This window comes from Virgibacillus sp. NKC19-16 (genome assembly GCF_021560035.1).
GTDB classification, from domain to species: domain Bacteria; phylum Bacillota; class Bacilli; order Bacillales; family Amphibacillaceae; genus Virgibacillus_L; species Virgibacillus_L salidurans.
The window spans coordinates 3228859-3459544 of the sequence record NZ_CP074373.1 but is presented as its reverse complement, the minus strand read 5'-3'; the positions used below and the strand labels follow the sequence as shown (position 1 = coordinate 3459544).

Here is a 230686-nt window from a genome sequence, read left to right as displayed (position 1 = left end):
GGACAAATAAGAAGTTTCGCTTATTGAACTAGGGCGTAAAACTCTAAAAGCATGAGAGCAATTCTCATGCTTCTTTTTAACACTCTAAGGAAGCAAAAGAATCGTCCCCATGCTTCCCTTGCCAATCCACCTATCAAGGTTTAATATAAGTCTAAAAAGGCTACTCATGCCCGTTATCAGGAAAAGGAGCATTTTGTTTGATGGGTATTTATAAATTTGAAGATATGAGAAGGTGTAATCAAATCCTTCTTGTTGTTGGTATTATTAGCATTTCTTTTAATCTCCGCCCGGCAATTACTTCGGTAGGTCCGCTCGTAGGAATGATCCAAAATGATCTCGGACTTGCAAGCTGGAGCATTGGTATTCTGACAAGTCTCCCCTTAATCAGGTTTGCTGTCATGTCTCCTGTTGCGCCGTGGCTTGGAAATAAATATACGAATGAAATCGTACTGATTGGCGGTATGATTATACTTGCGATAGGGATAGTCCTGCGTTTGGTTCCAATGTCTATGTTCCTTTTTGGCGGGACGCTTTTGATTGGTCTGGGAATTGCTGTTGCCAATGTGCTTTTGCCTGGTGTGCTTAAAGAACGCTTCCCGAACCGGGTTCCACTTATGACAGGTGTTTATTCAACTGCAATGGGTCTGGTTGCTGCGGCATCATACTTAAAAAGATCCACAACATCAAAGGATGCTGTGGACCTTTTCCAAATTGCCCTGAAATGAATTATGTTGCTTCTGTTAGTTTCTTGGCAGTGTTATATAATACATCTACACCATTAGCCAGGTCCCTTGCATCCGTCCATTCTTCCGGGCTATGACTGATCCCGTCTTTACTCGGGACAAAAATCAAGCCGACATCTGTTACATCTGAAAAGACCATCGCATCGTGTCCAGCTCCACTATTCATGTTTAGATATGAAATATCCAACTGACTGCAAGCTGTTTTCAGAAGTGAATGGATATCTTGATTCAATGCTTTCGGCTGCATATATAGCGGTTGTTCGATTGATGTATGGATTCCTTGTCCTTCAAAGGACGTGATAACATCTTTTGTTTTCTGGATGGCATTTCGAATATGTTCTTCTTTTCCTGAACGTATATCCACGGAAAATACAACTTTTTCAGGAATGACATTGGCTCCATTCGGAAAAACCTCATGTCTTCCTACTGTAATAACAGTTCCTTCTCCCTCTTCTATTGCAATTGCTGGGAGCTTGGCAATAATATTTGCAGCAGTATCTAATGCATCCAGGCGGCGGTCCATTGGTGTCGTACCGGCATGGCCAGCTTGACCTTCTATGGTCACTTCTAATTGGGTGAGCCCAACAATGGATTCGACAACACCGATTGACATGTCTTTTTCTTCAAGAATCGGCCCTTGTTCAATATGCATTTCCAAAAAAGCCTTTATCGTCTGTGGATCTCTTTGTTTCGGAAGTGTTGGGTCTAATTCGATATCTCGCATCGCTTCGGCTACTGAGACACCATCTTTGTCCTTCGTATGATTTAGTTCTGCTTCTTCAGTGACGCCGACAATTCCCCTAGACCCCATTAGCCCGCCGCCGAAGCGTGTACCCTCTTCTTCAATCATGGCTATAATTTCTAACGGGTATGTGGGTGTAAGGTTATTTTCCTGAAAAAGGGCAGCCACCTCAAGTCCTGCTACAACACCACCAGATCCATCATAAGCCCCACCATGTGGCACACTATCGAAATGGGAACCGACAAGGACGCTTGGCGCATCTTTCTTGGTTCCTTCCAATTTCCCAAAAATATTACCGAGCCCATCTTCCCGAACATCAAGGTTGTATTCTTTCATTTTTTCTTTTATAAAATTGCGGGCTTGTAAGTCTTCCTTGCTATAGGTCAGCCTAGTAACACCTTGGCCTGGTGTGGCGGTAAATTCACTCAAGTCATGAATATGTTTTTCAATACGTTCATTGTTTGCTTTCACGTTAATCCCTCCGTGTATTTTAATGACGATGTGTGGATCTTATATAACACCACTTTCTAAAATCGAAAAAGTCTTCTTCTCGCAATTTATCTCTGCCATTGCACCATAAGGCAACACAAATCTCGGTTCGGCATGGCCAAAATTCAAGTTATAAAGAATCGGCAGGTCTTCTAAGTTATTCTCTTTCATCACTTGCTTGATCACTTCTTTGTATTCCTCGTAATACGTCTCGTCATATGGTTTACCAAAGATCATGCCATTCGCCTTCTGCAAAATGCCTTGAGCAGCATAATTCCTGATCCATCTTTGTAAGGTGCCTGGTTCTGGTTTTCCTTGCGCTGGTTCAAAGAAAAGGATGCTGTCTTCCCAAGCGTTTTGGTCCGGCCAAATATCCGTGCCTTTCACGACTTCCAATACATCCAAGCAGCCACCGATCAGCCTTCCCTGTACAACTCCTGAACCTTGAAGCACTTCATACCCGGAGTTCTCATACATCGTAGCGCCCTTGGTTTTATCCGCTTCATCCAATTCTAATGGCTCGCTCGCCCATTGTTTAGCCGGTTCGATTTCACCGATTTCTTCGTTGGAAAAGAGGGTTCGTTTCACTGATTCGATAACATACGGATCCATTTCCACGTTTTGGGCGAAGTCTGTCAAAATAGCTGGGCCATAAAAAGAGGAAATTCCTGCTTTATAGCAGAGTAAATGGGAGATGGTGATGTCAGAATATCCCATGAAAATTTTCGGGTTCACGCGAATTACATCAAAATCAATATATGGAATCAAACGATAACTATCTGTGCCGCCAACATTGGCAATAATTCCTTTGATACTAGGATCTTTGAATGCGGTCATCAAATCCTCCGCACGTGCCTTCGGATTCTCATATAGATAATCAGATCCTTTTAGGCTATTCGGCATTGGAACCACTTCAAGATCAAAAACTTCTTCCAAGCGTTTTACACCCTGCAAATAACGCCATCTGATTTCAGGGTCTCCTGCATCTCCTCCAGATGGACTTACCGTTGCAATTTTATCTCCAGGTTCCAATTTATTTGGTTTTACTAACAAATCGACCCCACCTTTTTTCTCCTTTTCCCTATGATATAATAAAGGAAATAAAAAAGGAAGCAATGGGGGAAGGGGGATCAGCAATGAAACAGGTAACATTCGATGATATTTATATACTTGGGTGTATAGTAGCTGAAAATGATCTATACAGACACTATCATTATCCTGAAATGCTAATCAGGTACGATAGTAATTTTATAGAATTTAAAAAGCAGCCTTCATTAACGGAATTGAAAGAGGCAGAAAACTACTTAAGGGAATTTCATTTGCGGCAAGGTCAAAAACATGTGAAATTTTGTTTCCCTGAGAACGTGCAACTTGAAAGGGAGTTAGTGGATTACTTGAATGGTTCGGGATATGAAAATGGTTTCTTGGAATTATACGCAATTCAACCTGACCAATTTCCGGAAGTGGAGGACCAGCCGGATATCGATATTCAGATTGTGACAGACAAGAACTTCGAAACCTATCTTGATCTTCAATACAAGCAAGATTTAGAATTTGGAAGTAAATTTGCAAGAGCAAAAATTGATCTGGCCAAACGTCAATTCACAGAGTCGAGCATTATAAAAATCATTGCATTTTATAAAGGAAACCCTGCAGGATATGTAGATGTCATTACAACGGACAAAACCGCGGAAATTGATAACCTAACTGTTGAGGAGTCATTTCAGAAAAAAGGCATCGGCAGCAGGTTGCAAAAGTTTGTGATGGATAACTATCCTGATAAAGCGGTGATTTTAGTTGCCGATGGGGAAGACACCGTCAGAGAAATGTACATGAAGCAAAACTATCAGTATGTTGGGTTTCAATATGAGGTGCAAAAGATTGAAGGGGATTAGCTGGCGTAGATTTTTATAAAAGGAGATTAGAGGTCAAAAAAATAGTCGAGAGGGGGATCAAATGTTTTGCTTTTGAAATTTATCGTGTTTTCAAGCAGTCAACGAAAATTGCTGTTATGTCGGAAATATCGTAGATACGCATTACCCTTTTTCAATTCTGAAAGTCTACACGTTGCTGTTACCTTGCCAATCAATGATTTTTTTAAGAGGGAATTCAATTTAGAAGTGAATGTATTACGCTGCTATTATCAGGATGAAGGTATAAGAATATATGAAATAGAGGCCTTAGACAATCCTATAGAGAATGAGAGGGTTGTCTGGTTTGATCTTCATTCCATTGAATTATTGGAAGCAATTCATCCTAATGAACGAAAAGAGATACTTGATTGGTTGTCTAAAGGTGGTAGTCGAAACTTTGCATGGTTTCAACTTGGATGGCGTCGAGAAATGGAAGCGTGGGTGGAGAAGAAATTGCCATGTAGTCCAATCGCATTTGAACAAATCAGAAGTTGGGAACGTTCAGCTTTGTTTAAAATAAAGACAACGAAAGATAATTACTATTTTAAAGCTGTACCAGGTGTATTTTCACATGAACCCAGTATTCACAACTATTTAGCAGAACATTATCCATCTTATGTTCCAGAAGTAATAGCTCTGGATCTCGAAAAAAATTGGTATATAATAGACGAACTACAAGGAGATCTTCTCGGTGAATCAACTAATATTAGCCATTGGGAAAAAGCCTTGCATCGAATGGTTACTATTCAAAAAGGATCCCTTATCCATAAAGATAAGCTGCAAAAATTAGGATGTCCTGTCAGACCGTTCATTGAGATATTAAACAACCATTTGGAAGAATCTCTGGGTGAATTAGCTTCCAATAATAATATGTCACTAGAAAAGCATATTGCATTGAAAAAGAAGATCCCGTCTGTATTGTCTCTTGTAAGACGATTACATGAATCAAGACTTCCTATCTCGTTAGAACACGGTGATTTGTTTGGGGGTAATATTATGGTTCAACAAGGACAACCGGTTATTTACGACTGGTCGGATAGTTCACTGAGCCATCCTTTCTTGAGTGTGATTGTATTATTAGAAGAAGTGAATGAATACTTTTCGAAACAAGTAAGTCAAGAATTATTAGATTCTTATCTGAAAGAATGGAAGATGTTTGACACGCTTGCCCGTTTGTATGAAGAATTTCGTCTTGTACGAGTTCTCGCTCCTCTATATTATCTTACGGTGCATCAACGCTTTATTTTTCCTGCATTTGAAGATAATTTTGATAAACAGCAAATAATCGATCAATACGTAGAGAAATGGCTGTCAGAGATAAATAAAATGGATTTATCCAATTAAAATTACTATAGGCTATTTGTTTCTCAATCTTGTATTTGCTGAATAAGCTGGGGGAAACAGATTTTTGAATATGATGTCAAGACTGAGTAATAAAATCAATAGAAAGTGGTGATCCAATGTTAAAAAAACCAAAGAAATTGCAACCGGGAGATAAAGTAGCAACCGTAAGCCCTTCCTGGGGAGGGGCCGGTGAGCCGGAAATTAAATGGCGATATGAACAAGGCGTAAAGAGGTTGGAAGAGGTGTTTGGCCTTGAAGTTGTGCCGATGCCAAACAGTTTGAAAGGTGCTGCCTATCTTTATGAGCATCCGGAAGCACGTGCAGCCGATCTGATGACGGCATTCAGGGATAAGGAAATTAAAGGGGTCTTCTCAAATATTGGAGGAGATGACAGTATTCGGCTACTTCCGTATATAGATTTTGATGTGATCCATGCGAATCCGAAAATTTTCGTGGGGTATTCCGATATAACTATTTCTCATCTGTTTTGCCTTAAAGCAGGGGTTTCTTCCTTTTATGGTCCCGCGGTTTTAAGTGATTTTGCTGAGAATGTGGAAATGGATCCCTATACGGTAGAAGCGGTGAAGCGGACGCTATTCTCCGGTAATGCGATTGGTGAGATTCAACCTGCTAAAGAATGGACGAGTGAGTATTTGGAATGGGATGAAGCGAATAAACACAAGCAGCGAACGATGCAGCAAAATACCGGATACGAAGTGATTCAAGGCGCGTCGAATGTCGTAAAAGGGCGTTTGATTGGTGGTTGTATCGATGTGCTGGAGTTTGCGAAAGGTACAGAACTTTGGCCTGATAATAAGCATTGGGACGATAGCATTCTTTTCTTTGAAACGTCGGAGGAAGAGGCAGAACCTGCATTTATGAAATATTGGCTTCGGAATTATGCTGCGCAAGGCATCCTGCACAAAGCGAATGCAATCATTTTTGGTAAGCCGCATGATGAGAAATATTACGAAGCATACAAAGAAGAAATTTTAAACGTTATGAAGGAATATAATTTAGAAGATTTGCCGATTCTTTATAACTTGAATTTCGGGCATACGGAACCGAAGTTTATTTTGCCATATGGTGTACTGGCAGAGGTTGATTGTGCGAAAGGGACCTTTTCGATATTGGAAAGTGGTGTGGAGTAGGAAGCACGGGGGCCGTCCCCGTGCTTCCCCTTTCTTCCACTTATGCAATATAGTCTTCTCTTGCAACATCGTTGTTTTTCTTTTTGATGTAATATTTTCCTTTGGTAGAAATGGCTAAAGTCACGGTGAGTACAGCTGCAAGTAATGCTGCGAAAAACGCGGCAGTGCTTTGCAAGAATGTTCCCATGTACCCTAATGCCGCAACGGTGCCTAACCCGCTTGCTACTACTAAAGCAACGACGCCTACCGGATTCCATTTATGCAGGTTTTGCTGTTTGGCCTCATAATAACCGGGGCCAATCTTCAATATTTTTTTGACGATAACGGCATCAGTGACTAGAATTGCTGCCCAGGTCATTAAGAAGACTCCCTGGAACGTCATAGCTGTCTCCAGATGATTGACGATACCGGCCAACATTAAAATCATCGCAGCAACACCTGTGATGACAACCCAAAAGCGGCGGCCTGGTTTGAATTTGAAAATATTTTCAAAGAAGCTGGACAGGGACAACGAGCCGCTATATATATTCGTAATATTAATTCTTACTTGCGTTATCATCGTAAACAGGACTCCAAAAATACCTAGGAGTAGCACAATATACACACCTGGATTTGGTTCTCCCAGACGAACGCCAAACCAGATTCCAAGGCCACCCATGACTCCAAAACAGAAAATCTGGGGGATGAATCCAATGGCAAATATTCCTAGCTTCGTATCTTTTGGTTTAAGAAAGCGAGCATAATCTGAAGCGAGCAGCGGTGTCAGCCCCATAATACCATGCTGCATTCCGATACAAAGCAATAAAGCCGTTCCTCCGACTTGTACGCCCTCTGGCATATACGACCAAAAACTATCACCATAAACGGAAGGCGTGTTTGCAGCCATAATAATTGCTGCAATTAAAAAAATGCCGAACAGCGGCAACGACCATTTTTGCAATTTATCCAACTGCTTGATCCCAAACCAGTTTAAAGGGATAACGATCGAACCAAAGAAGATAATTAGTATCCATTGGGGGATAACAGGAAAAAATTCGTGGACAGCAGCTACGAGTATTAAACCTTCCAGCGCACAATACATGATAAAATTCGTAGCATAAATAAATGAGGTTAACGAGGCGCCAATATAGCCAAACCCGCCGCCACGTGATAGTAAATTAACGTTCATTCCAGACTTTGCAGATAAGTAAGCAATGAATGTTCCCAGAATACCGGCAACAACAATCGCATAAATAGCTGATATAATAGCGTTAATTGCTCCAAATTGAAGTGCCATGACACTTCCCATTTGAAAGTAAAATATTGCCGTGGCAATACCAAATGTAATATTTGTAATACTAATCCAACCCATGTTCCTTTTTTCGCGAGGGACTCTATCTAATGAATAATCTTGATCCATTTCCTCGTTAACTTTTTGATCTGTAGCTTGAACAGATCTCATATCTATCATCTCCTTTTCTTGTTTAACATTTCACAATGTGGATCCCTCCAGATTTTGTGTGTGTTTATTCACAAACCGCTGCTACCGGTATTCAATATATCAATAGCGTTTAAAGGAATCAAACGGGATTATCCTGCTAGTTTTGCAATAAGAGCGCTAAAAAGTCTATCTATCTATTGAATGCTGCTTCTATCTTAGGGATGGTTGTCTAAGCTTTAAATGTGCATATTCAAAGAACATTAACACCTAAAAGAGGTTAATTAAATAAATCGCTTAAATCTTCATGTCTGAGTGACTATTAGTTATAATAAAAGAAAGGAAGCACGGGGACGGTTCTTTTGCTTCCGTGGGGGAGGTATTTCAATTGTTATTTGAAAAAGAAAGTTTACAAGTCCGTCAGCTACTCACAAAAGATAATCATTTACTGGCAAAGTGGCTTTCAAACCCATTGGTGCTTGAATTCTATGAGGGAAGAGACAATCCTTTTGATATAGAAATAGTTAATAAGAAATTTTATAATCAGAAAAATAATCGGCTTAGCTGTATAGTTATGTACAAAGAAGTAGAGATCGGATACATACAATATTATCAGCTAGATGAAAAAACCAGAGCAACTTACGGTTATGATGAAAGCGAAAACATCTATGGAATTGACCAATTTATTGGCGAAACAGAGTACTGGAATAGAGGAATTGGAACATTACTTGTAAAGTCAATGGTGGATTTTTTAATGCAACACAAACAAGTGGATCGGGTAGTGATGGATCCGCAAATTACGAATAAGAGGGCACTTAAATGTTACGAAAAGTGTGGCTTTACCAAGGTTAAGATACTTTCTAAACACGAATTTCACGAGGGAGAATACCGGGATTGTTGGTTGATGGAATTTAGGAGATTTATTCGGACTTAGCCTAGGCGCGCTTACCACGAAATAACCTTCTTCAAAATTGGACTATTTTGTGGAATAAAATGGAGTATTGAGAAATATGCAGAATTAACTTTTATAACGAAAAATAAGGAGTGCTTGAATTGACATACTTTGAAGTAGCAATAGACCAACAAAAAGGCTCATCGTATGAAATTGGCTATAATCAGGGAGAAAACATTCCTGCTTCACTGGTGGAAAAATTTGAGCCTATTATGAATGAAAACATTGATGTACTTGACACCGAGAATATCTTTCATCATTTTGCTCCACACCTCCTTGATGAAGTGAAAGGGTTAACAGAATCATTAAATATTCCTTATAAAAAAGCGTTGTCCCTATTTAGTGGATATGATATTCCAAAACTAAAGGGAATGGGTTGCTCTGCAGTAGTCACGCCAAAATATTATGTTCGAAATTATGATTTTTCACCTGACAGTTACGACAATCGTTTAGCGATAATTAACCCGCAGGAGGCTTATGCGAGTGTTGGCTATAGTTTACATATGTTGGGCAGGCATGAAGGGGTGAATGAAAAAGGGCTGGCTATAGGATTTCATTTTGTTAATCATACGCATTCGAGGAAGGGGCTAAGTGCAGGGAGTGTTCTAAGGATTGTGTTGGACACATGCAAAACAACCGATGAAGCTATCCAATTAATAAAAGAGTTGCCACATTCGTGGAGTTACAATTACTCAATTGGTGATGCAAACGGTCATGCAGCTGTTGTAGAAGCATCTCCTGTTGAAGTGAAAGTCCGTCATGATCAAAATGTGCTATATGTACGAATCATTTTCAACATGCCGGAATGGGTGCATACAACCGTACAGCTGGAAACACTTCTGAACGTTTGTATCATTTAGATCAAGCTAAAACGAATCACCGAACTGGAAAAGAGATGTTTGATTGGTTTCGAGACCAAAATTCACCAATGTTTTTTGATGACTATGATAACTTTTTTGGTACACTTCATACATTTGCGTATCTGTTTGACGAGCAAAAAGTATTAACTGCTATAGCGAATGGCCGGGTTCTCGAGATTGATATGAAGGACTGGAATGGTAAACGTAAGGATCTTGATGAAGTGGTGGAAGGGTGTTTTTTAAGTCCATAGAACATTACTAGAAAAGCAATTATTTTAATCGTTAAATAAAGTAATAAAATTAGCAAGAAACAGCTTCGCAAAGAAAAAGAAGATGATTCAGAAGACAAAAAATACAATTGAAAGGTCTAGGAAGAACGAAACAAGAAGCTATGGAAAGGTTAATAGACAGGCTGGAAGAAGGTTATAGAAACAGTTTAATAAATAGAAAACAAATAGAGGTGGTAATTCAAGTAAAAAAAGTTGTTTTGTAATCTGTAATTAGGGTATACTATTCGTAGGAAGACATATAATTAAAAAGACCGCCCATGCTAGTACATGGAACGGTCACAATAGACCGAACCCCATCAAGAGGGGTCAGGCGGCATTAGGAAAATAATCCCTCGCTAACCTGCTAAGTTGCATGAGGGGTTATTTTTTATGGTTTTTATCAGCCATAATGAACGCTATTAACATCCCAAAGGATATCATTAACGTCAAAGTGCTTTCAAAATCCATTGGCGTCACCTCTTCCCTAGGAAGTCTCCAACTTAAGACTACCGACAGGACGACAGTGCCACCTTAACCCCTCATGTGAAGCCAATCTATTGATACAAGTATTATAACATAAAATATAACTACACCTATGTTTTATTTTGAAAATTATTCCTCATACTGCAAAGACAAAAAAGCGAATAACGTTCGTAGCATGCTCCAACAGTTCTTTCGAAACGTATGAATTGAAGGATACAGTCGAAGGTCCTTCTCTTTTTGATTGAAAGCAACGAGTACACGCAGGAACTTCAATCTACATCAACCCATTCTTAACCAAAACTGCCTTAATCATCGTATAACTATATCCCTCAGGCAAAGCTTCCCTCAATGGCTTCAGCCGCGGCTCATCAATCTCCTCTCGTGCTGCTAATACAGTAGCTTCTTCTCCATCGTTAAAAAAGATCTCCCAGGCAATTGGATAACCGGCTTTAAATGCCTTAAAGATGTGATTTTCTATCGTCTGCTGGGAAAACTCCCGGATACCTGCAATATCCTTAATCGACTTTCCGCACTGAAACATTTGATAGCTCACCATATGACTTGGTCTATCGTCATCCGTTTTCTGTCTCTTAGGTTTAGGCGCCGGCTCTGGTGTGTCGGCGATTCGGATTTTCTTCTTCACATCCGGATGTTCCTCGCGCCATTCCTGGATGACAGCAAGGAATTCCGCCCCGTATTGTTCATATTTCTTCTCACCGACACCCTTGATCTCCAGCATATCCTCTTTTGTAACTGGAAAATAACGGCTTAATTCCTTCAATGTTGCATCGGAAAACAGCACATATGGCGGGACATTTTTCTCGGCAGCCATTTGTTTTCGCAGTGCGCGTAAAGATGAGAATAGGTCTTCATGATAATCAGCTTGTTCGCTAACAGGTATTGGCGCAGTAAACATCCAGACAGGGCGTGTTCCCTTCAATACATCAACTGAATTTTGATTCAATTTTAATGTCGGGAATTTCCCTTCTTCCGTCGCCAATAGCTGTTCTGCAATCAGGAAATGGATCCATTCTGTCAGCCCTTTTTCTGTATAAGCAGACAGCAAGCCATAAGTAGAAATTCGATCCAGGTGAAAATCTTTTATCTTTTTATCCTTTGAGCCCTTTAGAACTTTAGCGGTCATGCCTACACCGAAGCGTTCTCCCATGCGCTTGACGCAAGACAGAATCATCTGTGCCTCTTCGGTAATATCCCTTTTCTCCTGACGCTCCACACAATTGCTGCACCGCCCGCAAGTTTCAGTTGTCTCCGTGTCGTTAAAATAATCCAGAATTTGTGCGGTTAAACAGCCATGGGTATGACAGTAATTAATCATCGCCTGTAATTTACGGTATTCCTGTTGTTTAGAAGCATCATCCATCAGTGACTGTTCGATCAAAAATTTCTGTAATTGAATGTCTTGTGGGGAGAATAATAAAATACAATCACTCGGTTCCCCGTCACGTCCAGCTCTGCCGGCCTCCTGATAATAGGACTCAATATTCATCGGCATGGCATAATGGATGACGAACCGCACATTCGATTTATCGATCCCCATCCCGAATGCATTTGTCGCGATCATGATAGATTTTTCATCATGAATGAAGGCAGCCTGTGCTTGTTTACGTTCATCCTCTGATAATCCGGCATGATATTTGGCTACATCAATACCACGACGCGTTAGTTGGTCATGCAATGCATCTGCTTGTTTTCTAGTTGCTGTGTAAATAATTCCTGATTCATCTTGATGCTCTTCTAAAAAAGAACGGACATAGGATGATTTGTCCTTTCCTTTTGCAATATGAAAGGACAAATTTTTTCGTTCGAATCCGGTGTTGACGACATGATTTGTCTCAATATGCAGTAAATCGCTAATATCTGAAATAACATCCTCTGTAGCCGTTGCAGTCAATGCAACAAAAACCGGGATATTCGCTAATTTTTTCAAGTTGGGAACAATAGAACGATAGCTGGGCCTAAAATCATGTCCCCACTGTGAAATACAGTGCGCTTCATCGAAAGCTACAAGTGCCAGCGGGATATTTTTAATGGTGTTTACAAAATTCATCGATTCAAAACGTTCAGGAGCTACATAAACGAATTTATAGCGCTTAGCAGCTATGTCCTCGAGCCGCGTGTGCTGTTCACTCGCAGAAAGTGAACTGTTAATATATGTAGCGGGAATTCCGTATGAATGGAGAGCGTCAACCTGATCCTTCATAAGGGATATTAATGGGGAAATGATGATTGCTGTGCCATCTAGGGATAAACCCGGAATCTGGTAGCATAAGGATTTACCGCCGCCAGTTGGCATCACAGCAAGCGTGTTATTTAAGTTTAATATATGGTTAATCGTCTCTTTTTGCCCAGGGCGAAACGTTTCATAGCCAAAATAGGTTTGCAGGATTTTTTCTTCTTTTACTAGCATCTAGGGCAGCCTCCTTTTCATAGATTAATGGTAACATATTTTTTCCCGCGTGAGATAAATTGGTTGAAAATAGCATTTTAGTGATGGTTAGAGTATCTAATCATTTAATTTTTAACTTAAAATAACCTGCATTCTTCTATTATTACAATCGTTTTAAATGGAGACAAGGTGGCATTAATCTGAGAAACTTTTTATCTATAACCCCGTTTTCAAATTAATTTCGATTGTAGTGGAAAGAGGCTTATAAAAGTGTATTGACTAAATTATTAGAAAAATATATACTTATCTAAAAATGGTTATATTTTCAGGAGAAAAGTCAAACCAAATCTAATACAAGAGGGAGAATCTAAAATGTCTAATATAGGTAATGAAGTTCAATACAAAATTTATCAAACGATGGCCAATCCCGATCCGAATAGACTTCCGGTTATATATGAGGAGTGGGAAAAACGGGCGCGTGAAGTCTTAGAAGATGGCCCGTTTTATTATATAGCAGGAGGTGCGGGTGGTGAGGATACGATAAAGGCGAATCTGGAGGCATTCAATCGCTGGAAGATCACCCCGAGGATGCTTCGGAATGTGGAAGATCGTGATATTACTGTCGAACTGTTTGGCCAAACATATCCCTTTCCATTTCTACATGCACCTATTGGCGTACAGTCTATCATCCATCCGGAAGGAGAACTGGCTTCTGCTAAAGCAAGTGCTGAGTTGGGTGTACCATATATCGCGTCTTCTGCATCGACGAAACCGATGGAGGAAATTGCAGAGATAATGGGTGATGCACCAAAATGGTTCCAATTGTATTGGAGTAAGGATCCGGATATAACTGCAAGCTTTCTGCAAAGGGCAGAAAACGCAGGCTACTCAGCTATTGTTGTCACATTGGACACACCAATGCTGGCATGGCGCGAATATGATTTAAAAAATGTGTATTTACCATTCTTAATCGGGGAAGGTGTTGGCAATTATTTGAGTGATCCCGCTTTTCGCTCCAAACTGGAGAAATCACCAGAAGAGGACCCGACTGCGGCAATTATGCATTGGACGAAAATCTTTGGCAATGCCAGTTTAACCTGGGACGATATTTCTTTTATAAAAGAATATACAAGCCTGCCAATTATATTAAAAGGAGTCTTGCATCCGGATGACGCCCAAAAAGCATTAGAATACGAGGTTGATGGGATTATTGTCTCCAATCATGGCGGCCGCCAAGTGGACGGAGCACTGGGAGCACTCGAGGCTCTTCCGCTTATCTGTGATGTTATTCAAGATCAAATCCCAGTACTAATGGACAGTGGAATCAGAAGAGGGGCAGATGTTGTTAAGGCTATTGCACTTGGGGCAAAAGCCGTGCTTGTTGGAAGGCCGTGTATGTATGGGTTAGCTGTGGCAGGCGAACAAGGCGTTACAGAAGTTTTGCAAAATATGATCGCTGATATGGATATAACGATGGCACTAGCAGGGGAGAACTCGGTCAGTCAGTTAAATAAAACCGTTCTTACGGAGTCAGGTTAATAGAAAACCTAGGGGAGATAGATATGGAGCCTTCGGTCGATCTGCCGGAAGCCCCGGTCGGCATCTCTCCGACTTCCGCTCTAAGCCCCAACATCTGTATTTCGCTTACTCCCTGAAACTGAAATCATCCACCCAATCACCCCTCCAACAACAGCAGGTACAAGCCATCCCAGTCCAAGGTCAAAAAACGGCAATTTTTCCATAACACTTGCTAATCTAGGCATCTCAAAGCCAAATGCCACCAAACCATCGTATAAACTAACGATTGCTGTGAACAAAATTCCGCCACGATATACCTCAGTTGTACCGCCGAATAGTTTATGGATAAATGTAAGTAGGATCAGAACAATGGCGATCGGATAAATGAATGTAAGCACTGGAACAGAGATACTTATAATTGTATTCAGCCCTTGATTGGATATGAGAAAGCTTGCGATTGTCACGATTGAAATTAGCCATTTATAAGGGATAGGCGTGATTTTATGAAAAAATTGCCCTGCTGCTACAACAAGCCCCACAGATGTAGTGAGACAGGCCAATACAACAATTATACCTAGTAGTAACGCGCCAAAATTGCCAAATATCACATTTGCCGCAGCGGATAAAATTTCCCCGCCGTTCGTAAATGACCCCTGTCCTGCCATTTGCGTTCCGAGCCAACCAAGAAATGTATAAACAGCGGTTAAACCTATACCTGCAACGATTCCAGATTTTAAGGTGGATTTTACAAGATCTGATCTTGACGTAATCCCTCGTTCTTTAAATGCATTTACGACGATAATACCGAAAGCAAGCGCCGCTATAGCATCCATCGTTAAGTAACCTTCCACAAACCCTGTGAACAATGGAGTAATGGTATAATCCTCTGAGGGTGTAGCCAGTGGCACGTTCAATACCACAATCCCACCAATGCTTAAAGCCACAATAGCAACTAATAAAATCGGCGTAAGGTATTGTCCAATCCGATCAACCATTTTTGAAGGGTTTAAACTAACGATAAGAACAAGGCCAAAGAAAATTACTGTAAAAATAAATAGTGAAATAGAAGAAGTTCCATCCATAAATGGCTCCACACTCATTTCATATCCGACCGTTGCTGCACGTGGTATTCCGAAAAACGGCGCAATAGCAAGATAGACGATAGAAGTAAAAACAAGTCCAAATAATGGATGTACCCGATTCGCCAGCTCCCTGGCATCATTCTTCACAAATGAAGTAGCTGTGACTGCCAGTATAGGCAGCCCAACTCCCGTTAGGATGAACCCGCTGATTGCCGCCCAATACGAAGTTCCGGAATCGATTCCGAGCGTAGGTGGATAAATCAAGTTACCTGCCCCAAAAAATAAGGCAAACAGCGTAAATCCGATGATAAATATGTCTCTATTCATGATGCGTGAGCCTCCAGTGGTGTGGCCTCTGAGATTTACATTGCCAATTTCTATATCGTAAAGAAGTCCATGTAATTATTTTCTATTATCAGATAAAAATAGAAGCATTTGTCTAGTCGCTATTTTTTTCAAAAAGCAAAATAAATAATAACAACAACCACGTTTGTTGTCAAAGCAAGATCTAAACAGCAACCTCATCACTCAATGTAATACCATGCTAATTTTTTTCAAAAAAACTGTTTACAATCCCCTCAATCACCTATAGAATGTCTCTATATTTGAACAAAATAAAGGGGGCTGAAAAAAATGCCATCTCTATTATTTGAAATAACACTGATTGGTCTTTTGGGAATTGGTTCACAATGGTTGGCTTGGCAGTATCGTTTGCCTGCAATTGTTATTATGTCGGTCACAGGTCTGCTGGTTGGTCCAATCCTTGATTTAATAGATCCTGAAGAAAACTTTGGTTCCCTCTACAGTCCGATTATTTCGGCAGCTGTAGCAATTATTCTTTTTGAGGGTAGTTTGAATTTAAGTTTTAAAGAGCTTCGTGGACTCGGGAAGCCGGTTTTTCGGATCTCCACAGTCGGTGCATTTATTGCTTGGATCCTTGGTTCATTAACTGCTCACTATATAGCTGGCCTGTCTTGGGCAGTAGCGTTTGTTATCGGTGGTTTGTTTATCGTAACCGGCCCAACGGTTATTATGCCACTCCTTCGTCAGTCAAAGCTAAAACCCAGACCTGCAAAGATACTAAAATGGGAAGGCATTATTGTCGATCCTATTGGGGCTTTACTGGCAGTCTTTGCATTTGAAATTATCGTATTTATTACTGCTTCAAGTCCAGATGTTTCCGCACTTCTCCTGTTCTTTGCAGCATCTATTTTTGCCGCGATTTTCGGTTGGGCTTGTGGCAGGGGGCTTGGTTGGATGTTCGAAACCGGCCATATCCCGGAATTCCTGAAATCTCCCGCCGTTGTTGTGGTTGTCCTTTTCTGTTTTACAGGTGCAGATTTAATCATGCATGAAACCGGGCTTTTGTCTGTAACGGCAATGGGTATTACACTTGCAAACATGGGAATTAGTTCCATTTCCGATATGCGTCATTTTAAGGAGAACATTTCCATTCTGTTAATATCAACCATATTCATTATGCTGACAGCTTCATTGGAACGGGAGACATTGCTTCAGATATTCAGTCCGAACATTATCGGATATGTACTATTAATGATGTTTATCGTCCGGCCGTTATCGATATTCTTATCAACGATCGGAACAGGATTATCATTTAATGAAAAAGCATTGGTTGGCTGGATTGCTCCAAGAGGGATTGTTGCTTTAACGGTGGCTGGTTATTTCGCCACGGTATTACTGGATGCAGGTTATGAAGATGCATCGATTTTAACGACATTAACCTTCGCACTTGTATTTTTTACCGTTGTGGCACATGGTTTTTCTATCGGTTGGCTGGCGAAAAAGCTTAATCTATCGATGGAAGGAAAACCTGGTGCATTGATTGTTGGCAGTAATCCATTTACAGTTGAACTCGCCAAGTCTCTGTCTAAATCGAATTTTCCTGTAATTATTGTCGATTATTCATGGGAAAATTTGCGTAAAGCACGCACAGCGGGTGTTCCAGTTTATCATGGAGACATGCTCTCTGAACAGGCTGAATATAATCTTGATACGATCCCATATGAGTATTTGCTTGCTGCAACAGATGATAATGCATATAATTCACTCGTATGTACAACATTCATGCCTGAATACGGCAGGACAAATGTATTCAAAGTGAGCCCGCACACGCAATTGAATAATGGCTATTCCAGTGGGGTTGTCTCTAAAGTTGGCGGAAGAATTCTGTTTGATAAGAAATTTAATATGGATGATTTAAATGATAAACTAAAAGACGGATATGTATTCCGGCAAACAACGCTTACCGCACAGTATAATTATCAAAATTATGTTGCGGATAAAGATGTATCTACCGTATTCCTGTATTTAATTAAGCCGTCTGGAGTGCTTAAATTCTATTCAGAAGAGATGCGGACAGTCCCTGCAATCGGGGATAAAATTGTTAGTCTAACACCACCAACAAAAGAAAAAGAAAAAAACAGGTCGAGAGTGGAAAACCAACGAAAAACAAATGGAAATAATAAAGAAAAAGCGTGATGCTCATGAGCTTCACGCTTTTCTTTCTTCCAGTTGCTTATTGACAGCAGCAATTTCCTCTTCTAACCGGACCAATTGCCTCTCAGCAGAAGAAACCCTACCTTTAACATATTCTAATTTATCCATATCACCTTGAATACGAGCATAATCGGATTTCAATTCCTGTAATTTAGCTTCCAACTCTTTAGTTGTCACATTATCTCCCCCACTTTATAATAAAGCATCTTTTTTATTTTTCTTCGATTCTACATAGGTGTCATAAAAATGCACGATAATTGTTCGTACTACAGCATAGAATGGTACAGCAAACAGGATGCCGATAAAACCAGCAATACTTCCGGCAGCCAGAATTACAGTTATAATCGTTAATGGATGTAAATCCAGCGCTTGCCCCATGACGTTTGGTGAAATTAAGTTACTCTCAATCTGCTGGGCGACGATCATGATTAGGGAAACCCAAATAAGGTTCATCGGGTCCTGGAATGCTCCGACAATGAGTGCCGGCGTAACGGCGATAAATGGTCCGAGATATGGAATCACATTTGTTATCAATCCGAACAGAGCCAGTGCCAGTGCATATTCGAGACCAATAATAAGATAACCTATAAATAATAGGACACCAACGAAAGAGCTAACGATCAACTGTCCCTGGATAAAAGAAGTCAATACATTATCAACTTTGCTTAATAGACTTCGAATATTCTCGGCTTTTTCCTTTTCAAAAATCTGTGTAATAAAAGGAACCAACTTTTCCCCATCTTTCAGCATAAAGAAAAGGAAGAAAGGGATTAGTACTAAGCCCGCAATGATGGTGACTACCTGACCGATAAAACTTCCAATAAACCCGAAAAGATAGTTTAAAATATTTTCAATATGGGACGGGATGTTATTGCTAAAGTCGTTAATGGCAGTAAGTACCTGATCAGGGATGCTAGTGTAATTTTGCTGCCAGTAATCAATGAAGTTCTCAACCATCGATACCATAGATGGAATACCCTCAACCAGATTGGTGATCTGCCGTTGTGCAATCGGCCAAATATACAACACAAATAAGTATCCAAGTAAAATGATTAATAAAAACACGAGAATAATAGAGACGACACGATGGATTTTAAACCGTTCGAATAAATGCATAACCGGTTTGGTTAAGTAAAAAAGAATGCCGGCTCCAATAATAGGAAAGGCAACGGCCCCCACTAATTGAACCACTGGAATGAAAATAAAATCAGTAACGGAAATTAATAAGATTAATAGAAAAAACATAATAAAGAAAACCATTACTTGAAACCATCGTTTATGAACCAACAACATCACAACTTTCTGTCCGAATTAGATATATATTCTATTCTACCCGTTTTTTGGCAGATAAGAAAGTTTAAAACTTTCTTATCTGCATAAGTGCGGGCTTTCGCTTGCACGCAACGTATAAGGGTTTCTCACAAAGCGAAGTACGCTTTTTAAGAATTCCTTTAACAAAAGCCAAATTTTCTAAGAATAATAGGAAAGTGCGCGTAACACTTTTTATCCATTTTAACCTAAAAATTATTGGATTAAACTCCCACATAGAATATTAAAGAAAAGTATGCTAAAATTTTACCATCTATACATACATAATGGAGGAAACATTTATATGAGTAGTTGGGAGCAAGTTTATCAAAAATGGGATTCATATGAAGATCTTAATGCATCACTTAAATTGGAGCTGGATACATTAAAGGAAAATAAAACAGCACTTGAGGATGCTTTCTATAAAGAATTGACCTTTGGAACCGGTGGTATGCGTGGTGTCTTGGGGCCGGGACGAACCGGATGAACATCTATACCGTACGAAAGGCCGTCAATGGTCTGGCAAACTATTTACTTGCTAACCATGTAAATGTAAGAGATAGGGGCGTTGTCGTGTCTTATGATTCGAGATATATGTCCAGGGAATTTGCAGTGGAAGCGGCAAAAGTACTTGGTGCATATGGAATAAAGATAAGTGTGTTTGATTCCCCTCGTCCGACACCGCTCCTGTCGTTTGCTGTACGTCACTTGGGCAGCGCGTCAGGTATTATGATTACCGCAAGTCACAATCCACCTGAATATAATGGGTTTAAGGTATACAATGAAGATGGCGGACAAATCACACCGGACGAAGCAGGGGACATTATTGATGCGATTCAAGCAACTGAAAATGAGCTGACGGTACCGGTGTTGGAAGAGGAGATACTGGAAGAAAAGGAAATGCTTAACTGGGTAAATAATGAAATTGATAACGCCTACTTAGAACAATTAAAGTCTATCACCAAAATGGACCTTGAAGAACAGCAGAAGGAAAAAGAACTTCCAATTGTGTTTACACCATTGCATGGAGCGGCACATCAGCTTGTCATGAAAGGGCTGGAGCAATTACATTTCTCCAATGTGGATGTTGTTAAAGAACAAGCAGAGCCAGACCCGGAATTTTCTACCGTGGAATCACCCAATCCGGAAGAACATCAAGCCTTTACATTTGCGATTGAGCAAGGGAAAAAACGCGATGCATCTATTTTGCTTGCAACGGATCCTGATGGAGATCGTTTGGGTGTAGCGGTCAGGAATAAGGCAGGAGAATATCAGGTTTTAACCGGAAATCAATTGGGGTCCTTGTTCCTCGATTACATTTTATCCCATAGTGATCCAGTCATCTTAAAAACAGCTCGTATGATAAAAACAGTTGTAACGACAGAGTTGAGCCGCTCGATTGCCGATTCCTATAATGTGCAAACGATTGATACATTGACAGGTTTTAAATTTATCGGGGAAAAAATTAACCAATTTGATGCGACAGGAGAGACGTTTGTATTCGGTTTCGAGGAAAGCTACGGGTACCTGATCAGTAGCTTCGCTCGGGATAAAGATGCCGTACAAGCAGCTGTCATGGCTAGTGAGATGGCTTATTACTGGGATCGTCGAGGAAAAACATTGCTCGATGCATTACATGATTTATACGCAAAGCATGGCTATTATTTGGAAGGTATGTCTTCTCTGACTTTGAAAGGAAAAGAAGGATCAGACCAGATAGCTGCCATTATGAGTGAAATTAGGGATACGCCTTTAACCGAAATTGCTGGTGTTAAAGTGGAAAAGGCTGAGGACTATTTAGCAGGGGAACGTACTTTTATCGATTCCGGTGAAAAAGAAGTGATTGAGCTGCCAAACGAAAATATGATGAAATTTATTTTGGAACAAGATAGCTGGGTTTGCCTGCGTCCATCAGGAACAGAGCCTAAGATAAAATGCTATTATGGTGTGCGCGGGGAAAATTTTACAGATAGTGAGGTAAGATTAGCATCATTGAAGGAAAACATGGATGAAATTATTGAAAAAATACGAGTACCTTTGGAGAAATAGGTTTTGTTTAATGGGGTCTGTCTCTTACTGCGTTAAAGCGTTAGCGTGGTGCGGGACAGACCCTTTTTAAACTCTTCTTCTAAGGTGTTTCCATCATTGTATTTTGTTCTCATGATTCACGTTTTTGATTGATCGTTCCCATCAGTTGTAGCTGAATTGATATAGATATGGGAAAATGATATACTTATAATTAGTATATGGAAATTACGTATACTTTATAAAATATATGTATTTTTCATTTTAGAGTACAACTTGGAGGTGAATTGCGACGTGAAAGAATATTATGCCTGCCTGGCACTGGACGTGGTGAACTCACGGAAGATGGATCTTCGAGGGGTTGAAGAGACGCTGCTCTTTCTCAGGGATAAATTAAATAGTATGCTGTCATACAGTATGCTGATGCCTTTTCGTATCAGGAACGGAGATGAATTAGTCGGTGTATTTTACCGTTTTTCAGACAGTTACAAAGCAATCGACAAGATTAGCAACATTGTGGAAAAAAAGAAAGGTCTATCCTTTTATATTGGCTGTGGTCTTGGAAAAATTGACACAAAAATAAAAAATAATGAACACATTTCCAATGGAAGTGCAATTATCAATGCTGTAGAGGCAAGAGATACATTCATCAAGCAAAATAACGAAGAAGCAACTGTCTGGAATAAAGAATGGGACAATAAAATCTTTTATTATTCGGAAGACGTTCCCTATCAGGCGATCAATCAGTTGGTTTACACGATAAGGATGTACCGGAACAAAAGAAGTGATAAGCAGCGTGAAATCATAAAAAAGGTAAAACAACAGTCGAACCAAACTTTTGAGGAGATTGGTAAGTCCTTGGGATATAAAAATCCAAAAGCAAGCATTCACAACCATTTATCAGCTGCAAATTATGAACTGGTCAATGAAATGGAAAAAAGTCTTCGGGAATTACTGGATGCATTCCAGGAACTATTAGAAAAGAAAGGTTAGAGGAATAATGGCTTATTTCTTATTGTTATGCCTGGGGCATTTCACCGCAGATTTTTTGTTAGAGCCAGATTGGATGAACACCGGGAAAAATTTGAAGGCAACACGAATAAGAGCATTGTTGTTACACGTCGGAATCCACCTGACAACGTATGTGATTCTTGTTGTCCCCTGGCTTTTATGGCAGAAAGAAATCAGCGTTCATACAATAATTGCTTTTAGTAGTATGATTTTTATCATTGGTGTCACCCATTTTGGCATCGATTTCCTGAAGCTGCTTCTTAAAAGCAGATTGATATCACAAAAAAGAAAAGCATTGATATATAGTTTCGATCAGGTTTTACACATAATGACAATTGCTATTGTTCTTACTGTGTTCGATATCCTACCAGATTCATTAATTTTTTGGGCGGAAGGTCTCTATTTGTTATTGTTTGAAGGTTTATCCCTATCAGACTTTGAAAAACTTTTAGCCATGGTGATACTGGTTCTCATCAACACATTTGGCATTTCCTATCTTTTATCCATTCTTCTCAAAAATCTCACGCCACCTTCATCTACAACGGATATGAAGGTAGAGGAAAAGGAAGTAGAAGAGAATAATAGTACATCAAGTATGAAGACAACCACACGTATCACGATTGAATATCAACAAGAGCATAAGAACCTGGGAAGATATATTGGTATTCTCGAACGAATATTAATCATGATTTTTGTAGTCAACGAATCTTTAACCGGTATTGCACTACTTGTTGCTATTAAATCAATTACAAGATTTAAGCAATTTGATGATAAGCGATTTGCCGAATATTATTTAGTAGGCACGTTGCTGAGTATCGTATCAGCAGTTTGTATTGGTTATATTGGGCTGAGGATTATTTGAAGTCATTTGATATAAGGGGTCTGTGCTTTACCAGTGCAATAAAGGCCAGACCCCACAGTGTAATTTTTTCATAAACCGGGTAATGTATAAGAAGGGAGGTATTAAAATGCCAGTAAAAATAAAAAGAATTTATGATAAAGAATCGACGGAGAATGATGGTGTTCGCGTATTAGTTGATCGTGTGTGGCCTAGAGGTATTTCAAAAGAGGATGCAAAACTGGATCATTGGATGAAAGAAGTCGGGCCGTCCAATGACCTGCGAAAATGGTTTGGTCATGATCCAGATAAATATGAGGAGTTTAAGAAAAAATACAAAGAAGAGCTTGAAAACGGCGAACAGCAGGAAGAATTGGAGAAACTTAAAGAAATTACAAAAGAACATGATAAAAACGTGACCTTGTTATTTGCCGCCAAGGATGAGGAGTATAATCAGGCGAGGGTGTTGAAAGAGATATTGGACAGGCAATAAGTGGATGGAGAATATGCTATAAAACGATCCTAATTCAGGATAGTCCTTATAATTAGAGGAATTTGGTTAAAGAATACCATTTCCTAATTATAAGGATTTTTGGTATTAAAAGCAATGCTTATAGTGCTGGTATAACAACGTTTGAATGAAAAAAACATAATTTATATTAGTACGATAAAAACAAAGTGAGATTAAATATTGTCACCTCTTTAAAAGTAAACGGATTATAATTTCTATGTTAAAACACCTTCCAATACAAGCAGTTAATTTGTCTTTGCGCAAAAAGAGAGCGCATTTTAATGATTTTAGCCGGGTATTCTGAATATTTATGTTAAAATTAAGCTAAAGATTGTAACAAAGTGAAATTGAATTAAACATTCTGGGTTTTAAATTTTATGCAACAATACCAGCTAATAGTTGTCAACATTTAAAGGTAAAAAAGTTCAATGAAACATGTTACACTAAAATTGGACATGCCAAATAACCTTACCGTTGTATCGATAAGGTTTCGGAATATTGTTAATTTAAATCATTTTTAAGGTTGATCTACAAAGACTTCTTGATGTTTTAACATGGCATGAATCCAGTGAATGAGTTTATTAGCACAGGCAATCATAGCAACCTTGTGAGGTTTGCCCTCGTTTCTTTTGCGATCATAAAAGACTATCAGTTTTTTATTGCGATTTTTGGCCAGGCCGCATTGCACAGCCGTATAAAGGGCCTGACGTAATCTTGATGATCCCCTTTTCGTGATGCGGTTGATGGCAGCCTTATATTTACCTGATTCGAAGACTGCTGGGTCTACCCCAGCATAGGCAGCCAGTTGCTTAGGCCGTTCAAACTGACCAATTCCCCCAATTTCGGAGATGATTGTTGCCGCAATCTTTTCCCCGATCCCGGGAATAGATCGAGTCAATTCATAGTCTTCAAAGGATTGAGCCAGTGTATCTATCTCCTTTTTTAACTTGGATAGGTGCTCTTGGTATTGAAAAAGCATCTGGATATACAGTCGCAAGCTGATAAGCTGACCTTGATTAACAGGATGTTGAAAGGGATTACGTTCTGCGGCATCTTTTAATTGAGCTGCTTTATGCAAAAACCATGCATAGGAACGCCTTGCCCCAAATTGACGCATCTCCATGGCCAAAGCCTGTTGAGAAACGTTTTGAGTATCCAAAGAAGTCGGATACTGCAGTAAGGTGTTCAACGAGAGGTTGCCATAAAGGTCACTAAAAACACCATGATATTCTGGGAAAATCTGATCCACAACAGCCTGAAACTGAAGCTTGATATCAACATAACTATTCGTTAAAGCGCTGTGCTGCCTGGTTAATTGACGCAGATTCAAGTATTGCTCGGTTTTCCTCTGAAAAACTTCCAAATCTTCTTTATAGTAAAGCTCACCCAGATGGAATGCATCGATTTTGTCCGTTTTTACTTTGCGCAAACTGGTTTTTTTGGCTTCAGAGGAAACCACTGGGTTAATCAAATAATATGTTATGCCATGCTCTTCAAGAAATTGGAGCACAGGCTCATGATAGTGCCCCGTGGATTCAAAGATGACAGCCGGAGGTTGGCCAGAAACCCGTTCCACTTCCTGATAAAACTGATAAAAATCATGAAGTCCTTGTAAATCGTGTTTAAATTTAAAGCTTTGTTTATAAGCCTCTTTCCTTTGTAAAAAGGCTTGGACCTGGCTTTCTCCTTTTGCGATATCCAGGCCGATAACAGGGTCCATATGTGATCACAACTCCTTTAATAGATTCGCCGGTACGCCCCTATACCACTTGTAGTTTCATAGCTTCGCTTGTTATGCGGGATCATGTCCCAACCAGCCTCAAACATGTTTCTACAAGGAAGGGGTGGACAGTATTACGGACGGGATCAAGTCCCACGGGCCATTTCGTCCTACCCCGGCTTCCTCAATAATAAAACCTATTAAAAATAGGTCAACCAGTACAATGACTGGCTACCATATAATACGATAGGGCCATTTGGTGGAATAAAAGTTGTGTAAGAAGACCGAGGGACAGGTATTGGAAATAATTATGTTAAACAAATTGCTATAAGAGAAAACTTAAAAAAGGGTGTCGATTTGTTTATTCAAGTTGGTATATTTGTTGTGGTACTTTTAGGGATTTGGTTATTGTCACGTGTATTTAGTAAGAATAGAAAAAACTTGCTCGTTGGTTTAGGTATGGCTGCCTTGCTGTTCGCTCTTGTGACTAATTTAAATAACCTTGGAGATCGTAGCTTTTTAACTATGTTTATGCTTTGTAGTGCAGGTCTTATTTTTGTATATAGAAACGAACGAAAAAAATCAGCAAATTAAAATGAATTAGATGGTTATCTTATTCTTGTTCCTAACCTTTATTCCTTTAACGGGTGCCATTCTGGAATAAGAAGGTTCTTTCTGAGTAGGGCCAGATTGTAGTATAAGCTTTTAAAGGTGGAGTGCATAATGTATTGGTTTATTTTATTAGCTGTTTTTTTAATAGCGGGCTACTATTTTATATTAAAAAGAAAATCAAAGGCAATAGAGAAATGTTTTTCATTATTGTCTCTGGTCTTCTTTTTGTTGCTTACCTCCTTGTTTTGGAGTGATAAGGTAATAGACATAAGTCTGCTTTTACCTTTTGTGTTGGGGGCATTGGGAGTCATACTTGGATGGTTCGGAATTAAAGGCGATTTAAGAATAAGTTTGATTTTGTTAAACCTACTCGCGTTGATTATGTACTCTGTTTTGTTTTTTGTTGCAAAGGTAGGTTTTCAAGAACCATAAGAGTTTTTCAACGGGCGCGATTGCAGAACAATGAAAATAAATAAATGAAACAGCTCAGTAAAATGTGAACTGAGCTGTTTCATTTTTATATCAAAACCCTCACCATAAAGCAATGTTTTTAATGCGCTAATTTCATTGTTAATTAGCCTACTAATAATAATCTGAAAATATTGCTTTTTAATAAGTTTCCGCCTGTCAGTAAGTGAACTACTTAATTCATCCCCCAAAGGTTCTTCCCTCATTAACTGTTAAAATAATCCCCACGAAACTAATTTTAAAGTTATATTAACTTTATTAATTTAAATTTAACTTATTGTATGAAAACTGTAAATTTTAAATCTGAATGAATCAGATATGTTTTAATGTATGTGAAAAGGAGGTTATCGCATGCAGCAAATCGAACTGATTGATATTTCAAAGTCCTATGATAAGCAGAGCAAGGTCCTGGATGAAATCAATTTAGCCATTGAAAAGGGAGAATTCTTTGTTCTTGTTGGGCCTTCCGGTTCCGGAAAAAGTACGTTGCTTCGAATGATTGCAGGACTTGAGGAGATTTCAGGAGGGGTATTAAAAATAAGTGAACGGGTTGTGAATCATATCCCGCCAAAGGATAGAAATCTATCCATGGTCTTTCAAAATTATGCGTTATATCCGCATTTAACGGTAGAGCAAAATATTCTGTTCGGCTTACGCGCAAAGAAGGTTGATAAGCAGGAACAACAGCGAAAATTGAAAGAAACAGCGGATATGATGGGATTGAGTGAATTCCTGGAGCGCAAGCCGAAAGAACTTTCCGGTGGACAGCGGCAGCGTGTGGCACTGGCAAGATCTGTTGTAAGTGAAGCACCGCTTTGTTTGATGGATGAACCGCTTTCTAACCTCGACGCTAAACTGCGGTCACATATGCGAATTGAAATTAAACGGCTGCAAAAAAGGCTGGGGATGACTATGGTTTATGTCACACATGATCAGGTTGAAGCGATGACCATGGGCGACCGAATAATGGTTCTCAATGAAGGGAAAATTCAACAGGTTGGTGAACCAATTACGTTATATAATGAACCAGCCAATTTATTTGTTGCTTCTTTTATCGGATCTCCGAAGATGAATTTGGGAAAAGCTGTTTTTTCAAAAGACCGAAAGCAAATTATACTGGAAGATTTCATGAACATAAATGCAAATACGGATACATTAAAGAGCATACCGAGAGATAAAAATTTAACCGTTGGAATCAGAGCGGAGCATCTCCAGCCAGGAAGCAGTGAAAGTACGAACCATCACTTAGAAGTAGTGAATGTGGAACATTTGGGCAATGAAACATCGATTGCATTTGATGTTGGGTCTGAATTATGGACAGCAAAATGGCCGGGGCAATGGTCTGTTCAAGTAGGCGATATTGTGGGCGTACATATATCCATTGAAAATGTATGCTTCTTTGATTCAGATACAGGTTTATTGATCAAATCTGCATCAGCAAGGCAAGAACAAGAGGTAGTTGCGATATGAGCATGAGTCAGACAGCCCTTGCGTCAGATGAAGCGTTGCAAGATGATTTTGAACTGGTGAAGAAGAAACAACGGATGAAGAATTTTGTTAAAGGGATCCTGTTTCTACTGCCATCCATTATTTTATTTACAGTTTTTTTATTCTACCCCATGATTCGCACAATCTATTTAAGTTTTTTTCTAACGGATTCGAGCGGTGCACCAACTGTGTTTGCCGGATGGGAAAACTATATCAATCTTTTTACATCACCTATATTCCTGCAAAGCTTGCAGTCGACCTTATTATTTGTGCTGTATACAGTTCCGGTTACCGTTATTATCAGCTTATTTTTAGCCGTTATCGCAAATGAGAAGCTAAGAGGGATTGGGATCTTTCGCACCATGTACTCGTCGACAATGGGGATTTCCGTTGCAGCGGCATCTGTGTTTTGGTTGTATTTGTTTCACCCTTCCATTGGGTTCCTGAATCAAATCATAGGTCTACTTGGCTTTGAATCGATAGGCTGGTTGACGGATCCCGCTTGGGCACTGATTGCTGTTTCGATAACAACCATCTGGATGAATGTTGGGTTTACTTTTCTAATTTTATTAGGCGGCTTGCAGTCAATTGACAGTCATTTATATGAAAGTGCTGATATCGATGGGGCTGGATACTTTTATAAGCTTCGTCGTATTACAATTCCTATGTTGTCACCAACGCTGTTTTTTGTGGTTACAGTAACGATGATTAATGCCTTTCAAACATTTGGTCAAATTGACATTTTGACTCAAGGTGGGCCGCAGAATGAAACAAATTTAATCGTTTATTCGATTTACCGGGATGCTTTTATGAATTATCAATTCGGTTCAGCAAGTGTACAGGCAGTAGTCTTATTCATCATTATTTTGTTGATGACAATCGCACAGTTTAAAATCAGCGAAAGGAAGGTTCATTATCAATGACCATGCCAATCAGCAGAAAAGTCATTTTCTATATATTGCTTATCCTAGCAGGCATTGTCGTGTTTGCCCCAACATTCATGGCTTTTATGATGAGCTTTATGACGAATGCGGATATCATGACGGCAAGTATGCCTTCTACGCTTACATTTGATAATTACATAAAAGCATTTAATCAATTTCCTTTATTAAAATATTTATTTAATAGCTTCGTTATATCCATTGTCATTATGATCGGGCAATTGATTTTATCCAGCTTGGCTGCTTATGCATTTGTATTTCTTGAATTTAAAGGGAGGGATTTCCTGTTTTTCTGTTTTATTGCAACCATGATGATTCCCTTTGAAGCATCAGTAATTGCCAACTTTCATACCGTCCGTGATTTGGGCTGGATAGATACATACCCGGGATTAACGGTGCCGTTCTTTGCAATGGCATTTGGTACATTTTTGCTGCGGCAGAATTTTAAACAAATACCAAAAGAACTAAAAGAAGCAAGTCAAATCGCCGGAATGGGTGAATTCAAATTCTATTTAACTGTTGTATTGCCGGTGTCGAGGACCAGTATGCTAACACTTGCGGTATACGGATTTTTAACCTCATGGAATCAGTATTTATGGCCGTTGCTTACAACAACAAATGATACAGTCCGGACAGTACAAATCGGGTTAAAACAATTACAAACACAGGAACAGTTAAATGATTGGGGGGTGATCATGGCAGGAGCGATTATCGTCGTTGTCCCTACATTAATCTTGTTGTTCTTTGGGCAAAGGAAGTTGCAAAAAGGATTAACAGAAGGTGCTCTAAAATAAGGCATTTTGTTGGACCTGAGTAGCTATTATAAAAAAGGAGTGAACGATGAATGAAGAAATTATTTGTCATACTCGCACTTGGGCTTTTGTTATTTGTTGCAGGATGCGGTGGTGAAGGAGAAGCCTCAGAAGATGCATCAGGATCAGGAACGAATGTGTCAACAGAAGAAAATGGCTCAGACGAGAGCGGAGGGACACAAACGGTAACATTCTGGCATGCGATGGGAGGCTCTGGTCAGGAAGCATTGGATTCAATTGTGGAAGGATTCAATAATTCACAGGATGACATTCAAGTAAATGCTGAATATCAAGGCTCTTATGATGAAGCATTAACAAAGTTTCATAGTGTTGCTGGTACAGATAATGCACCAACGATGATGCAGGTTTTCGAAATTGGTACAATGTCCATGATCGAAAGCGGTAATGTCGTACCAATTCAGGAATTTATTGACGCGGACGGATATGACATGAGCGGTTTGGAAGAAAACATCGTAAACTATTATAAGATTGATGATCAGTTCTATTCTATGCCATTTAATTCATCTACTCCTGTTATGTATTATAATAAAGATGCATTTGAAGAAGCTGGACTGGATCCGGAAGCACCACCGGAAACGTTTGAAGAGGTTGAAGAAGCAAGTAAAACTATTATGGAGTCAAACCCGGATATGAGCGGTTTTGCATTGCAAGCCTACGGATGGCTATATGAAGAATTATTGGCTAATCAAGGCGCATTATACATGAACAATGATAATGGCCGTACAGATACACCAACGGAAATTGCATTTTCAGAAGAAGAAGGGAAATCTATCTTTGAATGGGTGAATCGTATGGTTGAAGAAGAAACATTTGCGAACTATGGTACGAACGGAGACAACATGGCTGCAGGCTTTCTAGCAGGTGATGTTGCTATGTTCTTACAATCCTCAGCCAATACAAAAGGGATGATCGAAAGTGCTCCTTTCGAAGTTGGTGTTGGCTTCCTTCCACATCCAGAAGGCAAAGAGCGTGAAGGCGTCGTTATTGGCGGTGCAAGCCTTTGGATGATTGATGGTAAACCAGAGGAAGAGCAACAAGCTGCATGGGAATTTATGAAATATTTGCAAACCCCTGAATTACAGGCTGAATGGCATGTTGGAACTGGTTATTTTGCGGTCAACCCAGCAGCATATGAAGAGCAAGTCGTTCAGGATGTGTATGCAGAATCACCTCAATTCCAAGTAACTGTAGACCAATTACAAGCAACAACACCATCTTATGCAACACAGGGTGCTGTCATGGATATGATACCGGAAGGACGTACAATTATCGAAACAGCACTTGAGACGGTATATAATGGCGGAGACGTGGATGAATCTTATAATACGATGGTGGAACAACTGAACACTGCAATTGAACAGGCGAATGCAGCCAGAGGAGAATAATAACTTTATAATATTATATAAAAAGAAAGGGAATAAAATTGAACTTTATTCTCTTTCTTGATAAAAAGTAGAGGAGCGTATTTAAATGACAGAGACGAAGATTTATGGGCACCGCGGCTGCATGGGGAGTTTTCCGGAAAATACCTTGCTTGGCTTCCGGAAGGCGATTGATCAGGGTGTGGATGGCTTGGAGATAGATGTACATATGACAAGTGATGGTGAAATTGTCGTCATCCATGATGAAACACTGGACAGAACAACAGATGGAGAAGGATATGTGAAGAATCTTTCTTTAGCGGAGATAAAGCAGTACAGTGCGGGTTCTCGTTTTAATCATTTTCAGTATTACGAAGATGCATGGCAGTTAGAGCAGGTACCCACATTGCAGGAAGTACTGGAGGCAATTGCGCCTTATGACATTGAACTAAACATTGAATTAAAGACATATATAATTGATTATGCAGGCATGGAACAGAAAGTACTGAATCTCGTCAAGAAATATGGGAACGGCAAAAAGGTGATCTACTCTTCCTTCTATTTGCCTTCACTACTGTACATGAAAAAAATTGATCCATCTGTAGAAATGGCCTGGCTGCTGGATCAACAGCTTCCGCGTCCCCTAGATTACATGCAAGCCCTGGGATTGGAAGCACTACATGTATCAGGAGACATCGTACTAGCTGCACCTCATCTTATGAAGGACGTTTACAAAAATCTGCGTGTATGGACAGTGAATAGCAGTAATGAACTAAAACAGCACTTAGATTTGAACGTCAAAGCGATAATAACTGATTTTCCGGAAAAAGCGGTTTTTTTCAGAAGTGAGCGGAGAGCATTTGCTTAAAAAAACAGTGTGGTTTGCAAGTGCTATCGTTGGTGTTTTAATCGTGATGTATAATTACGTAGGTCGTGAACCGGAGCCTCCTATCGTGAATGAGCCAAAAATCATTGCCCATCGGGGTGCGAATGATCGGTTCAATGAAAGCACGATCACTGCCTATGAAATTGCGGCAAATGATGGTGCTGATTCACTTGAAATAGATTTACGGATGACAGAGGATCAAACGCTTGTAGCCATGCATGATGAAAACATTGATCGTACAACGAATGGATTGGGAGAAGTGTCGGATTATTCGCTGGAAGAGCTAAAGGAATTTCAAACAGTTGAGGTATTTGGTAATGAAAGAGCAACGGAGCGGGTTCCCACCTTAAGGGAAATCATAGAAACATTTACCGACTCGCAGCATTATTATATTGAAACAAGACTTGAGGATGGGGAGCTAGTAATGGAAGAAGCCTTAATCGGGTTGCTGAATGAATATGATCTAATAGCTAAGGAATTAGTGACCATTCAGTCCTTCTCACAACAAAGTCTGGAAAAAGTGCATGAACTTGCACCTGATATTCCATTAACGCTTCTTTATAGTAAAGGGAACTTTGACCTGAGTGAGGCTAAATCAGTTGACTATCCTATTATCGGCATCGAATCATCAGATGTAAACATGAAAAATGTGAACGCACTGCATCGCCAGGGAAAAGAAGTACATGTTTATTTCAATGATGAAGCAACACAAAAAGAAGAACAGGAAAGAGTCAAAGCGTTACATGTAGATGGATTTTTTACGGATGACATTGAGTATACAAAGGAATTGCTGGATAGAAAGTGATATGGGGCCTGTCCGTCAGTTTAAATGATAGCAGTTTAGGGGAAATCTGTACTACAAGGAGGTATAAACATGGCACTAAATGAAAAGCAAATACAAGCAAATCTTAACCAGGTACCCGGTTGGGAGTACACGGATGGTTACCTGACAAAAACGTATAAACTTGCTGATTTTAAAGCATCACTGGCTTTTGTAAACAACGTGGGTGAGTTGGCAGAGGAAGCTAACCACCACCCTGATATTGTTATCCAGTACAATAAGGTGAATTTGTCACTTCGATCGCACGATGAAGACGGCATTACCAACAAGGATTTCGGGCTTGCAGAGAAGGTTGAGAATCTATAGGAAGAGATCGACAGGTTCCTTGACCCAGTATCAGCTTTCCCATTCATGCTATTGAAAGGACGGTGATGCCATGAATGTTTTAATCCTTGGAGCAAATGGCCAAATAGCACGATACGCTATTGATTTATTTTTAAAAGATACGAATGCGAAGTTAACCTTATATCTTCGTAAAGCTGATAGATTAAAAAGGTACAAATCTGACAACGTTGACGTTATTGAAGGAGATGTACTGGATTATGAAACGTTAAAACAAGCGATGGCAGGACAAGATATTGTATACGCAAACTTAGACGGAAGAATGGACGAGCATGCTGAAAACATTGTCAAAGCAATGAAAGAAACGAATGTTAAGCGCCTAATATTTGTTGGAGCTTATGCTATTTATGATGAAGTTCCTGGTGAATTTGGCAGGTGGAATAAGCAAGTAATTGGGGCGTTTTTAGGACCTTATCGCATGGCGGCTGATATAATTGAAGACTCGGATGTAGATTACACATTCATAAGGCCGCCTTGGTTAATAAATGACAATGAAATTGAGTATGAAACGACAGATAAAAGCGAACTTTTTCAAGGGACTGTGGTTTCAAGAAAAAGTGTTGCATCTTTAGTGGTAGATATCGCAGAAAATCCTGAACTTTATTTGAGAAAAAACATTGGTATCAATAAACCTGGTTCTGTCCCTCGCGACGTTAAAGGGTTTACGTAGTGAGGGACAGAAGTCATAGACAAAAATGACTATCAAAATGATTTGGTAGTCATTTTTTATGTGAAAGTCGCATTAAATCTGTATAACAAAAATCCCTTCCCAAATACTTCATGATATACTACATTTGTAATTAAATGATTTCTTGAACAGGAGCTTTGCTAATGGCACATTTTAAAATAGACAATGAAATGATAGATAGTGAACATCTCCCATCATTTTCCCTTACCATTGAAGATTCCCATGCAACGTCCATTTACAGTGATACGGACATGCAGGCTGAACTGGTCAAGGTCCTCCGAAATAACGGCAGGATTCCCATTTTTGACCTGCAGGATGGTTTATATGAACGCCTGACAGTGGAAGAGAATATCATCTTTTATCAAAAATGGTTCGGCTGCAAAATACCTATTCCCGAAATTCTCGTATTGTTTGAATTGCAGACTTGTGCGAAGATCCCGCTTTATAAATGCTCTGAATCTGAAGTCCGCCGGGTCCACTTTGCCAGGTATTATATGAGCGGCGGCTATCCAATGGTCTTCCTTGAGCCCATTCAAGGCGTTGATATCAAAACAACCAATACGTTTATTAATATGATTGAAAAGATCAAAGATAGTTCCATCCCGGTGCTTGTTTTGGTATCCAATATGGAACATGCGCTGTTACTTGGAGAGGTGGCATACAAACTGCAGGAAAAAGGCATCCAACAAATTGAAGTCGATGAGGCGGAGGAAGTAGCGAATACGGACAGTCCTGCCCCACCGGCGACCTCAAATTTGTTCAAGATTCCGGCGAAAATAGATGATAAAATGATTTTATTCGATCCTCCGGAAATTGACTATATCGAGAGTCAAGACGGAAAGGCTATGATTGTCATCAATGATCAATCCTATGCGATGGAGTCCACACTCGGAGAAATGGAAAAGAAATTGGGGGTTTATGGATTTTATCGCTGCCACAGGTCCTATATTGTGAATTTGCAAAAGGTACGTGAAATTATTACATGGTCAAAAAATACATATTCACTCCGGATTGACAACAAATCACAATCGACCATCCCACTGTCACGGGCCAAAATTCAGGATATTCAGGAGAAATTCAGCCTGTAATAAGTACAGTTTAACTTAAGCAGTGTAACCGTATGGCATTTACAGGCGTTTTTTCAACCTCAATCCAGTACATTTGAACCTTCTTATGGTACATTCCACTCTGATATGACTGCATCCATCAGCATTTTTCATTAGGATGAATGTAGAACTCATAAGGAGGTTTTCAGGTTGGAAAATGCAGTGGAAGTAACAGGAATGCGAAAAACTTTTGGTCAAAATCCGGCCATAAAAGATGTCAGTTTCAACGTGAAAAGAGGTGAAATATTCGGGCTGCTTGGACCAAGTGGATCAGGCAAAACAACAACCATTAAAATCCTAACCGGAGAACTCGGACAAACAGCCGGTTTAGTGACAGTTCTCGGTGTTGATTCAAAGCAATTTGGAACGGCTGATTTCAAATCCAAAATTGGAATATTATCGGATAACAGTTCGTTGTATGAGCGTCTGACCGTCTATGATAACTTAAAATTATTTTGTAAATTATACAATGCACCACTTAATCAAATCGATGTGATACTGCGTGAGGTTAATTTGCATGACGCGCGTTCCCAAACGGTTTCGAAGCTGTCAAAAGGGATGAAACAGCGCGTGCTACTGGCAAAAGCATTGATGCATAAACCTGATCTTGTCTTTCTGGACGAACCAACATCTGCGTTGGATCCGGGGAATATGGCGGATATCCATCGCGGGCTACAAAAACTCAATGAAGCAGGGACCACGATTTTCCTGTCCACACATAATATGGAGGAAGCAACGGCGTTATGTGACCGCGTCGCTTTTTTACACAATGGTGAACTGCAGGAACTGGACAGTCCGAATTCACTCCGCTATAAATATTCCACCCATGCTTTTCATGTGGAAACATTTAACGGTGAACGAATGGTTATTGAAAATGAACCGGAGAATGCGAATCAAATCAAGGAATTAATTGCAAATGGGAAAGTGAAAGCAATGCACACGGACAATCCAACCCTTGGCCAAATCTTTTTAAAAGTGACCGGAAAGGAGCTTGTATAATGCACATTCGACGTATATCTGCCATATTCGAAAAAGATATAAAAGATTTTATGAAAAATATGATGCTTTTGATGATGCCAGTGATTCCAATCGTATTGGCACTCCTATATGATCGGATGGGAGGAGATGAAGAGGTTCCTATTGTCCTGCTGTATATTATTATTGGAGTAACATATTCAGCGGTAACATCAAGTACCATAATGACCATGATGGCTGAAGAAAATGAAAAGAAGACACTGCGCGGACTCATTCAGTCACCTGCATCCATGATGGATATCATTATTGGAAAAAGTTTGGTTACCGGACTTATAACTTTCGTATCCTTAATTGTGTCGCTCGTGATTCTTGATATTGGGCCGTTTTTAAACTTCAAAGCTATTCTCGGATTACTATTGCTGTTTTTGTTCTTTCTATTTCTAGGAATCGGCGTTGGCCTTTTTACAAAGTCAATTGCTTCAACCTCATTCTATATCATGCCGATCATGTTCCTATTCGGTTTCACACCGATGATCCAGATGCTCAGACTGGATGAAGACAGTATTGCCATTCAAATTTTCGATACTTTCCCAATTATGCAGGGGATTGAAATACATGATACCACCTCCTGGCTTCCACTTTTGATAATTGCAATTTGGGTGGCTGCTGCAGCAGTGTTTATGTATGTTTGTTTTAGAAAGACGATGACGGATGACTAGATCATTAGAGCATTATGGGAACTGTCTCTCACCACATTAAAGCATTAGCGTGGTGAGGGACAGGACTCTCAAAAACCATTTGATATAAACCAAATTGGAGGTTCTGACAAGTGGCAACAAAAAATAAAAGCGCTGGTTCATTGGTCAAGGATATCTTTTTATCTATTGTAGCCGTTGTAATTGTCGTCGTTGTATTCTATCTTTTTGATGAGCCAAGTAGTCAAGAAGATGATACTGAGTTGGCAAGCCTATTCGGTCTATTGCCTGATGAGTTCTTCGCGGGTACGTTTGCTCCGTTTGACATGGTTATTTTTAACCTCGTTACAGCAGTACTCATCATCTACACAATTATTAGAATGCTGCATACACCTTTTAACAGCACTCCGAAAGAAGTCTCCCACCTCAAGGAATATGAAGAGCGATAGCCCAATGAGTAGGTGGGAGATGAATTTCGGTTGGCATCAGCCAAATGCCTTCTGCTCAAACTGCCAATTGTTGTTATGGCTGATTCGTGTCAGATCCTTGAGGCCAACCTGTTTATAGCTTTTATTGGGCATGGTGATATAATCCCCTTCTATAGACTTGACGTAAGCCCCACTTGTCCCTGTAAATCCTGTAATGTAGCCGGTTGTTTCATAGACCCTCACTTTGTCGTTCAAGTAAAATCCCTTGAGGTATTTCTTGTTCTTTGCATTTCGTTTACTCAGTGTGTTTTTCGTTTTACGTCCTTTTCTGGCCGTCGCCTCATGTAAGGAACGTTTCTTTTTCCGAAATTGCTTGACTTTGAAAATGTTCTTGGTATCTTCTTTGATGAATGGAATGCCACTAATGGCAATCGCATCATTCATATGGCTTTTTTCCAATTCCAGTTCTTTACGTTTCGGTGTAGTAACTGAACCATACGTGATTTTTGCCTGTGGATACGTGATAAATACCCTTCGGCGAAAGCTATTCATGAACGGCCCTTCTTTGTATTGTGGTAATCTTTTTCCTTCGATCATCCACTTCCAAGAATCTTCCCGCTCTGATGGTTCTCATGTGTGTGACAGTCCGTACAGACGGTAACCAGGTTATCTGCCCGGTTGGAACCTCCATGTGAACGGTATAGGAGGTGATGGGTGTTCAAAATTTTTCCTTTCTGTTTGCACACTTGACACGTATAGTTATCTCTCGCAAATACAAAGTAACGCACATCATGATAGCCATACGTCTGACCCTGTTGGTAGGCCACCCCAGCAATATCCGGGTCGATCATCTTTTGCACATCGAATTTGCCAACCTCTATGGTTAACGCAGGATGTGGCACAAGATCGTAAAACTTGTCGATCCAAAAGAAGGTATTTTCCACCCGACTTTGGATGCTTGGTGGCAGCCATCCGTTCTCCCGGCTGCGATTTTGAAAACGCGGTTTACGATAACGTGTTTTCCGGTTTCTTCTAGAGTGTCTATAGGTTCTTCTGGTCTCAATGGCAACTTTGACATCCTGACGCAGTTCTACTTTTCCTTTAGCTAGTACCTTGTCTTCACTTGTAATGGCGATGCCAACATGTTTCGCTCCCAGATCCACCCCGATATTCACTTCCTGTGTATAACTATTGGTCTCATATAGCAATTGAATGCCAAACGGGTTGCGGGATACGATTTTTGCTTTCTTTTCTTGGAGCAGCAGTCTTGCTTTTTTTGGTTTGCACGGCATTAAAGGTTCTCCATGCATATTGATAAGGAACACTACCATAGTGTTCCTCCTCTCAGAGTGGTTACCCTTCGCCAATGTTGGTATGGCTTTGCTAAAAAGTCAAGATCAGGTTGACCGTTCCTACCCATTTAGAACTATTACAGCGCCTGCACAGAGCCACGGACTTAGGGCATCATCCGGGGGTGTGATAACCAAACCAACGTAGTCAATGAAGACTTAGGCTAGACAACTAAAGGCTTTTTTCAAGCCCCCCACTTCAATCTGACTGAAAGTTCGATAAGTGGTGGGTAGTTGACTCCTTTGTCTCTGCCAGATTTAATGCTCTTAATCTCGGCATTTTTTTATATTGATGTTCCTGCATTTTTTCTAATATCTCATCCAGTGTGCGTATGACATCCAGTACATATTCTCCCTTGTTTAACATAATACATTCTGCCTTGGATCCTTGTGCCGCATCGGTAATCTCTGCTCTTGACGGGACGCCTGTTTTCATCATGTTCTCCATTACTTGCGTAGCCCAGATTACCGGAATATCTGCGGCTTCACAAATCCAGAGAATTTCTTCCTGGATTTCTGCCAATCGTAAATAGCCGATTTCAACAGCTAAATCTCCTCTTGCAACCATGACACATAACGGGTTTTGACTTGCTGCTGTCACAATTATCTCAGGTAAATTCTGAACACCTTGGGCCGTCTCCAGTTTCAGCATTAGTGCTACATTCGAAGCTTTTTTCTTACTCAGTCGCTTTCGTATTTCATCTTGTATTGCATGTATATCGTCTGGATTTCTTACAAATGAGCAGCCGATGATATCGGCGTTCCGGCAGACAAAATCCAGATCCTGTTTATCTTTATCCGTAAAAATTTCAACATCATAATTGGAATTTGGAAAATTTAAGCCTTTTTCTGCTTTGATTTTGACGCCTTTTTTGGTTTGCAGTTTTTTGACCTTTACGATAACCCCGTCATCCTTCACAGATTTAACTTCACCTTCTATTTTTCCATCATCAATCAGAACGGTTTCACCTTCCTCCAGGGAAGAAACAATCTCTGGAATACTGCAGCCTAAAACAATTTCGTTTCCATAGAAGTTTTGCAATGACTCTTCTCCGGTCAAGAAGAAAGAATCTCCCTTGTAGAGCAGGGGTTTCTTCAAAGTAGTATATAATCGGTCAATTCGAATTTTTGGGCCTGCAATATCCATCATAATTTTGCAGGTCTTGCCAAGCTTCTCTTCTGCCTTGCGAATATTTTGGATCATTTTTTCCCACGTTTTGGGATCATCGTGCGCACAATTAATCCTTGCAACACTCATCCCTTCCTTTAGAAGATTCTCCACTAGTTTTTTACTTCTTGCCGCTTCGGTTGGAAAAGTTACCATAATTCGGGAAGATTTGTTCTCAGGACTTTTTCCTAAGATGTTATCAGCGTTCTCCTCTAGATTTCGACTGCCCTGAAAGTAAGAATCCGGGGAAGGAAATTTTTTCTCATCTTCTTTCTCTCCATTTATTTTCGATAAACTCTCCACCACAGCATCCAGATTATCCATCGTGTGGGATTCGGATCTCCCCAAGGATGATAATCCCCATGGCATGAGTGCAGTCTGAAGCTCTCTTATATCCCTTCTCCTTAGTGCAAGATAAAATGCCAGATTTCTGGCACTATCCACAAACTCGGTATTTTTAATTCCTGGTTCCCATCTGTCAAATGTTTCTTTACCTTCGCGATACACATTTTCACGTAGTTGAATCATTTCCTCCATTAATTCAGCGGAGTCTTTAGAGTCTGTATACTGAGCCATCGGATTCACTCCTTCTCTATATTTTAAATAAATGATACGGAATCATACACTTATTTTCTATTATAAACGATATGTAAGAAGTTATAAATGATTCGGTACGCTTGTACTGCAAGTATATCTCCTATTTCTGATATAATATAAAGAGAATCACAAGGGAATAAGGAGCTATAACCATGCAAAATGACATACTGTATAAGAAGAGTTATCGTATTGATTTACGTGATGTTGATTTTAAACAGAAATTAAAACTAAGTACATTATTCAGCTATTTTCAGGAAGTAGCTAGTCTTGCTTCTGCACAGCTTGGTGCGGGTATCGATGTCTTAGCAAATAACTACGGTGTTGCTTGGATTCTCATGCGGATACGGGTGGAAATTGACCGCATGCCGGAATGGAAAGAGGAATTTACGATTGAAACATGGCCACAGGAACCTGGTAAATTAGAGTTCGAGCGTGATTACATTGTACGTGATCAGGACGGCGCTCCCATTATTCGAGCAGTTTCTGTTTGGGTGATTATGGACTTAGAGGAAAGAAAAGTAAAAAGGGCTTCACACATCCAACTTGAGTATCCATCCGTGCTCAAAGAACGTGCCATTGATTACAAGCTAAAAAAACTGAAAAGTCCGGGATCTCTGGAAACAGCATACCACAAAGTAATTGGCTATAGTGATATTGATTTTAATGGCCATTTAAACAACTCGAAATATGTGGATTATATGCTCGATTGTTTCCCGTTGGAAGATCATCAAACCCATGAAACAAAAGCCATTGAAGTGAACTTTAATCATGAGGCATTACCAGGAGAGACCATTATTTTAAAAAATGGAATTTCTGAAACGGATCCAGGATTAGTTCATATTGAGGGCATGAATGAAAATAATCAGAAGGTCGTTTTTAAGGCGCAAGTGGAGGTTGGGGGGATCGACGGGGAAAGTAAGGACTGAGTCAACTTTTTGGTTGGTTTGCAAATTTCTTTTTCGTATTATAATGTACATAGCAATAAAACCGAAGAGAGTGCAATATCTTCTCTCAGCCCCAAGATCTAAATCGTGAAAAAACATAAAAGTAAAGGTCGATATAATTAGACATGACTAATAGATATCGACCTTTTAATTGTTGTTCTCAATATAACTTCTACTCGGTGGTATTGTGCAGGATTGCATTAATGACTTCCCCGGATTTATTTTAGTTACAAATTTTTCGTAAATACGCTCTAATTTCTTTTTCAATGACGGGATTGTTGTATAAATTATCATAAATAACAGATTCAAATATTAAACCATGAATGAATATTGTTAATGAATTTGCACTATTACCAATATTAATTGAACCATTAATAAACCCATTGCTATCAAGCATTGTTAAAATGTCCTTTGCAAAATTATAGTTTACTTCTCGGAATCTATCCTTTGTTGCGTGGTATTCCGGGTTCATCGTTGCCATGATTGAAAATTTCATCCATATGTCATTCTCCATTTTTTCTTCTTCTGTATTAGCATGAACAATCTGTTTTATCATACGAACTGCGTTTTCAAATCCACCTTGATCTACCTGTATGACCTTTTGCATTCTATCCTCAAATCTTTGATAGATAACATCCATTGCAAACACATATATGTCTTTTTGTTTTGGAAAAAAGTATTGAACAGAACCTAAAGATATACCTGCTTCTTTGGCAATTTCGCGTAATGTCACTTTTTCGAAGCCTGAATGATGAATGATGCTAAACATTGCTTCTACAATTTGATTTTTTCTTTCAGCGTGATCTATTTTTTTAGGCATATGATAACTCCTTTGAACTTTTAAGTCACTTGTATTATAATATATTAAGTCGAATGACTTAGCAAAAGAAAGGCAGACATTTACATGGAAAATGCCTTACTCTATATATTATTATATTTTTTATAAATCGCAATCTTAAATGTAGCTCCTTGGAAAAGTAAGAGAAATGAAGGACTTCAGGCAATTATTAAAATGACAAAAGGGGAGGGATCACGATGAATGCTTATGTATTATTAGCAATATCCATTGTATGCGAAGTCTTTGGAAGTTCCATGCTCAAGGCCACCAACGGATTTAAAAAAGTGCTGCCTTCTCTTGGCGTAATAGTTGGATATGTTTTGGCATTCTATATTTTATCATTATCATTAAAAACATTGCCCCTTGGAATGGCATATGCGATTTGGGCAGGAGTAGGAACAGCACTAACAGCATTAGTTGGAGTTACCATATACAAAGAAAAGTTTAATTTCACAAAGGGCATCGGGTTAATTTTAATTATTGGTGGAGTTGTTTTATTAAATATTAGTTAAATACAATAATGTTGCAGAAAGAGGGAGTTATATGAGGGCTTATATTTATCTAACAATTGCTGTTATTTTTGAGGTTTTTGCTACTTCAATGCTTAAACTGTCAGAAGGATTTACCATTCTACTTCCGTCTATTGGAGTAGTTTTCGGTTATGTACTTTCGTTTTTTTGTTTAGGGTTGTGCCTTCGTGTAATTCCATTGAGTTTGGCTTATGCAATCTGGGCAGGAGCTGGAACAGCGATAACCGCTATAATAGGTGGAGTTGTATGGGGCGAAGTTTTTAGTAATTTAAAGATTCTGGGGATTATATTAATTATAGGCGGAGTTGTTTTATTGAACTCCAGTAAGAATACAGAGAAAGTAAAAGAACCTTCAAGCTAAGGCTCTTTTACTGGCAAACTTAAATCAAACGGTCCTTTTCTGACGTTAAGGGTCTCCTTGCAAATCAGTAAAACAGAGAAATTAGGTCAATAATTTCACAAAAATTAGGATATCCACAAGATAGGCTCCGATCGTATGAATATCGATAATCTCTGGCAGGTCTATTTTTTTCAGGCTATTTTCTTTTTGATTTTCTATTGCTACACTACAATAAACAAGAGGTGATCAAATTGGCAGAAGAGCATTTTCATTTAAAAGCATCATGGCCTGGTGGGAGAAACAGTGAGGGCTATATTGATGCGGGCAATTTGCAGACAAAAATATCTATTCCAACTGAAATGGACGGTCCCGGTGTCGGCACCAACCCGGATGAAATGTTGTTAGGTGCAGCAGCCACTTGTTATATTATTACATTGGCAGCCATGATTGAACGGGCTGATTTACCATTGAATGAGATGTCACTTGAGTCTGAGGGGATTGTCGATGTGACGAATGGTGTATTCACATATAAAAAAATTATTCATAAACCGACAGTGACTCTCAAGGATGGCTCCCAGGAAACAGATTATAAAAAACTTGAAAAACTCGTTGAGAAAGCAGAGAAAAGCTGTATGATTTCCCGTGCGATCCAAGGAAACGTGGAAATCGAACTGCAAGCGAATATTGGATAAAAGTTAGGGCTCTACACATGTATTGTGGTAGGGCCTATTTATTGTAAATTATTTCCTTGACACTTCCCTTAAACCATTATAATATCTTATATTAGTCATACTAATTTTATCGGAATTATATATTATAGAGGAACGATAAAATAGGCTTTGCATATAATAGGTCAATGTTATATGCAAAATATAGGGCTATCCAATTAATACGAGGGGGAAGGGAAATGGATGTCGTTTATATTTTATTGAATATCGCGGTTTTACTAGCAATCATCGGACTACTGATTTGGATGCAGAAACAGCATTTTACATTTACAAAACGCGTATTCACAGGTTTAGGATTGGGGATTGTGCTTGGGGCTGTATTACAGGCAATCTATGGCGCCGGCTCCGATGTACTGGCAGAAACAACAGAATGGTATAGTATTGTCGGCAGTGGCTATATTAGTCTGCTTATGATGATTGTCATTCCACTGGTCATGGTATCAATCATTCAATCTATCATTAATTTGGAAAAAACGGCGGAACTCGGGAAAATGTCTGCATGGATCATTGGTATACTTATAACAACAACCATGGTCGCAGCATTAATCGGTATTGGAACAGCAACAGTATTTGACCTGAGTGCAGAGGAAATTGAAGCAGGGCAACCGGAGGAAGAGCGAGCAACAATGCTTGAGACGACGCTTGGAGATGTGGAAGAGCAATCAACACCACAGCGCATTCTCAACTTCATTCCATCTAACATATTTTTAGATATGACAGGGGAACGCTCTACATCGGTCATTGCCGTTGTGATATTTTCCATGATCGTAGGGATTGCGGTTCTTGGGTTACGTAGAAAAAATCCAGAACAGGCAGAAACGTTCACGAAAATAGTCAATGCTTTTTATGGTGTTGTCATGCGGATTGTAACACTCGTGTTGCGCTTGGCACCATTCGGCATCTTAGCTTTAATGGCAAATACAGTTGCGACGACAGATGTAGCAGGAATCATGGAACTGGGTAAATTTGTAATTGCTTCTTATGTAGCCTTATTTATCATGTTTGTCATTCATTTAGTGCTCGTCGGTGTATTCGGTTTAAATCCAATGACCTATTTGAGAAAAGTAATGCCAATATTAGGATTTGCCTTTACGTCACGCTCAAGCGCTGGAACGATTCCTTTGAATATTCAAGCACAGAAAAGATCGCTTGGTGTTGATGAAGGTACTGCAAACATGTCAGCTTCCTTTGGCGCCACAATGGGTCAAAACGGTTGTGCAGGAATTTACCCGGCGATGCTGGCAGTAATGATTGCACCAACAGTAGGGATAGATCCGCTTTCACTAGAATTTATCATTCCATTGGTGTTAATCATTGGTATTAGTTCATTTGGTATTGCAGGTGTCGGTGGTGGCGCAACATTTGCTGCCTTGATCGTGCTCTCATCCATGAACTTGCCAGTAGCATTAGCGGGTCTGTTAATCTCCATTGAAGCACTCATCGACATGGGACGTACAGCGCTCAATGTTAATGGATCTATGCTTTCTGGAACATTAACATCGCGAATCTTAAAGAGAATTAACAGGAAAACATTTAATGATAAAAATAAAATAGAAGAAAGTGCTTCGTTGTAAGATGGATAGTCGCTCCTGATTGGTTGGGGCGGCTATTTTTAATACCCTCGCACAAGCGAAAGCACCCTTTCCAACCGCTGCTCCATGCCAACATCAAAGTACGTACCAAAAGGACAACCCAACCTCTTTACACGGTCGATCGCATTTTCAATTGTAAATTGCCCTGGATCTAGCCCTTCCTTGACCTCTTCCCAAAACAGCGGAGCAGCAATGGTTGCATCATCTGTCTTCCTGGGGGAATAGGGTGCTATTAGTGTTTTATCTTTTCCATGTTGAAGGTAGTCGATATACAGACGGCCATTTCTATTTTTCTTCATTCGTTCTGTTGTAAACAAGTTCGGATAAGCATTTTCAACCGTCCGGGCAATAGCCTCCGTAAATACACCTGTTTCTTCATATGTCATACTTCCTGTCGGGATTGGAATATGAATTTGCAGGCCTTTATTTCCGGAAGTTTTAACAAATGAAATGAGATCCAAATCATCAAGCAAGGCTTTAATAATCTTGGCTGCCTGTATAGCCAAATCAAATCTATCCCGGTCAGGAGGGTCTAAATCAAAGACAATTTCGCTAGGATCATCATGTTGTACCGTCTGAAACGGAATATGATATTCCACCGCACCGTGATTCGCGAACCACACCAGTGAATCCAGGCCATTACATATAATACGCCTTTCATCATCTATATTAAAACTATCTATAAAAGAAGGTGCATAATCCGGTAAATGTTTTTGAAAAAAATGCTCTTTCTTCACTCCATCAGGGGAACGAATGATAGTGAGAGCACGATCTTTTAAAAAGGGAATCATATATGGCGCGATTTCCCGTATGTAAATAAGCAAATCTCCCTTTGTTAGAGCATCATCCGGCCAAAAAATTTTATCCGTGTTTGTGAGGTCGACTGTAGGTGGAAGCATCGCCATATTGAGCTGCAGTCTTTCAAGTGTACAAGCCGCTGCTTCCATATTCGGCAATAGCTTATCAAATTCCGGCTCACGCAGTTCTTCCTTATATAAATCAAGTGTATGAATCGAGGCACAAATAGCTGGCGGAAGCGAGTAGCCTTCACGTTCTTTTTCTCCTTTTGTGGTAAAAATCTGTTGTAACGTTTGAAACGCTTCTGAATCGAGTCCATGTTTACATTTTCCTATTTCCTTTATAGCATCATTGTCGTAAATACTGACAGTGAAATAATCATTCTCCGGGTTAAAATGGGTAAGAAACCCATGAATCGTTCGCCAATTTTTTATCTTGAACCAATCGCGGTGATCTTTTTCGGATTGATAGGTGCTCGTTTGCCGCTTCGCAATCATCCCTTCCGCTTTGTAGTCAAAAATAATTTTGCCTAATTCATCGGCATCATCATGGGTTTGGATGAAATTGATTCGCCCCTTCACCTCTGTATTGGCCGAAAAATCAGAAATTAACGATTTACGCTTTACCAAGGGATCCTTCCTGCAATCTGATCCTTTATATTGCAATAGATCAAAGACGAGCAAGCTTGCAGGCCTGAATTCAGCTGCCTCCTGAATGGAAGCTTTGTTTTTGAGTCGTCCTCGTTTTTGAATCGAAGCAAAGTCTGCTTGAAAGGCGTTGTTTAAAACGACTAGTTCCCCGTCAAATTGAAGCGGAAGAAAAGGTTTGACCAGCGCTTCATTTTCCCGGCAAAATGCCACAATCTCTGGGAAATTCGCTGTTAAATCTTTATTATTTTTACTCGTAAGACGAATACTTCCATCTTCCCATTGCAAGACACAGCGAAAGCCGTCATATTTTACTTCATATAACCAGTCCTCGCCCCTTGGTTTTTCCGTGCTTGCTATCGGCTTCATCATATCCATGAAAACATCTCCCTTACTCTTTAACATGGCTCAATTTTTATCAAAATAATCGCTGCAGGATAAAAATAATCCATCTCGACAAACTATAGAAAAAAGGAGGTTTTATCACATGCATACGATGTGGAAGGGTACGATCAGCTTTGGGCTTGTCAATATTCCTGTAAAAATGCACGCTGCCACGGAAAATAAAGATGTCAAACTACGACAATTGCATAAAGAATGCGAAACGCCAATTAAATATGAAAAAACCTGTCCGAATTGTGATAAGGAAGTAGGAAATGACGATATCGTTAAAGCATATGAATATGCCAAAAATAAATTTGTGATTTTAGATGAAGAGGAATTGAAAGAATTACAAAAAGAGCAAAAGGATAAAGCAGTAGAGATTGTCGACTTTGTAAAATTAGAGGAAATTGACCCGATCTATTTTGAAAAAAGCTATTATCTGTCACCAAACGAAGGTGGCGGAAATGCCTATGGATTACTGCGGAATTCCCTGAAAGACACCGGGAAAATTGGTGTCGCAAAAATGATGATCCGGTCAAAGGAGCAGCTGGCTGTCATACGCGTTTATGAAAATACATTGGTTGCTGAAACGATTCATTATCCGGATGAAGTCCGTGACGCGGGCGATGTTCCGAATGTACCGGATGAAGTAACGACAGCACAGAAAGAACTCGATACAGCCAAAATGCTGATCGACCAATTGACAGCTGAATTCGACCCGGAAAAATATAAAGATGATTACCGCGCGTCCTTGCTGGAATTAATTGAGGAAAAGAAAAACAACGAAGAGACAACTACCGCAGACGACAAAAGTAAAGAAACGCCGGATAATGTAACCGACCTAATGGGAGCACTTGAAGCCTCATTGGATAAAGCGAAAAAAGACAAGCCAAAACCAAAACAGCCAAAGAAAAAGACAACTACAGCTAAAAAGAAGAAGAAGGCGTGACGAAGCCTGGGGGCGGTTCTTTTGCTTCCTGAAGGGGATGGAAAAGTGTTTCGTCCCGCGGTCGCAGCGGGTTGTTCCGCGTTCAGGGCGCCTCGTTCCGCGCAAGGATCCGTTCGTTCCGCGTTTAGGGCGTCTCATTCCGCGATCAGCACAATTCGTTCCGCGCACGAAACAGTTCGTCCCGCGTTCAGGGCGCCCCGTTCGGCAATAAGAGTTACTCTAGCGCCACCCCGACCTGGAGACAGCACCTAAACCCAATACCTGCAATTCCTTTTACAACACTGCCATAATCTTTTCATTCCATTTACAATCCCCTAACAACTGCCTTAAATCAAGGCGAATTATACGTATTTCCCATTAAAAACGGGTAGAATGGGAAGTACAGCAATGAACGTAAAGGGATGAGAAATAAATGAAAAGGAATCCATTTTTTGATAACGCACGGATATTATTGATTTTCCTCGTTGTATTCGGCCATATGATTCAGCCTTTTGTCGATGGCTCAAGGGGGATGAATACACTTTATATGTGGATTTACACATTCCACATGCCCGCATTTATTTTATTGGCAGGTTTTTTTGCGAAGGGTTTAGGGAACAAAGATTATATCATTAATTTAGCGAAGAAATTAATCATGCCATACATCATTTTTCAATTGTTGTATACGGGATATTATTTCTTAATTGGAAAAGCAGATTGGCAAGCGAGTCTGTTTTATCCGCAATGGGCCCTATGGTTCTTGATTAGCTTGTTCAGTTGGCATATGCTTCTGTATTGGTTTAAAAAAATTCCGGCTGGGCTAAGCGTGATGATTGCAGTGCAAATCGGATTAATAGTAGGTTATTTTGGAGAAATTGGACACACATTTAGCTTATCACGCACGTTTGTATTCTTTCCATTTTTCTTGGTTGGTTATTTTATTACCGAAAGGCAGATCATGCAGGTAAAACAAAAAGGGATAAAAATAGCCTCCGTTCTTGTGATGGTGACACTTGCTGTTGCTATCTATTACCTTCCTGCTATTGATACAGGATGGTTACTGGGTTCCTCGTCATATGCCGAGTTAGGGTTGCCCGCATATGGAGGGATAGCTCGTCTCGGGGTTTATGTGGTTGCAACACTCATGGTTATTAGTATCATGTCTTGGGTTCCTAAATCAAAAACTCGGCTTACCCATATTGGATCGCGAACACTGTATGTCTATTTGCTGCATGGATTTTTCATTCAGTATTTCCGGGAAGCAGATGTATTTGAGATTAATAATGCATTGGATGTAGTGGGTCTTGGTATCATCTCAGCTGTCCTTGTGCTTGTTTTATCAAGCAAACCTCTTCTTGGGATAACACAACCACTTATGGAAGGGAAAGCCACTATAATGAAAAATGCATATAGTGGGAAGACAAGTAAGGAATCAGCGCAAACAAAAGCTTAGGGAAAGGGTAGGTGTTAATGATGAAAGTAGTCGTATTTGGAGCTAGTGGTTATGTAGGAACATCCGTCTATAAATTGCTTGAAAATCAGTCTGATATCGAAGTCGTCGGAACCTATTTGGAAACGAAACCAGTGTTTGATGAGCTGCATAAACTGGATATCAACGAACCGGAATCTTTCTCTGATTTTTTTAAAAAGGAAAATCCGGATGTTGTGATTTGGTCTGTTATGAATGGGCCAAATGAATATGAATTGACCGACCAAGGGCTGCTGCATTTAATAACACATCTCACTCCGGCAACCAAGCTGATTTATATTTCATCTGACTTCGTCTATAGTGACGGAAAAGGGCCATACACGGAGGAGGATTCCTTATCCACATTGCCTGATGATCATATTTACAGTAATTATACGAATGCCAAAGTTAAGGCTGAGCGATTCATTAAAAATGAACTGTCAAACTATATGATTCTAAGAGCCGGACCTGTTTACGGGGAAAATCAAATTGGCAAACTGGACGCGCGAACAGATGAACTTTCTTATCATTTACGTTCCGGCCAACCGATTGCCTTTCGTGGTGATTTAATTAGAACCTTTGTCCACGTAGAAGATTTGGCAAATACCATCGCAGAGCTTGTGCCAAAAGACATTACAGGTATTTACAATACGGGACCTTCTACAAACAAGAGCTTTTACGAATTTATGAGTGGTATGGCAGAACAATTAGGTTATGATGCCAGTCTCGTTGAAAAAGCATCGGAATATGAAGAAGCAGATGAAGAGGTACCGAAAGACACATCGCTTGTTACGGAAAAAATAACGGATATTGTGAACCAGCGATTCAGATAAAACAATTTAACCCCCTTTTTAAAATCGCTGTCTCTTTGAGGCGGCGATTTTGCCTTGCAGATATAAATAGGAAATTTAATCCTCATGATGGGATTTTTCAATAAAAGTAGAAAAACCTTAAATAATGAAATTTTCAGTGGTACAATATGGATATGCAATAATCGTATTTTCTCAAGGAGGATCGGCGCATCCTCGTCGGTTGTAGTGCACGCAATATGCTATAACGGAGGGGTGTTGCCTATGTCTGTTTGAGGCATTGTTTTTTACTGTTTTGCCCCTTTGGATATGATGACTCCAAAGGGTACTTTTACATTAATGGAAAAGGAGTCGGATTTTGATAAAGGAAAATGTTATCGAATTCCTATTTAACGAAAATAAGTATAAAGTCGAGAAATTTGTTATTATGATTTGGTTTTGGCTGGCAGTCTTATATTTAGCTACCGCTTTTCGTGTTTCTCTAACGGTTTTATTTGCATCTGTGTTAATGCTTTTTTTGGCTACGTCTCTAATAAAAATAATGTGGTATAACAAGAAAAAGAATATTCAAACACTAGTTATAGATTGGATAGGGATTTTATTTATGGCTTTCGTATTAATTGCTTGTTTCTATGTTGATTTATAATTTTAAAGTAACGGGCGTAATTAATTTTGGGGCTAATGTTATTTTAAAATTCAAATGTTTTGTGAATTAAGGAGGGATCAAATATGTCCACAGATGTTATAACCATAGCAGCTATATTTTCTATTGTTATATGGATCGGGGTGTCCCGAGAGGCTGTTAAACCTTCAAAAAAGATAAACAGGCGAAGAATGATAACTTTATTGTCTGCAGGATCCTTATCAACGCTAATTATAACTATTTCACTTTTTCAAAACATCTCGTTTTTCCGTTAACACATAAAGAGTAATAATAAATATTGTAATTTGATCGTTAAAAACAAAAAATTGGTATCGGAGGAATTCAAATGTCTTGTACTATTATTTTAATCGGCCCAATTTGTTCTGGTAAAAGTACAGTGGCTGAAGTGCTTTCAAGTAAAACTGGAATTCCCCAACGACCAATGGATGATTTACGATTTGATTATTACAAAGAAATAGGCTTTAGTGAAATAAGGCAAAATGAAATACGCGAAACTTATGGTTATATGGCTATGTATACGTATTGGAAAACGTTTGAAGCACACGCGGTTACGCTGGAGGATTACCCAAATTGTACCCATGATTTCGGTGCCGGCCACTCTGTTTATGAAGACCAACGTTTATTCAAAGAAGTCAAGAGTGCTCTCATTGACTATGAAAATATATTTTTATTGCTGCCAAGTCAAAATGAACAGGAATCCATTAATGTCCTAAACGAAAGACTAAAAGGTGTGACCACTAACAATGATATGTACCAGTTAAATGAGCACTTTGTTAAACATAAGTCTAATAAGTTGCTAGCTAAATATATTGTTTACACAAATGGCAGTTCTCCAGAAGAAATTGCTGATAAAATAATTGAAAAATCTAATATAAACGCTTAGCTTTTGGTTCCAATTAGGCCAACCAGAAAAGACTGGCTGACCTCATAATACGAAGGGCGCAAATCTGGAATAAGACTTGCGCTCTTTTTTTTCGCTACCTTTATATCAAAAACAGATTGATTTTATCTGAATTATATATTGATTGGATTGATCTGAAAAACTATAATAATAATACACAGTAAATATGTGAAGTTTAAAGATTTATATTGACAAAAGTATAATTGCAGGAGTTCTCCGATACTGAGGGAACGAATATTATTAGAGGACTAAAAAAGTAAAATTAAAAATCTTTACCTGATAATACGAATTTATCATAAGACTAGACTAAGACGTTGCAATGACATTTAAATACTTACGGAATCTATCCATAAATAAAGGAGATGAATCTAATGATGGAATATGAAGTGTACCCAAGACGCTGGGGTTACGGACATATTATAACAAGCCCAGTTAAAGGAAGTGTGGAAAGTATTAAAGTCGAATTAGGTGAAAAAGTTCGCGGTCAGCAATTGTTAGCAATTATTCAAGATGAACAGAGAAATATAAAGCGAATTTTGTTTGGGACAACTGGAGTAATTGAGACAGTGGCTGTAAAAGCTGGTGACAAAGTAGTTCGTGGCGATGTTCTACTTTATATAAAGGAAGATGAATTAGTTTGGGAAGAACATTGATGGCTGATAATTTGTCCAAGTGAGAAAACTTTATATGCTTCCAATCAAGAATGCCGGTCTTTCTTTGGTTTGCATTAGCAACACTTCTTGTGATAATCATTAACCAATAAAAATAGACCTCACCTTCGTTTAACAGCTTGGTGAGGTCTATTCCTTATTTTCATCATGTATCTCTGTACTACCAATACCCGCCAATTAAAATATAATATGTGCAATCAATGTAATAATCGGCAATGTAATGATCGTCCGAAGCAAGAATACTACAACGAGATCCTTAAACGAGACAGGGACTTTCGATCCGAGCAACAGTCCACCGACTTCGGACATATAGATTAATTGTGTAACAGATAGGGTAGCGATGATGAATCGTGTGATTTCCGCTTCAATCGATGCGGCGAAAATGGCTGGTAAGAACATATCAGCGAACCCGATTAAAATCGTCTCTGATGCTGCGGCAGCTTCCGGAACCTGCATCAATTCAAGCAGTGGTACGAAAGGCATTCCAAGCCACTGGAACACCGGTGTAAATTCCGCGATAATTAATGCAACTAAACCAAAAGCCATAACAATCGGGGCTACACCCATCCACATATCGAGAATATTTTGTCCGCCTTCTTTAAAGAACTTATAAACACTCGTTTCTTTTCTACCGCGTTCCAGTGCTTTTTCGTAGCCAAATGAAAGTCTCGTATGCTCCTCAGGAATTTCTTCTGAGATCCCATCGGCAGCTTCATTGATATACGTATCAGCCTTCCTAGACAGTGGCGGGATACGAGGCATGATTAATGCAGCCACAAAACCTGCAATCAGAACAGTTAAATAAAACGGAACGAACATATGCGCAAGTCCCACTTCAGAAATAATGACCAGTGAAAATGTGATCGACACGACAGAAAACGTTGTACCAATAACAGCGGCTTCCCGTTTCGTATAATAACCTGTCTCATATTGCTTACTTGACAGTAGCACCCCAATTGTCCCATCACCGATCCATGAAGCTAAGGAATCAATCGATGCACGGCCTGGAAGTTTAAATAAAGGACGCATAATCTTCGTCATCAATGTTCCGAATAATTCCAGCAAACCGAAATTCATTAATAAGGGTAAAAACAGGCCCGCAAATAAAAAGACAGCGAATAATACATGCAGCAAGTCATCCAGTAGCATTTGCCCGGTGTCCGGACCATGAACTGCTTCCGGCCCTAATCGGAAGAAGACCATAATGGCAAATATCCCTGCAAGGACTCTTGTAATGGTCCAAAACCAGCCTGTATAAAAAAGACTTTGGAAAAATGGTGTTTTAGCAAACGCGTTAGGTCCTATAAATTTGGCAATCATTGTCATCACTGCTGTAAAAACGATAATAATCATCATAATGGCAGATAGCTGACCGGCTAAAAGCTCTTGCACCCAAGTTGCTAAAACGGCGATTGGTATCGTAAATCCATCATCTGTTGGTACAGGTGTCATAAACAAGAAGATACCAAGTAATGATGGGATGATAAATTTTAAATGATCGATTAATTTGTATTTATTTTCCCCCATAAAAATAGCCACCTTATAAAATAATTCTTTTTCTCATTATAAGTGAATATATGCAAATGTCCAGGGGTAAATGAATAATTATACATAGCAGAGTCGAGTTCGCATAGAATAACAGAGTGTAGTAAACTGTGATTAACCTAATACATATTTGGGTATAGTTTAGATGAGGTGTTAATCTTGAAAGGCTCCCTTAAATATAATTTTATCTATCGCTATACCGTCATCGTTTGGATGGTTATTAAATTTATCTTTAAAATTTACTTCTTCCTTTTTCGCCATAGTGTATGGGATAGTAAAACGCAAAAAAAATGGAATGATCTATTAGTAAATATGGCAAAGGAATATCGGATTAAAGCAGTAAGTCTTGGTGGTGTATTGGTAAAGGTTGGTCAGTTTCTAACTACAAGAACGGACATTATGCCAGATGTTTTTATCAAAGAGCTTTCTGGTTTAGTTGACCAGGTAAAACCAATGTCATTCGATTATGCCAAATCACTCATGGAAGAAGAGTGGGGGGCGGCCATTGATGAACATCTACTGGAAATTAATGAATCTTCCATCGCTTCTGCCTCGATTGGAGAAGTTTATCAGGGAAAATTAAAAGATGGAACTCCAGTTGCTGTAAAAGTGCAACGGTACCGTATACAGGAAATTTTTCGAAAAGATTTCATTGCATTACGAATGGTATTTTGGATTATAGCTAAGTTTACTTCATTTGGTAAAAATGCAGATATGAAAGCACTTTTTCACGAAATTGTCCGTGTCATGGATCGTGAGTTGGATTTTGAGCAGGAGCTGGAATTCGGAAAGTATTTCAGGGAACGCTATCAAGATGATGACTATGTACATATCCCTGCTTTTCATGAAGATTTAACCACAACGAAAGTACTCGTAATGGAATGGATGGATGGAGCAAAAATAACAGATCTGGAATATATTAAGGAACATGATATTAATGTAGAGGAAACAACGAAGACGCTGTTTGATTTTTATATCGATCAATTTCTGAACCCGGGTAATTTTCATGCGGATCCACATAGCGGGAATATTTTAGTACAGCAGGATGGAACAATTGCAATTATTGATTTTGGTATGGTGGGTGAATTAAGTAAACAAGATACACATAATTTTAAAATGTTTGTTCAGGGTTTTATCATAGATGATTATGATATCATCATCGATGCACTGGAAGAGATGAATTTCCTGCTGCCGGATGCAGATAGGAAGCAACTTAAAAAAAACCTGAAACAAGCGGTTGAAATGTATGAGAGCGGATCTTTTAAGGACTTAGACGCTGATGCAATGGCAAAAATTAAAAATGAGGTTCGTCATTTCGTCAAAGAAGAGCCCATTCAATTGCCTGCAGATTATGCCTATTACGGCAGGGCAGTTTCCATTGTGGTTGGGATATTATTCACGGTTTATCCGGACATGGATATTGAAGAATGGGCAAAACCAAAGATTAAGCAATGGTTTGGTACGCGAAACATCCTTGAATCGATCTATAAACAGAAAGCAAAAGACTTGGCAAAGCCTATTTTATCCATGCCAAATGCATTGCTTTCTTTCCTGGAAAGCGGGGAAAAGGATAGGCAGTGGGATAAAGAGAAGCATCATACTCAACTGAAGCATCACTTTTATTTACTTTTAGAGGTCATTAGTTTTATCATGATAGTAGTAGGAATTGGATTAGCGGTTTATGCTAGCATCTTCAATTCAATGACCATTAGCATAATCGCAATTGTGCTCATAGCTTTATTTACAACTACAACAAGTATACTCTTGTTTAAACATTTTCGAATGATCCGATCCAGAAAGTGAGGGAGGTGTTAGGATGGCTGATACATTAAAAAAAGGATTTCTACTCGGAATTGGTGCTGCAGTTAGCGGGAAAGAAAAACTGGATAGTAAGCTCAGTGAACTAGTTGAAAAAAATGAATTAACATCAGAGCAGGCAAGAACAGTGATGAATAATTTTATTGAAAAAGGCGAAATGAAGAAAGACGAATGGAGCACCAAGCAATTTGAGCAAACACAAGGAATGGCGAAAGATTTCGGGCTAGCGACAAAAGAAGATATCAATGAACTAAGAGCCAGAATTACCGAGCTTGAAGCAAAACTTGAGGATCAATAAATAGATGAAAAGCGGAGGACCCCGTTGATGGGTTTTTCGCTTTTTTTGCTTTTCTATGTAAGAGAAATGATGGAAGTTTGTCACATCAGGCAAAGTTTGTTTGTCAAATAAAGTATTTTTCTGTAAATTCTTATTAATTTCACATTTAATATTGATTCTTCTAATGAATCACGGTATAATAATGCTAGAAATATCCAATTACGTCAGTTTAAGGGGGTTCTCAGGCGCTATGAAGAGCTTTTTGGAGGTATGTGAGGATACAAGAGAGAAACTCAATCGGCAATTGCAAGAAAACGAGGTAGAATTTTTGCGATGGATGTATGACCGTTATACGAAGGAACAAGAGAAAAAGCTTGAGTTTACAAGACAATAGCGTAAGAGACGTAATGAAAAATAAATGATACATAGGGGGGTCTTGGAAATTTCCAAGGCTTTTTGCATGTGTAGAATGATGGTATAATAATGTGAGAGTATGTGAAATAGGGAGCGATCGTACATGGAGGTAGGAAATAATACTGTAATTCAGAAGATGATCACTGAATTAAATCACGCAAAGGAGCAGCATAATCAGGATAAAATGATCAAGCATATTGAAAATGTTCGTTTATTATGCGATCTTTTTTTAGAGGAAGACTCTCCTTCTACAGGTAATAAAGAGGCTATATCAGCTGAAGAAATGAAGGCAATGCTTGGCAAACAATCAAGCGAAAATAAACAAAGGACATCAACGAAAATGGACCATGACGTGGCAAATGGAGACTCAATTTTTGATTTTTAGGAGTGTATGTAAATGACAAAGGTTTTTCTGATACTTGGTGTAATAAATGGATTTTTAGCTGTGGCACTCGGTGCATTCGGCGCACATGGTTTAGAGGGAAGGGTGTCTGCGAATGCATTAAAAACATGGGATAAAGCTGTGAATTATCAAATGTTTCACACCATGGCACTTCTCATAACAGGCCTCCTTTTAGCGAAATTCACCAGTGGAGGAGCTGTTTGGGCAGGTTGGATGTTCTTTGCGGGGATTATTTTATTCTCAGGAAGTCTCTATATCTATTCCACGACTGCGATCAAGACATTTGCTATGATTACCCCAATTGGTGGTTTAGCATTTTTAATCGGGTGGGTTTTACTTGGAATAGCTTTGTTAAGACATCTATAGCTGGAAAAATAGGACAGTGGTAAACATGATGACCATTACCCCGCGAATAAGCTGTTTTGCGGCTTGCGCTGTTCGGTGTGAATACCACGCTATGAGCGCATCACAAAATAGGCTGAGTGAAAGCACAAAGAAGCACATCAATATAACCAGCGCAGCGCCTTGAAAGAGAGCAAATACACCGACTAAGATGACAAATGTAAGGCAGATGATTTCGATGCGGATGAATTTTTCATAAGGATGTCGCATGTAATCGCCCTTTCTAAGATGGTGAAAAAGGATGACACAGTAATTTTTGTGTCATCCTTATTTGCTATTATCTTGGTGGGAAATTCGCCAACTGGCCGTTTCCGCCATATGGGTAGGCATAATTAATTTCGCCATCAAATACGACATAGTCAAGGTAGACCATTAGAAGCAGGTAACGCCTGCCTGATTGTGGATCACTTAATATGAGGTGATCTCTTCCTGCCGCTTCAATAACCCCTTCAAAAATTTGCGCATTCCACTGGTCATTATTTTCAAACGTCATGTAAACCGTAACATGCTCACCTTGGTTTAGTCGCAAAATGTTTTCAATGTAAGATTGCTGAATTGGAAGCATGCCGCCTTCCCCAGCTTGTTGTTGTGCTTGTTGTGCCTGCTGCGCTTGTTGCATTTGTTGTTGCTGTTGCTGTTGTGGTGGTGCGGTTTCCTGTCTATAGTACGCCGGGTACGGATAGTACGCGGGTGATGCTTGAGGGTAATAATAGTAAGGGTAAGGCTGGTAGGGATTTTGAAACTGTTGATTTGAATTGTTTTCATCTTGACTCATGAAAAAACCTCCTTCATATAATTCATTAATATACGGAAAGGGCATTCCGGTAAATTCGGTGAGAAAAAGCATTATGATTTATATCTGCCGGTGTTCACCTGACCAAATCACTGCGCTCATTTCTGCTTGAATCTCAAGTGCTAATGCTCACTAATTATACGTATGCGAATGCCCAGTAAATAATGACAAATAAAAAAAGGACTTTCTGCATTAATTTATACAGAAAGCCCTTAGGAAGCACACGGGCGGTTCTCTTGCTCCCTTGATAAAATTGAGGGGGCGCGATAAGTTCAACGAATCGCTGATAAATGGCCTGTGACCGCAGGACAAAACGTCGCGAACGCGGAATGAAGCACTTCGACAGCGGGACAAAGCGTCCTGAGCGCTGGACGAGGCTACTCCACCGCGGAACAAATCCACCCGACCGCGGGACAAAACCTCCGGTCAAACCCCTGCTCAGGCACTACACGCTCAAATAATCTGCTACATCTTCCCTCGGCAACCTATTCCCAACGAAGAATTCTCCAAATTCACCATAGCGAGAGCTCACTTCATCAAAACGCATTTCATAAACGATTTTCTTAAATTGCAATGGGTCATGGGCAAATAATGTAACGCCCCATTCCCAGTCATCCAGGCCAATGGATCCGGTAATAATTTGTTTTACCTTCCCAGCATATTTACGGCCGGTTTTGCTATGTTCATAAAGCAGTTTCCCGCGATCTCCTTTTTCCAATGTATACCAATTTTCATCACCAGTGCGGCGCCTGTCCATTGGGTAGAAGCAAATATGCTCCCATTTTGGAAGAATTGGTTTCAACCGTTCTTGTGTTTCCGGCAATGTCTCCGGATCAACCCCGTCTTTTTGCGGACGGTACTTGGCAAGCTCCACCACAGATACATAGGAATGCGTGGGGATTAGAAACTCCGCAAGTTTTGATTTATTGAATTCTGTTTCAATGTCTGTTAACTCGTCCATCGTCGGGCGCAGGAACATGAAGATTAAGTCAGCTTTCTGCCCCACGATCTTATAAAGCACATGGCTTCCTTTCTTCTCTTCTTCAACTGCGTCCCACTTCGCAAGCAGTTTGTCAAAGCCATCAATTGCTTCCTTGCGTTCTTCTTCTGATGCTAATTTCCATGAATTCCAATCTATACTACGCAGATCATGCAGGCTATACCAGCCGTCCATGGTTTCTACTGCTTCAACCATTATAAATCGCTCCTTTTTAATTAAAAATACTTCTCCCATCGTTAGTCTATCATAAATGGGGCAACCTAATCTTATACAATGTTTCCAATAAACTTATGAAAACGCTATTTGTCATTAGACTGTCAAAAATGCCAGTCTGACAAAGGGCATTGCTTTAAATCGCGTATGAAATCAGCTATTATTTAAGTATAGACAAGCAGGAGGTTTTTTAAAAATGAGTACATTATTTGATCAATTAAAAGACAAAGTAGCAACAGAAAATAAATCGATTGTTTTTCCAGAAGGATTGGATGAGCGTATTTTAACTGCAGCAAGCCAATTAAGCGCAGCAGGGATTTTAACACCTATTTTAATTGGGGAGAAAGCGAGCATAAAACAAAAAGCCGGGGAGATTGCTGTGGACGTGTCTTCCTGTAAGATATTGGATCCTAAGGAATTTGCAGAATTTGACTTGATGGTTGAGACGTTTGTGGAAAGACGCAAAGGGAAAGCGACAGAAGAAGATGCTAGAAAAATGTTGCTTGACGGGAATTATTTCGGTACTATGCTCGTTTATATGAATCAGGCAGACGGCTTGGTGAGCGGTGCAACACATTCTACAGCTGACACGGTCCGCCCGGCACTCCAAATCATTAAAACGAAAGAAGGCATCAAGAAAACATCCGGTGTATTCGTGATGGTTCGTGACGATGAAAAATATGTCTTTGCTGATTGTGCCATCAATATGGCGCCGGAAGCTCAAGATCTTGCTGAAATAGCGGTAGAGAGCGCCGTAACCGCTGATTTATTTGATGTCGATCCACGCATCGCCATGCTAAGCTTTTCAACAAAAGGCTCTGCAAAATCAGAGGAAACGGAAAAAGTTACGGAAGCATTACAAATTGCCAAGGAAAAAAATCCATCCCTTGTGATTGATGGAGAATTCCAATTTGATGCCGCAATTGTCCCAAGCGTCGCAGAAAAGAAAGCCCCGGATTCTGTACTGAATGGGGATGCAAATACGTTTATTTTTCCTAGTCTAGAAGCTGGAAATATTGGCTATAAAATTGCACAACGTTTAGGTGGATTTGAAGCGGTTGGCCCGGTCCTGCAGGGATTGAACAAACCGGTGAATGATCTCTCACGTGGCTGCAGTGCAGATGATGTGTTTAAATTGGCGCTGATAACAGCGGCTCAAGCTTAAGTAATGCATATATGAAAAGTCTGCAAAGGAGTTGGAACGGCTCTTTGCAGGCTTTTTTATGTGGCAGAAATATCTTTATCCGGTTTTCGATCTGCTTCTGTTAACCTCTAGCCCGACTTCTATTCTTTTCGTCCTGCTCCTGGGTGTAATCATTTTCCTCTTCACTTTCATTCGTCTCTTCATGATCTGATTCAGGCCTTGTATGATCCCTGCGTTCCTGTTGATCTTTATCCCGACTCTTAATTGTTTCTTCTTGTTCCTCCGTATAGCCTTTTTTTACACTTCCAAGAGGCTCTTCCTCCATTTCTTCTTTAATAAAGTCCGTTCGTTCTCCATACCTAATCAGGTCAAATATCGCTCTTCCGTTTGTCGGTTGTCCATCCGGCAAGTAAACAGGGATCAAATCAAAAAAGATGTAGTAAAATATATAATACATGAATGTGTCCCAGAACATATTGCTTGGAAGGATGTCTTGTGCCAATAGTGTATTAATAAATGCACCGAGAAGTAACGGACCTAAAATAGGGGAGATATAAATAATACCATGCCAAAATCGATTGCTTGGGTGCAATTCATCATATTTCATCCAGCTATACATAAAGAAATAGCGGCGAACTTCTATCGTGGGCAACGTAAAAAGTACAGGGCCACTCCCTACAGTAAGCTTTTTATTCTTTGCCCCAAGCAGGGTGGCTGCAAAGTAGTATCCGCCTTCACGAATCACAGCTGTAATCGGCAAAATAATTAGGGCTGCCATCACTAACCGCACTACGTCAAATAATCCAAACAATATGATCCCTTCTTTCTTTTGGGCTCGTATTTTCGTTTCGCTACTTAGCGTTAAGAAACTTGTCCGAAAAGAAAAGCATGACTCTATTGATACGCATAATTAAACTCCTTACTACTGGAATATATATCCTTTATCATGCTGGCTTAAACGTCCTTAATTCATTTTTTTAGTGTGCATGATTGAGGTTACGCTTTTGACGGCTTAGCAAGATCCCTTATGTATCATCCAGATTTTTTTAGCTCGGATAGCTGTTGTTCTTCAACCTTTCCACCCTCCATGTGACATGAAAGACCTCCGCTTTCTTAAGATATAACGTCACCCGATCCGCACCAATGGTACTATTGCATCCCCGCAATACGCTCATTCCGCTTCTTCATTTGCTCCAGCCGCTTTTCAAATACGATAAGCTCCTCCACCGAAAAATCTGTCGTAACAAGCTCATCACTAAAATCCTCCAAAGCATGATATACACGATTTTTCATATCTTTCACCGTCATTGGTTCTCCCAATAATTCCGATAGGGAAGCCATGACTTCCGGCTTCACGGTTGGATAATCAAATTTTGTCTCTTCATCTCGCTTACTTACAGCATAAAATTCTCGAATTAAGGCAGCGCGCTCGAAGCTGTTGCCTTCCACATCCAAATAGATTTGGATCGCGGCACCGTCTTTGACACGACGCTGAGAGATGCCGGCAAATTTTCTTCCGTGAATACTTAAATCATAATCCCCCGGGCAATAGGAGCCGACGATTTCATAGGCTTCAATCTCATTCGTTACGTCACGCAGCATGTATTTTACGAAGCTGACCATCGCTTCATAACAGTCATAAATGGAAATATGTTTAACGCCTGGTAAAATAAGTGAAATATTTAATACACCACCGTCCAGCGCAACTGCAAGACCGCCGGAATTCCGTACCACCACATGATATCCCCGCTCGCTTAGCAATTTGACACCATCTTCAATATAGGGAAGGCGCGCGTCAGGTATCCCAAGGACAATGGTGTCAGGGTGGACCCACAGGCGGATGGCAGGTGGAGTCTTTTCATCACTAACCGACAGTGACAAAGCGTCATCTATCGCAAAAGATGTTAACGCCGTGTAGGGCTCGTGATGAAATGTATGTTTATCTGCGTGATCAAGGTATCGAAATGTTGTATGGCTAATGATTTCTTTCCAGTTTTTCATAATTTACTCCTTGCATTTCCTTTTTTCATTCGCCCATCTATTATATACTAAACATAAAGGTATAGTAAGGGGTCTGTCCCTCGCTACACTAAAGTAATAAAGCGTTGAGGGACAGGCCCCCGAGGCGGGAGAGAGATTATGGCATATAAAGATGAACAATTACATGAGGAAAAGGTGTTTAAGGATCCTGTACATAGATATGTGCACGTCAATGATAGGGTCATTTGGGATCTGATTGCTACACCTGAATTTCAGCGGCTGCGCCGGATTAAGCAGCTTGGGACAACGAATTATACCTTTCACGGTGCGGAGCATAGCCGTTTCAATCACTCCCTTGGCGTTTATGAAATTGTAAGGCGGATTATTTACAATTTTAAAGGGAGGAAGCATTGGAATGAGGATGAGCGCTTGCTTAGCTTATGTGCGGCGCTGCTTCATGATTTAGGGCATGGGCCGTTTTCCCATTCTTTTGAGAAGGTTTTTAAACTGGATCATGAACATTTTACACAAAAAATAATTCTCGGCAATACCCATATTAATCAAATTTTAGAGCGTGTTAGTACAGGTTTTGCGCAAAAGACCGCTGATGTGATTGCAAAAACATATGAAGATAAATTAGTTGTCAGCCTCATTTCAAGTCAGATTGATGCGGATCGAATGGATTACCTGCAGCGTGACGCTTATTTTACCGGGGTGAGCTACGGACACTTTGATATGGAGCGAATCCTCAGGGTAATGCGCCCGATTGATGACCAGGTTGTCATTAAGTCAACGGGGATGCATGCGGTTGAGGACTATATTATGAGTCGCTACCAAATGTACTGGCAGGTATATTTTCATCCTGTGACGAGAAGTGCGGAAGTCATTTTGTCGAAAATCCTGCAACGCGTGAAATATTTATTTGAATCGCATGCCTTCACATTTAAGCTCGAACCAACACATTTCCTGTCTTTTTTTGAGGGGGATGTTGCGCTGGATGAGTATTTGAAGCTGGATGAGGCTGTTGTGCAATATTATTTTCAAATGTGGCAGGAAGAAGATGATGCGATTTTAAGCGATTTATGCGAACGGTTCATGAATCGCCGCCTGTTTAAATATATCGAATTCAATCCGAATGTACAGCGCGAGGCATGGCTGGAGCTACAAGCGTTGTTTCAGGACTCAGGACTTGACCCGGATTATTATTTGGTTGTAGATTCGTCCTCGGATTTGCCGTACGATTTCTATCGCCCAGGGGAGGATGAGGGGCGTCTGCCTATCCATTTACGCATGCCGAATGAGGAATTAAAAGAGCTTTCCAGCCAATCCGATATTGTCGAAGCGATTTCCGGAAAAAAACGCACAGATCACAAGCTTTATTTTCCAAAGGATTTATTGGATGAGCTGACTGATGAAGATAAGAAACAACGTATCAATGAAATCTTATACGGCCAGGGAGAGATCAAGGATGTTGACTAATCACGCGCGATTGATGCAGTTTTTTTCAGTAGCAAAAGAAATTACAGGCAGGAAAAAAATGCAAAAAATGATCTATATTCTTCAAAAAAGCAATGTGCCTTTTGAGGAAAAATTCCATTTTCATTTTTACGGTCCATACTCGGAGGAGCTGACGTTAAGGGTAGAGGAGCTTTACAACCTGGGATTTCTGAATGAAACAAAAGAAGATAAGGGAAATTACTCCAGGTACCATTATACAATCACGTCTGAAGGGGAGACGTTTTTGGAACAATTCTCTGTCGAAATGCCTGCTATCTCAGGTCGGGTGGAAATGTTGCAACACTTTAGTTCCCGGTTTCTTGAGCTTGTTGCGACAATGCTTTATTTTGACGATTTGTCCTTCGATCAAATGGTAGAAAAAATTCATCGCGTTAAGGGGAAGCAAAATTATACAGATGAAGAAATGCAGACCGCACTAAGTGTTATCGATGGGATGAAACACTAGATACAAATAGTGAAATCACCGTATCACCTGTGCTACAATTAAAAAACAATAGAAATATGAAGGAGGTTCCTGCGATGAGTTCAGAGCAAGATCAGCCGAAGAAGAAAAATGCGTTTACCATTATTAAGGATGATTCAACAGACGGCCATGGGGGTTATGGTGCAGGTACAGTTAGTTTGGAAAATATGTCACCGGTTATCGTTGACCCGGCGGAAGCGCAAGCGTATGTGGATATGGACGTCATGCATGCCCGCAGTAAAGTAGAACGACGTGTAAAAATAATACCGAACCGTGATGAAGTGCCAAATGGCAAATTATACTGGTTTGTTTGGGTGAATGTTGAACGTAACGAAAACGGCCCATTTTATGCTGGTGTAGCCGGAAGCGAATTCATCGTTGATCGTTCGATAAAACGCGCCTATAAATCCATGCCTCAGCATGTTACACATATGGAAAAGTCTTTAAAAGGAAAAATTGTTGTAGAACACATGGATGAGCCTTCGAAAAAAGTACTTAAGGATTTTCTGGTCGACTTTGACGAGGACATGTGGAAGAATTCAACCGATGAATTAAAACAGGCGTTACCAGAATAAAATTATTGAACATTTTGTGTCCGAATCATGAACATTTACTTAAAATCTTGTACTTTGCAACAAAACTTTGTAAAATATGAATACATGGGCTAACTCATGTTTACTAGGACACAAAAGAAGCCGACACGTCAGGTGAAACGGACATACACTGATGTGTTGGCTTTTTTTATTTAATGGGCAAACATGAGAAGTGCCCCCGCGCTTCTTTAAGAAAAACGCTTTTTGTAAGTAATGTTGCTTTTAAATCACCGCAGTTGATATAAAATGCGACGTAAGTGCTGTTTGCTATAATCGCCGTTCGGGTCAGCGAAGGGCGGATGCGCCTCCTTAGGGCACGGCTTCAGCCTCCTTGCCCCGGCAAGGGGTATGCCGACGTTGTCCGCAAAGGACGGTTTTAGTCGGCCTTCCTTAGAATAATCCCGCGGGGTCTTCAGACACGTGCTTTTCCCGCAGGAGTCACCGCCCTTCGCTCACCCGAACTAGTGAGATGGTTCGATGTCTAGACATTGATTACTAATACAATTTAGCGGTAGTAACCGGAACACTAAGCGGAGGAAATACACGGAGACTCCTGCGGGAGCAGAGGCCTAGGTGAGACCCCGCAGTGCGTCAGCACGAGGAGGCTCATCAGCCGCCCGCGGAAAGCGAAGTGTATTTCCGGAGCGGTGGATTAACAATCATATCAAGATACGTCGCAGTTTATATCTTTTGCGTCAAAAGCAACAAATGTTTTCGGTGGGACGAACCTTTGGTGCAGTCCCAATCTTTTAGAAAATAGCCTTAAGAAAACAAATCAAACCATCTTTCAAAAATTCCCCGGTCGTCACTTTCGCTGTCGTCCCCGTGATAATGCTCCGAACAATGACCTTGAGGCTCTGTGCCTTCTTCAAAGAACATGACACGGCTTGCATCACAATAGGGTGTGGCTCGCTCGCCGGTTTCAGGGTCAATGGGAACACCCACGACACCTTCAGGGATATCAAAATTTTCCTGTTCCATTCCTTGATGAGCAGCCTCCATGAAGCCAGACCATATATCTTTTGCATAGGCGGATTCTGCAACGAATTCCATGGAACGGTTATCGTCATATCCCGTCCAGATCCCTGATACAAGGGAAGGTGAATAGCCAATCATCCAGCTGTCAGAATTTGTCGTCCCGGATTTCCCGGCATATATCCGGGTAAGTTTACTTGCAATAGATGAGCCGGTCACAGCCATATACCCATCGAGTTCACTGTCGAACATGCCTGTAAGCAGATGGGTTAAAACAAACGCATTTTGCGGATCAAGTACCTGCTCCCCCGCTTCGTCATCTCGCTTAAAGACTGTTTCACCATGACGATCAATAATTTCTTCAATCGTATAACCGGAAACACGTCTACCGCCATTTGCGATCATGCTATAGCCACTGACCATCTCCTCCATGGAAACAGCAGCAGTCCCGAGAGCGAGCGACGGCACTGCCGGGAGTTCGCTTGTAAATCCAAATTCCTCCTCTGCTGTATCTGCCAGCGTCTGGGTACCTAAAAACATATTCGTTTTCACAGCATAGACATTGTCAGATAGCGACAACGCTTGTGCCAGGGTTATTGGTTCATTGGCATAGTAATCATTAAAATTACTTGGCTGATATACCTCCCCGTTCTCCAGTTCAAAAGCGGTCGGTTTGCTCATCAGCATCGTGCTAGGCGTGTACCCATGTTCAAGTGCGGCATAATATAAAAATGGCTTGAACGTAGACCCAGGCATCCGTTTAGCCTCTATCGTGCGGTTAAAAGTACTCTTTTCATAATCCCGTCCCCCGACCAAAGCTTGAATTCCGCCCGTTTGTGGATCCATTGCCATAGCGCCAACTTCAATATCGCTGGTCGGATTGATGGTCTCCTCGATTTGATTCTCTAGCTTTTCCTGCTGTTCCGTGTTCAATGTTGTATGGATTTGAAACCCACCGGATCTCACGTCTTCTTGATCAAGTTGCAAAATGTCAGCAGCCTCATTTAGTGCCGCATCTTGAAAATATGGCCCGATTTTATCCTCTTGTCTTTCCTCCTGCTCTGCATACACTAATTCTTCCTGCATCGCCCCATTATAATCCTGACTTGTAATTCTACTTTCTTCCTGCATAAGGTTTAAAATCTGTGTCTGCCGATTGCTTGCATTGGTTTCATTATTAAATGGAGAATAATAGGTCGGCCCATTTGGAACAGCAGCTAACATGGCCGATTCAGCTAATGTTAAATCTTCAGCAGATTTATCGAAAAAGTAATTACTTGCAGCCTCGATCCCGTACGCCCCATGCCCATAATAAATCGTATTGAGATAACCTTCCAAAATCTCTTCCTTGGAATAAAACATTTCCAGTCGAATGGTGTAAAACGCTTCCTTGATTTTTCTAGTCCATGTTTTCTCATGGGACAAGTATAAATTACGCGCATACTGCTGGGTTAGTGTACTTGCACCTTCTTTTAGTGACATGCTCCTGATATTTTTTAAAATAGCCCCAGCAATCCGTTTGAAGTCAAATCCATTATGTTCGTGAAAATGTTGATCTTCGATGACCAACGTGGCATCGATAATTTCCGGAGCCATTTCATCCAAATCTATCCAGTGGCGGTTTTCAGTGCCTTGCTCTTCACCAATGACATTACCACTTGCACTATAATAAATCGTATTTTGTTCATTCATTAGGGGTGGTGGACCTAAAAGAAAACTGATAAGATATATACCAAACACAAAACTAAAGGCTAAGGCGAGTGTACCTAGTCCTAATTTTAATATGATTCGATTCTTTCGTTTATGTAATTTTTTTCTCATAATGATTAGCTCCAATGTATGTCTGCATTAGTCACATTATGGGGAAAGATGAAGATAAATAAACTTATTTATAAAAAATGTAGCGCGCCTATCCCGGTAAACGCTATAATAAGACAATATAAGCTATAATTCACTTCGGGAGCTGAGAGAGATTGATGGATGCATTACAAAAACAGGTTCAGATCGAACTCCGCACAACCATTGATGACAATGGGCAGATGGAGTATAATACGCTGAGTCGCCCTGGAACGTTTTTTCGGAAAGATAAACTTGATGTGATTACATATGAGGAAGAGACGGAAGAAGACGTGACCACAAAAAATCTGATCACCATTCAAGACGGAAAAGTCAGCATTAAACGGACAGGCGGGCTTGCGATGAACCAGCAGTTCCGCAGCCGACAAACAACGGAAAATGTATTAAAGCATCCGTATGGAACCATCCATATGGAAACATACACCAATAATATTACATACCAGCCCTTTGATGATAGGGAAATGGGTAAATTAACTATTTCCTATACGGTTAAATTAAATGGGCAGGAAGAACGAAAGCATGAACTTGCGCTAACATTTAAGGAGGAGGGTTTAGTGTGAACATCCTAACGCAAACAGAGGATACATTAAAACAGCAAATTGCCGATGCGGTTATTCAGGCAGAACTTGCTTTGAGGGAAGAATTACCTGAAATTATATTGGAAAAACCGAAAGAAAAAGCGCATGGTGATTTTGCGACAAACATTGCCATGCAGCTTGCGCGTATTGTAAAGAAAGCGCCACGTGAAATTGCAGGTGACATTACAGCAAACCTGGACCAATCCAAGGCACAGGTTGAAAAGGTGGAAATCGCTGGCCCTGGGTTCATTAACTTTTTTATGAAAAATGATTTTCTCAGGAACGCCATTCCCGGAATTTTACAGGCTGGTGATACCTATGGACAAACAAATACAGGTAACGGCGCGCGAGTGCAGGTTGAGTTTGTTTCTGTAAATCCGACTGGTAACTTACACCTGGGGCATGCTCGCGGAGCCGCTTATGGTGATGTGCTGTGCAATGTGCTTGCAGCTGCAGGCTACGACGTCGAACGTGAATATTATATTAATGACGCCGGCAATCAAATTGATAATCTTGCTCTATCTGTTGAGGCACGCTACTTGCAGGCACTGGGAAAAGATGCAGAAATGCCGGAGAGCGGCTACCAAGGGGCAGATATTGTTGAAATTGGCAAAACCTTAGCGAGTGAATATGGGACGGAATGGGTAGATGCTAAATCATCAGACCGATTGGCATTTTTTAAAGAGTACGGATTAAAACATGCGCTTGGAAATATTGAACATGACTTGAGCGACTTCGGCGTTCATTTTGATAATTGGTTCTCGGAAATGTCACTATATGAGAATGACAAAATTACAGAGGCATTGCAGACATTGGATGCGGGTAATTACGTCTACGAACAAGACGGAGCAACCTGGTTTAGCTCAAGTGAGTTTGGTGATGATAAAGATCGCGTATTGATTAAACAGGACGGTAATTATACGTATTTGACACCGGACATCGCTTACCATAAGAACAAGCTAGACCGGGGGTTTAATAAAATTATCAACGTATGGGGCGCGGATCATCATGGCTATGTTCCAAGAATGCGTGCAGCGATTCAGGCCCTTGGGTACGAGGCGGAAAAATTTGATGTTAAAATTATTCAAATGGTAAACCTGTTTGAAAAAGGCGAAAAACAGAAAATGAGTAAACGCGCAGGGACTGCAGTGTCCTTACGGGAATTGATGAATGAAGTCGGAGTGGATGCTACCCGCTACTTTTTCATGGCACGTTCCAATGATTCCCAGCTTGACTTTGATATGGATTTAGCTCGTTCGGAGTCAAATGATAACCCGGTCTATTATGTGCAATACGCACATGCCCGTATTTGCACGATGCTCAAGCAAGCGGAGAACAAGGGATTTCAAGTAGATGCGGAATTTGACGGGGGACTTTTAACATCCGAGAAAGAAGTTGACCTACTTAAAAAACTTGGTGAATTCCCGCAAACGGTGGCAGAAGCAGCCGAGAAACATATGCCACATAAAGTGACGCAATATGTATTTGACTTGAGCTCATTGCTGCACAGCTTCTATAATGCGGAGAAAGTACTCGATGATTCTAATAAAGAACTTACCCATGCACGGATTGCCCTGATGAAAGCAGTGCGGATCACAATTGCAAATGGACTTGGCTTAATCGGTGTGACGGCTCCGGAAAGAATGTAATGCTACTAGGGTGCTGTCTTCCTAAAGGAGAGGGCAGTGCTCATAATAATTATAAAATTTTCAGGAAAATAGGTTGACTGAATGATCATTCACCGTTAAAGTAGAGATAAGTATTAAAGGCTGTTTTTTAAAAGATTGTTGCTTATAGCATAAAAGATATAAAAGAAGACGTAACTTAAAATTAAGGGTGATGCTTTTTTTTTACCCGCTGCGTAAATACACTTCGCTTTCCGCGGGCGGCTGGTGAGCCCCCTCGTGCTATTGCACTACGGGGTCTCACCTATGCCTTTCCTCCCGCCGGAGTCTCAGTGTATTTCCTCCGCTAGTGTTGTGCATTTTAAAATCAAACAACAAATATCCACATTTGATAGTTGATTGGAGCGGAGGACCGTTGACTCCTGCGGGAAAAGCACGAGTCTGAAGACCCCGCAGGATTATTCTAAGGAAGGCCGACTAAAACCGTCCTTTGCGGACAACGTCGGCATACCCCTTGCCGGGGCAAGGAGGCTGAAGCCGTGCCCGCGGAAAGCAACGGTCCGCAGCGGAAATCAACAGGCACTTACGTCGCATTTCTATATCAACTGCAAAGATTTAAAAGCAACAATATTTACGAAAAGAGGCCTTGGAAAGGAAGCCAATATTTCCGAAAAATGCAATCGTTATCATTTTTCGGTATGATAGAATAAAAGGGGGAGCGAGATGGATACATTTTTGTTGATTAACTTATTGGCGTTCATAGCAATAACACTATACGGATTATACTTATTTGTTAAAGTTGTAGCAACAAGAGTCTCCTATATTAAACTTGGTCAAAAAACAGAGTTTGATTGGGCAATCAAAGAGCGATTGCGCCGAATTGGTAAGATTGTTTTTGGACAATCCAAGCTCCTGAAGGATAAAAAATCCGGCACCATCCATGTTATGATGTTCTATGGCTTTATTCTTGTCCAATTTGGTGCTATTGATTTTTTCGTAAAAGGATTATCACCGGGTAATCATCTACCATTCGGTGCATTCTACCCAGGTTTTGTATTTTTTCAGGAATTGGTAACATTAATGATTCTAGTAGCAGTAGGTTGGGCATTTTATCGCCGCTATATGGAAAAAATTGTTCGCCTGAAGCGAGGATTCAAAGCAGGTTTAGTATTAATATTTATTGGAACCTTGATGGTATCCGTACTCGTTGGAAATGGCATGGCGCAAATTTGGCACGGGGAACCGATGACATGGACGGAACCTGTTGCTAGTTTAATAGCTGGAGCATTTGGTTGGATGTCACCAACAGCCGCAATGGTTGCCTTCTTTATCGCTTGGTGGATACATACGATTACGATTCTGACATTCTTGGTCTATGTACCACAATCCAAGCACGCACACTTGATTGCAGCACCTATTAATGTGTTTATCAGCAAGCGTGTACCGGGTAAATTAAAGAAAATCGATTTCGATATGGATGAAGTTGACGAAGAAAGTGAAGAAGAGATTTCATTTGGTGTTGGGAAAGTAGAAGATTTTGACCAGCGTCAAATGCTCGATTTCTACGCATGTGTGGAATGCGGGCGTTGTACGGATGTCTGTCCGGCTTCCGGTACTGGTAAGATGTTGTCACCAATGGATATTATGGTTAAGGTTCGCGATCATTTAACCGAAAAAGGTGCAGCAATCACCGGAAACACGCCTTGGGTTCCTGCCTATGCATTCGCCGGCTCTCAGGGAAATCAGGCAAGCGGCTCACAAGAGGCAGCAGCGACCGTTCAAAGTGCAAGCTTAATTGGTGACGTGATTACAGAAGAAGAACTCAGCGGATGTACTACTTGCCGTGCTTGTGAAGATGCTTGTCCGGTAAGCAATGAACATGTTGGTCAAATTATTGACATGCGTCGTTACCTCGTCATGACAGAAGGGAAAATGGATCCAGATGCACAACGCGCTGTCATGAACATTGAGCGCCAAGGAAATCCTTGGGGACTTTCTAAAAAAGATCGCATCAAATGGCGTGACATTGACGATTCTGTCTATATTCCAACAGTAAAAGAACTGCAAAAAGAAGGAAAAGATTTCGAATATCTTTTCTGGGTAAGTTCCATGGGAGCATATGATAGCCGCAGTCAAAAGATTGCTATTGCTTTTGCAAAACTAATGAATAAAGCTGGCGTTAGCTTTGCTATTCTAGGAAATAAAGAAGCGAATTCAGGTGATACAGCTCGCCGAATTGGGAATGAATTTTTATTCCAGGAAATCGCTGAGAAAAATATAAAAGAATTTGAGAAAAATAATGTGAAGAAGATCGTAACCATTGATCCGCACGCATATAATATTTTCAAAAATGAATACCCTGATTTCGGGTATGAAGCTCAAATTTTTCATCATACACAGCTCATGTTTGACCTTGTTACGGGCGGGAAGCTAAAGCCTCAACGTAAAATCAACCAGCGATTGACCTATCATGACTCTTGCTACTTAGGCAGGTATAATGGGGTATATGATCCACCAAGGGAAATCTTAAAATCTATTCCCGGACTGGAATTGGTAGAAATGAAACGCAACAAGGAAAACGGTATGTGCTGTGGTGCTGGCGGGGGCTTAATGTGGTCCGAGGATACGACTGGTAACCGCATTAATGTTGCCCGAACAGAGCAAGCAATGAATGTTGAACCAACGATGATATCCAGTGCCTGCCCATTCTGTTTAACAATGTTAAGTGATGGAACAAAGGCGAAAGATGTGGATGAAGATATTAGCACCATGGACGTTGCAGAAATTCTAGCATTATCCGTGTTTGTGGAAGAAGAGGCAAAAACAGCATAAGAGGGGGGAAGTCCCCTCTTATTTTCAAAGGTTAATCTGAGCGAGCGTTCAATCGCCATCATATTACAAAGAGAGGATGATTTTTAATGAGAAAAACAGTGATTGTTTCCGGAGCAAGAACGCCATTCGGAAAATTTGGGGGAGGTCTAAAGCCATTTACTGCCTCACAACTTGGCGGTAAAGCAATGGAAGAGGCCTTACGTCGTGCCGGAATGGAAGGTGGAGAAAACGTTGATGAAGTGATTATGGGTACTGTCTTACAAGGCGGACAGGGGCAAATACCTTCACGCCAAGCAGCTCGAGAAGCCGGTATACCTTGGGATGTTAAGACAGAAACTATTAATAAAGTTTGCGCATCCGGCCTGCGCAGTGTGACCCTTGCTGATCAGTTGATTCGCCTTGGTGATGAAGACGTCATCGTTGCCGGTGGAATGGAAAGCATGAGCAACGCACCTTATTTCTTGCCTGATGCAAGGTGGGGGAATCGCATGGGTGATAAAACGGTGAAAGATATGATGGTACATGACGGCCTAACCTGTTCGTTCCATGGTGTCCATATGGGCAACTACGGAAACTCCACAGCAGAAGAATACGGGTTAACGAGAGAAGCACAGGATGAATGGTCATACCGTAGTCATCAACGTGCAGTGAAAGCAATCGAAGACGGCAAATTTGCAGAAGAGATCGTATCCCTGGAAGTTCCCCAGCGTAAAGGCGATCCGATTGTCGTTGATACAGATGAAGCACCACGAAAAGACACGACGGCGGAAAAACTTGCGAAATTACGTCCTGCCTTTGATAAGGATGGAACAATCACTGCGGGTAATGCACCTGGTGTGAACGACGGTGCAGCTGCATTTGTGGTTATGGCTGATGAAAAAGCTCGGGGCTTAGGCAAAACACCAATGGCTACTGTACTGGGCGATGCGGAAGTAGCAGTAGAAGCCAAAGATTTCCCGCAAACACCGGGACTTGTCATCAATAAATTATTGGATAAAACAGGGCACTCTAAAGAAGAAATTGACTTATATGAAATTAACGAAGCATTTGCTGCCGTTTCACTGGCCAGTGGCAAAATTGCCGACATCGATCAAGAAAAAATAAATGTCAACGGAGGAGCAGTCGCATTAGGACATCCTATCGGCGCAAGTGGTGCCCGCATTATTTTAACATTGATCCATGAACTAAAACGCCGAGGCGGAGGACTTGGAATCGCAGCAATCTGCAGTGGCGGCGGCCAGGGAGATGCGATGTTGATTGAAGTGCCAAAGGGGTAAGGATCGATTGTGGGGCGATTATTTCGAGTACCTTATCGCCCCACATTTAAAAAAGGAGGAACTTTAGCAATGACAATTCAAAACGTTATGGTAATTGGTGCAGGACAAATGGGAGCAGGGATTGCTCAAGTTTGTGCCCAAGCAGGATTTGATGTGCTATTAAATGACATGAATGAAGAAGCCCTCGATAAAGGACTGAAAAATATTGAAAAACTGCTCTCCCGTTCCGTTGACAAAGAGAGAATAACAGAAGAAGATAAATCAGCAGCATTAAACCGCCTACAGCCCTCTTCAACATTAAAGGATGCAGTTTCACGAGATTTCGTGATTGAAGCAGTTGTGGAAAATATGGATGTGAAAAAGCAGGTATTTGGTGAGCTTGACGTTGTTGCGCCAAAACATACTATTTTGGCATCGAATACATCTTCACTTCCAATTACGGAAATCGCTGCTGCAACGAATCGCCCTGACCAGGTTATTGGCATGCATTTTATGAATCCGGTTCCAGTCATGAAACTTGTAGAAATCATCCGCGGATTGCAAACAAGTGATGAAACCTATCAAGCTATCGAAACAATGGCAAAACAATTAAGCAAAACACCTGTAGAGGTAAAAGATTTCCCGGGATTTGTTTCTAATCGTGTGCTTATGCCGATGATCAATGAGGCCATTTTCACAGTCTATGAAGGAGTCGCCTCCCCGGAAGATATCGATACTGTCATGAAAATGGGTACAAATCATCCGATGGGTCCACTAACATTGGCTGACTTTATTGGTCTGGATACATGCCTCTATATTATGGAAGTACTGCATGACGGGTTCGGGGACAGCAAATATCGTCCTTGTCCATTACTCAGAAAATATGTGAAAGCAGGGTGGCTAGGGAAAAAATCCGGGCGTGGCTTTTATCAGTACGACTAACAAGCACGACATACAAAGAAGGGGGCAGCCCAGATGAACATGCAATTTTCAGAGGAACAGGAAATGATGCGCAAAATGGTTCGCGATTTTGCTCAAAATGAAGTTACAAAGGAAATCGAGCGAATGGAGCAGGAGGATCGCTTTCCACAAGAAATCATTCAAAAGATGGGCGAACTTGGATTAATGGGGATCCCGATTCCGCAAAAATATGGTGGAAGCGGGATGGATTACAGTTCGTATATTATCGGGATCAATGAGCTATCCAAGGTGAGCGCTACACTAGGTGTGATTTTATCTGTACACACATCTGTTGGTACCAATCCAATCCTTAAATTTGGAAACGAGGATCAAAAGAAACATTACTTACCAAAACTTGCTTCAGGCGTATATTTAGGTGCTTTTGCAGTGACCGAGCCTGGTGCCGGATCTGACGTTTCCAGCATGAAGACAACCGCTAAAAAGCAAGGCGATCATTATATTTTAAATGGCTCCAAAGTCTTTATCACCAATGGTGGAGCGGCGGATACATACATTACATTTGCCCGGACTGGTGAAGGACCCAATGGTATTAGCGGGTTTATTGTGGAAAAAGATACGCCTGGACTACATATCGGGAAAAAAGAAAAGAAGATGGGCTTGCATGGCTCAAGCACTGTTCAATTAAATTTTGACCAATGTGCTCTTCATGAGGAACAGCTTCTCGGCAGGGAGGGAGATGGATTCCAGATTGCGATGGCAAATTTGAATGTTGGGCGGATTGGTATTGCGGCACAAGCACTCGGAATAGGAGAAGCAGCATTGGACCATGCAGTAAGCTATGCAAAAGAAAGGGAACAATTTGGAAAATCAATTGCTGCCAATCAAGGGATTTCTTTTAAACTGGCCGATATGGCGACAGAAGTGGAAGCAGCTAAACTATTAGTCTATAACGTGGCGTCTATGGTCGAGCGTAATCTCCCGTGTAGCAAAGAGGCGTCGATGGCTAAAATGTATGCATCAAAAACAGCGATGAATGCAGCCATTGAAGCCGTGCAGGTTCATGGTGGCTATGGGTACACAGAAGATTACGCGGTAGAGCGATTATTTCGTGACGCAAAAGTTACCGAGATTTATGAAGGTACAAATGAAATTCAACATATGGTAATCGCAAAAAATCTACTAAAGGATTAAGGAGGAAAATACAAATGAATTTTCAAGCATCAGAAGAACAGGAAATGTTGCGTAAAATGGTTCGTGATTTTGCCAAAAAAGATGTTGAACCAACGGCGGCAGAACGTGATGAAGAGGAGCGCTTTGACCGCGGAATTTTTGATAAAATGGCCGAACTCGGTTTGACTGGAATCCCGTGGCCGGAGGAATATGGCGGTATAGGATCCGATTTTGTCAGCTATTGTATTGCGGTGGAAGAATTATCAAGGGTGTGCGCATCGACTGGTGTAACGCTTTCCGCCCATATTTCCTTAGCAAGCTGGCCTATCTACACATATGGAAATGAGGAACAAAAGAAAACCTTCCTAAATCGCTTAGCAATAGGTGAGGCGCTGGGAGCGTATGCGTTGTCGGAGCCAGGTGCAGGCAGTGATGTTGTTTCGATGAAAACAGCCGCAAAAGAAGACGGGAATCACTATGTATTAAATGGCAGCAAAGTTTGGATTACCAATGGCGGCGTTGCCGATATTTATATCGTATTCGCAAAAACGGATGCAGATGCGAAACATAAAGGAATATCAGCATTCATCGTGGAAAAAGGTACAGAAGGATTCACATTTGGAAAAAAAGAAAGGAAACTCGGAATTCGCTCATCTCCTACGACAGAGCTGATCTTTGAAAATTGCCGCATACCTAAGGAAAATATGCTGGGAGCAGAAGGTGATGGCTTTAAAATAGCAATGACTACACTTGATGGCGGCCGTAATGGTATCGCTGCACAGGCGTTAGGAATTGCTCAAGGTGCACTTGATGCATCCGTTGATTATGCAAAGGAAAGGGAACAATTCGGGAAGCCGATTGCTGTTAATCAGGGAATTTCATTCAAACTCGCAGACATGGCAACAGAAGTCGAGGCTGCACGCCTATTAACATATCAAGCGGCATGGCTGGAATCAGAAGGAAAGCCATATGGAAAAGCATCCGCCATGTCGAAACTATATGCCGGTGACGCAGCTATGAGGGCAACAGTGGAAGCCGTTCAAGTATTCGGCGGCTACGGCTACACGAAGGACTACCCGGTGGAGCGCTACATGCGTGATGCAAAAATTACACAAATTTATGAGGGAACGAATGAGATACAGCGTGTTGTTATTGGGAAGATGTTGACGAAGTAAGGTTGGGGAGTGTGCGTCTGAATCAGATAGCGTGTTGTCAAAAAACGGTAGAGCGCTGCGAAATCGGGAGAGAAAATGACTAAAACGGGAGAGCGTACACCTGAAACGGGAGACAGCACGCACAAACCGGGAGACGGCGTCCCTGAAACGGGAGAGAGTCTCTCCGAAATGGGAGAGAACGCGTCCAAACCGGGAGACAACGCGCCGAAACGGGAGAGCGCCACACAAATCCAGGAGAGCATCACCCCACCTCAACGCACAGCGCCAGAAAGGATGTACGTCATGCACGAAATCGTTGAACGGATGCAGAACAAAGAGATACGCGCGTTAGCCAGAGCCATTACGATGGTTGAAAATGACCATCCGGAGAAGCTCACATTACTCAGTGATGTTTTTTCCCTGAAAAAAACTGCTCACTATGTCGGAATTACGGGATCTCCGGGAGCTGGGAAAAGCTCACTGGTAAATCGCTTGGTCAGCCATATTCGCGAAGAAGGAAAAACAGTTGCGATCATTGCGGTGGATCCGACGAGTCCGTTCAGTGGTGGGGCGCTGCTCGGTGACCGGGTCCGTATGAATCAGCATTTTACCGATGATGGTGTATACATTCGCAGTATGGCGACACGGGGAAGTTTGGGTGGTCTTGCAAGGGCCACAAAGGATGCGATTCGGATATGTGATGCCTATGGTTTTGATGTTGTGATTGTGGAGACGGTTGGTGTCGGACAGTCAGAGCTTGATATTATGAAAATCGTTGATACGACAGCCGTTATGATGACACCGAATAGTGGAGATGTTTTGCAGATATTCAAAGCTGGCATTATGGAAATTGCTGATTTATTTATTATTAATAAAGCAGATCTTCCAGGCTTCGGTAAATTAAAATCACTTTTAAAAGAGCTGGTTATGATGACATCAACAGATGCTCATGAAACAGCCATCGTCAAAACGATCACAACAGAGAATAAGGGAATTGATAAGTTATGGGAAAAAATCAACGAACATCACGCCTTTTTATACAGCACTACTGAAGGCGAAAACCGCCGTATCAAGCAGCAGGAGCTCGAAGTATATGAGCTGATTCGGGAAGAAATCTGGCGTGATGTGAAAGATTTTATTGAAAAGAATGAAGCGTTACCAGCCATTGAAGCAAATAGCGATCCATATCAGTTAGCGATTAAATGGTTTGAAAAATGGAAAAGGGAAGGGGTGCGTTAAATGAACCAGGACAAAATCCTCTCCTCTGTAAAAGATCAGGAATTAGTTGAAAAGCGGCGAAATCAAATGATTCAAGGAGCGGTTACCCTTTTTAAGGAAAAAGGCTTTCACCGCACAACAACAAGGGAAATCGCTAAAGAGTCGGGATTTAGCATCGGAACATTATATGAATACATTCGTACGAAAGAAGATATTTTATTTCTTGTTGTTGATTCCATTCATCGTCGGGTTCGTGACAGTCTAGAGGCAAAAATAGATTTAAAACATCCGTCTACAGAAAATTTGGTTGCTTTACTTGAATCCTACTTTCGGCTAATGGACGACATGCAGGAGGAAGTGCTTATTCTCTATCAGGAAGTGAAGTCACTGAAAAAAGAAGCCAGAGCATATGTGCTCCGAAAAGAACGTGACATGGTCGGTATGCTGGAACACGCCATTGTAACTTGCTTGCCGAATGAAATTTCCAAGCAGGACGCAGAACTCCTGGCCAATAATATTTTTGTACATGGGCAGATGTGGGGATTCAGACGGTGGATACTGCAAAAGCAATTCACTCTTGATGAATATATTGATAGACAAATACATTATATTTTTAGTGGATTGGCTATGACGACTTAAAAAATGGGGAGGAGTTTGATGATGGAACAAGTAGAGATTTATAAACCGAAAAATCCTGTTCGTTTTATAACCGCTTCCAGTTTATTTGACGGGCATGATGCATCAATTAATATTATGCGCAGAATCATGCAGGCAAGTGGGGCAGAAGTCATTCATTTGGGGCATAATCGCTCCGTGGAAGAAGTGGTTCATGCGGCAATCCAGGAAGATGCGCAAGGCATTGCGATCTCTTCCTATCAAGGAGGTCATGTTGAATATTTCAAATACATGGTCGATTTACTCAACGAATTGGGTGCAGATCATATTAAGGTTGTAGGTGGCGGTGGTGGTACGATTATTACCCGCGAGATTAAGGAGCTTCATGACTACGGGGTGACATGGATATTTTCCCCAGAAGATGGAAGGAAATACGGATTGCAGGGCATGATTAACAAGATACTGCAAGCATGTGATTTCATCCCACCGATTGATGTAAAAAAAGATCAGGAGCAGCTTGTAAAAGGCGAACGGAAGGCGATGGCGAGATTTATCACCTATATGGAAAACAATGAGATCGATCCGGATGAAAAGCACGAGGTCCTTGAAGCCCTACGCGAAAAAACGGATAACCACACACCGGTACTCGGTATTACGGGAACGGGCGGCTCCGGAAAAAGCTCACTAACCGATGAGTTGATTCGCCGGTTTATGAATGAAATTCCGGACAAAAAAGTTGCGATCATTTCGATTGACCCAACGAAGAAGAAGACAGGTGGCGCGCTGCTTGGTGACCGTATTCGCATGAACGCGATTTTTACAGATCGTGTGTATATGCGTTCCTTGGCAACACGTGATTCGAGGGATGAGCTCTCAAAGGCCATTCAGGATGTGCTTGATGTTGTTCGTGCTTCAGGCTATGACTTTATAATTATCGAAACAAGCGGCATTGGCCAGGGTGATGCGGCAATTGCGGATATAACCGATCTTTCCATGTATGTGATGACAGCTGAATTCGGAGCCCCATCCCAGCTTGAGAAAATCGATATGATTGATTATGCCGATTTTATCGTCATTAATAAATTTGAACAAAAAGGTTCCGAGGATTCCTTAACACAGGTGCGTAAACAGTATGAACGCAGCCATATGCTGTTCAAACAGGATAAAGAAAAATTTCCGGTGTTTGGAACGATTGCCAGTCAATTTAACGACGCGGGGACAAATGCGTTGTTTGCATCACTGGTAGATACATTGAATGAAAAATTCAGTTGGGGCGACGCTATTGATTTCGACCGTCATACGATTGCACAAAAGCAAAACATGATTATCACGAATGAGCGGCGTCACTATCTGCGCGAGATCGCAACACATGTGCGAAATTATCATGACTATACGGAAAAACAGAGTAATATAGCACGCAAACTTTATCAGCTTGAAGGTACGAAGGAAATCGTTGACGTGGAAAATGCGAAAACAGCAATTGATCAAACGATTGATCAATATCAAGAAGACCTTGATCCAAAGGCAAAAAAGCTGCTTGATTCATGGGATGAGACACAAGAACGTTACGGTCAGGAAAAAATGACTTTCTCCATCCGAGGCAAGGACATTGAGATGAATACTGTCACAGAGTCCATATCTGGAACGAAAATACCGAAAGTAGCTTTTCCAAAATTCCATGACTGGGGCGAGCGCTTGACCTGGTTACTGAAAGAAAATGTTCCGGGAGCTTTTCCGTTTACGGCAGGCGTTTTTCCATTTAAGCGGGAAGGAGAAGACCCGACACGACAGTTTGCCGGGGAGGGGACGCCGGAGAGAACGAATCGCCGCTTCCATTATTTATCAAAGGAAGACGATGCTAAGCGGTTGTCTACTGCGTTTGATTCTGTGACATTATACGGGGAGGACCCGGCCCCACGCCCGGATATTTACGGAAAAGTCGGGGAGAGTGGCGTGAATATATGCACACTGGATGATATGAAAAAGCTGTATGACGGCTTTGATTTAACAAGTCCACAAACTTCTGTATCCATGACGATTAATGGACCGGCACCAATTATTTTAGCGATGTTTTTCAATACAGCAATCGATAAGGAACTGGTGAAATTCAAAGAGGAAAATGGCCGCGAACCAAGTCAGGAAGAATACGAAAAGGTTAGAGATAATACGGTAGCAGTTGTCCGTGGAACAGTGCAGGCAGATATTTTAAAAGAAGATCAGGGGCAAAATACATGCATCTTCTCAACCGAATTTGCACTGCGTATGATGGGCGATATTCAGCAGTATTTCATCGATAAAAATGTGCGCAATTACTACTCTGTATCCATTTCCGGCTATCATATTGCGGAAGCGGGAGCGAATCCGATTACCCAGCTTGCCTTCACGCTGGCAAATGGATTCACCTATGTGGAATATTATTTAAGCAGAGGAATGGATGTGAATAAATTTGCACAGAATTTGTCGTTCTTCTTCTCCAATGGGCTGGACCCGGAGTATACGGTCATTGGTCGCGTAGCCCGCCGTATATGGGCAACGACAATGCGTGATAAATACGGGGCAAATGAACGCAGCCAGAAGCTAAAATATCATGTGCAAACATCCGGACGTTCCCTGCATGCGCAGGAAATTCAGTTTAATGATATTCGTACAACACTGCAGGCGCTCCTGGCCATTCAGGACAACACAAATTCTCTGCATACGAACTCCTATGATGAAGCTATTACAACACCGACAGAGGAGTCAGTCCGTCGTGCGATGGCGATTCAAATGATTATTAACAAGGAATTTGGATTGATGAAGAACGAAAACGCCTTGCAAGGATCCTTCATTGTAGAGGAATTAACCGATTTAGTGGAAGAGGCCGTGCTTCAGGAATTTGAAAAAATGAATGATCGCGGCGGTGTGCTTGGGGCGATGGAACGACAATACCAACGTGGGAAAATCCAGGAAGAATCCCTTTACTATGAAGGGAAAAAACATTCCGGAGAATTGCCAATTGTCGGTGTGAATACGTACTTAAATCCAACACCTCCATCTGAAGATCAAACAGATACCATGGAGCTGGCGAGAGCGTCAACAGAGGAAAAAGAACATCAGATCAAGGAACTGCACAAGTTCCAGGATGTGCACAAAGAGCACACGGAAGAAGCATTACACCGTCTGAAGAAAGTAGCAGCATCTGGCGGAAATATTTTCGAAGAGCTAATGGAAACAGTCAAAACAGCCAGCCTCGGTCAAATCACCAACGCACTATATGAAGTAGGGGGACAGTATAGGAGAAACATGTAGGGAACGTTCCTATGCCACCGAAATGCGTGTTGATTTTATTGGTGGTCGCTAGGTTCGGCATTCGGCGTTCGCGGCATCCAGTTCGGCTTTCAGCGCACTTGGTTCGGCATTCGCGGCGCCCGGTTCGGCTTTTAGTGCACTTGGTTCGGCATTCGTGTCGCCCGCTTTGGCTTTCAGCGCACTTGGTTCGGCATTCGGCGTTCTTACTTCGGTTTTCGTCCAAGTTCTGCATTGAACGCACGCGCTTTATTCACATCCACGGATAAAATTTCAGCACTCCGCGTGTTTTATCGAGGAAGCATGAGAACCTTCCCTGTGCTTCCCCCTAAAAAAAGTTGAGAAAACATTTTGGTTTTCTCAACTTTTTTGCTAGCATATTCAGGTAAGATTTGTTTATAATGAAAGATATGGTTTTATTTTCAGTTTTGTAGCATAAAGTTAAAAAATTACGAGTATCAACGAGGCCGATGAGCCTTATTATATATGTAAAGGGAGTGCGTTACCGTGAGCTTAAAGGAATATAGCCACGAAGATGTGAAACAAATAGCAATGATCGAATTGGCTAATTCTGTGTTAGTCGATGAAAAAAAGTCGATTCATTTTAAAGATATTTTTGATCAAGTTGCTAAGATGAAGGATTTGTCTGAAGAAGAAAAAACAGCGAATATTGCACAGTTCTATACGGAGTTAAATGTGGATGGGCGCTTTATTACGCTCGGTGAAAATACGTGGGGACTAAAACGCTGGTATCCAGTGGAGAAGATGGACGAAGAAGGCGGAGCTCCAAAGAAAAAGAAGAAAGCAAAAGTAACAAAAGAAAAGCCAAAAGCAAAACCGAAGAAAGAAAAGAAAGAGGAAGACGAGGAACTTCATCTGGATGAAGAAGAACTTGATATCGTTGATGAGGATATCGATGAAATGGTCGATGAATTAGGTGATGAAGGCAAGATGTTTGATGAAGATGAAGAAATTTCCGGAATTGAAGAAGAGGCTGTGAATGAGGAAGAGTCGATTGATGAGGATGAAGAAGAAAAAACATAAAATCCGGCTTGACTTATCTATGCTTTATGATTACAATTCTTATTGGGCTCTTTAAATTTAGATACGTTATAAGCGTTTCCCCAGATTTGTGGGGAGGCGCTTTTATTATTTTCAGATGTTTTTGCACACAATAACGAAAAAGCATATAGAGAAGAAAGAGGGATTATAGTGACGAAGTATATTTTTGTTACAGGAGGCGTTGTTTCCTCCTTGGGAAAAGGGATAACAGCTGCTTCGCTTGGCCGTTTATTGAAAAATCGAGGATTGAAGGTAACGATTCAAAAGTTCGATCCATACCTCAATGTGGATCCCGGGACAATGAGCCCGTATCAACATGGAGAAGTTTTTGTGACAGAGGATGGTGCAGAAACGGATCTGGATTTAGGGCATTATGAGCGGTTTATCGATAATAATTTAAATAAATACAGCAATATAACTACAGGGAAAGTCTATTCCAGTGTTATCCGCAAAGAACGCCGTGGAGACTATTTGGGTGGAACGGTTCAAGTTATCCCTCATATTACGAATGAAATTAAAGAACAGGTCTTTCGTGCCGGTGCTGCTACGAAAGCGGATGTCGTTATTACCGAAATCGGCGGGACAGTCGGCGATATTGAGTCACTTCCTTTCCTTGAAGCCATCCGTCAGATTAAAAGTGGTGTTGGCAGGGACAGTGTCATGTATATTCATTGTACACTTGTTCCATATATTAGTGCGGCAGGTGAAATGAAGACAAAACCTACCCAGCACAGTGTGAAGGAGTTACGTTCACTTGGCATCCAGCCAGATACGATTGTTTTGCGCACAGAGCAGGAGATTAGTAAGGGCATGAAGGAAAAAATTGCGTTATTTTGTGATATTAACGAACAAGCAGTTATTGAGATGCGTGACGCAAACACCCTTTACCAAGTTCCGATTTCTTTGCAGGAACAGCAATTGGATCAGTTGACCTGTGATCATTTTGGACTGGATTGCGGTGAAGCTGATATGGATGAATGGAGAGAACTTGTAGATAAAGTACAAAACCTTTCCAAAAAAGTCGACATCGGTCTTGTTGGGAAATATGTGGAATTGCCGGATGCTTATCTCTCTGTAACGGAGGCATTGAAACATGCAGGATATCCATATGATGCAGATATTTCGATTCACTGGATTAATTCAGAGCAACTGGATAAAGCGTCCATCCAAAAAGAATTAGCGCACGTGGATGGAATTCTTGTGCCAGGTGGATTTGGTGATCGTGGGATCGAAGGAAAAATCGAAGCCATTCGTTACGCGCGTGAAAATAAAGTTCCATACCTTGGTATATGTCTTGGTATGCAGCTTGCGACCGTTGAATTCGCTCGAAATGTACTCGGCCTGACAGATGCGCACTCAGCAGAAATTAATCCAACGACACCGCATCCTGTGATTGATTTATTGCCGGAGCAAAAGCATATCTCTGACATGGGAGGTACACTGCGACTTGGCTTATATCCAGCCAGTTTAAAAGATGGTACAAAAATAAAAGAAGTATACGATAATGCAGACATGATTGAGGAACGTCATCGTCATCGCTATGAATTTAATAATGACTACCGGGATCAAATGACAGAGAATGGTTTTATATTCTCAGGTACAAGCCCTGATGGAAGATTAGTGGAAACGATTGAGATCCAGGATCATCCCTGGTTTGTAGCAAGTCAATTTCATCCGGAATTCACGTCAAGACCAACAAAAGCACAACCGCTGTTTAAAGGCTTTATCGGTGCTGCTATTGATCACCAGACGAATAAATAAAACGGAGAAAGCCCCCGAATGAAGTGTGAACACATCATTCGGGGATTTTTATATTAGGGTTTTCTAAAAGATTATTGCTTTTGACGCAAAAGATATAAAATACGACGTTATGTGCAATACACGCCGCCGTCCGGGGTCGTTCCGGGCAGTAGCGGACCTTAGGGCCTCAGCCTCCTCGCGGAAGACCGGTCTTCGGGCACGTGCTAGGACTGCGCGTAAATGCTCGTCCCACCGAAGACATTTGTTCCCGCAGGAGTCGACTACCGTCCTCTCACCCGGACTAGTGATAGCAAAGAAACTGTTTCGTTTTATCACACAAATAATATATAGTAGCCAACACCAGCGGAGAAAATACACGGAGACTCCTGTGGGAGCTAAAGGCTACGGTGAGACCCCGCAGAGCGGAGCTCGAGGAGGCTCAGGCAGCCGCCCACGGAAAGCGTAGTGTATTTCCGCAGCGGTTAAATACACACCAACCATCATTTCCTGCTACGTCGCATTTTATATCAACTGCGAAGATTTAAAAACAACAATACTTACGAAAAGAACATTTATATAAAAATAGCTCCCCTAAATCCCAACAAACGCTTTTTCACGCCATTTTTATTAATTACGCTCATCTCAAAAAACAGACTAAATTGAGATAATTCTGTTACATAGCAGGTTTTTCCATCTCGAATATAGAAATTAGTACATGGGCTATTAGATTAAAAAGGGGGAGGGGGAAGTATTGATTTGCAGAAGAAAATCTTGGTAGTTGATGATCAAGCAGGCATCCGTTTATTATTAACAGATCTTTTTACAAGTAAAGGATATCATGTAACTACTGCTACAACAGGAAAAGAAGCTTTAGATATTATAAATACAAATCCTTTTCATCTAATTATAGTGGATTACAGACTTCCAATTTTCAACGGGACTGAAATATTAGATCAATTACATCAAAATGAACGAGAGATTCCAGCATTTTTAATGAGCGGTTTTGAAGAGTCTATAAGGGAGGAAGCTGCCCAGTATAGTCAAGTAAAAGCTGTCTTAACAAAGCCATTTGATGTTGAGGAAATGGTAGAACTTGTAAAATCAGTGATAGGCTAAATCAATCAAATGTTGCGACATGAGACGCAAATTGGTATTCTTGTACTGTAGATGAAATAATTTTTAAAAGAAACAAACACAGAGTGGGGGAGATACAGATATGAAATTTTTTATTGATTCGGCAAATATTGATGACATACGTTCAGCAAACGCATTGGGTATTTTAGCGGGTGTAACAACAAACCCAAGCCTAGTAGCGAAAGAAGGCGTGTCTTTTCATGAGCGTTTAGGTGAAATTACAGAAGAAGTATCAGGCTCTGTTAGTGCAGAAGTTATCTCAGAAGATGCGGAGGGGATGATCGAAGAAGGAAAGGAACTTGCTGCAATCGCGGAGAATATCACTGTGAAAGTTCCAATGACGCTCGAGGGTCTGAAGGCAGTGAAGGCATTGGCTGACTTGAATATCAAAACAAACGTCACACTCATTTTCAATGCCAATCAGGCACTACTGGCAGCTCGTTCCGGTGCTTCCTATGTATCTCCATTTTTAGGACGCTTGGATGATATAGGTCAAGATGGTATGGATTTAGTTGCAACCATTTCAGCTATTTTCGACGTGCATAATATCGATACAGAAATCATCGCTGCATCGATCAGGCATCCACTGCATGTAACAGATGCTGCACTGAACGGCGCTGATATTGCAACAATTCCAATGAAAGTCATTGATCAGCTTGTCAAACACCCATTAACAGACCAAGGAATAGAAAAATTCCTTTCAGACTGGAAAAAGCAAAATTAATTGCATGAAATTGGAAATAATGCACAAACTAAGAGCAAAAAGAAAGACTTATACTCGCACGTGAATATACCGAGTCGCTTTCTTTTATTCTGTACGAAAGAAAGGTGAGGGTTTCCAGATGCAAAAAATGGTAATTGAAGGTGGCCATCTTTTAAATGGTCAGGTTCGGGTCAGCGGTGCAAAAAACAGTGCTGTTGCTTTATTGCCCGCCTCCATATTAGCAGATTCCGATGTAACGATAGAAGGGCTGCCAGAGATTTCTGATGTGTATACACTTGGTGATTTACTTGAAGAAATTGGCGGATCCGTCTCATGGGAGGATAATCAGACCATAAATATAAGCCCGCAAAATATGGTATCCATGCCATTACCGAATGGAAAAGTAAAAAAGCTTCGTGCTTCCTACTATTTCATGGGTGCGATGCTGGGTAAATTTAATAAAGCAGTAATCGGTCTTCCTGGAGGATGCTATTTGGGGCCACGCCCGATTGATCAGCATATTAAAGGTTTTGAAGCGCTTGGTGCTGAGGTTACAAATGAACAAGGAGCCATTTACCTGCGTGCAGAAGAGCTTAGAGGCGCTCGGATTTACCTTGATGTCGTCAGTGTTGGTGCAACGATTAATATCATGCTCGCTGCAGTAAAGGCAAAAGGAAAAACTACGATTGAAAACGCCGCCAAGGAGCCGGAAATTATTGATGTAGCCACATTGTTAACAAACATGGGGGCAAAAATAAAAGGTGTCGGCACAGATGTTATTCGGATTGAAGGTGTACCTGAACTGCATGGCTGCACACATACGATTATTCCGGACCGCATCGAAGCCGGAACGTATGCCATTGCAGCTGCTGCACAGGGGGAAAAAGTTCTCATTGATAACGTCATTTCCCAACATATCGAATCCGTATTAGCAAAATTGCGCGAGATGGGTGTAACGATAGAGGAAAAGGATGAACAACTTTTAATCACACCGAAAGCACCGTTAAAAAGTGTGGATATAAAAACATTGGTTTATCCGGGATTCCCGACAGATCTCCAGCAGCCTTTTACATCTTTATTAACCAAGGCAGTAAACACAGGCGTAATTACAGATACCATATACTCGGCACGTTTAAAGCATATTGACGAATTAAGACGTATGAATGCTACAATAAAGGTTGAAGGCGGTTCGGCAATCGTATCAGGCCCTGTCCAGCTAGAAGGCGCAAAAGTAAAAGCCACCGATCTTCGTGCGGGTGCTGCTCTGATTGTCGCTGGGTTAATGGCTGAAGGATTAACGGAAATAACAGGTCTTGAGCATATTGACAGAGGTTATGAAAAAATTACAGAGAAATTACTTAACCTCGGTGCAAATGTGTGGCGCGAAGAAATGACGGAGGAGGAAGTTGTCCACTTTCAAAATTCATAAAGTAGGTTGCTTTTTTGACGAACGCGCCGGATTCTAGTTAGTCGTAATACCTTTCATACATAAATGGTCCTTTGAGATGAGGATAGTTTAATGAAAAGGGAGAGGGAATACATGGAAAGAAGTTTAACAATGGAATTAGTACGTGTAACAGAGGCTGCTGCACAAAAATCAGCTCGCTGGATGGGAAGAGGTAAAAAGGAAGAAGCAGATGATGCTGCAACGACAGCAATGCGCGATGTTTTTGATACCATTCCAATGCAGGGGACAGTAGTCATCGGGGAAGGTGAGAGAGACGAAGCGCCAATGCTTTATATCGGCGAAGAACTTGGCACCGGAACTGGGCCGGGAGTAGATGTAGCTGTTGATCCACTGGAAGGTACCGACATTGTTGCGCAAGGTTCTTGGAATGCACTCGCTGTTATTGCGATTGCAGATAAAGGAGCACTCCTCCATGCACCGGATATGTACATGCAAAAGATTGCAGTCGGTCCGGAGTCGGTAGGTAAGATTGATATAAATGCTCCTGTCTATGACAATTTAAAAGCAGTGGCGGGGGCAAAGAATAAAAATATAGAAGACGTGGTTGCAACGGTTCTGGATCGTCCGCGCCACGCAAAATTGATTGAGGAAATCCGTGAAACGGGTGCCCGGATTAAACTAATTCCAGCTGGTGATGTAGCAGCGGCAATCAATACAGCTTTTGATGATACAGGTGTGGATATTTTGCTCGGAATCGGCGGCGCCCCTGAAGGTGTACTTGCTGCGGCGGCACTAAAATGTTTAGGCGGCGAAATTCAGGGGAAACTAGCACCGTCAAATGATGAGGAAAAGGCTCGCTGCAGTAAAATGGGAATTACAGATTTAAATAAAGTATTCTACATGGATGATTTTTGCAGTGGTGATGACGCCATTTTCGCTGCAACAGGCGTAACAGATGGTGAATTATTACAAGGTGTTCAGTTTAAAGGATCGAAGGCGACAACGGAAACGGTTGTAATGCGTGCAAAAAGTGGCACAGTCCGCTTCATTGATGGCAAACACAGTCTGCAGAAAAAACCTGATCTTGTCATGAAGTCTTGATATAATAATGAATGTCCCTTCCAATCATACTTTATGAGTTGATTGAAGAAGGGGCATGCTTTTTCTATAAAAATCTAGTAAATTTAAAAATAGAGTTGAATATTGTTCTGCAAACGTGTAACATAGTCATATGTTTAAGTGTGACATGAGTTGGCTACGATATGTAGACAAGTAATTTATCCAGGGTAAGAACTTCTATCAGCTTCTGATCATTCTTCATCTCTTTCAGGGACTACCTTCCGTAAAAGATCAAATACATCTTTTATCAATATAGTAGTATGCGTTCAAAAAGTTGCCGAATTAGAAGCAAGAAGGTCGAGGCGGCGTAGTTTTGAGCAACGGAACGTATGTTTTTAAATACGTGAGTAGCGGAAAAACAAGCCAACGAAGAGATTCGCCGCTTATCATTCGGTGACTTTTGAACAACCTCTAGTAGTACAAAATTAAAAATGAGTAGGCGTGGTGATTTTATGGCTACATTAACAATCTCTCAATTAGAGACATTAACATTAAAAGAAATTTATGCGTTAGCGAAGGAATATAAAATATCCTATTACGCTAAATTAACGAAAAAAGAACTTATATTTGCTATTTTAAAAGGACAAGCAGAACAAGATGGCTACTTATTCATGGATGGAGTATTGGAAATTATTCCCTCAGAAGGATTTGGCTTTTTAAGACCGATTAATTATTCACCGAGCGCAGAAGATATTTATATTTCCGCCTCGCAAATTCGCAGGTTTGACCTCAGGAATGGGGACAAAGTATCCGGAAAAGTTCGTCCACCAAAAGAAAATGAGCGCTATTATGGTCTGTTGCATGTTGATGCTGTAAACGGCATGGATCCGGACACATCCAAAGAGCGTGTTCATTTTCCGGCATTGACACCCCTGTATCCGGATCGGCTAATGAGTTTGGAAACGGAATCAAGAAGGCTTTCCTCACGAATTATTGATTTAATGACACCCGTTGGATTTGGACAGCGTGGTCTAATTGTTGCACCACCAAAAGCTGGTAAAACAATGCTGTTAAAAGAGATTGCAAACAGCATCTCAAAAAATCACCCGGACTCAAAATTAATTATTTTATTAGTGGATGAGCGCCCGGAGGAAGTAACAGATATCGAGCGATCTGTAGCTCCAGATGTAGATGTCGTAAGTTCAACCTTTGATGAGGTTCCGGAAAGTCATATTAAAGTATCGGAGCTTGTATTAGAGAGAGCCATGCGCTTAGTTGAGCATAAACGTGACGTTATCGTGTTGATGGATAGTATTACAAGACTAGCACGTGCATACAATCTGGTGATCCCACCAAGTGGTCGTACACTATCCGGTGGTATCGACCCAGCAGCATTTCACCGTCCGAAGCGATTTTTCGGTGCAGCAAGAAACATCGAGGAAGGCGGAAGCTTCACCGTCCTTGCTACAGCGTTAGTCGACACAGGTTCTCGTATGGATGATGTTATATACGAAGAATTCAAGGGTACGGGAAATATGGAACTTCATCTGGACCGCAATCTGGCAGAACGCAGAATTTTTCCTGCCATCGATATTTTACGTTCCAGTACGCGAAAAGAAGAATTGCTTGTTGATAAAGGACAGCTTGATAAGATGTGGGCCATCCGTAAAACCATGCAGGATTCCCATAGCTTCCTCGAACGCTTCTTAAAACGATTAAAAGCGTCTAAGACGAATGAGGAATTTTTCCAGATGATGGATGAAGAAATGAAACGTAAAGGAACGGCTAAATAGTAGCTGGAAATATTTTTGCATGGATATGCTATTGCAATCAAAGCATGAGACTGTTATAATTTTTTTATGTGAGTTTAGATAAGGTATTTACCTGTGACGTCTCTTACAATAACTCTGTTTCCAATCGATTCAGGGCAAAAAGGAGTGGAAAGACATGAAAAAGGATATTCATCCGGAGTACAGAAAAGTAGTTTTTCTAGATACTAGCTCAGACTATAAATTCTTAACCGGTTCAACACAAAATTCAGACGAAACAATTGAATGGGAAGATGGCAACACGTACCCATTAATCCGTGTTGAAATCAGCTCAGATTCACACCCATTCTACACAGGCAAACAAAAAGCTGACAAAGTCGGCGGACGTGTAGACCGATTCAAGAAGAAATATAATATGAAATAAAAAGTGGAGCGCCCGGTTATGGGTGACCATCGCTTCATCAAACTGATAAGAAAAACAGGCAAAACGTCTATATTTTGTCTGTTTTTTACTTTTAAAAATAAATAGGTTATAAATACGATTGTAGCGGAAACTAAATAAGTACATAAGAACAATGTTGAAGAGAGGGGGTCCCTTATCATGTACCAATGGAAGCAAAGTGGTTGGGTGGAAGTAATTTGTGGCAGTATGTTTTCAGGAAAATCAGAGGAGTTAATCCGTCGCGTTCGTCGTGCAACATACGGAAATTTATCTGTACGTGTTTTTAAACCGATGATCGATACAAGATATAAGAATAAATCTGTTGTATCACATGATGGATCCTCCACAGTAGCGCGGCCTGTAAACAGCGCAGATGAAATTTTGGAGAATGTAAATGGGAATCTGGATATCGTCGGAATTGATGAGGCACAATTTTTTGATGAAAATCTTATCGAAGTGGCAGACCAACTGGCTTGTCTTGGTATCCGTGTCATCATTGCAGGTTTGGATACCAATTTTCGCGGAGAGCCGTTTGGCGTAATGCCCAAATTAATGGCACTAAGCGAATCGGTAACAAAATTGAATGCCATTTGCCCAATATGTGGATCACCTGCCAGCCGCACCCAGCGCCTAATTGATGGCAGGCCAGCATCATATGATGACCCAACTATCTTAGTGGGTGCTTCTGAATCCTATGAACCAAGATGCCGCCACCACCACGAAGTCCCAAACAAACCAAGTGAAAAAACGCCAAGTGATCTATCCAAGGTTACCGAGTAAAGAGCGCCAGTGGTGCTCTTTTTTTAGTGGGATAGTTGTGGCTGAGGAGGTGCATTTTGGGGAATGCCGAACAGGATGATGCGAAAGCCGAAGTCAGTGCGCTGAAAGCCGAACCGGGTGACGCGAAAGCCGAACGGAGTGCAGTGAAACCCGAAGCGGAGGCCGAATGCCGAACTCAATGCCGTGAAAGCCGAAGCAGTTGAATTGAATGCCGAAGTAAATGCTCCGAAAGCTGAACTAAGTTGCGTGAAAGCCGAAGAAAATACATCGAATGCCGAACTGAAAGAGCGAATCCTCAGAGCAATTGCTAACCCGAACTGACTAACATAATCCTGAATCAATCCCCTCCGATTACTATTTATGTTCTATTACGTCTTCAAAATTTAATTTTCAAGTAAAATTTTTATCAAAAATGCTATTTTAAAAATAAAAAAGGAATATGAATAGATACTGTCGAATCTAGTAGCGAAACAAAATCAATGTAAAAGGGAGTGAAGCTATGATTGTAAAGAAATATGAAAAATCACTGGAATTGTGGCAGCTGGAAGCACTGGATCGAAGGTTGATCCCAATGCATCCGGAGAAAGGTAGTGTACAAAAAAGTTTAAAAAATAAGCGAACGGGGGTAAAAGGTGAAAAAGAAATCGCATACCCTTTACGATTTTTAGATGAACAGAAATACTTCATATTGCATAACCTCCGGATAGCGGATGAGCAAGGGTATTTTCAAATTGATACACTTATTTTGTCTACAACGTACATTCTTATTTTGGAGGTAAAAAATTGGTATGGCACTGTTATATTCGGTGAAAATGGACAGGTAACGCGTATCGGTGATGAAAACAATGAAGAAGGCTTTGATAACCCTATCCCGCAAGCAAAGCTTCAAAGACATCGTTTGCAAAGATGGCTCCGCCTGCAATATGATATTGAAATCCCCATCAATTTTTTCGTCGTAATCAGTTTTCCCAGCACGATCATCAAATCTACAACTTCTCAAAACCTTATCCCAAAAGAAGTTATTCATAAAAATGACCTATACTTTAAAATAGAGGCTTTAAGCAAAAAATCCGCTGTGACTTATATGGAAAAAGAGCCGCTTATGAATCTGGCCAAACGTTTGGTGGCGGCACATAAACCAAAAGATAAAAGTATATTGGATCGATTTCGCATAACCAAAAATGAATTGATGAAGGGAGTTTTCTGTCCGAAATGTGGTGCGGTGCCAATGGTCAGAGATAAAAGAAAATGGCTTTGCTGTACATGTAAATATGGATCAATAAAAGCACACATGCCGACATTGATTGATTATAAACTATTAATTGGTGATAGAATATCCAACGGAGACGCAAGGGAATTTTTGCAGGTGGAATCACCATATGTTGTCAAAGGGCTTTTAAAAAAGGAAGATTTTATTAGAATAGGAGAAAAAAGTACCCGGTTGTATGAGTTGAAATTTAACAGCAACTGGAATAATTAAAATGTGAAAGCTGAACCGGACTGGGTTGGATGCCAAAGCAAGAGCGCTGAAAGCCGAACGGAGTGCCGTGAAAGCTGAAGTAAGTGCAACGAAAGCCGAACCGTGTGGCGTGAAGGCTGAAGCAAGCGCAACGAAAGCCGAACCGGGTGACGCGAAAGCCGAAGCCAGTACATCGAAAGCGGAACCGAATGCCGTGAAAGCCGAACTAAGCGCACCCAGTGTCGAACCACCCCGCCATCCCAGCAACCCAATTAACTTTGACCTCCACCCTCGAGTATATTATAATTATACTGTTAATCGAAAAAGAGGTGTTCGTTATGTTAGAACGTTTACAAACATTGGAAGATCGTTATGATAAATTAAATGAAATGCTTAGTGATCCTGACATTATAAGTGATACAACAAAACTACGTGAATATTCGAAGGAACAGTCGGGCCTTGAGGATGTTGTGCAGGCCTATCGTGAATATAAAGATGTAAATTCTCAGTTAAAAGATGCGAAAGAGATGCAGGAAGACAGCTTGGATGATGAGATGGAAGAGATGGTGAAGGCTGAGATCACTGAACTCACACAATCCAAGGAAGATCTTGAAGAGAAGATGAAAGTATTAATGCTTCCGAAAGATCCGAATGATGATAAAAACGTGTTTATGGAAATCCGCGGTGCAGCGGGCGGCGATGAGGCTGCGTTATTTGCCGGGGATCTGTTTCGCATGTATTCCCGCTTTGCGGAGCATCATGGTTGGAAGACGGAAGTAATGGAAGCTAGCTCGACAGGCGTCGGCGGCTATAAAGAGATTGTTTTTATGATCAGCGGAACTGGTGCTTATTCCAAATTAAAATACGAAAATGGAGCGCATCGTGTTCAACGCGTTCCTGAGACAGAATCCGGTGGTAGAATCCATACATCAACAGCGACAGTCGCTATTTTGCCTGAAGCGGAAGATGTAGAGGTCGATATCCATGAAAAAGATATTCGTGTTGACACATTTGCCTCAAGTGGCCCTGGTGGACAAAGTGTAAATACGACGATGTCAGCAGTGCGCCTAACCCATGAGCCGACCGGAGTTGTTGTGTCCATCCAGGATGAAAAATCACAAATTAAAAACAAAGAAAAAGCGATGAAGGTGCTTCGGGCCCGTATTTATGACATGTATCAACAGGAAGCACAGGCGGAATATGATGAAAACAGAAAATCAGCCGTTGGCACAGGCGACCGCTCTGAGCGGATTCGCACCTATAATTTTCCGCAAAATCGTGTGACAGACCACCGTATTGGGTTAACCATTCAAAGGCTTGATCAAATCCTGCAGGGGAAACTGGAAGAATTTATTGATGCCTTGTTGCTGGAAGAACAAACAAAGAAATTGGAACAAATAGGTGAATAAAATGAGTCTCAAACAATATGAAGTCCTCAACCGGGCTTCTCTTTTTTTAGAAAAACATAACCGTGAAACAAAAGTGGCTGAGATATTGCTACAGCATCACTTACATGTTTCCCGTTCCAAATTTTTCACGATGATGCAGGAATTGATCCCGCAAGCTGTGATTGAAACGTTCCAAGCTGATATCCACAAGCATGCTTTGACTGGTGTCCCGGTTCAGCATCTCACGGGGCAGGAATCGTTTTACGGGCGGCCATTTTCTATTAATGAAAATGTACTCATCCCTAGGCCGGAAACGGAAGAGCTGGTCCAGCACGTGATAAATCTAGCGGGGCAAAAAGACAAGCAATCGGTCATCGTTGATATCGGCACAGGGAGCGGCATTATAGCAATCACACTTGCGCTTGAGGTCCCAGACGCAACCGTGTACGCAACAGATATTTCAAAAGAAGCGCTGGAAATTGCTTCCCAAAACGCCAATCAGCTTGATGCAGAAGTAACTTTTTTGCATGGTGATTTCCTGCAACCATTAATCGATCAACATATACAAGCTGACATCATCGTATCGAATCCACCGTACATTGCAAAAAGGGACGCGGCAAATCTCTCGGACACGGTAAAAAACTTCGATCCGGGACTTGCCTTATTCGCAGATGAGAATGGGTTAGCTGCCTATAAAAAGATTATCGAACAATCACAGCAGGTAATCAAAAAACATGGTTACCTTGCATTTGAGATAGGTTATCAGCAGAGCGCTTCTGTTTCAGCGCTTATGAAAAAGGCTTTTCCAGCGGCAGAAGTCCAGACCATTCAGGATATAAATAAGAAAGATCGTATTATAACAGTACGAAACCGTTGAAAACACACCTTGGCTTGTTTCGTAAAGATTGCTGCTTTTAAATCTTCGCAGTTGATATAAAAGACGACATAGTTACTGTTTACCGTAAGTATTGCTATAATCGCCGTTCTGGTGAGGAGGTTCGATTTTTTCAATATTGATTATTAATAGGTTAGCGGCAGTAAGCACAACATCAGCGGAATGTATTTCCGTAGCGAATCCCTGCTCTCAACCTTTTATATCTTTTGTGTCAAAAGCAACAATCTTTTAGTAAGCAGCCAAAAATTAATTACTAGAATACTAGTTTAAAATCATCGCCTCCTGCCCATACTGATTATTAAATCAGATCGAGGAAGATTGAGGAGGAACCAACATGATGAAAAAACTAGTATTTTTTGCATTTATATTTTTAATATTCTTTTTTACATTTCCGAATACTGGGGTCAGTGAGCAGTCTGATTCCGATTCCAATTCCAATTCCGAATACGATGTTCAAGTCATTCCAGATGATGCGATCCGGCTCCGTATTCTGGCAAATAGTGATAGTGAGGAAGATCAAGCGATAAAACGAACTGTTCGTGATCATGTAAATGCGGAAATTACGGAGTGGGTTGCGCATATTACCGATATTGAGGAAGCGAGAACATTAATAGAATCGCGTATCCCGGAGATAGAGGATATCATTGAAGACGTGTTACAGGAAGAAAATGCAGATTATAATTTTGACGTGGAATATGGTTCGAATGTATCTTTTCCCATGAAATTATATGGATCTTATTTATATCCGGCAGGTGAATATGAAGCAGTATTAATTACGATCGGCGAGGGACAAGGTGATAATTGGTGGTGCGTACTATTCCCACCTCTATGCTTCCTGGATTTCGAAGGTGGGACGAGTGTTGCTGCAGAAGAGACGGATGAAGTAGAGGAAGAGGAAGCGGAAGCCGAAGAAGCAGAGGTAAAATTTTTTCTATTTGAATGGTTTGACTGGTCATAGAGTAGTGCGTCCGTGCATAGGATGATAGAAAGATAAGGAAACTATCAAAAATAATAGAGGTGAAAAGCATGAATTTAATCTCAGCACATCGTGCACCAGCGGAAAAATTGGGCCATTTTTTGGAAAATAATCAGAATGTAAATAAAGAAGGGTTGATCGAGTCGGGCTATGTCGTAGAAATAGAGGAGCAAATACAAGGATGTTTTTCTTTAGAGCGGGTAGATGAAGGTGTCTACTGGCTAAAACAACTTTATATTACGAAGGCGGAAGCTGCCAAATTACCGGTTCTGCTTGAATCTATCTTGAATTTGGCAAAAGAACAGCATGCAAAAAAGGTATATGTGCAGAGTCACCAACCTGTTGTGGATATGTTGCTGGAAGCTTTACAATTTCATCCACAGAAAGAGAAAGTATCTGTTGGCAAGCCTAATCAGAAGGAAGGAAATTGGTGGACATACAATGTTTCATAATAGATATGCACATTATTAACAGGAGCTTGTTGGTAACTTGTTAGTAAACTAGATGATTTGTGTATAAGTATATGAATGATCGGATGAAATCCAGTACTTATGAAGGGTTAGCCTGTGGATAAAATGTCACAGGCTATTTTTTTTAATAAGTTTTTGCGAAAAAACCCCTGATCGACTAAAATATAGAGTAGAAAAGAGGGAACATGGAATGGAAACGATACGTTGGAATTTAAAAAATAACTATTTATATAATCAAAAAGCAATTAAAGGGGCTGCTGAACTACTAAAAAGCGGTTCTACCGTGGCCTTTCCCACAGAAACGGTATACGGATTAGGGGCAGATGCAACAAACGCGGCTGCAGTCTCTAAAATTTTCGAGGCAAAAGGCCGACCGCAAGATAATCCACTAATTGCCCATGTTGCAACCAAAAATCAATTAACAAGGGTTGTGGATACTTATCCACCATTTGTGGATAAGTTGATTGGTGTGTTTGCGCCAGGGCCTTTAACGTTTGTACTGCCTAGCAATGGAACTTGCGTGGAAAATGTAACAGCAGGTTTATCCACAATTGGAGTGAGAATTCCTGATCATCCCGTTGCATGTCAGTTACTAACAGAAAGTGATATACCAATTGCTGCCCCAAGCGCAAATATTTCCGGAAAACCCAGCCCGACGACAGGTAATCATGTCTGGGCAGATTTGCAAGGGAAAATTGCTGGTATACTCGACGCGGGTCCTACAGGGGTTGGGGTAGAATCAACCGTCATAGATTGTACAAATGAAATACCCATTATTCTCAGGCCAGGTGGTATAACGAAGGAACAACTGGAAACTGTTGTCGGTAGTATCATGATAGATCCGACAATCGCAGGTGATCAGCCGGCCTCACCCGGAATGAAGTACAAGCATTATTCACCGGAAGTCCCGTTATGGTTGGTGGAAGGTGGCTACGCAAAAATGCAGCAAATTATTGATGAGGAGCAGAAGAACGACCGCCGGATTGGTGTGATTGCCAGTACGAGGACCACGCAGCTCCTAAAAGTGGATAACATAATTGCACTAGGTTGGGGTTTGCCCGAAATTGCTTCCCATTTATACGAAGCATTGCGGACGTTTAAGGAAGGCGATGTGGATATTATTTTATGTGAGGCTTTCCCGGAAGAGGGGATTGGCCAAGCCATTATGAACCGGTTGAAAAAAGCCGCAAGCGTCTATATATGATAACGTGTACGCATTCATATTCCGCGCTGGACATGCATATAGTTTAGAAGCATGTCACAAGGAGGATGTTGGATGCCGGATTATTACATCGCTGAATTAATTTCCCTATTATTTATGGCGTTTGCACTAGGGATGGATGCATTTTCCGTAAGTCTCGGGCTCGGCATGCAACGGCTGCGCCTGAAACGAATTGCATTTATCGGCCTCATCATCGGATTATTCCACATTATCATGCCGTTTGCAGGGATCATTCTTGGACAAGTAATCTCTACTCAAATCGGCAACTTTACCACCGTAGCAGGGGGCCTTTTACTGTTCGGTATTGGTGCCCAAATGCTCTTTTCCGCGTTTAATCATAATGCAAAAAAAATTATTCAGCCTATTGGCATTGGACTTTTTTTCTTAGCATTCAGTGTCAGTATAGACAGCTTTTCTGTTGGATTAAGCCTTGGTATATCAGGTGTCAAAACTGCGCTTGCATTATTTCTGTTTGGCGCTTTGAGCACCGCCCTCTCATGGGCAGGAATGCTGCTGGGCAGAAAAGTGCATGGATTACTAGGTGCATATAGTGAAATATTGGGTGGCAGTATTTTATGCGGATTCGGCTTGCTGTTGTTGTTTGGGTGAATTGAAATAGTGGGTTGATTTCTTGTTTAGACATGGGATCAGCTTTTTTGTTGGTGGTTGAGTTTAACGCGCTTGCCTAAACGGTGCGCAATTCGCTATTTAAAATTGCCACATGAAACCACCTCCATTTTTTCTGACAATGTACACGTATCTATGGTATATTTAAGCTAGAGTTATTTAACGGAGGTTCACATATGAAGATTTTGTTTGTCTGTACAGGGAATACGTGCCGGAGTCCGATGGCTGAGGCTCTTGTAAGGGATAAAATGCCTGAAGCAGAGGTGCAGTCTGCGGGTATTTTTGCCGGGGAAAATCAGCGTGCCAATCAAAATGCAATACAAGCATTGCAGGAAAAAGATATCAAAATGAATCACTTTTCCCAACCTGTAACCAACAAGCTGTTGCATTGGGCAGATATTATTTTAACAATGACCACTCAGCATAAGCAATCACTTATCATGGAATATCCGAATTTTCAGGATAAGTATTTTACCTTAAAGGAATACGTTTCCGAAGCTGATAAAAAGATATGGAATGAATTAAAGCAAGCCTATTCTGATTATGAGGAAAAGCGATCCATATTTATCCAAAAGAATCAGCACAAGCTTGATAATACACTGCTGGATCAGAAATTAGAAGAACATCTAAGTGATGATTTAGCCCGTATTAAGCGATTGGAAGCGAGCCTTATTAATTATGATATTTCCGATCCGTTCGGTGGCGATTTAAGAATTTATCAGGAAACCCTGAGAGAGATGGACAAATATACGGACTTATTAAAGAAAAAATTGGAGCAGTGAAGGAAGACAAATACCCCTATAAAATTTGGACGATTTAATGCATAATAGGATTAAGCGCTTTTACGAAATTTGGGGGTGAGGACTTATGGTAGATGCTAACCGGAATGCACGTCAGGATATAGAGAGGGTCGTGGACGAATGGGTCAGCGGTGACTATTTAAAGGTGGGCGACCTTTTTGTTATTGGTTGTTCTACAAGCGAGGTTATCGGCAAAAACATTGGAACGTCAGGTAGTGAAGAAGTTGCTTCTATACTATTTGACGCTATGAAAAAGTTGCAGCAACAAACAGGTGTGAACCTCGTCTTCCAAGCTTGCGAACACATAAACCGGGCTTTAGTGATGGAAAAAGAAATCAGCCAGAAATACCAGCTTGAAGAAGTTTCCGTCATTCCAGTACCAAAGGCAGGAGGATCAATGGCTTCTTATGCCTACAAGAATATGGAAAACCCGGTTGTTGTGGAAACTGTAAAAGCAGATGCAGGTATTGATATTGGGGAAACTATGATTGGGATGCAACTCAAACATGTTGCCGTTCCATTGCGTTTCAACCAGCGATTTATTGGCAATGCCCGCGTCGCGTCAGCCCGTACACGTCCAAAACTAATCGGGGGCGTTCGTGCAAACTATGAAAATAGTAATTCATGATAGCTTAGGAGGAGGCTCCGGTCTCCTTTCGGCTGATAAAATTTTAAATACATAGGAGGTTACAAAATGGAACATGTAAAGCAAACAGATCCGGAAATTTTCAAGGCAATCGAAGCAGAAAGAACACGCCAGCAAGAGAAAATTGAGCTAATCGCATCCGAAAATTTTGTATCAGAAGCGGTAATGGAAGCAATGGGTTCTGTCTTAACAAATAAATATGCAGAAGGATATCCTGGAAAAAGATATTACGGCGGGTGTGAACATGTGGATGTTGTTGAGAATATAGCACGTGATCGCGCGAGGGAACTTTTCGGTGCGGACCATGCTAACGTACAACCCCATTCCGGTGCTCAGGCGAATATGGCAGTCTATGCTGCCGCATTGGAATATGGTGATACAGTTCTAGGGATGAACCTGAATCATGGTGGACACTTGACACATGGAAGCCCTGTGAATTTTAGTGGAAAACTTTATAATTTTGAGGATTATGGTGTTGATAAAGAAACCGAGCAGCTGGACTATGATGCCGTTTTGGAAAAAGCAAAAGAAGTGAAGCCAAAATTAATTGTCGCAGGGGCAACCGCATACCCTCGTGAAATTGATTTCGCGAAATTCCGTAAAATCGCCGATGAAGTTGGAGCCTATCTGATGGTTGATATGGCACATATTGCCGGGCTCGTAGCAACAGGCTTGCATCAAAATCCGGTACCACAAGCTGATTTCGTTACGACAACCACACATAAAACATTGCGCGGTCCCCGTGGTGGTGTGATTTTATGTAAAGAAGAACACGCAAAGAAAGTTGATAAATCCGTATTTCCGGGGATCCAAGGCGGCCCATTGATGCATGTTATCGCTGCCAAAGCAACAGCCTTCAAGGAAGCTTTATCAGATGACTTCAAAGCATATGCGAAGCAAATCATCGAAAATGCACATGTACTTAGTGAGGCATTGGACAATGAAGGTGTACGAGTCGTCTCAGGTGGAACGGACAATCATTTAATCCTAGTTGATGTAACGCCACTGGAACTCACAGGCAAAGTGGCTGAGAACGTATTGGATGATATTGGTATTACTGCCAATAAAAATACAATCCCGTTTGATACAGAAAGTCCATTTGTAACAAGCGGTGTCCGGATAGGAACAGCAGCTGTCACGTCACGAGGGTTTGGCGAAGCGGAAATGAAGGAAATCGCGGGCATTATTTCGTTAACACTGAAAAATCATGAAGATGAAGGGAAATTAAAAGAAGCAGCAGAGCGTGTGAAGGCATTGACAGATAGATTTCCGTTGTATGCATAAGGAAGAAGGACACCTGTCGCTCCGATTAAGGGGTAGGTGTCCTTCTTGTGGGTTACAGGGGTTGGTCGGTGTTGCATATCTGTGAATTATCAGCTCTCGGGGGCAATTTATCGGCGGATGCGGGTCGTTTATCATCGCAAAAGGGCTTGTTATCGGCGTTTGGGCACGATCTATCTGCGTTATTCGCATTTTATCATCGAACGCGCGAAATCAATTAGCCCCATTCACAACCGCCCACAGCAATTTTTCCACTGGCTCATGCGAACAATGAAAAAAATTTATCCAACTTTAGCTTGAAAGCCGCTTATATTATTAGTACAATTTTAGGGATATAACAATTTAAAGGAGTGATCAGCAAAATGGGAAAAGTTTTCGTTCTGGATCATCCGTTGATTCAACATAAATTAACGTACATAAGAGATAAAAACACGGGAACAAAAGAATTCCGTGAGCTTGTTGATGAAGTTGCCATGTTAATGGCATTTGAAATTACCAGAAACCTCCCGCTGCAGGAAACAACAACAGAGACACCAGTGATGGAAGCAACAACAAAAGTGTTGGCGGGTAAAAAAATCGGGCTTATCCCAATTTTACGTGCAGGGCTTGGTATGGTTGATGGTATGTTAAACCTTCTTCCAGCAGCAAAAGTAGGGCATGTGGGACTCTATCGTGATCCGGAAACGTTAACGCCTCATGAATACTATATAAAATTACCATCCGATATCGCTGAGCGGGAATTGATTGTTATTGACCCAATGCTTGCTACAGGAGGATCCGCAAATGACGCGATCCATTCCCTGAAAAAGCGCGGTGCAGAAAATATTCGCCTCATGTGCTTAGTTGCAGCACCTGAAGGAGTTGAAGTGATTAAAGAAGATCATCCGGATGTTGATATTTACTTAGGCGCTATGGACGAAAAAATAGATGAAAAAGGTTATATTGTCCCGGGACTTGGCGACGCTGGTGACCGCTTGTTTGGTACAAAATAGGAAGTAAAAGAAGCAGGGAGCAAAAACTGTACCCTGCTCCTTCTTTCTTTAAGCTGAAACAAGTCTGAGTCCTACAACAGCCACTATCACCATACCCATGAACATCAGACGCAGGCGATCGGTTGATTCATTATAGAAAATCATACCTACAATCGCGCTACCAACGGTTCCCATTCCTGTCCAGACACCATATGCAATACCAAGTGGAATAGTTTCCATAGCAATGGACAGTAATGTAAAACTAATAAGGAACCCTACAATAAGAATAGGAAAACCACTACCCTTTTCACCTTTTGCAATCTTTTGCATGCCAGTAACACCAACAACTTCAAAGAGACCTGCAATAATCAGTATGAACCAATTCATGAGTGCTCTCTCCTTTCTGTTGTTTCACCCGTTACAGTCTTCAATCCGATAACTCCTACAAGTAGAAGTACAATAAATATGATCATCCACATGTTAATAGCAGCATTGAAAAAGAAGATATCCACAATCACTGTGCCAACGGTCCCGAGTCCTGCAAAAACAGCATAAGCCGTACTTGTAGGTAGTGAGGTCGCAGCTTTAAGAAGCAGCCAAAAACTGATAATAACAGCGATTCCTGTTAAGGTCCATGTTAGTGTATTATTCGCATATTTAAGTCCTGTTGCCCAACCTACTTCAAAAGCGGCGGCAATAACAACTAGTAGCCACTTCATATTCATTTGCAAACACCTCTTCTTTTGGTAAAATATAAAATAAGACGATACTAACTAACGGTAGTTAGTACACAATGATTATATCATATGGTAATTTTATAGGCAATCTGTTTTTAAGTATCTATTTCTCTAAAGCTTTCCTGAAGGAGGATATTGCCAATGTCAAAAACTCGTGACAAAATCATCCAAGCAGCACTTTTGTCATTTGCAGCGCGTGGCTATGATGGAACAACACTTGCATATATAGCAGCAACTGTTGGTATTCAGAAGCCATCACTCTATAATCACTTTTCCGGTAAAGACGAATTATATTGGACAGTAGCTAACAAGGTTATGGAAGAGTCAACAGAAGTAATGATGAACAGTGCGAACGTGCATCAGGACAAGGCAGTCGAAGATCGAATATATTTTATTTTAACTGATAGCACGAATTTTATTCGTCAAAAACATAAGGGAGTGATGTATAAACGATTTATGTTATTTCCACCCGAATCACTTAGGGAAGATTTACGGAATCTTGGACAATCAGGTGATGGGAAAATTGACCAAATATTGATGGATTTATATGAACAGGGAAGAAGTGAAGGGGTATTTCATGAAGATTCATTTTCTGTATTTCGAGCAGGTTTCTATATTTTGATGGATGGTTTATTTACGGAAAGCTTTTATTATCATGAGGAAGATTTTCAGGAGCGTTTTGAAGGGGCATGGATCGTGTTTTGGCGTGGAGTGTCTAAGTAGCTTGAGATAAAAGAGTCTGCACGCAATCTAAGATGATATTTTTCACGTTGACACATTGTAGCTGCATATTCTCCCACATCTTCCAAAAGCTAAGAAGAAAAAAGGAGCACCCCTCGCCATGCGCTATTTTCTTTTCACTCTGACATTTTTCATAGTACTATTTCTCCCGATACCAACACAGGCTTCTGGGGAGGAAGATATGCAATCGATCATCGTCGAAGTGGAAGGAGACGCTCACGACCATAAGGCATACCTTGAGGATTATCACCCATTTGTTGACGTGGTGGCTACGTTTGATAAATTATTCAATGGCCTTGCATTACAGGGAGAGCCTGAGAAGTTAGAGGAAATGGAATCACTGAAATTCATCAAGGGTATTCATGCTGTCCAAACGTATGAAACGAATACAAATACAGTTAAAAGCTTAAGCGACGAGCAATCGGATGCAGTGATCCCATCTGATCTAAATAATACTGACTATACAGGCAAAGGTGTTAAGGTTGGTGTGATTGATACTGGAATTGATTATACCCACGCAGATTTAGCGGGAAACTTTCAAGGTGGATATGATCTGGTAGACCTGGATGATGATCCGATGGAAACGATGCCAGAACAGGGTATACCAACACTCCATGGTACACATGTGGCTGGGATAATTGCTGCTAATGGGGAGTTGCAGGGAGTCGCACCGGATGCGCAAGTTTATGCATATCGTGCACTCGGTCCTGGTGGTGCTGGCACCTCCATTCAGGTTATTGCGGCGATGGAGCAGGCAGTTGAGGACGGCATGGATGTGATGAATCTGTCACTAGGCAATGCGGTTAACGGGCCGGATTACCCGACAAGCGTGGCAGTCAATCGTGCTGCAGAACTTGGTGTGTCTGTCGTACTTGCCAATGGGAATGCCGGGCCGGATAATTGGACGGTCGGTTCACCGGCAACTGCATCAAAGGCGCTTTCCGTAGGTGCATCCAGTCCACCGCAGCGAATACCTTATTTATATGAACCATCAGCTGAAAAACAGGTTCCGCTGGTAACCATGGTAGGATCTCCCACTTGGGATTTAGAGAAGGACTACCCGGTTGTAAGCGAGTCCGAGCAAGCAGGAGGAAAAATAGCGCTATTAAAGCGTGATGACATCCCGCTTTATGAGAAAGCAAAGGAAGCGGAAGATAATGGAGCGATTGCTGTCTTGATCGCCAACAATACTGATGGCATGTTTCAAGGAATGGTTGAAAACGATCAGGAGCCTCTCACAATTCCGGTAGCGGCTATTTCAAAAAAAGATGGCGAGTGGTTATCTCAGCAAGCTCAAGCGGATTCGTTGTATCTGGAAACAGCCTATCAAGAAGCAAAAAGCTCGATTGCTGATTTTAGCTCACGTGGCCCTGTGACGGTGAATTGGGATATTAAGCCAGACCTCCTTGCTCCAGGGACAAACATTTTAAGTACTGTTCCTGACGGCTACCAGCTATTGCAGGGCACCAGTATGGCGGCACCACATGTCGCAGGTGCTGTTGCACTCGTAAAAGAGGCAAAACCGAACTGGAGCAATGAGCAGATTTTCGGTGCATTAAAGACAACCGCGAACCGGATGGAGACTGACGGGGATGGGGCACCTATTGAACCAATCATGCAGGGAATGGGGGAAATCAGGCCAAAACAAGCGATCGAAACAGATACGATCATCAGTGATCCATTGCTGGCGTTTGGAAAGGTGAATTCCTATAAAGAAACAGAAACCATCGAGATAGAAGTTGAGAACACAACGAATCAGGAGCAAACCTATTCCTTTGATATTCCGAAAAAGGAAAAGGGCTTAACCTGGAATCTGCCGCAAACCTTTACATTGGATGCAAAGGAAAACAAAACAATACCAATTGAAGTAAGTATTAACACAACACAACTCAATGAAGGTGTCCATCAAGGATGGCTTACATTAAGCGAGAACGGTGAGTACTATTATTTACCTTATTTATTCGTCAATCAAACAGCTGATAATCCGAAAGCAATGGGCTTTGAATTCGCTCTAAAACCCTTTTCCGAAGATACATTTCTATACCGTTTGTATGTAACCGAGCCAACGAAATGTGTAACCGTGGATTTATACGATCCGGATACATTAGTACGTGAAAGGACATTAGTAGAAATGGAAGATGTCGAAATTGGGATGAATGAAGGGGAACTGGATAAATCGGACATCGGGAATCCCGGCAATTATCTCGCGCTGATAACCGTTCAGTTGGAAGACGGGAAGTATGAGAGTTATCAAACACCTGTATATATAGAGGGCTAGCCCTAAAATTATGGCATTTTTGTAAACGTCAGGCAATGTTCACAAAAATGTCATTTAATTGCCTTGTTTTTCACGTTATAATGAATGATACGCGGTTGTTTACTATGGGTGTGATGGATGTCACAAGAGAGCTAATAAAGGGTGTGAAAACGATCATTTTCAAATGGGTATTTTCCACTAGGAAAACTCATTCATACATCCGCATCTCAATTGACAATAAAGGTTCAACTATTGTAAACTAACTTTGTGTGGAATGGTAAGGTTTTCAGCTGTATACACTGTATTATTTGTGCTTATTTCCCGAAAGTTGTCATACATACGTATACGGTTTCCTTACTACGGTACTCATTTGCTTTTTAATTACAGATGGGTAAGCAGTTTTATAAGCAATACATGAAGTCGTTTGTTATTCTGGGTCAACTGCGAGTGTAACTTTGAGCTACAACCGGATAAGACTTTTTGGCAGATTATTTATTATACGAATCTATGTTAAACGTATAATAGAAATGTTTTGTCATGGCACTAGGTTGATATAAGTTGCCTGCGTTTTAAGGAGATAGTGAAACATGGAGAATTATGATGCAATGGTAACACGTCAACGAAAGTGGATGCTCTATCTTCTCGCAATATTGGTACTTGGAGTTGGTTTCGCACCATATCCGCAAATCTTTCAAGGCCTTTTATTAGGGGCTGCGGCAAGCTTATATAATCTTTGGTTGATGCAGCGCAAGATAAAGCAGGTTTCAGAGGCTGTGGTAGATGGCAAAACAAAGTATGGCATCGGAACACTTTCCAGACTCACCATGGCGATATTGGTCACCGTGGTCGCGCTCCGCTTTGATGAACACTTTCATATTATTGCTGCAGTTGTTGGATTGGTATCTTCTTATATCGTGCTGATGGCAGATTTCTTCATTCAAACGTTTATACGCGATAAGAAGGCTTAATTCAGCTAGATTATAGTAAAAATGATGTACAAGTGAGGTGATTATTTGGAACATGGATCCCCGATAGTTGAAGATGTATTTGGCATTTCCTGGCTTGATTTCAATTTGTCTAATGTCATGATGATTACTGTAGTGTCAACGATTGTGTTTTTGTTGTCTGTATGGGGATGCAGAAAGCTGCAAATGAAACCAACCGGTGTTCAGAATTTTATGGAATGGCTTCTCGATTTCGTCAAAGGTATTATTAACGACTCCATGGATTGGAAAAAAGGGAAGGAATTCCTGCCACTGGGGCTTACTTTAATCACCTATATAACTTTCAGTAACCTTATGGGTGTGGCAGCACTCGGATTCGTTGACCATGATCTATGGTGGAAATCACCAACTGCTGATGCAACCTTAACATTAACATTAGCTGCAACGGTGATCGTATTGACACATTATTATGGTGTAAAAACAAGAGGAACGAAGGCATATTTAAAAGATTATATCAGTCCTGTGCCAATTATGTTGCCATTCAAAATTGTTGAGGAATTCACAAACACGTTAACGTTAGGCTTACGTCTATTCGGGAATATCTATGCAGGCGAAGTCTTACTGATGCTTCTCGTAGGACTAGGAACCTCAGGTGCACTTGGTTTCTTTGTCGCACCACTCCCATTGATGGCATGGCAAGGATTTAGTTTATTTATTGGTGGTATCCAGGCATTTATTTTTACGATGTTAACAATGGTATATATGTCTCATAAAGTGAGCGATGACCATTAATTAAAAACATGGAATGGAAATTTAAGGTTTACTTATAAAAGGAGGAAATTTGAATGGAAGCTTTAGCAGCAGCAATCGCAATTGGACTAGCAGCATTAGGTGCGAGTTTTGGTAACGGAATGATCGTTAGTAAAGCATTAGAGGGTATGGCACGTCAACCGGAATTACGCGGTGCGCTCCAACAAACAATGCTTATCGGGGTAGCACTTGTTGAGGCGATTCCAATTATCGCAGCGGTTATCGCATTTATGGTTATGTAAATAACGTCTTTATGTAAGATCATATGGCGGAGTTCATTTACTGGAATCTTCGCCATTGCTTTATGTAGTTTTAAAAGAAATTACGAATAACACATGAGCGAGATTACCGTGAAAGGAGTGAAAACTGTGCATTCAGCTATGGACTTTATGGTCATTGGCGCAATAGGCGGCTTGCGGATAGGAGATATTCTTTATCAGTTATTCTTCTTCCTGTTATTGCTTTTCCTGGTTAAAAAATTCGCCTGGGGTCCGTTAATGAACGTCATGCAAAAGCGTGAGGAATACGTCGCTGGTGAAATTGAATCTGCTGAAAAAAGCCGTGAGGAAGCTGAGGTAGCGGCAAAAGAAGCACAAGCACAATTAAATCAAACAAAACAAGAAGCACAAACAATGATAGAAAACGCAAAAAATGCAGGTGAGAAACAAGAGAAGGATATTATTGAATCAGCTCGCCAAGAGGCAGATCGTATTAAACAAGCAGCTCAAGATGATATCCAAAATGAAAAAGAACAAGCATTGCAAGCACTGCAGGATAAGGTTGCATCATTATCCGTACTTATAGCAACAAAGGTTATTGAAAAAGAAATCAGTGCACAGGATCAAGAGGAATTGATTAATGAATACATTAAAGAGATAGGAGAAGAGCGATGAGTGAAGTAGTAGCCAGCCGTTACGCAGATGCTCTTTTTCAACTCGGCGAAGATAAAGCTAATTTAGAAAAACTAGTTGAAGATTTTCAGATTGTTCATGAAGTTTTTCTGGGACATGAACAACTTAATACATTCCTAAAGCATCCTCGTATTAATAATGAGAAAAAGAAACAGCTGTTAGTCGAAGCGTTTCAAGGTTTGTCTACAGACGCCTTAAATACAATAAAGTTACTTGTAGACCGGAGGCGTACGGAGATCATCCCATCCATTATTGATCATTTTATCCAATTGGTGAACGATGCAAAGGAAATTGCAGAAGCAACCGTATATTCTGTTCGCGAATTATCAGATGAAGAACGATCTCAGCTTGAGGCTACCTTCGCTAAACGCTTGAACAAAAAAGGGATTAAGCTGAATAATGTTGTAGATCCTTCGATTATCGGTGGAATTAAGATCCGTATCGGGAACACGATTTTCGATGGCTCCGTTAATGGAAAACTTAAACGCATCGAACGGAATATAGGAATTGCAAACTAATGATGATAGGGGTGAAATGGTATGAGCATCAAAGCTGAAGAAATCAGCACACTGATAAAACAGCAAATCGAAAATTTTGATACAGATATTGAAGTAACGGATGTTGGAACAGTTATTGAAGTCGGTGACGGTATCGCACGTGCGCATGGTTTAGATAATGTTATGGCCCAGGAACTGGTTGAATTTTCAAATGGTGTCATGGGTTTGGCGCAGAACCTGGAAGAAAGTAATGTTGGTATCGTTATTTTAGGCCCATATACAGATATTAAAGAAGGCGATGAAGTTCGTCGTACAGGCCGTATCATGCAAGTACCAGTCGGAGAGGATTTACTTGGACGCGTGGTTAACCCGCTTGGACAAGCAATTGACGGGAAAGGTCCGGTTGCAACAACGGGTACACGTCCAATAGAAGGTGCAGCACCAAGCGTTATGGACCGTCAAGAGGTTAGTGAACCCTTACAAACTGGTATAAAAGCAATTGACGCCCTTGTACCAATTGGCCGTGGTCAGCGTGAGCTTATCATTGGAGACCGTCAGACAGGAAAAACAACTTTAGCCGTTGACACCATCATAAACCAGAAAGATGAGGATATGTATTGTGTCTATGTAGCCATTGGTCAAAAGGAATCAACGGTTAGAAGCACGGTGGAAACCTTCCGTCGCTACGGCGTATTGGATAAGACAATTATTGTCTCAGCAGGGGCCTCAGATCCGGCACCATTATTATACCTGTCACCATATGCAGGTACAGCAATGGCTGAAGAGTTCATGTATAACGGCAAACATGCTGTCGTCGTATTTGATGATTTATCGAAGCAGGCAGCGGCGTACCGTGAACTTTCCTTGCTCTTGCGTCGTCCTCCAGGCCGTGAAGCATTCCCTGGGGATGTGTTCTATATTCACTCCCGTTTGCTGGAACGTGCTGCGAAATTAAATGATACATTAGGTGGCGGTTCATTAACTGCACTGCCATTCGTTGAGACACAAGCAGGTGATATTTCTGCCTATATCCCAACAAACGTTATCTCGATAACCGATGGACAGATCTTCCTGCAGTCAGACTTATTCTTCTCAGGGGTTCGTCCAGCGATTAATCCAGGACTTTCTGTATCGCGTGTTGGTGGCTCTGCACAAATTAAGGCAATGAAAAAAGTTGCCGGTACACTAAGGCTTGACCTGGCATCCTTCCGCGAGCTTGAATCCTTCTCGCAATTCGGTTCAGACTTGGATAAATCAACCCTTGCAAAACTGGGTCGTGGTCAACGTACAGTTGAAATCCTAAAACAAGGGCTGCATAAACCGTTAGTTGTTGAAAAACAGGTCATGATTATCTATGCACTAACAAAAGGACATATTGATGATATACCAGTTGAAGACATTACTCGTTTTGAATCTGAATTCCATACATGGTTGGACAGCAATCGTCAAGAGTTACTAGCATCCATCCGTGAGACCGGGCAATTACCGGAAGCAAGCGATATGGACGGAGCAGTAGAAACATTTAAGAAAACTTTTCTACCAAGTAATAATGAATCATAGATAACAAATCGTCATGAGTAGAAATATAAGAGCCAGGGTAATCCGACTTCTGACTTCTAACCTCTGGCATCTGTTCCAGGAAGGACGGTGAAAAGCTTGGCGTCAATTAGAGATATTAAAACTAGAATGGATTCGACGAAGAAGACAAAACAAATCACAGCCGCAATGGAAATGGTTTCTGCCTCTAAAATGTCTAAGGCAGAACAAAATGCCAAAGGGTTTGTACCATATAGTGCTAAAATACAGGAAGTTGTTGCGAGTATTGCAGCAGGGGATTCGGAGGCGACTCATCCTATGTTGGAGCATCGCGATGTTAAAAAGACAGGATATATTGTTATCACGTCTGATCGTGGACTAGCGGGTGCGTATAACAGCAGTGTGTTAAGGCATCTATATGAAACGGTTCAACAGCGGCATAATTCAAAAGATGAATACACGGTAATTGCAATAGGGCGCATGGCATATGAATTTTGCCAAAAGCAAAATATGCCGATGGCCAGAAGTTTAGTTGGTGTCTCAGATCAGCCGAATTTTACAGATATTAAAGAACTTACTTCGGACACGGTACGTATGTACGGTGATGAAGAAATTGATGAATTGAATATCTTCTATAATCACTATGTAAGTGCTATTTCCCAGCAGGTGACTAGTACAAAGATACTGCCAATTACAGATATAGAAGGAAATGACTCAAATAATGAGTATGAATATGAGCCAGATCAGCAACAAATTCTGGAAGTGCTTCTGCCGCAATACGCTGAAAGTTTAATCTTCGGTGCGTTGTTAGACGGTAAGGCCAGTGAACATGCTGCACGTAGGACGGCGATGAACAGTGCAACAGATAATGCCAATGAAATTATCGATGACTTGGAATTATCCTATAATCGTGCCCGCCAAGGTGCTATTACACAGGAAATCACTGAAATTACTGGTGGAGTTGCAGCACTGGAATAGGATTCATGGATCATTTTCGAAAGTTAGTTAGGAGGGAAATCATTGAGCAAAGGACATGTAACACAAGTGACGGGGCCTGTCGTTGATATAAGATTCGATGACGGACAGCTCCCGGCTATTAATAACGCCTTAACTGTTCAGGCGCAAGCAAGTGAAGGACAGGAAGAAATTGATCTTACACTGGAAGTTGCCCTGCATCTGGGTGATAATAGTGTACGTACAATTGCGATGTCTTCCACAGACGGTGTCACACGTGGAATGGCAGTAGTAAATACAGGTAATCCGATTTCCGTACCAGTTGGAGACGCGACGTTAGGCCGGGTTTTCAATCTGCTTGGTGACAATATCGACCTTGATGAGCCACTTCCAGCTGACGTGCGCCGGGATCCAATTCACCGGGAAGCACCTGAATTTGAGGATCTGTCCACAGAGACAGAAATTCTCGAAACTGGCATTAAGGTTGTCGACTTACTGGCACCCTACATTAAGGGTGGTAAAATTGGATTATTTGGTGGAGCCGGTGTTGGAAAAACCGTTTTAATCCAGGAACTAATCAATAATATTGCATTGGAGCATGGAGGGCTTTCCGTGTTCGCAGGTGTTGGTGAGCGTACACGTGAGGGAATGACCTTTACTATGAAATGAAAGATTCCGGTGTTATTAACAAAACAGCTATGGTATTCGGGCAGATGAATGAACCACCAGGTGCACGTTTTCGTGTCGCACTAACAGGACTGACAATGGCTGAGTATTTCCGTGATGAAAAGGGAGCGGACGTGCTTCTCTTTATCGATAATATTTATCGTTTCACACAAGCAGGTACTGAAGTTTCCGCACTTCTTGGTCGTATGCCTTCTGCCGTTGGTTATCAGCCAACCCTTGCAACAGAGATGGGACAATTACAAGAGCGAATTACATCAACAGATAAAGGTTCTGTAACATCGATTCAGGCGATTTATGTGCCTGCCGATGACTACACAGACCCGGCACCAGCAACAACATTCGCTCACCTTGACGCTACAACAAACTTGGATCGTAGCTTATCAGAGGAAGGTATCTATCCTGCGGTGGATCCACTAGCATCCACATCACGTGCACTGGATCCTGAATCTGTAGGTGACGAACATTATCAAGTAGCAGAAGAAGTTCAGCAAACGTTGCAAAAGTATAAAGAACTGCAAGATATTATTGCAATACTAGGTATGGATGAGTTAGGTGACGAGGATAAACTTACTGTATCCCGTGCACGTCGTCTGAGATTCTTCTTATCGCAAAACTTCCATGTTGCAGAACAGTTTACTGGACAAAAGGGATCTTATGTACCAGTAGCCGAAACGATAAAAGGATTTAGAGAAATTTTGGATGGTAAATATGATGACTTACCAGAAGATGCATTTCGCTTGGTAGGCCCAATTGAGGATGTAATCGAAAAAGCAAAAGGTATGGAATAATAACGGGTGGTAGAAGCAATATTCGCTAAAGTTGCAGGTAGTGACTTAAGGCTGGATATATTCACGTACATGGAACCTTCATACCAGTCCGAGGAGGGGTTACATTGAAAACACTAACGGTGATTGTTGTTACTCCTGATGGCCCAATATTGGAAGAAGATTTTGATATGGTTAGCTGTAAATCAGAAACCGGCGAACTCGGTATTTTACCAGGACATATTCCGTTGGTCGCTCCATTATCAATTAGCGCGGTCCGCTTAAAAGGCGATAGCGATACGAAACGTCTGTCTGTAAACGGCGGGTTCATGGAGGTAAGGCCAGATAAAGTAACAATTCTTGCCCAAACTGCAGAAAAACCTTCAGAAATTAATGTCGAGCGTGCAGAAGAAGCAAAAGCTCGTGCCGAACGCCGTCTTCAATCTAACCAGGACGATATCGACTTCCAAAGGGCAGAATTAGCACTCAAACGAGCATTGAACCGTTTAGATGTCGGTCGGTAAAAAACAAAAATATCTCTCGTGACTAAGGTTGCGAGAGACTTTTTATGTAATAATCTTGTCGATATTTCCCGGGAAATGAAAGGCGCTTAGTCGAATTTTTAGTTCAGGCTGCAATCCGTTGACATTTTCATGCGCAAATGGCAAAGTAACTAGTAGTATTAAAAAGTTAGGTGGTTCCCATGTTTGATATAGGACAATTAGCAGTTATTAGTATAATCTCACATATTATTTTTATTTCTATCACTTGGCGGTTGGTAGTAGCAATAAATTTTGACCCGCTTATACGAAAAAGTCGTGTAACAGAGGCAAGAATTTTATTGCTTTTTATTACGATTGTCATCGGTTCTGGTGTCAGCAGATTTTTTCTTGAGGTCTTGCAATGGTCCAGAGACTTATTATATCTCTTCTAAACTGGCAATCTAGTAATTTGTCACAATTTGAGAAGTTTATTTAATGCGATCCCTGCTCATACTATAGGTATCTATAGTAATATGAGGGGGATTTTTTCATGAGGAAACTGGTATTTATAAGTTTATTATTTTTATTTATCACATCTGAAGCAACGGCAGGTCATATGCAGAATGATGAGATGATGGAATTGGCTTCAGTTGTTACCGATAGTTATGGAAGCATCGGTGATTGGGAAGTTATATTAAAAGAAAAAATGGATAAAAATGACTTCCAGGATAGAATAATAGAATTGAAAAATAGGCATTTGGTCACTGTCAATGAGGATGAAAACAGTATACAATATTCTTTTGAGCACGTTCATGAATCCAGCTCTATTTCCGTAATCTATAATGGTATACTTCCTAAGAACGGGACACATGATGCAGAGTTAATTGCAGTAATTAAAGGTACCCATTGGAATACTTCTATTGAAGAAAATTACCAATCCATACTAGATACAATACGTGCGGAATATTTCACAAAGTTTGTAGAAGTATTTGCTTGTCTGACAACAGACAATGGTGATATAATGAATAATGAGGTTTTTTTAAATGAATTAATGGATCGCCTTAAACTTCAACATATGGAGACACAATTCGACACGGTCGAAAAATCGAGGCATGAAAAAATTATTTACGGGTATACACCACTATGGGAACAAAAAATAACTATAGGGGATATACCTATGAACGTGCAAATAGCTGCAGAAGAAAGTGGAAATGGAGATCCTACATACACGATAGGAACACCTATCCTAATAAATGAATATTAATATAGTGAAATTGTATCTGGAGGAGAATTATGATATGGAAAAAATCATCGTAAGAGGTGGACAGCAGCTGAATGGTACCGTAAAAGTGGAGGGCGCGAAGAATGCAGTACTCCCTGTCATTGCAGCAAGCCTTATGGCAAGTGAAGGAAAAAGTGTAATCACAGATGTTCCTGTCCTGGCAGATGTATATACAATCAATGAAGTTTTGCGAAATATGAATGCTGATGTACATTTCGAAAATAATGAAGTCGTTATTGACGCTTCTAAAAAAATTAAAACAGAAGCTCCTGTTGAATACGTCCGTAAAATGCGTGCTTCCGTGTTAGTATTAGGACCATTACTGGCGCGCTATGGTCATGCGAAAGTTGCAATGCCGGGCGGATGTGCAATCGGATCAAGACCAATTGATTTGCATCTGAAAGGATTTGAAGCAATGGGTGCCCACGTCCATGTTGGCAATGGTTTTGTAGAAGCCAATGTAGATGGACGTCTTAAGGGTGCGAAAATTTATTTAGATATGCCTAGTGTCGGCGCAACGGAAAATATTATGATGGCAGCATCTTTAGCAGAAGGTACAACGACCATCGAAAATGTTGCAAAGGAACCTGAGATTGTTGACTTGGCAAACTTTTTGAATAAAATGGGTGCGAAGATCGTAGGTGCCGGTACAGAAACAATTCGCATTGAAGGTGTGGAGGAACTGAGCGGTACAGAACATCCAATTATTCCCGACCGTGTTGAGGCTGGAACCTTTATGGTGGCGGCAGCAATTACGGGTGGAAATGTATTAATCGAAAATGTGGAAAGCGAACATTTACGCTCTGTAATCTCCAAGCTTGAGGAAATGAATGTGACGATTACCGAAGAGGGAGAGGGGATTCGTGTCATCGGGCCGAAAGAACTGAAGGCGACGGATGTTAAAACACTCCCGCATCCAGGTTTTCCTACCGATATGCAATCACAAATGATGTCATTAATGTTAAATGCAGAGGGTACTAGTGTCATTACAGAAACTGTTTTTGAAAACCGTTTTATGCATGTCGAAGAGTTCCGCCGAATGAACGCGAAAATGAAAATCGAAGGACGCAGTGTCATCGTTGAAGGGCCAAGTGAATTACAAGGAGCTGAAGTAGCAGCAACCGACCTTCGAGCAGCGGCAGCCCTGATTTTAGCTGGTTTGAGTGCAGAAGGTTATACACGTGTTACAGAACTCAAACATCTTGACCGTGGCTATGTTGATTTAGCAGGAAAATTAGCTTCATTAGGTGCAGATATCGAACGCGTTGATGAAAATGGCGATGTTGTTAACCCATTTGTACAAGTCGAAGAAAAGCCACCCGAATTTGTAGCTAAGTTATCGTAATAATTATTAATAGGTATGATCGAAAACAGATGGTGCTCATCAATGGAGCCCATCTGTTTTTTGTTTGGGCGAGGTCAACTTGGAGGGTGCTGAAGCATCGACTAATCGACTGGGACATCATTTGTATTCCCGACAATGCCACCCCGAATCCCCGAAGACCATCGTCTAAATCCACAACAAGATTACAAGACAATTAATTCACATTAAAAATTGTCTTTTTATTTTAAATAATATATGTTAGAATTAAAACAAAATTACTAACACTTACAAATTAAAGGAAGTGTGCATCATGAAATTATATGTTTCTGTCGACATGGAAGGGATTACGGGATTGCCGGATTATACATATGTTATTGCTGGTGAACATAATTATGAACAAGGACGTAAAATCATGACAACGGAAACGAATTACGTGGTTGACGCAGCATTTAAATTTGGCTGTGAATCTATTTTAATCAATGACAGCCATTCGAAAATGAATAATATTTTAATAGATGAGCTGCATCCGGAAGCGGAATTAATAACAGGAAATGTGAAACCGCTATCAATGATGCAGGGAATTGACGAGACTTGTGACGCAGCAATGTTTGTAGGTTATCATGCGCGTGCGGGGGAATTTGGTGTCATGTCACATGCGATGATTCATGCGGTTCGGAATTTTTACATCGATGATAAACCGATTGGTGAAATGGGCTTTAATGCATATGTTGCCGGACATTTTGGTGTACCGATTTTGCTCGTTGCGGGTGACGACCAAGCCGCTAAAGAAGCAGAAAAGCTCATCCCGAATGTAACCACAGTAGCCGTAAAAGAGGCGATTTCAAGGTCTGCGGTTAAAAGTTTAACACCGAAAAAGGCTGGCGTGCTTTTAACGGAAAAAGTTGCACAAGCATTGGAGAATCGTGATGAAATCCAGCCACTCAAACCACCTGAAAATCCGACATTAAAGATCGAATTTAATAATTACGGGCAGGCGGAATGGGCCAATCTAATGCCAAATACAGAGATAGTACCTGGTACAACGATGGTTACATATCAGGCAAAAGACATCCTGGAAGCATATCAAGCCATGTTAGTCATGACAGAGCTTGCGATGAATACAACATTTTCAACGAATTAAGGAATTATGCGTCTACTATAGCATTTTTCAAAATCATCTATAGAAAAAGCTATTATCGCAAGTATTGCTGCTTTTAAATCTTCGCAGTTGATATAAAACGCGACGTAAGTGCTGTTTGCTATAATCGCCGTTCGGGTCAGCGAAGGGCGAATGCGCATCCTTAGGGCACGGCTTCAGCCTCCTTGCCTCGGCAAGGGGTATGCCGACGTTGTCCGCAAAGGACGGTTTTAGTCGGCCTTCCTTAGAATAATCCTGCGGGGTCTTCAGACACGTGCTTTTCCCGCAGGAGTCACTGCCCTTCGCTCACCCGAACTAGTGAGATGGTTCGATGTCTAGACATTGATTACTAATACAATTTAGCGGTAGTAACCGGAACACTAAGCGGAATGTATTTCCGTAGCGGAGGGATTCACCATCCTTCAAGTTACGTCGTATTTTATATCTTTTGTGTCAAGAGCAACAATACTCGCGAAAACAGCCATAGAAAACATATAATGCTTTAACGGGGGTGGGAAATCATGCTGCGCTATATTTTAAAAAGATTGCTGATTATGATTGTGACATTATGGATCATTGTAACATTAACCTTTGTCCTGATGGTGACAATTCCGGGTTCACCTTTTAATAGTGAACGAGCAACGAATGAAACGGTGCAGGCTAACTTAGAGGCACATTATAACCTTGATGAGCCATATCATGTGCAGTATTTGCTTTATATAAAATCCATTGTAACCTTTGATTTCGGGCCGTCGATTAAGCAGCCGAATCAGTCGGTGAATGATTTATTGGAACGTGGGTTTCCTATTTCCTTTGAATTAGGCGTTCTTACCATTGGGGTGGCAGTCATTTCTGGGATTATTTTAGGAATCATTGCTGCACTCAGGCACAATGGATTTGTCGATTATTTAGCTATGAGCTTTGCCGTGTTAGGGATATCCATTCCAAACTTTGTGTTAGCAACATTACTGATTCAGCAATTGGCCGTTAATTTGGAAATTCTTCCGCCGGCAACATGGTCAAGTCCCGCTCATATGATCTTGCCGATTATTGCGCTTGCTACAAGTCCAATGGCGATCATAGCAAGGCTTACGAGATCAACCATGCTGGAGGTTTTAACACAGGATTACATAAAGATGGCTCGGGCCAAAGGGCTTTCCCCATGGAAAATTGTCATCAAGCATGCACTCCGAAACGCCTTGATGCCTGTGGTTACCATTATGGGTACGCTACTTGCAGGTATTTTAACAGGAACGTTTGTTATTGAAGAGATATTCGCTATTCCGGGGATGGGAAAATACTTTGTGGAAAGTATCAACCAACGGGATTTTCCGGTAATCATGGGGACGACTGTATTTTATAGTGCATTCCTGATTATCACACTGTTCTTGGTAGATCTGGCATATGGGATTCTCGATCCCCGCATAAAAATGAATAAAAAGGGAGGAGAATAGGATGAAATCAACACATGAACGTGATGCAACCCATTCTCCGACCGAAGTCCCAGATGATTGGTTCACGTGGAAGGAAAAAGAAAAGCGAGCCTCTGAGTCGGTTTCCAGGCCTTCATTATCCTATTGGGAGGATGCATGGAAGCGGCTTGTGAAAAATAAATTGGCAATGGCTGGATTAGTGTTTCTTGTTTTGCTAATATTCATGGCTATTTTTGGACCTGTGTTGTCACCACATCAAGTGAATGAGCAGGATTTGCCCAACCAGTATCAGCCACCATCTGCTGAGCATTGGTTTGGTACAGATAACGCAGGGCGTGATGTATTTACAAGGACCTGGTTTGGTGCACGTATATCCTTATTTGTAGGTTTCATGGCAGCCTTGATTGATGTCACCATCGGGATTATCTATGGGGGGATTGCCGGTTATAAAGGCGGTCGTACAGACGGTATCATGATGCGTATTATTGAAATTTTATATGGTCTGCCATATTTATTGGTTGTCATCTTACTATTAGTCGTTCTGGGCCCGAGTTTAACTACGATCATTATTGCGCTAACCGTAACAGGTTGGGTAGGTATGGCACGAATTGTGCGGGGACAGGTACTGCAGATTAAAAACTATGAATTTGTCCTCGCTTCCAAATCATTTGGCACGAAAACACCACGGATTATCCGGAAAAATTTACTGCCCAATACAATGGGCCCAATTATTGTACAAATGACACTAACGGTGCCTACTGCAATTTTTGCTGAAGCGTTCTTAAGTTTTTTGGGACTTGGAATACAATCACCACACGCCAGTTGGGGTGTCATGGCAAATGATTCACTAGGAGCAATCCTATCTGGAAATTGGTGGACATTATTCTTTCCGGCATTTTTTATTTCTTTTACCATGTTTGCGTTTAATGTACTGGGTGACGGTCTTCAAGATGCCCTTGATCCTAAATTAAGGAAGTAGGTGACACCATGGAAAAAATTCTCGAAGTAAATGATCTTCACGTCACGTTTACGACATATGGAGGAACTGTAAAAGCAGTACGAGGCGTCAACTTTCATTTAAACAAAGGGGAGACGCTCGCCATTGTCGGCGAGTCCGGCTGTGGGAAAAGCGTTACAGCTAATGCGATTATGCGCCTGATCCCTGAGCCACCGGGCAAAATTTCAAATGGAACTATTTTGTTTCATGGAAAAGATGTAACAACAAACACTGAAAAAGAGATGCGCTCTATTCGTGGTGTGGACATTTCGATGATTTTTCAGGATCCGATGACAGCATTGAATCCGACCCTGACAATAGGTACCCAGCTCATGGAAGGTCTGAGACAACATCAAGCTATTTCTGCAAGTGGCGCGAAGCAACGGGCGATTGAGATTCTGGAGCTTGTTGGTATACCGAATCCAAAAGAGCGCTTGAAGCATTATCCGCATCAATTCAGTGGAGGAATGCGTCAGCGTGTGGTCATTGCCATAGCCTTAATCTGTGAGCCGGAACTTTTGATTGCTGATGAACCGACAACAGCCCTTGATGTAACGATTCAAGCGCAAATACTGGAACTTTTTGAAAAGATTCAAGCGGCTACAGGTGTATCTATCATTCTTATTACACATGATTTAGGCGTTGTAGCTAAAATTGCTGATCGAATTGCCGTTATGTACGCTGGAAAAATCATCGAGGAAGGAACAAAACGTGAAATTTTTTATGAATCTGAGCACCCTTATACGCAAGGGTTATTGAATTCAGTACCAAGACTTGATGTGAAGGGGGAAAAATTAACGCCGATTGAAGGAACGCCACCAGATTTATTTGCCCCTCCTAGGGGGTGCCCATTTACAGCTAGATGTCCATTTGCGATGAAGGTGTGCGCAAATGTTTATCCTGAAAATACGCATTTGAGTGATACACATAACGTGGATTGCTGGCTGCAGGATAAGCGGGCTAAACAACTTTTAGCAGCAACAACTGTTAGATAAACTGGGCATTTCGCAGGTGTGAAGCGAAAAGTCTATGTTTCTCATATACTTTCAAATTGAAAGTACAAACTTAATCAAAGGGGGAAAATGGATGAAGAAGTTTCTGTTGCTTTTACTAGCTTTGTTGACGGTGATTGTTCTAGCGGCATGTACCGCCAATGAAAGTGCAGGGGAAGACCCGGAAGAGGAAAGTGATACAGAAGAAACAGAAGATGGTACCTCAGATACAGATGAAGAAGCGGAAGAAGGGGAAGGGGAAAATGTGCTCCGCCTTAACAACTGGGAGGAGCCGACATCGTTTAATCCGTCTATTGGATTTGACGAGAATTCCTGGAAACCATTAAACAACCTAATGGAAGGGCTGACCCGTTTAGGTGAGGATAGCACGCCGGAACCAGCAATGGCAGAAGATTGGGACGTCTCTGATGATGGAACAGTCTACACCTTTCATCTGCGGGAAGATGCAAACTGGTCAAATGGTGACCCTGTCACTGCGGAAGATTTTGTCTTTGCATGGCAACAGCTACTCGATCCAGAAACTGGTTCTCCAGCAGCATTCCTGGCCTATTTCGTAAAAGGCGGCGAAGCATTTAATAGTGGAGAGGGATCGGTGGAGGATGTTGGTGTAACAGCTGTTGACGAGAAAACGTTTGAGGTTGAATTGGAGGATCCAACTGGTTTCTTCCTGCATGTTGTAACAAATCCTGCGTTCTTTCCGATTAACCAGGAGGTAGCAGAGGAAAATCCGGATTGGCATGCGGAAGCAGAATCCTTTGTTTCCAATGGTCCTTTTATGCTCGAGTCCTGGGAGCATGATAGTGAAATGATTTTCGCTAAAAATGAGGAGTATTGGGACGTGGATACCGTTAGTCTAGACAAGGTTCATTGGGCCATGGTTAATGATCAAAATACACAATACCAAATGTTCGAAACCGGCGGTCTTGATGTTGCAGAAATCCCTGCTGAGATGTCAGATGAATTAATTGACGGTGATAATGTAGCTATCGATGAAATGGGGGGATTGGAATTCTTTCGTTTTAACGTAGAAGAAGAGCCTTTCCAGAATCAGAAAATCCGACAAGCATTTGCATTAGCAGTAGATCGCCAGGAGATTACAGATTTTGTGGTGAAAAATGAAGTGGAACCTGCCTATGGCTTTGTTTCTCCAGGATTCACCAACCCTTCAGGAGAGGATTTCCGTGATATGAATGGGGATCTTGTCACATTTGATCCGGAAGAGGCCGTGCAGCTTCTTGAAGAAGGTATGGAGGAAGAAGGTTATGATGAGCTTCCGCCGGTAACATTGTCCTATAACACAGCAGATCTTAATAAATCGATTGCTGAAACAATGCAAAGTATGCTCAGTGAGAATTTAGGTATTGATGTTACATTGGAAAATACAGAATGGAATGTATTCTTGGAAGATCAGCAAAATTTAGAGCATCAATTTTCACGCAGTTCATTCCTGTTTGACTATGGTGATCCGGTAAACTTCCTGGAAAGCTTTATCACAGATTCATCGATGAACCGTACCGGCTGGTCAAATGAAGAGTATGACCAATTAATCGCCGATGCAAAATCTGAAGAAGATGAAGAACTTCGTTGGGAGCATATGTATAACGCAGAGCAGATATTAGCCGAGGAGATGCCGATACTTCCACTTCGCTATTATAATCAAGTGTTTATTGAAGCAGACGGTGTATCAGGTATCGTGCGCCACCCCGTAGGCTATTTTGATCTAAAATATGCGGAGAAAGAATAGCTTTTAATGGATCGGCCCATTACATGGTGTATGTGGGCCGGTTCTTTTTACATAGATTCATAAGTCCACACAACTTAGAAGGAGGACGACAAATGATACGCCCAGCTAGATTACACCTGGGGGATACGATCGGTGTTATAGCACCAGCCGGTCCACCCAATCTGGAAAAATTAAAACAAGCAATTCCTTTTTTTGAAAGAATGGGTTTACATGTGAAGTTGGGCAAGCATATCGATAAAGTCCATGGCTATTTAGCCGGCACAGACGAGGAGCGGCTTGAAGATATGCATGAGATGATTGCAGACACACTCGTTAAAGCAATTATTTTTGCCCGTGGTGGTTATGGTACAGCTCGGATCGCGGCTGACCTTGATTATGCGTTACTCGAAAATAATCCGAAAATCATCTGGGGTTATAGTGATATCACGTATCTACATACAGCCATTCGGCAAAAATGCGGACTTGTAACCTTCCATGGTCCGATGCTTGCTTCTGATATTGCCAAGGAGGATTTTGACGCGCTTTCTGCTGTGATGTTTAAACAGCTTTTTGAACCGACGAGACTCATTTATTCAGAAAAAATCTCTTCTTTACAAGTACTTGTTGGCGGTAGGGCTGAGGGGGAACTGGTCGGTGGAAATCTATCATTACTCGTCAGTTCTATTGGAACACCAAACGCGATTGAGACAAAGGGGAAAATCCTAATGCTTGAGGATATCGGGGAGGAGCCGTATCGTGTTGACGGGATGCTGAATCAATTGAGACGTGCAGGAAAACTATCGGACGCTGCTGGTATTGTCATTGGTGATTTTGCCGAAGCTCAAGCCACGTTAGAGGAATCACTTACGCTTGAGCAAGTGTTTAGGGATTATTTTTGTCCATTGGAGATCCCGGTCATGAGCGGATTTAAAATCGGTCATTGTTTCCCGCATTTTGCCGTTCCGTTAGGCGCCAGAGCAACATTAACGACTGCTGATAAAACATTAATGATAGAACCCGGTGTTGATTAGCAATTGGGTATAGAACAGAAAGGGGCTACCAAAATGACTAAACAAACGTTTGATCAATTTCCTGGAAGTATGTGGGTGATCTCTGTTCCAGTCGCAACTGTATGGACATCTCCGGAGTCACCGAGGGAAGTTGACGAACCTGGAGTGAGCACGCAGGCGGATATCGACCAATGGATCCATGATTTAACCCATGAAGAAAGCCTTGCCCTTTGCGATGAGAATCTGATCCAATCGCAGGTCTTATATGGAGAGCCAGTACTTGTTACAGAAAAACAACAAACTTTTGCACATGTTGTCATTCCTTCCCAACCCTCGAAAAAGGATAAGCGCGGCTATCCTGGCTGGATACCACTCGAACAGCTAAAACAAGTAAACAAAACAGAGTGGATAAGTAAACAATTTGCAGTCATTACACGTGATAAAGCAGTTTTGGAAAATAATATAAGTGAACATAAAATGAAACTTAGCTATATGACCATGCTTCCAGTTGAATCTATCCACCACTATGTAGAAGTAAAGACCCCACACGGAAAGGGTTATTTACCAAAAAAAGCGGTACATATTTTCCCCGGAGAACGAGGCATTGAGCTGGGAAGTGGGCAGGACATCGTCCGAGCTGGTGAGCAGTTTGTACATCTTTCTTATTTCTGGGGTGGTATGAGTGCCTTTGGCTATGATTGTTCGGGTTTAGCATACACGGCGCATAAAGCAAACGGCTACCAGATAGCGCGTGATGCCAGTGATCAGGCAGTAGGAGGGGAGAAAATAGCCTTTGATGAACTTTTACCGGGAGATTTAATTTTTTTCGCCTATGAAGAAGGAAAGGGCAAGCTTCACCATGTGGGGATTTATTATGGTGATGGGAAAATGGTTCACGCTCCGCAGACAGGAAAAGGGGTTGAAATTGTGACACTGGAAGGAACGATATACGAGAAAGAGTTGTGCGTGGCCAGACGATACTGGAATAACGGGGAGGGGAAATAATGTTAGATGAGAAAATTTTACAAGTAAGCAATTTGAAAAAGTACTTTCACATGGGAAGAGGGAAAGAATTGCAAGCTGTAAATGATGTGACATTTCACGTTTTTAGGGGCGAGACATTTGGGCTTGTTGGTGAATCCGGTTGCGGGAAATCAACAATCGGAAGGACAATTATGGGGCTTTATGAAAAAACAGATGGGGATGTTTTCTATGACGGGGGAAATGTCCATGAATTCGATGACAAGGAAAAATTTATATTCTACCGTAACATGCAAATGATTTTTCAGGATCCATACGCATCCTTGAACCCACGGTCGACGGTAAAGGAAGTTATCGCAGAGCCGATGGAAGTGCATAATATCTACAAAACGAAAAAAGAGCTGCATGACCGCATTTTTCAGCTACTGGAAGAGGTTGGTCTAAGTCGCGATCATGTGAATCGTTATCCCCATGAGTTCAGTGGTGGCCAGCGCCAGCGAATTGGTATCGCTAGGGCATTGGCATTGAATCCTGACTTTATCATTGCTGATGAACCTATCTCTGCACTGGATGTATCGGTTCAAGCCCAAGTTGTAAATCTGCTAAAAGAGTTGCAAATGGAAAAAGAATTAACCTTTTTATTCATTGCCCATGACCTATCCATGGTGCGGCAAATCTCTGATCGTATTGGGGTGATGTATTTAGGGAATATGGTTGAACTTGCGGGCAGTGACCGCCTCTATGAAAATCCACTACATCCATATACAAAAGCCCTGCTATCTGCAATCCCCATTCCTGATCCCGACGTTGAAGATAAGCGGGAGCGGATCATACTGGAAGGAGAGCTCCCAAGCCCGGTTAACCCGCCGAGTGGCTGTGTGTTCCGGACGCGTTGCCCAGTGGCCATGGAGGTTTGTTCGGTGAAAACCCCTGTATGGCAGGAAGTGGAACAGGATCATTACGTTGCTTGTCATTTGTATGATAGTACATTAGAAAATAAAGAAGGCTTACACAGATAATGAAGCGCCTATGCAGTTGCTAATCGATAGCAACTGCATATTTTTTAGAAGACTGTTCTCTAAAAAATTGGTTGCTTATGATACAAAAAATAGAAAAGATCCTTTCCGAAATTATTTGTTCTATTGTTTTCGATTTTTGTATACGTTTAATAGTAGGGAAGCTAGGTAAACAATCACGAATTGTAAAGGGGGAAGCCATGAATAATCGTAAATACGCAACTAAATCGGTTCCTAAAGCGTGGAAAAAGAAGAAGTCATCACTTTCCAAACGAATGAAACTAAAGCAGCAGCAACAATCAAAAAACTCAGGGCTGCAGAAGAGTAAAATAAAAAATCTCGCATCCTTGAAATCGAAGAAACCGAAGTACTTGAATAAGCCATCTGCAACGTGGAAGCTTCCTACTTTTGTTGTACTATCGTGTTTAATCACTATTATTTTAGTAATACCAACAATGATTGTGATTCCATTTGGAGGAGATAATCAAGCTGCGGAGGAGTCCAATGTCGAAGAAGAAATGCCGGAACAGGAAGCAGAAACGGTGTTTGCTGCCTCGCCATTTTCAGTAGAAGTGATGCGGGATACATCGGACAGCATAGAAGATGTACCACTGGAAGAATATGTGTCACGCGTGGTAGCTTCCGAGATGCCTGGAGAATTTGAAGTGGAGGCGTTAAAAGCACAGGCGCTGGCAGCTAGAACCTATATCGTGAACCATATACTTTTTCAGGATGGAAGCGAAAATAATTTTGATGTAACAGATACGACGGCACATCAGGTTTATAAAAGTGAACATGAGTTGAGAAGGGATCTAGGCAGTGATTACGATTGGAAAATGGATAAAATAAATAAGGCAGTGGCTGCGACAGAAGGGGAAATTCTAACCTATGAGGACGCGCCGATCACGCCAGCATATTTTTCAACAAGTAATGGGTATACCGAAAACTCGGAAGATTACTGGGACAATGAGCTTCCTTACCTACGAAGTGTTGAAAGCCCATGGGATGAAAACTCGCCGGAATATCTGCATCAGGAAGTATTTTCAATGAGCGAGGTAGAAGATACGCTGGAAGTTAGTCTGAACGGGGCAGATACTGTTCCTATAGAAGTAACACGAACCGAAAGTCAGCGTGTGAATGAATTAGCAATTGCCGGAAGCACATTCTCTGGTAGGGAAATACGAGAACAATTTGAGTTACAGTCAAGTGATTTCACCATCGAGCAAAAAAATGACCATTTTATTTTCACAACGAAAGGCTTCGGCCATGGCATCGGAATGAGCCAATATGGCGCAAACGGGATGGCTAAGGAAGGAGAAACCTACCAGGACATTGTAAAGCATTATTATCAAGATGTGGAGATCAGCACCGTCAACGATACAGCACCAACCCTCGTGGCAAGATAGCGAGGGTTTTTTGATGTGTGTGATGAACTCGTAGGAGCTTGTGCATCTCCATGGGGCCCGAAAACTTGAAAAAACAGCTCACCCGGTAATCAACAGCGCTCCTAGGCTCTAGAAGCTTAGAAAAAGCACTCCTTACATATCCATAACCTCTTACTCTCCCCCACTTTTTTCAAAAAATCCATAAAATCGGGAAATTTTTTTCTTGCTATGTATATATTTTCTTTTTTCTGATCAGAATGGTTGTTGAGGTGATGTTCTTATGAAAGAAGAAAACAACGGTGCTTCAAAAAATAAGTGGAGCCGTATTTTCCGGAAGAAATGGTTTTTTCCAGCAGTTTATTTGACTGTTGCTGCCCTCCTTTTATCGGTTGTGGTGTGGTATCAAAATGTGGATAACCAAGTTCCGGATGTTGCAGATGAGCAGGAAGAACAGGAAAGTGACGAGTATATCCCAACTCAGAATGATGAGGACGCCGAGACAGTTTTGGACCAGCAAGAAGTTATCCAAATGCCGGTAGTGGATCAAGATCAAGCAGAAATCGTAACTAAATTTTATGATTACAACGCAGAACAAGAGGATCAGGAGAATGGCTTGGTTCTTTATAACAACCGCTATTACCAAAGTACTGGTATTGATATTGCATCCGCTAGTGACGAGACGTTCGATGTCGTAGCATCATTAACCGGGACCGTTACAGAGGTAAAAGAAGATCCGCTCCTTGGGAATGTTGTCGTTATGGAACATGGTGATAACGTAACAACCTATTATGCAAGCTTGGATGAGGTCAGTGTGTCAGCTGATACCGATGTAGAACAAGGCGATCCGATAGGCACAGCAGGGAGTAATATATTTGGAAAAGATAATGGAACTCATGTCCACTTTGAACTTAGAAAAGATGGCAATGAAGTCAATCCGGAATCCTTTTTCAACCAATCTGTAGCTAGTTTAGATAGTGTTACAGAAGAAGCGGAAGAATCCGAAGCAAGCGAGGAAACTGCGGAAGACGCGGAAGAGCCAAGTGGCACGGAAGAAGACGCTGATGCACCAGCAGAAGAAGAAGAAGAAACTGGTGAAGATACAGAAACAGACGCACCAGAAGAAGATTCAGGTGCAGAAGATGAAGAGTCGAATGATGATACAACCGATTCAGAAGACTCAGATGATGCATAAAAAAATACCTCCAGCAATTTAAGCTGGAGGTATTTTTATGTGTAATCCTAAAACTTCATACGAAATTTGTCGAAAAAATAGTCCTTTTTAACCACAGAAAATATGTTAGAATAAGGGTAATTGTTGAAATATGATGAAAAAATCAATGTGGAAATCGCCATATATATTTTACCGAAAGGAGGCCTCAGCCAATATATGTTTAACTCTTCTATCATCACATTAAATGAGCACGAACCCTCTTTGAAAGAGGTTATGGAATCATTCGCACAAGATTATGACGCAAAAGCCGCATTGCAATTAACACGGAAATTCCTTATGAACACATCTTCAGATAATATCAGAAAAAAAGGCATGGAATTTTTGTATGTGAATGGATTCTATGAGGACTTGGAGCTATTAATCCAAAAGAATCGGGAATCCGAAAATAGCTCTAACAGAGAGTGGGCACAAGTTTATCAATTAACGATCGACCGAAAACTTAACCGGTGTCACCCAAGCGAAATAGTAATAAAAGCAGAAAACATGAAAACAGGTGAACCTGAGCTAAATTGTTTGCTTGAATTTGTTAAAGTCACGGCTTACTACAGCATGAATCAATATAGTAAAATAGGAAATTTCCTTGAAAACTATCAGTATTTATTTCAGAAAATAGAAGATAGGATGATGATATCTTTTTTTACCATTAGACTTTATCAAATCTTTTTGACCTATTATCTATTGCGAAATGAATTAATTATGGCAAGAAAGTATGCCTATCGCATACTAAATCAAACATCGAATGATCTGGCAAAAATAGATGTACACATAAAATTAGGATTATCCTACACGTTTGATACGTATTTTCAAGGAATGCATCATTTGACAGAAGCTTTGAAACTAGCTAAGAAACATCATCTAACAAATCAAATTCGTGTCATCGAACACCAAAATATTCCCTTTTTGTCTGCACATTTTAAAAAAGTGGATAATATAAAAACAGATGATAAGAGTGAACAAGCACATATTGAAATTGCAAAAGGAAATTATGCTAAAGCGATCAGGATTCTTAATGAACTGCCAACGGACAGTGCATTTAAACTTTATTATATGGGTAAAGCGAAGCAAGACAAAAAGATGTTACTCCAGTCCTACAATTACTTCATTGAAAAAAGGAGCGACTTCTTTTTCTGCAGATTACCACTTAGAGCGCTCATGCACATGAATGTGTGAATCATGCGCCTTGTTCATACATATCGAACTCAAAAGATAAGGAGGTGTAAGAATGAAAAAATGGAAAGTAATTCTTGTGGTAGCAATTACAGCCATCCTTTTTCTCGTAAGTCCGGAGCTAGGGGATCAGATAGCGTATAGTGATCCGAATCTAGGGGATATCGATTAATATCAATGTAAGTTCGTTTGTCGTTTCGCTTTCGAATCATGCTTTATTTGGAAAAGCTGAACCTTTTTTAGATGGAACGGGTGACTATATCCCCGTTCCACCCGAGTTTTACAGCTAAATTTAAAAATACTTCCTGTCCACATTTTCTAAAGATCCAATTTTAATCATAAACCTCCCACTTCATTAATAAAATATTACAAACCAAGCAATCAGAAATGTCTGAGGTGAGAGCTTGTGTGGCTTTTCAAAATATACGCCAAATGACCCCCTCACATGGAACGTTTACATATAAATTACAGAACTTTCCGTTAACTTTGGAATATAGGTAGATTATCATAGAAGGTATGTTCAAAAAATTTTAAGGATCATTTGAACAGCCTTAATTAAACCTATTTGAAAAAATACATATCCGACATCATCGCGCAGCAGAGCTATTACAGGAAAAATCAGCCACAACAAAATTAACACCTTGTCTCAAACCACACCTCGGAAATATTCAACTTAGGGAGGCGAATGGTGTGCATGATTACATCAAAGAAAGAACTATCAGGATAGGAAAATACGTCGTTGAAGAACGAAAAACTGTCCGAATGATAGCAAAAGAATTTGGTGTTTCCAAGAGCACAGTCCACAAAGATTTGACAGAACGCTTACCAGAAATAAATGCTGAGCTGGCAAATCAGGTAAAAGAAATTCTCGAACATCACAAATCAATCCGTCATCTCCGCGGAGGAGAAGCCACAAGAAAGAAATATAGCTTGCATCCGAAAAGTGAGGAGGAAGCAAAACCGGTGGGGTGAAATTTACTCCTTTAGGGAATGCCGCGATATTGGTAAGCGAGCTACGCTATAGGGGGGTGGTATCTGGAGATCTTTTGGAACTACAGTAGCACATAGCAAAGTAAGGCCAAAACGCAGCGGATTGGAGGATGCTGCGTTTTTGGTTTGGATTCTGAGGCGTGCTCGGAAGGAGATGTTTCATAGAGCATGGCCGCAAATATGTCGAATGTACCCGAAAAAATATAATAATTTTTATACAATAGTACTAGCAAATAATAAGTGTTATTACTTGAATGCGCTCATATCACCCAACTCGCACGGCAGTCTACCCTTCCTCCCTTTATCACTTTAGCGTAGCGGGGGACAGACCCCGATACCAAATTTTTTTGCGAAATATGCAGTTAATTGTTGAATTTTGTGGTAAAATATTATATTAGTAGCATTGTGTTCTCGTTTAACATATGCCAGCTACATATTTACGCTAGGAGGATCAGATTCATGTTTTCTAGGGATATTGGAATCGACCTTGGAACTGCTAATGTTTTAATTCATGTAAAAGGTAAAGGAATAGTTTTAAATGAACCATCTGTTGTGGCAATGGATCGCACAACAGGTAAAGTGCTTGAAGTTGGTGAATCTGCACATCGAATGGTTGGTCGAACACCGGGAAATATTGAAGCGATTCGACCATTGAAGGATGGAGTAATTGCTGATTTTGATGTAACAGAAGCGATGTTAAGACATTTTATAAATAAAATCAATGTTCGTGGTTTTCTCTCCAAACCGAGAATGCTTATTTGCTGTCCAACGAATGTGACGAAGGTAGAGCAGAAAGCGATTAAGGAGGCCGCGGAAAAATCCGGTGGTAAAAAAGTCTACCTGGAAGAAGAGCCGAAAGTAGCGGCGATTGGTGCCGGGATGGAAATTTTCCAGCCAAGCGGGAATATGGTCATCGATATCGGCGGGGGTACAACAGATGTAGCGGTCCTTTCCATGGGCGATATTGTCACATCAGAGTCTATTAAAATGGCCGGGGATAAATTTGATGTGGAAATCCTTAACTATATCAAGAAAAATTACAAACTGCTTATTGGTGAGCGTACTGCTGAGCAAATTAAGGTAAATGTAGCTACCGTTTTTAAAGATTCACGGAAGGAAGAAATGGAAATCCGCGGGCGTGATATGGTGAACGGACTTCCACGTACGATTACGGTTTATTCCGATGAAATAGGGGAAGCCTTACAGGAGTCAGCGACCTTAATTATTCAAGCTGCAAAAACCGTGCTGGAACGTACGCCGCCGGAATTATCTGCAGATATTATTGATCGGGGCGTTATCCTGACAGGTGGCGGAGCTTTAATTCACGGTATTGACCAGTTACTGGCAGAGGAATTGAAAGTCCCTGTATTTACGTCTGAAGAACCGATGAACTGTGTTGCTAAAGGAACAGGAATGATGCTTGAAAATATTGATAAAATTGAAAGTAAAAAGATCATTTAACCTTGTGAGAGGTGAAAAATCATGTTAAGAGGTTTTTATACGGCTGCTAGTGGAATGATTTCACAGCAGCGGCAGCAGGAGGCTTTTTCAAATAATATTGCCAATGTGAATACGCCGGGATATAAAGCGGATCAAACTGCTTTACGCGCATTCCCTGAAATGTTGTTGCAACAAATAGGATCTGAAAATATTCCTACAACACACGGGCTAAATAGAACTGTGCAACAGCCGGTGGGCTCACTGAATACGGGTGTATATGTACAGGAAACTATCCCAAATCATGAGCAGGGTGACATTCGGGAGACGGGTATAACCACAGATTTGGCAATTGTAAATGGGAATCTGCCAAATGATACAGGTAATTTATTTTTTACAGTGCAAAATGAGGACGGAGAAGCAAGACTAACAAGAAACGGAAATTTCACCGTTGATGGAGAAGGGTTTCTAGTCACGAATCAGGGTTATTATGTGCTGGATGCGTCCGGGGATCCTATCCAAACAGATGGAATGGAATTTACCGTTACGGAAGATGGAGATCTCCTTCAAGCTGAAGGGGTAGACATTCCACTAGGGATTACATATACAGAAAACGCGAATGAATTAACAAAAGAAGGAAATGGACTATTTGCTGGAGAAGCTGGTGCCGTGCCAGCGGACGTTACTTTCACGGTCGAGCAAGGTTCGCTTGAGGCATCCAATGTTGATTCCTTACAATCGATGACACAAATGATGGAATCCGTACGCAAGTTTGAAACGAATCAAAAAGTACTTCGCGCATATGATGAAAGTATGGGAAAAGCAGTTAGCGAAATCGGCCGATTAGGTTAGGAGGGCTTTTATGTCAACGCCAATGATACAAGCGGCGGTAACCATGAATCAACTGCAAAACAAGATGGATTTAATTGGAAATAATATGGCAAATAGCCAAACAACCGGATATAAAGGTCGTCAAGCTGAATTTTCCTCACTGTTAATTCAAAACGTTAATAATATGACTGATCCTGCCAATATGCAAGGCCGCCTGACCCCAGACGGGATACGGGTTGGATCGGGAGCTATGCTTGGTTCAACAAACATTGATTTAACACCAGGCTCTATCAAGGAAACAGATCGCGCATTGGACATGGCTTTACTTGCGGATAATCATTTTTTCCAAATACAAGTGACAGAAAATGATATCGAGGAAACGCGCTATACACGGGACGGGACCTTTTACTTAAGCCCTGTAAATGATAATCAAGATGTGATGCTGACAACAGGCGATGGAAATCCTGTGATGGGGCAGAATGGGCCGATTGTGATTGCGGAAGGCTTTGATTCGATTGAGGTTCAGCCGAATGGACAAATTGCTGTTAGCCTTGGTGCCCAAACGGAAATTGCCGGTGAACTAGCCGTGGTTGAAATGATGCGCCCGCGCTTGCTTGAGGTCTCAGGGGAAAATGCGCTCCGGATGCCGGATGTAGCGGAACTTGGATTTAATCCAGAAGAAATCATTCAAGACGTAGTACCAAATACAGACCTTATGAGAAGCGGTGTACTGGAGAATTCGAATGTGGATATTTCCAAGCAAATGACAGACTTGATTACAGCCCAACGCGCGTACCAACTTAATGCACAAACGATTTCAACGGGCGATCAGATGATGGGTTTAATTAACCAGCTAAGGTAGATCACCGGAATGCTCTGTGGTAAAATTGGGCTTAGGATTAGAAATGAGCTTCATGTATATTGCCAGGGAATAAGGAGAAGCGAGACATGCCTACTAACCAATCGGAAGAACAGTCAAGAAAAGCTTTTAAACAAGCTAAAAAAAGAAAAAAACAGCAGCCTGCCGAAACAGAAAAAACAACATCAGAAAAGCATACACGAAAACAACATAAGCAGCATCAAAAGGCTGAAAAAAAGAAACAAATAAAGCCGAGACGTCGTGTATTTCCAATTTGGCTTCGTCTCATTGTTATAATTCTTCTTGCTGCAGCTGCACTAATGGCTGGACTCATGATTGGTTATGGTTTACTTGGTGATGGCAATCCCATGGACGCATTACGAATAGAAACATGGCAGCATATTATTGATATTGTGATGCAAGAGTAAATATAAAATGGGGAGCGTTTCCTTTCAAAAGAGGCGCTTTTTTGTTATTCCTATTGAAAGACGGAAGCGGAAGTTCGGTGTGCTCAGTTGAATAGGACAAACTAAAGGACACACTATAACGATGTTGGTGTGTCCTTTGTGGTTATTTTATATCAGAGGTTTGAAATGTGATGTCTAGGGTATTCTTCTTCCAGTTACCAAACGATATATTAAAAGAACTAACGCAATTACAATTAAGAGGTGTATGAAATCGCCACCAATTTCAAAATTAATGCCAAGTGCCCATAAGAGTACGATCACAATTAAAACGGTTAAAAGCATCGTTTCCCTCCTCCCTGAGCAATTCTCCTTTATCAGAGAAAATCATATTATTATATATACGTATGCCCAGCTTTACCTTTTCATGAAGAAATATTTTGCTATAATGAAATAAAGACAAGCATGGGAGAGATTATATGTTGGATAGTGAACAAATCAAAGAAATTATTCCACATCGTTACCCTTTTTTACTGGTTGATAAAGTAACGGAGATGGAAGAAGGTAAACGCGTTACCGGGATTAAAAATGTCACGGTTAATGAGCCATTTTTTCAAGGGCATTTTCCAAAGTATGCGGTGATGCCAGGTGTATTAATTGTTGAGGCAATGGCTCAAGTTGGAGCAATTGCCGTACTTGGCATCGAAGAGAACAAAGGTAAGCTGGGCTTTCTGGCAGGTGTGGATAAATGTCGTTTCAAACGCCAAGTAAAACCAGGTGATCAGCTTAAATTGGAAGTTGAAATCACGCGTCTAAAAGGACCGATTGGCAAAGGAAAAGGCGTTGCTACAGTAGACGGGGAATTAGCCTGTGAGGCAGAAATAACCTTTGCGATAAAATAACAATGATTTTGTAAACACTCTCAAAAAGTAGAAAAAATAAGTATTACTTCTTTGAATATGGTTAAGCTAATGGCGATAGCAACTAACAAAGGAGGAAACTTGTTATGGAAAAAAAGATATTAATGAAATTTGGTGCACCGATTTTAGCTATATCATTACTAGCTGCATGTGGAACAAATGATGGGCAGGATCCTGCAGAGAATGAGGAAGAGGCTCCATTAAACCAAGAAGATGATAACGGTAACCAGAATCCTACTGAGGAAGAAAACGGCGGGATGAATGGTAATGATAATGGCAACAATGGAACAAATAATGGCAATGACAACAATGGTAATGGCACAGGTGTTAACGACACAGGCGAAGAAGATAACATGCAGCAAGAAGAACCAAATGATAACCTTGAAGACGATGAAGATAACCAAGGCGGACAAGGTGATCAATAAGGGTATAATTGAACATAAAGCAGAACGGCTTCTAATATAGTTAGTGAGCCGTTCTTTTTTGTTATGTTAAATTTTCGATGTTTTTTACAATATGATGAACTAATCGTTAAAAAACCTCCTAATTCGACAGTTAATATTTGGAATTATTCGTTACACAGGATAAAATAAGCTTAAAACGGCAGGGGGAAAAGGGATGGGAAAGGGAGGAGCACCGGTATACATCATTGGGAAACAGACAAAAGCGATTATGAGAAAGGACGCAACCTATTATCGTACACAAATTTTAGAAGAAGGTAGAAAGAGGCATTCCAGCTATACACTGGAATACATCCTTGATCAGAGCTGTAAAGCGTTTGCTTCAAGTCTAAAAGGAAGAAAGGATGCTGTAAAGGAGATCTTGAATTCTGCAAGTAAGTTACCAATTCCTATTGATACGGATAGCAACATATATATGATGCCAACAACTTCGCTTAAAAATAAGGACTGTGTATTTTTGGCATTTCATCAGATCAAATTCTATGTGGAACGTGATGACAAAACATTTATCGGTTTTCATGATGGTTCAGGAATTTATGTAAATGCTTCATACAATACCGTTGATATGCAACATAAGCGGGCAAGCCAACTTATTTTATATTTCAACCGTAGCAACATCTTTGGAGAAGGTATTTGGACATGATTATCCAAATACACAAACAATTAGTTGCTTGTAGTTAATCAGCTATGTATAATGGAAAGGTAGTTAATTTACAAAAAAATGACTGACCGGTAAGTCATTTCATGTCATACTATTTTTTACAGAAATTCGGATAACGAAATTGGGTGTACAGAACTATGAATGAAAAGAAAATGAAGTTAATTGAGGCTGGCGTAAGGTTAGTTGCCACGCAAGGCTACCACAATACATCTATCCAGGAAATTGCTAGTGAAGCTGGGGTATCGAAGGGCGCATTTTATTTATATTTTCAATCGAAAGAGGAATTTATCGAAACAGCTTACCGTTTTTTCCATACAGAAATTACCCAGAGGTTCAATCGAGTAAAGCAGGAGAACCATTCTCCCCGGGAAATTCTGGAGAAACAGCTCACCATCCTAATCGACTATATCTATCATTATAAAGAATTTATTATTATGCACCTGCGTGAAAATATCTCCGTTGGGCAGCATACGGATAAACTGATGAGACAGATGAAAATGGAAAATTTCCATTGGTTAAGCGAGTCGATACAAAACATCTATGCTGATAAAGTTGAGGAATTAATCGTTGATGCAGTTATTCAGTTTGAAGGGTTAATAAATGGTTATTTTAAATGGATTGTCATTGATAATATACATATCGAACGCGATAAATTGAGCGCGTTCCTTATTCGCAGGCTGGATGATATTGTCCACGGCATGCTCACCGCGAAGGAAGAAGCGCTGACCACCATTGGTCGTATTCCGCGTGAATATCTCACAGAAAATAAAACATCGGAACAGATGATCTCGAATAGTTTGATAAAATTAAGTGAGAAAATCAAGAAATTGGACGAAAATCCGGCAAAAATCAAACAGCTCCAGGAAGTGGTTGACGCGATTGAAAAAGAAGCAGATAAAAATAAAACGCGTCCTGTAGTGATACAAGGGTTGCTCGCACATTTCAGGGGGTTCAAAGAGATGCAGGATGAATGCGAACAACTGGCTAGCGTTCTGCAGGTGGAGCTTTTACATTAAATTATTAAGGTGAGGAGAACGAATGATGAAGCGAATACTTTTTGGCATGATTGCAATTGTACTCATTATGCTGTTAGCCGCATGTACCGAAGAAGATGATACAAATGAAAATGAAGAAGAAGAGGAAGAGATTCCAACACAGGTGGAAACGGTTGAGGCGACAGAAGGTGATTTAGTTATTGACAGATTGGTGTATGGACGCACGTCCCCATCAAGCACAGCACCAGTTGGGCTTCAAAACCCAGGTGAAGTTGATACATTAGAGGTGGAAAATGGTGATCAGGTAGAAGAAGATGATCTGATTGCGACCATAGCTACGCCTGCTGGAAATCAGGATATAACAGCATCAGCTGCAGGGGAAATCACAAATTTAGAAGCCTCAGAAGGGGACAGGGTAAGCACAGAAGAGCCATTAGCCGTTGTTGCTGATCTGGATAGCATGATTTTGACATTTAGCGTAACAGCCGATGTTCAAAAGCTTTTTTCAACGGAAGATACATTGGATGTTGTGATTGATGATAATGAATATGAAGCAGAAATTACTGAAATTGGTAAGATGCCTGACGATACAGGGTTATATCCGGTAGAAGCAACAGTTGAGAATGAAGATGGAGATATCCTGCCTGGAATGATTGGAGAGATGAGCGTTCCTGAGAACAGGGTAGAAGAATCCATTATCGTTCCGACAGAGGCGATTACTCGTGTTGATGATGAGGCTTTTGTCTATGTTATCGATGGTGATCAGATTGCAAACCAAATAGCTGTAACCGTTCAGGAAACACAATCCGATGAAACGGCCATCGAAGGCGAAGTTCAAGCAGGAGATGAGATCGTTGTCGATGGGCAATTGACTCTAAATGATGGCAGCGCAGTAAACGTTGTGGAAGGGGAATAAACTTTGAAGCTAGTAAATACATCCGTTAAACGTCCTGTTGGCGTCATAATGATTGTACTTGCAATCATTGCGCTCGGCATTGTAAGTGTACGTAATTTGTCGGTAGATCTTTTTCCGGATATTGAATTGCCGGTAGCAGTTGTAGCAACAACTTATGAAGATGCGGCACCACAGGATGTAGAAAATGTCATTAGTCAGCCACTCGAAGCTGCTGTTAGTTCCGTTGAAGGGATTGATACCGTACAATCCCAATCTCAATCCGGTTCATCCCTCGTTATGATGATGTTCACCAGTGGAACAGACTTGGATCAGGCCTTACTCGATGTACGTGAAAGTGTTGACCAAGTTAGTGGTTCCCTTCCGGAGGGAGCAGGAGAACCAAATATCATGCGCTTTAGTCCGGATCAAATGCCAATTGTAACCATGGGGTTAACCGGTGGGGATCCGGAAGAATTAACACAGATTGCCAATAATGATATCGTGCCATTCTTTGAACGTCAGGAGGGGGTTGCTTCTGTAACGGTGGAAGGTGGCGAGGAGCGCGAAATTCAACTAGTGCTTGATCAGGAGAAATTGCAGCAATATGGTATGAGCCCGCAAACTATTGCTACTGCGCTGAACAGCTCGAATCAATCAGCATCTGTCGGCAATGTTGAACAAGGGAATAAAGATCTTCAGCTGCGTGTAACCGGTGAATTTGAGTCATTAGAGGATATTGAACAAACGATTGTTCAATCCGAGTCCGGGGCCACTGTTCACGTAGAAGACATTGCTGAAGTAAATGATACGACGAAGGAATCTTCAACAACACTTGTAAATGGAGAGCCTTCCATTGTCCTAAACATGATGAAGAAAACGGACGCCAACACAGTTGATGTTGCAACAACCATTCAGGAGAGAATGGATGAATTAAGTGGGGACCTGCCTGAGGATGTAAATATGGAGACAATCATTGATACATCCGAATTTACGCAGATGTCCATTGATTCTGTTGTACAAAATATCTTAATCGCTGGGGCTATAGCCGTTTTTATTTTACTCCTATTTTTAAAAAGTGTACGCGCAACGCTTGTAATTGGTTTTTCGATTCCGATTGCGCTTATCTCGACATTTGCTCTATTATATTTCACGGGTCAAACACTTAATGTATTAACGCTAGGTGGATTAGCATTAGGAATAGGGATGATGGTCGATAGTTCGATTGTTATTTTAGAACATATCTACTCCTACAGGCAGAGAGGTTACAGTTTAGTTGAATCTGCAACGAAAGGAGCATCAGAGCTTGCGCCGGCAGTGATTGCATCCACCACTACAACATTGGTCGTCTTTTTGCCAATGATCTTTGTGGAAGGTATTGCAGCCGATCTGTTTACACCACTCGGGTTAGCCGTAGCATTTGCGTTAGTCACATCCCTTATCGTAGCCATCACGCTCGTACCGATGCTTTCATCGAAAATGTTATCCAAAGCAATGGCAGAAAGTGGCCGCCGTTATTGGTTTGACCGTTTTCTACATTGGCTTGGGGGCAAGTATCGCAGTGCACTGGAATGGGTGCTCCACCACCGTAAAACAACGATTGCAGGGACGCTTATTGCAATTGTAGCCAGCCTTGCATTAATACCATTTGTTGGTGCAGCGTTTATCCCGGCATCCGATCAGGGTCAAATGCAAATCCAGGTGGAAACAGAAACCGGAAGTTCAGCGGATTATACCGAGGAAAAAGTTATTCAAGTAAATGAGGAATTAGCAAATCACCAGGATCTCATTGACTCTAGTTATGTTTCTGTTGGTGGGGGCGGCATGATGGGGGCAAGTGCAAATACAGCCACCTATACCGTGCAGTTAATACCAGCTGGAGAGAGAGAGACGTCTACAGATTCCTTAGTCCAGGAACTCGACGGAGAACTGCAATCGGTCACTGGAGCAGAAATCACTGTTAGTTCAATTAGTGACATGAGTACAGGAGACCCGATTCAGATCCAGTTAAATGGTCCGGAACATGAAGTCCTGCGTGAATTATCGGATGATGTTGTGAATACTATTTCATCCATCGATGGTGTCTTTAATCCCTCATCCGCTGCAGATGAGGCCGTCCCCCAGATGAACATCGACATTAATGATGATCAAGCAGCGATGTATGGGTTAAACCAAGAACAAATCCTAGGCCAAGTTCAAATGCAGTTTAATGGTCAGGTTGTCACTAGGTACAGTGAAGCCGGGGAAGAGATGGATGTTTCCATGATCTATCCGGAAGACACGCGCAGTACAATTAATGATTTAGAGGATATGAAAATTCAGTCCCAAACCGGATCTCAGGTCCCACTCCAGGAAGTTGCTTCGTTTGAGCAAATACAAGGACCTGTAGCATTACTACGGGAGAACCAACAGCCGCAAATGAACGTAACAAGCGCTATTAGCGGTCGTGATCTGGGAAGTGTTGTTGGAGATATAGAATCAGCACTTGAAGACATGAACTTGCCTGAAGGGTATAGCTATAATATGGGTGGCCAGGCCGAGGATATGGCGGATGCATTTTCACAACTGGCCTTAGCGCTCGTTTTCTCGATATTCCTGGTATATGCCGTCATGGCAATCCAATTTGAGAATTTCCTGTATCCGTTAATTATTATGTTCGCACTGCCAACAACCGTAGTCGGCGTAATGCTCGGATTCCTTGTAACGGGGCTGCCACTGAGCACTGTCGCATTCATTGGGCTCATCATGCTTGCCGGTATCGTTGTCAATAATTCGATCGTACTTGTCGATTACATGAATATACTAAGGCGAAAAGGCATGGAAAAACATGAAGCCATTATTGAAGCGGGTCGCAGCAGATTGCGCCCGATCCTGATGACAACATTAACAACTGTGTTAGCCATGGTGCCAATTGCACTGGCAATAGGCGAAGGTGCAGAATTACAGCAGCCATTAGCCGTAACCATTATATTCGGACTCAGCGTCTCGAGTATGTTCACATTGCTGCTTGTACCAGTGGTTTATTCTATGTTCGATGATTTAACCAAGAAAATTACAGAACGGAAGAAGAAAAAGGAAGTATAAGTTAATGAGAAAGCTCCTCGCGTAGCCGGCCGGGGGGCTTTTTGTGTGGAATCGGGTGTGTGTTTGTTGTGGATGTTCGGAGGCGGCTTTGAATTGGTAGAAGGTCCAAAAGTATCTCCAGAAAATCAGCATACATATTGAGTGCCCTATTTCAACATTTTCCTTTATACAAACAGGGAATAATGATGTGTGATTTCTAGTTTAATTGGGAACATTAATATATAACTTTTTTCATTGGAGGAAAAACGATGTCTTTATCACGAATTATGCGATGGATAACTGGAATATTGGAGGCTCTGCTAGGGATACCGATTTTAGGTGGCATTTATATACTTAGCCAGGCCTGGACGCCGCTTATTGTCATGCTATTCCTGCATATAATTACATGGGTGCTAACCCATAGAGATAGAGGAATGACCGCTGGTAGTATATTAGGTGTCATAACATCACTTATAGCTTGGATTCCATTTGTTGGTATGATAATGCATATTATAACTGCCATCGTCTTGATGTTTACCGCCGCACGACCTGATCCTGAACGGGGAGATTGATGTTGAATTGGGGGAGGCGAGATTAAGTCCATATAATTGTGTAAAAAGAAAATAAAAAAGGGTCACATTAATTCCTATGATACAATGTTTAACAACCACGAAAAACAAGGAGGAATTAATGATGACCCAGATACAGTTTAACCTAGATATGGACTTTTTAAAAGAGTCATTAATGAATTCGAACATTGATAACGTTGTTAAATCAACTATTGTTCTAGTTTTGAACGAGTACATGGAAAAAGAACGTGATGCGTATTTAAAAGCCGGTGCTTATGAACGTTCAGATGAACGTCAAGATTATCGAAATGGCTACTATGATCGAGATTATATGTTGAGTATTGGAAAGGTTAAGTTATGTGTGCCTCGTACTCGCAGTGGGGAATTTTCAACCACTGCATTTGAAAAATATAGACGTTGTGATCAGGCATTTGCTTTATCTATGCTTGAAATGGTCGTCAACGGTGTGTCCACTCGAAAGGTAAAAAATGTTGTAGAACAATTGTGTGGTGAATATGTCTCTAAGTCCTTTGTATCCTCACTCACTGAGAAACTGGACCCAATTGTGAATGAATGGGCAAATCGTTCTTTAGGCACCGAATATTATCGGTATATATACGTAGACGCTATGTATATCAAAGTTCGTGAGCATCATAAAGTGGTATCTAAAGCAGTTTATATTGCCACTGGACTTAACGAGGGAAATAAAAGAGAAGTACTAGGCTTAAAAGTAAGTCATGAAGAAAGCTACGAAGCCTGGAATGAATTTTTAAGGGAACTCATCGCACGTGGTTTACAATCACCAAAACTGGTTATTTCAGATGCTCATTCCGGACTAAAAAAAGCTATTCCAAAGGTGTTTATCGGAACTTCATGGCAGCGTTGTACCGTTCATTTTAAGAAGAATCTGATTGATGAGCTACCAAAGAAAAGCATGAATGATGTAAAGGAAGAATTAAAACAAATTTTTGATGTATCTACACCTGAGATGGCAAGAAAACGAAAAGATGAATTCGTAAGTCGTTATCAAGATAATTCTAAGCTGAATAAAGTTATTGATAACCTGGAGAATGGGTTTGATGATGCCATTCAGTATCTAAATGAACCAGAAGAATATCAAAAGTTTATTCGTAGTACAAATTCCCTCGAACGCCTTAATCAAGAGGTAAGACGCAGGGAAAGAGTGATACGTATCTTTCCTAATACGCAATCAGCATTCCGCCTGATTGGAGCTGTATTAATGGATTATGAGGAAGAAGAGCAAAAGAAAAGACCCATATTCAAAAGGGACTAGCATGGCCTGATCGCGCGCGAAAATTTGTTTTGGAAAGGAGTGGTACCCCTCCTTTCCAAAACAGATTCAACTAAATACTATAAAGTGGCTATAAACTTGTAAATAGGATTTTACACAATAAAATGTACTTGACTGGAGGCGAGGTGGAACGGGAGAGAAGGCCACCTAAACGGGAGGGTGGCGCTTTGAATCGGGAGAGAAAACATCTAAAACGGGAGAGAGCGTATCCAAATCGGGAGAGCACTGCTTCAAAACGGGAGACAGACCCTTCGAATCAGGATAGACCCGCCCCACTCGCGAATCCACCTCCCAATAAAAATAAAGAAGGGCGCCGCAATCCAGCGGCACCCTTCTTTATTTTTATAAACAGGCATTCCTTCAAAAAGATCCTCTTATTGTACTACATCTCTTATCGGCCACCAATGAAAGCCATCTTTGGCAAGCAGATCATCCGCTTCTTTTGGCCCCATGGATCCTGAAGTGTAATTTGGAAAGTCAGGCGTTCGTCTGGACCATGCATTTAAAATAGCGTCAATGTACGCCCAAGAGAATGCTACCTCATCCCAATGTGTAAAGTTTGTTGCATCCCCAAGCATACAGTCATAGAGCAGTTTTTCGTACGCTTCGGGTGTATTGATCCCATGCACACCATTATTATTATAGGAAAGCTGAATAGGCTGTGCGGCAGAGCCGTGGCCTGCTTTCTTCGCATTTAAAAACAGCGTAATCCCCTCATTTGGCTGGATATTAATGACAAGTAAATTCGGGTTTTTGTTCCCGTCATCCTCCGAATACAGATTCATCGGAATGTCCTTAAATTCAACAACGATATTGGTTGATTTTTCGGCCATACGCTTGCCTGTCCGAATATAAAAAGGGACCCCGGCCCAGCGATAATTATCAATCATAACTTTACCTGCCACATATGTTTCCGTATGCGAATCTTTTAATTCATCCGTTTCCCCGCGATAACTCTGCACATCCTTTCCATGCAAATGACCACTGCCATACTGTCCGCGGACGAAATTCTCATCCACTTCACTATCGTCAATGGGGCGGAGTGCCCTTAGTACCTTGATTTTTTCCGAACGAATTTCATCGGTTGTTAGTTTAATGGGCGGCTCCATAGCGAGTAATGCCACCATCTGTAACATATGATTTTGAACCATGTCCCGGGTAGCTCCGGAATGATCATAATAACGTGCGCGTTCCTCGACACCCAGTGATTCACTGGAGGTGATTTGAATGTTTGAAATGAACCGATTGTTCCATAGATGCTCGAATATTCCATTGGCAAAACGGATCACTTCAATGTTTTGAACCATTTCCTTGCCTAAATAATGGTCAATTCGATAAATCTGATCCTCATCAAACGCCTCACGAATTTGGCTGTTCAACGCTCTCGCAGATGGCAGGTCATGGCCAAATGGCTTCTCGATTACAAGGCGTGACCAGCCGGAGCTCATCTCTAAGCAGTAATCCTTCAAGTTAACTGCAATTGTTCCGAAAAATTCCGGTGCCATCGCCAAGTAGAATATTCGGTTGCCATTTGTATTATACATCCCTTCCAGTTCCTGCATTAAATCATTTAACCCCTGATAAGAAGAGGCTTCCGTAACATCAAAGGACTGGTAATAAAAATGTGATGTAAATTTATCTACATCCGATTTGGAAGCATTTGTTTCCTTAATCGATTGTTCTACATTGTCACGCAATATTTCATTGGTCCACGGCCTCCGTGCAAGACCAATCACTGCAAAGTCATCATCAATTTTCCCATTTTGATAAAGCCTATAAATAGATGGAAATAATTTTCGTTTCGCTAAATCGCCTGTTGCCCCAAAAATAACAATAATTGCCTTTGGGTTTTGTTGATTATTCAATAGAAATTCCCTCATTTCTACGTGAGTCCATAATTATTCATTTTAAAGGGGAAAAAGTTTTAAATCAACTAAAGCAGGTTGGAGGGGATTTCAGTGCCTGTCACCACCCGGTTTTTGTTGATTATTGTCGAATTCAATAATATAGATGAAAACAGCCCTCAATGAGTCGATCGAGGACTGCTTGATCAGTCAAATAAAATAATAATTAAGGCGCCATCATAAACAGAGCAACTAGCGCTACGATCGGTATAGCATTGACAAGCGCGGCGCTAATTGCGGCAAAGGAGTTTATCGTATCCTTTGTTTCCGGATTTACATCCACTTTCCTCTGCAGAAAAATAAAGAAAGCTGCAAATCCCATCAATAAAAGTATAATTAATCCAGGTATGTATAATTCGCTCATGCTATCTACTTGATTCGTCCCCATAAATCCAAAAACCAGCAGTATAAGCGGAATGACCTCACTCACAGCGACCCCGATCATAAAATGACTTTGAACCTTATTTCGCTGTCCAGGATCTTCCTTCAACTTTTCCATATTCACTTTAAAAAGAACTAAGATCGGAATAACAGCCAACACCGCCGCAGCAACAAAAATATACGCCATCATCACACCTCCTCAGGTCTTATCTGATTATTATTAAAAAACCATAATCATTTTACCACATGTAACAGTGACAGGCACGCCCCGGATTTTGTCGAATCATGTCATCAAGCTTGTACTGTCTCCATTACGTATTTTTTCCATTCTAGAAATTCGGAGGTGAGTAAAATGTCTTCATTTCTCGGTCTGGAAAAGGGGATGATGATCTCTTTTTTTACATGCGCCGGATTAGTAGAAAGGATAATGATTTTATCTGACAAAAACAATGCTTCTTCAATGTTATGTGTCACAAATAGAACAGATTGCTGGTCTTCCTCCCAAATATAGAGCAGCCATTTTTGCATATCCAGACGTGTAAACTCGTCCAGCGCAGAGAAAGGCTCATCCAAGCACATGAAAGATTGTGGACTTAAGAGAGCCCGAATAAAGGCGACGCGCTGCTTCATGCCACCGGATAGTTCGTGTGGGTAGGCAAGAGCAACGTCGCCAAGTCCTGCTTTTTCTAGCATCTTCATTGCGCGGTCTTTTTCTTTTATGCCCTGCAGCTCCTGGCCAAGCAATACGTTTTGCATGACCGAGCGCCATGGGAAGAGGGAGGCTTGCTGTGGCATATAGCCAATATGGCCGCTCCTCCTTGTAATCTCTTTTTCATTCATAAATATTTCACCACTGTCAGGTGCAAATAACCCACCAATTAAGTTGAATAATGTACTTTTGCCACTCCCGGAAGGCCCAATCAATGAGACGAATTCACCATCTTGAACATCGAATGAAATGCTATCCAGTATTTGTTTATCTCCAAAGGATTTGCTGATATTCCGTAATGCGAGCTTCATCATTGTTCTCCTTTCTTTTACCACCGTATCAATCTTCGCTCCAGCAAGGTAATCAGACCAATAACTGTTAGGCTAAGCAGCATAACAACAATAATTGCAACGAATACACGTGGTGTCTGATAAGATGAAGAAGCGAGTGTCATAAACACACCAATTCCTTCTTGAGCTCCCAGCCATTCAGCGATAACTGCAGCCATCACGCTGTAAGTTCCCGCTATTTTCAAACCGGAAAAAATCGCAGGCAACGCATGAGGCAACTCCAGTTTCCAAAACAATTGTAATTTGCTGGCACCCATCATTTTCATGTAGTAGGTCAACTCCCGGTTGGTTTGCTGAAATCCACCTAAGGCAGATACTGCAATCGGGAAAAAACATCCGATTGTAATGACAATCAATTTTGGCAAGGAACCAAATCCAAACCAAATGACAAGCAATGGTGCAAGTACAATAACGGGCAGGTTTTGCGAGAGAATTAAAAACGGATAAAATGTCTCCCGCATGCGTGGCGACAGATGCAAGAGCGTGGCACTCAACAAGCCGACCGACGTCCCGATGATAAATCCTGTAATGGATAACTGTGTTGTTGCCAGAAGATGTGTCAGGAAGCCAGGAAACACATCTATCCCTTCACGAACAATATCTGTTGGGGCAGGGAGTAACCATGTTTCAATCGAAAAAACCTGTGTTGCCAGCTGCCATAAACCAATCAGGATAAAGATGGCAGCAACCGGCCGCCATCCTATCTGCAATAATTTTTTCATTGGTATTTCTCCGTTAACGCATCCATAGCAATCCCTGCCGGCTGATGGAGTATCTTCACCTGTGAGATGACATTGCCCGCCCCCATTGCAATCATTTTGTCATTCATTTTCTTAATCACTTGCAGCAATTCGGATAGTTCACCTTCCATCGTTGTTTCAAGCGGATGAACGTGATACGTTACATTTGCATCATCGATCACAGCAATTGCCGCGTCTACATAAGAATAGGCGTTTTCACCCGCCTCTACTTTCGGGATAATTTGAATACTTATGATTGAATTCGCCACCTGAAAATCACTCCTCACTTGGTAAAAATTCATTTGTAAATGCTTGGTCCACCTCAAGTTCGTTCTCAATTATTCCATTTTCGAACATCCAATTAGTAAAACTCTCCCATCTTTCATGTTCTTGAATACCCCAACGCTTTGCATCATCCTGGTATCTTGGTGATATCCACTCCTGACTTGCCCTCACCAAATCCGGATCCAGCTCCTGCTCACTATCTATTAAAATAGAAGCGGCGTCTTCCGGGTTTTCGATTGCAAATTCATAGCCTTTTGCTGCTGCATGTACAAATGCTTCAACTGTTTCTGAATCGGTTTCAATCATTTCTTCACTTGTTGCTAGAATCGGCGTATAGTAATCGAGCTCCTCGGAAAAATCAGTAAGATATACCATATTTAATGGTTCGTCTCTTAATTCGGCTTCAACACCTGTCCAGCCGTAATAAACAAGCGAGAAGTCGACATCACGCTCAACCGCTGTGAAAAAGTCGGCGTCACCAATAGGCAGGAATTCGACCTCATCAATATTCGCATTATTTTCTTCCATGATGGTTTGCATCATAGCTTGTTCCAGCGTGCTGCCGGTTCCACCATATATTTTTCCTTCAAAATCCGTTGGTTCTGTAATGTTTTTGTCTACAGGTGACGCATAGCCAGCCGTATTATGCTGCAGGACCGCTGCAATCGAAACGAGCGGAAGCCCCTCCACGCGAGCCTGCGTTAGTCCTTCCTGATAACTAACACCAAAATCTGCCTGTCCTGAAGCGAGTAATTGATTTGCGCCAGCTTCCCCTGGTAACATAATTTCGACATCAAGCCCTTCCTCTTCAAAATAACCATTTTCCTTTGCGACATATATTCCGGTATGATTTGTATTCGGCGTCCAGTCCAGGACAAAGGAAACCGGTGTTAGGTCATTTTCACCCCCTTCTGTAGCTGCTTCATCCTGCCCACACCCTACTGTAAAAAATAGAACGATAGATAAAAATAACAAAAAGTATGTTCTACTCATTTTTCTCCTCCTTTAAAATAAAAAATGCGCTAAAGGTTAGCCCTTTAGCGCATAGGATAAACATTCATCATGTTTTAAAATATGACTATGTTCCCTCCGCTGGTACCAACCAGATCAGGTTCCAAGGGTCAGTATCATACGGATACAATCTCAGCCAGCTTAAACCAGCCCCCCCACATTAAAATATAAAATTTTCAGGAATCGAATACAAAAACAGTATGCCACAGAATAACCCAAGATGTAAAGCCCGAACAGTGACAGGCACGCCCCGAAATTTGTCGAATCATGTTACGTTTGCATATGTAGTAATGTATTCGATATAATCAAAGGCAGACGATACGCTACCTCAGATGAATAGAAATCATGAATTTTAGGAGATTCCTATGTATAATTATGTCGATTTATTTATCGCATTTATGATTGCACTTGTTGCGACTTTTTTAGTAACCTATCCCGTGAAAAAATTGGCGATTAAGATAGGGACGGTTGATCTGCCAAATAGAAGGAAAATACATACGCAAATAACACCGAGACTTGGTGGAATAGCCATCTTTATTGGTGCTTTTTTTGGTGCGCTTTACCTGCAGCCGACTCACGAGCACCTGCCGGAAATTTTACTTGGAGCGATTGTCATCGTCCTAACTGGTGCACTCGATGACCGCTTCAGCATCAGACCTGTTATCAAGCTTACGGGACAACTTATTGCAGCGTCATTTCTTATTTCGTCGGGACTTATCATTGAACGCGTAACCCTGCCAATCATCGGCATGGTAGATCTTGGCTTTTTCAGTGTGTTTATCACAGTGCTCTGGGTTGTTGGCATCACCAACGCGATCAATCTAATCGATGGGCTGGATGGCCTTGCTACAGGGGTGGCGACAATTGCCCTGACAAGTATATTCATCATGGCACTAATTGACGTGCAAATCATCGTCGCATATTTATGTATTGTATTGATCGGTGCCAATCTCGGATTTCTGTATCACAATTTTTATCCTGCAAAAATATATATGGGTGATACAGGTTCCAATTTTCTCGGCTACATGATCGCAGTAGTTTCCATGCTCGGGTTGTTTAAAAATATCGCGTTATTCGGTTTCATCATCCCTGTTGTGGTGTTAGCGGTGCCGATATTTGATACATTGTTAGCCATTGTCCGAAGAGCCTACAATAAGGAAAACATCATGATGCCGGATAACAAGCATCTCCATTATCAGCTGATTGCCGGAGGATACAGTCACCGGAAAACAGTCATGATTATGTACGCGTTCAGTGCCTTATTCGGTGCACTGGCCATCCTGTTTTCTTTTGCATCCATCTCAACGGCATTTATTGTCACGTTTTTTGTACTCGCGCTCCTACATATTTTTGCAGAATTGTCAGGAGTCGTCATGGGAGGAAGGCGACCTGTTGTGGACAGGCTAAGAAGATTACTTAGAAAAATGGAGAGGAATAGATGAGGATTCTCTGCTTAGGTAGGGGATCCTTTTTTTGGTTTGGGATGGGAATATTGTTATGAGTTTAGGTTATGCTAAACTGAAGTTTTCACGTGATGCTAAATTCTCTTTCTATGTTGTCTCTTATAAGCATTCTTTGTGAAAGTACCCTCCATAGCCATTCATATGGCAGAAAAAGGGCGGGTCCCCGCTCCCGCCCGATTAAACTAACTTACGAGAGTACCTCCCGATAAACCCGCAGCATATTCTCACCATAAATTTTCAAAATATCATCCTTTTCAAAACCGCGCTCCAGCAGTGACTCTGTTAAATCCTCAAGCGCTCCGTGATTGCGGACAACATCAAATGCGGTGCGATTTTTTACATATTTATTTAGCATGTCACATAAATCCAGGCCAATCCCAATATGATCGATGCCAACAATAGAAACCATATGTTCGATATGATCCACCAAAGTTTCGATCGTGGCATCTTTGGGTGGCTTGGATGCAATTTTGCTAACTGCATTAATTCCGGCAACCCCGCCTGAGGTCGCAATTTCTCGTAGCTGTTCATCTGTTAAGTTCCTTGGCGTGTTGGCGATCACCCGCGTATTAGAATGAGAAGCGATTACTGGTTGATGTGAATCCCTGATAATATCTGAAAATCCCTGATCATTAATGTGTGTGACATCCATTATCATGCCTAATTTTTCTGCTTCCTCAATCACAGCAAGTCCAAAATCGGACAAACCGCCAGTCATTTGGTGCTCAGCGAAGTCAAATGCACATCCATCACCGGCAGCATTTCTTCTGCTCCATGTAAGCCCGATCATCCGGACTCCAAGTTCATAAAACACACGTAAAAGTGTTATATCTGTCCCCAGGGGTTCAACGCCTTCAAAGGAGAGCATAATCCCCACTTTTCCGCTGTCTTTCGCCTGCATGATATCCTGGATGTTTTTGCAAAGCATTATCTTATCCGGAGACTCCTCGATCTCCGTATACAGACAGCTTACTTGGTTCAATGCCTTACGAAGCGCCATTTCCGGCAAATCACCATCACCTAGGTAAATGGAAGACACAATAATATTCCAGCCCCCTTTATGGAAAAAGGGGAGATGATCTGACTCAATCACCCGCTTCCGCCCTAATTCACGCTGTGCCGCCACATCAAAAAGAAGGTCAAAATGCGCATCAATCGTAATAGATTCATCGTGGATTTCATTTATTAATTGCTTAAATTTTTCCATGACCACTGATTAGCCTCCTAAAAGTGTCAATTTCACTTTATTGAATCATATTCAGGGTAAAAAAAGAAGTGAAAAGGATCAATTGCGAGTTCGACAAGTGCCTGTCACGCCCCGAAATATGTCGAATGGATTTGGGTTACTATACATCAAAATTATACGACTGGGATGCTTGTCTATGTTTTTTACAAATAAATGTCTTTATTTCAAAAAATAGGTCATTTTTCATGGGAGTATTACAATTTTCGTTAAAATTGAGGTTTATTATCTATATATGAAGGGTGAAAACGAGGAAATTAGACACTATTTTCCAATAATCAGAAAGTTATTTTGTAATATTGATTTTGTTGGTAGGTCTATATAACTAGTAATGTATCGTTGGAAATAAAGTAAGATGACAGAAATTCTATTTAACCAAGCTTTAAAAAGGGTCTATTTAAAAACAAGGACTTTAACCTATGTAATAAATGAGGAAAATGCATTACTATTTCATCAATTTTCAAAATATTATATCTTTCTACTAAAAAATCTATTATACTTATATTTACAACGAAGAAATACGGCAACTGACCACTGGATTTCACACAAATTAGTGAATCTAGCTGCCAAAAATCTTAATAGGAGGTGAAACGATTTCTGCTCAAATTTTACTGCGTATTTCACTAGATTCATCAAAGTTAAATCGATTTCGTAAACCATCTAAATTTTAAGGAGGATATTATGAAAAGAAAAAGTTGGCCAAGAATTTTATCTCAAGTCCTTATTTTAGTGTTGTTTATGACCATGGTTCCAATGACAGGGCTAGCGACTCAGCAAAATGATAGCGCTTCACAACCGCCGACAACGGGATTTGAGGAGCGTGAGGGAGATGGGTGGACAACCCATGAAGAGGAATTGGAATTCTTAGAAGAGGTATCGGAGTCGTCGGATCGGGTTACTTATTCACAAGTTGGTACGACGGAAGAAGGTAGGCCACTGCACTTGGTGCGCGTGGGTTTTCCGGAACCCCCTTCCGATGAGGACATTGCCGAGGGACGGAATATGCTAGTCATTGGAACACAGCATGGTAATGAAAACGCACCAAGGGAGATGGCCTTGCAGTTATTGAGGGATCTTGCGTTTACGGATGATCCGCAAGTTTTAGAACAACTTAGTGATGCGACGATACTGTTCATTCCGACAGCGAACCCAGATGGCAGGGAAGCAAATACACGCAGTAATGCGGCAGGGATAGATATTAATCGCCAGCATCTAAGTTTGAGTACGCTTGAGGTGCAGACGATAGCAGAAGTCCTGGATCAGTTCAATCCTGATATTACGGTGGATGGGCATGAGCGCCCTCGCGCTACTGGAAATCCGGATATAGAATTGCTCTGGCCACGTAACCTTAATGTAGATGATGAACTGCAGGCATTAAATCAAGAGATGGTTGAGGATTACTTGTTTCCAGCTGTAGAGGATGCTGGCTTTTCCACAGGATTGTATGGATCCCCAGGTGGAGCAGGTGGTGGTGACGAACGTATTATGCGTAACATGCTGGGATTACGCAATGGTATGGGCGTACTAACCGAAACTGCTGGCGAGCAAGAGCCAACATACCGGGTTGAAGCTCAAAAACGCGCTGTCGAATCGGTGCTAACATTTTACCGTGATCGATTTGAAGACGTCACAGCAGTCATGACCGGTGCACCGGAGCGTCAAGCAGAGGCGGGAGCAGATCAATCCCAGCCGTTCTATTTAGACGGGGCAGATAATTGGGACCCGACGACAGTACTGGAAAAGAAACCGAGTGGATATTTGCTTAGCGAAACACAGGCTGAGGAAATGAGCCAACATATGGCTTTATTCTCACTGCAAACCGAAGAGGTAGATGGTAATGGTGTATTTGCTTCGATGAGCCAACCGATGATGACGGTCTTGCCATTTTTGCTTGACGAGCGCGCTACCTACAATGAGGTTGAAGGTTTAGCTTTATATGATAGTACGGATGTGGGAACTGCAACGAATATGAAATCATTGGTTGAGCATTTTGAAGACGAGGAAGCATTCTCAGATGCTAGTGATGCTCGTGCCTTGAAAATGCATTTGACTGCAGTAGATCGTTTCGAAAAGCAGGAAGAAAGCGAGAAAGTTTTAAAACACATGAATAGTTTTAACACATTGCTCGACCATCAGAAAGATAATGACGTAATTTCTGAAAAGGCCTATGAAGATCTTGGCACCTATGCTGATTATTTGCTTGATAAGTGGGAGGTTGGCTTAGATTCTAGCAGGGTGATGGATGATGCTAGCTAATTACGTGGAGATTAGACATTTAAATAGGATTTTTCATTCATGAAACAGTTATTCAGATAAAAAATGAGGAGGAATTTAAATGGGTTTAAAAAAACAAGTAGGTATGGGGATTGCCTCGGCTGCACTTGGTCTAACGTTAATAGGTGGAGGAACGTTTGCATATTTCAGCGATAGTGAGACAACGAACAACACGTTTGCGGCTGGAACGCTTGATTTAGGTGTTGAACCGACGGAGGTGATTAATGTTGAAAACATTCAACCCGGTGATTCCATGACTCGCGATTTTGAACTGCAAAATAACGGTACCGTGGATATGAACAAGGTTCTCCTGGAAACGGATTATTCCGTAACGGATGCAGAAAGTGACAATGTGGATGATTTCGGAAACCATATTCAAGTAGAGTTTTTATACAATGCGGATCAGCTGAATGAAGTAATTTACGAAACAACATTGGCTGATCTGAGAGACATGTCACCTGAAGCTGTTAATGAAGAAGTATTTATTCCTACGCTTGGTGAAGATGGACTTGAAGCCGGTACCAGCGATGACCTTGTTGTCGAATTTACCTTCGTTGATAACGGAGAAGATCAGAATGAATTCCAGGGAGATTCTTTAAATCTGGAATGGACATTTACTGCACAACAAGTTACTGATGATGAAAGCTAAAGGAGTGACCTAGAAGAAAGATTGAGAGATTGATAGAAGTGTTGCAACTTCAACGTGGGATATTCTCTTTTTCTGATCTCATGAGTTTATAAGCAATGTGCACCCCCTGTGGCAGTATAATGACTGCCATGGGGCAATGGCAATAAGACTTATGTCATTCAGATGATAAAGAATAACGCAAAGGTAAAACGAGCGTTAAGCTTTGGTCAGAATAACAACGAAACGAGATGCATAAAAGTAACCCTTATTAATCATAAGTAGGTAATTCCAAAGGAGTGGAAAAATGTTAAAAAAACGACTATTCTTACTTGCAGCATCGATCTTTTTTGCTTTTTCCTTTGCTGGGATGGTCAACGCGGCACCCACTGACACTTCAGATGTCATTGGGTATGATGAAATGATTGGTACACTTGAGAACCTGGAAGAACAAGGTGACGGTAAGCTTGATGTATTTACACTAAGAGAGATCGGTATTGAAGAAGGAAGAAGTGAGGCAGGGCGCGATCTTTATGTTGCAAAGATAGGCAACGGTGACAAGAAGATCTGGGTTCAAGGACGTATTCATGGTGATGAGCCTTATGGAACGAATGCAACGTTGCGCATTATCGAAAATTTAATAGAGGAAAAAGACAACTCTTATAAAGAGATGATGGAAGAGTTAACAATATATTTTATTCCAATGTATAATCCGGATGGCGCTGAAAGGTATGAAAGAGGAACGAGAATCATTGACCCGGAAACAGGGGAGCCCGGGGAGTCTGTCGATTTAAACAGAGACTGGGTTGAAGGTAATTTTGAAGCAATTGAGACACTTGGTTATTACACATTTTGGGCTGAACTTAAGCCTGATTTTGCACTTGATATCCACCATCAAGGGGATAAAGAGTTTTATGATACAGATATTCCCGTAACGATGTCACTTGGTATCACGTTAGCACCAGAGGGCCCTACCCTTTCCGATATTGAAGGAGGGGAGTACGCAGATCTGGGCCGCCAAGCGATGGTTAATGTATACGATGCTGTAGACCCCTATCACCAATTTACAGTTAACCAGTATAGAGTGGGTCCAAATGATACGCATGAAGTTGATTACCGAGGCGCGGTAATGTCTGGTATGATGCTTGGGCTAAATTATCAAGGTATTAATCCTGAGGGGCATAGCAATCCTGCTGCTTTCTTGGAAACCTCGGGTGAATTTTTGAATGGTGAGCGGGAACCTTTGATTCAGCAGAATGTCATTGCTACTCATGCCTTTTTGTCGGGGCTTGCTTCAGAAGAAATGTACAACATTGATCCTGATCGCTGGGATGAAATACCAAGTCCCCCGCTAACAGGTTATAGCACAGATTATGATGGCACAATCTCAATTCCCGAGCAGCCAGCAGTACTATTTGAAACATCTGCAGAAGATATCAATGGGCTTGTCAATTTTTATGAGGATGAGGGAAAAGTAGACAATAATGCCGCTCAGGACTTGGGTGTACATTCAACTGCTGTAAGTCACTTCGAGGAAAATGGATTAATGGAAAAGGCTGCTAAACATATGAACAGCTTTATACCATTACTGGACTATCAGAATGAAAATGAGCTGATAGCTGATGAGCCGTACCAAACCCTTAACGCATATGCTGATTATTTGGTTGAAAGGTGGCAATAGTTTCATAACCTTGATGTACTAGAATCCATTGAGAGGTGAATATCATGAAAGATAATATTTGGAGAAAAATTCTGCCCTTTGCGATCTTATTATTGGCACTGACTATAAACCCACTTACTGGTTTAGCAAGTCAAGACGGAGATAATAAGAAAAGCTCGGATGACCATTTTATGACCTATGAGGAACTAGGCCAAAAACTGAATGAAATTGAGGAGGCCAGTGCCGGAAAGGTTGAAGTCGAGGTTATCGGTCATTCACGCGAAGGACGTGAAATCTACACTGCTCGTGTGGGGACGGGCGACCAAGTGTTGCTGATCAACTCTAATATACACGGTAATGAGAAGAGTGGCCCTGAAGCACTTATGCAAATGTTCGAGACTCTTGGAACTAGCGATAGCTCCTTTGCCCAAGCAGTTCGTGATGGGGTTACAATAGTTGCTATTCCTCGGCTTAATGTTGATGGTGCCGAGATAACTCAACGGCAAAACATTTTCTCTTGGGATGATGTCATAGCGACTTACCCACAACTCGAAGGTGCTGATCCCGCCTGGTACTATAGTGAAAGGAACGGCGGTTTTGACATCAACCGGGATTTTAACCCGGATTTGAACTACGAACCTGTGCTGGAGGATTTACCTGGTACGGGTGCTGACCCTGGTTTTTTTCTAACAAATGAATCCCAAATCCTTAGAGATCTTTATCTGGATTTGAAGGATGAGTTCGGGGAAGTGGAAGCTTTTGTCGACCTTCATCACATGGGAACTCCTGAGCTCAATGAAACTGGTGAGGATGTCACAATTGCAATAGACTATCCCCCACTGGGACCAGATGATAGCTCCAAATACGATGATTGGCCAAAATTGGATCAAGACAAATCCAAACGCTACTCGTTGGCTGCTGCCCTTGGTGTAAAGGAATTTTCAGACAGTGAGGAGACCGGTGTGGCTCGTTATTTACACCCAGAGGAGCGCGATTTGCCTGGTCAGGCTAGGTCTTCATTTGCTCTCAATGGAACCGCAACGGTTCTTTTTGAAATGCCTGGACAACAACCTGAATATGGATATGATCAGCAATTGATAGATCGCGTGGAGAACGGGTTATGGGGTATTGTCACCCGTATGGCGGATAACTCGATTGATGACCTTAACGGTGATGATTTCTTGAACCTGCCTAAGTATTGGACTTCAAATCTATCTGATACGGAAACACTCATTGATCGTTTCTTCAAAGAAGGAGAGTTCGAAACTGAGGATGCCGTTCGTTCCTTAAAGGTACATTTAGCCGCAATAAGCCATTACGCAGAAAATGAAAAAGCTGACAAAGTAGTTAAACATATTAGGAGCTTTAAGTCTTTACTTGATCACCAGGAAAATGAAGAATTAATTTCGGAAAAGGCGTATGACAGGCTAACGGATGACGCTGATTATTTAATTGGAAGGTGGCAGTAAAGGCCACCTATAAATTGGGGAGATCGAATAGATGGATCAAGAAGTCACTTGTCCTATCTGACTCGGAGAATACCGAGAATCTATTAATCTATGATGAGGGGGAATTTATATGGGTATTAAAAAGCAATTAGGCATGGGCGTTATGACGGCTGCACTTGGTCTAACGTTAATAGGTGGAGGAACATTTGCATATTTCAGTGATAGTGAGACAACGAACAACACGTTTGCGGCTGGAACGCTTGATTTAGGTGTTGAACCGACGGAGGTGATTAATGTTGAAAACATTCAACCCGGTGATTCCATGACTCGCGATTTTGAACTGCAAAATAACGGTACCGTGGATATGAACAAGGTTCTCCTGGAAACGGATTATTCCGTAACGGATGCAGAAAGTGACAATGTGGATGATTTCGGAAACCATATTCAAGTAGAGTTTTTATACAATGCGGATCAGCTGAATGAAGTAATTTACGAAACAACATTGGCTGATCTGAGAGACATGTCACCTGAAGCTGTTAATGAAGAAGTATTTATTCCTACGCTTGGTGAAGATGGACTTGAAGCCGGTACCAGCGATGACCTTGTTGTCGAATTTACCTTCGTTGATAACGGAGAAGATCAGAATGAATTCCAGGGAGATTCTTTAAATCTGGAATGGACATTTACTGCACAACAAGTTACTGATGATGAAGAATAATAAATTTTAATCTAGGAGAGCTGTGCCATCAATGATGAAAGTCAGTTATGGGCAGCTCTTTGTTTCTCTAAAAATTCATAACGAGGGGAGAGGTTTGAAATGAAGAAACGGGTTCAGCTACTAAGTTACATGTTCGTGTTCGTTCTTCTCCTTACAACGCCAATTACAGCTCTTACACCATCAGCATTTGCCGGGCAAAACATGAAACCAGATGAAGAGCGGGAGAATAACGCGAATCAAGAGATGATCCAGCAAATGATCACACAAATGGACACGGAAGAAAAAATTGGGCAGCTCGTGATGCCATCCACCCATGATAACGAACAAAACATGCCAAATGAAGACACCAAAGAACTTATTCAAGAATACAAAGCCGGATCGGTCATTATTTACGGAAATCGCGATGCTAGCACGACAGCCGCATACAATAATCAACTTCAGGAATGGGCAGCCGAAACAAATATGGGTATTCCATTATTTTCAACGGCTGACCTTGAATATGGTGTCAACCAGCATGTGACCGATGCAACTGCATTTCCTCGTCAGATGGGAATCGCTGCGACGAGAGACTTAGAGGCAGCAGAGGATATGGCAAGTGTCACTGCAAGGGAAATGAAAGCAACAGGTTTTAACTGGAATTATTCCCCCCTTGCTGATGTGAACACCAACCCGAATAACCCGGTGATCGGTGTACGATCATTTGGCGAAGATACAGAGCTTGTCTCAGACATGACGGTTGCACAAGTAGAAGGGTATCAAGAAAATGGCGTATTATCGACACCAAAACATTTTCCGGGGCATGGTGATACGAGTGACGATTCACACTACGATCTCCCTTCTGTCGGTTATGACCGAGAGACATTGGAAGAGGTTCATCTTCCACCGTTTCAAGCTGCCATCGATGCTGGAGCCGACTCGATTATGACGTCTCATGTCATCATTGAAGCTATTGATCCGGAACTTCCAGCAACATTGTCAGAAGACGTTTTAACTGGACTGCTTCGTGAAGAGATGGGTTTTAACGGACTTATTGTAACAGACGCCATGTCGATGCAAGCGATAAAAGATAATTGGGGAGCAGGGGAAGCAGCCGTGATGACCATTCAGGCTGGTGCCGATATTGTCATGGCTACCGGCTCACTTGATGAACAGAAAGAATCATTTGAAGCGCTTCTATCAGCCTATGAGTCTGGTGAACTCACGCAAGAACGCGTTGACGAATCTCTTGAGCGGATTTTAGCCAAAAAAGTCATGTATGGACTTTTTGATAATCGTTATGTTGATCCGGAAGAAGCTACAGACGTTGTGAATACGGAATCCCATAAAGAATTGGCTAAAAATATGGCACAGGACTCGATGACACTGGTGAAAAATGATGATGTATTGCCTTTTGATCCAGAATCCAATGAATCTACTTTTGTCGTTGGTCCGGAGATATACAACCAAAGTTATTATATTGAAGATATAGCTGAGGATGTTCAAAGGAAAACAAACGGGAACGTGGATTACGATGTAACATCTGAAAATCCTTCTGCTGAAGAAATTAATGAAGTTGTCCAGCAAGCTGAACAGGCAGATCGCGTCATTGTTTCAACTTTCTCGGCCGATGAACTCGATCAAGGGCAAAGTCAATTAGTAAACGCACTTGAGGAAACAGAGAAACCGGTGGTATCGATATCTTTAGGCCTTCCATATGACATCAAGGAATACCCGGATGTGGATGCACACATCGCAACATATGCGATAGAAAGATGGGGATCGGCAGTACCGGTTTCATGGGAAGCTGCTGTCGATGTCATTTATGGAGCAAACCCGGGTGGCAAACTACCGGTAACCATTGAAGGCCATTATGAATTTGGCCATGGGGAAAATTATGAAGCTGAAATACCTGAAAATGCAGAAGACATTAAAACACTTGTCGATCAGCTTAAGGACGAAGGAGAGTTCGAAAGTGATACTGCTCCACGTGCGCTGAATCGTCATTTGACCGCTGTAAACCATTATGAAGTACAAGAAGCAGTGGAAAAAGTCATCAAGCATATGCAAGGATTTAATGATTTATTAGATCATCAGCAAAATAATGAGCTGATCTCAGTTGAAGCTTATAATCTGCTGCAATCCCAAGCTGATATGTTAATTGAGAAATGGGAAGCATTTGCTTTTGATTCAGACAGGGCAATGGCCCATATTCGGCATTTGAGTGAAGACATCGGACCACGTGCTCCCGGAAGTGAGGGAGAAGAGGAAGCTTCCGAGTATATAAAAGCTGAATTTGAAAAGCTTGGGTACAACGCGTCTACACAAACATTTGATATTCCTAATGGTGCTCAATCGCAAAACGTGATAGCAGTCAAAGAAGCTGAGGGCATTGAGGACCCTGAAATTGTGTATGTCACTGCCCACTATGATAGTGTGCCGGGATCACCGGGAGCAAATGACAATGGATCGGGAACCGCCGCTCTTCTGGAACTGGCCAAGGTAACGCGGGACGAGCCGGCGAACAAAGAGATCCGTTTTGTGGCCTTTGGTGCGGAAGAGGCAGGTCTCTTAGGTTCCGAGCACTATGTCAGTCAATTATCAGATGAAGAGATTAATAGAAGTGCTGCTAATTTTAATCTGGATATGGTTGGAACAGATTGGGAGCCGGCATCCCAGCTCCATGTCAGTACGGTTGACGGGGAATCGAATACAGTTTGGGAGTCCGTCGATTTAGCCGCCGAAAGATTAGGACTCGATGACAACAGATTGACACGTCATCAATTAGGCAGATCTGATCACGTTCACTTCCATAACGCAGGAATCGATGCTGCACTCTTCATCTGGATGGAACGAGGGACAGAACCGGGCCAAGCTGGTATAGAACCTTGGTATCACTCCCCCGAAGATACCATTGACCGGGTAAGTCCTGAAAAAGTTCAAATGGTTGGTGACTTGATAGATTCTGCCATCTCTGACATTGCCTTTGAACAAGAGCAGGAGACAGAAGCTACCGCCAGTTAATGTCACAATGGGCAGCCGTTCTTTCCGTATAAAAATCCGTAAGAACGGCTGCTTCTTAACTACCGATGGATGTTAGGTATCTTCATTTGATAGATTCATTGTTTTCGTGGTTATAAGACTATCTTGAGGCAATTAGCTATTCTGATTCTGTTTCGTTTCCGTTCGTTTGAAGTGAAGGGATTGCAGGTCAGACACTCAAGTCTAGGGTGTAATTTATGATTGAACAGTGGGCATAGTTCTGCAATTGAACAACCAAAGTGCTTTTTGCGGCGGGATAATGAATTCCTTAGAGAGGAGAAACAAGGATGAAATACAGGCTCATTTCAGTAACGTTGACTTGTCTACTATTCGCTTCGTTGTTCCAGGCAGGCGCTGGAAAAGCTGGGGCTGCCACGCCCTTAGTACAGCCCGGACCGGCAAGCAGCGTGCAAATGTTGCAGCAGCCATTAGATGAAATCGATGGAGTTATTGAGCAGGGGATCACTGATAGATACATGCCGGGGGCTGTCACTTTGGTAGCCCGCTCCGGAACAATTGTTAAAGAAGATGCCTACGGATATGCGGCGCGCTATTTGGACGATGATTTTACAGAAATGGAAAACCCGGTGGAAATGCAAACCGATACGATATTTGATTTAGCTTCTATTACCAAAGTGTTTACAGCAACAGCTGCGATGCATTTATACGAACAGGGTGCATTTAATCTAGATGATCCAGTAGCGGAATACATTCCTGAATTTGCCCAAAATGGGAAATCTGATGTCACAATCAGACAATTGCTGACACACACATCCGGCTTTCCGGCGTGGATTCCGCTTTATCAAACAACGGATTCACGTGAGGAAGCTTATGCAGAAGTATTCTCGACTGCATTAGAGCACGAGCCCGGCACACATTACGGGTACAGCGACTTGAACATGATCACAATTGGGGCATTAATCGAGCAAATCTCCGGCAAACGGCTTGACCAATATATTCAAACGTATATTACCGAACCGCTTGGAATGGCCAATACGATGTTCAATCCGCCCGAATCATTAAAGAACCGTATTGCTGCAACCGAGTATCAGCCACAGACGGAGCGAGAGATTGTTTGGGGTGAGGTGCATGATGAAAACGCCTGGGCGATGGACGGAATTGCTGGTCACGCCGGTCTGTTTTCAACAGCCCAAGATTTAGCGGTATTTGTACAAATGATTCTCAATGATGGTCAATATGATGGCACACGCATTTTGAAGACGGAGACCGTGGAAAAAATGGAAACGAATCAGCTGCCTGATTTTCCTGGTAATGCGCATAGTTTAGCTTGGGAACTGAACCAGGATTGGTATATGGGGGCTTTATCTGAACCATCAACACTAGGCCATACCGGTTTTACTGGCACATCGATCGTAATTAGTCCAAGCAAAGATGCAGTAGCGATTTTACTGACAAACAAAGTCCACCCTACAAGGGAAGCACCGTCCACCAATCCGTTACGTCAGGCAGTGGCCCAGAAGACGGCTGATGCCATTAACGCATGGAGTGCTCATGCGATGAATGAACTTGTAGATGATTTTGCAGCCGAGGACGAATTTTTAAGCGATGAAGATGTCCGAACATTGCAGGTGCATCTAACCGCTATCAGTCATTATGAGGGTACGGGCTCTGCAGAAAAGATCGTGAAACATATGGAAGGCTTTCAAAGATTGCTGGATTATCAGCGGGAAAATGAATTCATTTCTGAAGAGGCCTATGAAACACTCCAAAAAAATGCGGATTATTTGATCGGAAAATGGGATAGTTAATAGGTTTAAACACGCTTTCAAAAAAAGGAAGGAAGTGACGGTAAAATGCGGGCAAAACGACTAATTCCCTTTCTGCTGATCGCTGTGATGCTTTTGATCCTGCCACTGATGCAGCAGGGAAACAACGTGTTGGTAAAAGCCTCCCAGGAGGAAACTGGCAATCTAGAGGAGAAGATTGATGAGGTGTTGGATGACGCGCGGCTGGACGGTGCGGTTACTGGTGTCAGTGTGCGGAGTGCGGAAACGGGCGAGGTGATTTATGAAGAAAATGGCGACATTCGGCTGCACCCGGCCTCCAATATGAAACTGTTGAGTGGAGCGGCTGCAATGGAAACCCTTGGTCCGGATTATCGGTTTTCCACAGAGGTATGGACTGATGGCAATGTGCAGGGATCGGCACTACACGGCGACCTTTATCTGAAAGGGAAAGGCGACCCGACGCTGATGAAAGAAGACCTTGATCAGTTTGCCCAAGATCTGAAGGAGCAGGGAATTGATCAGATTAGAGGGGATCTCGTGGGAGACGACACCTGGTATGACGATGTCCGTCTTTCGCAGGATCTCAACTGGTCGGATGAGCCGTTCTACACTGGCGCACAAATCTCCGCCCTCACCCTTGCCCCAGACACCGATTATGATGCCGGCACTGTCGTAGTAGAGGTCATGGCATCAGAAGAAGCGGGCGGACAAGCAGAGGTGAAAGTCACACCGGAGACGGATTATGTCAATATCATAAACAACACGGAAATGGTGGTATCCTCAGAGGATAAAGATATTTCCATCCAACGGCAGCATGGAAACAACGAAATTGTAATTGAAGGAGAGATGCCAGTTGATGGATCGAACTCCAAATCATGGGTATCCATATGGGAGCCAACCGGGTATGCGATGGATGTGTTTAAAAAATCCCTGGAGGAACAGGGTATCCAAATGATTGGTGATTCATCCGTCACATTTGGCCCGACACCGGAGGATGCAGACCTGTTAGTAGAAAAACAGTCCCAGCCAATCGAGGACATCTACACCCGGTTTATGAAACTGAGCAATAACGGGCATGGTGAAGTGCTAGTAAAAGAAATGGGCAAAGTGCTGGAAGGGGAAGGAAGCTGGGATGCTGGGCTGGACGTGCTTGAGGAAACGGTGGCAGACTTTGGTATGAACACCGATACGATGCTCCTCCGCGATGGTTCTGGCATGTCGCATAAAAACATGATCCCGGCCAACGAGTTTACCGAAATGCTGTACGGGATTCAAGACGAGAGCTGGTACCCGGCATTTGAAGAATCCCTGCCAGTCGCCGGCCATCCAGAACGTTTCGTCGGCGGTACACTAAGATACCGGATGACCGAAGCCCCTGCTAAAGATAACGTATTGGCGAAAACAGGCTCGCTGACCGGCGTATCCGCTTTGTCCGGCTATGTCACTACAGCGGATGAAGAAAAGCTGACCTTCTCAATTATGTTTAATAATTACCTGGCATCATCGGTGAAGGGTATTGAGGATGAGATTGCGACAGTACTGGCAAAGCATGGAGAGGAAGATTCACAGCCGGAGGAGCCAGAAGAGCCAACAGTTGCGGATTTGCAAAATCTTGTTGGTGAATTGGCTGAAGGGGAAGAATTCGTCGACGAGCGAGCAGTACGCCAGGCAGAAATGCATTTAAATGCACTTGTTCAATATGAAAACACCATGGACAAAGCGATTAAACATCTAAACGGATTTAGGACACTGATTGAACATCAGAAGGATAACGACATGATTTCTGAGATGGCTCACGAAGCATTAATGGCTGCATCTGATAATTTATTGGAGCAATGGCAGTAGTGTGTTAGTCTAATAGATTTGATCATGGAAACGCACTGGGAGCAACTATATTTTACCAGGGGGAAATATCCCTCTGCAGTAAGCCATTAAGAAGACAAGACTTAGGGGGAAAAGACGTCCAAACATAGCAAGCTTTAAAAAAGTGCTGGATGTTCAGCAGAAAAAAGCATTAATTCAGAAGAAGCCTATGAAACACTCATAACAGATGCAGATTATTTGATAAGGAAATAGTGATAGGTTAAAAAATTTCAATCCTATAAACACAGAAAGGGGTTTTATTGTGAAGAATAAATCTATAATATTATCAATCTTTATGTCACTGTTACTAATCATCAATATTTTGACACCAGCAGGATTAACTGCTAGTGCACAGGGCATAAAAGATGAACAAACGGCAGAGGGCGACTACGGTATGGTCGTGACCTCACATCCATTAGCCTCTGAGGTTGGAGCAGATGTGTTAAAGGAAGGCGGCAATGCCGTTGATGCGGCTGTTGCGATTCAATTTGCCTTAAATGTTAATGAACCAATGATGTCTGGAATCGGCGGTGGTGGCTTTCTGATGTACTATGATGCCGAGACGGAAGAAGTGTCGGCCATTAACAGCAGGGAGCGGGCCCCAGCAGGCGCAACGCCCGATATGTTTCTTGATGAAGACGGTAATGTGATTCCTTTTCAGGAACGGGTCCGCAGTGGTAAATCAGTTGGTGTACCAGGAACACTAAAAGGCCTTGAAACCGCTCTTGATCAATGGGGCACACGTTCCATGGACGAGCTACTGGAACCTTCCATTGAAATGGCGGAAGAAGGAGTTGAAGTGAACTGGGTGCTTGCTGACGACATTGCTAGTAATGAGGAAAAACTGTCAAATACGGCAGCAAGTGAAGTTTTCCTGCCTGATGGCGACCCATTAGAAGAGGGTGAACTGCTTGTTCAAGAGGATTTGGCTGATACGTTCAGGCTGATTAGCGAGCAGGGGACCGATGCGTTTTACGATGGAGAAATTGGTGAAGCGCTTGCCGAAGAGGTCGAAAAACGTGATGGCAGTATGACAGCGGATGATCTCAGCAACTATGATGTGACCCATGAAGCTCCGGTATGGGGTGATTACAGGGGATATGATATCGCATCCATGGCCCCGCCAAGTTCCGGCGGTCTGACCTTGCTGCAAATGCTGGAAATGTTTGAACAAATGGACCTGACACAATATGGCGTTCAATCAGCTGAAAAATATCATCATATGGCCGAAGTGATGCACCTCGCCTATGCGGATAGAGGTGCCTATATGGGCGATCCTGAATTTGTCGATGTACCAGCTGAAGGGCTGCTTCATCCTGATTATATTGATAGCAGGGTTGAATTGATTGATCCAAATCAGGCAAATGATAATGTTCAGCCAGGAAACCCTTGGGATTACCAGGAAGGAGAGCCATCTGAGGTAAGTGAAAAAGTTAATGACAAAACAGATGGCGAAACAACACATTTTACTGTTGCTGATAGTGAAGGGAATCTTGTTTCCTATACAACAACGATTGAACAAGTATTCGGATCAGGGATAATGGTACCAGATTACGGCATTATGCTGAATAATGAATTAACGGATTTTGACGCGGTTCCAGGCGGGGCAAATGAAGTTCAGCCAAACAAGCGTCCGTTAAGCAGCATGACACCGACGATTGTTTTAGAAGATGGTGAACCTTTCATGACAGTTGGCTCACCGGGTGGAACTACCATTATCACATCCGTCTTGCAAACGATTGTCAATGTGATTGGGTATGATATGGAGCTTAAGGATGCCATTGAAGAACCAAGAATCTATAGCAATGAATATCCGAGTATCCGCTGGGAGTCAGGCATACCGACAGATGTTAGGGAGCAACTCGAGCAAATGGGGCATGAATGGGAATCAAACCCAGGTGAAATCGGAAACGTCAACAGTTTATTACTCGACCTTGAAAGTGGGCATTACATGGGTGCCGCAGATTCGAGTAGAGAAGGAAAAGCTATAGGTATTTCATCCGGTGATTTGCCACCGAACGAGTCAACCGTTGCCTATTTGCAATATCTAGTGGATGAATTAAAAGATGACGGCGAATTTAATGATGAAGGCGCCATCCGTCATGTGGAAACTCACTTAGCGGCGCTAGAACACTATGAAAATACAGATAACATGGATAAAGCAATAGAACATCTGGATGGATTTAAGTTGCTGGTTGAGTATCAGAACGATAATGGATTGATTTCGGATGATGCTTATGAGGAGTTGATGGCGGCTGCTGATGTTTTATTGGAGGAATGGGAGTAGAATGGACTGTAGGAATAGGGCGTGAGTAGAAGCAATCTATTGAAAGGTACCTATAAATGGGCAGGGCAGGTGAAAGGCTGCTCTGCTATATAGCAGACAACGAATCAGTCCTGATAATGAGAAGGAGGAATGATCATGTTTAGGCTACGTCAAACGTTGATAATGGCGGTAATGGTTGTATTACTATTAGGTACGTTTTTACAGGCTTCCGTTGGAAATGCTGCGCAGTCTCAGGGTGATATGGGTTTTGACAAAATTATCAGAAATGGGACGGTCATTGATGGTTCTGGTCTCCCGAAATATGATGCAGACATCGGAATACGAGATGGAATTATCGCTCGTATCGGCAATTTGGAGAATTATGCTGCTGAAAAAGAAGTGGATGCAAATGGGCTGTTTGTAGCACCCGGATTTATTGATCTGCACAGTCACGCATCAACGTCAGCTCTTCAAGAAGCGCAAAGTTCCCTTACGCAAGGTGTTACGACGGAGCTGTTAAATGTTGATGGAGGAGGGCCTACAGATCTTCAGGAGCGTTTTGCGCTTGAAGAAGATGGCCTGGGAATAAACATTGGGGCTTATATTGGATTTAATTCCGTCTGGGAAGAAGTAGTTGGTGAAGAGGATCGACGGGCAACGGAAGCAGAAATCAGTGAAATGCAAGGGTTAGTTACAGAGGCAATGGAAGATGGAGCTTATGGTGTTTCTGCCGGGCTATTCTACAGACCAGCTTATTATTCAACAACGGAGGAAGTAATTGATGTCGTAAGTGCTGCAAGCGAATGGCGCACAAATTTCCCGCATCACATTCGTAATGAAAACAATGAAGTTGTAGAAGCAACAGCTGAAACAATTGAAATTGGAGAAGAAGCAGGGCTCGCTCCTCATATTACACATATGAAGGTAATGGGGCCGGATAACTGGGGTAAATCCGCTGAAACAGTTGGGCTGATCGAAGAAGCAAATGCACGTGGAACCTATGCTACAGCTGACGTTTACCCATACCTTCGCAGTCAGACAGGCCTAACGGCAATTGTTCCCCCATGGGTAGAAGATGGAGGATGGGATGCGATGCTGGAACGATTTGCTGATCCAGAGCTTCGTCCGCAAATTGCAGAGGAAATTGAGGAAATTATGCATAGCCGGGTAGAAGGACCGGAAGATGTATATTTTCCTACCAGGCAAATGACACTTGCTGATTATATGGAAGAAGGTTTCAATTATGACAGAAATGGACAAGCACTGTTAGGTTTTCTCAACTTTGACTATGACAGTGACATAACTTTTGATATTGATGAATTAAACATTCAGGATTTAGATGGAAATACGGCGTTTGACTATGATTTTACCAGTAGTGAGGAATGGGAATCCGAATCATTCGAACAATTATTTTCCTATCCATCCAATGCGGTAAGCTATCTTGTAGAAGAAGATGTCGGAAAAATTGAAATCGATGAAAGAATGCAAGGTAACGCGAGTGCTTATGGAAAAGTCACACCTGTAATGGATGAATTGGAGAACAATAGTGAAGCGTACATGCGCTTTAAAGTCAGTGAAACAGGAAACAACCAGCGAATCAGATTCTGGCTACAAGCTGATGATTTTAGTTCAGGAAGTTCTTTCCCTGTAAATGGTTATGGTATTGAATTACATCTTGGAAATGACAATCTTGTTTTATATGGAAGAGAGGATGGGAGTTCAACGAATTATGGCAGTGTGGACGCCAATATGACAAACGATTGGCAATCATTGAGAATTCGTGTTGAAGATGATCAGCTGATGGTACGCCTATGGAATGATGAGAACGAAGAACCAGAGGAGTGGGACATGGTACAGGAAATACCTGCGCCACAAGACGATGGAGAGGAAGAAGAATTGACGCCAGGTGAAACAACCATGAGGATTTTAGAGACAGAAGGAAGTTTGAGATCCATTTATAATTTCGGTCACGAGGATGATTTTAAACGGATTCTTGATAACCCGACGACGGCAATTGCATCAGATGGAGGTGCTACGACATCAAACAGTACCCATCCAAGAAGATACGGAACACAGCCGCGAGCACTTGGTCAGTATGTAAGAGAAGAGGGACTTACAGATTGGGAAACGATGGTTCAAAAAATGACCGGATTACCGGCAACCATTATTGGAATGACGGATCGAGGATTTATTGCTGAAGGGATGGCAGCTGATATAACGATTTTTGATCCGGAAACCGTCATTGACAATGCAACATTCGATGAACCGAAACAATATGCAGATGGAATCGAATATGTTTTGGTCAATGGCGAATTTGCCCTGGAAGATGGAGAATTAACCGGTTTGCATCCTGGTAAGGCGTTGAAGCGAGCTGCAAACATGCCAAGTCGTCCTATGACCACGGAATCTGTTGACATAGAGGAAGAAGGTGAACTCTATGATATGGATGAACCGGATTCTTTGGCAGAAGCGGAAATGGCATTTGCACTTCAACAGGATGAAGCGGATATAAAAGCTGATGGATCATTCACTGTTCAAGATGAAAGTTCAGACTTAAATTTTGCTGCAACCGGATTTGGAAAAATTCAAGTTGCAGATGGTTGGACGAGCTTTACCGGCCGTGGCCTGCTAAATGAAAGTGAAGAGCGGACATTCATGGTGATAATCGATGAAAATGAGACGATGATAACAGATCAGCGTCCAACCGTCACAATTCAAATCGAAGGGGAGGATGAAATAAGAGGATTTTTGGGTGAGTCAGCAGAGCCTAGAAGTATTGAAGACATGAAGACGCTCGTAGATGAATTCAGGAGTGATGGCGATATAGAAAGTGATGAAACAGTCAGAAACTTGCAAACGCACTTAACTTCTGTTGGTCACTATGAATCTACCGGTTCCATGAATAAAGCTATTCGACACTTAAATAGCTTTAAGCAATTACTCGATTTCCTGGGGACAAATGGAGAGATTTCTGAAGAAGTGGCCACTGTGCTTACGGACCATGCTGAGGCACTTCTTGAGATCTGGGAGTAAGTGTCAATACTTTCCTAAAATTAATAGTAGAAAACAACTTTGATGTAAGGGTAACTCCCTGTAACAGATAAAAATGATTTGTTACAGGGGGATTTTTTTAAAGTAAAGGAGAATCATTATGCCAAAAAGATCGATGAGACAGTTAACTTCTGTATTTCTAATCATTCTTTTGATCACAACTGTTCCCGTAACCGGTTTTGCCGGGGATACTGGAGATCCAAGACAAACCCCAAATTACGGAACAGGCTTCTAGCAATTTGAACATGCATGCTGATCGTTTGCTTGAGGAATGGCGATAGAATATTAGATTTTATAACGATTATATCAATAGATTACCACTGAGCTGATCTTCAATAGATATTAGAAAAATTTTAAGGGAGGGGAACGGTAATGCAAAAGCTCAATTGGAAAAAAAGCATTTCTTTGATGTTGATTTTATTCCTTTTTGTGATGATGGAGACCTTAACGGGAATGACAGTGTCCGGGGAGGGAGGTGATAGTGACAGAGAGGGATATGTATCTGAAATTGCAAGCGGTCCATTAGCTGGTACATCTTTTGACTATTTCTGGTCAGAGCATACGCCGCGAATTGAGGAAGTCGGCCCTATTGATGGACGGGTTGTTTACGTTGGTGCAGCTTGTAATAACAGCGATCCAGTACCCGAAGCTACGGATGAGGGTAATGTGGCTTTAGTAGAACGTGGTGACTGTCTTTTCGTTGAGAAGATGGACAATATAGAGGGCAAGAATTACTCGGCGGTACTGATATTTAACGATCAGCGTACGGACAACGACGGTTGTGATGCTTTTCCGTCTTCCATGTCTACATCTGCTTCAATCCCGATGTTAGCCATTTCGCGTACAGCCGGATTACAATTACTGGGTGAAGCTGGAGAAGAATCAGTGTCATGTCCGGATGGACCTCAGACACAAGCAGAAGTGGGAGATACCGGTGAGAAGGTATTTATTCAAAATGAGTTTGACCCGAATTCAAGGGAGACGGGTTTTGAGCAGAGAAACGGAAATGGGTGGACAGTACCTTCTGAAGAAGCGGCTTTCCTAGAAACAGTTGCGGCAGAATCAGATAGGGTCACATACACTGAGGAGGGAACTTCAGTAGAGGGACGGCCAATATATTTGGTACGTGTTGGTTATCCGGAACCCCCATCAGATGAAGAAATTGCAAGCGGGCGAAATATATTAATACAAGGAACACCACATGGTAATGAGCCTGCTGGACAAGAAATGGCATTGCAAATGCTGCGGGACCTCGCCTTTACTGATGATCCGGAATTGTTGGAGCAGATGAGTGAAACAACAATCCTTTTCATGCCTACACCAAACCCGGATGGGCGTGAAGCTAATCAAAGAGGAAACGGCTGGGGCGTCGATAACAATCGTGACCATCTCAACCTGGCTACACCTGAAATACAGGTAGTAGCAGAAGTCATGAACCAATTCCAACCGGATATTACAATTGATGCGCATGAACGTCCAAGTGGAGCTAATCCGGAAATGGAGATGGTATGGCCTCGTAACTTAAATATTGACCAACCATTACGGGAATTAAGTAAAGAAATGGTACAGGATTATTTGATGCCGGATGTTGAGGAAGCAGGTTTTACCACGGGTATATATGGTTCCCCTAATTCAAGCACAAATGGGAACGAGCGCGTGCTGTCAAATATGCTCGGCTTACGGCACGGGATAGGTTTGATTACGGAATCGGCAGGCAGAGCAAAACCGGAAGCCCGGGTAGAGATGCAGATGGAAACAGCATTATCAGTAATGCGGTTTTATCGGGAACGGTTTGATGATGTGGTACAGGCTGTGACTGAAGCTCCAGATCGCAGGGCAGCTGATGGTGCAAATCAGGAGCCATTCTATCTCGATGGAGCAGACAACCGTGAGCCGCCTGAATGGGCAGTATTAGACCCTGCTGCATGCGGCTATCTCATAAATACTTCACAAGCAGAAGGAATAAGCCGGCATATTGATTTATTTTCACTGCAAACCGAACAGGTCAGTGAGAACGGCATATTTGTTACGATGAATCAGCCGATGATGACGGTGATCCCGTTCCTGCTTGATGAACAGGCAAGATATAACGAGTTGGCCGGCCTGCCGCTGGATAACTGTACAGACTCAGGTGAAGTGGAACCTCCACTTGGAGCACCAAGTTTGGCTAATTTGAAAATACTCGTTGATCGTTTTGAGGAAGAAGGAGAATTTACAAATGATGAAACCGCTCGTTCCGTAAAACTTCACTTGACTGCAATAAGTCAATTTGAAGAACAGGACGAGACAGAGAAGGTTATCAAACATCTGGATGGTTTATTGGATTTGCTTCACCATCAATCAGAAAGCGGTCTGATCTCAGAGGAAGCCTATAACCTTATTGAACCACAAGCTGACAGCTATATGAAAGAGCTAGATTATGCCTTTTATCAAGGATTCATTGGTGAAGACGGAAGTAGCTGGGATTCATCTGATTTTGTGAATCTTCATTCCTGGCCGACGGACCCTGATGGTGTAGTATATACGATACAGGACAACGCCGGACAAATTGAACTGGATAACCGTCAACAGGGTAATGGCAGTGCTTACGGGCGTATCACTCCAGATATGGAAGAGACGGAAAATAGTGAATTGCTGATTCGTTTCCGAGCTAATGAGACAGGCAATAATCAAAGGTTGAGACTATGGCTTCAGTCTGATGCCTTCTCATCAGGCAGTTCGATGCCTGTCAACGGTTTTGGTATTGAGTTGAATCTCAACACGGATGAATTGATTCTTAGAGGTAGATATGACAGCAGTTCCAATAACTTTAATCGAATTGATACGAATATGACCGATGAGTGGCATTGGATACGATTGCGTAAACAGGATAATGAGTTAATGGTTCGTCTTTGGAAAGATGATGTGGAGGAACCTAAAACATGGGATATAGTTCATAGACTCTCCGCAGATGAACAATTGGAAAATCAAACAGGCAGAGCGCTAATGAGTGTTATCAACTTTGATTACGACAGCAGTAATGTATTCACCTTTGATGAGATAATAGTTAGTGATTTGGATCAATGACGTGGATCCTTTTAGCCCCCTCCATTTTATAATAGGGGGCTTGGTTTTTTACTATCTCTGGTCATTATTTTATGAAATTCATTTTACTCAGAAATATAGTAGTGTAATTTTACCCTTTCAGTGACAACTCCTTTTTACACGAGTGGATCTTTGAATAGGGGATAAAAGAGAAAAGATAATAAGGCAGGTCTATTTAAAAATAAACCTGCCTGCCTTATCAATGCATCAATACTCTTATTATGAAGTAAGTACAACCGGTTGCCAGAAATAGACAAATCCAACAATGACAAGTATTGCTATCACATTCATCCAAAAACCAGCTTTGACCATGTCGTCGATTGTTAAATACTCAGAACTGAAAACTGCGGCGTTTGGTGGTGTAGAAATTGGCAGCATGAACGCACAAGAAGCGGAAAGTGCAACAACTGCCATAATGCTATAAGGTTCTATACCAATGCCGAGTGCGAGTCCGATACTGATTGGGATCAACATGTTAGCGACTGCCGTGTTTGACATGATCTCAGTCATAAATAGAACGATAGCTGCAAGTACAATTAACAGCAGTACGTATGGAAGTGCTTCGAGTGCACCAAGTATTTCCCCAAACCATTCCGTTAATCCAGATTCCTCAAAAGCGGCCGCAAGTGACAAGCCCCCGCCAAAAAGCAACAGTAACCCCCACGGGAGTTCTTTCATATCTTTCCATTGCATTAAATTGCCTTCTTGTTGTCGGCTTGGCAGCAAAAACATAGCAGAGGCTCCGATAATAGAAATACTAGTATCACTTAACCGCAGTCCCTCTGGTAAAAATCCAGAAGATATCCATAGTGTTCCAGTTATACTAAATATAGTCAGTACGGATTTTTCTTCAAAGGACATTGCCCCAAGTTTGTTCAGTTGGTTGCGCGCAAAGTCGTCTGAGATTTTTCCTTTTTGTGTTACCTTGAATTGAATTCTAGTAATATAAAAATACAAAACTACTAATAAGAGAATTGTAATAGGAAACCCAAATAGGAACCAATCCGTGAAGGTAACCGTCTGATCAAGGACACTGGAGGCGACCCCAGCAAATACAGCATTCGGCACAGAGCCAATCAATGTTGCTAGCCCACCAATGGAAGCTGAATATGCAACCGTTAGCAAAAGTCCTTTAGCAAAATTGTTCAGCGACGCTTCATCCATAAATTTATTATTTTTCACTTCCGTAATCAAAGCCAAAGCAATTGGAAGCATCATAAGTGCTGTAGCAGCGTTGGAAATCCACATCGATAATAAAGCTGTGGCGATGATAACGCCTAATATAATCTGTTGACTGCTTGTACCCACCATGGAAATAATTGTCATGGCAATACGCTTATGAAGATCCCACTTTTCAATCGCCAGCGCAATGGTGAAACCACCCATATACATGAATACAATTGGATCACCATATGCCATTGTAGCTGTACTCTCCTCCGCTCCGCCGGTGATAGGCAGCAAAAAGATAGGTAATAGCGAAGTGGCAGGGATAGGGATTGCTTCTGTTACCCACCAGGATGCTACCCAAGCGGTAACTGCCAGAACTGCCCGTGGTGAATCATCAAGGCCTGTTAACATAGGGAAAAAATAAATGATTAAAAATAAAAGCGGTCCTAGTATGAGACCGATTTTTTGTCGTAATTTCATGTCTACTGCTCCCTCTCTGTAATTCTAACGATGATTTTCAGTTGGTAAGATTGTTATTCGTTTACAAATTTAACCGGTTTCAACGATGAAAGGGTTATCCCTTTTGAATCAAATAAGAACTTTTCATGTACGACTTTATTTACAAATAATATAATTTTTAAACATTTAATAGCTTATCAATTGATGAAAAAACTGTCAACTGGAAAAATGAAAAAGTGCCTGTCACGCCCCGGAATTTATCGAATTTTGCAATAGATTTTAAAGGAATCATTGATTTCAGATACTTTATTGGGATATAATAGTTAGCATTACTTTAATAGGTTAGTATGTAAAAGCGTACTAACCTATTAAAAAATAGAGAGATAGGGGATATACATCATGAGAATAAGTCCAAAATTATTTCTGTTCGTTGTACTATTACTTACTATTGGACTTGCAGCATGTGCAAGTGAACCAGGAGAAGATGAAGATTCTGCTGGTGGGGAAAGTCAGGAAAAAGGCGGGGATCTTGTTATTGCAACGCAGTCAGATGTTGTGTCATTAGACCCAGCTGCTTCCAATGATACGCCGTCCAGTGATGTGCAGGCAAATGTTTTCGAAACACTTGTAACACAGGATGAAAATATGGAAATCCAGCCTGGTCTTGCAACAAGCTGGGAACAGGTGGACGATACGACATGGGAATTTGAACTTCGTGAAGGGATAACTTTTCATGATGGCTCAGATTTCAATGCGGAAGTTGTGAAAGCAAATATGGAACGGACGCTGGATCCAGATATTGGTTCACCCCGCGCAATGATGTACAATATGATTACAGATATTGAGGTGGTCGATACGCACACCGTTCGTTTTATTACGGCGTACCCGTTTGCACCACTCCCAGCACATCTTGCGCACCCTGGAGGTGTCATGATTTCCATGGAGCAAATTGAAGCCGATTATGCGGCAATGGAAGAGGGAGAAGAGCCTGGCAGTGTAATTAGTGCAAACCCTCAAGGTACGGGGCCATTTACATTCGAGGAATGGGAACCAGGCCAATATACGAAACTAGTAAAAAACGAAGATTACTGGGATGATAACGCACTACTTGATTCCGTTACTTTTAAAGTTGTATCGGAAGATTTGACACGTATCGCGGAGCTTGAAACAGGGGATTCACATATTGCAAATCCGCTTAGCCCTTCTGATCTGGAGCAGGTAGAAGAAAGGGAAGGAATGTCCGTACAAAGGCAGGAAAGCTCAGCTTTATCCTATATCGGATTTAATATGGAAAAAGAACCATTCGATGATGAACGACTGCGGCAAGCTGTATCGATGGCAATTGACAAGGATCAAATTATACAAGGCATACATAATGGAGTCGGGATACCAGCTACCGGACCTTTGGCACCGAATGTATTTGGCTATGATGAGGAAGTTTCTGGTCTTGGTTATGACGTTGATGAAGCCCGGAGTTTGCTGGCTGAAGCAGGTTATGAAGATGGCTTTTCCACAACGATTTGGACAAATGATGAGCGAGGACGGATGGATACCGCAACAAATGTACAGGAACAGCTTTCAGAGATCGGAATTGAGGCAAGCATAGAAACACTGGAATGGGGTGCTATGTTAGATCAAACCGCCAACGGGGAGCATGATATGTTCGTATTTGGATGGACTACCGTGACAGGAGATGCTGATAATGGACTCTATCCACTGTTCCATTCTGACAATCTCGGATCTGCCGGTAACCGGACCTTTACAGAGAACGAAGAACTAGATGAACTACTAGATGCAGCACGTCAAACCGGAGATGAACAAGAACGACTGGAACTATATAGTCAAGCACAGGAATTGCTTGTAGAAGTTGCTCCAATCGTTCCCATCCACCATGAAGAATATTTATTAGGAGTTAGTGACAAGGTAAAAGGGCTATCACAGCTGCCGACTCAAATTTTGCAGCTGGAAGATGTTTATATAGAGGAATAAAATCCGGGGGTGCCAGTACAGGCACTCCCCGGATTTTTCGCATTATATTGAGCTGCTTCGACCACAGAACGTGGCGCACTGCCCGCGGAACGGCCACCCTTAATCGCGGAATCAAATTTTAATTTGCCAACCGCACCAAGCTTTCGTAAAGAACTGCTACAAAGTTATTTTGTAGTCTCGCTTTCATACACAAGCTCACCGTCTACGAATGTAGCCATAACTTGAATATCTTTAATTTTCATCGGATGAATCGTTGTTGGATCGGCATCGAGAATTGCAAAGTCTGCTAGTTTTCCAACTTCAATAATGCCAAGATTGTCTTCATCAAAATTTAATTTAGCACCATCAATCGTCATTGTTCGTAAGGCTTCTTCCGCGCTTATACGCTGGTCTTCTCCTAATACGTCACCCTCCATGGTCAGTCGATTTACAGCTGCCCAAACGGAAAATAATGGGGATATTGGCGTGATTGGGCAATCGGAATGTAATGTATAGAGAATACCTCGTTTAGAAGCATCAGCTAATGGATTGATACGTTTTGCCCTATCCGGACCTAAGAACAAACGTTTATGCCTATCCCCCCAGTAATAAACATGATTGATAAAGAAAGAACCTTTAACATCCAACGCACGCATCCGGTCTAAATCGTTGGAAGTTGCTGTTTGTATGTGTTCAATCCGGTGACGATGATCAGCCCTTGGATTAGTAGCTAAGATATATTCGTATCCATCTAAAATAGATTCTATTGCCCTGTCTCCATTTCCATGTATAGCGATGCGAAATCCTCTATTGTGTAAATGGAGTAGTTCATCATTAAAATCTTCCTGGTCGTTTAACAGTTCACCATAGGTTTCTTGCTCCGTGTAATACGGTTCTCTGAGTGCCGCAGTTAAGCCCTGAATGGAACCATCCTGAAATAGTTTAGCACTATCTAACGTAGCGCGGTTATTCGACCGGTCTCGAATTTCCTTATCAAGCTGTTTGGCTGAGTAATGCTGAAAAGGCCCATTCTCGTTTAATAGATGATGAAGAACCATAAATCGCATGCGTAATGGATTATTTCCATTTTCCAGTGCTTTAAGATGTGCATCAAATTCAGTTATTCCAAAATCCAGTCCCACACCAGCATCTGAACTTGTAGTAATTCCTTGAGCCAGGTAATCCTTGGTCGCTTCTCCAATTAATGACGCCATTTCGTTAACCGATGAAGTAGGTATAGAGGCTTGTACAAGTGATAGGGCCGGGAATTCATATAAAACTCCATTTAATTTTCCATGATCATCACGTCCAAACCTACCTCCTGGTGGATCTTGAATATCCTCATGAATACCAGCGATCTCGAGGGCTTTGGAATTGGCCACAGCAAAATGAGAAGAAGTATGCCGAATTAAAATGGGGATATCGGTTGATACTTCATCCAATTCCATGCGTGTTGGATGTCTATTTTCTTCTAATAGGGTATTATCGTAACCCCAACCTAGCACCCATTCTCCACTTGGGGTGATAGTTGCTTGTTCTTTCACTTTTTCTAAAATATCTGGAATGTTTCGATTTGGCGGTGTGCTACAGTTTGCTTGCCTGCGAAATTGCGAATACATCAACAGATGGTTATGTGTATCAATAAATCCTGGCAGTAATGTAGCTCCTTTCAAATCGATCACCTTGGTATCTGAATTGATGTAAGTATCATCGATCGATGGCTCTGACTCCGTCCAAATTTTACATATTCGCCCATCTGACACCGCTACTGAACGAGCGCGGGAATGTTGATCATCAAGTGTTAAAATGTTTGCATTTTTGATTAATAAATCGATCGTTTTCATGAAACTTTCTCCCTTCAATTCTATTTTTCCGAACTTGCAGAATCTAAGTCTTCCCAATAAACAGCCCTAACTTGTTCCGTGTCATCATGAGAAGTCAGTAGACTTACTACGATTAACGTAATAATCGATGCTAGAAAGCCAAACACGGTGTGATCCAATTCGATTTCCAGGAATGGCCAGCCGATTGTTGCTATTAATGCGATAATCATGCTCCAAATGACGCCATGCTTTGTAACTTTCTTCCAAAACATTACTGCAAGAAATGGAAATACCAGTACGGCCGCTGTTAGGCGAAGGGCCCATTGATAAGCACTAGCTATATCGATAACAAAATAGGATACGATTAAACCTAACACGGAAATAATGACAACTGCTATCCGTGACGTTAACATGAGCTGTTTATTGTTAGCATCTGGCTTCATTAATCGTTGATATAGATCCCTTGTTAGATTGGAACTTCCCTGTAATATAAATGATGTAGCACCTGTCATTAATGCAGCTAACAGGCCGATGAAAACAATTCCACCTATTGCCGGGTGCAGGAGTTCTGCGGTTACATAAGAAAATAGTAAGTCTGGGTTCATGTCTAATGGAACATACTGACGAGCGATTACGCCAATCGTAAAAGGTAACACTGAAATCGCCCCAGCAATGACAAAGCCAGTAATACCGGCTTTCTTAGCGACTTTCTCACTTTTTGATGCAAAGATCCGTTGCCATGTTGATTGCCAGACAAGATAAAATGGACCAACAGATAAAGCATATAGCAACACTTCAGTTAACCCTTCTGGACCTAAAGGACTGATCATTTCAAAAGGTGTATTGGCAATAATTGTATCAAATCCGCCAGCATAAACAACGCTGGTTATAGCTAAAATAATTATCCCGATAACAATAATAATTGATTGCACAGCATCTGTAACAATGGTTGCCGGCAATCCGCCTAGTATCGTAAAACATAAAATCAATATAAATGAGAGCGTAATACCGACGTTTGGTTCTAATCCTAATGTGATATTAAAAATAGTCGACATGCCCACCATCTGCAAGGCTAAGGTTGGTACAGAATAAATAAATGCGGAAAGAACGGATGGGATGATTCCCGACCTTCCACCGAATCTCTCTCCGAATAAATCTGCCAGTGTATACAGCCTCTGTCTTCTTAGTGGTCCGGCAAAAGCAATGATTAATAATAGACAAAATAAAATACCCGGTAACGCGAATTTAAAAAAGCCTGACATGCCAACCGTAAAGCCCATGCCGACCCAGCCAATAAAGACCGCAGCCCCGCACCATGTACTAACAATTGTCCCCACAATTGGCCAGAATCCGGTGTTCCAACTTCCGATTAAGTATTCATCATAGGTTTTTATTTTGAAAAAGTAATAAACCCCCATTGCAAACATAAAAGCAAAATAAATTAATATGTAGCTCAAGTACCATGACATATGAAAGAAACGCTCCTCTTTGGTGATTGGATGAATTTGATGTGGTTTGTTTGATCTGGAGAAAACTATTGCATCTTTAAACCGCCCTTTTTCTATAACACTAATTTCGACATCATAACAGACGGTTTTATCTGCGTCTAACATTTTAATATATTCACCCTTAGAAGGAAATAACGTCATAATGTCCGTACCAGTTGTTTTCTATCGTCATTTTTAATTGATTATGTAGCGGGAGAGTGAGATTAATGCAATGATGATATAGTATTATTTGGTAAAAATTGGAATATAACAGAATAGATATTGCTAGTGTTGGTCAAAACATGGACAATTCAAGCAAAGTTAGTCATAATTTGACGGGAAGGTAGTTATAAAAAGCGATGCTTCATTTTAATCCCAGATAACGCCACATGCTAATTAAAATGAATTTTGCAAAAATATCTATATACTGGTATAAAGGGATAAACGTCTAAGTTAGTTAAGGGATGATGATATTTCTCAAGTTGATTAGGGAGATAGGAGTCTCAGACATATAAAAGGAGACAAAGTATGGAAGAACGCAAAACACTAAACAAATCACTCAAACCCCACTGGGTCTGGGCAATCGCCCTAGGATCCTCAATAGGTTGGGGCGCTTTTGTTCAGCCAACCACATGGATGTCCACAGCTGGTCCACTGGGTGTGATGATCGGTTTTGGTATTGGAGCATTACTGATGATGATCATCGCTGTAAGTTATGGGTTTCTGGTAAAAAGCTTTCCGGTATCAGGCGGAGAATTTGCCTATGCCTATGTAAGTTTGGGACGGACGCACGCGTTTATCAGCGGATGGTTTTTAACGCTTGGGTATATATGTATTGTGGCACTCAACGCATCTGCATTTGCATTGATGCTTAAATTCGTTTTCCCAGCACTTATTGAAAATCTACCATTATATCAAATTGCCGGCTGGGATGTTTACGGGATGGAAATCATCGCGGCATCTGTGGCACTGGGTATATTTGGTTATTTTAACACGAGAGGGACCGGGTTATCCGGTCGTATGCAATTCATATTTGTCAGTATTATGATTCTCGGAATTGTTGCACTTACCTTTATGGTGGGAGGCCAGCCGGGTGCGGGATTTTCGAATATAGAGCCGTTATTCACGACAGATAAAACAGCGATAGCAGCGATTATCTCCATTGTCGCGATCGCGCCATGGGCATTTGTTGGATTTGACAATGTACCGCAAGCCGCGGAGGAATTTAATTTTTCATCAAAAAAAGCATTTTCACTAATTATACTGGCGATCTTTTTTGCAGCAGTATTATATATTATGATGATTATCGCAACCGCAATGACAGGCCCATGGCAGGAACTCGTTGCCCAAGGTCATCAATGGGGTACAGGTGTCGCGATTCAGGAAACAGTCGGTACCATGGGGTTGATTGTATTGGTTGTCGCACTTACCATGGGTGTTTTCACAGGGCTTAATGGGTTCACCATTTCCACAAGCCGCCTGCTATTTGCCATGTCACGTGCGAAGATTTTACCGGAAGCATTTTCAAAGCTGCATCCAAAATATAAAACACCATATGTCGGCATCATCTTTACTGTGGTTGTTTCGATGGTGGCGCCATGGTTTGGCCGTGAAGCGTTATTATGGGTTGTCGATATGTCATCCGTCGGTGTGACCATCGCCTATTTCTATGCGTGTTACACAGCCTTTTCCTTATTTAAAACGAAAAAAGATAGCAAGTTCAATAAAGATAAACATACGATAGCACCATGGAAAAAGATTATCGCAGGAGCTGGTATGCTGGCAAGTGTCACATTTCTGGCGCTATTATTAATCCCAGGCTCACCAGCATTCTTAGGAATAGAGTCCAGAATTGCGCTATATGCATGGATCCTACTCGGACTCATCTTCTATCTAGCGAAAAGAAAGGAATTTAACAAGATTCCGGAGCGTGAGCTGAATTATCTGATTACAGGGGATGAGAAGATTGTGGCGAAGAATAGCGATTAGCTAATATGTATATGCGTTCAATACATCAATAGATTGTAGCAGACGTATATAAAAACCGGTCCTTTGTTGGCTCGGTTTTTTTAACCAAACGTTGTGAAGAAATCAAGAATTTTTCTGTACGGGATGGCTGATATCTCATGTATAATGAAAGAAATTGAATTGATGCGGGAGATGATTCCGATTACCGTGAATAAGGAAACACAAATTATAGATGATATGATGCAGGAAATTCAGGTAAAAAACATAGAGCCTGAAGATAAATTACCCTCTGAAAATGAGCTTGCTGAAATGTACCATGTACCAAGAATGACCGTACGGAATGCGCTAATCAAATTGGAGGAACAGGGGGTTATTTATTCTAAACAGGGAAAAGGACGTTACTTAAAGGAGAAATCACAAAAAGTTCAATTACATTTAACAGGGAAAACCAGTTTTACCGATAAAATGAATGAAGCTGGGCATTCATTGATCACCCGGAATGTATCCTGTGAAAAAATTAAATATGATGAAAAAATTTATCATATCCTTCATGCGGATGAAAGCGATGCGGTATATAAAATTGCACGGTTGCGAATAATCAATGATGAGCCAATTGCCATCCACAACTCCTATGTTTGTGAAGCGAATTTCCCTGAAATTGCAGAAGACGGCAGGAAGATTGAATCGATGTTTGCTTATTATAGAGGGCTGGGGTATACCGACTTTTCCAGTAGTAAAACATTGCTCAGTGTTACGTTTCCAACGTTTAATGAGCAGCAGCTGCTTTCAAGCAATCGGTTAGTGCCGCTTCTTGTCATTGAAAGTGATTGTATGGACACGAAATCTGGAAATGTGCTTGAGCATACGAAAATCGTATACCGAAGTGATAAGTTTAAATACGATATCACGATAGATTAAAGAAAACAGGAAAAACCTAAGCGTTTTTCCTGTTTTTTTGTGCAGAGATAAGAATCTATAACATTTTGACAGAAAGTAATTATAGTGGATTATCTGCCACGTCCAGCTCCAGCGTCTCCCCCCTCGGAGTCTTAAGTAAGAACTCCCTGGGACAAAAAACGTCACTGTGAGTTCTTACTTAAGCTTGCCGGGGTGTTCAAGGCGCTTGCGCTTTTGTGCATAAATTGTAAAGGAAATTTACAAATACTTAACAGTATCTTATCACACAACAACTTGGCAACAAGTTACGATGGATTTGTAAAGGAGGTTATGGCTCATGATGAAACGACGCAGGAGAACAGAAATCCTGATTCGGGGTGAATCCAGCCTGGCACATAAATTTGCTGCAGAGATTGTGCAAACTTATGACTGCCTGGAAATAATTGCACCACATTACGGGTTGACGATGGTCAAAATGCGGGAGTCCGCGAAGAATTCCTTATTTTATCTTGGTGAAGTACTTATTACGGAGGCAAAAGTTGAAATTCAGCAGCAAATCGGGATTGGCCTGGTTACCGGGATGGAGATGGAACTGGCGAAGAATCTTGCCATCATTGATGCGGCATATAAGGCTAGATTACCGGAAGTTAGCAAATGGGAAAAAGAGCTGCTTCGCGCCGAACAGTACATCAGGGAAGTGAAAGCGAAAGAGCAGGCGGAACTGTTTGAGACAAAGGTTAATTTTGAAACCATGGATGTTTAGCATATGAAAATGGAATATACAGGAGGGATTCTATGGCAGTTGAACAGATACACGAGGTGCAACAGGTTTATCGAAAAATAGTACATAGTATGTCCAGACCGGGAATCATTTCATCACTAGAAAACGTATCGGCAGATCTGGATTATCATATCCCTTGTTTTAAGGCAACTATACACAGCGCCATGACACTGCTGGATGCGGAGGTAACATTTCATTTGCTTACAGAAAATCACTCTGATATAAGCGGGAAAATTTCAGCCTATACGCTGGCAAGCGAGACATCGATTGCAGAAGCTGACTATATCATTGCTTTATCTGATGCAACAGATTATTCCATTCTTCGTGCAATAAGGGAGTGTAAAATCGGCAGCTTGATTAATCCTCAACTTTCAGCTACCTGGATTATAGAGAGCTCCAACCTTACAAATGCTGGTGGTATGACGTTATCAGGCCCTGGAATTAAAAATGAAATAAAAATGGAAACACGCTTCTCGCCATTTGTTTGGGAGGCAAGAAACGAAAGGGTAAAAGAATATCCGATGGGGATTGATTTGATTTTTACCGATGAAAAGGCGCAGATTGCCTGTGCTCCACGAACAACAGTAATTGAAAATTCGGGGGTGAGATAATGGGCTATGTTGCAGTGAAGGGTGGTACGATGGCCATCGACGCGTCCCTAAAACGGTTGAAGTATGAACGGTTAAAGGAAGAAGAGGTACTTGAAATCAAAACAATCCTGGCCTCGATGCGGACAATGGTAGATCAAGTCATGTCGGAAAGCAGTCTTTATTCCCCGTTTTTGGCCGCATTGGCTATCAAACAGGCGGAAGGAAGTATGGAAGAAGCGGTGTTTTTGATGCGTGCCCACCGCTCGACGTTACCGCGTCTTTATTATAGTCGGGCTGCGGAATCGGAATCAATGCTGGTGGAACGCAGGATTTCCGCAAGCTTTAAAGATATCCCGGGTGGACAACTGCTTGGTGCTACAACAGATTATACGCACAGGTTGCTTGATTTTCAGTTGGTTGAAGAAAGCACCATGGAAAATGAACAATGGCTTACAACGTATAAAGAAATTTTAAAAGAGGTTGAACCAATCGGTGATGTCCAGTACTTTCCAAAAGTAGTTGAATATTTGCGCAATGAGGGACTTTTTGAAATCTATACCCACGATGATACACCTCCCGTGGATATCACGAAGGAGAGCCTGCAATTTCCTGTTTCCAGAAGTGCAAGATTGCAAGTCCTCACCCGCGGTCAAACCGGTGCGGTAACATCACTGGGCTATGCATCGCTTCGTGGTTATGGTCAGGTGCATCCGACAGTTGGTGAGGTGAGAGTCGGTGCACTCCCGATTTATGTGGAGCACCCAAACGAAGGGACATATGACGTGGAAGATGATTTTTATATTGGTGATATTCGACTCACCGAAGTGGAATCCTTCGTGCCGGTGAATGTAAAAAATGAACAGAATAAAGATGAACTGGAGTTTGAAATCGGCTATGGCGCCTGTTATGGGAGAAATGAAACGAAGGCGATTGCCATGAGTATTCTGGATCAGTGCTTGGAACATCCGGAAGCTGATTTTCCGACACATGATGAGGAATTTGTTCTGCTGCACATTGATTCGGTTGAGTCGACAGGCTTCATATCACATCTGAAATTACCACACTATGTGACATTTCAATCGAAGCTGGACAGTGTCCGAAACGTAAAGAAAGGAGGAAAGAAAAATGAGGCTTGACACGCAATTTGCCTTTTTGGATGAAGGCTCGAAAAAGGAAATCCGCCGTACGATTTTAAAAGCTGTGGCGATCCCAGGATATCAGGTTCCATTTGCCTCAAGGGAAATGCCGATTGCCCGCGGTTGGGGAACAGGAGGCCTGCAAATCACATTGTCGCTTATCGGAAGACCAGACGTGCTTAAGGTGATTGACCAGGGAGCGGATGAGTCTGTAAATGCAGTCAGTATTAAGAAATTAGTAAAAGATACTACGGGTGTAAAGCTTACCGAAAGCACAAAGGATTCCACACTCATTCAGTCAAGACACAGGGTTCCGGAAATGCCGTTAACCAAGGATCAGATACTCATATTGCAGGTGCCAATGCCTGAGGCCCTTCGTTCAGTGGAAGCAAGGGAATATGTGACGAAGCGGCTTCATGCGGATGAGGAGTACAGTGGAGCTTGGCTGATGCTTTTTGAGCAAATAATGAAATACGGATCCACAGCAACGGATGCAGATCATCCGGTGGTTGTAAATAACCGTTATATTACAGCCCCAAGCCCGATTCCGAGATTTGATAATCCGAAATTGCATCAGTCGGAAGCATTAATTCTTCTAGGGGCAGGAAGGGAGAAAAAAATCTATGCTATCCCACCATATACGAATGTCGAGTCCCTTGCCTTTGAGGACTACCCATTTCAAGTGGAAGATTTTGAAGGAAAGTACTGTCATCTCTGCGGGTCAACGGGAGTTTTTATGGATGAAATCATTGATCCTGTAACGAACGAGCCTATTTATCAGTGCAATGACACGAGTTATTGCCTGGAGCGGCTAAATAAGAAGGAAAACGTGGAGGTGGAGAAGAGCTATGTATGAAGAACCGTTACTGCGTGTGCGAAATTTACATAAGCACTTCGGTCCGGGGTGTCACCAATGCAGGAAGGCAACAGATAGGAAGCTGGAGAAAAATTACTGTCCAGTTTGCGGAACGGTATATGCCTGTCAGGATGTTTCATTTGATTTATTTCCCGGGGAAATTCTCGGCATTGTCGGGGAAAGTGGCAGTGGAAAGTCAACGATGATGCAGTGTTTGTACTTTGATGCAGATGTCACCTCCGGGGAAGTGTATCTGAATGACCCGGTCTTTGCGGGGCAGAATGTGCTGGAATTGTCCTCCCAGAAAAAGCGATATATCCGGAATCATAAATACGGCATGGTCTACCAAAACCCAATACAGGGACTGAAAATGAATTTTTCATCAGTTGGTAATATTGCCGAAAAGCTGATTGCAGCGGGAAACCGGAATGTATCAGACATGGAAGCCACGAGTAAAAAACTATTGGAAAGTGTGCATATCCCGCTTTTTCGCATGAAGGATGAACCACGTAATTTCTCAGGCGGTATGCAGCAGCGTGTCCAGATTGCGAAGGCATTATCCAATAACCCGCCTGTTCTGTTTCTGGATGAGGTAACAACAGGCTTGGATTTATCGGTTCAGGCAAATGTGCTTGATTTAATTAAGAAAATCCAGCGTGAATCTGGTATTAGTATGATTGTGGTTTCCCACGATTTGGCGGTTATCCGGATGCTTTCAGACCGTACTGTTGTCATGTTAAATGGGACGGTTATCGAGGAGGGACTGACGGATCAAATTCTTGAAGATCCTCAAGCTGCATATACACAACAATTAGTTTATTCATTGATATAGGAGGCTTACACGCGGTGTACATTATTCATAATGGGAAAGTTATTACGGAAGAAGCGATCATGGAAGGCCATGCTGTCATCACAGAGGGAGAAACCATTCAGGGAATTATCCCCGAGGGTGAAATTTCGTCCTTCCAGGAGGCCAAGCTGATTGATGCAAACGGCGGCTATATTTCGCCAGGGTTCATTGACATTCATTCAGATTATATTGAGACAATCGCTTCACCAAGACCGACAAGTATGATGGATTTTGACATCAGTTTGCGGGAGGCAGAAAAGATCTTAATAAGCCATGGAATTACAACGATGTTCCATTCCCTTTCGTTCTACAGGGAGGATGTTTTCAACCACAAACCGATGAGAAGGCCGGAAAATGTCCAGCGGATGGTTGATGCGATAGATCGAACGCATCAGGACCTGCATCTGATCCGTCATCGGCTCCACGCTCGGTTTGAGATGGATAATCTCGATGAAGTACATCAGCTTATAAAAAATATTGAAGACGACAAAGTGCATCTATTGTCGTTTATGGATCATACTCCCGGCCAGGGGCAATACCGTGATTTGGAAGTCTACCGGGAAACATTACAGGGATATCGTGAATTAAGTGATAATGACGTCCAGACGATTATCAAGGAACGTCAGACATCAGAAGTAATAACAATGAAAAAAGTGAAAGAGATCGTAGCCTTGGCAATGAACAAAGGCATTGCAGTGGCTTCCCATGATGACGATAATATTCAAAAATTGGAACTGGTCAAATCCTTTGGCACAACTATCAGTGAATTCCCAATCACGCTGGAGGTTGCAAAGAAAGCCAGGGAGCTAGGGCTTGCAACCATTGTCGGTGCTCCGAATGTCCTGCTTGGTGGTTCCCATTCCGGAAATTTAGCAGCAGCCGAGGCTATTGCGCATAATTGTGCGGATATTCTATGCAGTGACTATTACCCCGCTGCCTTACTCCATGCGATATTTGACTTAAGTGAGAAACATGGAAATGATTTGCACCACATGTTTATGATGGTCACACAAAATCCGGCAAAAGCCATACAGATGGATGATGAGATTGGATCCATCAAGACGGGAAAAAAAGCAGATTTGCTAGTCATTGAACGAATGGAAGATGGTTACCCGATGCTGACAAAAACGATGGTGAACGGGTCACTCATTACAACGACAAATTACCGTATAAAATAAGGAGGGGAGTAGTTATGCCAATGCTTGACGTGAAGGATTTTGGCAAGCGGTTTACCATTCATCACCTAGGCAAAACCATCAAGGCAGCTGAACACATTGATTTTACCCTAAAGAAGGGGGAATTTATTGGGATTGTTGGAAAAAGCGGGAGTGGAAAATCAACGGTTCTTAAAAGCATTTACCGAACCTATTTGCCGGATAAGGGCCAGATTATCTATGATTCCGCACGTTTTGGCCAGATTGATTTGGCAAAAGCAACAGAAAGAGAGATGCTATATCTCCGTAAATATGAGATTGGCTATGTATCGCAATTTCTGAACGTTATGCCGAGAACGACATCAAGAAAGCTGGTGGAAAAGGCATTACTGGAAATGGGGGAGCATGAAGAGGTTGCACAGCTGGAAGCAGAGAAAGCATTAACGCATTTTGAACTGGATCCAAAATTATGGGATACCTATCCGAATACATTTTCCGGCGGGGAAAAACTGCGCCTGAATATTGCCATGGCGACAGTAAAAAAACCAAGGCTGCTATTGCTTGATGAGCCGACCGCAAGTCTTGATATGCAATCAAAACAAAAGGTCAGAGAAATCATTGAACGATTGAAAGAAGAGGGAACGACGCTTGTGGGCATTTTTCATGATATCGAATTTATGGATGGATTATGTGACAACATTTTTGATATGAAAGCCGCAAACACTACCGAAATCGAGGAGGGTGCTGTTAAGTGAAAACAGATTTACATGTACATAGCAACTATTCCGACGGCTCCGATTCGGTCGAGGAGGTGATCAAAAAAGCGCATCAGCAAGGAGTCACCCAACTTAGTTTTGTTGATCATGATACGGTTGCAGGCTGGCCTGAAGTACAAAGGATGGGGGAGAAATATAAGATAAAAACAATCCCCGGCATTGAACTATCGGCGTATGATTTTAAAAGAAACAGGAAAGTTCATATTCTTGGGTATTGCTATCATCCACTAGCTCCGAATATACAAGCTGTAGCGGAACCTGTACGAAAGCGGCGGCAGGCACATTCCCTCTGGCAAATCGAGCAATTGAATAAACATGGATACCGGCTGGATGCGGATAAGATAATGGAGATGGCCAAGCCAAGCAATATCATATATAAACAGCATATCATGAGGCAATTGACAGAAGCGGCCTATTCATCGAGGGAGTATAGACAGTTATACCAATCTTTATTTAAAAGAAGTGGCATTGCTTCCGGGGACATCCGCTATATGGATGTGTTTGACGCGGTTCAGGCAATTGTAGCAGATGGAGGAATTGCGGTAGTGGCGCATCCCGGACAGCTGGATTCCTATGAGCTCATCCCGGAGTTGATTGATGCAGGGTTGGGTGGGATTGAACGTAACCATCCGGATCACGGGCACCAGGACCATCAGAAAGTGGAAGCATTGGCGAATGATTATCAGCTGATGATGACTGGTGGTACGGATTACCATGGAATTTTTTCAGAGGTGATTGAGGTAGGGGAAGTTTTAAGTTCTGAATCATTTAAATCAAATGAGATAAGGGAAACCTAAAAGTCTTAAGAAAGAGTAAAGAAGGAGTTAAAAGTATGTAAATTTACGCTATTCTAATTTAAATTGTGTTTCAATGTAACTAGTTAAACAGAATGATAGAAAGTGAGGTGTTTCTCCTGGTGTAGATGTTGCAAATGACAGACAGGGTGGGATCAGGTCCATTGGTTATTAGAAAACTTGGCTTTTGTTAAAAGGAACCTTAAAAAGCGTACTTCACTTTGTTAGAAACCTTTATACTTTGGAATTCAATCCTTTGTGGAAAAAGGTTTAGCCCGCACTTATGCAGTAAAAAGTTTTTATACTTACTTAACTGCCAAAAAAATAGCTGAAGAGGTGCATGTTGATGAAAAGGAATTTAACGTTGATTGTAATGCTGTCTGTATTTATGTTATTTTTAGCTGCTTGTTCACAAGGCAGTGCCAGTGAGGGAGAAGGACCTGATGACGTGATTGATATCGTCTGGTACCCGAATGAATCCGGTAATGAATTGAAAGCTTCCCGGGACGCCATTGGCAGTACAGTTGCAGATGCTACCGGCAAGGAAGTGGAACATCATTTAACCACCGATTATGCAATTGCAATTGAAACATTGGTAAATAATAATGCAGATCTTGCATTCATGGGAGCGCAAGGATATATCGAGGCAAATGCGAGTAATGACGCTGTCCAGCCGCTAGCCGTACCAACAGGGCCATCAGGAACATTGGACGACGCTTTATATCACAGTTGGCTTGCATTGAACGTAGATGAGCAGGAAGATTATAAAGTTGATGGTGAATTTGAACTGGATACGATTGCAGACAAATCATTTTCCTTTGTATCAACAAGTTCAACATCCGGATTTAAGGTTCCAACTTCAACGATTCTTGGACATTTCAATGAGCAGGAAGAATACGCTGACCTGGCGGAAGAAGATTTGATGGAAGGCGGAGCGTTATTCTCTCAAGTGTTATTTGGAAACTCCCACCAGGGATCAGCGGTGAATCTGTTAACAGGAAATGCCGATGTAGCTGCATTCTGTGATACATGTGTTGAAAATTATGTGGAAATTGCAGAAGGGGAAGAAAATACGGCAGGTGCGGTTTATCGTGTGAAGGATGACGCAGAAGAGCCTTTTAACAACGTAACTGGCAGTGAGTTCACGTTAATGAGTGTTACTCCAGTGTTAAATGCTCCATTTGTTGCAAACATGGATGCACTGGGTCAGGAGGATTTTGACGCATTGTTGGAACTTTTCACTTCAGATGAAGTTGCAAACAATGAAGAGATTTTTACTCCGGAAGATTCTGAGGGATCCGCGTTATTTACAAAGTCTGGTGACGAACGATTTGCCCCGGTTGAAGATGAGTGGTTCGATCCAATCCGTGAGCTTTCAAACTAATCGCCTAATTTAAGGGGTCATCCCCTTATATGCGGTTTTTGAATGATTGTATAATTTTCGAATAAAGGAGCTTATATTCATGCCATTATTACAGGTTGAGGGACTTGGTAAATCATATGACTCAGAAACAAAGGTATTGAGGGACATAGATTTTGAGGTGGAAGCAGGAGAGTTCATTTCCGTTATAGGTCCTTCCGGTGCAGGTAAGTCGACGCTGTTGCGTTGTATCAATCGAATGGTAGACATTAATGAGGGTCATGTAACGTTTGATGATTTGGATATTGGAAGTCTGAAGAAGAAAGAACTACGTAAAATGCGGACAAATATTGGGATGATCTTTCAACATTATAATCTCGTCCCAAGGTTGACAGTCATTGAAAATGTGCTGCATGGGCGCTTTGGTTATAAGACAGTCATGCAAGGGGTTCTCGGCAGGTTTACGGAAGAGGAGAAGGAGGATGCTTTTTATCTTCTGGAAAAACTGGGGATTGAAGAACATGCATACAAACGATGTGATCAATTAAGCGGTGGGCAACAGCAGCGTGTTGGAATTTGCCGAGCCCTTATTCAAAAACCGAAGCTTGTTCTTTGTGATGAACCGATTGCTTCCCTTGATCCGAATGCATCAAAAGTGATTATGGATCATTTAAAATCCATTACATCGGAAATGAACATTACCTGTCTGGTAAACCTCCATCAGGTGGAAGTTGCTCAAAATTATTCGGATCGCATTATCGGCTTGAAAAAAGGAGAAATTGTTTTTGACGGCCCGAAACTGAAACTATCCGAGGAACAGATCAATCATATCTATGGCATTGCAACGAGAGAGTTAATTACGGTATAAGGAGACAGTTGACGTGGAAGCTAAATGGATGCGCAAACGCAAATGGCAGACAAGTCTGGTTTTTATTATCATTATTTTAATTACCTATTTGTCTGCTGTGATAACAAATTTTAATTTTCTGCAGGGTCTTGCCACATTACCTGCAGCAATTGGATGGATTCTTTCCAATCTCCTGATTACACAGGAATCCTTGGAAAGATTGCCGGATGTATTGGTGAAATTGAATGAAACGATTTTTATGTCGATTGCTGCCACAACGACAGCCGCCGTTGTTTCCTTGTTTTTGGGTCTAATGGGGTCCAAAACCACAAGAATAAATGGCTTCATCAGTACGTTTGCTCGGTTTATCGCATCGTTTTCCAGAAATATTCCAGTAGTGGCATGGGCACTAATTTTACTGCTCTCCTTTGGGCAAAATTCAGTGACTGGCTATTTGGCTCTTTTCGTCGGGAGTGTTGGATTTCTGACACGTGCGTTTATTGAATCCATCGATGAAGCAAGCTACAGTTCGGTGGAGGCATTAACAGCTACCGGAGCATCTTATTTCCATATTGTAAATAAAGCGGTCATCCCCCAATGTAAGCCACAGCTGATCAGCTGGATCTTATTTATGATCGAAACAAATATTCGGAGTGCAACACTTGTCGGTATTCTGACAGGTACAGGGATCGGGTTCATTTTTGATTTATATTATAAGACGATGGACTATAATATGGTCGCCCTTATTACTTTCACGATTGTTCTTGCCGTCATCTTGATAGAACTAATCTCAAACTATATACGGAAGGTGATTCTGTAATGGAAGTAATTCATACAAGACCGTACATTAAACGAAGAAGAGATGGCAGAATTAATCTGAAAGCAGGAAACAAATCCGATCGGGTGATGCGGGTAACACTTATTCTTTTTGTTGTGCTAACAGTAATGGCTTTTTTGTTTTTTGATTATACCGGATTGGAGCTTTCCAGTGCGATTTCAGAAACGTTTTATAATCTAAAGGTGATGTTTCTGCAGCCCGGATTAAGCCATTTTGGATTAGGAGAAGCTATTCATCAAATTGGAATCACACTCGGATTGGCAGTTTTATCGACAGTCCTTGGCGGAGTAATTGCACTGTTTTTGGCCTTGATGGCAGCAACCAATTTATCAAAGGACTGGCTCTCTAAAACAGTACGGATTGTAGTTGCTTTTATCCGGGCTGTGCCAACGGTATTATGGGTGCTCATCTTTGCGATAGCTGCTGGTCTGGGAAGCGAGGCTGCAATCCTTGGTATGCTATTTCATTCGATTGCCTATCTGGTTAAAGCATTTTCAGAGTCCTTTGAGGAAGTAGATCCTGGTATTATTGAAGCATTGCGGGCGACTGGCTCCAGTTGGTGGCATATTGTCACACATGCTGTACTTCCATCCACCTTTACCTATTTAATGTCCTGGACATTTTTAAGGTTTGAAATTAACTTCGGTGTAGCTGTCGCAATGGGCGCCGCAGCAGGGGCAGGCGGTATCGGCTTTGAGCTTTCCATGGCATCCGGATTCTACTTTGATCTTAGTGAAGTCGGATTCATTACCTATGCCATCTTGCTAATCGCCATTTTATTAGAAATACTTTCTACCAAAATGAAAAATCGTTACTTTCCGGCAACTGCAGGAAAGTAAGAATGAAAATGGGAAATAATCGTTTTAATGGGACCTTTCCTTTTTGCGGAAGGGTCCCATTAATTATGCCAATATGTGGCATTCAGGGATGCTGTTTTTTAGGAAATGAACAACTACTCTTTAGACAAAGTTTCAAGCGTTCTACAAACTCCAATAATGATAACCTCTCGATTCACATGTCTTTCTATCTAAAACACTCTTCACATCAACTAATACTTTTCGGTCATTCTTATACATGCCATCCAGCACATCTAAATCGAACGTATCCTTATATTCTTTGTGAGGAACTGCCAATACGACACAATCCAGTTCGCTTAATTCCTCCTGATTAGCCAGACGAATATTAAATTCATCATAAACCGCGTTTGCATCAGGGACCGGATCATGTACCACAACGTCTACGCCATATTCCTGTAATTCGTCGATGATATCGATAACCTTCGTATTGCGCACATCAGGAACATTTTCTTTAAACGTCAGCCCCATAATCGCAACTTTTGCCCCGTCAATTTCCTGTTTTGCCTTAATCATTTTTTTGATGACATTACTGGCAATATATTTCCCCATATCATCATTAATTTTTCGTCCTGAGAGAATGATTTGGGAGTGATATCCCAGCTGCTCTGCTTTATACGTAAAGTAATATGGATCCACACCGATGCAATGTCCGCCTACCAGGCCAGGGGTGAATTTTAGGAAGTTCCATTTCGTTCCAGCCGCTTCCAAGACGGCATTGGTACTAATATCCATTTTATTGAATACCATGGAAAGCTCGTTCATAAACGCGATATTAATATCGCGTTGTGAATTCTCGATGACTTTCGCCGCTTCTGCTACCTTGATGGACTCCGCTTTATGGACCCCAGCTTCGATAATCGAACCATACACTGCTGCGATTTCTTCAAGTGACTCCGCGTCTGATCCGGAAACAATTTTCATGATACGGGTTAAGGTGTTGACTTTATCACCTGGATTAATTCGTTCCGGGGAATAGCCAACTTTAAAATCCTCGCCGAATGTCAAGCCGGACTCCCTTTCAAGGATGGGAATGCAGATTTCCTCGGTAGTTCCCGGGTAAACCGTTGACTCATAAACAACGATAGAGCCCTTGGTTAAATTTCGTCCAACCGTTTCACTTGCGCCAATTACCGGATTCAAATTCGGCGTTTTATCCGTGTTAATAGGTGTAGGAACCGCCACCACATGGAATTTACTCGCTTGTAAGTCATTTTCATCACTTGAAAATTCCATGGTTGTATCACGTACCATCGCGTCCCCGACTTCATCGGTTACATCCACACCGCTCATATATTTATCCAATTTTTCCTTATTCACATCATATCCGACCACATTATATTTTTTGGCAAATTCGATCGCCAATGGTAGACCGACATATCCCAAACCGATGACAGCTATTTTTTCTTCTTTTGATTGTAATTTTTCAAACAAACTCATGGTATCGATGCCTTCTTCCTTTTATCAAGATATTAGTCATGTACACTAACATCCATTATACAATTTTTGCGTCTGTTTTGCACATCAATAAAAATTGGATAGAGATAAGCGATATGATAAACTTGCAAGTAAGTTTAGAAAATGTCGAGCGTTAAGAAGGAGATAGCAACGATGAAGGTAAGAAAAGCAATTATTCCGGCGGCTGGATTAGGCACACGCTTTTTGCCTGCTACAAAAGCACAGCCAAAGGAAATGCTCCCAATTGTAGATAAACCAACAATCCAATATATTGTCGAAGAAGCTGTTGAATCAGGGATAGAAGACATCATTATCATATCGGGAAGAGGCAAACGAGCAATCGAGGACCATTTCGATGTATCGTATGAACTTGAGGAAAAACTTTCCCAAAAAGGAAAAACAGAGCAGCTTGAGATGGTGCAGTCCATTTCTGATTTAGCAAACATTCACTACATCAGGCAGAAAGAACCCAAAGGACTGGGCCACGCGATTGCATGTGCGCATAGTTTTGTTGGGAGCGAGCCTTTTGCTGTGCTCCTCGGAGATGATATTGTAGAAGCGGAAGAGCCATGTTTGAACCAGTTAATTGAAGCATACAATGAACATCAATCATCTATTGTAGGCGTGCATGATGTGCCGATGGAGGATGTGTCGAAATATGGCATTATTAAACCATTGGAAGGGCAAAATTATGGACCTTCCATTCGAGCAATTGATTCGTTAGTAGAAAAGCCGAAACAAGAAGATGCGCCATCAAACTTAGCCATCATGGGCAGGTATGTGCTCTCACCTGAAATTTTTGATATTCTGGAAAATCAGGAACCTGGAAAAGGCGGCGAAATTCAATTAACCGACGCGATTGAAAAACTCAATAAGCAAGAACAGGTACTGGCATATAACTTTACCGGCCAGCGCTATGATATTGGCGGCAAATTAGGATTTGTTCAGGCCACGATTGATTTTGCCCTAAACCGCGGGGACCTGCATGATGACATAAAGGCTTACATGAAAAAGACATTAGCAAACTTAGAGAAGTAGGGGGCGGGACCCATGGAAATAGCAGTGATTGGAACCGGATATGTAGGATTGGTAACAGGCGTTTGCCTGGCCGACCTTGGTAATAAGGTTACATGTATAGACATCGATGAAGAAAAAGTCTCTACATTAAAACAGGGGATCAGCCCTATTTATGAAAAAGGACTAACAGAGCTTCTACAAAAAAATATCGAAAATGGTAATCTCACGTTTACCACAGATTATCAAGAGGGCCTGACGGGAAAAAGCATGGTTTATATTGCTGTAGGAACACCACAAGGGGAAGACGGCTCGGCAGATTTAACGTATATTAACGCAGCTTGTGAATCCATTGCCGCGAATTTAGTGGGTGATGTTGTTATCGTTACAAAAAGCACCGTACCTGTTGGCACAAATGAATATATAAAACATAAAATCGAATCGGATTTGGTGGAAAACGTCACCGTAAAAATCGCCTCAAACCCTGAATTCCTGCGCCAGGGTTCAGCAGTGTACGATACATTTAACGCAGATCGAATCGTTATCGGTTCAGATGACACGGATGCTTTGCAAGCTTTGGAAAAAGTAAACGCGGATTTCCATCTTCCAATTGTAAAAACAGATCTTAGAAGTGCAGAAATGATCAAATATGCATCGAACGCTTTTTTAGCGACGAAAATCAGTTTTATCAATGAAATGGCAAACCTATCAGAGAAGATTGGAGCCAATATTGATCATGTTGCCAAAGGCATGGGAATGGACGAACGGATAGGTAACGCCTTCTTGAATGCAGGCATCGGCTATGGCGGCTCCTGTTTCCCGAAAGACACCCGGGCTATCATCTCTATCGGAAAAGATGCAGCGTACGACATGCCGATACTGGAAAATGTCGTGGATTCGAATGACCGACAACGAGGCGTTTTAGTTGATAAACTCCTTGAACGCTTTGAAACGATAAAAGGGAAAAAAGTCGCAGTATTAGGATTGGCATTCAAGCCAAACACCGATGACATGCGCGAAGCCCCGTCTATTCTAGTTACAGACAAGCTTCTGGCTGAAGGTGCTATTGTAAATGCCTATGACCCTGTCGCAACAGACAATGCGAAAAGGATTTTACCCGAGCAAATAAACTACGCATCCAGTGTAGAGGAAGCAATTGAAGATGCAGACATCGCAATTATTCTCACAGAATGGAAGGAAATTAAAGCATTCCCGTTAGAGGATTATAAAAAACACATGACAAATGCGGTGATTTTTGACGGCAGGAACTGTTTTGAATTAGAAGACGCGGCGGGAAGTGGCGTGGAGTATCATTCGATTGGGCGGCCGACGGTCTATAATTAGAAAGTTGGCCTTGTTACCGACTTTTTTGTAGTAAAGAGTGGTTGTATGGCGGTCGAGCGCCATAGGTTGCAAGTCGAGCCCCAGAACCTGCAGCACGAGCGCCAATACTTCCTAGTCGAGCGAGCCCTATCCGAACTCGAGCGCCAGCCACCCAATTTCATATTCTCGCCCGAGTTAGTCGCTCGATTTGGAGGAGCAGTCGCTCGAGTAAGCCTCATCCCTGCACGAGCGCGCGCCAGAACCTGCAGCACGAGCGTCAATACTTTCTAGTCGAGCGAGCCCCAAACTCGTGTGACAACTTTCTCCATTTGAGCTGAATAATTTATGATATTCCTAATATTGCTCATACCCTATCCACATGCGCCCCACTTTTGTAACCATTTCGACAATTTATTTATTCAGTCTGCTATGGTATAATGCCCCTTAGTATTAATCGCTAAAGTTAGATAGGGGAAGGCTGCATACGATGGAAAAGAAAAGCGTGCTATTTTTCATATATCAGATGGGTGCTGGCGGTGCAGCAAGGACCCTGCTTAATATTATTAACAACTTAGACAGAACGAAATTCACACCCATTTTGGTGACATTAAACTATAATGGCTCGTATGAAGAATATATAAAATCAGATGTGACGTTTATTAAATTGGAAACAAAACGCCTGCGATCAGCTATTTTTCCTTTAGCGAAGGTGATAAGAGAAGAAAAAGCAGACATCGTATTTAGCACGATTCCGAATTATAATACGATCGCCATCTTGGCAAATTTATTTGCTTTTACAGGTGCAAAAAATATTGTGCGGGAGGCGGCCTTTTTAGGTGGCAGCCCTAAAGAAAATATAAAATTGCTAGCCTATGGAATGCTATATAAACTATCCAGCAAAGTCATTGCCTTATCTGAAGGTGTGAAAGAAAATATCATTAAGCAGTATAAAGTGAAGTCAGAAAAAATCAAGGTTATCTATAATCCAGTCGATTTAGACAGTATCGAAAACAATATAAAACACGGACAAGTAGCCGGAGCGCATCAAGCCATTTTCAACGCAAACGAAAAAATTATAATCACAGCTGGAAGGCTCGTAAAAGACAAAGACCACGAAACGTTACTCCGTGCTTTTGCAAAAGTAAATGAGCGCATCCATGCTAAATTAGTAATCCTGGGCGAGGGCGAATTAGAAGAAGATTTAAAGAGAACCGCGCATGAACATCACGTTCAGGACAAGGTTCATTTCATAGGCTTTCAGCAAAATCCGTATATTTATTTTAAGCAGGCGGATGTGTTTGTACTATCATCAAAGCGTGAAGGGTTTGGTCACGTGTTAGCTGAAGCGCTAGCCACAGGGACCCCTGTCGTTTCAACGAATGCCAAGCCAGGAGCCCGCGAAGTACTAAATTACGGAGAATTCGGCCGGATGTGTGAAGTTGGAAACGCAGAAGAAATGGCTGACAAAATATATGAGATCCTTACCTTAAATAAAGAACAAACAGCCCAAATCATTGACAAAGGCCTCACCCGTGCAAACGAATTTAACGCGAAAAAAATCGTGAAACAATACGAAGAAACATTCAATCAAACGATTGATCAAATCGAAAAATGAAGCAGGAGATGATGGAGTATGACGGCTCCTAAGCGTGTTGTACATATGACAACCGTACACCACCCGTATGACCCGCGGATTTATCATAAAGAATGCTTATCCCTTCACAATGCGGGGCACGACGTAACGCTGATCGCGCAAGCAGACACGGAAACTGCACAAGATAAGCCGATCAAACATGTACCTGTCAAGACATATACAAGCAGATTAAAACGCATGATTTTCGGGACGATTGAGGCGTATAAAAAGGCGAAGGACCTAGATGCTGATGTCTACCATTTTCATGATCCGGAGCTATTGCCGGCCGCATGGCTCCTGAAGAAGAAAAACAATGTCGTTATTTATGACATCCATGAAGATTATGTTACAAGCATCATGCAAAAAGAATATATGCGTACCCCCGTTAAAAAAGTGATAGCATCAACGTATAAGTATATGGAGAAATTTTTTTCCAGGAAAATGGAGCTTTGTCTCGCGGAGAAGTATTATAAAGACATCTATCCAAGGGGAAAATGTATATTAAACTACCCGACGATTAATGAAAATTTTATCAATCACAGTCGTAATGACGGCCCGTTAGCAGACGCGCTACTGTATACTGGTAATGTATCTTACGTGAGGGGTGCGCTTATTCATGCAAAAATTCCGCTCATCGACGAATCGGTTTCCGTCCATTTTGTCGGAAAATGTCCAAGTGACTTGGCGGATGAAATGTATGCAGTTTCCGGTGATAAACAGAATAATTTAGAAATAGAAGGAATCGACCGTTTTATTGAAAAAGAAGACATGGAAGCAAGATATCTCAGCCGTAATTGGCTGGCAGGTATTGCTTTATTCCCACCAACGGAGCATTACATGAAAAAGGAACTGACGAAGTTTTTCGAGTATATGAACGCAGGACTTCCTATTATATGTTCGAATTTTCCCGTATGGAAAGAATTTATGGAGACGTATGAATGCGGGATCGCTGTTGATCCGTATGACGAATCCGAAATTAAAGAAGCGATTTTCTACTTAAGAAATAATCAGGACGTGGCAAAACGTATGGGCGAAAATGGAAGAAAAGCTGTTATGGAAGAGTTAAATTGGCGTACCGAAGAAAACAAGCTGATTACATGGTACGGGCAATTGACAAATACAAGCATGCAAAAGGATCGGGCTGAGTAAATTGGAGAACAAACAAAATCCGTTAATTTCAATCATCACCCCTGCTTATAACGCAGAGAGATTCATAAGCCAAACCATTGAATCTGCTCTGAGGCAAACCTATACCAATTGGGAAATGATCCTTGTTGATGATCGTTCCACGGATAAAACAGTCGAATATATTAAAAACTACCAGCAACAAGACGATAGAATAAAACTGATAGAGCTTGAAGAAAACAGCGGATCAGCTGTTGCGCGTAATACAGCGATGGAGGCAGCGAAGGGACAATATTTCGCTTTTTTGGACAGTGATGATCTGTGGACACCGGAAAAGCTCGAGAAGCAGCTGCGATTCATGCAGAAAAAAGACATTGCCTTTTCATTTACGAAGTATGCGATTGTTCAGGAAGACGGTACGCTAACGAAGTCTGTTACATCCGCACCGCAATATGTCGATTATGACTCCCTAATGAAGCACTGTGTCATCGGCTGTTTGACAGTTATGTTGGATACGGCTAAAATCGGCAGGGTGGAAATGGTGAATATACGAACACGGCAGGATTATGCACTCTGGTTGACGCTTACAAAGCAGGGATTCCCTGCCTACGGACTGCCGGAAGTACTGGCGAAATACAGGCTGGTGGAGAATTCCATTTCCAGCAATAAACTTAAAGCAGCGAAACAAAACTGGTATGTGTATCGGCATGTGGAAAAACAGAGCTTATTAAAAAGCATCTGGTACTTCTCTCACTATGCATTAATTAATATAAGAAATTTATTTCTCCGTAAAATAAAACGATAGAAGCGTGGTTATTATTAATTAAATATAATTATATTGATAAAGGATTACCATAAACCTCTAGTGTCAATAGATAATAATCAATAGAAAGATGAACGAAATCTTTTATTAAACAGTCTCTTATTTAGAAACAGGCGGTGTCATTTGTAACTATGAAAACTTATTTGCAGGAAATGCTTAAACGAAAAGACTTATTATATTTTCTCGTGAAGTCCGGATTAAAAGCAGAACACCGAAACAGCTATTTGGGCTATTTCTGGTGGCTGCTGGATCCGCTTTTAAACGTGCTTGTATACTATTTTTTAGTTGTTGTTATATTAGGCAGAGGCGATGATGTGGAGAATTATCCATTATTCCTTGTTATCGGGCTCGTCGCATGGCGCATGATTAGTTCGACAGTCGGCTCATCTTCCAAATCGATTTTGCGATATAGTTCGATTATTAATCAGGTGTACATGCCTAAAGCGTTGTTTCCGCTCTCTTTCACGATTTCACAGATGTTTAACTTTGCATTTGGTTTAATCGTGGTCGCCATATTTTTGGCAATATATGGCGTTATGCCGGACTGGCAAATTATTTATCTGCCATTGATCATACTCGTTCAATTAGTATTCTTATTAGCAGTGGGTCTATTTTTAGGTTATATTACGGTGTTTGTTCGCGATATTGATAACGTGCTTACCTATGTAACACGGATATTTTTCTATGCGTCACCGATTATTTGGGTAGGTGGGCGTCTGCCGCCAGAGTACAGCTGGGTCGTGGATATTAACCCGATCGCCATTATCGTAACTGCTTATAGAGATGTGCTTATGTACCAAAACAGTCCGGATTTTACAGGGCTATTTACCATTTTAATTATTTCTGCAATCGCTGGAATTTTAATGCTGCGTCACTATAGTAAGAATGAACATAAAATCATCAAAGCATTATAAAGGAAGTTCAAAAAGTCCGGTAACAATGACACATCGAATTTCTTCGTTGGCTTGTTTCTCCGCTGCTCATGTATTTAAAAGCATACATTCCGCTGCTCGAAACTACGCCGCCTCGAACTTCTCGGTCCTTGTTATCCTCCTTTTTGAACAAGCATTATAAACCATCACCTATAAAAAGAGGGTTTTTAACGTGTCGAATCAAGAAGAACAAACAAAGAACAAGCCTACCAATACTGATACCGATGTGATCAAAGCGAAAAACATCGGGGTGTCCTTTGGGGCCAAGAAAGACGACTATAAATCACTTGTTTTCGATTTGTTTAAGAAAAAAGGAAAAAAAGATAAAGAAGAAAAGGTATGGCCGCTGAAAGATATTAATTTTACAGGGCATCAGGGTGAAATTCTCGGGATCATCGGCTCGAATGGGGCCGGGAAGACAACCCTTAGTAAGATCATCGCAGGCATTCTTCGTGAAGATCAAGGGGAAATGAAGGTAGACGGGAATGTAACTGCCTTATTTTCCTTAGGAATGGGCTTCAATAAGGAGCTAACAGGTCGTGATAATGTCTATTTAAATGGAATGATGCTCGGTATTGATAGAGAGTTGATTAACCGTTACATTGACAAAATCCATGAATTTTCCGATCTGGGCGCATTTATCGATCAGCCGATGAAGTATTATTCCAGTGGGATGAAAGCAAGACTGGGCTTCAGTGTTGCTGCCCACCTGCAACCGGAAATCTTGATTCTGGATGAAGCATTAAATACGGGGGATGCGAAATTCAGCAGGAAAGCATCCGAAAAAATGAAGGAACTTGTAAGCCAAGCGAAGATGGTTATTATCGTAACCCATAGTCTCAGGTACGCCCAGCGGAATTGTGATAGATTAATTTGGCTGGACGGTGGTGTTGTCCGAGAAGTTGGTGATCCGAAAGAGGTCATTGAGCATTATAAAGCAACGGTGCCTCCACTTCCGCCAAGAAAACAGCGTAATCTGCAATTGGAAAAAACAGAGGCAGTCGAAACGGGTAACACCGTCGTTAAAGCAGAAAATGTCGGGATTTCCTATAAATTAAATACCGGCACATTTTGGGCGCTGAAAGATGTTAATTTCGAGGTGAAAGAAGGCGAGGTGCTGGGGATAATCGGTCATAATGGTGCAGGTAAGAGTACATTATGCAAGGTGCTAACAAGAATCCTTGCACCTGACGAAGGACAAATCGAACTTAATGGAGAAACATCTGCATTGCTTGGCTATGGGACTGGGTTTAATGCACAGTTGACCGGGCATGACAATATTTATTTAAATGCACTGCTCTTAGGGATCCCCAAAAAGCGAATCGAAGAAAATTATGATGAAATCGTGGAATTTTCCGGATTGGCAAAATCAATGGATAAACCGGTGAAAGACTATTCCAGTGGGATGAAATCAAGGCTTGGTTTCAGTATTGCTGCCATTTTAAAACCGGATATATTTATCATTGATGAAGCATTATCCACCGGAGATATGGCCTTTAAGCAAAAAGCCAGTGAACGTATTCAGGATATGATGGAGCGCGCTAAAGCTGTCATTATCGTCACACACAGCATGAGCTTTGTCGAGCAGATATGCACGCGCGCCATTTGGATGGAACAAGGACAAGTTCGCTATGATGGAAGCGCCCAGGAAGCTGTTGATAAATACAGAGAGGCGCAGGGTGTTGCGAAAAAAGGGAAAGCTAAAAAATGAGTGGTCAAAAAGGAGGATAAAAATGACCGAGAAGTTCGAGGCGGCGTAGTTTCGAGCAGCGGAATGTATGCTTTTAAATACATGAGTAGCGGAGAAACAAGCCAACGAAGAAATTCGAAGTGTCATTTTTACCGGACTTTTTGAACAACCTATAAAAGAAAGTAAATGACAAGTAACGTGATTTTAAGCAGGTGGTGAGGGTATTGTTGCGTCTCATAAAGAAAATGATTACAGGATCAATGGATTGGTTCTTATATACCTTTCTGTCTGAAAAACAGAAAGCATCTCTTTCCAATTTATTCACAGACAAACAGAAGGAAAAAATAAAACGTTTCACGAAAGATGGCAAAAAACAAGCCCAACGGCGAAAACTAAAAACAGTAAAACACCACCTTTATAATCTCGGATTCACCGACAGAGGATTCACGGAGCTTGAGAAGCTTTATTCCACAAGTCGAGATCCATATATGAAGCGGCTTGCGGCATGGGAGCTCACTTTGTGGCATGCCAATAAATACACCAAGGACGGGGCACGTCAAGCGCTTGTTTATATCGGTGCTGCAATTGATGGGGAAAAAGACCAAAACCAATTAAGAAAAGCAGCCATCTTAAAAGCAGAATGCCATGAAATGCTAGATGAAATTGAAGCAGGGAAACGTGTGATCACAGAAGCTCTCGCAAATCAACAGCATCCAGACTTGTACATGGCAGCAGCTAACTTGGAAGGTAGTATAGATGAGCGTGTAAACTGGATCAACCAAGCATTAGGCGTCTATAACCTTCAACCAATTCTATTTTCAACAAACGCGGAAACGGTAACCTATGACGATTTAAAAACAGAGCCGCTGGATAGGAAAATAGAGGAAGGGCCAAAAGTATCTGTTATATTGCCAGCTTTTAATGCCGAAACAGGCGTCCGTATTGCCATCGAATCTATTTTAAATCAAACATGGCAGAATATCGAGTTGCTTGCAGTTGATGACTGCAGCCCTGATAACACAGCAGAAGTGATTAAAGAATACAGTCGCAAAGATCCCAGGGTCAAATTTTTATCCACCCCAACGAACAGCGGACCATATGTAGCGCGAAATATCGCATTAAAAGAAGCGACCGGAGAATATGTAACAGTTAATGACGCGGATGATTGGTCCCATGCAGAAAAAATTGAAAAACAAGTCACCCATTTAATCGAAAACAAAGAGACAATAGCAAACACCTCCGAACACGCACGCTTAACCGAAGACTTGAAATTATACCGCAGAGGAACACCGGGGATCTATATTTTCCCGAATATGTCCTCTTTAATGTTCCGGCGTGAACCTGTTGTGCGTGAGCTTGGATCCTGGGACAGTGTTCGTTTTGCTGCAGATGGCGAATTTAAGCGCCGTCTAATCAAGGTTTTTGGAAAAAATAATTATGTTGACTTAAAATCCGGACCATTATCCCTGCCAAGGCAATCCGTCGCATCCTTAACCGGCAGTTCGGCATTTGGCTATAATGGATTTTTCAAGGGCGTACGTAAGGAATATGTAGAAAGCCTTGAATTTCATCATGCGCGTACGGATACATTTTACTACCCATACCCCGGGGAGGCGCGGCCGTTTCCTGTGCCTGAACCAATGTGGCCAAAGAGAGAGGATAAGCCTTCAGGCAAACGCCAATTTGACGTTGTTATTGCTTCTGATTTTCGAATCGCAGGAGAAATGGTAATGGAAGAAATAAAAAGACGAAAAAATGCTGGCGTTCGTCTCGGCTTAATCCAAATGTACCAGTATGATTTAGACATCGAAAAGGATATTGACAAAGATGTGCGCAGTTTACTTGATGGTGATCAAATCCAAATGCTTGTCTATGGAGAGAAGATTACAACAGACGATATGCTTATTATAAATCCGGTTGTTCTGGAGGATTGGCAAAACTATATCCCTCAAGTGGATGCAGAGACTATTCATGTGATCGTAAATCAACTGCCAACACAAGGGGAGAAGAGATTTTACAACATGGAACATTGCCTCAGCCAGATGGAGGCATATTTTGACAAACCTGGAACCTGGTATCCATTACATGCAAACATCCGGGAATCGTTAATTACAGATCATAAAGATGAACTCACGGCTATCCATTTGGCGGATGAAGACTGGCAGAATAGAGCTGGTAGCAATGAATAATCAGGATGGAAAAAATAGAATCGCCGACTTGAAGGTTCAACTAACTAAATTAGACAACGAACTACAAGAAAAAGAAGCACAAAATGAAGCGTCCAAGCAAAAGTTAAAAGCCATGCAACGAGCGTTTCATGCAGTCAAACAAAGCAGACTATGGCACCTCCCAAAAAAATCTAAAGGCATCATAAGAGAGACTGCTGCTTATATGCTAGGCAGACGAAATAGGAAGCAACTCTATAGCAGGTCTTACAAACAAAATAAAGCAGCGAATCAATTAAAAAAATACAAATACCATTTATATGATCTAGGTTTTAGGGAGAGAGCTTTAGCTGATTTGGAAAATTTATATAACGAAACAGAAAATCGCTATTTAAAGCAAGCAATTGCCTGGGAACTCACCTTATGGCACGTGAATAAATACACCAAGGATGGTGCACGTCAGGCTCTCGAATATATTCCTGAAGCAATCATCGGCGAAAACAACCAAGATTATTTAAGGAAAGTAGCCATCATAAAAGCAGAATGCCTTGATCGATTACATGTAATAAAGGCTGGCAAACGCATTATACAAGCAGCTCTAGCACTGCAAGAACATCCGGATTTATATTTGGCAGCAGCTAATCTGGAGGAGACTTTGAATGAGCGTGTGAAATGGATCAATAAAGCCTTGGACGTATATGACATTCAACCGATTACTTTTGATGCAGGCGAAGAAGCAGCAACTTATGAAGATCTCACAACAAAGCCTACGGACAAAACAATCGAAGAAGGACCGATAGTATCTGTCATTATACCTGCATACAACGCGGAAAAAGGAATAGGTACAGCCATTGAATCCATGTTGTCACAAACATGGCAGCAGCTAGAGTTACTTATTGTTGATGACCACAGCACGGATAACACAGTAGATGTAATAAAAGCATACATGAAAAAAGATTCCAGAGTAAAACTAGTCACAACACCGGTTAACAGCGGGCCATATGTTGCTCGTAATATCGCGCTAAAAGAAGCGGCCGGTGAATTTGTAACGATCAATGATGCAGACGATTGGTCTCATGCAGAAAAAATCGAAACACAGGTCAAGCATTTAATAGATAACAGACAAGCCATTGCAAACACGTCAGAACAGGCAAGATTAACGGGTGAAATTAAAGTCCATCGCAGAGGAACACCGGGGAATTATATTTTTTCCAATATGTCTTCCCTTATGTTCCGGAGCATCCCTGTAATAGAAGAACTTGGGTACTGGGACAGTGTTCGATTTGCTGCAGATAGTGAATTCAAGCGTCGTATGGTAGCCGTTTTCGGCAAGAAAAGTGTGGTCGACCTTAAAACCGGACCATTATCATTCCCGAAACAGGCTGCGGGTTCCCTTACAGGTAGTTCAGCGTTTGGCTACAATGGATTTTTAATGGGCGTACGCAAAGAATATGCGGAAGTTCATAGGGACTATCATCAAAAGGCAGATACATTATATTATCCCTATCCGCAAGAGGAGCGGCCTTTTCCGGTACCTGAGCCGATGTGGCCGAACCGGGAAGATAAGCCATCCGGAAGTCGCCACTTTGATGTTGTGATTGTTTCTGATTTCAGATTCGCAGACGAAACGCATCGATCTACCATGGAAGAAATGAAAACACAAACAAAGATGGGCCTTCGTACAGGTCTTATCCAAATGGCAAGGTATGACTTTTCAATGCCAAAAGTGATAAATCAGCAATTACGAGAAGCGATGGATGCAAATAACGTCCCCCTACTAGTTTATGGCGAAAATATTACCTGTGATGTTCTCATTGTTAAACATCCGCAAATCTTGCAGGAAAAGCAAATGTATATTCCGGATGTAGAGCCGAATATGGTTCGGGTGGTCATCGATCAACCTCCAAATAATATAAGGCGGTGTGCACATCACCTCGATGATTATTTTGGAATGAGAGGAAAATGGTATCCGTTAAACCAACAGATACGTGAGGCGCTTACGAAAAATCATGCAAGGGATTTAAAATCCATTACATTAGCAAGTGACAATTGGGCAAATGTAGAAACGGATAGGGAAGCATACGCCATGCAGCTCGAAGATTGGTTCGTGGATGATAACCCATACTTACAAAGTGAAGCAAAAGGAGGCTTGCCATGACGACAAATAACGAAAAAAACACGCAGGAAAATAGGCAACAGGAACAGCATCCACACGGCGACAAAGAGCAGGAATTAATCAAATTACTCATCGAAAAGCAAGCCCAGGTAACGAAGGCAGAAAAAGAAAGAAAAACGAATGAAAAGAAAATCAAAAACATTGAAAACAGCAGTACATGGAAATATTCCAAGCCATGGCGAAAATTTTCAAAGACTGCAAAAACCGAAAGCTATATAAAAGAACTGGAAACAAACCTGCAGGAAACACAAAAAGAATTGTATAAAACGAGAGAACGATTAAACGAGGCCATGCTTGATGACCGCAAACTAAACAGCAATCAAGTACACGAGCTTATAAAAGATACAAAAGACGAAGCGAAGTTAATGGACTTTATAGATGAAGCGATTCAATCTAAGAAACAACACCAAACCAATTATACCCATGCATTACGTTACGCAGCCAGACTATTTATGAAGGAAAAAACAGACTATCGAAATCTGGTCTATTCAAACATCCTTTCAGGGTTAAACATCGAAGAAATCCCTGAATTCATGATACGTGCAGGGTTAGATGATGAAAGGATCCCGCTAAGACAGGCAGCATCTTTTAGGGCAAGCTTAAATATGCGGATAAGACAAAAGCAACTAACGGGATCTCTGCCGGAATGGGTATTGGATGAAAAGCAAGACGCCTATACATTCATGGACAGGCTTGGTGTAAGAAAACCGTGGACGTCAGAGGCGAAATACAAACACACGGACATTCCGAAAGAAGAAGGTATTGTCATAAAACCAGCGGATGGCGCTGGTTCTCGTGGCGTGTATCTTGTCTATTCATTCCATGATATAATAGATATAAAGCGATCGAAAGCCATTGACAGCTGGGATGGTCTTATTGAAACGATGAAGGAAGACCTCACCTCAGGCTGGGTCACGGATGACGAATGGTTTATGGAAGAGCTTATTTTTGAAGATAAACAAAGAAAAGTTCCTGCAAGTGATATAAAATTCTACTGTTTCTATGGAAAAGTCGGACTCATACTAGAGATCACCCGCGTTCCGGAAATGAAATATTGCTGGTGGACCACTACGGGTGAGCATGTTCGAACAGGCAAGTATGACGAGGATCTATTTAAAGGCAGGGGCGTCTCAACAGACGAGATCGAGCTCGCTTCATCCATTAGTGCAAAAATACCAGCCCCATTTATACGAATTGATTTTCTCAGATCCACGAATGGTTTGGTATTTGGCGAATTCACACCAAAGCCGGGAAACTACGATGACTTTGATGAACTTACCGATCAGTGGATGGGAGATTATTTCATAGAGGCAGAGGGGCGCCTTGCGAATGATTTATTGAATGGCAAAGCGTTTAATGAATATAAAGCGTTAAGAGAAAGTCTTGATAAATAAAGAATGAAATGGACCAGTGTATTAGGAGGAAAAATCCGATGGTAGAGAATAACACAGAATGGCTGCCGCATCTATCCAGTGAAATTGTTTCAGATGCTCATGGAAATTTGCTTGATGCTTATGCCGTTTCCCTTGAAGGTTGGAGAAGGGGTCTTAAACTTAGGTGGCATGTGAAGGATTCCGAAAAATTTAGTGAAATGTATACATGGTTTGTCGATCGACCCGGCCAGCTTTTTTCCCTTAGCTCAAAAGACAAAACACATTACTTCTTTAGAACAAGAGGAGATAAAGTAAGTAATGAAGCAGTGGAAATTGGTAAGGATAAGGAAAGAACGAAGCAGGCGCTCGGCAAGGCAGCTGTGCCTGTTCCGGAGGGGAAGCAGTTTGACGGGGAAGAAACGAATGAAACAATTATTGAATATGCCTCCGCTATAGGATTTCCTGTTGTATTAAAACCAACAGACGGCAGCTTCGGAAGAGGGGTAATTTCCAATATTACAAGTGCCGGAGAATTCGAGCATTCCCTTGCATATCTAAGAACAGAACTTAGTGAATCTAATGTTATTGTGGAAAGATATATTCCCGGGAATGAATATCGCATCTATGTTGTCGGTGATCAAGTTGTAGGTGCTATAAATCGTATTCCTCCTAATGTGGTTGGCGATGGTATAAATAATATTAAGACATTAATTGAGCAAAAGAATGAAGAAAGAGGTCTTAACCCTCGTCTTGTCAGCTGTCCAGTCAGTTTAAATCAGGAAAGTCTCGATTTTATTGGACGAAAAGACTACACAGCAAATACGGTTCCAGAAAGAGGAGAACAGGTGTTTCTCAGTGATAAAACGAATATTTCCTTAGGTGGCGATCCTGTCGATGTCTTAGATGAACTGCCATTAGAAGTAAAAGATATCGCAGTAAACGCATTAAGAGCAGTTCCCGGTTTGGATCACGGAGCAGTAGATTTGATTATGCCACCAGCGCATCTTAACAAAGAAGCTGGATACGTCATTGAATTAAACCCGACATCACAAATTGGCGGTATTCTATATCCAATGAAAGGGAAGCCGCGTGATGTTCCAGCAGCAATTATTGATTATTATTTTCCGGAAACAAAAGACATTACATTTAATAAAACAAAAACATATTTTGACTTTCATGATGTCTTAGATCCATTACGCTCCAGAGATGTGGATATAACAACGGTAACCCCATCACCTTCTGGAGAGATATATGCAAAAAAATATACCGTAATCGGAAATGTCCAAGAATTAGGTTATCATCGTGGATTGCGTAAACAAGCATTTGAGAGATATTTACATGGCTTTGTCATGAATCTTGAAAATGGTGATATTGATGTAGTTGTAGCCGGGACGGACCCGGAAATGGTCGACGACTTTAAAAATGCCCTGTGGGAAGATGAAGAAAGAGCACAGGTCGTTGAGGTGCAAGAAAGCATTTATGAAGAACCTATAAAAGTCGGATTTGAGGTAAAAGCAGACCTAAAAACGCAAATTGAAGAGCTGAAGAAATACAAACAGGAATTGGAAGTTACAGAATATGATCTTAAAAAGGCAGAGAAAGAGAACAGGAAGTATCATAAAAGCTTATCCTGGAAGGCCACAATGCCTATTCGAATGATGGGAGCTATTTTTAAACGGTTTAAATAAATGGAAAAGGGATTGCTATAGGAGGAAACACGTATGAAGGAAAATCAGTCAATTAGCTTGCCTCAACTTCCAAGTGAAATAGTTGTAAATGCAAGGAAAACAAGATTATGTTCATTTGCTATAGCGCTCGAAGGCTGGCGCAGAGGGTTGAAGTTAAAATGGTATACAAGGGATTCTGAGCATTTTCAGGATATGATTATTTTCGGAGTCAATCCACCCGGCAGGCTATATTCACTTAGTTCTGATGAACGAACGCATTATTTTTTCAGAACCAGAGGAGATAAAGTAACCAATCATGCTGTTGAAATCGGCTCCGAAAAAGATGATACGAAGGAATGGATGAAAAAAGCAGGGGTACCTGTCCCTCTAGGCAGGGGATTCGGAGAAGAAGCAACAGATGAAGAAATTATTGCGTACAGTAAAACAATTGATTTTCCGCTTGTATTAAAGCCAACAAATGCAAGTCTCGGTAATGGCGTTGTTACCAATATTAATAGTGATCAGGAATTTCATAAGGCAGTTAACTATGTAAGACATGAGCTGGGATATAGAGAAGTAGTGATAGAACAGCATGTACAAGGGGAGGAATACCGTGTATATGTTATTGAGGACCAAGTGGTTGCAGCTTATAACAGAGTGCCTGCAAATATAATTGGCGATGGCACACACAACATTGAAGAATTAATCGACTTAAAAAATCGTGAACGAAAGAAAAATGCAAGATTGAATAGCTGTCTAATTGAAATTGATAAAGAAATTCTTGAATTCATCCAATCAGCTGGTTACTCCTTTGAAAGTATCCCTAAAAAGGGTGAACAAATATTTCTGAGACAAAAAACAAATGTATCTTCGGGTGGCGATCCCATTGACGTTACAGACGATATGCCTGAAGAATATAAAACCATTGCCATTAATGCATTGAAAGCTGTCCCAGGCTTGTACCATGGTGGTGTTGACATTATAATTAATAACAATAGAACACAAAATGCACCAGCAGTAGTTATTGAATTAAATCCAACCGCACAAATTGGAGGCATATTATATCCATTAAAAGGGAAAGCACGTAATATCCCTGGCGCTATCATTGATTATTATTTTCCGGAAACCAAGGGGATGGATACGACAGATTCGAAAATCTATTTTGACTTAACAACTGTTTTAGAACCACTTGAAAATCGCTCCGCACTTGAAGTTGAAGTAAAGGCAGCCCCGATGGGTGAATTATATGCAAAGAAATATATTGTATCCGGCACCGTTCAACGCCAAAGTTATCATCGTTGGTTAAAGAAACAGGCGCTCGACAGAAACTTGCATGGGTATGTTAAAAATATGGTTTTTGATGAAATTGAAATCATTGTGGCTGGAACAGATAAAGCCGCTGTTAATGATTTCAAAGAAGTAATTCGTCAATATCCACAGAGCTCCAACGTGTCTAATATTGAAGAAGAGGTTTGGACAGACCCAGTTACAGTTGGATTTGAAATTCAGGAAAGATATGATACCTCAAGTCTAAAATCTGTACAATCAACATTGAAAAGAATGGAAAAAGACTTGAAAGTTATGACGAAACAGAAGAATAGAAAAGAAAAAGATAATCGGCAAATCGTAGAGAGTACCTCATGGAAGTATACAGAGCCACTAAGAAAATTTGGGGCTCTTGTGAAGAATCGGAAGTAATTTCTCAAAATGGAGAGAAGGGATTGCATGAATGAGGCCTATCCTTATTGGTTGTCAGAGCAGATGCTTTCTGGTGTACGCAGGTTTAATATAGATGCCTATCTAGTGGCATTAGAAGGCTGGAGAAGAGGTCTTTCTCTGAAGTTTTATGGCGAACCCTCAGAAGAAACGGGCCTTCAGCTCATCGGGTTTGATCCAATTGGTAAAACCTTCTCATTGAGTTCGGAAAATAAAACGCATTTTTTTAATAGATCCAGAGGCGACAAAGTAGCTAATGAAGCAGTAGAAATTGGATCAAGTAAAATGGAAACGAAAAACTACCTAAATCAAGCTGGCGTTCCTGCCCCGGAGGGATTCGACTTTACCACAGAGAATGATTTGGAGGAAGTCATTCATTCAGCTTTGGAATTGGGATACCCTCTAGTGCTAAAGCCGACATTTGGCAGTCTTGGTAAAGGCGTCATAGCAAATATTCAAACAGAAGACGCCTTAAGAGACAGCATATCCTATGTTACTTCGGAGTTTGATTATACAGACTTTGTAATTGAACGCTTTATCGAAGGTGAAGATGTTCGTGTATATGTAGTAGAAGATCAGGTAGTTGGTGCAACAAAGCGAATTCCAGCCAATGTTACCGGAGACGGTATCAATACGATAGAAGAGCTAATTCATCTAAAGAATGAGAAACGAAAACTGAATCCACAGACATCCACTCGGCTAATAAAGATTGATAAGGAAGTTACGAACCACTTAGCATTGCAAAACCTGCAGCTCGACCATGTCCCTAAAAAAGATGTGGTAATCTATTTGAAGGGACAAAGCAATATATCGGCAGGTGGTGATTCGATCGATGCTACAAATGAACTGTCGGATGACGTTAAAAATACTGCAATTAAAGCAGTCAGAGCGATACCAGGATTAAGCCATGCAGGGCCGGATATCATAGTGAATGAAGACGGAGCCGTAGTTATTGAAATTAATATCACTGCAGGTATCTCACTCCATACGTTTCCATTATATGGAGAGCAACAGAATATCGCTGAAAAAATCATTGATCATTATTTTCCGGAAACCAAAGGAGCAGCAATCAAAAGTAATCAAATCTATTTTGACTATAAAACAATTCTTGAGCTGTTAAGAAGCAAGTCCATTAAGCAAATGGAAGTTGCAGACGCGCCAGTCGGAGAACTGTATGCGAAACGATATGTTATTTCTGGAAAGGTTCAGGGTGTGGGTTTCAGGAGATGGGCTCGCAAGCAGGCAATTGCAAAAGGTCTGCATGGATACACCAGGAATTTAAAAAATGGCAAAGTAGTGATTGTAGTAGCTGGAGTTGATAAAGTAGCAGTTAATGGATTCAAAGCTATTTGTCAGCAAGGACCGGAAAAGGCAGAAGTAGAGGATGTTCAAGTATATAATTGGGATAAACAGGTGAGGGTTGGGTTTGAGATTAGGAATGAAAAAGGAAAACCCAAGCAAAAGCGAAAGTAAGTATTAAAGTACTCTGTAATCACGGAGGTGCAAAAATGACAATGGAAAACACGGATAATACTGTAACTTTAACTGCTGTGGGAGATATTCTACTGCACGGAAGAGTATATGGAGGAACGAATAAAAAGAAAGGTTATAACTTCCTGAATCAATTTAAAAATGTCAGTGGTTTGTTGGGGAATTCTGACTTAACAGTAGCTAACTTGGAGACTATCATTGCAGGTAAAGAACTAGGATTGTCTTCTTTTCCAAAATTTAATGCTCCTGAGGATATCGGTTATGCTTTAAAGGAAATGGGAGTTGATTTAGTTTCTATCGCCAATAATCACGTGCTCGATAGGGGAGAAGAAGGACTACTGAGATCGATTGAAAATCTTGAAAAAATAGGTTTGGAATACGATGGAGCTTATAAGTCTGAAGATGATAAAGATAGGTTGCGTATATTCGAGAAAAATGGACTAAAAGTATGTTTTATATCCTACACAAGAGGCACCAATGGCATAAAGATACCTTCTGATAAGCTTTATTTAGTAAATTCCTTGAAAAAGACATCGGTTTTAAATATATCGAAAGAGATAAGAAAAATAAAAAGTGACAATTTAGCTGATGTCGTAATCGTTAATATGCATTTTGGCGAGGAGTATCATTTATCCCCTTCTTCGGAACAAAGAGAAATAGCAGCTTCTATAGCAGATGCCGGTGCAGATGTAATAATCGGACATCATTCCCATGTTTTACAGCCACCAGAATGGCTTGAGACTTCGTATGGAACAAAGTCATTAGTAGCTTATTCTTTGGGTAATTTTATTTCGGGTCAAAATGGCTTGCATAGACAAATAGGTGGAGCATTACATTTAAAGATATCCAAACCCGATCCGGATTACAAAGGAATAGTTGTAAGTAACCCAAAATACGATTTAACTTTTGTAGAGAGAGAAGAAAGATTAAGATATGGTATACATTTATTTAGGGATTGGGTAAAAGATAATGAATATATAATAACGGATCATGGTAAATTCCCTGCTAAAGAAGTATATACCGAGGTGCAAAATAGATTACGCAAGGAAATAAATGATTTGGAAATAAATTGATAACCAATTTTCCTAAACTTAGATTATTAACATCTAGAAAAATCGTACCGTTGAAAGGTGAGTAAAATGTCACAGAAAGTGATTGGGGTGCTAGGAGGAATGGGCCCAGCAGCAACCTCAGAATTATTCCATAGGATTGTTACTAATACTGCAGCTGAAATGGATCAGGAACATGTAAATATGGTAATCGTAAACGATCCTCAGATTCCGGATCGTACGGCTTATATCTTAGGTGAAGGTATTAGCCCTGTTCCAAAGCTGGTTGACAATTTATACAAATTATATAATGCGGGGGCAAATGTAGCCATTATGCCGTGCATGACTGCTCATAGCCTTATAAATGAGCTTGAAAAGAATTCCCCTATCCCAATTATTAATGCTGTGGAATTAGTGGAGAAACACCTTCAGATAAATTATCCGTATGTCGAAAAAATTGGATTGCTAGCCACGAACGGATCAGTTGCATCAGGAGTTTTTCAGAAATATATTTCGACGGAATTAGTTGTTCCAAATATAGATCAGCAACAAGATTTGATGCAGATTATTTATGGAAAAGATGGTATAAAAGCGGGGAACACAGGACAAGAAATCACTTCAGAGATCAAAAATATTACAAACCAACTGAAAGATCAAAATATACAGGGTGTAATTGCCGGTTGTACAGAACTAGGGTTAGTAATGAACGAGGATAACACTCATATGCCTGTTATTGATCCTATTATGCTACTAGCGAAAGAAGCTGTAAGGATTGGAAATAACTACTCTGTAACTATAAAATGATTATTACAGTTAAGTAAGAAGGTGTAGACATATGGCAATGAAAGAAGATAAAATGTGGCTGCCACATTTGGAAGGTACCATACCACAAGAAGCAAGAGGATATACATTATCTATGTATACCATCGCTCTTGAAGCATGGAGAAGGGGAATTAAAGTAAGGTTTTTTAATAATACCCATAAAAAATCACAAATGAGGTATTCTTTGTCATTTCAGGATAAAGAACATTTTTTTACTGTTTCAAGAGGTGATTTCGTGCCTCGAGAAGCCGTGAAAATTTGTATTAATAAACAACTGACGAAGGAATATCTTGAGAAAGCAGATGTACCAACGCCTGTTGGTGATGAATTTGGAGAAGAAACAGACGATGAAAAAATAATAGCATATGCCAAATCATTAGGATATCCATTAGTGATTAAGCCATCTAATGGTACTGGCGGACACGGTGTAATTGCAGATATAAAAGATGAAGCAGCGTTTAGAAATGCGTTGACATATGTAAGAAAGGATTTAAAATACACAGATGTGATTGTTGAAAGATTTTCAGTAGGCGTAGATCATCGAGTGTTTGTCATTGGTGGACAGGTTATAGGAGCGTTTAGACGCATTCCGGCAAATGTGGTAGGAGATGGGAATAACTCTATAAGACATTTACTTCGTGTTAAAAATAAAGAGCGCGATAAAAACCCTTCATTAGGTGGACTGCCCATCACCATTGATAAGGAAGTACACAATACATTGGCTCAAAGAGGATACAATCTTGATAGCATACCTGCAGAGGGAGAAAGAGTATTCTTAAAAACCAAAAATAATGTTTCATCAGGTGGAGATTCCACGGATGCAACAGATGAATTATCAGAAGAAATAAAGAACATTGCGGTAAGAACTTCAGAGGCGATTCCTGGTCTTGTTCAGTGTGGAATTGACATGGTGATTGATAGAGAAAGAAATACAGGAGAAATTCTAGAAATAAATTCAAGACCAGCAATTAGAAATCATTTATATCCGATGGTAGGAAAAGCAAGAGATATCCCTAAAGCTATCGTTGATTACTATTTTCCAGAGACAGAAAAAATTAATAGCCCTGTTGATTACTATTTTGACTTTGACATGGTAGCTGAAAATTTCCGAAAAAGGACTGCTCAGGAGTTTTTAATTCCGCCAATGCCAACAGGAAATATAGCAGCAAAGAGCTTTCTTATATCAGGAAAGCTTTATAATACAAATTATGATCAATGGGTTCAAAAACAGGCTAGAAAATTGAAATTAGACGGTTATATAAAACATCTAGAAAGTAATAATGCCTCTCTTGTGATATCTGGTAATGTAGAATCGATTGATCAAATCGAACATATCATTAGAGAAAAAACACCGAAAAGATTTAAGGTTACAAACATAACTGAAAAAAATTGGGAAGAACCAATAAAACAGGGCTTTGATATAAAAAGGCCACCGAAACAAAAGAAAAGAAATGTAAATACCTACAAAAAAGAATATGAAGATCTACAAAAAGACTTCCAAAAGCTTAAAAAAGAGAGAGATCATTATAAAAAAGAGATAAAAGAAATAGAAAAAAGCAGTTCTTGGAAACTTACCAAGCCAATACGTATTGCTGGAAGAATCGTGAAGAAGTAGTGTCGCACAATAAACTGAAAGATTCAGACCTGGTTTTAATGACCAGGTCTATATTGCTTCCTGAGAGATGCAATTGTTCAATAATCTATATAAGTTTATACGATCATTTTTATTTCGACAGCTTATCCAGCATGTACTTATAATAATCACATTTAACCAATGCAATTGCTCCTTCGCCAAATTCAGTGCCAGGTGCGTTGTTAGATTCAAATAAATAGAGCTTTCCTTCTTGATCAATACCAATATCTATTCCTAAAGAACCTAACTCTTGATTGAACAATTTCTCCAGCTTATAAGGGAAGGTTCTTCCAACTTCTATAATGGAATCTTTTATGGATTCCCATTTATCTCCATAATTGGCTTTTAAAAAAGGATCCAGTTCACTCACGCTACCACCTTGGGCAACATTGGAAACCACCTTTTGGCCTGAGCCGATTCTTATTAAATTAATAACCACTTCCCATTTCCCCTTACCGTTTTTCTCTAGACGAATACGACAGTCAAACGGGTCACCGAATTTTGTTTTTGAATGAATATATTTTTGATAAATATACGGGCGCTCACTCAATGTTTCTTCATAGAACTTTTTTAGATCTTTTTTTGAAAGAACCTCTTCCTTCTTATCATAGCTCAAAATATACTTATTCCTGTTCTTAGCTAACATAAATATACCTTCGCCTCTTTGCCCTCTTCTAGGTTTCATAACGATTTGTTGATGCTCTTTCAGAAATTTAGAGAAGTTTTTAAAGTCTGTGTGAGACATCGTAGGGATAATCAAATGTGCAAACTCCCCATCTTCTTTAATTTTTTCATTTGCCCCTTCTTTAGACGCCAGTCTGCCTGTTGTAAAGTGACTGTGTTCTCTTAGAAATTTAATCTGTTTTTTATATTTGAAACTATAGACAGAAACATCTATAAATAAGGGAACGGGTACTTCCTTTTTAAACCACTTATTATCGATAAGAATTTTTCCTTTAATTGTTTTCTGATTCATATCGATGTCTTCGGGGTGGAAAAAAACTAGATCAATTCCATGATATTTAGTTGTTTTCGCTAATAACTTTACGAACTTTGTCGGCTTGCGATGATTCCTCATATATCCTACGTTCAAACATATCTTCCTCTCAGTGTAGTTCCCAATCTTATTACTAGTTTACCATCATACATTTTATGATTATACCCTTGTTACACAGTTGTAAACGAATTACATTATATTTTTAACATGAATTATGATAAAATATAAGTTACATAAGACAAATTCATACAAAAATGAGCGATTTTTGGAGGTAACTATGGGTGTATTCACATTCTTTAAGAACAAGAAGAATAATGCAACGAGTGAAAATGATAATAACAAATTAGGTACAGAAGAAGACTTTGCATGGAATCGCAGTGAAAATGGCATCGGGTTAAAATCTTCTTTGACTGAATATGCAGCGCTTAAAAATGGTTTAGCGGTTGAAAGGTTATCAAAAGGAATTATATTAGTTATATCTGAATCAGGTATACAGCATTCGTTTATAAATATGAATGGAGATCGCTCGAGTAGGGTAGGTATGTATCTATGTGATAGAAAACACGATGCTCGACATATTCTAAAACAACAGGGATTATCAGTAATTGAGTCAGATATATTTGGATTAAAGGATCTTGAAAAAGCAAAAGAGTATGTTGATCATATAGGATTTCCTATAGTAGTTAAGCCAATTAATTTATCTCGCGCACGTGGCATTACAACGAATATTCAAACCTTTGAAGGGTTTGAAAAAGCCTGGGGAAAAGCATTTGATGCGTATCGTAAAAACAGAAGCTCTAATAAAATACTAATAGAAAGACATTTTACAGGAGAGGATTATCGGTTTTATGTCGTAGGTGATAGGCTTATTTCAGCAACTCACCGAAAACGTCCAAATGTAACAGGTGACGGAACTTCCACTGTTCTGGAGTTAATAAAAAGCAAAAACGTGGAGAGAGCTGAAAATCCCTATCTATCTAAAAATTTAATCCCAGAAGATATTTCAGAACTTGATGCTCTGACTGACAACAACATTGAGTTAGATTACATTCCGGATGATGGCCAGCTAATCACATTACGCAAACAGTCAAATATATGGGCTGGCGGCGATAACATTGATGTGACCGATACCGCGCATCAGGATTTTAAGGAACTAGCTATAAAGACAATTCAATCTATTCCGGGGATTGAGTACGGAGGAATGGATTTTATCGCACCAGATGTAACAGTGAAACCGAATGATAGCAATTATATAGTCAGTGAGGTAGAGTTTTCGCCAGCCCCTCTAGCACACTTCCCTTATATTGGGAAAAGAAGAGACATGGCAGGAGCAGTTATTGATCATTACTTTGGAAATGATCAATAACAATTAATGAATCCAATATTCAATATGGAATGGCAAAAAAGATGAGTCTGTTGTGCTCATCTTTTTTATATGCTTACAAAATTCGACTAAACATAACAAAAAAAGACAAGAGTTCTATTGATTCTTAAGATGAAATGTCCGATACTGTAATAGTATTCCAATTTATAGAAGGAGGTGAAACTAAAGTGAGGATAAAATACGTAATAACTCTATCAGTCTTATTATTTTCTCTATTCTACTTTAGTCCACTGGAAGCGGAGGCAACAGGAGAAGAGGGGCTAAATGAGACAGTAGACGAGGAAGTAGAAGAAGTATCGGATGAAGCAGAACAGGAAGTAGAAAAATCAACAGATCAAACAGAAAAAGAATTAGAGGACAACACAACAAATGATCCAGATGACCAAATAGAAGAGGCAGATCAAGCAGAAGCAATGCAAGAAGAAACAGAGCAAGAAGAGGAAACTGAGCAAGAAGAAACAACAGATGAGGAGTCAGAACAAGGCAAAAATCAAATCAAAGAGAATGACGTTGATAGTTCTGATGCAAACACATCTGATGATCAGAAAAAAGACGAAGAAATTGATAAAGGAAGTTCAATTTCAACATTTAATATACAAGTACAGGAAAGTGTATCTATCCCGTACGAGTTTGGTGATCGAAGCGAAGAAATCCAGGAAGTGAAAAGAGATTTAGTAGATTTAGGTTTTGCCGATTGGCCGACGCCAACCACATATTTTGGTTCAGAGACCGAAGAAGTTGTACGTAGTTTTCAAGATTACTATGGTTTAACGGTGGATGGTCTAGTAGGTAATGGGACACTGGCAAAAATTGAAGAATTGCTCTCCAGTCCATTCCAATATGGGAACAGTAGTACAGAAATCCAGGATATGAAAGAAGATCTGGTGAGACTAGGGTATGCAGATCACTGGACGAATCCGACTACATATTACGGATCTGATACAGAGAATGTCGTGCGAAACTTTCAATCATCGAATGAATTGGTCGTAAACGGGATAATAGATGAAGTAACGTTAGCTAAAATCAACGAATTAACTGCTCAGATCCCTGAGGATGAAGATAGTCAACCATTTCAATATGGAGATAGAAGTGAAGCAATCCAGCAGGTAAAAGAGAATTTAGTGGATTTAGGCTTTGCTGATTGGACAAGTCCAACTACATATTTTGGATCAGAGACTGAAGAAGTCGTACGAAATTTTCAAGCATATTATAGTCTAACCGAAAGTGAAGTAATGGACGAAGTAACACTTGCCAAAATAGATGAAGTATTATCAAGTCATTTCCAGTATGGAAACAGCAGTGTAGAAATTCAGGAAATAAAAGAGCAGCTGGTTACTTTAGGTTACGCAGATCACTGGACGAATCCGACAACATACTACGGCCCGGATACAGAGAATGTAGTACGAAACTTTCAATCGTCCAATGGATTAGCCGTAAGTGGGATAATAGATGAAGTAACCCAGGGCAGAATTGATGAACTCATGAACACATCCCTGGAATACGGGATGAGCCGTGCAGATGTTAAAGATTTTAAAGAAGATCTAGTGACATTGGGTTTTGCTGATTGGACAAGTCCTACAAACTATTTTGGTACGGAGACTGAAGAAGCCGTACTACATTTACAAGCGTATTATGGTTTACCCGTAAATGGAGTAATGGATGAAGCATCACTCGCCAAAATAGAAGAAGTGCTATCAAGTCCGTACCAATATGGAAATAGAAGTGAAGCAATTCAAGAGATGAAAGAGAATCTAGTTGAGTTAGGCTTTGCTGCACACTGGGATAACCCTACGACCTATTACGGCTCTGATACAGAGAGTGTAGTCCGTAATTTCCAAGCAACTTATGGATTAGTCGTAAGTGGCATAGTGGATGAAAAGACTTTTGAAGAAATCGAAGAACAACTAGATAATTCATCATTAAGATACGGCATGAGAAGTGAGGAAATAAAAGATTTTAAAGAGGATCTAGTAGAACTAGGATTTGCAGACTGGAATAATCCGACAAACTATTTTGGTTCAGAAACGAAAGCATCGGTTGAGCACTTCCAATCGTATTACGGCTTAACAGCAGACGGAATAATGGGTGAAGAATCACTAGCTAAGATTGATGATGTTTTAGACAATTCCTACCGATTTGGAAATCGTAGTGATGAAGTTCTGGAAGTGAAAGAAGACTTAGTTGCTCTAGGTTTTGCTGATTGGTCGAGTCCTAAAAATTACTTTGGCCCGGCAACAGTAGATGTAGTGCGTAATTTTCAAGAAAGCTATGGGTTGATAGTAAGCGGCATAGTTGATGAAGTAACTTTAAACATGATTAACGAAGCTATGACTAGTATCATGCAACTAGGTGATAGAAGTGATGAAGTGCAAGCGATGAAAGATGATCTGGTCAAACTTGGATTTGGGGCTCATTGGAATAACCCAACAACGTACTTCGGTTCTGATACAGCGAATGTCGTTCGTAATTTTCAATCATACTATGGCCTAGTAAAGAGTGGGACGGTTAATGCAGCAACATTAGCTAAAATAGAGGAAGAGCTGTCTAACTCGTTCCGATATGGAAACAGTAGTGTGGCTATCCAGGAAATAAAAGAAGATCTAGTGACATTGGGATTCGCAGATTGGCCAACCCCAACAACGTACTTTGGCCCAGCAACAGAAGAAGTCGTACGTGATTTTCAGGAAGCGAATAATCTTTCCGTTAGTGGTATTCTAAACGACATAACATTGGATAAATTGCAAGCAGAGATGAATAATGCGGTCAAGATATTCCTGGATCCAGGACATGGAGCTCATGACCCAGGCGGACAAGGATACGGCTTAAATGAAAAAAATGTTGTTCTTGATATTGCATTAGCAGCAGAAAATGTATTAAGACAGAAATATGTAGGTGTAGACGTAAAATTATCACGCACAACAGATACGTTTGTAGAGTTAGAGGAAAGAGCTCGAATGGCGAATGACTGGGGTGCTGATTATTTTGTGAGTATACACAATAATGCTTTTAATGGATCCGCACAAGGGTTTGAAAGCTACATCTACAATGGTGGTGTATCTGCTAACACCAGAGAAAAACAAAATCAAATGCATCAATATATAATCAATGCATTAAATGCAAGAAATGGGATCAGTGACAGAGGTGAAAAAGAGGCTAACTTTAGTGTGGTGCGAAACACTCATATGTCTGCCATTTTACTAGAGTTTTTGTTTATAGATAATTATGCAGAAAATCTTCTATTAAAACAAGCTAGTTATCGCGACTGGCTTGGACAAATTACAGCCGACGCTATTGCCCATTCGTTTGATTTAGAGAGAAGATAGATTAATAGAAAAGAAACAGAAGTGAGCTAGTTGAAATGACTAGCTCACTTTTTTTGAGTGAAGATAATTGCCAACTAAAATAATATTTCTCTTAATTATGTAGATAATGACACTAAAAATTAAAATAATGCAAAATACAACAAAATATATTGACAGGTAAACGATTTCAATAGATACTAGAATAGTACCAAAATTTTAAAATTAAAGGAGGAGAATTCTAAAGTGAAAATTAAACATCTTATGATCTTGTTTGTGCTCTTATTTTCCCTTTTTCATTTTAGTCCACTAGTTTCAGAAGCAACGGAAAGTGGGGAGGATGAAGAAACATCTGCACAAGAGGGAGAAGATGGGGAGCAATTAACTGATCCAGAGGTTGAAGAAGAACCAGCTGGAGAAGGAAACGATGTCCCATCAAAATCAAGTGATACAGAAGAATCAGAGGAAATCTCAACAAACCAGTCAAATGAATCTCCAGAAGAAAAAGAACAAGTCGAGGAGAATAATGCCGGTAATTCTGGTGACGAGGAAAAGTCTGAAAGTGATGAAGGTGTCCAAGAGGGTGGGATAGGTATACAGAATGATGACAGTGAACCAACCATCCCTTATGAGCAGGGTGATAACGGTCAAGTGATCCTGGAAATAAAAGAGGATCTAGTAGATTTAGGATTTACGGATTGGTCTTCTCCATCATCTGAGTTTGATTCGGAAATGGAGGGAATAGTCAGTAGTTTTCAAGCGTACTATGGATTGGATGTTGACGGTTTAATTGGTGAAGGCACACTAGCGAAGATCGATGAAGTACTATCAAGCCAATACCAGTATGGAAATAGTAGCGAAGAAATTCAGGAGATGAAAGAAGATCTAGTAATACTGGGATATGCAGATCACTGGACAAATCCAACTACATACTACGGTAATGATACAGAGGATGTAGTGCGAAACTTTCAATCATCCAATGGATTAGTCGTAAACGGAATAATTGATGAAGTAACGCTAGCTAAAATCGAAGAATTAATGTCGGAGCAATCCCCGCAATTAGGAGACAGCAGTGATGAAATCCAACAAATAAAAGAGGATCTAGTAGAGTTAGGGTTTGCGAATTGGACCACTCCAAGTCGTTATTTTGGATCAGAGACCGAAGAAGCAGTATTACAATTTCAAGCATATTATAGTCTGACGGAAAATGGTGTAATGGACGACGCAACACTAGCAAAAATAAATGAAGTATTATCGAGTCATTTTCAATATGGCAATAGTAGCCAGGACATTCAGGAAATGAAAGAAGATTTGGTAGCATTGGGTTACGCAGGCCATTGGACAAACCCAACTACCTACTATGGCTCAGAAACAACAGCTGTTGTTCGTGATTTTCAGTCATCGAATGGATTAGCCGTAAATGGCATAGTGGATGAAGTAACTTCAGCTAAGATTGAGGCGTTAATCGATGAACCTCTGGAATTCGGTATGAGGAGACCAGCTGTCACAGATTTTAAAGAGGACTTAGTAGAATTAGGCTTTGCCGATTGGACAAATCCAACTAATTATTTTGGGTCGGAAACGGAAGAAGCAGTACTTGAATTTCAAGCATACTATAGCTTAACGGAAGACGGAATAATGGGTGAAAAATCACTAGCTAAAATAGATGAAGTATTAGCTAGTCACTATCAGTATGGAAACAGAAGTTCAGAAATTCAGGAAATGAAAATAGACCTGGTAGCGCTAGGGTTTGCCGATCACTGGACGAATCCAACCACATACTATGGCCCGGAAACGGAAGAAGTCGTACGTGATTTCCAGTCATCGAATGGATTAGCGGTCAGCGGCATAGCGGATGAGGTCACTTTGGCTAAAATGGAAGAATTATTGGATGGAGTTGAACCGCCTCAAGTTGGAGATCGCAGTGAAGAAATACGACAAATAAAAGAAGATTTGGTGGAGCTAGGTTTTGCAGATTGGGCGAATCCAACCACATATTTTGGCTCAGAGACTGAAGAGGCAGTACTTTATTTTCAATCGTACTATGGCCTCACTGAAAATGGTATCATGGACGAGCCAACGTTAACGAAAATAGAGGAAATTTTGTCTACTCCATTTCAGCATGGAAATAGTAGCGAGGAAATTCTGGCAATGAAAGAAGACTTGGTAGAACTGGGGTATGCAGACTGGAAAAACCCGACTCAATACTATGGTTCAGAAACAGAAGAAGCAGTACAGTTTTTTCAACGTGAAAATGAGCTGCCTGTGAGTGGTATTGCCGATGAAATAACCTTAGAAACTATTGAAGATAGTTTTAATACTAGAACTATTGATTATACACAATCTGATTTAACATTAAATGAAGCACTAACTATACAAATGGGAATAAACGCAAAGCCACAAACAGATAGTGAATATGATACGTATGTTTCAAAAGAATATATTGATGATAACGGCGATGTAATACCTGCTACGTTAAATGTAAGAGGAGGACCGGGTGAAAATTATTGGGTCGTTGGTGAACTTTCGGAGGGTGAGGCGGTTACAATAATAGGCGAACTCGATGATTGGTATCAAATTGAATATACAGAGCATCATCAATGGGTTAACGCTAGCCCGCAGGATGTATTAAGTTATTTGGACCCAAACAATAATGATGTGTTCCAGCACTTAAAATTATCATCCACCGTGGGAGTAACTGCATCTGAGTTAAACAATGTTTTAATAGGAGAAGGTATTTTAGAAGGAACCGGTCAAGCTTTCATCGATGGAGGCGATATATATTCGGTTAACGAGATATACTTGATTTCACACGCAATCCACGAAACTGGCGGAGGTACCTCACCATTATCTAATGGAAGTATAGATGTAGGGAAATTAGATGACAATACCTGGGTTTCATTTAAGCCAGGTCAAACAGATATCGCTGAATATAATGATGGTCAGTGGACAGTAGAAGAAGATGTTGACATTGACCGGAGTGAAGTCTCCGATATACAAACGACGTATAATATGTTTGGCATCGGTGCAGTGGATATCAATACAGATACACGTGGTTCTGTGCGCGCATATCAAGAAGAATGGTTAACACCAGAAGCTGCCATTATTGGTGGGGCTCAGTATATAGGTGAAGATTATATTCATAACGCTGATAATCAAAATACACTTTATAAAATGCGGTGGAATCCAGTAAATCCTGGTTCTCACCAATATGCGACAGATGTAGGCTGGGCAATTAAGCAGGTTACGGAAATTCAAAACATGTACAGCTTATTAGACAACCCGGTGTTACAATTCGATATCACACAGTATCAGTAAATCTAATAGTCTAGTTCCTGTTAAAGGAGCTAGGCTATTTTTAAATTCATTAAATCGACATAAATAGATAAATTTTTGGTAAATATATCAAATAAATGTTGAAAATCTGCCAAAAATATCCGATATTATATTAGTACTATAGTTTATAGAAGGAGGTGAAACTAAAGTGAGAATAAAATACGTAATGATTCTATCAGTCTTATTATTTTCTCTATTCTACTTTAGTCCACTGGAAGCGGAGGCAACAGGAGAAGAGGGGCTAAATGAGACAGTAGACGAGGAAGTAGAAGAAGTATCGGATGAAGCAGAACAGGAAATAGAAAAATCAACAGATCAAATAGAAAAGGAATCAGAGGACAACACAACAAATGACCCAGATGACCAAATAGAAGATGCTGATCAAGCAGAAGAAGCAGAGCAAGAAGAGGAAACAACAGATGAGGAGTCAGAACAAAACAAAGATCAATCCAAAGAGAATGATGTTGATAGTTCTGATGCAAACACATCTGATGATCAGGAAAAGGACGCAGAAATTGATGAAGGAAATTCAATTTCAACATTTATTATACAAGTGCAGGAAAGTGTATCTATCCCGTACCAGTTTGGCGATCGTAGCGAAGACATCCAGGAAATGAAAAAGGATTTGGTAGAATTAGGTTTTGCCGATTGGCCGACGCCAACCACATATTTTGGTTCAGAGACCGAAGAAGTTGTACGTAGTTTTCAAGATTACTATGGTTTAACGGTGGATGGCATAGTAGGTAACGGCACACTGGCAAAAATTGAAGAACTGCTCTCCAGTCCGTACCAATATGGGAACAGTAGTGCAGAAATTCAGGATATGAAAGAAGATCTGGTAAGACTGGGATATGCAGATCACTGGACTAGTCCGACTACGTATTACGGTCCTGATACAGAGAATGTCGTGCGAAACTTTCAGTCGTCCAATGGGTTAGCTGTAAACGGGATAGTAGATGAAGTAACGTTGGCTAAAATCAATGAATTAATCACTCAGATCCCTGAGAATGATGACAATCCCCCATTTCAACATGGAGATAAAAATGAAGTGATTCAGCAAGTAAAAGAGGATCTAGTAGATTTAGGCTTTGCCAACTGGACAAGTCCGACTACATATTTTGGATCAGAGACTGAAGAAGTCGTACAAAATTTTCAAGCATACTATAGTCTAACTGAAAGCGAAGTAATGGACGAAGCAACATTGGCAAAAATCGAAGAAGTGCTCTCCAGCCCATTCCAGTACGGAAACCGTAGTGCAGAAATACAGGAAATAAAAGAGCAATTGGTTACGTTAGGCTATGCCGATCACTGGACGAGTCCGACAACATACTACGGCCCGGATACAGAGAATATAGTACGAAACTTTCAATCGTCCAATGGATTAGCCGTAAGTGGGATAATAGATGAAGTAACCCAGGGCAAGATTAATGAACTCATCAATGGATCCTTGGAGTATGGGATGAGCCGTGCGGATGTAAAAGATTTTAAAGAGGACTTAGTAGAATTAGGCTTTGCCGATTGGACAAGTCCTACAAACTATTTTGGTAGGGAAACTGAAGAAGCCGTACTAAATTTCCAAGAATACTATGGTTTACCTGTGAATGGAGTAATGGATGAAGCATCACTTGCTAAAATAGATGAGGTAATATCGAGTCATTTCCAATACGGAAATAGCAGTGTGGAAATACAAGAAATAAAAGAGCAATTAGTTACGTTAGGCTATGCTGATCACTGGACCAATCCTACAACATACTACGGCCCTGACACAGAGAATGTAGTACGAAACTTTCAATCATCCAATGGATTAGCCGTAAGCGGGATAGCGGATGAAGTAACCCAAGGCAAGATTGATGAACTCATCAATGCACCCCTGGAATACGGGATAAGCCGTGGGGATGTAAAAGATTTTAAAGAGGATTTAGTAGAATTAGGCTTTGCCGATTGGACAAGCCCTACGACCTATTTTGGTACGGAGACTGAAGAGGCCGTATTAAATTTCCAAGCGTATTATGGTCTACCTGTGAATGGAGTAATGGATGAAGCAACATTTGCTAAAATAGATGAAATATTATCAAGTCATTTCCAACATGGAAACAGTAGTATATCCATACAGGAAATGAAAGAGGACTTGGTAGAACTTGGATTTGCAAACTGGAGCTCGCCAACTGATTATTATGGAACAGAAACCGGGGGAGCGGTACGTGATTTCCAGGAATATTATGGACTTACAGTAAATGGGATAGCAGATGAAATAACATTAGAGAAGATAAATGAATTGCTATCAGCCCATTTCCAGCATGGGAACAGTAGCGTATCAATACAGGAAATGAAAGAAGATCTAGTAAAACTTGGATTTGCAGACTGGAGTAGTCCAACTGATTACTATGGTTCGGAAACTGAGGAAGCGGTACGCAATTTTCAAGAACATTATGGTTTAGTAGTAAATGGGATAACGGATGAAATAACATTAGAGAAAATAAATGAAGTATCATTAGGTCATTTCCAGTATGGGAATAGTAGTGAATCAATACAGGAGATGAAAGATGATCTAGTGGCGTTGGGGTTTGCAGACTGGAGTAATCCCGCAAACTATTATGGTACGGAAACAGAAGCGGTTATTCGTGATTTTCAGCAGTATTTTAACTTGCCAGTCAGCGGTATAGCAGATGAACTGACATTAGCAAAACTCAAGGATGCGGCAGCTTCTAGTGAGGTAATAAACAATACAGAATATAATATCTCATTAGCGGAAGCATTAACAATGCAATTGGAAGCAAATCCGCAAACAGACAATAATTATGGGTATGTATCTGCTAGTTGGATCAATGGAAATAATATAGTAACTGCAAATGTTTTAAATGTAAGATCAGGCCCTAGTACAGTTAACAGTGTGGTTGGCCAACTTACGGAAGGAACAAAAGTGAACATAGAGGGAGAATTCAATGGCTGGTATCAAATTGAATACAATAGTAGTCAGTGGGTTAATGCTAGCCCTGATGATGTTTTGTATTATCTAGATCCAACGAATTTCTTGGAGGATGAGGTGCAAAGGTTTCAATTTCTTGACCTCTCAAGACCAAGTAATGCCTCTGTAAATATATTAAATAACTATTTAGAAAATAGAGGAACGTTAAATGGACAAGGCCAAGCCTTCATTGATGCCAGTAATTTATACGGTGTTAGTGATATTTATCTAATTTCCCATGCTATTTTAGAAACGGGGAACGGTGGTTCGAGATTAGCTCAAGGTATCGAATATAATGGTGAAACAGTGTACAATATGTATGGTGTTGGTGCCTATGATGACTGTGCTGTGGAATGCGGTGCTGAACGTGCATATGAACAGGGCTGGTTCACACCATATGACGCTATCGTTGGCGGTGCACAATTTATCGGCAATAATTATATAAAGGCCGGCCAAAACACATTATATGAAATGCGTTGGAATCCAGCAGGAATGGCTAGATACGGCTATGCAACACATCAGTACGCAACAGATATAGGATGGGCATCAAAACA

General features: G+C 41.2%; 198 protein-coding genes, 1 pseudogene and 1 riboswitch (1 of these 200 cut by a window edge). Of the genes and pseudogenes, 165 read left to right on the top strand and 34 right to left on the bottom strand.

Annotated features, from left to right (window positions below; genetic code table 11):
• Positions 1 to 200 precede the first annotated feature (200 nt).
• Complete coding sequence (locus KFZ58_RS17220) at positions 201 to 725, top strand: MFS transporter (RefSeq protein ID WP_235792510.1); 525 nt, start codon at positions 201 to 203, stop codon at positions 723 to 725.
• Position 726: 1 nt separating this feature from the next.
• Here the strand turns inward: KFZ58_RS17220 and KFZ58_RS17215 are convergent, their stop codons facing one another.
• Positions 727 to 1956 carry a Zn-dependent hydrolase gene (locus tag KFZ58_RS17215; RefSeq protein WP_235792509.1) on the bottom strand — a complete coding sequence of 410 codons (1230 nt, stop codon included), beginning with the start codon at positions 1954 to 1956 and terminating at the stop codon, positions 727 to 729.
• A gap of 39 nt (positions 1957 to 1995) precedes the next feature.
• Complete coding sequence (locus KFZ58_RS17210) at positions 1996 to 3027, bottom strand: S66 family peptidase (protein ID WP_235792508.1); 1032 nt, start codon at positions 3025 to 3027, stop codon at positions 1996 to 1998.
• An 83-nt stretch (positions 3028 to 3110) separates the two neighbouring features.
• On the opposite strand from KFZ58_RS17210, the gene KFZ58_RS17205 reads away from it, so the two are divergent.
• From KFZ58_RS17205 to KFZ58_RS17195, 3 genes are all read left to right on the top strand, one after another.
• Positions 3111 to 3869 (top strand): GNAT family N-acetyltransferase, encoded by a 759-nt coding sequence (locus KFZ58_RS17205; protein ID WP_235792507.1) that lies wholly within the window; start codon positions 3111 to 3113, stop codon positions 3867 to 3869.
• 225 nt (positions 3870 to 4094) lie between these two features.
• Positions 4095 to 5231 (top strand): phosphotransferase, encoded by a 1137-nt coding sequence (locus tag KFZ58_RS17200; protein ID WP_235792506.1) that lies wholly within the window; start codon positions 4095 to 4097, stop codon positions 5229 to 5231.
• Positions 5232 to 5347: 116 nt separating this feature from the next.
• Positions 5348 to 6382, top strand: a complete 1035-nt coding sequence (locus tag KFZ58_RS17195) for a S66 family peptidase (protein ID WP_235792505.1) — start codon at positions 5348 to 5350, stop codon at positions 6380 to 6382.
• Positions 6383 to 6422: 40 nt separating this feature from the next.
• On the opposite strand, the gene KFZ58_RS17190 is transcribed toward KFZ58_RS17195, so the two are convergent.
• Positions 6423 to 7823, bottom strand: a complete 1401-nt coding sequence (locus tag KFZ58_RS17190; RefSeq protein WP_235792504.1) for a purine-cytosine permease family protein — start codon at positions 7821 to 7823, stop codon at positions 6423 to 6425.
• Between the two features lie 364 nt (positions 7824 to 8187).
• Here KFZ58_RS17190 and KFZ58_RS17185 point away from each other — a divergent pair, with 364 nt between their 5' ends.
• From KFZ58_RS17185 to KFZ58_RS19230, 3 genes are all read left to right on the top strand, one after another.
• Positions 8188 to 8733: a GNAT family N-acetyltransferase gene (locus tag KFZ58_RS17185; RefSeq protein ID WP_235792503.1), complete on the top strand. Its 546-nt coding sequence runs from the start codon at positions 8188 to 8190 to the stop codon at positions 8731 to 8733.
• Between the two features lie 119 nt (positions 8734 to 8852).
• Positions 8853 to 9611: a C45 family autoproteolytic acyltransferase/hydrolase gene (locus KFZ58_RS19235; RefSeq protein WP_255694944.1), complete on the top strand. Its 759-nt coding sequence runs from the start codon at positions 8853 to 8855 to the stop codon at positions 9609 to 9611.
• Positions 9557 to 9862 (top strand): carcinine hydrolase/isopenicillin-N N-acyltransferase family protein, encoded by a 306-nt coding sequence (locus tag KFZ58_RS19230; protein WP_255694943.1) that lies wholly within the window; start codon positions 9557 to 9559, stop codon positions 9860 to 9862. The genes KFZ58_RS19235 and KFZ58_RS19230 overlap by 55 nt, the downstream gene beginning before the upstream one ends.
• Positions 9863 to 10637: 775 nt before the next feature.
• On the opposite strand, the gene recQ is transcribed toward KFZ58_RS19230, so the two are convergent.
• The gene (gene recQ, locus KFZ58_RS17175) at positions 10638 to 12791 is read right to left on the bottom strand and encodes a DNA helicase RecQ (RefSeq protein WP_235792502.1); all 2154 of its coding nucleotides are present in this window, start codon (positions 12789 to 12791) and stop codon (positions 10638 to 10640) included.
• A 351-nt stretch (positions 12792 to 13142) separates the two neighbouring features.
• On the opposite strand from recQ, the gene KFZ58_RS17170 reads away from it, so the two are divergent.
• A complete protein-coding gene (locus tag KFZ58_RS17170) occupies positions 13143 to 14309 on the top strand; it encodes a lactate 2-monooxygenase (RefSeq protein ID WP_235792501.1) in 1167 nt (388 codons plus the stop codon).
• Between the two features lie 80 nt (positions 14310 to 14389).
• Here the strand turns inward: KFZ58_RS17170 and brnQ are convergent, their stop codons facing one another.
• Positions 14390 to 15697 (bottom strand): branched-chain amino acid transport system II carrier protein, encoded by a 1308-nt coding sequence (gene brnQ / locus KFZ58_RS17165; RefSeq protein WP_235792500.1) that lies wholly within the window; start codon positions 15695 to 15697, stop codon positions 14390 to 14392.
• Between the two features lie 306 nt (positions 15698 to 16003).
• Between brnQ and KFZ58_RS17160 the strand changes: the two genes are divergently transcribed.
• Positions 16004 to 17869 carry a cation:proton antiporter gene (locus KFZ58_RS17160; RefSeq protein ID WP_235792499.1) on the top strand — a complete coding sequence of 622 codons (1866 nt, stop codon included), beginning with the start codon at positions 16004 to 16006 and terminating at the stop codon, positions 17867 to 17869.
• A 12-nt stretch (positions 17870 to 17881) separates the two neighbouring features.
• On the opposite strand, the gene KFZ58_RS17155 is transcribed toward KFZ58_RS17160, so the two are convergent.
• A complete protein-coding gene (locus tag KFZ58_RS17155; protein WP_235792498.1) occupies positions 17882 to 18064 on the bottom strand; it encodes an SE1832 family protein in 183 nt (60 codons plus the stop codon).
• A 15-nt stretch (positions 18065 to 18079) separates the two neighbouring features.
• The gene (locus KFZ58_RS17150; protein WP_235792497.1) at positions 18080 to 19132 is read right to left on the bottom strand and encodes an AI-2E family transporter; all 1053 of its coding nucleotides are present in this window, start codon (positions 19130 to 19132) and stop codon (positions 18080 to 18082) included.
• A gap of 367 nt (positions 19133 to 19499) precedes the next feature.
• On the opposite strand from KFZ58_RS17150, the gene KFZ58_RS19415 reads away from it, so the two are divergent.
• The 5 genes from KFZ58_RS19415 (at position 19500) to KFZ58_RS17130 (ending at position 23562) form a co-directional block, all read left to right on the top strand.
• Entirely contained in the window at positions 19500 to 19682 is a 183-nt protein-coding gene (locus KFZ58_RS19415) for a hypothetical protein (protein ID WP_370642332.1), read from the top strand.
• Positions 19679 to 21244, top strand: a complete 1566-nt coding sequence (locus KFZ58_RS17145; RefSeq protein WP_370642331.1) for a phospho-sugar mutase — start codon at positions 19679 to 19681, stop codon at positions 21242 to 21244. The genes KFZ58_RS19415 and KFZ58_RS17145 overlap by 4 nt, the downstream gene beginning before the upstream one ends.
• A gap of 270 nt (positions 21245 to 21514) precedes the next feature.
• Positions 21515 to 22213 carry a SatD family protein gene (locus KFZ58_RS17140; protein ID WP_235792496.1) on the top strand — a complete coding sequence of 233 codons (699 nt, stop codon included), beginning with the start codon at positions 21515 to 21517 and terminating at the stop codon, positions 22211 to 22213.
• 7 nt (positions 22214 to 22220) lie between these two features.
• Complete coding sequence (locus tag KFZ58_RS17135) at positions 22221 to 23093, top strand: DUF3307 domain-containing protein (RefSeq protein WP_255694942.1); 873 nt, start codon at positions 22221 to 22223, stop codon at positions 23091 to 23093.
• A gap of 106 nt (positions 23094 to 23199) precedes the next feature.
• Entirely contained in the window at positions 23200 to 23562 is a 363-nt protein-coding gene (locus KFZ58_RS17130) for a DUF488 domain-containing protein (RefSeq protein ID WP_235792494.1), read from the top strand.
• A 535-nt stretch (positions 23563 to 24097) separates the two neighbouring features.
• Here KFZ58_RS17130 and KFZ58_RS17125 read toward each other — a convergent pair.
• The gene (locus tag KFZ58_RS17125; protein WP_235792493.1) at positions 24098 to 25300 is read right to left on the bottom strand and encodes an IS110 family RNA-guided transposase; all 1203 of its coding nucleotides are present in this window, start codon (positions 25298 to 25300) and stop codon (positions 24098 to 24100) included.
• Between the two features lie 357 nt (positions 25301 to 25657).
• Between KFZ58_RS17125 and KFZ58_RS17120 the strand changes: the two genes are divergently transcribed.
• From KFZ58_RS17120 to KFZ58_RS17055, 14 genes are all read left to right on the top strand, one after another.
• Complete coding sequence (locus KFZ58_RS17120; RefSeq protein ID WP_235792492.1) at positions 25658 to 25894, top strand: hypothetical protein; 237 nt, start codon at positions 25658 to 25660, stop codon at positions 25892 to 25894.
• 129 nt (positions 25895 to 26023) lie between these two features.
• Positions 26024 to 26344 (top strand): hypothetical protein, encoded by a 321-nt coding sequence (locus KFZ58_RS17115; RefSeq protein ID WP_235792491.1) that lies wholly within the window; start codon positions 26024 to 26026, stop codon positions 26342 to 26344.
• Positions 26345 to 26731: 387 nt separating this feature from the next.
• Positions 26732 to 27850 (top strand): ABC transporter ATP-binding protein, encoded by a 1119-nt coding sequence (locus KFZ58_RS17110; protein WP_235792490.1) that lies wholly within the window; start codon positions 26732 to 26734, stop codon positions 27848 to 27850.
• Positions 27851 to 27924: 74 nt separating this feature from the next.
• On the top strand, positions 27925 to 28791 hold the full coding sequence (locus tag KFZ58_RS17105; RefSeq protein ID WP_370642513.1) for a carbohydrate ABC transporter permease: 867 nt from the start codon (positions 27925 to 27927) through the stop codon (positions 28789 to 28791).
• Positions 28792 to 28793: 2 nt separating this feature from the next.
• Positions 28794 to 29603 (top strand): carbohydrate ABC transporter permease, encoded by an 810-nt coding sequence (locus KFZ58_RS17100; protein WP_370642512.1) that lies wholly within the window; start codon positions 28794 to 28796, stop codon positions 29601 to 29603.
• A gap of 50 nt (positions 29604 to 29653) precedes the next feature.
• On the top strand, positions 29654 to 31027 hold the full coding sequence (locus KFZ58_RS17095) for an ABC transporter substrate-binding protein (protein WP_235792487.1): 1374 nt from the start codon (positions 29654 to 29656) through the stop codon (positions 31025 to 31027).
• An 85-nt stretch (positions 31028 to 31112) separates the two neighbouring features.
• Positions 31113 to 31871, top strand: coding sequence for a glycerophosphodiester phosphodiesterase (locus KFZ58_RS17090; protein ID WP_235792486.1), 759 nt, complete (start codon positions 31113 to 31115; stop codon positions 31869 to 31871).
• A complete protein-coding gene (locus tag KFZ58_RS17085; RefSeq protein WP_235792485.1) occupies positions 31864 to 32694 on the top strand; it encodes a glycerophosphodiester phosphodiesterase in 831 nt (276 codons plus the stop codon). Before KFZ58_RS17090 ends, KFZ58_RS17085 begins: the two co-directional genes overlap by 8 nt.
• Before the next feature lie 69 nt (positions 32695 to 32763).
• Entirely contained in the window at positions 32764 to 33036 is a 273-nt protein-coding gene (locus KFZ58_RS17080) for a 4a-hydroxytetrahydrobiopterin dehydratase (RefSeq protein WP_235792484.1), read from the top strand.
• Positions 33037 to 33106: 70 nt separating this feature from the next.
• Complete coding sequence (locus KFZ58_RS17075) at positions 33107 to 33742, top strand: SDR family oxidoreductase (RefSeq protein WP_235792483.1); 636 nt, start codon at positions 33107 to 33109, stop codon at positions 33740 to 33742.
• Between the two features lie 161 nt (positions 33743 to 33903).
• On the top strand, positions 33904 to 34848 hold the full coding sequence (locus KFZ58_RS17070) for a response regulator transcription factor (RefSeq protein ID WP_235792482.1): 945 nt from the start codon (positions 33904 to 33906) through the stop codon (positions 34846 to 34848).
• Positions 34849 to 35016: 168 nt separating this feature from the next.
• Positions 35017 to 35865 carry an ABC transporter ATP-binding protein gene (locus tag KFZ58_RS17065; RefSeq protein ID WP_235792481.1) on the top strand — a complete coding sequence of 283 codons (849 nt, stop codon included), beginning with the start codon at positions 35017 to 35019 and terminating at the stop codon, positions 35863 to 35865.
• Positions 35865 to 36560, top strand: a complete 696-nt coding sequence (locus KFZ58_RS17060) for an ABC transporter permease (RefSeq protein ID WP_235792480.1) — start codon at positions 35865 to 35867, stop codon at positions 36558 to 36560. Before KFZ58_RS17065 ends, KFZ58_RS17060 begins: the two co-directional genes overlap by 1 nt.
• 110 nt (positions 36561 to 36670) lie before the next feature.
• Complete coding sequence (locus KFZ58_RS17055; protein ID WP_235792479.1) at positions 36671 to 36985, top strand: YfzA family protein; 315 nt, start codon at positions 36671 to 36673, stop codon at positions 36983 to 36985.
• 36 nt (positions 36986 to 37021) lie between these two features.
• On the opposite strand, the gene KFZ58_RS17050 is transcribed toward KFZ58_RS17055, so the two are convergent.
• From KFZ58_RS17050 to KFZ58_RS17040, 3 genes are all read right to left on the bottom strand, one after another.
• On the bottom strand, positions 37022 to 37516 hold the full coding sequence (locus KFZ58_RS17050; RefSeq protein WP_235792478.1) for a hypothetical protein: 495 nt from the start codon (positions 37514 to 37516) through the stop codon (positions 37022 to 37024).
• 41 nt (positions 37517 to 37557) lie between these two features.
• The gene (gene iscB / locus KFZ58_RS17045) at positions 37558 to 38295 is read right to left on the bottom strand and encodes an RNA-guided endonuclease IscB (RefSeq protein WP_235792477.1); all 738 of its coding nucleotides are present in this window, start codon (positions 38293 to 38295) and stop codon (positions 37558 to 37560) included.
• A 217-nt stretch (positions 38296 to 38512) separates the two neighbouring features.
• The gene (locus tag KFZ58_RS17040) at positions 38513 to 40057 is read right to left on the bottom strand and encodes a pyruvate kinase (RefSeq protein ID WP_235792476.1); all 1545 of its coding nucleotides are present in this window, start codon (positions 40055 to 40057) and stop codon (positions 38513 to 38515) included.
• A 173-nt stretch (positions 40058 to 40230) separates the two neighbouring features.
• On the opposite strand from KFZ58_RS17040, the gene KFZ58_RS17035 reads away from it, so the two are divergent.
• Positions 40231 to 41004, top strand: coding sequence for an acyl-[acyl-carrier-protein] thioesterase (locus tag KFZ58_RS17035; RefSeq protein WP_235792475.1), 774 nt, complete (start codon positions 40231 to 40233; stop codon positions 41002 to 41004).
• Between the two features lie 241 nt (positions 41005 to 41245).
• Here KFZ58_RS17035 and KFZ58_RS17030 read toward each other — a convergent pair whose 3' ends face one another.
• Positions 41246 to 41842 carry a TetR/AcrR family transcriptional regulator gene (locus KFZ58_RS17030; protein ID WP_235792474.1) on the bottom strand — a complete coding sequence of 199 codons (597 nt, stop codon included), beginning with the start codon at positions 41840 to 41842 and terminating at the stop codon, positions 41246 to 41248.
• 215 nt (positions 41843 to 42057) lie between these two features.
• On the opposite strand from KFZ58_RS17030, the gene KFZ58_RS17025 reads away from it, so the two are divergent.
• From KFZ58_RS17025 to KFZ58_RS17010, 4 genes are all read left to right on the top strand, one after another.
• Positions 42058 to 42372: a DMT family transporter gene (locus KFZ58_RS17025; protein WP_235792473.1), complete on the top strand. Its 315-nt coding sequence runs from the start codon at positions 42058 to 42060 to the stop codon at positions 42370 to 42372.
• A gap of 31 nt (positions 42373 to 42403) precedes the next feature.
• A complete protein-coding gene (locus KFZ58_RS17020) occupies positions 42404 to 42751 on the top strand; it encodes a DMT family transporter (RefSeq protein ID WP_235792472.1) in 348 nt (115 codons plus the stop codon).
• Between the two features lie 230 nt (positions 42752 to 42981).
• Entirely contained in the window at positions 42982 to 43422 is a 441-nt protein-coding gene (locus KFZ58_RS17015; RefSeq protein WP_235792471.1) for an OsmC family protein, read from the top strand.
• A 215-nt stretch (positions 43423 to 43637) separates the two neighbouring features.
• Positions 43638 to 45032, top strand: a complete 1395-nt coding sequence (locus tag KFZ58_RS17010) for an L-cystine transporter (protein ID WP_235792470.1) — start codon at positions 43638 to 43640, stop codon at positions 45030 to 45032.
• Positions 45033 to 45070: 38 nt separating this feature from the next.
• Here KFZ58_RS17010 and KFZ58_RS17005 read toward each other — a convergent pair whose 3' ends face one another.
• Positions 45071 to 46873 (bottom strand): DNA ligase D, encoded by a 1803-nt coding sequence (locus KFZ58_RS17005; RefSeq protein ID WP_235792469.1) that lies wholly within the window; start codon positions 46871 to 46873, stop codon positions 45071 to 45073.
• Positions 46874 to 46982: 109 nt separating this feature from the next.
• Here KFZ58_RS17005 and ku point away from each other — a divergent pair, with 109 nt between their 5' ends.
• The 6 genes from ku to KFZ58_RS16970 all read left to right on the top strand — a co-directional run bounded on the left by ku (position 46983) and on the right by KFZ58_RS16970 (position 52302).
• Positions 46983 to 47828: a non-homologous end joining protein Ku gene (ku, locus tag KFZ58_RS17000; protein ID WP_235792468.1), complete on the top strand. Its 846-nt coding sequence runs from the start codon at positions 46983 to 46985 to the stop codon at positions 47826 to 47828.
• A gap of 412 nt (positions 47829 to 48240) precedes the next feature.
• Positions 48241 to 49260, top strand: coding sequence for an acyltransferase family protein (locus KFZ58_RS16995; protein ID WP_235792467.1), 1020 nt, complete (start codon positions 48241 to 48243; stop codon positions 49258 to 49260).
• A 17-nt stretch (positions 49261 to 49277) separates the two neighbouring features.
• Entirely contained in the window at positions 49278 to 50108 is an 831-nt protein-coding gene (locus KFZ58_RS16990; RefSeq protein ID WP_235792466.1) for a sugar nucleotide-binding protein, read from the top strand.
• 334 nt (positions 50109 to 50442) lie between these two features.
• Positions 50443 to 50730 (top strand): hypothetical protein, encoded by a 288-nt coding sequence (locus KFZ58_RS16985; protein WP_235792465.1) that lies wholly within the window; start codon positions 50443 to 50445, stop codon positions 50728 to 50730.
• 343 nt (positions 50731 to 51073) lie between these two features.
• The gene (locus KFZ58_RS16975) at positions 51074 to 51631 is read left to right on the top strand and encodes a nucleoside/nucleotide kinase family protein (RefSeq protein WP_235792463.1); all 558 of its coding nucleotides are present in this window, start codon (positions 51074 to 51076) and stop codon (positions 51629 to 51631) included.
• 389 nt (positions 51632 to 52020) lie between these two features.
• Positions 52021 to 52302, top strand: coding sequence for a biotin/lipoyl attachment domain-containing protein (locus KFZ58_RS16970; RefSeq protein WP_235792462.1), 282 nt, complete (start codon positions 52021 to 52023; stop codon positions 52300 to 52302).
• 195 nt (positions 52303 to 52497) lie between these two features.
• On the opposite strand, the gene KFZ58_RS16965 is transcribed toward KFZ58_RS16970, so the two are convergent.
• On the bottom strand, positions 52498 to 53847 hold the full coding sequence (locus KFZ58_RS16965; protein WP_235792461.1) for a YjiH family protein: 1350 nt from the start codon (positions 53845 to 53847) through the stop codon (positions 52498 to 52500).
• A gap of 177 nt (positions 53848 to 54024) precedes the next feature.
• Here KFZ58_RS16965 and KFZ58_RS16960 point away from each other — a divergent pair, with 177 nt between their 5' ends.
• From KFZ58_RS16960 to KFZ58_RS16940, 5 genes are all read left to right on the top strand, one after another.
• Positions 54025 to 55668, top strand: a complete 1644-nt coding sequence (locus tag KFZ58_RS16960) for an ABC1 kinase family protein (protein ID WP_235792460.1) — start codon at positions 54025 to 54027, stop codon at positions 55666 to 55668.
• Between the two features lie 13 nt (positions 55669 to 55681).
• Entirely contained in the window at positions 55682 to 55981 is a 300-nt protein-coding gene (locus tag KFZ58_RS16955; protein ID WP_235792459.1) for a phasin family protein, read from the top strand.
• A gap of 229 nt (positions 55982 to 56210) precedes the next feature.
• Positions 56211 to 56354 (top strand): hypothetical protein, encoded by a 144-nt coding sequence (locus tag KFZ58_RS16950; RefSeq protein ID WP_235792458.1) that lies wholly within the window; start codon positions 56211 to 56213, stop codon positions 56352 to 56354.
• 123 nt (positions 56355 to 56477) lie between these two features.
• Entirely contained in the window at positions 56478 to 56759 is a 282-nt protein-coding gene (locus KFZ58_RS16945) for a YwdI family protein (protein ID WP_235792457.1), read from the top strand.
• 12 nt (positions 56760 to 56771) lie between these two features.
• A complete protein-coding gene (locus tag KFZ58_RS16940) occupies positions 56772 to 57143 on the top strand; it encodes a DUF423 domain-containing protein (protein ID WP_235792456.1) in 372 nt (123 codons plus the stop codon).
• A gap of 313 nt (positions 57144 to 57456) precedes the next feature.
• On the opposite strand, the gene gerQ is transcribed toward KFZ58_RS16940, so the two are convergent.
• Both gerQ and hemQ read right to left on the bottom strand, forming a co-directional pair.
• Positions 57457 to 57954, bottom strand: coding sequence for a spore coat protein GerQ (gene gerQ / locus KFZ58_RS16935; protein ID WP_235792455.1), 498 nt, complete (start codon positions 57952 to 57954; stop codon positions 57457 to 57459).
• A gap of 463 nt (positions 57955 to 58417) precedes the next feature.
• Entirely contained in the window at positions 58418 to 59167 is a 750-nt protein-coding gene (gene hemQ, locus KFZ58_RS16930; RefSeq protein ID WP_235792454.1) for a hydrogen peroxide-dependent heme synthase, read from the bottom strand.
• 214 nt (positions 59168 to 59381) lie between these two features.
• On the opposite strand from hemQ, the gene pta reads away from it, so the two are divergent.
• Positions 59382 to 60350 carry a phosphate acetyltransferase gene (gene pta / locus KFZ58_RS16925; protein WP_235792453.1) on the top strand — a complete coding sequence of 323 codons (969 nt, stop codon included), beginning with the start codon at positions 59382 to 59384 and terminating at the stop codon, positions 60348 to 60350.
• A 100-nt stretch (positions 60351 to 60450) separates the two neighbouring features.
• Here pta and KFZ58_RS16920 read toward each other — a convergent pair whose 3' ends face one another.
• The gene (locus KFZ58_RS16920) at positions 60451 to 61110 is read right to left on the bottom strand and encodes a hypothetical protein (protein WP_235792452.1); all 660 of its coding nucleotides are present in this window, start codon (positions 61108 to 61110) and stop codon (positions 60451 to 60453) included.
• A gap of 368 nt (positions 61111 to 61478) precedes the next feature.
• Complete coding sequence (locus KFZ58_RS16915; protein ID WP_235792451.1) at positions 61479 to 62330, bottom strand: lipoate--protein ligase family protein; 852 nt, start codon at positions 62328 to 62330, stop codon at positions 61479 to 61481.
• Positions 62331 to 62468: 138 nt separating this feature from the next.
• Between KFZ58_RS16915 and KFZ58_RS16910 the strand changes: the two genes are divergently transcribed.
• The 3 genes from KFZ58_RS16910 (at position 62469) to KFZ58_RS16900 (ending at position 64865) form a co-directional block, all read left to right on the top strand.
• Positions 62469 to 63788: an HD domain-containing protein gene (locus KFZ58_RS16910; RefSeq protein ID WP_235792450.1), complete on the top strand. Its 1320-nt coding sequence runs from the start codon at positions 62469 to 62471 to the stop codon at positions 63786 to 63788.
• Positions 63778 to 64272 (top strand): YwgA family protein, encoded by a 495-nt coding sequence (locus KFZ58_RS16905; protein WP_235792449.1) that lies wholly within the window; start codon positions 63778 to 63780, stop codon positions 64270 to 64272. The genes KFZ58_RS16910 and KFZ58_RS16905 overlap by 11 nt, the downstream gene beginning before the upstream one ends.
• A gap of 74 nt (positions 64273 to 64346) precedes the next feature.
• Positions 64347 to 64865 carry a YwhD family protein gene (locus KFZ58_RS16900; protein WP_235792448.1) on the top strand — a complete coding sequence of 173 codons (519 nt, stop codon included), beginning with the start codon at positions 64347 to 64349 and terminating at the stop codon, positions 64863 to 64865.
• A 780-nt stretch (positions 64866 to 65645) separates the two neighbouring features.
• Here KFZ58_RS16900 and KFZ58_RS16895 read toward each other — a convergent pair.
• A complete protein-coding gene (locus tag KFZ58_RS16895; RefSeq protein WP_235792447.1) occupies positions 65646 to 67679 on the bottom strand; it encodes a transglycosylase domain-containing protein in 2034 nt (677 codons plus the stop codon).
• Positions 67680 to 67834: 155 nt separating this feature from the next.
• Here KFZ58_RS16895 and KFZ58_RS16890 point away from each other — a divergent pair, with 155 nt between their 5' ends.
• From KFZ58_RS16890 to upp, 31 genes are all read left to right on the top strand, one after another.
• Positions 67835 to 68275, top strand: a complete 441-nt coding sequence (locus KFZ58_RS16890) for a YwiB family protein (protein WP_235794773.1) — start codon at positions 67835 to 67837, stop codon at positions 68273 to 68275.
• Positions 68272 to 69942 carry an arginine--tRNA ligase gene (argS, locus tag KFZ58_RS16885; protein ID WP_235792446.1) on the top strand — a complete coding sequence of 557 codons (1671 nt, stop codon included), beginning with the start codon at positions 68272 to 68274 and terminating at the stop codon, positions 69940 to 69942. The genes KFZ58_RS16890 and argS overlap by 4 nt, the downstream gene beginning before the upstream one ends.
• 699 nt (positions 69943 to 70641) lie before the next feature.
• Positions 70642 to 72750, top strand: a complete 2109-nt coding sequence (locus KFZ58_RS16880; RefSeq protein WP_235792445.1) for a heterodisulfide reductase-related iron-sulfur binding cluster — start codon at positions 70642 to 70644, stop codon at positions 72748 to 72750.
• An 86-nt stretch (positions 72751 to 72836) separates the two neighbouring features.
• A complete protein-coding gene (locus KFZ58_RS16875; RefSeq protein ID WP_235792444.1) occupies positions 72837 to 74027 on the top strand; it encodes an acetyl-CoA C-acetyltransferase in 1191 nt (396 codons plus the stop codon).
• A gap of 69 nt (positions 74028 to 74096) precedes the next feature.
• The gene (locus KFZ58_RS16870; protein WP_235792443.1) at positions 74097 to 74948 is read left to right on the top strand and encodes a 3-hydroxybutyryl-CoA dehydrogenase; all 852 of its coding nucleotides are present in this window, start codon (positions 74097 to 74099) and stop codon (positions 74946 to 74948) included.
• Between the two features lie 33 nt (positions 74949 to 74981).
• Positions 74982 to 76118: an acyl-CoA dehydrogenase gene (locus KFZ58_RS16865; RefSeq protein ID WP_235792442.1), complete on the top strand. Its 1137-nt coding sequence runs from the start codon at positions 74982 to 74984 to the stop codon at positions 76116 to 76118.
• 14 nt (positions 76119 to 76132) lie between these two features.
• Positions 76133 to 77272: an acyl-CoA dehydrogenase gene (locus tag KFZ58_RS16860; protein WP_235792441.1), complete on the top strand. Its 1140-nt coding sequence runs from the start codon at positions 76133 to 76135 to the stop codon at positions 77270 to 77272.
• A 282-nt stretch (positions 77273 to 77554) separates the two neighbouring features.
• Complete coding sequence (gene meaB, locus KFZ58_RS16855) at positions 77555 to 78490, top strand: methylmalonyl Co-A mutase-associated GTPase MeaB (RefSeq protein WP_235794772.1); 936 nt, start codon at positions 77555 to 77557, stop codon at positions 78488 to 78490.
• On the top strand, positions 78491 to 79108 hold the full coding sequence (locus tag KFZ58_RS16850; RefSeq protein ID WP_235792440.1) for a TetR/AcrR family transcriptional regulator: 618 nt from the start codon (positions 78491 to 78493) through the stop codon (positions 79106 to 79108).
• Between the two features lie 21 nt (positions 79109 to 79129).
• Positions 79130 to 82372, top strand: coding sequence for a fused isobutyryl-CoA mutase/GTPase IcmF (gene icmF, locus KFZ58_RS16845; protein ID WP_235794771.1), 3243 nt, complete (start codon positions 79130 to 79132; stop codon positions 82370 to 82372).
• 504 nt (positions 82373 to 82876) lie between these two features.
• The gene (gene rpoE, locus KFZ58_RS16840; protein ID WP_235792439.1) at positions 82877 to 83413 is read left to right on the top strand and encodes a DNA-directed RNA polymerase subunit delta; all 537 of its coding nucleotides are present in this window, start codon (positions 82877 to 82879) and stop codon (positions 83411 to 83413) included.
• Between the two features lie 168 nt (positions 83414 to 83581).
• Positions 83582 to 85192 carry a CTP synthase gene (pyrG, locus tag KFZ58_RS16835; protein ID WP_235792438.1) on the top strand — a complete coding sequence of 537 codons (1611 nt, stop codon included), beginning with the start codon at positions 83582 to 83584 and terminating at the stop codon, positions 85190 to 85192.
• Positions 85193 to 85927: 735 nt separating this feature from the next.
• Entirely contained in the window at positions 85928 to 86287 is a 360-nt protein-coding gene (locus KFZ58_RS16830; protein ID WP_235792437.1) for a response regulator, read from the top strand.
• 100 nt (positions 86288 to 86387) lie between these two features.
• Positions 86388 to 87029, top strand: a complete 642-nt coding sequence (gene fsa / locus KFZ58_RS16825; protein WP_235792436.1) for a fructose-6-phosphate aldolase — start codon at positions 86388 to 86390, stop codon at positions 87027 to 87029.
• Between the two features lie 118 nt (positions 87030 to 87147).
• Positions 87148 to 88437, top strand: coding sequence for a UDP-N-acetylglucosamine 1-carboxyvinyltransferase (gene murA, locus KFZ58_RS16820; protein WP_235792435.1), 1290 nt, complete (start codon positions 87148 to 87150; stop codon positions 88435 to 88437).
• Positions 88438 to 88548: 111 nt separating this feature from the next.
• Positions 88549 to 89517, top strand: coding sequence for a class II fructose-bisphosphatase (gene glpX / locus KFZ58_RS16815; protein ID WP_235792434.1), 969 nt, complete (start codon positions 88549 to 88551; stop codon positions 89515 to 89517).
• 470 nt (positions 89518 to 89987) lie between these two features.
• On the top strand, positions 89988 to 91268 hold the full coding sequence (gene rho / locus KFZ58_RS16810; RefSeq protein ID WP_235792433.1) for a transcription termination factor Rho: 1281 nt from the start codon (positions 89988 to 89990) through the stop codon (positions 91266 to 91268).
• Positions 91269 to 91422: 154 nt separating this feature from the next.
• Positions 91423 to 91668, top strand: coding sequence for a type B 50S ribosomal protein L31 (locus tag KFZ58_RS16805; RefSeq protein WP_235792432.1), 246 nt, complete (start codon positions 91423 to 91425; stop codon positions 91666 to 91668).
• A gap of 177 nt (positions 91669 to 91845) precedes the next feature.
• On the top strand, positions 91846 to 92466 hold the full coding sequence (locus KFZ58_RS16800) for a thymidine kinase (RefSeq protein WP_235792431.1): 621 nt from the start codon (positions 91846 to 91848) through the stop codon (positions 92464 to 92466).
• Between the two features lie 56 nt (positions 92467 to 92522).
• Positions 92523 to 92669 carry a hypothetical protein gene (locus KFZ58_RS16795; RefSeq protein WP_235792430.1) on the top strand — a complete coding sequence of 49 codons (147 nt, stop codon included), beginning with the start codon at positions 92523 to 92525 and terminating at the stop codon, positions 92667 to 92669.
• A 296-nt stretch (positions 92670 to 92965) separates the two neighbouring features.
• Positions 92966 to 93946, top strand: a complete 981-nt coding sequence (locus KFZ58_RS16790) for a nuclease-related domain-containing protein (protein WP_235792429.1) — start codon at positions 92966 to 92968, stop codon at positions 93944 to 93946.
• Positions 93947 to 94263: 317 nt separating this feature from the next.
• Entirely contained in the window at positions 94264 to 95334 is a 1071-nt protein-coding gene (gene prfA, locus KFZ58_RS16785) for a peptide chain release factor 1 (RefSeq protein ID WP_235792428.1), read from the top strand.
• A gap of 1 nt (position 95335) precedes the next feature.
• Positions 95336 to 96190: a peptide chain release factor N(5)-glutamine methyltransferase gene (gene prmC, locus KFZ58_RS16780; RefSeq protein ID WP_235792427.1), complete on the top strand. Its 855-nt coding sequence runs from the start codon at positions 95336 to 95338 to the stop codon at positions 96188 to 96190.
• A gap of 355 nt (positions 96191 to 96545) precedes the next feature.
• Positions 96546 to 97166, top strand: coding sequence for a stage II sporulation protein R (spoIIR, locus tag KFZ58_RS16775; protein WP_235794770.1), 621 nt, complete (start codon positions 96546 to 96548; stop codon positions 97164 to 97166).
• A 68-nt stretch (positions 97167 to 97234) separates the two neighbouring features.
• Positions 97235 to 97636: a GNAT family N-acetyltransferase gene (locus tag KFZ58_RS16770; RefSeq protein WP_235792426.1), complete on the top strand. Its 402-nt coding sequence runs from the start codon at positions 97235 to 97237 to the stop codon at positions 97634 to 97636.
• A 208-nt stretch (positions 97637 to 97844) separates the two neighbouring features.
• A complete protein-coding gene (locus tag KFZ58_RS16765) occupies positions 97845 to 98858 on the top strand; it encodes an L-threonylcarbamoyladenylate synthase (RefSeq protein ID WP_235792425.1) in 1014 nt (337 codons plus the stop codon).
• A gap of 72 nt (positions 98859 to 98930) precedes the next feature.
• Complete coding sequence (locus KFZ58_RS16760; RefSeq protein ID WP_235792424.1) at positions 98931 to 99485, top strand: manganese efflux pump MntP; 555 nt, start codon at positions 98931 to 98933, stop codon at positions 99483 to 99485.
• A gap of 194 nt (positions 99486 to 99679) precedes the next feature.
• Entirely contained in the window at positions 99680 to 100285 is a 606-nt protein-coding gene (locus KFZ58_RS16755) for a low molecular weight protein arginine phosphatase (protein WP_235792423.1), read from the top strand.
• Positions 100286 to 100370: 85 nt separating this feature from the next.
• A complete protein-coding gene (locus KFZ58_RS16750; protein WP_235792422.1) occupies positions 100371 to 100931 on the top strand; it encodes a TIGR01440 family protein in 561 nt (186 codons plus the stop codon).
• Positions 100932 to 100997: 66 nt separating this feature from the next.
• Positions 100998 to 102233, top strand: coding sequence for a serine hydroxymethyltransferase (gene glyA, locus KFZ58_RS16745; RefSeq protein ID WP_235792421.1), 1236 nt, complete (start codon positions 100998 to 101000; stop codon positions 102231 to 102233).
• A gap of 359 nt (positions 102234 to 102592) precedes the next feature.
• Positions 102593 to 103222, top strand: a complete 630-nt coding sequence (gene upp / locus KFZ58_RS16740; protein WP_235792420.1) for a uracil phosphoribosyltransferase — start codon at positions 102593 to 102595, stop codon at positions 103220 to 103222.
• Positions 103223 to 103270: 48 nt separating this feature from the next.
• On the opposite strand, the gene KFZ58_RS16735 is transcribed toward upp, so the two are convergent.
• Positions 103271 to 103588 carry a DMT family transporter gene (locus tag KFZ58_RS16735; protein WP_235792419.1) on the bottom strand — a complete coding sequence of 106 codons (318 nt, stop codon included), beginning with the start codon at positions 103586 to 103588 and terminating at the stop codon, positions 103271 to 103273.
• Positions 103585 to 103920: a DMT family transporter gene (locus KFZ58_RS16730; protein WP_235794769.1), complete on the bottom strand. Its 336-nt coding sequence runs from the start codon at positions 103918 to 103920 to the stop codon at positions 103585 to 103587. Before KFZ58_RS16730 ends, KFZ58_RS16735 begins: the two co-directional genes overlap by 4 nt.
• Before the next feature lie 159 nt (positions 103921 to 104079).
• On the opposite strand from KFZ58_RS16730, the gene KFZ58_RS16725 reads away from it, so the two are divergent.
• The 30 genes and pseudogenes from KFZ58_RS16725 to KFZ58_RS16580 all read left to right on the top strand — a co-directional run bounded on the left by KFZ58_RS16725 (position 104080) and on the right by KFZ58_RS16580 (position 134766).
• Positions 104080 to 104661: a TetR/AcrR family transcriptional regulator gene (locus KFZ58_RS16725; RefSeq protein WP_235792418.1), complete on the top strand. Its 582-nt coding sequence runs from the start codon at positions 104080 to 104082 to the stop codon at positions 104659 to 104661.
• A gap of 199 nt (positions 104662 to 104860) precedes the next feature.
• A complete protein-coding gene (locus tag KFZ58_RS19225) occupies positions 104861 to 106957 on the top strand; it encodes a S8 family serine peptidase (RefSeq protein ID WP_304956803.1) in 2097 nt (698 codons plus the stop codon).
• 566 nt (positions 106958 to 107523) lie between these two features.
• Positions 107524 to 107904 carry an ATP synthase subunit I gene (locus KFZ58_RS16715; protein ID WP_235792417.1) on the top strand — a complete coding sequence of 127 codons (381 nt, stop codon included), beginning with the start codon at positions 107524 to 107526 and terminating at the stop codon, positions 107902 to 107904.
• A gap of 45 nt (positions 107905 to 107949) precedes the next feature.
• Positions 107950 to 108672: a F0F1 ATP synthase subunit A gene (gene atpB / locus KFZ58_RS16710; protein ID WP_235792416.1), complete on the top strand. Its 723-nt coding sequence runs from the start codon at positions 107950 to 107952 to the stop codon at positions 108670 to 108672.
• A 53-nt stretch (positions 108673 to 108725) separates the two neighbouring features.
• Positions 108726 to 108932: a F0F1 ATP synthase subunit C gene (atpE, locus tag KFZ58_RS16705; RefSeq protein WP_235792415.1), complete on the top strand. Its 207-nt coding sequence runs from the start codon at positions 108726 to 108728 to the stop codon at positions 108930 to 108932.
• Between the two features lie 138 nt (positions 108933 to 109070).
• Entirely contained in the window at positions 109071 to 109583 is a 513-nt protein-coding gene (gene atpF / locus KFZ58_RS16700; RefSeq protein ID WP_370642511.1) for a F0F1 ATP synthase subunit B, read from the top strand.
• Complete coding sequence (locus KFZ58_RS16695) at positions 109580 to 110119, top strand: F0F1 ATP synthase subunit delta (protein WP_235792413.1); 540 nt, start codon at positions 109580 to 109582, stop codon at positions 110117 to 110119. The genes atpF and KFZ58_RS16695 overlap by 4 nt, the downstream gene beginning before the upstream one ends.
• Before the next feature lie 21 nt (positions 110120 to 110140).
• Positions 110141 to 111658: a F0F1 ATP synthase subunit alpha gene (atpA, locus tag KFZ58_RS16690; protein ID WP_235792412.1), complete on the top strand. Its 1518-nt coding sequence runs from the start codon at positions 110141 to 110143 to the stop codon at positions 111656 to 111658.
• A gap of 96 nt (positions 111659 to 111754) precedes the next feature.
• Positions 111755 to 112612, top strand: coding sequence for an ATP synthase F1 subunit gamma (gene atpG / locus KFZ58_RS16685; RefSeq protein WP_235792411.1), 858 nt, complete (start codon positions 111755 to 111757; stop codon positions 112610 to 112612).
• 66 nt (positions 112613 to 112678) lie between these two features.
• Positions 112679 to 114063, top strand: a pseudogene (atpD, locus tag KFZ58_RS16680) (F0F1 ATP synthase subunit beta).
• Positions 114064 to 114167: 104 nt separating this feature from the next.
• Entirely contained in the window at positions 114168 to 114563 is a 396-nt protein-coding gene (locus tag KFZ58_RS16675) for a F0F1 ATP synthase subunit epsilon (protein WP_235792410.1), read from the top strand.
• 179 nt (positions 114564 to 114742) lie between these two features.
• The gene (locus KFZ58_RS16670) at positions 114743 to 114973 is read left to right on the top strand and encodes a DUF1146 family protein (protein ID WP_235792409.1); all 231 of its coding nucleotides are present in this window, start codon (positions 114743 to 114745) and stop codon (positions 114971 to 114973) included.
• Between the two features lie 98 nt (positions 114974 to 115071).
• Positions 115072 to 115785, top strand: a complete 714-nt coding sequence (locus KFZ58_RS16665) for a YwmB family TATA-box binding protein (RefSeq protein ID WP_235792408.1) — start codon at positions 115072 to 115074, stop codon at positions 115783 to 115785.
• A gap of 34 nt (positions 115786 to 115819) precedes the next feature.
• Positions 115820 to 117148 carry a UDP-N-acetylglucosamine 1-carboxyvinyltransferase gene (gene murA / locus KFZ58_RS16660; protein ID WP_235792407.1) on the top strand — a complete coding sequence of 443 codons (1329 nt, stop codon included), beginning with the start codon at positions 115820 to 115822 and terminating at the stop codon, positions 117146 to 117148.
• Between the two features lie 289 nt (positions 117149 to 117437).
• Entirely contained in the window at positions 117438 to 118268 is an 831-nt protein-coding gene (gene dppA / locus KFZ58_RS16655; protein WP_235792406.1) for a D-aminopeptidase DppA, read from the top strand.
• A gap of 518 nt (positions 118269 to 118786) precedes the next feature.
• Positions 118787 to 119719 carry an ABC transporter permease gene (locus tag KFZ58_RS16650; protein WP_235792405.1) on the top strand — a complete coding sequence of 311 codons (933 nt, stop codon included), beginning with the start codon at positions 118787 to 118789 and terminating at the stop codon, positions 119717 to 119719.
• Between the two features lies 1 nt (position 119720).
• The gene (locus KFZ58_RS16645; RefSeq protein WP_235792404.1) at positions 119721 to 120677 is read left to right on the top strand and encodes an ABC transporter permease; all 957 of its coding nucleotides are present in this window, start codon (positions 119721 to 119723) and stop codon (positions 120675 to 120677) included.
• Positions 120678 to 120685: 8 nt separating this feature from the next.
• On the top strand, positions 120686 to 121690 hold the full coding sequence (locus tag KFZ58_RS16640) for an ABC transporter ATP-binding protein (RefSeq protein WP_235792403.1): 1005 nt from the start codon (positions 120686 to 120688) through the stop codon (positions 121688 to 121690).
• Between the two features lie 91 nt (positions 121691 to 121781).
• On the top strand, positions 121782 to 123452 hold the full coding sequence (locus KFZ58_RS16635) for a peptide ABC transporter substrate-binding protein (protein WP_235792402.1): 1671 nt from the start codon (positions 121782 to 121784) through the stop codon (positions 123450 to 123452).
• A gap of 92 nt (positions 123453 to 123544) precedes the next feature.
• The gene (locus KFZ58_RS16630; RefSeq protein ID WP_235792401.1) at positions 123545 to 124462 is read left to right on the top strand and encodes a S66 peptidase family protein; all 918 of its coding nucleotides are present in this window, start codon (positions 123545 to 123547) and stop codon (positions 124460 to 124462) included.
• Positions 124463 to 124495: 33 nt separating this feature from the next.
• Positions 124496 to 125446, top strand: a complete 951-nt coding sequence (locus KFZ58_RS16625) for a C40 family peptidase (protein WP_235792400.1) — start codon at positions 124496 to 124498, stop codon at positions 125444 to 125446.
• Positions 125446 to 126441: an ABC transporter ATP-binding protein gene (locus KFZ58_RS16620; RefSeq protein WP_235792399.1), complete on the top strand. Its 996-nt coding sequence runs from the start codon at positions 125446 to 125448 to the stop codon at positions 126439 to 126441. The genes KFZ58_RS16625 and KFZ58_RS16620 overlap by 1 nt, the downstream gene beginning before the upstream one ends.
• A 197-nt stretch (positions 126442 to 126638) precedes the next feature.
• Entirely contained in the window at positions 126639 to 127844 is a 1206-nt protein-coding gene (gene spoIID, locus KFZ58_RS16615) for a stage II sporulation protein D (RefSeq protein ID WP_235792398.1), read from the top strand.
• Between the two features lie 259 nt (positions 127845 to 128103).
• Positions 128104 to 129015, top strand: coding sequence for a stage II sporulation protein SpoIIQ (gene spoIIQ / locus KFZ58_RS16610; RefSeq protein WP_235792397.1), 912 nt, complete (start codon positions 128104 to 128106; stop codon positions 129013 to 129015).
• Between the two features lie 195 nt (positions 129016 to 129210).
• Complete coding sequence (locus KFZ58_RS16605; protein WP_235792396.1) at positions 129211 to 130224, top strand: AimR family lysis-lysogeny pheromone receptor; 1014 nt, start codon at positions 129211 to 129213, stop codon at positions 130222 to 130224.
• Positions 130225 to 130911: 687 nt separating this feature from the next.
• Positions 130912 to 131193 (top strand): sporulation transcriptional regulator SpoIIID, encoded by a 282-nt coding sequence (spoIIID, locus tag KFZ58_RS16600; RefSeq protein WP_255694941.1) that lies wholly within the window; start codon positions 130912 to 130914, stop codon positions 131191 to 131193.
• A gap of 477 nt (positions 131194 to 131670) precedes the next feature.
• Positions 131671 to 132672: a rod shape-determining protein gene (locus tag KFZ58_RS16595; RefSeq protein ID WP_235792395.1), complete on the top strand. Its 1002-nt coding sequence runs from the start codon at positions 131671 to 131673 to the stop codon at positions 132670 to 132672.
• 21 nt (positions 132673 to 132693) lie between these two features.
• Positions 132694 to 133500 carry a flagellar hook-basal body protein gene (locus KFZ58_RS16590; RefSeq protein ID WP_235792394.1) on the top strand — a complete coding sequence of 269 codons (807 nt, stop codon included), beginning with the start codon at positions 132694 to 132696 and terminating at the stop codon, positions 133498 to 133500.
• Between the two features lie 10 nt (positions 133501 to 133510).
• The gene (locus KFZ58_RS16585; protein WP_235792393.1) at positions 133511 to 134341 is read left to right on the top strand and encodes a flagellar hook-basal body protein; all 831 of its coding nucleotides are present in this window, start codon (positions 133511 to 133513) and stop codon (positions 134339 to 134341) included.
• 86 nt (positions 134342 to 134427) lie between these two features.
• Complete coding sequence (locus tag KFZ58_RS16580) at positions 134428 to 134766, top strand: DNA-directed RNA polymerase subunit beta (RefSeq protein ID WP_235792392.1); 339 nt, start codon at positions 134428 to 134430, stop codon at positions 134764 to 134766.
• Positions 134767 to 134940: 174 nt separating this feature from the next.
• On the opposite strand, the gene KFZ58_RS16575 is transcribed toward KFZ58_RS16580, so the two are convergent.
• Entirely contained in the window at positions 134941 to 135087 is a 147-nt protein-coding gene (locus tag KFZ58_RS16575) for a lmo0937 family membrane protein (RefSeq protein ID WP_235792391.1), read from the bottom strand.
• A gap of 134 nt (positions 135088 to 135221) precedes the next feature.
• On the opposite strand from KFZ58_RS16575, the gene fabZ reads away from it, so the two are divergent.
• The 8 genes from fabZ (at position 135222) to KFZ58_RS16535 (ending at position 143597) form a co-directional block, all read left to right on the top strand.
• Positions 135222 to 135644: a 3-hydroxyacyl-ACP dehydratase FabZ gene (gene fabZ, locus KFZ58_RS16570; protein WP_235792390.1), complete on the top strand. Its 423-nt coding sequence runs from the start codon at positions 135222 to 135224 to the stop codon at positions 135642 to 135644.
• 104 nt (positions 135645 to 135748) lie between these two features.
• On the top strand, positions 135749 to 136087 hold the full coding sequence (locus tag KFZ58_RS16565) for a hypothetical protein (RefSeq protein ID WP_235792389.1): 339 nt from the start codon (positions 135749 to 135751) through the stop codon (positions 136085 to 136087).
• Between the two features lie 193 nt (positions 136088 to 136280).
• On the top strand, positions 136281 to 136766 hold the full coding sequence (locus tag KFZ58_RS16560; protein WP_235792388.1) for a competence protein ComK: 486 nt from the start codon (positions 136281 to 136283) through the stop codon (positions 136764 to 136766).
• Between the two features lie 155 nt (positions 136767 to 136921).
• The gene (locus KFZ58_RS16555) at positions 136922 to 137800 is read left to right on the top strand and encodes a TetR/AcrR family transcriptional regulator (RefSeq protein ID WP_235792387.1); all 879 of its coding nucleotides are present in this window, start codon (positions 136922 to 136924) and stop codon (positions 137798 to 137800) included.
• A gap of 25 nt (positions 137801 to 137825) precedes the next feature.
• Positions 137826 to 138695, top strand: coding sequence for an efflux RND transporter periplasmic adaptor subunit (locus KFZ58_RS16550; protein WP_235792386.1), 870 nt, complete (start codon positions 137826 to 137828; stop codon positions 138693 to 138695).
• 3 nt (positions 138696 to 138698) lie between these two features.
• Positions 138699 to 141755, top strand: coding sequence for an efflux RND transporter permease subunit (locus KFZ58_RS16545; RefSeq protein ID WP_235792385.1), 3057 nt, complete (start codon positions 138699 to 138701; stop codon positions 141753 to 141755).
• Between the two features lie 248 nt (positions 141756 to 142003).
• On the top strand, positions 142004 to 142306 hold the full coding sequence (locus tag KFZ58_RS16540; RefSeq protein ID WP_235792384.1) for a hypothetical protein: 303 nt from the start codon (positions 142004 to 142006) through the stop codon (positions 142304 to 142306).
• Positions 142307 to 142427: 121 nt separating this feature from the next.
• Positions 142428 to 143597: an IS256 family transposase gene (locus KFZ58_RS16535; RefSeq protein WP_235794768.1), complete on the top strand. Its 1170-nt coding sequence runs from the start codon at positions 142428 to 142430 to the stop codon at positions 143595 to 143597.
• 392 nt (positions 143598 to 143989) lie between these two features.
• Here the strand turns inward: KFZ58_RS16535 and zwf are convergent, their stop codons facing one another.
• The 6 genes from zwf to KFZ58_RS16505 all read right to left on the bottom strand — a co-directional run bounded on the left by zwf (position 143990) and on the right by KFZ58_RS16505 (position 148977).
• On the bottom strand, positions 143990 to 145480 hold the full coding sequence (gene zwf / locus KFZ58_RS16530; RefSeq protein WP_370642328.1) for a glucose-6-phosphate dehydrogenase: 1491 nt from the start codon (positions 145478 to 145480) through the stop codon (positions 143990 to 143992).
• Between the two features lie 205 nt (positions 145481 to 145685).
• Positions 145686 to 146087: a hypothetical protein gene (locus tag KFZ58_RS16525; RefSeq protein ID WP_235792382.1), complete on the bottom strand. Its 402-nt coding sequence runs from the start codon at positions 146085 to 146087 to the stop codon at positions 145686 to 145688.
• Between the two features lie 104 nt (positions 146088 to 146191).
• Positions 146192 to 146923, bottom strand: a complete 732-nt coding sequence (locus KFZ58_RS16520) for an ABC transporter ATP-binding protein (protein WP_235794767.1) — start codon at positions 146921 to 146923, stop codon at positions 146192 to 146194.
• Positions 146924 to 146937: 14 nt separating this feature from the next.
• Positions 146938 to 147681, bottom strand: a complete 744-nt coding sequence (locus tag KFZ58_RS16515) for an ABC transporter permease (RefSeq protein WP_235792381.1) — start codon at positions 147679 to 147681, stop codon at positions 146938 to 146940.
• Complete coding sequence (locus KFZ58_RS16510) at positions 147678 to 147968, bottom strand: thiamine-binding protein (protein ID WP_235792380.1); 291 nt, start codon at positions 147966 to 147968, stop codon at positions 147678 to 147680. The genes KFZ58_RS16515 and KFZ58_RS16510 overlap by 4 nt, the downstream gene beginning before the upstream one ends.
• Before the next feature lie 7 nt (positions 147969 to 147975).
• Entirely contained in the window at positions 147976 to 148977 is a 1002-nt protein-coding gene (locus KFZ58_RS16505; protein WP_235792379.1) for an ABC transporter substrate-binding protein, read from the bottom strand.
• 74 nt (positions 148978 to 149051) lie between these two features.
• Positions 149052 to 149162: riboswitch (TPP riboswitch) on the bottom strand.
• A gap of 198 nt (positions 149163 to 149360) precedes the next feature.
• Between KFZ58_RS16505 and KFZ58_RS16500 the strand changes: the two genes are divergently transcribed.
• Positions 149361 to 150437, top strand: a complete 1077-nt coding sequence (locus KFZ58_RS16500) for a glycosyltransferase family 4 protein (RefSeq protein WP_235792378.1) — start codon at positions 149361 to 149363, stop codon at positions 150435 to 150437.
• 208 nt (positions 150438 to 150645) lie between these two features.
• Here the strand turns inward: KFZ58_RS16500 and KFZ58_RS16495 are convergent, their stop codons facing one another.
• Positions 150646 to 151665, bottom strand: coding sequence for a dipeptidase (locus KFZ58_RS16495; RefSeq protein ID WP_235792377.1), 1020 nt, complete (start codon positions 151663 to 151665; stop codon positions 150646 to 150648).
• A gap of 717 nt (positions 151666 to 152382) precedes the next feature.
• On the opposite strand from KFZ58_RS16495, the gene KFZ58_RS16490 reads away from it, so the two are divergent.
• From KFZ58_RS16490 to KFZ58_RS16440, 12 genes are all read left to right on the top strand, one after another.
• Complete coding sequence (locus tag KFZ58_RS16490; RefSeq protein ID WP_235792376.1) at positions 152383 to 153957, top strand: M14 family metallopeptidase; 1575 nt, start codon at positions 152383 to 152385, stop codon at positions 153955 to 153957.
• A 79-nt stretch (positions 153958 to 154036) separates the two neighbouring features.
• Positions 154037 to 154624, top strand: a complete 588-nt coding sequence (locus KFZ58_RS16485) for a CalY family protein (protein ID WP_235792375.1) — start codon at positions 154037 to 154039, stop codon at positions 154622 to 154624.
• Positions 154625 to 154907: 283 nt separating this feature from the next.
• Positions 154908 to 156281 (top strand): M14 family zinc carboxypeptidase, encoded by a 1374-nt coding sequence (locus KFZ58_RS16480; RefSeq protein WP_235792374.1) that lies wholly within the window; start codon positions 154908 to 154910, stop codon positions 156279 to 156281.
• Between the two features lie 92 nt (positions 156282 to 156373).
• The gene (locus KFZ58_RS16475; RefSeq protein WP_235792373.1) at positions 156374 to 157729 is read left to right on the top strand and encodes an FIMAH domain-containing protein; all 1356 of its coding nucleotides are present in this window, start codon (positions 156374 to 156376) and stop codon (positions 157727 to 157729) included.
• A 109-nt stretch (positions 157730 to 157838) separates the two neighbouring features.
• Positions 157839 to 158426, top strand: a complete 588-nt coding sequence (locus KFZ58_RS16470) for a CalY family protein (protein WP_235792372.1) — start codon at positions 157839 to 157841, stop codon at positions 158424 to 158426.
• Positions 158427 to 158525: 99 nt separating this feature from the next.
• Positions 158526 to 161426, top strand: a complete 2901-nt coding sequence (locus KFZ58_RS16465) for a glycoside hydrolase family 3 N-terminal domain-containing protein (protein WP_235792371.1) — start codon at positions 158526 to 158528, stop codon at positions 161424 to 161426.
• 305 nt (positions 161427 to 161731) lie between these two features.
• Complete coding sequence (locus KFZ58_RS16460) at positions 161732 to 163213, top strand: serine hydrolase domain-containing protein (RefSeq protein WP_235792370.1); 1482 nt, start codon at positions 161732 to 161734, stop codon at positions 163211 to 163213.
• A gap of 45 nt (positions 163214 to 163258) precedes the next feature.
• A complete protein-coding gene (gene dacB, locus KFZ58_RS16455; protein WP_370642326.1) occupies positions 163259 to 165037 on the top strand; it encodes a D-alanyl-D-alanine carboxypeptidase/D-alanyl-D-alanine endopeptidase in 1779 nt (592 codons plus the stop codon).
• Between the two features lie 277 nt (positions 165038 to 165314).
• Positions 165315 to 167342 (top strand): gamma-glutamyltransferase, encoded by a 2028-nt coding sequence (ggt, locus tag KFZ58_RS16450; RefSeq protein WP_441360289.1) that lies wholly within the window; start codon positions 165315 to 165317, stop codon positions 167340 to 167342.
• Between the two features lie 135 nt (positions 167343 to 167477).
• Positions 167478 to 170354, top strand: a complete 2877-nt coding sequence (locus tag KFZ58_RS16445; protein ID WP_235792368.1) for an amidohydrolase family protein — start codon at positions 167478 to 167480, stop codon at positions 170352 to 170354.
• 118 nt (positions 170355 to 170472) lie between these two features.
• A complete protein-coding gene (locus KFZ58_RS19220; protein ID WP_255694940.1) occupies positions 170473 to 170607 on the top strand; it encodes a hypothetical protein in 135 nt (44 codons plus the stop codon).
• A gap of 137 nt (positions 170608 to 170744) precedes the next feature.
• Positions 170745 to 173438, top strand: a complete 2694-nt coding sequence (locus tag KFZ58_RS16440) for an FIMAH domain-containing protein (protein ID WP_235792367.1) — start codon at positions 170745 to 170747, stop codon at positions 173436 to 173438.
• 237 nt (positions 173439 to 173675) lie between these two features.
• Here KFZ58_RS16440 and KFZ58_RS16435 read toward each other — a convergent pair whose 3' ends face one another.
• Positions 173676 to 175103 carry an SLC13 family permease gene (locus tag KFZ58_RS16435; protein ID WP_235792366.1) on the bottom strand — a complete coding sequence of 476 codons (1428 nt, stop codon included), beginning with the start codon at positions 175101 to 175103 and terminating at the stop codon, positions 173676 to 173678.
• Between the two features lie 378 nt (positions 175104 to 175481).
• On the opposite strand from KFZ58_RS16435, the gene KFZ58_RS16430 reads away from it, so the two are divergent.
• Positions 175482 to 177071: a glutathione ABC transporter substrate-binding protein gene (locus tag KFZ58_RS16430; RefSeq protein WP_235792365.1), complete on the top strand. Its 1590-nt coding sequence runs from the start codon at positions 175482 to 175484 to the stop codon at positions 177069 to 177071.
• Between the two features lie 164 nt (positions 177072 to 177235).
• Here the strand turns inward: KFZ58_RS16430 and KFZ58_RS16425 are convergent, their stop codons facing one another.
• Complete coding sequence (locus KFZ58_RS16425; RefSeq protein ID WP_235792364.1) at positions 177236 to 178894, bottom strand: amidohydrolase; 1659 nt, start codon at positions 178892 to 178894, stop codon at positions 177236 to 177238.
• A gap of 20 nt (positions 178895 to 178914) precedes the next feature.
• Positions 178915 to 180342 (bottom strand): sodium:solute symporter family protein, encoded by a 1428-nt coding sequence (locus KFZ58_RS16420; RefSeq protein ID WP_235794766.1) that lies wholly within the window; start codon positions 180340 to 180342, stop codon positions 178915 to 178917.
• 546 nt (positions 180343 to 180888) lie between these two features.
• Between KFZ58_RS16420 and KFZ58_RS16415 the strand changes: the two genes are divergently transcribed.
• From KFZ58_RS16415 to KFZ58_RS16350, 14 genes are all read left to right on the top strand, one after another.
• Positions 180889 to 182349 (top strand): APC family permease, encoded by a 1461-nt coding sequence (locus tag KFZ58_RS16415; RefSeq protein ID WP_235792363.1) that lies wholly within the window; start codon positions 180889 to 180891, stop codon positions 182347 to 182349.
• 144 nt (positions 182350 to 182493) lie between these two features.
• Positions 182494 to 183246 (top strand): GntR family transcriptional regulator, encoded by a 753-nt coding sequence (locus KFZ58_RS16410; RefSeq protein ID WP_235792362.1) that lies wholly within the window; start codon positions 182494 to 182496, stop codon positions 183244 to 183246.
• A 316-nt stretch (positions 183247 to 183562) separates the two neighbouring features.
• Positions 183563 to 183988, top strand: a complete 426-nt coding sequence (gene phnG / locus KFZ58_RS16405) for a phosphonate C-P lyase system protein PhnG (RefSeq protein WP_370642324.1) — start codon at positions 183563 to 183565, stop codon at positions 183986 to 183988.
• Positions 183989 to 184020: 32 nt separating this feature from the next.
• Positions 184021 to 184617: a phosphonate C-P lyase system protein PhnH gene (gene phnH / locus KFZ58_RS16400; RefSeq protein ID WP_235792361.1), complete on the top strand. Its 597-nt coding sequence runs from the start codon at positions 184021 to 184023 to the stop codon at positions 184615 to 184617.
• The gene (locus KFZ58_RS16395; RefSeq protein WP_235792360.1) at positions 184617 to 185732 is read left to right on the top strand and encodes a carbon-phosphorus lyase complex subunit PhnI; all 1116 of its coding nucleotides are present in this window, start codon (positions 184617 to 184619) and stop codon (positions 185730 to 185732) included. The genes phnH and KFZ58_RS16395 overlap by 1 nt, the downstream gene beginning before the upstream one ends.
• Positions 185722 to 186588 carry an alpha-D-ribose 1-methylphosphonate 5-phosphate C-P-lyase PhnJ gene (locus KFZ58_RS16390; protein WP_235792359.1) on the top strand — a complete coding sequence of 289 codons (867 nt, stop codon included), beginning with the start codon at positions 185722 to 185724 and terminating at the stop codon, positions 186586 to 186588. The genes KFZ58_RS16395 and KFZ58_RS16390 overlap by 11 nt, the downstream gene beginning before the upstream one ends.
• Positions 186581 to 187420, top strand: a complete 840-nt coding sequence (locus KFZ58_RS16385) for an ATP-binding cassette domain-containing protein (protein ID WP_235792358.1) — start codon at positions 186581 to 186583, stop codon at positions 187418 to 187420. The genes KFZ58_RS16390 and KFZ58_RS16385 overlap by 8 nt, the downstream gene beginning before the upstream one ends.
• A 14-nt stretch (positions 187421 to 187434) precedes the next feature.
• Complete coding sequence (gene phnM / locus KFZ58_RS16380) at positions 187435 to 188616, top strand: phosphonate metabolism protein PhnM (protein ID WP_235792357.1); 1182 nt, start codon at positions 187435 to 187437, stop codon at positions 188614 to 188616.
• A gap of 14 nt (positions 188617 to 188630) precedes the next feature.
• Entirely contained in the window at positions 188631 to 189347 is a 717-nt protein-coding gene (phnL, locus tag KFZ58_RS16375) for a phosphonate C-P lyase system protein PhnL (RefSeq protein WP_235792356.1), read from the top strand.
• Positions 189344 to 190165, top strand: coding sequence for a PHP domain-containing protein (locus KFZ58_RS16370; protein WP_235792355.1), 822 nt, complete (start codon positions 189344 to 189346; stop codon positions 190163 to 190165). The genes phnL and KFZ58_RS16370 overlap by 4 nt, the downstream gene beginning before the upstream one ends.
• A 343-nt stretch (positions 190166 to 190508) precedes the next feature.
• A complete protein-coding gene (locus KFZ58_RS16365) occupies positions 190509 to 191546 on the top strand; it encodes a PhnD/SsuA/transferrin family substrate-binding protein (RefSeq protein ID WP_235792354.1) in 1038 nt (345 codons plus the stop codon).
• A gap of 79 nt (positions 191547 to 191625) precedes the next feature.
• Complete coding sequence (gene phnC, locus KFZ58_RS16360) at positions 191626 to 192390, top strand: phosphonate ABC transporter ATP-binding protein (RefSeq protein ID WP_235792353.1); 765 nt, start codon at positions 191626 to 191628, stop codon at positions 192388 to 192390.
• Between the two features lie 13 nt (positions 192391 to 192403).
• Entirely contained in the window at positions 192404 to 193189 is a 786-nt protein-coding gene (locus KFZ58_RS16355; RefSeq protein ID WP_235792352.1) for a PhnE/PtxC family ABC transporter permease, read from the top strand.
• Positions 193189 to 194046, top strand: coding sequence for a PhnE/PtxC family ABC transporter permease (locus KFZ58_RS16350; RefSeq protein WP_235792351.1), 858 nt, complete (start codon positions 193189 to 193191; stop codon positions 194044 to 194046). Before KFZ58_RS16355 ends, KFZ58_RS16350 begins: the two co-directional genes overlap by 1 nt.
• Positions 194047 to 194187: 141 nt before the next feature.
• On the opposite strand, the gene KFZ58_RS16345 is transcribed toward KFZ58_RS16350, so the two are convergent.
• A complete protein-coding gene (locus KFZ58_RS16345; protein ID WP_235792350.1) occupies positions 194188 to 195501 on the bottom strand; it encodes a nucleotide sugar dehydrogenase in 1314 nt (437 codons plus the stop codon).
• A gap of 171 nt (positions 195502 to 195672) precedes the next feature.
• Between KFZ58_RS16345 and galU the strand changes: the two genes are divergently transcribed.
• The 16 genes from galU (at position 195673) to KFZ58_RS16265 (ending at position 218133) form a co-directional block, all read left to right on the top strand.
• Positions 195673 to 196557 (top strand): UTP--glucose-1-phosphate uridylyltransferase GalU, encoded by an 885-nt coding sequence (galU, locus tag KFZ58_RS16340; protein ID WP_235792349.1) that lies wholly within the window; start codon positions 195673 to 195675, stop codon positions 196555 to 196557.
• Positions 196558 to 196569: 12 nt separating this feature from the next.
• Positions 196570 to 197877 carry a UDP-glucose dehydrogenase family protein gene (locus KFZ58_RS16335; protein ID WP_235792348.1) on the top strand — a complete coding sequence of 436 codons (1308 nt, stop codon included), beginning with the start codon at positions 196570 to 196572 and terminating at the stop codon, positions 197875 to 197877.
• A 466-nt stretch (positions 197878 to 198343) separates the two neighbouring features.
• Complete coding sequence (locus KFZ58_RS16330) at positions 198344 to 199471, top strand: glycosyltransferase (protein WP_235792347.1); 1128 nt, start codon at positions 198344 to 198346, stop codon at positions 199469 to 199471.
• An 18-nt stretch (positions 199472 to 199489) separates the two neighbouring features.
• Entirely contained in the window at positions 199490 to 200638 is a 1149-nt protein-coding gene (locus tag KFZ58_RS16325; protein ID WP_235792346.1) for a glycosyltransferase, read from the top strand.
• Between the two features lies 1 nt (position 200639).
• Positions 200640 to 201419: a glycosyltransferase family 2 protein gene (locus KFZ58_RS16320; protein ID WP_235792345.1), complete on the top strand. Its 780-nt coding sequence runs from the start codon at positions 200640 to 200642 to the stop codon at positions 201417 to 201419.
• A 149-nt stretch (positions 201420 to 201568) separates the two neighbouring features.
• Positions 201569 to 202351, top strand: coding sequence for an ABC transporter permease (locus KFZ58_RS16315; RefSeq protein ID WP_235794764.1), 783 nt, complete (start codon positions 201569 to 201571; stop codon positions 202349 to 202351).
• Between the two features lie 190 nt (positions 202352 to 202541).
• Positions 202542 to 204080 carry an ABC transporter ATP-binding protein gene (locus KFZ58_RS16310; protein WP_235792344.1) on the top strand — a complete coding sequence of 513 codons (1539 nt, stop codon included), beginning with the start codon at positions 202542 to 202544 and terminating at the stop codon, positions 204078 to 204080.
• A gap of 203 nt (positions 204081 to 204283) precedes the next feature.
• Positions 204284 to 206248, top strand: coding sequence for a glycosyltransferase family 2 protein (locus KFZ58_RS16305; protein ID WP_235792343.1), 1965 nt, complete (start codon positions 204284 to 204286; stop codon positions 206246 to 206248).
• Positions 206211 to 208382 carry a glycosyltransferase family 2 protein gene (locus KFZ58_RS16300; RefSeq protein ID WP_235792342.1) on the top strand — a complete coding sequence of 724 codons (2172 nt, stop codon included), beginning with the start codon at positions 206211 to 206213 and terminating at the stop codon, positions 208380 to 208382. The genes KFZ58_RS16305 and KFZ58_RS16300 overlap by 38 nt, the downstream gene beginning before the upstream one ends.
• Positions 208379 to 209794: an ATP-grasp fold amidoligase family protein gene (locus KFZ58_RS16295; RefSeq protein WP_235792341.1), complete on the top strand. Its 1416-nt coding sequence runs from the start codon at positions 208379 to 208381 to the stop codon at positions 209792 to 209794. The genes KFZ58_RS16300 and KFZ58_RS16295 overlap by 4 nt, the downstream gene beginning before the upstream one ends.
• A gap of 38 nt (positions 209795 to 209832) precedes the next feature.
• Complete coding sequence (locus KFZ58_RS16290) at positions 209833 to 211461, top strand: acylphosphatase (protein ID WP_235792340.1); 1629 nt, start codon at positions 209833 to 209835, stop codon at positions 211459 to 211461.
• 33 nt (positions 211462 to 211494) lie between these two features.
• Positions 211495 to 213138 carry an acylphosphatase gene (locus KFZ58_RS16285; protein ID WP_235792339.1) on the top strand — a complete coding sequence of 548 codons (1644 nt, stop codon included), beginning with the start codon at positions 211495 to 211497 and terminating at the stop codon, positions 213136 to 213138.
• Between the two features lie 27 nt (positions 213139 to 213165).
• The gene (locus tag KFZ58_RS16280) at positions 213166 to 214629 is read left to right on the top strand and encodes an acylphosphatase (RefSeq protein ID WP_235792338.1); all 1464 of its coding nucleotides are present in this window, start codon (positions 213166 to 213168) and stop codon (positions 214627 to 214629) included.
• Between the two features lie 35 nt (positions 214630 to 214664).
• Positions 214665 to 215720 (top strand): CapA family protein, encoded by a 1056-nt coding sequence (locus KFZ58_RS16275; protein WP_235792337.1) that lies wholly within the window; start codon positions 214665 to 214667, stop codon positions 215718 to 215720.
• Positions 215721 to 215786: 66 nt separating this feature from the next.
• On the top strand, positions 215787 to 216500 hold the full coding sequence (gene cuyB / locus KFZ58_RS16270; RefSeq protein ID WP_235792336.1) for a cysteate racemase: 714 nt from the start codon (positions 215787 to 215789) through the stop codon (positions 216498 to 216500).
• A gap of 31 nt (positions 216501 to 216531) precedes the next feature.
• On the top strand, positions 216532 to 218133 hold the full coding sequence (locus KFZ58_RS16265) for an acylphosphatase (RefSeq protein WP_235792335.1): 1602 nt from the start codon (positions 216532 to 216534) through the stop codon (positions 218131 to 218133).
• A 109-nt stretch (positions 218134 to 218242) separates the two neighbouring features.
• Here KFZ58_RS16265 and KFZ58_RS16260 read toward each other — a convergent pair whose 3' ends face one another.
• Entirely contained in the window at positions 218243 to 219127 is an 885-nt protein-coding gene (locus KFZ58_RS16260; RefSeq protein WP_235792334.1) for a YheC/YheD family protein, read from the bottom strand.
• Positions 219128 to 219425: 298 nt separating this feature from the next.
• Here KFZ58_RS16260 and KFZ58_RS16255 point away from each other — a divergent pair, with 298 nt between their 5' ends.
• From KFZ58_RS16255 to KFZ58_RS16240, 4 genes are all read left to right on the top strand, one after another.
• On the top strand, positions 219426 to 220514 hold the full coding sequence (locus tag KFZ58_RS16255; protein WP_235792333.1) for an ATP-binding protein: 1089 nt from the start codon (positions 219426 to 219428) through the stop codon (positions 220512 to 220514).
• A gap of 185 nt (positions 220515 to 220699) precedes the next feature.
• Positions 220700 to 223855, top strand: a complete 3156-nt coding sequence (locus tag KFZ58_RS16250; protein WP_235792332.1) for a peptidoglycan-binding protein — start codon at positions 220700 to 220702, stop codon at positions 223853 to 223855.
• A gap of 222 nt (positions 223856 to 224077) precedes the next feature.
• Entirely contained in the window at positions 224078 to 227149 is a 3072-nt protein-coding gene (locus KFZ58_RS16245; RefSeq protein WP_235792331.1) for a peptidoglycan-binding protein, read from the top strand.
• A gap of 166 nt (positions 227150 to 227315) precedes the next feature.
• Positions 227316 to 230686, top strand: partial view of a peptidoglycan-binding protein gene (locus tag KFZ58_RS16240; RefSeq protein ID WP_235792330.1) — the 5' portion only. The gene runs 76 nt beyond the window's last position; 3371 of the gene's 3447 nt are visible here — the first part of the coding sequence; the start codon lies at positions 227316 to 227318; its stop codon lies off the right edge, out of view.

Excerpts from the sequence above, each read along its gene's own strand:
- KFZ58_RS17220 (WP_235792510.1), top strand. The coding sequence starts at position 201 with ATGGGTATTTATAAATTTGAAGATATGAGAAGGTGTAATCAAATCCTT.
- KFZ58_RS17205 (WP_235792507.1), top strand. The coding sequence starts at position 3,111 with ATGAAACAGGTAACATTCGATGATATTTATATACTTGGGTGTATAGTA.
- KFZ58_RS17195 (WP_235792505.1), top strand. The coding sequence starts at position 5,348 with ATGTTAAAAAAACCAAAGAAATTGCAACCGGGAGATAAAGTAGCAACC.
- KFZ58_RS17190 (WP_235792504.1), bottom strand. The coding sequence starts at position 7,823 with ATGAGATCTGTTCAAGCTACAGATCAAAAAGTTAACGAGGAAATGGAT.
- KFZ58_RS19230 (WP_255694943.1), top strand. The coding sequence starts at position 9,557 with ATGGGTGCATACAACCGTACAGCTGGAAACACTTCTGAACGTTTGTAT.
- recQ (WP_235792502.1), bottom strand. The coding sequence starts at position 12,791 with ATGCTAGTAAAAGAAGAAAAAATCCTGCAAACCTATTTTGGCTATGAA.
- KFZ58_RS17170 (WP_235792501.1), top strand. The coding sequence starts at position 13,143 with ATGTCTAATATAGGTAATGAAGTTCAATACAAAATTTATCAAACGATG.
- brnQ (WP_235792500.1), bottom strand. The coding sequence starts at position 15,697 with ATGAATAGAGACATATTTATCATCGGATTTACGCTGTTTGCCTTATTT.
- KFZ58_RS17160 (WP_235792499.1), top strand. The coding sequence starts at position 16,004 with ATGCCATCTCTATTATTTGAAATAACACTGATTGGTCTTTTGGGAATT.
- KFZ58_RS17150 (WP_235792497.1), bottom strand. The coding sequence starts at position 19,132 with ATGTTTTTTCTATTAATCTTATTAATTTCCGTTACTGATTTTATTTTC.
- KFZ58_RS19415 (WP_370642332.1), top strand. The coding sequence starts at position 19,500 with ATGAGTAGTTGGGAGCAAGTTTATCAAAAATGGGATTCATATGAAGAT.
- KFZ58_RS17145 (WP_370642331.1), top strand. The coding sequence starts at position 19,679 with ATGAACATCTATACCGTACGAAAGGCCGTCAATGGTCTGGCAAACTAT.
- KFZ58_RS17135 (WP_255694942.1), top strand. The coding sequence starts at position 22,221 with ATGGCTTATTTCTTATTGTTATGCCTGGGGCATTTCACCGCAGATTTT.
- KFZ58_RS17130 (WP_235792494.1), top strand. The coding sequence starts at position 23,200 with ATGCCAGTAAAAATAAAAAGAATTTATGATAAAGAATCGACGGAGAAT.
- KFZ58_RS17125 (WP_235792493.1), bottom strand. The coding sequence starts at position 25,300 with ATGGACCCTGTTATCGGCCTGGATATCGCAAAAGGAGAAAGCCAGGTC.
- KFZ58_RS17115 (WP_235792491.1), top strand. The coding sequence starts at position 26,024 with ATGTATTGGTTTATTTTATTAGCTGTTTTTTTAATAGCGGGCTACTAT.
- KFZ58_RS17110 (WP_235792490.1), top strand. The coding sequence starts at position 26,732 with ATGCAGCAAATCGAACTGATTGATATTTCAAAGTCCTATGATAAGCAG.
- KFZ58_RS17105 (WP_370642513.1), top strand. The coding sequence starts at position 27,925 with ATGAAGAATTTTGTTAAAGGGATCCTGTTTCTACTGCCATCCATTATT.
- KFZ58_RS17100 (WP_370642512.1), top strand. The coding sequence starts at position 28,794 with ATGCCAATCAGCAGAAAAGTCATTTTCTATATATTGCTTATCCTAGCA.
- KFZ58_RS17095 (WP_235792487.1), top strand. The coding sequence starts at position 29,654 with ATGAAGAAATTATTTGTCATACTCGCACTTGGGCTTTTGTTATTTGTT.
- KFZ58_RS17090 (WP_235792486.1), top strand. The coding sequence starts at position 31,113 with ATGACAGAGACGAAGATTTATGGGCACCGCGGCTGCATGGGGAGTTTT.
- KFZ58_RS17080 (WP_235792484.1), top strand. The coding sequence starts at position 32,764 with ATGGCACTAAATGAAAAGCAAATACAAGCAAATCTTAACCAGGTACCC.
- KFZ58_RS17075 (WP_235792483.1), top strand. The coding sequence starts at position 33,107 with ATGAATGTTTTAATCCTTGGAGCAAATGGCCAAATAGCACGATACGCT.
- KFZ58_RS17070 (WP_235792482.1), top strand. The coding sequence starts at position 33,904 with ATGGCACATTTTAAAATAGACAATGAAATGATAGATAGTGAACATCTC.
- KFZ58_RS17060 (WP_235792480.1), top strand. The coding sequence starts at position 35,865 with ATGCACATTCGACGTATATCTGCCATATTCGAAAAAGATATAAAAGAT.
- KFZ58_RS17050 (WP_235792478.1), bottom strand. The coding sequence starts at position 37,516 with ATGAATAGCTTTCGCCGAAGGGTATTTATCACGTATCCACAGGCAAAA.
- iscB (WP_235792477.1), bottom strand. The coding sequence starts at position 38,295 with ATGGTAGTGTTCCTTATCAATATGCATGGAGAACCTTTAATGCCGTGC.
- KFZ58_RS17040 (WP_235792476.1), bottom strand. The coding sequence starts at position 40,057 with ATGGCTCAGTATACAGACTCTAAAGACTCCGCTGAATTAATGGAGGAA.
- KFZ58_RS17035 (WP_235792475.1), top strand. The coding sequence starts at position 40,231 with ATGCAAAATGACATACTGTATAAGAAGAGTTATCGTATTGATTTACGT.
- KFZ58_RS17030 (WP_235792474.1), bottom strand. The coding sequence starts at position 41,842 with ATGCCTAAAAAAATAGATCACGCTGAAAGAAAAAATCAAATTGTAGAA.
- KFZ58_RS17025 (WP_235792473.1), top strand. The coding sequence starts at position 42,058 with ATGAATGCTTATGTATTATTAGCAATATCCATTGTATGCGAAGTCTTT.
- KFZ58_RS17020 (WP_235792472.1), top strand. The coding sequence starts at position 42,404 with ATGAGGGCTTATATTTATCTAACAATTGCTGTTATTTTTGAGGTTTTT.
- KFZ58_RS17010 (WP_235792470.1), top strand. The coding sequence starts at position 43,638 with ATGGATGTCGTTTATATTTTATTGAATATCGCGGTTTTACTAGCAATC.
- KFZ58_RS17005 (WP_235792469.1), bottom strand. The coding sequence starts at position 46,873 with ATGGATATGATGAAGCCGATAGCAAGCACGGAAAAACCAAGGGGCGAG.
- ku (WP_235792468.1), top strand. The coding sequence starts at position 46,983 with ATGCATACGATGTGGAAGGGTACGATCAGCTTTGGGCTTGTCAATATT.
- KFZ58_RS16995 (WP_235792467.1), top strand. The coding sequence starts at position 48,241 with ATGAAAAGGAATCCATTTTTTGATAACGCACGGATATTATTGATTTTC.
- KFZ58_RS16990 (WP_235792466.1), top strand. The coding sequence starts at position 49,278 with ATGATGAAAGTAGTCGTATTTGGAGCTAGTGGTTATGTAGGAACATCC.
- KFZ58_RS16975 (WP_235792463.1), top strand. The coding sequence starts at position 51,074 with ATGTCTTGTACTATTATTTTAATCGGCCCAATTTGTTCTGGTAAAAGT.
- KFZ58_RS16970 (WP_235792462.1), top strand. The coding sequence starts at position 52,021 with ATGATGGAATATGAAGTGTACCCAAGACGCTGGGGTTACGGACATATT.
- KFZ58_RS16965 (WP_235792461.1), bottom strand. The coding sequence starts at position 53,847 with ATGGGGGAAAATAAATACAAATTAATCGATCATTTAAAATTTATCATC.
- KFZ58_RS16955 (WP_235792459.1), top strand. The coding sequence starts at position 55,682 with ATGGCTGATACATTAAAAAAAGGATTTCTACTCGGAATTGGTGCTGCA.
- KFZ58_RS16950 (WP_235792458.1), top strand. The coding sequence starts at position 56,211 with ATGAAGAGCTTTTTGGAGGTATGTGAGGATACAAGAGAGAAACTCAAT.
- KFZ58_RS16945 (WP_235792457.1), top strand. The coding sequence starts at position 56,478 with ATGGAGGTAGGAAATAATACTGTAATTCAGAAGATGATCACTGAATTA.
- KFZ58_RS16940 (WP_235792456.1), top strand. The coding sequence starts at position 56,772 with ATGACAAAGGTTTTTCTGATACTTGGTGTAATAAATGGATTTTTAGCT.
- gerQ (WP_235792455.1), bottom strand. The coding sequence starts at position 57,954 with ATGAGTCAAGATGAAAACAATTCAAATCAACAGTTTCAAAATCCCTAC.
- hemQ (WP_235792454.1), bottom strand. The coding sequence starts at position 59,167 with ATGGTTGAAGCAGTAGAAACCATGGACGGCTGGTATAGCCTGCATGAT.
- pta (WP_235792453.1), top strand. The coding sequence starts at position 59,382 with ATGAGTACATTATTTGATCAATTAAAAGACAAAGTAGCAACAGAAAAT.
- KFZ58_RS16915 (WP_235792451.1), bottom strand. The coding sequence starts at position 62,330 with ATGAAAAACTGGAAAGAAATCATTAGCCATACAACATTTCGATACCTT.
- KFZ58_RS16910 (WP_235792450.1), top strand. The coding sequence starts at position 62,469 with ATGGCATATAAAGATGAACAATTACATGAGGAAAAGGTGTTTAAGGAT.
- KFZ58_RS16905 (WP_235792449.1), top strand. The coding sequence starts at position 63,778 with ATGTTGACTAATCACGCGCGATTGATGCAGTTTTTTTCAGTAGCAAAA.
- KFZ58_RS16900 (WP_235792448.1), top strand. The coding sequence starts at position 64,347 with ATGAGTTCAGAGCAAGATCAGCCGAAGAAGAAAAATGCGTTTACCATT.
- KFZ58_RS16895 (WP_235792447.1), bottom strand. The coding sequence starts at position 67,679 with ATGAGAAAAAAATTACATAAACGAAAGAATCGAATCATATTAAAATTA.
- KFZ58_RS16890 (WP_235794773.1), top strand. The coding sequence starts at position 67,835 with ATGGATGCATTACAAAAACAGGTTCAGATCGAACTCCGCACAACCATT.
- KFZ58_RS16880 (WP_235792445.1), top strand. The coding sequence starts at position 70,642 with ATGGATACATTTTTGTTGATTAACTTATTGGCGTTCATAGCAATAACA.
- KFZ58_RS16875 (WP_235792444.1), top strand. The coding sequence starts at position 72,837 with ATGAGAAAAACAGTGATTGTTTCCGGAGCAAGAACGCCATTCGGAAAA.
- KFZ58_RS16870 (WP_235792443.1), top strand. The coding sequence starts at position 74,097 with ATGACAATTCAAAACGTTATGGTAATTGGTGCAGGACAAATGGGAGCA.
- KFZ58_RS16865 (WP_235792442.1), top strand. The coding sequence starts at position 74,982 with ATGAACATGCAATTTTCAGAGGAACAGGAAATGATGCGCAAAATGGTT.
- KFZ58_RS16860 (WP_235792441.1), top strand. The coding sequence starts at position 76,133 with ATGAATTTTCAAGCATCAGAAGAACAGGAAATGTTGCGTAAAATGGTT.
- meaB (WP_235794772.1), top strand. The coding sequence starts at position 77,555 with ATGCACGAAATCGTTGAACGGATGCAGAACAAAGAGATACGCGCGTTA.
- KFZ58_RS16850 (WP_235792440.1), top strand. The coding sequence starts at position 78,491 with ATGAACCAGGACAAAATCCTCTCCTCTGTAAAAGATCAGGAATTAGTT.
- icmF (WP_235794771.1), top strand. The coding sequence starts at position 79,130 with ATGGAACAAGTAGAGATTTATAAACCGAAAAATCCTGTTCGTTTTATA.
- fsa (WP_235792436.1), top strand. The coding sequence starts at position 86,388 with ATGAAATTTTTTATTGATTCGGCAAATATTGATGACATACGTTCAGCA.
- murA (WP_235792435.1), top strand. The coding sequence starts at position 87,148 with ATGCAAAAAATGGTAATTGAAGGTGGCCATCTTTTAAATGGTCAGGTT.
- glpX (WP_235792434.1), top strand. The coding sequence starts at position 88,549 with ATGGAAAGAAGTTTAACAATGGAATTAGTACGTGTAACAGAGGCTGCT.
- rho (WP_235792433.1), top strand. The coding sequence starts at position 89,988 with ATGGCTACATTAACAATCTCTCAATTAGAGACATTAACATTAAAAGAA.
- KFZ58_RS16805 (WP_235792432.1), top strand. The coding sequence starts at position 91,423 with ATGAAAAAGGATATTCATCCGGAGTACAGAAAAGTAGTTTTTCTAGAT.
- KFZ58_RS16800 (WP_235792431.1), top strand. The coding sequence starts at position 91,846 with ATGTACCAATGGAAGCAAAGTGGTTGGGTGGAAGTAATTTGTGGCAGT.
- KFZ58_RS16790 (WP_235792429.1), top strand. The coding sequence starts at position 92,966 with ATGATTGTAAAGAAATATGAAAAATCACTGGAATTGTGGCAGCTGGAA.
- prfA (WP_235792428.1), top strand. The coding sequence starts at position 94,264 with ATGTTAGAACGTTTACAAACATTGGAAGATCGTTATGATAAATTAAAT.
- prmC (WP_235792427.1), top strand. The coding sequence starts at position 95,336 with ATGAGTCTCAAACAATATGAAGTCCTCAACCGGGCTTCTCTTTTTTTA.
- spoIIR (WP_235794770.1), top strand. The coding sequence starts at position 96,546 with ATGAAAAAACTAGTATTTTTTGCATTTATATTTTTAATATTCTTTTTT.
- KFZ58_RS16770 (WP_235792426.1), top strand. The coding sequence starts at position 97,235 with ATGAATTTAATCTCAGCACATCGTGCACCAGCGGAAAAATTGGGCCAT.
- KFZ58_RS16765 (WP_235792425.1), top strand. The coding sequence starts at position 97,845 with ATGGAAACGATACGTTGGAATTTAAAAAATAACTATTTATATAATCAA.
- KFZ58_RS16760 (WP_235792424.1), top strand. The coding sequence starts at position 98,931 with ATGCCGGATTATTACATCGCTGAATTAATTTCCCTATTATTTATGGCG.
- KFZ58_RS16755 (WP_235792423.1), top strand. The coding sequence starts at position 99,680 with ATGAAGATTTTGTTTGTCTGTACAGGGAATACGTGCCGGAGTCCGATG.
- KFZ58_RS16750 (WP_235792422.1), top strand. The coding sequence starts at position 100,371 with ATGGTAGATGCTAACCGGAATGCACGTCAGGATATAGAGAGGGTCGTG.
- glyA (WP_235792421.1), top strand. The coding sequence starts at position 100,998 with ATGGAACATGTAAAGCAAACAGATCCGGAAATTTTCAAGGCAATCGAA.
- upp (WP_235792420.1), top strand. The coding sequence starts at position 102,593 with ATGGGAAAAGTTTTCGTTCTGGATCATCCGTTGATTCAACATAAATTA.
- KFZ58_RS16735 (WP_235792419.1), bottom strand. The coding sequence starts at position 103,588 with ATGAATTGGTTCATACTGATTATTGCAGGTCTCTTTGAAGTTGTTGGT.
- KFZ58_RS16730 (WP_235794769.1), bottom strand. The coding sequence starts at position 103,920 with ATGAAGTGGCTACTAGTTGTTATTGCCGCCGCTTTTGAAGTAGGTTGG.
- KFZ58_RS16725 (WP_235792418.1), top strand. The coding sequence starts at position 104,080 with ATGTCAAAAACTCGTGACAAAATCATCCAAGCAGCACTTTTGTCATTT.
- KFZ58_RS19225 (WP_304956803.1), top strand. The coding sequence starts at position 104,861 with ATGCAATCGATCATCGTCGAAGTGGAAGGAGACGCTCACGACCATAAG.
- KFZ58_RS16715 (WP_235792417.1), top strand. The coding sequence starts at position 107,524 with ATGGAGAATTATGATGCAATGGTAACACGTCAACGAAAGTGGATGCTC.
- atpE (WP_235792415.1), top strand. The coding sequence starts at position 108,726 with ATGGAAGCTTTAGCAGCAGCAATCGCAATTGGACTAGCAGCATTAGGT.
- atpF (WP_370642511.1), top strand. The coding sequence starts at position 109,071 with ATGGACTTTATGGTCATTGGCGCAATAGGCGGCTTGCGGATAGGAGAT.
- KFZ58_RS16695 (WP_235792413.1), top strand. The coding sequence starts at position 109,580 with ATGAGTGAAGTAGTAGCCAGCCGTTACGCAGATGCTCTTTTTCAACTC.
- atpA (WP_235792412.1), top strand. The coding sequence starts at position 110,141 with ATGAGCATCAAAGCTGAAGAAATCAGCACACTGATAAAACAGCAAATC.
- KFZ58_RS16670 (WP_235792409.1), top strand. The coding sequence starts at position 114,743 with ATGTTTGATATAGGACAATTAGCAGTTATTAGTATAATCTCACATATT.
- KFZ58_RS16665 (WP_235792408.1), top strand. The coding sequence starts at position 115,072 with ATGAGGAAACTGGTATTTATAAGTTTATTATTTTTATTTATCACATCT.
- murA (WP_235792407.1), top strand. The coding sequence starts at position 115,820 with ATGGAAAAAATCATCGTAAGAGGTGGACAGCAGCTGAATGGTACCGTA.
- dppA (WP_235792406.1), top strand. The coding sequence starts at position 117,438 with ATGAAATTATATGTTTCTGTCGACATGGAAGGGATTACGGGATTGCCG.
- KFZ58_RS16650 (WP_235792405.1), top strand. The coding sequence starts at position 118,787 with ATGCTGCGCTATATTTTAAAAAGATTGCTGATTATGATTGTGACATTA.
- KFZ58_RS16645 (WP_235792404.1), top strand. The coding sequence starts at position 119,721 with ATGAAATCAACACATGAACGTGATGCAACCCATTCTCCGACCGAAGTC.
- KFZ58_RS16640 (WP_235792403.1), top strand. The coding sequence starts at position 120,686 with ATGGAAAAAATTCTCGAAGTAAATGATCTTCACGTCACGTTTACGACA.
- KFZ58_RS16635 (WP_235792402.1), top strand. The coding sequence starts at position 121,782 with ATGAAGAAGTTTCTGTTGCTTTTACTAGCTTTGTTGACGGTGATTGTT.
- KFZ58_RS16630 (WP_235792401.1), top strand. The coding sequence starts at position 123,545 with ATGATACGCCCAGCTAGATTACACCTGGGGGATACGATCGGTGTTATA.
- KFZ58_RS16625 (WP_235792400.1), top strand. The coding sequence starts at position 124,496 with ATGACTAAACAAACGTTTGATCAATTTCCTGGAAGTATGTGGGTGATC.
- KFZ58_RS16620 (WP_235792399.1), top strand. The coding sequence starts at position 125,446 with ATGTTAGATGAGAAAATTTTACAAGTAAGCAATTTGAAAAAGTACTTT.
- spoIID (WP_235792398.1), top strand. The coding sequence starts at position 126,639 with ATGAATAATCGTAAATACGCAACTAAATCGGTTCCTAAAGCGTGGAAA.
- spoIIQ (WP_235792397.1), top strand. The coding sequence starts at position 128,104 with ATGAAAGAAGAAAACAACGGTGCTTCAAAAAATAAGTGGAGCCGTATT.
- KFZ58_RS16605 (WP_235792396.1), top strand. The coding sequence starts at position 129,211 with ATGTTTAACTCTTCTATCATCACATTAAATGAGCACGAACCCTCTTTG.
- KFZ58_RS16595 (WP_235792395.1), top strand. The coding sequence starts at position 131,671 with ATGTTTTCTAGGGATATTGGAATCGACCTTGGAACTGCTAATGTTTTA.
- KFZ58_RS16590 (WP_235792394.1), top strand. The coding sequence starts at position 132,694 with ATGTTAAGAGGTTTTTATACGGCTGCTAGTGGAATGATTTCACAGCAG.
- KFZ58_RS16585 (WP_235792393.1), top strand. The coding sequence starts at position 133,511 with ATGTCAACGCCAATGATACAAGCGGCGGTAACCATGAATCAACTGCAA.
- KFZ58_RS16580 (WP_235792392.1), top strand. The coding sequence starts at position 134,428 with ATGCCTACTAACCAATCGGAAGAACAGTCAAGAAAAGCTTTTAAACAA.
- KFZ58_RS16575 (WP_235792391.1), bottom strand. The coding sequence starts at position 135,087 with ATGCTTTTAACCGTTTTAATTGTGATCGTACTCTTATGGGCACTTGGC.
- fabZ (WP_235792390.1), top strand. The coding sequence starts at position 135,222 with ATGTTGGATAGTGAACAAATCAAAGAAATTATTCCACATCGTTACCCT.
- KFZ58_RS16565 (WP_235792389.1), top strand. The coding sequence starts at position 135,749 with ATGGAAAAAAAGATATTAATGAAATTTGGTGCACCGATTTTAGCTATA.
- KFZ58_RS16560 (WP_235792388.1), top strand. The coding sequence starts at position 136,281 with ATGGGAAAGGGAGGAGCACCGGTATACATCATTGGGAAACAGACAAAA.
- KFZ58_RS16555 (WP_235792387.1), top strand. The coding sequence starts at position 136,922 with ATGAATGAAAAGAAAATGAAGTTAATTGAGGCTGGCGTAAGGTTAGTT.
- KFZ58_RS16550 (WP_235792386.1), top strand. The coding sequence starts at position 137,826 with ATGAAGCGAATACTTTTTGGCATGATTGCAATTGTACTCATTATGCTG.
- KFZ58_RS16540 (WP_235792384.1), top strand. The coding sequence starts at position 142,004 with ATGTCTTTATCACGAATTATGCGATGGATAACTGGAATATTGGAGGCT.
- KFZ58_RS16535 (WP_235794768.1), top strand. The coding sequence starts at position 142,428 with ATGACCCAGATACAGTTTAACCTAGATATGGACTTTTTAAAAGAGTCA.
- KFZ58_RS16525 (WP_235792382.1), bottom strand. The coding sequence starts at position 146,087 with ATGGCGTATATTTTTGTTGCTGCGGCGGTGTTGGCTGTTATTCCGATC.
- KFZ58_RS16520 (WP_235794767.1), bottom strand. The coding sequence starts at position 146,923 with ATGATGAAGCTCGCATTACGGAATATCAGCAAATCCTTTGGAGATAAA.
- KFZ58_RS16515 (WP_235792381.1), bottom strand. The coding sequence starts at position 147,681 with ATGAAAAAATTATTGCAGATAGGATGGCGGCCGGTTGCTGCCATCTTT.
- KFZ58_RS16505 (WP_235792379.1), bottom strand. The coding sequence starts at position 148,977 with ATGAGTAGAACATACTTTTTGTTATTTTTATCTATCGTTCTATTTTTT.
- KFZ58_RS16500 (WP_235792378.1), top strand. The coding sequence starts at position 149,361 with ATGTATAATTATGTCGATTTATTTATCGCATTTATGATTGCACTTGTT.
- KFZ58_RS16495 (WP_235792377.1), bottom strand. The coding sequence starts at position 151,665 with ATGGAAAAATTTAAGCAATTAATAAATGAAATCCACGATGAATCTATT.
- KFZ58_RS16490 (WP_235792376.1), top strand. The coding sequence starts at position 152,383 with ATGAAAAGAAAAAGTTGGCCAAGAATTTTATCTCAAGTCCTTATTTTA.
- KFZ58_RS16485 (WP_235792375.1), top strand. The coding sequence starts at position 154,037 with ATGGGTTTAAAAAAACAAGTAGGTATGGGGATTGCCTCGGCTGCACTT.
- KFZ58_RS16480 (WP_235792374.1), top strand. The coding sequence starts at position 154,908 with ATGTTAAAAAAACGACTATTCTTACTTGCAGCATCGATCTTTTTTGCT.
- KFZ58_RS16470 (WP_235792372.1), top strand. The coding sequence starts at position 157,839 with ATGGGTATTAAAAAGCAATTAGGCATGGGCGTTATGACGGCTGCACTT.
- KFZ58_RS16465 (WP_235792371.1), top strand. The coding sequence starts at position 158,526 with ATGAAGAAACGGGTTCAGCTACTAAGTTACATGTTCGTGTTCGTTCTT.
- KFZ58_RS16460 (WP_235792370.1), top strand. The coding sequence starts at position 161,732 with ATGAAATACAGGCTCATTTCAGTAACGTTGACTTGTCTACTATTCGCT.
- dacB (WP_370642326.1), top strand. The coding sequence starts at position 163,259 with ATGCGGGCAAAACGACTAATTCCCTTTCTGCTGATCGCTGTGATGCTT.
- KFZ58_RS16445 (WP_235792368.1), top strand. The coding sequence starts at position 167,478 with ATGTTTAGGCTACGTCAAACGTTGATAATGGCGGTAATGGTTGTATTA.
- KFZ58_RS19220 (WP_255694940.1), top strand. The coding sequence starts at position 170,473 with ATGCCAAAAAGATCGATGAGACAGTTAACTTCTGTATTTCTAATCATT.
- KFZ58_RS16440 (WP_235792367.1), top strand. The coding sequence starts at position 170,745 with ATGCAAAAGCTCAATTGGAAAAAAAGCATTTCTTTGATGTTGATTTTA.
- KFZ58_RS16435 (WP_235792366.1), bottom strand. The coding sequence starts at position 175,103 with ATGAAATTACGACAAAAAATCGGTCTCATACTAGGACCGCTTTTATTT.
- KFZ58_RS16430 (WP_235792365.1), top strand. The coding sequence starts at position 175,482 with ATGAGAATAAGTCCAAAATTATTTCTGTTCGTTGTACTATTACTTACT.
- KFZ58_RS16425 (WP_235792364.1), bottom strand. The coding sequence starts at position 178,894 with ATGAAAACGATCGATTTATTAATCAAAAATGCAAACATTTTAACACTT.
- KFZ58_RS16420 (WP_235794766.1), bottom strand. The coding sequence starts at position 180,342 with ATGTCATGGTACTTGAGCTACATATTAATTTATTTTGCTTTTATGTTT.
- KFZ58_RS16415 (WP_235792363.1), top strand. The coding sequence starts at position 180,889 with ATGGAAGAACGCAAAACACTAAACAAATCACTCAAACCCCACTGGGTC.
- KFZ58_RS16410 (WP_235792362.1), top strand. The coding sequence starts at position 182,494 with ATGAAAGAAATTGAATTGATGCGGGAGATGATTCCGATTACCGTGAAT.
- phnG (WP_370642324.1), top strand. The coding sequence starts at position 183,563 with ATGATGAAACGACGCAGGAGAACAGAAATCCTGATTCGGGGTGAATCC.
- phnH (WP_235792361.1), top strand. The coding sequence starts at position 184,021 with ATGGCAGTTGAACAGATACACGAGGTGCAACAGGTTTATCGAAAAATA.
- KFZ58_RS16395 (WP_235792360.1), top strand. The coding sequence starts at position 184,617 with ATGGGCTATGTTGCAGTGAAGGGTGGTACGATGGCCATCGACGCGTCC.
- KFZ58_RS16390 (WP_235792359.1), top strand. The coding sequence starts at position 185,722 with ATGAGGCTTGACACGCAATTTGCCTTTTTGGATGAAGGCTCGAAAAAG.
- KFZ58_RS16385 (WP_235792358.1), top strand. The coding sequence starts at position 186,581 with ATGTATGAAGAACCGTTACTGCGTGTGCGAAATTTACATAAGCACTTC.
- phnL (WP_235792356.1), top strand. The coding sequence starts at position 188,631 with ATGCCAATGCTTGACGTGAAGGATTTTGGCAAGCGGTTTACCATTCAT.
- KFZ58_RS16365 (WP_235792354.1), top strand. The coding sequence starts at position 190,509 with ATGAAAAGGAATTTAACGTTGATTGTAATGCTGTCTGTATTTATGTTA.
- phnC (WP_235792353.1), top strand. The coding sequence starts at position 191,626 with ATGCCATTATTACAGGTTGAGGGACTTGGTAAATCATATGACTCAGAA.
- KFZ58_RS16350 (WP_235792351.1), top strand. The coding sequence starts at position 193,189 with ATGGAAGTAATTCATACAAGACCGTACATTAAACGAAGAAGAGATGGC.
- KFZ58_RS16345 (WP_235792350.1), bottom strand. The coding sequence starts at position 195,501 with ATGAGTTTGTTTGAAAAATTACAATCAAAAGAAGAAAAAATAGCTGTC.
- galU (WP_235792349.1), top strand. The coding sequence starts at position 195,673 with ATGAAGGTAAGAAAAGCAATTATTCCGGCGGCTGGATTAGGCACACGC.
- KFZ58_RS16335 (WP_235792348.1), top strand. The coding sequence starts at position 196,570 with ATGGAAATAGCAGTGATTGGAACCGGATATGTAGGATTGGTAACAGGC.
- KFZ58_RS16330 (WP_235792347.1), top strand. The coding sequence starts at position 198,344 with ATGGAAAAGAAAAGCGTGCTATTTTTCATATATCAGATGGGTGCTGGC.
- KFZ58_RS16325 (WP_235792346.1), top strand. The coding sequence starts at position 199,490 with ATGACGGCTCCTAAGCGTGTTGTACATATGACAACCGTACACCACCCG.
- KFZ58_RS16315 (WP_235794764.1), top strand. The coding sequence starts at position 201,569 with ATGAAAACTTATTTGCAGGAAATGCTTAAACGAAAAGACTTATTATAT.
- KFZ58_RS16300 (WP_235792342.1), top strand. The coding sequence starts at position 206,211 with ATGAAGACTGGCAGAATAGAGCTGGTAGCAATGAATAATCAGGATGGA.
- KFZ58_RS16295 (WP_235792341.1), top strand. The coding sequence starts at position 208,379 with ATGACGACAAATAACGAAAAAAACACGCAGGAAAATAGGCAACAGGAA.
- KFZ58_RS16290 (WP_235792340.1), top strand. The coding sequence starts at position 209,833 with ATGGTAGAGAATAACACAGAATGGCTGCCGCATCTATCCAGTGAAATT.
- KFZ58_RS16285 (WP_235792339.1), top strand. The coding sequence starts at position 211,495 with ATGAAGGAAAATCAGTCAATTAGCTTGCCTCAACTTCCAAGTGAAATA.
- KFZ58_RS16280 (WP_235792338.1), top strand. The coding sequence starts at position 213,166 with ATGAATGAGGCCTATCCTTATTGGTTGTCAGAGCAGATGCTTTCTGGT.
- KFZ58_RS16275 (WP_235792337.1), top strand. The coding sequence starts at position 214,665 with ATGACAATGGAAAACACGGATAATACTGTAACTTTAACTGCTGTGGGA.
- cuyB (WP_235792336.1), top strand. The coding sequence starts at position 215,787 with ATGTCACAGAAAGTGATTGGGGTGCTAGGAGGAATGGGCCCAGCAGCA.
- KFZ58_RS16265 (WP_235792335.1), top strand. The coding sequence starts at position 216,532 with ATGGCAATGAAAGAAGATAAAATGTGGCTGCCACATTTGGAAGGTACC.
- KFZ58_RS16260 (WP_235792334.1), bottom strand. The coding sequence starts at position 219,127 with ATGAATCAGAAAACAATTAAAGGAAAAATTCTTATCGATAATAAGTGG.
- KFZ58_RS16255 (WP_235792333.1), top strand. The coding sequence starts at position 219,426 with ATGGGTGTATTCACATTCTTTAAGAACAAGAAGAATAATGCAACGAGT.